The sequence below is a fragment of the Nocardia sp. NPDC004151 genome, from assembly GCF_042874235.1.
Classification (GTDB): domain Bacteria; phylum Actinomycetota; class Actinomycetes; order Mycobacteriales; family Mycobacteriaceae; genus Nocardia.
This window is the reverse complement of the sequence record NZ_JBIAMR010000004.1, coordinates 1-225,973: the sequence shown is the minus strand read 5'-3', so window position 1 is coordinate 225,973 and position 225,973 is coordinate 1. Positions and strand designations below refer to the sequence as shown.

215 protein-coding genes, 2 tRNA genes, 5 pseudogenes and 1 riboswitch (1 of these 223 cut by a window edge) are annotated in these 225,973 nt (G+C 68.2%); of the genes and pseudogenes, 107 read left to right on the top strand and 115 right to left on the bottom strand.

Annotation, left to right across the window (positions count from 1 at the left end):
• Both ACFYTS_RS11855 and ACFYTS_RS11850 read right to left on the bottom strand, forming a co-directional pair.
• Positions 1-40: the 5' end (the start) of an iron chaperone gene (locus tag ACFYTS_RS11855; RefSeq protein ID WP_387303282.1), read on the bottom strand. The gene continues 314 nt to the left of window position 1, outside the view; the window shows 40 of its 354 coding nt (coding positions 1-40); it begins with the start codon at positions 38-40; its stop codon lies beyond the left edge, outside the window.
• Between the two features lie 91 nt (positions 41-131).
• Positions 132-1,025, bottom strand: a complete 894-nt coding sequence (locus tag ACFYTS_RS11850) for a TIGR03619 family F420-dependent LLM class oxidoreductase (protein ID WP_357276176.1) — start codon at positions 1,023-1,025, stop codon at positions 132-134.
• A 30-nt stretch (positions 1,026-1,055) separates the two neighbouring features.
• Here ACFYTS_RS11850 and ACFYTS_RS11845 point away from each other — a divergent pair, with 30 nt between their 5' ends.
• The 3 genes from ACFYTS_RS11845 to ACFYTS_RS11835 are packed head-to-tail and all read left to right on the top strand — an operon-like array spanning position 1,056 to position 3,355.
• On the top strand, positions 1,056-1,613 hold the full coding sequence (locus tag ACFYTS_RS11845; RefSeq protein ID WP_387303279.1) for a sugar O-acetyltransferase: 558 nt from the start codon (positions 1,056-1,058) through the stop codon (positions 1,611-1,613).
• Between the two features lie 54 nt (positions 1,614-1,667).
• Complete coding sequence (locus ACFYTS_RS11840; protein WP_357276180.1) at positions 1,668-2,456, top strand: helix-turn-helix transcriptional regulator; 789 nt, start codon at positions 1,668-1,670, stop codon at positions 2,454-2,456.
• A gap of 41 nt (positions 2,457-2,497) precedes the next feature.
• The gene (locus ACFYTS_RS11835; protein ID WP_387303277.1) at positions 2,498-3,355 is read left to right on the top strand and encodes a fructosamine kinase family protein; all 858 of its coding nucleotides are present in this window, start codon (positions 2,498-2,500) and stop codon (positions 3,353-3,355) included.
• Positions 3,356-3,376: 21 nt separating this feature from the next.
• Here the strand turns inward: ACFYTS_RS11835 and ACFYTS_RS11830 are convergent, their stop codons facing one another.
• Complete coding sequence (locus tag ACFYTS_RS11830; RefSeq protein WP_387303274.1) at positions 3,377-4,270, bottom strand: NAD(P)H-binding protein; 894 nt, start codon at positions 4,268-4,270, stop codon at positions 3,377-3,379.
• 67 nt (positions 4,271-4,337) lie between these two features.
• On the opposite strand from ACFYTS_RS11830, the gene ACFYTS_RS11825 reads away from it, so the two are divergent.
• The 3 genes from ACFYTS_RS11825 to ACFYTS_RS11815 all read left to right on the top strand — a co-directional run bounded on the left by ACFYTS_RS11825 (position 4,338) and on the right by ACFYTS_RS11815 (position 6,253).
• A complete protein-coding gene (locus tag ACFYTS_RS11825; RefSeq protein WP_387303271.1) occupies positions 4,338-5,150 on the top strand; it encodes a LysR family transcriptional regulator in 813 nt (270 codons plus the stop codon).
• A 10-nt stretch (positions 5,151-5,160) separates the two neighbouring features.
• On the top strand, positions 5,161-5,547 hold the full coding sequence (locus tag ACFYTS_RS11820; protein WP_387303268.1) for a VOC family protein: 387 nt from the start codon (positions 5,161-5,163) through the stop codon (positions 5,545-5,547).
• 214 nt (positions 5,548-5,761) lie between these two features.
• Positions 5,762-6,253, top strand: coding sequence for a peptidylprolyl isomerase (locus ACFYTS_RS11815; RefSeq protein ID WP_357085817.1), 492 nt, complete (start codon positions 5,762-5,764; stop codon positions 6,251-6,253).
• Positions 6,254-6,331: 78 nt separating this feature from the next.
• On the opposite strand, the gene ACFYTS_RS11810 is transcribed toward ACFYTS_RS11815, so the two are convergent.
• Together ACFYTS_RS11810 and ACFYTS_RS11805 are read right to left on the bottom strand one after the other, a co-directional pair.
• A complete protein-coding gene (locus tag ACFYTS_RS11810; RefSeq protein ID WP_357276190.1) occupies positions 6,332-6,826 on the bottom strand; it encodes a phosphoribosyltransferase in 495 nt (164 codons plus the stop codon).
• A 53-nt stretch (positions 6,827-6,879) separates the two neighbouring features.
• Positions 6,880-7,590, bottom strand: a complete 711-nt coding sequence (locus tag ACFYTS_RS11805) for a metal-dependent hydrolase (protein ID WP_387303264.1) — start codon at positions 7,588-7,590, stop codon at positions 6,880-6,882.
• Positions 7,591-7,749: 159 nt separating this feature from the next.
• Here ACFYTS_RS11805 and ACFYTS_RS11800 point away from each other — a divergent pair, with 159 nt between their 5' ends.
• Positions 7,750-8,496: a hypothetical protein gene (locus tag ACFYTS_RS11800; protein ID WP_387303261.1), complete on the top strand. Its 747-nt coding sequence runs from the start codon at positions 7,750-7,752 to the stop codon at positions 8,494-8,496.
• Between the two features lie 44 nt (positions 8,497-8,540).
• Here the strand turns inward: ACFYTS_RS11800 and ACFYTS_RS11795 are convergent, their stop codons facing one another.
• Positions 8,541-9,392, bottom strand: coding sequence for an alpha/beta fold hydrolase (locus ACFYTS_RS11795; RefSeq protein ID WP_387303258.1), 852 nt, complete (start codon positions 9,390-9,392; stop codon positions 8,541-8,543).
• Between the two features lie 177 nt (positions 9,393-9,569).
• Between ACFYTS_RS11795 and ACFYTS_RS11790 the strand changes: the two genes are divergently transcribed.
• The gene (locus ACFYTS_RS11790) at positions 9,570-10,049 is read left to right on the top strand and encodes a hypothetical protein (protein ID WP_387303255.1); all 480 of its coding nucleotides are present in this window, start codon (positions 9,570-9,572) and stop codon (positions 10,047-10,049) included.
• 81 nt (positions 10,050-10,130) lie between these two features.
• On the opposite strand, the gene katG is transcribed toward ACFYTS_RS11790, so the two are convergent.
• Complete coding sequence (gene katG, locus ACFYTS_RS11785) at positions 10,131-12,356, bottom strand: catalase/peroxidase HPI (protein WP_387303252.1); 2,226 nt, start codon at positions 12,354-12,356, stop codon at positions 10,131-10,133.
• Positions 12,357-12,391: 35 nt separating this feature from the next.
• A complete protein-coding gene (locus ACFYTS_RS11780; protein WP_379100286.1) occupies positions 12,392-12,805 on the bottom strand; it encodes a Fur family transcriptional regulator in 414 nt (137 codons plus the stop codon).
• A 470-nt stretch (positions 12,806-13,275) separates the two neighbouring features.
• Here ACFYTS_RS11780 and ACFYTS_RS11775 point away from each other — a divergent pair, with 470 nt between their 5' ends.
• Positions 13,276-13,962: a DUF4232 domain-containing protein gene (locus ACFYTS_RS11775; protein WP_357276205.1), complete on the top strand. Its 687-nt coding sequence runs from the start codon at positions 13,276-13,278 to the stop codon at positions 13,960-13,962.
• Positions 13,963-14,049: 87 nt separating this feature from the next.
• Complete coding sequence (locus ACFYTS_RS11770) at positions 14,050-15,021, top strand: DUF1353 domain-containing protein (RefSeq protein WP_357276207.1); 972 nt, start codon at positions 14,050-14,052, stop codon at positions 15,019-15,021.
• A 412-nt stretch (positions 15,022-15,433) separates the two neighbouring features.
• Here the strand turns inward: ACFYTS_RS11770 and ACFYTS_RS11765 are convergent, their stop codons facing one another.
• From ACFYTS_RS11765 to ACFYTS_RS11755, 3 genes are all read right to left on the bottom strand, one after another.
• Positions 15,434-17,527, bottom strand: a complete 2,094-nt coding sequence (locus ACFYTS_RS11765) for an acyltransferase family protein (protein ID WP_387303248.1) — start codon at positions 17,525-17,527, stop codon at positions 15,434-15,436.
• Between the two features lie 348 nt (positions 17,528-17,875).
• The gene (locus tag ACFYTS_RS11760) at positions 17,876-18,142 is read right to left on the bottom strand and encodes a hypothetical protein (RefSeq protein ID WP_387303245.1); all 267 of its coding nucleotides are present in this window, start codon (positions 18,140-18,142) and stop codon (positions 17,876-17,878) included.
• A gap of 118 nt (positions 18,143-18,260) precedes the next feature.
• On the bottom strand, positions 18,261-19,043 hold the full coding sequence (locus tag ACFYTS_RS11755) for an FkbM family methyltransferase (protein WP_387303242.1): 783 nt from the start codon (positions 19,041-19,043) through the stop codon (positions 18,261-18,263).
• 907 nt (positions 19,044-19,950) lie between these two features.
• On the opposite strand from ACFYTS_RS11755, the gene ACFYTS_RS11750 reads away from it, so the two are divergent.
• Positions 19,951-20,361: a hypothetical protein gene (locus tag ACFYTS_RS11750; protein WP_357276213.1), complete on the top strand. Its 411-nt coding sequence runs from the start codon at positions 19,951-19,953 to the stop codon at positions 20,359-20,361.
• Positions 20,362-21,528: 1,167 nt separating this feature from the next.
• Here ACFYTS_RS11750 and ACFYTS_RS11745 read toward each other — a convergent pair.
• The 5 genes and pseudogenes from ACFYTS_RS11745 to ACFYTS_RS11725 all read right to left on the bottom strand — a co-directional run bounded on the left by ACFYTS_RS11745 (position 21,529) and on the right by ACFYTS_RS11725 (position 24,571).
• On the bottom strand, positions 21,529-21,768 hold the full coding sequence (locus tag ACFYTS_RS11745) for a pentapeptide repeat-containing protein (RefSeq protein WP_387303802.1): 240 nt from the start codon (positions 21,766-21,768) through the stop codon (positions 21,529-21,531).
• A 66-nt stretch (positions 21,769-21,834) separates the two neighbouring features.
• Positions 21,835-21,948: pseudogene (locus ACFYTS_RS11740) on the bottom strand (pentapeptide repeat-containing protein); the annotation flags it as partial.
• Positions 21,949-22,536, bottom strand: coding sequence for a hypothetical protein (locus ACFYTS_RS11735; RefSeq protein ID WP_387303239.1), 588 nt, complete (start codon positions 22,534-22,536; stop codon positions 21,949-21,951).
• A gap of 128 nt (positions 22,537-22,664) precedes the next feature.
• A complete protein-coding gene (locus ACFYTS_RS11730; protein WP_387303236.1) occupies positions 22,665-23,738 on the bottom strand; it encodes a dihydrodipicolinate reductase in 1,074 nt (357 codons plus the stop codon).
• A 14-nt stretch (positions 23,739-23,752) separates the two neighbouring features.
• Complete coding sequence (locus ACFYTS_RS11725; RefSeq protein ID WP_387303233.1) at positions 23,753-24,571, bottom strand: SDR family oxidoreductase; 819 nt, start codon at positions 24,569-24,571, stop codon at positions 23,753-23,755.
• A 94-nt stretch (positions 24,572-24,665) separates the two neighbouring features.
• Between ACFYTS_RS11725 and ACFYTS_RS11720 the strand changes: the two genes are divergently transcribed.
• The 5 genes from ACFYTS_RS11720 (at position 24,666) to ACFYTS_RS11700 (ending at position 30,183) form a co-directional block, all read left to right on the top strand.
• Positions 24,666-25,244 carry a TetR/AcrR family transcriptional regulator gene (locus tag ACFYTS_RS11720; protein WP_357276223.1) on the top strand — a complete coding sequence of 193 codons (579 nt, stop codon included), beginning with the start codon at positions 24,666-24,668 and terminating at the stop codon, positions 25,242-25,244.
• Between the two features lie 307 nt (positions 25,245-25,551).
• Positions 25,552-26,928, top strand: coding sequence for an SPFH domain-containing protein (locus ACFYTS_RS11715; protein WP_387303230.1), 1,377 nt, complete (start codon positions 25,552-25,554; stop codon positions 26,926-26,928).
• Positions 26,929-27,014: 86 nt separating this feature from the next.
• On the top strand, positions 27,015-28,820 hold the full coding sequence (gene fadD11, locus ACFYTS_RS11710) for a fatty acid--CoA ligase FadD11 (protein WP_387303227.1): 1,806 nt from the start codon (positions 27,015-27,017) through the stop codon (positions 28,818-28,820).
• A gap of 91 nt (positions 28,821-28,911) precedes the next feature.
• The gene (locus ACFYTS_RS11705) at positions 28,912-29,508 is read left to right on the top strand and encodes a helix-turn-helix domain-containing protein (RefSeq protein ID WP_357276231.1); all 597 of its coding nucleotides are present in this window, start codon (positions 28,912-28,914) and stop codon (positions 29,506-29,508) included.
• Between the two features lie 21 nt (positions 29,509-29,529).
• Complete coding sequence (locus ACFYTS_RS11700) at positions 29,530-30,183, top strand: enoyl-CoA hydratase-related protein (protein WP_387303224.1); 654 nt, start codon at positions 29,530-29,532, stop codon at positions 30,181-30,183.
• 7 nt (positions 30,184-30,190) lie between these two features.
• Here ACFYTS_RS11700 and ACFYTS_RS11695 read toward each other — a convergent pair whose 3' ends face one another.
• From ACFYTS_RS11695 to ACFYTS_RS11650, 10 genes are all read right to left on the bottom strand, one after another.
• Complete coding sequence (locus tag ACFYTS_RS11695) at positions 30,191-30,493, bottom strand: response regulator transcription factor (RefSeq protein ID WP_387303221.1); 303 nt, start codon at positions 30,491-30,493, stop codon at positions 30,191-30,193.
• Between the two features lie 79 nt (positions 30,494-30,572).
• A complete protein-coding gene (locus ACFYTS_RS11690) occupies positions 30,573-33,647 on the bottom strand; it encodes a crotonase/enoyl-CoA hydratase family protein (protein WP_387303219.1) in 3,075 nt (1,024 codons plus the stop codon).
• 200 nt (positions 33,648-33,847) lie between these two features.
• Positions 33,848-34,519 carry a sterol desaturase family protein gene (locus ACFYTS_RS11685; protein ID WP_387303216.1) on the bottom strand — a complete coding sequence of 224 codons (672 nt, stop codon included), beginning with the start codon at positions 34,517-34,519 and terminating at the stop codon, positions 33,848-33,850.
• Between the two features lie 20 nt (positions 34,520-34,539).
• Positions 34,540-35,274 carry a FadR/GntR family transcriptional regulator gene (locus ACFYTS_RS11680; RefSeq protein WP_387303213.1) on the bottom strand — a complete coding sequence of 245 codons (735 nt, stop codon included), beginning with the start codon at positions 35,272-35,274 and terminating at the stop codon, positions 34,540-34,542.
• An 85-nt stretch (positions 35,275-35,359) separates the two neighbouring features.
• Positions 35,360-36,247, bottom strand: coding sequence for a GNAT family N-acetyltransferase (locus ACFYTS_RS11675; protein WP_387303211.1), 888 nt, complete (start codon positions 36,245-36,247; stop codon positions 35,360-35,362).
• A 150-nt stretch (positions 36,248-36,397) separates the two neighbouring features.
• Positions 36,398-37,636, bottom strand: a complete 1,239-nt coding sequence (gene mshC, locus ACFYTS_RS11670) for a cysteine--1-D-myo-inosityl 2-amino-2-deoxy-alpha-D-glucopyranoside ligase (protein ID WP_357276251.1) — start codon at positions 37,634-37,636, stop codon at positions 36,398-36,400.
• Between the two features lie 166 nt (positions 37,637-37,802).
• Positions 37,803-38,630 (bottom strand): SCO1664 family protein, encoded by an 828-nt coding sequence (locus ACFYTS_RS11665; RefSeq protein ID WP_357276253.1) that lies wholly within the window; start codon positions 38,628-38,630, stop codon positions 37,803-37,805.
• Positions 38,605-39,207, bottom strand: a complete 603-nt coding sequence (locus ACFYTS_RS11660) for a DUF3090 domain-containing protein (RefSeq protein WP_357276256.1) — start codon at positions 39,205-39,207, stop codon at positions 38,605-38,607. The genes ACFYTS_RS11665 and ACFYTS_RS11660 overlap by 26 nt, the downstream gene beginning before the upstream one ends.
• 20 nt (positions 39,208-39,227) lie before the next feature.
• On the bottom strand, positions 39,228-39,968 hold the full coding sequence (locus ACFYTS_RS11655) for a histidine phosphatase family protein (protein ID WP_387303208.1): 741 nt from the start codon (positions 39,966-39,968) through the stop codon (positions 39,228-39,230).
• Between the two features lie 16 nt (positions 39,969-39,984).
• The gene (locus ACFYTS_RS11650; protein WP_357276260.1) at positions 39,985-40,935 is read right to left on the bottom strand and encodes an undecaprenyl-diphosphate phosphatase; all 951 of its coding nucleotides are present in this window, start codon (positions 40,933-40,935) and stop codon (positions 39,985-39,987) included.
• A 263-nt stretch (positions 40,936-41,198) separates the two neighbouring features.
• On the opposite strand from ACFYTS_RS11650, the gene ACFYTS_RS11645 reads away from it, so the two are divergent.
• From ACFYTS_RS11645 to ACFYTS_RS11630, 4 genes are all read left to right on the top strand, one after another.
• Positions 41,199-42,158 (top strand): aldo/keto reductase, encoded by a 960-nt coding sequence (locus ACFYTS_RS11645; protein WP_357277124.1) that lies wholly within the window; start codon positions 41,199-41,201, stop codon positions 42,156-42,158.
• Positions 42,159-42,178: 20 nt separating this feature from the next.
• Positions 42,179-43,213 (top strand): hemin ABC transporter substrate-binding protein, encoded by a 1,035-nt coding sequence (locus ACFYTS_RS11640; protein WP_387303205.1) that lies wholly within the window; start codon positions 42,179-42,181, stop codon positions 43,211-43,213.
• A gap of 362 nt (positions 43,214-43,575) precedes the next feature.
• A complete protein-coding gene (locus ACFYTS_RS11635) occupies positions 43,576-44,631 on the top strand; it encodes a FecCD family ABC transporter permease (RefSeq protein WP_387303799.1) in 1,056 nt (351 codons plus the stop codon).
• Entirely contained in the window at positions 44,628-45,470 is an 843-nt protein-coding gene (locus ACFYTS_RS11630) for a heme ABC transporter ATP-binding protein (protein WP_387303202.1), read from the top strand. Before ACFYTS_RS11635 ends, ACFYTS_RS11630 begins: the two co-directional genes overlap by 4 nt.
• A gap of 16 nt (positions 45,471-45,486) precedes the next feature.
• On the opposite strand, the gene ACFYTS_RS11625 is transcribed toward ACFYTS_RS11630, so the two are convergent.
• The 4 genes from ACFYTS_RS11625 to ACFYTS_RS11610 form a co-directional block, all read right to left on the bottom strand.
• Positions 45,487-45,837 carry a YrdB family protein gene (locus tag ACFYTS_RS11625; protein ID WP_387303199.1) on the bottom strand — a complete coding sequence of 117 codons (351 nt, stop codon included), beginning with the start codon at positions 45,835-45,837 and terminating at the stop codon, positions 45,487-45,489.
• Complete coding sequence (locus ACFYTS_RS11620) at positions 45,834-47,984, bottom strand: MMPL family transporter (RefSeq protein WP_357276269.1); 2,151 nt, start codon at positions 47,982-47,984, stop codon at positions 45,834-45,836. The genes ACFYTS_RS11625 and ACFYTS_RS11620 overlap by 4 nt, the downstream gene beginning before the upstream one ends.
• The gene (locus tag ACFYTS_RS11615) at positions 47,936-48,472 is read right to left on the bottom strand and encodes a hypothetical protein (RefSeq protein WP_379099780.1); all 537 of its coding nucleotides are present in this window, start codon (positions 48,470-48,472) and stop codon (positions 47,936-47,938) included. The genes ACFYTS_RS11620 and ACFYTS_RS11615 overlap by 49 nt, the downstream gene beginning before the upstream one ends.
• 101 nt (positions 48,473-48,573) lie before the next feature.
• Complete coding sequence (locus ACFYTS_RS11610; RefSeq protein WP_357098536.1) at positions 48,574-48,930, bottom strand: hypothetical protein; 357 nt, start codon at positions 48,928-48,930, stop codon at positions 48,574-48,576.
• Positions 48,931-49,147: 217 nt separating this feature from the next.
• Between ACFYTS_RS11610 and ACFYTS_RS11605 the strand changes: the two genes are divergently transcribed.
• From ACFYTS_RS11605 to ACFYTS_RS11595, 3 genes are read left to right on the top strand one after another with little or no spacing between them, the layout of a single operon-like run.
• Positions 49,148-50,155: a YncE family protein gene (locus tag ACFYTS_RS11605; protein WP_387303196.1), complete on the top strand. Its 1,008-nt coding sequence runs from the start codon at positions 49,148-49,150 to the stop codon at positions 50,153-50,155.
• Positions 50,155-50,421 carry a DUF5703 family protein gene (locus ACFYTS_RS11600; RefSeq protein ID WP_213555396.1) on the top strand — a complete coding sequence of 89 codons (267 nt, stop codon included), beginning with the start codon at positions 50,155-50,157 and terminating at the stop codon, positions 50,419-50,421. The genes ACFYTS_RS11605 and ACFYTS_RS11600 overlap by 1 nt, the downstream gene beginning before the upstream one ends.
• Before the next feature lie 18 nt (positions 50,422-50,439).
• A complete protein-coding gene (locus ACFYTS_RS11595; RefSeq protein WP_357277128.1) occupies positions 50,440-51,519 on the top strand; it encodes a quinone-dependent dihydroorotate dehydrogenase in 1,080 nt (359 codons plus the stop codon).
• Between the two features lie 62 nt (positions 51,520-51,581).
• Here the strand turns inward: ACFYTS_RS11595 and ACFYTS_RS11590 are convergent, their stop codons facing one another.
• The 3 genes from ACFYTS_RS11590 to ACFYTS_RS11580 form a co-directional block, all read right to left on the bottom strand.
• A complete protein-coding gene (locus tag ACFYTS_RS11590; protein WP_387303194.1) occupies positions 51,582-52,028 on the bottom strand; it encodes a hypothetical protein in 447 nt (148 codons plus the stop codon).
• Positions 52,029-52,170: 142 nt separating this feature from the next.
• The gene (locus ACFYTS_RS11585; RefSeq protein WP_387303192.1) at positions 52,171-52,458 is read right to left on the bottom strand and encodes a hypothetical protein; all 288 of its coding nucleotides are present in this window, start codon (positions 52,456-52,458) and stop codon (positions 52,171-52,173) included.
• Entirely contained in the window at positions 52,455-52,745 is a 291-nt protein-coding gene (locus ACFYTS_RS11580; protein ID WP_387303190.1) for a hypothetical protein, read from the bottom strand. The genes ACFYTS_RS11585 and ACFYTS_RS11580 overlap by 4 nt, the downstream gene beginning before the upstream one ends.
• 337 nt (positions 52,746-53,082) lie before the next feature.
• Between ACFYTS_RS11580 and ACFYTS_RS11575 the strand changes: the two genes are divergently transcribed.
• Positions 53,083-54,579 carry a carbohydrate kinase family protein gene (locus ACFYTS_RS11575; protein WP_387303188.1) on the top strand — a complete coding sequence of 499 codons (1,497 nt, stop codon included), beginning with the start codon at positions 53,083-53,085 and terminating at the stop codon, positions 54,577-54,579.
• Here ACFYTS_RS11575 and ribA read toward each other — a convergent pair.
• Complete coding sequence (gene ribA, locus ACFYTS_RS11570) at positions 54,576-55,229, bottom strand: GTP cyclohydrolase II RibA (protein ID WP_387303186.1); 654 nt, start codon at positions 55,227-55,229, stop codon at positions 54,576-54,578. The two genes, ACFYTS_RS11575 and ribA, sit on opposite strands and share 4 nt — an antisense overlap.
• Positions 55,230-55,505: 276 nt before the next feature.
• Here ribA and ACFYTS_RS11565 point away from each other — a divergent pair, with 276 nt between their 5' ends.
• Together ACFYTS_RS11565 and ACFYTS_RS11560 are read left to right on the top strand one after the other, a co-directional pair.
• Positions 55,506-56,375, top strand: coding sequence for a GTP cyclohydrolase II (locus ACFYTS_RS11565; RefSeq protein ID WP_387303184.1), 870 nt, complete (start codon positions 55,506-55,508; stop codon positions 56,373-56,375).
• 214 nt (positions 56,376-56,589) lie between these two features.
• On the top strand, positions 56,590-58,419 hold the full coding sequence (locus ACFYTS_RS11560; protein WP_387303182.1) for an AMP-dependent synthetase/ligase: 1,830 nt from the start codon (positions 56,590-56,592) through the stop codon (positions 58,417-58,419).
• Positions 58,420-58,505: 86 nt separating this feature from the next.
• Here ACFYTS_RS11560 and ACFYTS_RS11555 read toward each other — a convergent pair whose 3' ends face one another.
• Positions 58,506-59,807 carry a hypothetical protein gene (locus tag ACFYTS_RS11555; protein WP_387303180.1) on the bottom strand — a complete coding sequence of 434 codons (1,302 nt, stop codon included), beginning with the start codon at positions 59,805-59,807 and terminating at the stop codon, positions 58,506-58,508.
• Positions 59,808-59,938: 131 nt separating this feature from the next.
• On the opposite strand from ACFYTS_RS11555, the gene ACFYTS_RS11550 reads away from it, so the two are divergent.
• Complete coding sequence (locus ACFYTS_RS11550; RefSeq protein ID WP_357276294.1) at positions 59,939-60,490, top strand: TetR/AcrR family transcriptional regulator; 552 nt, start codon at positions 59,939-59,941, stop codon at positions 60,488-60,490.
• 151 nt (positions 60,491-60,641) lie between these two features.
• On the opposite strand, the gene ACFYTS_RS11545 is transcribed toward ACFYTS_RS11550, so the two are convergent.
• From ACFYTS_RS11545 to ACFYTS_RS11535, 3 genes are all read right to left on the bottom strand, one after another.
• Positions 60,642-61,178 carry a YbhB/YbcL family Raf kinase inhibitor-like protein gene (locus ACFYTS_RS11545; RefSeq protein WP_387303178.1) on the bottom strand — a complete coding sequence of 179 codons (537 nt, stop codon included), beginning with the start codon at positions 61,176-61,178 and terminating at the stop codon, positions 60,642-60,644.
• 19 nt (positions 61,179-61,197) lie between these two features.
• A complete protein-coding gene (locus tag ACFYTS_RS11540) occupies positions 61,198-62,547 on the bottom strand; it encodes a M20/M25/M40 family metallo-hydrolase (RefSeq protein ID WP_357276299.1) in 1,350 nt (449 codons plus the stop codon).
• A 120-nt stretch (positions 62,548-62,667) separates the two neighbouring features.
• On the bottom strand, positions 62,668-63,885 hold the full coding sequence (locus tag ACFYTS_RS11535) for a hypothetical protein (RefSeq protein ID WP_387303176.1): 1,218 nt from the start codon (positions 63,883-63,885) through the stop codon (positions 62,668-62,670).
• A 180-nt stretch (positions 63,886-64,065) separates the two neighbouring features.
• Here ACFYTS_RS11535 and ACFYTS_RS11530 point away from each other — a divergent pair, with 180 nt between their 5' ends.
• The 5 genes and pseudogenes from ACFYTS_RS11530 to ACFYTS_RS11510 all read left to right on the top strand — a co-directional run bounded on the left by ACFYTS_RS11530 (position 64,066) and on the right by ACFYTS_RS11510 (position 69,695).
• Positions 64,066-65,151, top strand: a complete 1,086-nt coding sequence (locus ACFYTS_RS11530) for a phospholipid scramblase-related protein (protein ID WP_387303174.1) — start codon at positions 64,066-64,068, stop codon at positions 65,149-65,151.
• Positions 65,152-65,235: 84 nt separating this feature from the next.
• Positions 65,236-66,756, top strand: coding sequence for an FAD-dependent monooxygenase (locus tag ACFYTS_RS11525; RefSeq protein WP_387303171.1), 1,521 nt, complete (start codon positions 65,236-65,238; stop codon positions 66,754-66,756).
• 56 nt (positions 66,757-66,812) lie between these two features.
• Positions 66,813-66,935, top strand: a pseudogene (locus tag ACFYTS_RS11520) (DALR anticodon-binding domain-containing protein); the annotation flags it as partial.
• A gap of 190 nt (positions 66,936-67,125) precedes the next feature.
• Positions 67,126-68,580 (top strand): FAD-dependent oxidoreductase, encoded by a 1,455-nt coding sequence (locus tag ACFYTS_RS11515; RefSeq protein WP_387303168.1) that lies wholly within the window; start codon positions 67,126-67,128, stop codon positions 68,578-68,580.
• Between the two features lie 224 nt (positions 68,581-68,804).
• Positions 68,805-69,695 carry an NAD(P)-dependent oxidoreductase gene (locus tag ACFYTS_RS11510; RefSeq protein ID WP_387303165.1) on the top strand — a complete coding sequence of 297 codons (891 nt, stop codon included), beginning with the start codon at positions 68,805-68,807 and terminating at the stop codon, positions 69,693-69,695.
• Positions 69,696-69,739: 44 nt separating this feature from the next.
• Here the strand turns inward: ACFYTS_RS11510 and ACFYTS_RS11505 are convergent, their stop codons facing one another.
• Positions 69,740-70,816 (bottom strand): hypothetical protein, encoded by a 1,077-nt coding sequence (locus ACFYTS_RS11505; protein ID WP_387303162.1) that lies wholly within the window; start codon positions 70,814-70,816, stop codon positions 69,740-69,742.
• A 4-nt stretch (positions 70,817-70,820) separates the two neighbouring features.
• Entirely contained in the window at positions 70,821-71,042 is a 222-nt protein-coding gene (locus ACFYTS_RS11500) for a hypothetical protein (protein WP_357276316.1), read from the bottom strand.
• 301 nt (positions 71,043-71,343) lie between these two features.
• On the opposite strand from ACFYTS_RS11500, the gene ACFYTS_RS11495 reads away from it, so the two are divergent.
• Entirely contained in the window at positions 71,344-72,474 is a 1,131-nt protein-coding gene (locus ACFYTS_RS11495; RefSeq protein ID WP_387303158.1) for a glycosyltransferase, read from the top strand.
• A 124-nt stretch (positions 72,475-72,598) separates the two neighbouring features.
• On the opposite strand, the gene ACFYTS_RS11490 is transcribed toward ACFYTS_RS11495, so the two are convergent.
• On the bottom strand, positions 72,599-73,735 hold the full coding sequence (locus ACFYTS_RS11490; protein WP_387303155.1) for a hypothetical protein: 1,137 nt from the start codon (positions 73,733-73,735) through the stop codon (positions 72,599-72,601).
• A gap of 217 nt (positions 73,736-73,952) precedes the next feature.
• On the opposite strand from ACFYTS_RS11490, the gene ACFYTS_RS11485 reads away from it, so the two are divergent.
• Both ACFYTS_RS11485 and ACFYTS_RS11480 read left to right on the top strand, forming a co-directional pair.
• Positions 73,953-74,957 (top strand): zinc-binding dehydrogenase, encoded by a 1,005-nt coding sequence (locus ACFYTS_RS11485; protein ID WP_387303152.1) that lies wholly within the window; start codon positions 73,953-73,955, stop codon positions 74,955-74,957.
• A gap of 145 nt (positions 74,958-75,102) precedes the next feature.
• Positions 75,103-76,086 carry an RNA polymerase subunit sigma-70 gene (locus ACFYTS_RS11480; protein WP_387303797.1) on the top strand — a complete coding sequence of 328 codons (984 nt, stop codon included), beginning with the start codon at positions 75,103-75,105 and terminating at the stop codon, positions 76,084-76,086.
• 10 nt (positions 76,087-76,096) lie between these two features.
• Here ACFYTS_RS11480 and ACFYTS_RS11475 read toward each other — a convergent pair whose 3' ends face one another.
• Positions 76,097-77,071, bottom strand: a complete 975-nt coding sequence (locus ACFYTS_RS11475; protein ID WP_387303149.1) for an alpha/beta hydrolase — start codon at positions 77,069-77,071, stop codon at positions 76,097-76,099.
• 166 nt (positions 77,072-77,237) lie between these two features.
• Complete coding sequence (locus ACFYTS_RS11470) at positions 77,238-78,434, bottom strand: lipase family protein (RefSeq protein ID WP_357276332.1); 1,197 nt, start codon at positions 78,432-78,434, stop codon at positions 77,238-77,240.
• A 157-nt stretch (positions 78,435-78,591) separates the two neighbouring features.
• Between ACFYTS_RS11470 and ACFYTS_RS11465 the strand changes: the two genes are divergently transcribed.
• The 7 genes from ACFYTS_RS11465 (at position 78,592) to ACFYTS_RS11435 (ending at position 88,048) form a co-directional block, all read left to right on the top strand.
• The gene (locus ACFYTS_RS11465) at positions 78,592-79,668 is read left to right on the top strand and encodes a hypothetical protein (RefSeq protein WP_387303145.1); all 1,077 of its coding nucleotides are present in this window, start codon (positions 78,592-78,594) and stop codon (positions 79,666-79,668) included.
• A 347-nt stretch (positions 79,669-80,015) separates the two neighbouring features.
• Positions 80,016-81,134: a glycosyltransferase family 4 protein gene (locus tag ACFYTS_RS11460; protein WP_387303142.1), complete on the top strand. Its 1,119-nt coding sequence runs from the start codon at positions 80,016-80,018 to the stop codon at positions 81,132-81,134.
• Positions 81,131-83,230: a glycogen debranching N-terminal domain-containing protein gene (locus ACFYTS_RS11455; protein ID WP_387303139.1), complete on the top strand. Its 2,100-nt coding sequence runs from the start codon at positions 81,131-81,133 to the stop codon at positions 83,228-83,230. The genes ACFYTS_RS11460 and ACFYTS_RS11455 overlap by 4 nt, the downstream gene beginning before the upstream one ends.
• Positions 83,231-83,269: 39 nt before the next feature.
• A complete protein-coding gene (locus ACFYTS_RS11450; RefSeq protein WP_387303136.1) occupies positions 83,270-84,223 on the top strand; it encodes a LysR family transcriptional regulator in 954 nt (317 codons plus the stop codon).
• A gap of 80 nt (positions 84,224-84,303) precedes the next feature.
• Positions 84,304-85,605 (top strand): D-arabinono-1,4-lactone oxidase, encoded by a 1,302-nt coding sequence (locus ACFYTS_RS11445; RefSeq protein WP_387303133.1) that lies wholly within the window; start codon positions 84,304-84,306, stop codon positions 85,603-85,605.
• On the top strand, positions 85,602-86,603 hold the full coding sequence (locus tag ACFYTS_RS11440; protein ID WP_387303130.1) for a 1-aminocyclopropane-1-carboxylate deaminase/D-cysteine desulfhydrase: 1,002 nt from the start codon (positions 85,602-85,604) through the stop codon (positions 86,601-86,603). The genes ACFYTS_RS11445 and ACFYTS_RS11440 overlap by 4 nt, the downstream gene beginning before the upstream one ends.
• Complete coding sequence (locus ACFYTS_RS11435; RefSeq protein WP_387303127.1) at positions 86,600-88,048, top strand: amidase; 1,449 nt, start codon at positions 86,600-86,602, stop codon at positions 88,046-88,048. Before ACFYTS_RS11440 ends, ACFYTS_RS11435 begins: the two co-directional genes overlap by 4 nt.
• A gap of 56 nt (positions 88,049-88,104) precedes the next feature.
• Here ACFYTS_RS11435 and ACFYTS_RS11430 read toward each other — a convergent pair.
• Positions 88,105-88,189 (bottom strand) — tRNA-Leu (locus ACFYTS_RS11430).
• A 139-nt stretch (positions 88,190-88,328) separates the two neighbouring features.
• Positions 88,329-88,643 carry an integration host factor, actinobacterial type gene (gene mihF, locus ACFYTS_RS11425; RefSeq protein WP_357081650.1) on the bottom strand — a complete coding sequence of 105 codons (315 nt, stop codon included), beginning with the start codon at positions 88,641-88,643 and terminating at the stop codon, positions 88,329-88,331.
• A gap of 274 nt (positions 88,644-88,917) precedes the next feature.
• Here mihF and ACFYTS_RS11420 point away from each other — a divergent pair, with 274 nt between their 5' ends.
• From ACFYTS_RS11420 to ACFYTS_RS11410, 3 genes are all read left to right on the top strand, one after another.
• On the top strand, positions 88,918-89,745 hold the full coding sequence (locus ACFYTS_RS11420) for a tetratricopeptide repeat protein (RefSeq protein ID WP_387303125.1): 828 nt from the start codon (positions 88,918-88,920) through the stop codon (positions 89,743-89,745).
• A gap of 150 nt (positions 89,746-89,895) precedes the next feature.
• Positions 89,896-90,204: a hypothetical protein gene (locus ACFYTS_RS11415; protein ID WP_357276344.1), complete on the top strand. Its 309-nt coding sequence runs from the start codon at positions 89,896-89,898 to the stop codon at positions 90,202-90,204.
• A 94-nt stretch (positions 90,205-90,298) separates the two neighbouring features.
• A tRNA-Leu gene (locus ACFYTS_RS11410) sits at positions 90,299-90,383 on the top strand.
• Positions 90,384-91,251: 868 nt separating this feature from the next.
• Here ACFYTS_RS11410 and ACFYTS_RS11405 read toward each other — a convergent pair.
• From ACFYTS_RS11405 to ACFYTS_RS11395, 3 genes are all read right to left on the bottom strand, one after another.
• Positions 91,252-93,744: an ATP-binding protein gene (locus ACFYTS_RS11405; protein ID WP_387303122.1), complete on the bottom strand. Its 2,493-nt coding sequence runs from the start codon at positions 93,742-93,744 to the stop codon at positions 91,252-91,254.
• A 6-nt stretch (positions 93,745-93,750) separates the two neighbouring features.
• Positions 93,751-94,137 carry a hypothetical protein gene (locus ACFYTS_RS11400; protein WP_387303119.1) on the bottom strand — a complete coding sequence of 129 codons (387 nt, stop codon included), beginning with the start codon at positions 94,135-94,137 and terminating at the stop codon, positions 93,751-93,753.
• 657 nt (positions 94,138-94,794) lie between these two features.
• Entirely contained in the window at positions 94,795-95,460 is a 666-nt protein-coding gene (locus ACFYTS_RS11395) for a DUF6891 domain-containing protein (protein WP_357276346.1), read from the bottom strand.
• A gap of 259 nt (positions 95,461-95,719) precedes the next feature.
• On the opposite strand from ACFYTS_RS11395, the gene ACFYTS_RS11390 reads away from it, so the two are divergent.
• The 5 genes from ACFYTS_RS11390 to ACFYTS_RS11370 all read left to right on the top strand — a co-directional run bounded on the left by ACFYTS_RS11390 (position 95,720) and on the right by ACFYTS_RS11370 (position 101,812).
• Positions 95,720-96,130, top strand: coding sequence for a hypothetical protein (locus ACFYTS_RS11390; protein ID WP_357276349.1), 411 nt, complete (start codon positions 95,720-95,722; stop codon positions 96,128-96,130).
• 658 nt (positions 96,131-96,788) lie between these two features.
• On the top strand, positions 96,789-97,838 hold the full coding sequence (locus tag ACFYTS_RS11385; RefSeq protein ID WP_387303117.1) for a DUF2235 domain-containing protein: 1,050 nt from the start codon (positions 96,789-96,791) through the stop codon (positions 97,836-97,838).
• Positions 97,817-99,697 (top strand): hypothetical protein, encoded by a 1,881-nt coding sequence (locus ACFYTS_RS11380; RefSeq protein ID WP_387303115.1) that lies wholly within the window; start codon positions 97,817-97,819, stop codon positions 99,695-99,697. Before ACFYTS_RS11385 ends, ACFYTS_RS11380 begins: the two co-directional genes overlap by 22 nt.
• A gap of 7 nt (positions 99,698-99,704) precedes the next feature.
• Positions 99,705-100,976, top strand: coding sequence for a hypothetical protein (locus ACFYTS_RS11375; RefSeq protein WP_357276356.1), 1,272 nt, complete (start codon positions 99,705-99,707; stop codon positions 100,974-100,976).
• Positions 100,977-100,981: 5 nt separating this feature from the next.
• Positions 100,982-101,812 carry a M12 family metallopeptidase gene (locus ACFYTS_RS11370; RefSeq protein ID WP_357276358.1) on the top strand — a complete coding sequence of 277 codons (831 nt, stop codon included), beginning with the start codon at positions 100,982-100,984 and terminating at the stop codon, positions 101,810-101,812.
• A gap of 79 nt (positions 101,813-101,891) precedes the next feature.
• Here the strand turns inward: ACFYTS_RS11370 and ACFYTS_RS11365 are convergent, their stop codons facing one another.
• The 5 genes from ACFYTS_RS11365 to ACFYTS_RS11345 are packed head-to-tail and all read right to left on the bottom strand — an operon-like array spanning position 101,892 to position 104,974.
• The gene (locus tag ACFYTS_RS11365; RefSeq protein WP_387303112.1) at positions 101,892-102,338 is read right to left on the bottom strand and encodes an SRPBCC family protein; all 447 of its coding nucleotides are present in this window, start codon (positions 102,336-102,338) and stop codon (positions 101,892-101,894) included.
• 34 nt (positions 102,339-102,372) lie between these two features.
• Positions 102,373-102,771 carry a hypothetical protein gene (locus tag ACFYTS_RS11360; RefSeq protein ID WP_387303108.1) on the bottom strand — a complete coding sequence of 133 codons (399 nt, stop codon included), beginning with the start codon at positions 102,769-102,771 and terminating at the stop codon, positions 102,373-102,375.
• The gene (locus tag ACFYTS_RS11355) at positions 102,728-104,008 is read right to left on the bottom strand and encodes a BTAD domain-containing putative transcriptional regulator (RefSeq protein WP_387303105.1); all 1,281 of its coding nucleotides are present in this window, start codon (positions 104,006-104,008) and stop codon (positions 102,728-102,730) included. Before ACFYTS_RS11355 ends, ACFYTS_RS11360 begins: the two co-directional genes overlap by 44 nt.
• 32 nt (positions 104,009-104,040) lie before the next feature.
• Complete coding sequence (locus ACFYTS_RS11350; protein WP_387303102.1) at positions 104,041-104,397, bottom strand: DUF1330 domain-containing protein; 357 nt, start codon at positions 104,395-104,397, stop codon at positions 104,041-104,043.
• 22 nt (positions 104,398-104,419) lie between these two features.
• Positions 104,420-104,974 (bottom strand): TetR family transcriptional regulator, encoded by a 555-nt coding sequence (locus tag ACFYTS_RS11345; RefSeq protein ID WP_387303099.1) that lies wholly within the window; start codon positions 104,972-104,974, stop codon positions 104,420-104,422.
• Between the two features lie 68 nt (positions 104,975-105,042).
• On the opposite strand from ACFYTS_RS11345, the gene ACFYTS_RS11340 reads away from it, so the two are divergent.
• The 4 genes and pseudogenes from ACFYTS_RS11340 to ACFYTS_RS11325 all read left to right on the top strand — a co-directional run bounded on the left by ACFYTS_RS11340 (position 105,043) and on the right by ACFYTS_RS11325 (position 110,432).
• Positions 105,043-105,981, top strand: a complete 939-nt coding sequence (locus ACFYTS_RS11340; protein WP_387303096.1) for a haloalkane dehalogenase — start codon at positions 105,043-105,045, stop codon at positions 105,979-105,981.
• The gene (locus ACFYTS_RS11335) at positions 105,978-107,624 is read left to right on the top strand and encodes a sulfatase-like hydrolase/transferase (RefSeq protein WP_387303093.1); all 1,647 of its coding nucleotides are present in this window, start codon (positions 105,978-105,980) and stop codon (positions 107,622-107,624) included. The genes ACFYTS_RS11340 and ACFYTS_RS11335 overlap by 4 nt, the downstream gene beginning before the upstream one ends.
• On the top strand, positions 107,614-109,095 hold the full coding sequence (locus tag ACFYTS_RS11330; protein ID WP_357276375.1) for a hypothetical protein: 1,482 nt from the start codon (positions 107,614-107,616) through the stop codon (positions 109,093-109,095). The genes ACFYTS_RS11335 and ACFYTS_RS11330 overlap by 11 nt, the downstream gene beginning before the upstream one ends.
• Before the next feature lie 55 nt (positions 109,096-109,150).
• Positions 109,151-110,432 (top strand): annotated as a pseudogene (locus ACFYTS_RS11325) (glycosyltransferase 87 family protein).
• Here the strand turns inward: ACFYTS_RS11325 and ACFYTS_RS11320 are convergent.
• The 3 genes from ACFYTS_RS11320 to ACFYTS_RS11310 form a co-directional block, all read right to left on the bottom strand.
• Positions 110,420-111,154: a glutamine amidotransferase gene (locus ACFYTS_RS11320; protein WP_357276380.1), complete on the bottom strand. Its 735-nt coding sequence runs from the start codon at positions 111,152-111,154 to the stop codon at positions 110,420-110,422. The pseudogene ACFYTS_RS11325 and the gene ACFYTS_RS11320 sit on opposite strands and share 13 nt — an antisense overlap.
• A gap of 132 nt (positions 111,155-111,286) precedes the next feature.
• Positions 111,287-112,270 (bottom strand): polyprenyl synthetase family protein, encoded by a 984-nt coding sequence (locus ACFYTS_RS11315; protein WP_387303090.1) that lies wholly within the window; start codon positions 112,268-112,270, stop codon positions 111,287-111,289.
• 331 nt (positions 112,271-112,601) lie between these two features.
• Positions 112,602-113,582, bottom strand: a complete 981-nt coding sequence (locus ACFYTS_RS11310) for a terpene synthase family protein (protein WP_357276384.1) — start codon at positions 113,580-113,582, stop codon at positions 112,602-112,604.
• A 958-nt stretch (positions 113,583-114,540) separates the two neighbouring features.
• On the opposite strand from ACFYTS_RS11310, the gene ACFYTS_RS11305 reads away from it, so the two are divergent.
• Complete coding sequence (locus tag ACFYTS_RS11305) at positions 114,541-114,990, top strand: nuclear transport factor 2 family protein (RefSeq protein ID WP_357276389.1); 450 nt, start codon at positions 114,541-114,543, stop codon at positions 114,988-114,990.
• Here ACFYTS_RS11305 and ACFYTS_RS11300 read toward each other — a convergent pair.
• On the bottom strand, positions 114,948-115,313 hold the full coding sequence (locus ACFYTS_RS11300; RefSeq protein ID WP_387303088.1) for a hypothetical protein: 366 nt from the start codon (positions 115,311-115,313) through the stop codon (positions 114,948-114,950). The genes ACFYTS_RS11305 and ACFYTS_RS11300 overlap by 43 nt on opposite strands.
• 9 nt (positions 115,314-115,322) lie before the next feature.
• A complete protein-coding gene (locus tag ACFYTS_RS11295) occupies positions 115,323-115,895 on the bottom strand; it encodes a hypothetical protein (protein WP_387303086.1) in 573 nt (190 codons plus the stop codon).
• Between the two features lie 206 nt (positions 115,896-116,101).
• Between ACFYTS_RS11295 and ACFYTS_RS11290 the strand changes: the two genes are divergently transcribed.
• The 3 genes from ACFYTS_RS11290 (at position 116,102) to ACFYTS_RS11280 (ending at position 119,437) form a co-directional block, all read left to right on the top strand.
• Positions 116,102-117,319: a transcriptional regulator gene (locus tag ACFYTS_RS11290; RefSeq protein WP_357276396.1), complete on the top strand. Its 1,218-nt coding sequence runs from the start codon at positions 116,102-116,104 to the stop codon at positions 117,317-117,319.
• A 179-nt stretch (positions 117,320-117,498) separates the two neighbouring features.
• Complete coding sequence (locus tag ACFYTS_RS11285; protein ID WP_387303084.1) at positions 117,499-119,016, top strand: aldehyde dehydrogenase family protein; 1,518 nt, start codon at positions 117,499-117,501, stop codon at positions 119,014-119,016.
• Between the two features lie 13 nt (positions 119,017-119,029).
• Positions 119,030-119,437: a DUF779 domain-containing protein gene (locus ACFYTS_RS11280; RefSeq protein WP_357276401.1), complete on the top strand. Its 408-nt coding sequence runs from the start codon at positions 119,030-119,032 to the stop codon at positions 119,435-119,437.
• 76 nt (positions 119,438-119,513) lie between these two features.
• On the opposite strand, the gene ACFYTS_RS11275 is transcribed toward ACFYTS_RS11280, so the two are convergent.
• Positions 119,514-121,067 carry a succinic semialdehyde dehydrogenase gene (locus ACFYTS_RS11275; protein WP_387303082.1) on the bottom strand — a complete coding sequence of 518 codons (1,554 nt, stop codon included), beginning with the start codon at positions 121,065-121,067 and terminating at the stop codon, positions 119,514-119,516.
• A gap of 167 nt (positions 121,068-121,234) precedes the next feature.
• On the opposite strand from ACFYTS_RS11275, the gene ACFYTS_RS11270 reads away from it, so the two are divergent.
• Positions 121,235-121,909 (top strand): cupin domain-containing protein, encoded by a 675-nt coding sequence (locus ACFYTS_RS11270; protein ID WP_357276406.1) that lies wholly within the window; start codon positions 121,235-121,237, stop codon positions 121,907-121,909.
• 270 nt (positions 121,910-122,179) lie between these two features.
• Here the strand turns inward: ACFYTS_RS11270 and ACFYTS_RS11265 are convergent, their stop codons facing one another.
• Positions 122,180-122,668, bottom strand: a complete 489-nt coding sequence (locus tag ACFYTS_RS11265) for a hypothetical protein (protein WP_387303080.1) — start codon at positions 122,666-122,668, stop codon at positions 122,180-122,182.
• Positions 122,665-124,164 (bottom strand): alkaline phosphatase, encoded by a 1,500-nt coding sequence (locus ACFYTS_RS11260; protein WP_357276410.1) that lies wholly within the window; start codon positions 124,162-124,164, stop codon positions 122,665-122,667. The genes ACFYTS_RS11265 and ACFYTS_RS11260 overlap by 4 nt, the downstream gene beginning before the upstream one ends.
• A 240-nt stretch (positions 124,165-124,404) precedes the next feature.
• Between ACFYTS_RS11260 and ACFYTS_RS11255 the strand changes: the two genes are divergently transcribed.
• The 5 genes from ACFYTS_RS11255 (at position 124,405) to ACFYTS_RS11235 (ending at position 130,601) form a co-directional block, all read left to right on the top strand.
• A complete protein-coding gene (locus tag ACFYTS_RS11255) occupies positions 124,405-126,384 on the top strand; it encodes a nitrate- and nitrite sensing domain-containing protein (protein ID WP_357276413.1) in 1,980 nt (659 codons plus the stop codon).
• A 166-nt stretch (positions 126,385-126,550) separates the two neighbouring features.
• Positions 126,551-129,253: a nitrate- and nitrite sensing domain-containing protein gene (locus ACFYTS_RS11250; protein WP_357276415.1), complete on the top strand. Its 2,703-nt coding sequence runs from the start codon at positions 126,551-126,553 to the stop codon at positions 129,251-129,253.
• Positions 129,231-129,656, top strand: coding sequence for a roadblock/LC7 domain-containing protein (locus ACFYTS_RS11245; RefSeq protein WP_040857697.1), 426 nt, complete (start codon positions 129,231-129,233; stop codon positions 129,654-129,656). The genes ACFYTS_RS11250 and ACFYTS_RS11245 overlap by 23 nt, the downstream gene beginning before the upstream one ends.
• Positions 129,653-130,030: a DUF742 domain-containing protein gene (locus ACFYTS_RS11240; protein ID WP_357081734.1), complete on the top strand. Its 378-nt coding sequence runs from the start codon at positions 129,653-129,655 to the stop codon at positions 130,028-130,030. Before ACFYTS_RS11245 ends, ACFYTS_RS11240 begins: the two co-directional genes overlap by 4 nt.
• Positions 130,011-130,601 carry an ATP/GTP-binding protein gene (locus ACFYTS_RS11235; protein ID WP_357081736.1) on the top strand — a complete coding sequence of 197 codons (591 nt, stop codon included), beginning with the start codon at positions 130,011-130,013 and terminating at the stop codon, positions 130,599-130,601. Before ACFYTS_RS11240 ends, ACFYTS_RS11235 begins: the two co-directional genes overlap by 20 nt.
• A gap of 95 nt (positions 130,602-130,696) precedes the next feature.
• On the opposite strand, the gene mtnC is transcribed toward ACFYTS_RS11235, so the two are convergent.
• The 3 genes from mtnC to mtnA are packed head-to-tail and all read right to left on the bottom strand — an operon-like array spanning position 130,697 to position 133,656.
• A complete protein-coding gene (gene mtnC / locus ACFYTS_RS11230; RefSeq protein ID WP_387303074.1) occupies positions 130,697-131,380 on the bottom strand; it encodes an acireductone synthase in 684 nt (227 codons plus the stop codon).
• Entirely contained in the window at positions 131,377-131,955 is a 579-nt protein-coding gene (locus ACFYTS_RS11225) for a cupin (protein ID WP_357081740.1), read from the bottom strand. Before ACFYTS_RS11225 ends, mtnC begins: the two co-directional genes overlap by 4 nt.
• 33 nt (positions 131,956-131,988) lie before the next feature.
• On the bottom strand, positions 131,989-133,656 hold the full coding sequence (gene mtnA, locus ACFYTS_RS11220) for an S-methyl-5-thioribose-1-phosphate isomerase (RefSeq protein ID WP_387303071.1): 1,668 nt from the start codon (positions 133,654-133,656) through the stop codon (positions 131,989-131,991).
• Positions 133,657-133,869: 213 nt separating this feature from the next.
• Here mtnA and ACFYTS_RS11215 point away from each other — a divergent pair, with 213 nt between their 5' ends.
• Entirely contained in the window at positions 133,870-134,154 is a 285-nt protein-coding gene (locus ACFYTS_RS11215; RefSeq protein ID WP_387303068.1) for a hypothetical protein, read from the top strand.
• Entirely contained in the window at positions 134,151-134,564 is a 414-nt protein-coding gene (locus ACFYTS_RS11210) for a hypothetical protein (protein WP_357081746.1), read from the top strand. The genes ACFYTS_RS11215 and ACFYTS_RS11210 overlap by 4 nt, the downstream gene beginning before the upstream one ends.
• Positions 134,565-134,600: 36 nt before the next feature.
• Here ACFYTS_RS11210 and ACFYTS_RS11205 read toward each other — a convergent pair whose 3' ends face one another.
• Entirely contained in the window at positions 134,601-135,845 is a 1,245-nt protein-coding gene (locus ACFYTS_RS11205) for a KasA/KasB family beta-ketoacyl-ACP synthase (RefSeq protein ID WP_387303065.1), read from the bottom strand.
• A gap of 39 nt (positions 135,846-135,884) precedes the next feature.
• On the opposite strand from ACFYTS_RS11205, the gene ACFYTS_RS11200 reads away from it, so the two are divergent.
• Positions 135,885-136,454, top strand: a complete 570-nt coding sequence (locus ACFYTS_RS11200) for a TetR/AcrR family transcriptional regulator (protein ID WP_357276431.1) — start codon at positions 135,885-135,887, stop codon at positions 136,452-136,454.
• Between the two features lie 24 nt (positions 136,455-136,478).
• On the opposite strand, the gene ACFYTS_RS11195 is transcribed toward ACFYTS_RS11200, so the two are convergent.
• The 5 genes from ACFYTS_RS11195 to ACFYTS_RS11175 all read right to left on the bottom strand — a co-directional run bounded on the left by ACFYTS_RS11195 (position 136,479) and on the right by ACFYTS_RS11175 (position 140,426).
• Complete coding sequence (locus ACFYTS_RS11195) at positions 136,479-137,705, bottom strand: RNA polymerase sigma factor (protein WP_387303062.1); 1,227 nt, start codon at positions 137,703-137,705, stop codon at positions 136,479-136,481.
• Positions 137,702-138,043: a YciI family protein gene (locus ACFYTS_RS11190; RefSeq protein ID WP_387303059.1), complete on the bottom strand. Its 342-nt coding sequence runs from the start codon at positions 138,041-138,043 to the stop codon at positions 137,702-137,704. Before ACFYTS_RS11190 ends, ACFYTS_RS11195 begins: the two co-directional genes overlap by 4 nt.
• An 11-nt stretch (positions 138,044-138,054) precedes the next feature.
• Entirely contained in the window at positions 138,055-138,639 is a 585-nt protein-coding gene (locus ACFYTS_RS11185) for a dihydrofolate reductase family protein (protein WP_387303056.1), read from the bottom strand.
• A gap of 126 nt (positions 138,640-138,765) precedes the next feature.
• Positions 138,766-139,299: an NUDIX domain-containing protein gene (locus ACFYTS_RS11180; RefSeq protein WP_387303053.1), complete on the bottom strand. Its 534-nt coding sequence runs from the start codon at positions 139,297-139,299 to the stop codon at positions 138,766-138,768.
• Positions 139,296-140,426 carry a DUF418 domain-containing protein gene (locus ACFYTS_RS11175; RefSeq protein ID WP_387303051.1) on the bottom strand — a complete coding sequence of 377 codons (1,131 nt, stop codon included), beginning with the start codon at positions 140,424-140,426 and terminating at the stop codon, positions 139,296-139,298. The genes ACFYTS_RS11180 and ACFYTS_RS11175 overlap by 4 nt, the downstream gene beginning before the upstream one ends.
• 118 nt (positions 140,427-140,544) lie before the next feature.
• Here ACFYTS_RS11175 and ACFYTS_RS11170 point away from each other — a divergent pair, with 118 nt between their 5' ends.
• Positions 140,545-140,994: an SRPBCC domain-containing protein gene (locus ACFYTS_RS11170; RefSeq protein WP_357276443.1), complete on the top strand. Its 450-nt coding sequence runs from the start codon at positions 140,545-140,547 to the stop codon at positions 140,992-140,994.
• 3 nt (positions 140,995-140,997) lie between these two features.
• On the opposite strand, the gene ACFYTS_RS11165 is transcribed toward ACFYTS_RS11170, so the two are convergent.
• From ACFYTS_RS11165 to ACFYTS_RS11140, 6 genes and pseudogenes are all read right to left on the bottom strand, one after another.
• Positions 140,998-141,222 carry a hypothetical protein gene (locus ACFYTS_RS11165; RefSeq protein WP_357276444.1) on the bottom strand — a complete coding sequence of 75 codons (225 nt, stop codon included), beginning with the start codon at positions 141,220-141,222 and terminating at the stop codon, positions 140,998-141,000.
• A 35-nt stretch (positions 141,223-141,257) separates the two neighbouring features.
• A complete protein-coding gene (locus ACFYTS_RS11160) occupies positions 141,258-142,079 on the bottom strand; it encodes an HNH endonuclease family protein (protein WP_387303047.1) in 822 nt (273 codons plus the stop codon).
• 147 nt (positions 142,080-142,226) lie between these two features.
• Positions 142,227-142,813, bottom strand: a pseudogene (locus ACFYTS_RS11155) (RNA-guided endonuclease TnpB family protein); the annotation flags it as partial.
• Positions 142,814-142,980: 167 nt separating this feature from the next.
• Complete coding sequence (locus ACFYTS_RS11150) at positions 142,981-144,102, bottom strand: nitronate monooxygenase family protein (protein WP_357276449.1); 1,122 nt, start codon at positions 144,100-144,102, stop codon at positions 142,981-142,983.
• Positions 144,103-144,241: 139 nt separating this feature from the next.
• Entirely contained in the window at positions 144,242-144,652 is a 411-nt protein-coding gene (locus tag ACFYTS_RS11145) for an NUDIX domain-containing protein (protein ID WP_387303045.1), read from the bottom strand.
• A gap of 19 nt (positions 144,653-144,671) precedes the next feature.
• Positions 144,672-145,622, bottom strand: coding sequence for a LysR family transcriptional regulator (locus ACFYTS_RS11140; RefSeq protein ID WP_387303043.1), 951 nt, complete (start codon positions 145,620-145,622; stop codon positions 144,672-144,674).
• A gap of 126 nt (positions 145,623-145,748) precedes the next feature.
• On the opposite strand from ACFYTS_RS11140, the gene ACFYTS_RS11135 reads away from it, so the two are divergent.
• Entirely contained in the window at positions 145,749-147,002 is a 1,254-nt protein-coding gene (locus ACFYTS_RS11135) for an MFS transporter (RefSeq protein ID WP_387303794.1), read from the top strand.
• Here ACFYTS_RS11135 and ACFYTS_RS11130 read toward each other — a convergent pair.
• On the bottom strand, positions 146,999-148,402 hold the full coding sequence (locus tag ACFYTS_RS11130) for an MFS transporter (protein WP_387303040.1): 1,404 nt from the start codon (positions 148,400-148,402) through the stop codon (positions 146,999-147,001). The genes ACFYTS_RS11135 and ACFYTS_RS11130 overlap by 4 nt on opposite strands.
• A gap of 100 nt (positions 148,403-148,502) precedes the next feature.
• On the opposite strand from ACFYTS_RS11130, the gene ACFYTS_RS11125 reads away from it, so the two are divergent.
• On the top strand, positions 148,503-148,976 hold the full coding sequence (locus tag ACFYTS_RS11125) for a helix-turn-helix domain-containing protein (RefSeq protein WP_357276458.1): 474 nt from the start codon (positions 148,503-148,505) through the stop codon (positions 148,974-148,976).
• A 327-nt stretch (positions 148,977-149,303) separates the two neighbouring features.
• Complete coding sequence (locus ACFYTS_RS11120; RefSeq protein WP_387303037.1) at positions 149,304-149,723, top strand: hypothetical protein; 420 nt, start codon at positions 149,304-149,306, stop codon at positions 149,721-149,723.
• A 9-nt stretch (positions 149,724-149,732) separates the two neighbouring features.
• Here the strand turns inward: ACFYTS_RS11120 and ACFYTS_RS11115 are convergent, their stop codons facing one another.
• Entirely contained in the window at positions 149,733-150,854 is a 1,122-nt protein-coding gene (locus tag ACFYTS_RS11115) for a DNA glycosylase AlkZ-like family protein (RefSeq protein WP_387303034.1), read from the bottom strand.
• A gap of 363 nt (positions 150,855-151,217) precedes the next feature.
• Positions 151,218-152,384, bottom strand: coding sequence for a thiolase family protein (locus ACFYTS_RS11110; protein ID WP_387303032.1), 1,167 nt, complete (start codon positions 152,382-152,384; stop codon positions 151,218-151,220).
• A 187-nt stretch (positions 152,385-152,571) separates the two neighbouring features.
• On the opposite strand from ACFYTS_RS11110, the gene ACFYTS_RS11105 reads away from it, so the two are divergent.
• Both ACFYTS_RS11105 and ACFYTS_RS11100 read left to right on the top strand, forming a co-directional pair.
• Positions 152,572-153,243: a YoaK family protein gene (locus ACFYTS_RS11105; protein WP_387303791.1), complete on the top strand. Its 672-nt coding sequence runs from the start codon at positions 152,572-152,574 to the stop codon at positions 153,241-153,243.
• Positions 153,244-153,327: 84 nt separating this feature from the next.
• Positions 153,328-153,915, top strand: a complete 588-nt coding sequence (locus ACFYTS_RS11100; RefSeq protein WP_357276470.1) for an HdeD family acid-resistance protein — start codon at positions 153,328-153,330, stop codon at positions 153,913-153,915.
• Positions 153,916-153,987: 72 nt separating this feature from the next.
• Here the strand turns inward: ACFYTS_RS11100 and ACFYTS_RS11095 are convergent, their stop codons facing one another.
• From ACFYTS_RS11095 to ACFYTS_RS11075, 5 genes are read right to left on the bottom strand one after another with little or no spacing between them, the layout of a single operon-like run.
• Complete coding sequence (locus tag ACFYTS_RS11095) at positions 153,988-154,869, bottom strand: phosphoribulokinase (protein ID WP_357276472.1); 882 nt, start codon at positions 154,867-154,869, stop codon at positions 153,988-153,990.
• Positions 154,870-154,915: 46 nt separating this feature from the next.
• Positions 154,916-155,992: a class 1 fructose-bisphosphatase gene (locus ACFYTS_RS11090; protein ID WP_357276474.1), complete on the bottom strand. Its 1,077-nt coding sequence runs from the start codon at positions 155,990-155,992 to the stop codon at positions 154,916-154,918.
• Between the two features lie 16 nt (positions 155,993-156,008).
• Entirely contained in the window at positions 156,009-157,085 is a 1,077-nt protein-coding gene (locus tag ACFYTS_RS11085; RefSeq protein ID WP_387303028.1) for an AAA family ATPase, read from the bottom strand.
• Between the two features lie 25 nt (positions 157,086-157,110).
• Positions 157,111-157,533, bottom strand: a complete 423-nt coding sequence (locus ACFYTS_RS11080; RefSeq protein ID WP_379275614.1) for a ribulose bisphosphate carboxylase small subunit — start codon at positions 157,531-157,533, stop codon at positions 157,111-157,113.
• Positions 157,534-157,547: 14 nt separating this feature from the next.
• A complete protein-coding gene (locus ACFYTS_RS11075; protein WP_357276479.1) occupies positions 157,548-158,996 on the bottom strand; it encodes a form I ribulose bisphosphate carboxylase large subunit in 1,449 nt (482 codons plus the stop codon).
• Positions 158,997-159,119: 123 nt separating this feature from the next.
• Here ACFYTS_RS11075 and ACFYTS_RS11070 point away from each other — a divergent pair, with 123 nt between their 5' ends.
• The gene (locus tag ACFYTS_RS11070; RefSeq protein WP_357276481.1) at positions 159,120-159,995 is read left to right on the top strand and encodes a LysR substrate-binding domain-containing protein; all 876 of its coding nucleotides are present in this window, start codon (positions 159,120-159,122) and stop codon (positions 159,993-159,995) included.
• Positions 159,996-160,064: 69 nt separating this feature from the next.
• Here ACFYTS_RS11070 and ACFYTS_RS11065 read toward each other — a convergent pair whose 3' ends face one another.
• Positions 160,065-161,201: a phosphoribosylaminoimidazolecarboxamide formyltransferase gene (locus ACFYTS_RS11065; protein ID WP_387303025.1), complete on the bottom strand. Its 1,137-nt coding sequence runs from the start codon at positions 161,199-161,201 to the stop codon at positions 160,065-160,067.
• A gap of 28 nt (positions 161,202-161,229) precedes the next feature.
• Positions 161,230-161,309: riboswitch (ZMP/ZTP riboswitch) on the bottom strand.
• A 78-nt stretch (positions 161,310-161,387) separates the two neighbouring features.
• Here ACFYTS_RS11065 and ACFYTS_RS11060 point away from each other — a divergent pair.
• Positions 161,388-161,873 (top strand): polyketide cyclase, encoded by a 486-nt coding sequence (locus ACFYTS_RS11060; RefSeq protein WP_387303023.1) that lies wholly within the window; start codon positions 161,388-161,390, stop codon positions 161,871-161,873.
• Between the two features lie 24 nt (positions 161,874-161,897).
• On the opposite strand, the gene ACFYTS_RS11055 is transcribed toward ACFYTS_RS11060, so the two are convergent.
• Positions 161,898-162,668, bottom strand: coding sequence for an MspA family porin (locus ACFYTS_RS11055; protein ID WP_357276489.1), 771 nt, complete (start codon positions 162,666-162,668; stop codon positions 161,898-161,900).
• Positions 162,669-163,222: 554 nt separating this feature from the next.
• On the opposite strand from ACFYTS_RS11055, the gene ACFYTS_RS11050 reads away from it, so the two are divergent.
• Together ACFYTS_RS11050 and ACFYTS_RS11045 are read left to right on the top strand one after the other, a co-directional pair.
• The gene (locus ACFYTS_RS11050) at positions 163,223-164,989 is read left to right on the top strand and encodes an MFS transporter (protein ID WP_387303021.1); all 1,767 of its coding nucleotides are present in this window, start codon (positions 163,223-163,225) and stop codon (positions 164,987-164,989) included.
• 26 nt (positions 164,990-165,015) lie between these two features.
• Complete coding sequence (locus ACFYTS_RS11045; protein WP_357276494.1) at positions 165,016-165,450, top strand: MarR family transcriptional regulator; 435 nt, start codon at positions 165,016-165,018, stop codon at positions 165,448-165,450.
• Between the two features lie 30 nt (positions 165,451-165,480).
• Here the strand turns inward: ACFYTS_RS11045 and ACFYTS_RS11040 are convergent, their stop codons facing one another.
• The 3 genes from ACFYTS_RS11040 to ACFYTS_RS11030 form a co-directional block, all read right to left on the bottom strand.
• Positions 165,481-166,986 (bottom strand): FAD-binding oxidoreductase, encoded by a 1,506-nt coding sequence (locus ACFYTS_RS11040; protein ID WP_387303018.1) that lies wholly within the window; start codon positions 166,984-166,986, stop codon positions 165,481-165,483.
• Positions 166,987-167,152: 166 nt separating this feature from the next.
• On the bottom strand, positions 167,153-167,413 hold the full coding sequence (locus tag ACFYTS_RS11035) for a hypothetical protein (protein WP_387303015.1): 261 nt from the start codon (positions 167,411-167,413) through the stop codon (positions 167,153-167,155).
• Positions 167,414-167,612: 199 nt separating this feature from the next.
• The gene (locus ACFYTS_RS11030) at positions 167,613-168,773 is read right to left on the bottom strand and encodes a helix-turn-helix domain-containing protein (protein ID WP_387303012.1); all 1,161 of its coding nucleotides are present in this window, start codon (positions 168,771-168,773) and stop codon (positions 167,613-167,615) included.
• A 180-nt stretch (positions 168,774-168,953) separates the two neighbouring features.
• Here ACFYTS_RS11030 and ACFYTS_RS11025 point away from each other — a divergent pair, with 180 nt between their 5' ends.
• Together ACFYTS_RS11025 and ACFYTS_RS11020 are read left to right on the top strand one after the other, a co-directional pair.
• Positions 168,954-169,202 (top strand): hypothetical protein, encoded by a 249-nt coding sequence (locus tag ACFYTS_RS11025; protein WP_387303009.1) that lies wholly within the window; start codon positions 168,954-168,956, stop codon positions 169,200-169,202.
• Positions 169,203-169,305: 103 nt separating this feature from the next.
• Positions 169,306-169,707, top strand: a complete 402-nt coding sequence (locus ACFYTS_RS11020; protein WP_357276505.1) for a nuclear transport factor 2 family protein — start codon at positions 169,306-169,308, stop codon at positions 169,705-169,707.
• 47 nt (positions 169,708-169,754) lie between these two features.
• On the opposite strand, the gene ACFYTS_RS11015 is transcribed toward ACFYTS_RS11020, so the two are convergent.
• From ACFYTS_RS11015 to ACFYTS_RS10990, 6 genes are all read right to left on the bottom strand, one after another.
• Positions 169,755-170,666, bottom strand: coding sequence for an LLM class flavin-dependent oxidoreductase (locus ACFYTS_RS11015; protein ID WP_387303006.1), 912 nt, complete (start codon positions 170,664-170,666; stop codon positions 169,755-169,757).
• 70 nt (positions 170,667-170,736) lie between these two features.
• Positions 170,737-171,165, bottom strand: coding sequence for a CBS domain-containing protein (locus ACFYTS_RS11010; protein WP_357276510.1), 429 nt, complete (start codon positions 171,163-171,165; stop codon positions 170,737-170,739).
• A gap of 90 nt (positions 171,166-171,255) precedes the next feature.
• Positions 171,256-172,632, bottom strand: coding sequence for a dihydrolipoyl dehydrogenase family protein (locus tag ACFYTS_RS11005; protein ID WP_387303004.1), 1,377 nt, complete (start codon positions 172,630-172,632; stop codon positions 171,256-171,258).
• A gap of 72 nt (positions 172,633-172,704) precedes the next feature.
• Complete coding sequence (locus ACFYTS_RS11000; protein WP_387303001.1) at positions 172,705-173,814, bottom strand: FHA domain-containing protein; 1,110 nt, start codon at positions 173,812-173,814, stop codon at positions 172,705-172,707.
• Positions 173,811-174,254 carry a hypothetical protein gene (locus tag ACFYTS_RS10995; RefSeq protein WP_387302998.1) on the bottom strand — a complete coding sequence of 148 codons (444 nt, stop codon included), beginning with the start codon at positions 174,252-174,254 and terminating at the stop codon, positions 173,811-173,813. The genes ACFYTS_RS11000 and ACFYTS_RS10995 overlap by 4 nt, the downstream gene beginning before the upstream one ends.
• Positions 174,251-175,798, bottom strand: a complete 1,548-nt coding sequence (locus tag ACFYTS_RS10990; protein ID WP_387302995.1) for a hypothetical protein — start codon at positions 175,796-175,798, stop codon at positions 174,251-174,253. Before ACFYTS_RS10990 ends, ACFYTS_RS10995 begins: the two co-directional genes overlap by 4 nt.
• A 127-nt stretch (positions 175,799-175,925) precedes the next feature.
• On the opposite strand from ACFYTS_RS10990, the gene ACFYTS_RS10985 reads away from it, so the two are divergent.
• The 15 genes from ACFYTS_RS10985 to ACFYTS_RS10915 all read left to right on the top strand — a co-directional run bounded on the left by ACFYTS_RS10985 (position 175,926) and on the right by ACFYTS_RS10915 (position 193,121).
• The gene (locus ACFYTS_RS10985; RefSeq protein WP_357276520.1) at positions 175,926-176,345 is read left to right on the top strand and encodes a hypothetical protein; all 420 of its coding nucleotides are present in this window, start codon (positions 175,926-175,928) and stop codon (positions 176,343-176,345) included.
• A gap of 261 nt (positions 176,346-176,606) precedes the next feature.
• Entirely contained in the window at positions 176,607-176,987 is a 381-nt protein-coding gene (locus tag ACFYTS_RS10980; RefSeq protein ID WP_357276523.1) for an NADH-quinone oxidoreductase subunit A, read from the top strand.
• 74 nt (positions 176,988-177,061) lie between these two features.
• A complete protein-coding gene (locus ACFYTS_RS10975; protein ID WP_040808330.1) occupies positions 177,062-177,616 on the top strand; it encodes an NADH-quinone oxidoreductase subunit B family protein in 555 nt (184 codons plus the stop codon).
• Complete coding sequence (locus ACFYTS_RS10970) at positions 177,613-178,392, top strand: NADH-quinone oxidoreductase subunit C (RefSeq protein WP_387302991.1); 780 nt, start codon at positions 177,613-177,615, stop codon at positions 178,390-178,392. The genes ACFYTS_RS10975 and ACFYTS_RS10970 overlap by 4 nt, the downstream gene beginning before the upstream one ends.
• Complete coding sequence (gene nuoD, locus ACFYTS_RS10965) at positions 178,392-179,723, top strand: NADH dehydrogenase (quinone) subunit D (RefSeq protein ID WP_357276528.1); 1,332 nt, start codon at positions 178,392-178,394, stop codon at positions 179,721-179,723. The genes ACFYTS_RS10970 and nuoD overlap by 1 nt, the downstream gene beginning before the upstream one ends.
• On the top strand, positions 179,720-180,415 hold the full coding sequence (gene nuoE / locus ACFYTS_RS10960; protein ID WP_357276530.1) for an NADH-quinone oxidoreductase subunit NuoE: 696 nt from the start codon (positions 179,720-179,722) through the stop codon (positions 180,413-180,415). Before nuoD ends, nuoE begins: the two co-directional genes overlap by 4 nt.
• Positions 180,412-181,734 carry an NADH-quinone oxidoreductase subunit NuoF gene (nuoF, locus tag ACFYTS_RS10955; RefSeq protein ID WP_387302989.1) on the top strand — a complete coding sequence of 441 codons (1,323 nt, stop codon included), beginning with the start codon at positions 180,412-180,414 and terminating at the stop codon, positions 181,732-181,734. The genes nuoE and nuoF overlap by 4 nt, the downstream gene beginning before the upstream one ends.
• The gene (locus ACFYTS_RS10950; RefSeq protein ID WP_357276534.1) at positions 181,731-184,199 is read left to right on the top strand and encodes an NADH-quinone oxidoreductase subunit G; all 2,469 of its coding nucleotides are present in this window, start codon (positions 181,731-181,733) and stop codon (positions 184,197-184,199) included. The genes nuoF and ACFYTS_RS10950 overlap by 4 nt, the downstream gene beginning before the upstream one ends.
• Positions 184,200-184,281: 82 nt before the next feature.
• A complete protein-coding gene (nuoH, locus tag ACFYTS_RS10945) occupies positions 184,282-186,045 on the top strand; it encodes an NADH-quinone oxidoreductase subunit NuoH (protein ID WP_387303788.1) in 1,764 nt (587 codons plus the stop codon).
• Positions 186,042-186,872 (top strand): NADH-quinone oxidoreductase subunit J, encoded by an 831-nt coding sequence (locus ACFYTS_RS10940; protein ID WP_357276537.1) that lies wholly within the window; start codon positions 186,042-186,044, stop codon positions 186,870-186,872. The genes nuoH and ACFYTS_RS10940 overlap by 4 nt, the downstream gene beginning before the upstream one ends.
• Positions 186,869-187,168 carry an NADH-quinone oxidoreductase subunit NuoK gene (nuoK, locus tag ACFYTS_RS10935; RefSeq protein ID WP_357010729.1) on the top strand — a complete coding sequence of 100 codons (300 nt, stop codon included), beginning with the start codon at positions 186,869-186,871 and terminating at the stop codon, positions 187,166-187,168. The genes ACFYTS_RS10940 and nuoK overlap by 4 nt, the downstream gene beginning before the upstream one ends.
• Positions 187,169-187,184: 16 nt before the next feature.
• The gene (gene nuoL, locus ACFYTS_RS10930) at positions 187,185-189,056 is read left to right on the top strand and encodes an NADH-quinone oxidoreductase subunit L (protein WP_357277136.1); all 1,872 of its coding nucleotides are present in this window, start codon (positions 187,185-187,187) and stop codon (positions 189,054-189,056) included.
• Positions 189,057-189,076: 20 nt separating this feature from the next.
• The gene (locus ACFYTS_RS10925; RefSeq protein ID WP_387302986.1) at positions 189,077-190,702 is read left to right on the top strand and encodes an NADH-quinone oxidoreductase subunit M; all 1,626 of its coding nucleotides are present in this window, start codon (positions 189,077-189,079) and stop codon (positions 190,700-190,702) included.
• On the top strand, positions 190,699-192,315 hold the full coding sequence (nuoN, locus tag ACFYTS_RS10920) for an NADH-quinone oxidoreductase subunit NuoN (RefSeq protein WP_357276541.1): 1,617 nt from the start codon (positions 190,699-190,701) through the stop codon (positions 192,313-192,315). Before ACFYTS_RS10925 ends, nuoN begins: the two co-directional genes overlap by 4 nt.
• A gap of 95 nt (positions 192,316-192,410) precedes the next feature.
• Positions 192,411-193,121, top strand: coding sequence for an SDR family NAD(P)-dependent oxidoreductase (locus tag ACFYTS_RS10915; RefSeq protein ID WP_387302983.1), 711 nt, complete (start codon positions 192,411-192,413; stop codon positions 193,119-193,121).
• 9 nt (positions 193,122-193,130) lie between these two features.
• Here ACFYTS_RS10915 and ACFYTS_RS10910 read toward each other — a convergent pair whose 3' ends face one another.
• Complete coding sequence (locus ACFYTS_RS10910) at positions 193,131-193,847, bottom strand: VIT family protein (RefSeq protein ID WP_387303786.1); 717 nt, start codon at positions 193,845-193,847, stop codon at positions 193,131-193,133.
• Positions 193,848-194,138: 291 nt separating this feature from the next.
• On the opposite strand from ACFYTS_RS10910, the gene ACFYTS_RS10905 reads away from it, so the two are divergent.
• Positions 194,139-194,420: a hypothetical protein gene (locus ACFYTS_RS10905; protein ID WP_387302979.1), complete on the top strand. Its 282-nt coding sequence runs from the start codon at positions 194,139-194,141 to the stop codon at positions 194,418-194,420.
• A gap of 35 nt (positions 194,421-194,455) precedes the next feature.
• Here ACFYTS_RS10905 and ACFYTS_RS10900 read toward each other — a convergent pair whose 3' ends face one another.
• The 4 genes from ACFYTS_RS10900 to ACFYTS_RS10885 all read right to left on the bottom strand — a co-directional run bounded on the left by ACFYTS_RS10900 (position 194,456) and on the right by ACFYTS_RS10885 (position 197,261).
• Positions 194,456-195,298 (bottom strand): SDR family NAD(P)-dependent oxidoreductase, encoded by an 843-nt coding sequence (locus ACFYTS_RS10900; protein WP_387302977.1) that lies wholly within the window; start codon positions 195,296-195,298, stop codon positions 194,456-194,458.
• Positions 195,299-195,460: 162 nt separating this feature from the next.
• On the bottom strand, positions 195,461-196,288 hold the full coding sequence (locus ACFYTS_RS10895) for an alpha/beta fold hydrolase (protein ID WP_387302974.1): 828 nt from the start codon (positions 196,286-196,288) through the stop codon (positions 195,461-195,463).
• An 85-nt stretch (positions 196,289-196,373) separates the two neighbouring features.
• Positions 196,374-196,928 carry a carboxymuconolactone decarboxylase family protein gene (locus ACFYTS_RS10890; RefSeq protein WP_387302971.1) on the bottom strand — a complete coding sequence of 185 codons (555 nt, stop codon included), beginning with the start codon at positions 196,926-196,928 and terminating at the stop codon, positions 196,374-196,376.
• Positions 196,929-197,033: 105 nt separating this feature from the next.
• Positions 197,034-197,261, bottom strand: coding sequence for a hypothetical protein (locus tag ACFYTS_RS10885; protein WP_387302969.1), 228 nt, complete (start codon positions 197,259-197,261; stop codon positions 197,034-197,036).
• Positions 197,262-197,376: 115 nt separating this feature from the next.
• Between ACFYTS_RS10885 and ACFYTS_RS10880 the strand changes: the two genes are divergently transcribed.
• Together ACFYTS_RS10880 and ACFYTS_RS10875 are read left to right on the top strand one after the other, a co-directional pair.
• Complete coding sequence (locus ACFYTS_RS10880; RefSeq protein WP_387302966.1) at positions 197,377-198,021, top strand: hypothetical protein; 645 nt, start codon at positions 197,377-197,379, stop codon at positions 198,019-198,021.
• A gap of 95 nt (positions 198,022-198,116) precedes the next feature.
• Positions 198,117-199,151: a fused (3R)-hydroxyacyl-ACP dehydratase subunits HadA/HadB gene (locus ACFYTS_RS10875; protein WP_387302963.1), complete on the top strand. Its 1,035-nt coding sequence runs from the start codon at positions 198,117-198,119 to the stop codon at positions 199,149-199,151.
• Positions 199,152-199,282: 131 nt separating this feature from the next.
• Here the strand turns inward: ACFYTS_RS10875 and ACFYTS_RS10870 are convergent, their stop codons facing one another.
• Genes ACFYTS_RS10870 through ACFYTS_RS10855 form a run of 4 tightly spaced genes read right to left on the bottom strand, consistent with a single transcriptional unit; the run spans position 199,283 to position 203,236 of the window.
• On the bottom strand, positions 199,283-200,245 hold the full coding sequence (locus ACFYTS_RS10870) for an ABC transporter substrate-binding protein (protein ID WP_387302961.1): 963 nt from the start codon (positions 200,243-200,245) through the stop codon (positions 199,283-199,285).
• 19 nt (positions 200,246-200,264) lie between these two features.
• The gene (locus tag ACFYTS_RS10865) at positions 200,265-201,020 is read right to left on the bottom strand and encodes an ABC transporter ATP-binding protein (protein ID WP_387302959.1); all 756 of its coding nucleotides are present in this window, start codon (positions 201,018-201,020) and stop codon (positions 200,265-200,267) included.
• Positions 201,021-201,022: 2 nt separating this feature from the next.
• Positions 201,023-201,886 carry an ABC transporter permease gene (locus ACFYTS_RS10860; protein ID WP_387302956.1) on the bottom strand — a complete coding sequence of 288 codons (864 nt, stop codon included), beginning with the start codon at positions 201,884-201,886 and terminating at the stop codon, positions 201,023-201,025.
• 24 nt (positions 201,887-201,910) lie between these two features.
• Positions 201,911-203,236, bottom strand: coding sequence for an aryl-sulfate sulfotransferase (locus tag ACFYTS_RS10855; RefSeq protein WP_387302954.1), 1,326 nt, complete (start codon positions 203,234-203,236; stop codon positions 201,911-201,913).
• Between the two features lie 155 nt (positions 203,237-203,391).
• Between ACFYTS_RS10855 and ACFYTS_RS10850 the strand changes: the two genes are divergently transcribed.
• Positions 203,392-204,450, top strand: a complete 1,059-nt coding sequence (locus ACFYTS_RS10850; RefSeq protein ID WP_387302951.1) for a LacI family DNA-binding transcriptional regulator — start codon at positions 203,392-203,394, stop codon at positions 204,448-204,450.
• Between the two features lie 15 nt (positions 204,451-204,465).
• Here ACFYTS_RS10850 and ACFYTS_RS10845 read toward each other — a convergent pair whose 3' ends face one another.
• Entirely contained in the window at positions 204,466-205,470 is a 1,005-nt protein-coding gene (locus tag ACFYTS_RS10845; RefSeq protein ID WP_387302948.1) for an aldo/keto reductase, read from the bottom strand.
• Positions 205,471-205,562: 92 nt separating this feature from the next.
• Here ACFYTS_RS10845 and ACFYTS_RS10840 point away from each other — a divergent pair, with 92 nt between their 5' ends.
• The 4 genes from ACFYTS_RS10840 to ACFYTS_RS10825 all read left to right on the top strand — a co-directional run bounded on the left by ACFYTS_RS10840 (position 205,563) and on the right by ACFYTS_RS10825 (position 208,056).
• Positions 205,563-206,126, top strand: coding sequence for a TetR/AcrR family transcriptional regulator (locus tag ACFYTS_RS10840; protein ID WP_387302946.1), 564 nt, complete (start codon positions 205,563-205,565; stop codon positions 206,124-206,126).
• 125 nt (positions 206,127-206,251) lie between these two features.
• Positions 206,252-206,842 (top strand): WHG domain-containing protein, encoded by a 591-nt coding sequence (locus ACFYTS_RS10835; protein WP_357276579.1) that lies wholly within the window; start codon positions 206,252-206,254, stop codon positions 206,840-206,842.
• Positions 206,839-207,687: an alpha/beta fold hydrolase gene (locus ACFYTS_RS10830; RefSeq protein WP_387302944.1), complete on the top strand. Its 849-nt coding sequence runs from the start codon at positions 206,839-206,841 to the stop codon at positions 207,685-207,687. Before ACFYTS_RS10835 ends, ACFYTS_RS10830 begins: the two co-directional genes overlap by 4 nt.
• A gap of 9 nt (positions 207,688-207,696) precedes the next feature.
• A complete protein-coding gene (locus ACFYTS_RS10825; protein WP_357276583.1) occupies positions 207,697-208,056 on the top strand; it encodes a VOC family protein in 360 nt (119 codons plus the stop codon).
• 9 nt (positions 208,057-208,065) lie between these two features.
• On the opposite strand, the gene ACFYTS_RS10820 is transcribed toward ACFYTS_RS10825, so the two are convergent.
• From ACFYTS_RS10820 to ACFYTS_RS10800, 5 genes and pseudogenes are all read right to left on the bottom strand, one after another.
• Complete coding sequence (locus ACFYTS_RS10820; RefSeq protein WP_387302942.1) at positions 208,066-209,262, bottom strand: DUF418 domain-containing protein; 1,197 nt, start codon at positions 209,260-209,262, stop codon at positions 208,066-208,068.
• A gap of 205 nt (positions 209,263-209,467) precedes the next feature.
• Positions 209,468-210,475, bottom strand: coding sequence for a tyrosine-type recombinase/integrase (locus ACFYTS_RS10815; protein ID WP_387302940.1), 1,008 nt, complete (start codon positions 210,473-210,475; stop codon positions 209,468-209,470).
• 140 nt (positions 210,476-210,615) lie between these two features.
• Positions 210,616-211,761 (bottom strand): acyl-CoA dehydrogenase family protein, encoded by a 1,146-nt coding sequence (locus tag ACFYTS_RS10810; protein WP_387302938.1) that lies wholly within the window; start codon positions 211,759-211,761, stop codon positions 210,616-210,618.
• Between the two features lie 73 nt (positions 211,762-211,834).
• Positions 211,835-212,455 (bottom strand): annotated as a pseudogene (locus tag ACFYTS_RS10805) (oxygenase MpaB family protein); the annotation flags it as partial.
• A gap of 328 nt (positions 212,456-212,783) precedes the next feature.
• Positions 212,784-213,290, bottom strand: coding sequence for a hypothetical protein (locus tag ACFYTS_RS10800; RefSeq protein ID WP_387302936.1), 507 nt, complete (start codon positions 213,288-213,290; stop codon positions 212,784-212,786).
• 1,061 nt (positions 213,291-214,351) lie between these two features.
• Between ACFYTS_RS10800 and ACFYTS_RS10795 the strand changes: the two genes are divergently transcribed.
• The 3 genes from ACFYTS_RS10795 (at position 214,352) to ACFYTS_RS10785 (ending at position 217,586) form a co-directional block, all read left to right on the top strand.
• On the top strand, positions 214,352-214,840 hold the full coding sequence (locus ACFYTS_RS10795; RefSeq protein ID WP_387302933.1) for a DUF6301 family protein: 489 nt from the start codon (positions 214,352-214,354) through the stop codon (positions 214,838-214,840).
• 145 nt (positions 214,841-214,985) lie between these two features.
• Complete coding sequence (locus ACFYTS_RS10790) at positions 214,986-217,022, top strand: hypothetical protein (RefSeq protein WP_387302930.1); 2,037 nt, start codon at positions 214,986-214,988, stop codon at positions 217,020-217,022.
• Between the two features lie 90 nt (positions 217,023-217,112).
• Positions 217,113-217,586, top strand: coding sequence for a DUF6301 family protein (locus tag ACFYTS_RS10785; RefSeq protein WP_387302928.1), 474 nt, complete (start codon positions 217,113-217,115; stop codon positions 217,584-217,586).
• Between the two features lie 141 nt (positions 217,587-217,727).
• Here the strand turns inward: ACFYTS_RS10785 and ACFYTS_RS10780 are convergent, their stop codons facing one another.
• Together ACFYTS_RS10780 and ACFYTS_RS10775 are read right to left on the bottom strand one after the other, a co-directional pair.
• Positions 217,728-217,913, bottom strand: a complete 186-nt coding sequence (locus ACFYTS_RS10780) for a hypothetical protein (protein WP_387302926.1) — start codon at positions 217,911-217,913, stop codon at positions 217,728-217,730.
• A gap of 3 nt (positions 217,914-217,916) precedes the next feature.
• Positions 217,917-218,663 carry a hypothetical protein gene (locus ACFYTS_RS10775; protein WP_387302924.1) on the bottom strand — a complete coding sequence of 249 codons (747 nt, stop codon included), beginning with the start codon at positions 218,661-218,663 and terminating at the stop codon, positions 217,917-217,919.
• A 69-nt stretch (positions 218,664-218,732) separates the two neighbouring features.
• On the opposite strand from ACFYTS_RS10775, the gene ACFYTS_RS10770 reads away from it, so the two are divergent.
• Positions 218,733-219,380, top strand: a complete 648-nt coding sequence (locus ACFYTS_RS10770) for a TetR/AcrR family transcriptional regulator (RefSeq protein ID WP_387302921.1) — start codon at positions 218,733-218,735, stop codon at positions 219,378-219,380.
• Positions 219,381-219,435: 55 nt separating this feature from the next.
• On the opposite strand, the gene ACFYTS_RS10765 is transcribed toward ACFYTS_RS10770, so the two are convergent.
• The 3 genes from ACFYTS_RS10765 to ACFYTS_RS10755 all read right to left on the bottom strand — a co-directional run bounded on the left by ACFYTS_RS10765 (position 219,436) and on the right by ACFYTS_RS10755 (position 225,059).
• Positions 219,436-222,453 (bottom strand): Tn3 family transposase, encoded by a 3,018-nt coding sequence (locus ACFYTS_RS10765; RefSeq protein WP_387302919.1) that lies wholly within the window; start codon positions 222,451-222,453, stop codon positions 219,436-219,438.
• Positions 222,454-222,556: 103 nt separating this feature from the next.
• On the bottom strand, positions 222,557-223,384 hold the full coding sequence (locus ACFYTS_RS10760; protein WP_387302916.1) for an NAD(P)-dependent oxidoreductase: 828 nt from the start codon (positions 223,382-223,384) through the stop codon (positions 222,557-222,559).
• Entirely contained in the window at positions 223,353-225,059 is a 1,707-nt protein-coding gene (locus ACFYTS_RS10755; RefSeq protein ID WP_387302913.1) for an FAD-dependent monooxygenase, read from the bottom strand. Before ACFYTS_RS10755 ends, ACFYTS_RS10760 begins: the two co-directional genes overlap by 32 nt.
• A gap of 109 nt (positions 225,060-225,168) precedes the next feature.
• On the opposite strand from ACFYTS_RS10755, the gene ACFYTS_RS10750 reads away from it, so the two are divergent.
• Positions 225,169-225,882, top strand: a complete 714-nt coding sequence (locus tag ACFYTS_RS10750) for a TetR/AcrR family transcriptional regulator (RefSeq protein ID WP_387302910.1) — start codon at positions 225,169-225,171, stop codon at positions 225,880-225,882.
• The last annotated feature ends 91 nt before the right edge of the window (positions 225,883-225,973 follow it).

Here is a 225,973-nt window from a genome sequence, read left to right as displayed (position 1 = left end):
GGGCGGCCAGGTAGTCGTCGACGGTCTCGGGCTCTGTCATGCACGGCCACCCTTCCGTGGCTCGGGGAGAGAGCTTCGTCCGATTCGACGGTACCGGGCCACTCGCCCGCGCCGGACCGATGCCACGCCGTTCAGCCGCGCAGCCGCTCCAGCAGCCGCAACGCCGCGTCCCGCATACCGTCGACGGAGTCGGTGACATAGAGCAGGTCGATGAAGAAATCGTCGAATCCGGTGTCGGCCGCGACCGTTTCGACGGTCTGCGCCACCTGCTCGAGATCGGTGCCCGCGGCCACGTTCACCCGCAGCACCGTCCCGATGGCGGCGGGATCACGACCCGCCGCGACCGCCGCGTCGTCGATGAACCCCCGCAAGGCCAGCAGCTGCTTGCCCCACCCGGGCGGACCCGGCACCGGCACCACCGGCAGCCACCCGTCCCCACGCCGCCCGATGCGGGCCAGCGCCGCCGGATTGAACGCGCCCAGGTGAATCGGGGGCCGCCGCACCGGCTTCAACGCACTGCGATGCTCGGGCACCGACACGAACCGGCCCTCGTACCCGGCCGGGTCGCTGGACCAGATGGCCTCGAGCGCGTCGAGGGTCTCCTCCAGCCGTGCCCCGCGCTGCGCGAACGGCACGCCCGCGGCCGCGTACTCCTCCGGCGACCACCCGATCCCGAACCCCGGAATCAGCCGCCCCTGGCTCACCACGTCGATCGTCGTCAGCGACCGCGCCAGCAGCGCGGGCCGATACATCGGCGCGATCAGCACATTCGCACCCAACCGCACCCGCTCGGTGACCGCCGCCGCGATCCCCAGCACCAGGAACGGATCCAGCACCGCGTTGAACTCGTCGGGAATCCGGTCGGTCCCGCCGTACCCGACCGACGGGTTGGTGGCCGCGATGAGCCGGTCACCCACCCACAGACTGTCGGCTCCCGCCTCCTCCAACGCGGTCGCGTACTGCGCGATCCGCGCGCCCTCCCGAGCCTGGGCACCGAACTGTGGAAGCGAGAAGCCAATTTTCACTCCTCCGGTGATACCAGACAGGATGGGAGCGTGGGTGAACACAAGGACCGCATGCTCGCCGGTGAGCTCTACCGCGACGACGACCCCGAACTCGTCGCCGAACGCCGCCGCTGCCAAGAACTGCTCGACACCTTCAACGCCACCCGCGCCGGGCAGGACACCCAACGGCGCGCCGTGCTCGAACAACTGCTCGGCGCCATCGGCGAGGGCTCCTGGATCATGCCGCGCTTCCAATGCGACTACGGCCACCTGATCCGGCTGGGCAGCAACAGCTTCCTCAACTACGACGCCATCATCCTCGACTGCGCCCCGGTCACCATCGGCGACGACGTCTCCATCGGCCCGCGCGCCCAACTGCTCACCGCCCTGCACCCGATGGACGACCACGAACTGCGCCGCGCCCGCTGGGAGACCGCCGCACCCATCAGCATCGGCGACAACGTATGGCTCGGCGGCGGCGTCATCGTCTGCCCGGGGGTGACCATCGGCGCGAACACCGTGGTCGGCGCGGGCAGCGTCGTCACCCGCGGCCTGCCCGCGAAGGTGTTCGCCGCCGGCAATCCGGCCCGCGTCATCCGCGAACTGTGAGCCTTACCCCCGGGGTAATGGCTTGGCGTGGTTGATCGTTCGTAGGATCGGAGAATGGCGACACCCACCGCCGGCGACCTGCTGCGACACTGGCGCACCGCGCGCCGGCTCAGCCAGCTCGAACTCGCCGGCCGCGCGGACACCTCCACCCGGCACCTGAGCTTCATCGAAACCGGCCGCGCCACCCCCAGCCGCCACATGCTGCTGCACCTGTCCGACGAACTCGACATCCCGCTGCGCGAACGCAACCGGATGCTGCTCGCCGCCGGATACGCCCCCGTGTACGCCGAACCCGAACTCGACACCCCCGCCATGCGCCCCATCCGCGACGCCGTCCGGCAGATCCTCACCGGCCTCGAACCCCACCCCGCCCTCGCTATCGACGCCGCCTGGACCATGATCGACGCCAATGCCGGGATCGCCCTGTTCCTCGACGGACTCGACCCCGCGCTGCTGCGTCCACCGGTGAACGCGCTGCGGTTGACCCTGCACCCCGACGGTCTCGCGGGCAGCATCATCAACCTCGCCGAATGGCGCGGGCACCTGTTCGAACGGCTGCAACGCCAGATCGACGTCACCGGATCACCCGAACTCACCGACCTGCTCGACGAAATGCGCACCTACCCCGGCGGCGAGGACGGCCCCGGCCTGCCGGAACCCGACCAGGCTGTGGTGCCGCTGCGGCTGCGGCTCGACGGACACGAACTCGCCTTCCTCAGCGCCACCACGGTTTTCGGCACACCCATGAATGTGACCGTCGCCGAGCTGGCCATCGAAGCGTTCCTGCCCGCCGACGCCGCCACTGCCGCCCTGCTCCGGGAACGACTCACTCCATCCGACTAGTCGGTCCGCGCGGGTGGTCCGATACCGCACAATGAGGATCCATGGACGTGCCCGCGCACCTCGCCCACCTCACCGGCACCCCCGTCGCGCACCTGCACCCACTCGGCCACAACCACGCCTGGACCCTCCACCGCGCCGACATGACGGACGGACGAGCGCTATTCGTCAAAGCCGTCGACGACAACACCCCCGGCGTCGACGCAGTCCTGACCGCCGAAGCCGCCGGGCTGCGCTGGCTCGCAACCGGCCACGCGGGCCTCGTCCCACCCGTCGTCGCCGCCGACGAACGCATGCTCGTCCTGCCCTGGCAGCCACCACAACCCGCGGACCCGGCAGCCGCCGAACACCTCGGACACGACCTCGCCACCCTGCACGCCACCCGCCCCGAGACCTTCGGGGCACCCTGGCCCGGATACATCGCCACCCTGCCCCTGGACAACACACTCGCCACGGGGGAGTGGGGAACCTGGTACACCGAACATCGCCTGGCCCCCTACCTCCCCGCCGCCGCCCCCGAACTCGGCCGCGACGGCATCCGACTGATCGAACGCGTCATCGACCGCATCACCGACCTCGCCGGACCACCCGAACCACCCGCCCGCCTGCACGGAGACCTCTGGTCCGGAAACATCCTGTGGTCCGGCGGCCGCGCACTCCTCATCGACCCGGCCGCACACGGCGGACACCGGGAGACGGACCTGGCCATGCTGGCCCTGTTCGGCGCGCCCTACCTGGACCGCATCCTCGGCGCCTACCAGAACGCCACACCCCTGAGTTCCGGATGGCGGCAACGGGTCCCACTGCACCAGCTGCATCCACTGCTGGTGCACGTGGTGCTCTTCGGCGGGTCCTACCGGGGGATGCTGCTCGCCGCCGCGGCCTCAGCCCTCGCGGGTTAGCGTCTCTGCCTCGCCGGTCGGTCAGGCACCGACCGCGGGAGCCAGGACCTGCTCACACCACGCACGGAACGTCGTCGGGCTCGCGGCCGCCTCCGCGCGCGGCACACCATCATCGAGACCCTCGTTCTTGGCGCGCATCATGTCGACGAACGCGGTCGCCATCACATCACTCACCCCACGCGCGATCTGCACGGCGCGAGCCTGCTCCAGAGACAGACACTCGTACCGCACCGGCCGGCCGAGCACCTCGGACACGATGTGCGCCATGTCGTTCGGCGACAGATCCTCCGGCCCCAGCAACGCCACCTCCCCGGCACCCGACCAGGAACGGTCCAGCAGCAGCCGCGCGGCCGCCGCCGCGATATCACGCGTCGCCACCGTCGCGGCCTTGCGATCGGCCGGCACCGTGCCCGTGAACACCCCGTCCTCGCGGATCGAGTTCGCCTGCCACACCAGGTTGTCCATGAAAGACGGGTTGGCCAGCGCCCGATACGCCACACCCGAACCCGCGATGAGGTCGTCCATCGCCAGCGACGCCGTCACATGCCCGGCACGACCCGCGACCGCCGTACCGCGCCCGAGCGCGGACACACCCACCACATGCCCGACCCCGTGCGCTGTGAACGCCTTCGCCGCCGCCGCGGTGAACCCGGAGAACGCGGCATCCAGACTCGCCCCGCCGGGAGCCGGCGGAACCAGCCAGAAGACCGCGTCCGCACCGGCGAACGCCCGATCCACCACATCGGGATCGCCGTGCGACCCGGCGACGACGTCGACCCGGGACCGGACCGACTCCGGCAACGTCGCTGGATCACGCACGACGACACGCAATTCATCGGTGCGAGTAGAGGTTTCGAGGAGGAGCTGCAACAACTGGCCACCGATGTGCCCGGTGGGAGCGGTAAGAACGATCATGCTTCGAGTCTCGTGACGGGCCGTCGCGACGTCCAAGACCCTTTCCGGCAATTGATACCGTGAGGGTATGGATCTGGACCTGCGCAAGCTCCGCTACTTCGCCGCCGTAGCCGAGCACCGCAACTTCGGCCGCGCCGCGCAACAGCTCTACATCGCCCAACCCGTCCTCAGCCGCCAGATCAAAGCCTTCGAACGCGAACTCGACTGCACCCTGCTCCTCCGCACCACCCGCACCGTCGAACTCACCGCCGCCGGACACCAGCTCTACGAGGAAGCCCAAGGCATCCTCGCCGCCGTCGACGCCGCCGTCCGCCGCGTCCACAACGCCGACCGCGGCGTCCGCCGCCTGGTCGTCGCCTTCTCCGTCGGACTCCACGTCTCCGAGATCCTCCGCGAATTCTCCACCCGCCATCCCGACGTCGAAACCGACGTCGTCCCCGCCCGCTGGTGGGAGCGCGACGCACCCCTGCGCGACGGTCGCGCCCAGATCGCCTACCTCCGACGGCCTTTCGGCGAAACCGGCCTCCGCGTCATCCCCATCGGCCACGACCCCGGCGTAGCCTGCCTGCCCGCCGCCCACCCCCTCGCCGCTCGCCCCGAACTCACCCTCGCCGACTTCGACGGTGAACGCATGCTCGACATCGCGGCCCGCCGAACCCCCTCCCTCGAAGAGAAATTCGAACTCATAGCCTCCGGCCACGGCCTCCTCATCGTGCCCCGCAGCGTCGCGCGCGCCTATGTCCGCCCCGACCTCGTCCACCGCCCCGTCATCGACGCCCCCGGCTCCGAAACCTGCCTGGCCGTCGCCGCCGACCCTGCCAAACTCGTCCGCGAATTCCTCGACCTCGCCATTCCCGCCTTGCGCAATGGTGTGCGTTAGCGTTGCCGAGGTGCAGCTGCTGCGAATTCACCACGTCGCGATCATCGCGTCGGATTACGAGAAGTCGAAGTCCTTTTACGCCGAAATTCTCGGCCTGCGGATTCTCGCGGAGAACTATCGGGCTGAAAGGCGCTCGTACAAGCTGGATCTCGCCCTGCCGGATGGCGGGCAGCTGGAGCTGTTCTCGTTTCCGGAGCCGCCGCCACGCCCCTCGCGGCCCGAGGCGGCCGGCCTGCGGCACCTGGCGTTCGTGGTGCCGAATGTGGGGGAGGCCCTGGCCGAACTGCGGGGGAGGGGAGTGGTCGTGGAGGAGGAGCGGGTCGACGAGTACACGGGGAAGCGGTTCGCGTTCTTCGCCGATCCCGACGGGCTACCGCTCGAACTGTACGAAGCATGAGGTCGGGTCCCGGGCGCGCCGGGGCCATCCGAATCAGCCATTAGGAAATGGAAATATGCGCATCTACGCATGTATCTCCATTTAGAACAAACTCCGACACTCACTACCGTGCGCACCTTCCTGACCACACCCATCACCAGCGAACCTCGAAGAGGGGAGCGAGTATTCGATACCGCTCGGTCGCTGGATCGGGCGCTCCCATACGATGGGCAACATGACCAAAGTGCTCCTGAAGACCTCCGCCGGGGACATCACCCTGGAACTGGACGACGCCAAGGCACCGAAGACCGTTGCCAACTTCGTCGACTACGTGAAGTCGGGCCACTACGCGGACACCGTGTTCCACCGCGTGATCCCGAACTTCATGATTCAGGGTGGCGGCCTGACTGCGAACATGCAGCAGAAGCCGGCCCCGCAGACGGTCGAGAACGAGGCCGCGAACGGTCTCAAGAACGACAAGTACACCGTCGCCATGGCGCGCACCTCGGCCCCGCATTCGGCCAGCGCGCAGTTCTTCATCAACACCAGCAACAACGGTTTCCTGAACTACCCGGGCCAGGACGGCTTCGGGTACGCGGTGTTCGGCAAGGTCGTCGACGGCGAGGCTGTCGTGGACGCCATCGAGGGTGTGCAGACCGGCAACAAGTCCGGCCACCAGGATGTGCCGGTCGAGGCCATCACCATCCTGTCCGCCGAGCTGGTCTGACCTACTCGCGACAATTGAACGAACGGCCCGGAACCGTCTGGTTCCGGGCCGTTGTCATTGCCACGTACAAGTTTTGGCTCAGGCGTCCAGGACGCGGGGTTTGCGTTCCACCACCGGCGGCTGCACCGACCAGGGGAAGTTGATCCATTTGTCGGTGCGTTTCCACACGTATTCGCAGTCCACCTCGGAATGCGGCTTCTGGTAGATGACCGCGCAGCGGACCTCGGCGACGTGGTCGGAGCAGAAGTCGCGCACCAGTTTCAGCGTCTTGCCGGTGTCGGCGACGTCGTCGGCGACCAGCACGGTGGCGCCGGTCAGGTCGACAGCGCTGGGCACGGGCGGCAGCATGACCGGCAGGTCGAGGCGCTGGTCGACGCCGGTGTAGAACTCGACGTTCATGACGTGCAGGTTCTTGACGTCGAGGGCGTAGCCGAGGGAGCCGGCGACGAAGAGTCCGCCGCGGGCGATGGACAGGATGAGGTCGGGTTCGAAGCCGTCGTCGGCGATGATCTGGGCCAGTTCCCGGCCGGCGTTTCCGAACAGTTCCCAGCTCAGTTCTTCGCGGTCGCTCATGCCCGACTCCGTTCTGGCCGCTGCGGTGGTCTTCGTGATCATACGAGCCGGGGTCAGGGCTGGTGGGTGATCGTGTACCAGAGCAGGGCGAGGGTGGCCAGGGCGAACAGCGGCACCAGCACCATGGTTTCGACCTTGTTGCCGGTGCGGTCGATGATCGGGACGCGGGTGCGGAGTTTGAGCGGCCACAGCAGTCGGCAGCCTCGGTCGGTGAGGCAGTCGCCGATGAGGTGGGCGAGGGCCCCGAGGCCGACGGAGAACGGCAGCCAGGCCGGTTTGTCGCTGATCCAGTGGTCGATGGCGAAGGTGCCGCAGACGGCGAGGATGATGACGGTGCCCCAGGATTTGAGGCCGTCGCCGCTGGGGGCCAGGCCCAGCGCCTTGACCGCGAGGGCGAGCAGGAAGAACACGAGGGCGAGGGTGAAGTGGCGGCCGAGCAGGTGTTCCCCGGCCCAGGTGCCGTAGGTGACGGCGGCGACGAAGGCGAAGGAGTGGGTGCCGTGGCGGTGGCCGCCGGAGATCCACGAGATGAACTTGCACGCGTAGTGCGAGATCGGCCCGAGCACATGGGAAATGGTTCCCGAGGGGTGGTCAGCGTCGGGGAGCAGGGCGGCGCCCGCGGTGAGGAAGGTGCCCATCACCAGATCGACGGAGCCGATGGCCCCGGATTGCACTGCGGGATAGGTCAAGACGGTGAGCGGTAGCGCCGCGGCAGCCGCCGACCAGGCGAGCGCGCCGCTGGTCGCATGTGAATGTCCTAGCACCACTTGAAGGTTAACGTACGGGTTCGAAACCCTTTTCAGGGCAGCCGGTTTGGTTTTCGGGGTGTGTTCCGGATCGCTTTCGGGTGACCCGGGTGCATGGGGTGGAGGGCCTCCAATAGTCTCGGATCGATTGCGCTTTCCGTTCAGAGAGGATCGGACATGTCGGTAGCGTCCGCGGTGAAGGATCAGATTCAGCAGATCGGCGGGGGATTCATGTTCTCCCGGGAGGCCCGATCCTTCGCCGAGAGCACCGGTGTCCCCGGTTTCCTGCCGGGCTATACGCGTGGCCGTGGCGGCGTGCTGGGTGACGTGGACGCGGATGTGGTGACCGCGGCGTTCGGGTTCTTCCGTCCCGAGGCCATCCGGCAAGCGTGGGAGTCGACCGCGGCGATGTCGGCGGAGGCAGGCGCGGCGGGCTATCTGAAGGCCGGCCAGGACTTCGGCCGCCGCAAGCTGGCGGACTTCGATGATTCGGGCCGGTTGGCGGAGCTGCTGCTGCCGGTGGTGGCCGCGGCGAATCCGGTCGGTGTGCCGTTGTTCGCGGGGTGGCGGGCGCTGCCACTGGCGGAGGACGCGCCGGGCCTGGTGCTGCAGCTGATCCACATTCTGCGGGAGCTGCGCGGCGGGCTGCATCTGATCGGTGTGCTGGGCAGCGGTCTGACGCCGTTGCAGGCGGTGCTGATCGCGGGGTCGCCGTTGAAGCCGGGTCCGGATCAGGCGCGTAATTTCGGCTGGCCGGAGCCGTTCGACGAGATCACCGCGGAGTTGAAGGGCCGCTGGATGCAGGCCGAGCAGATCACCGAGGATCTGATCGCGCCCGCGTTCGCGGTGCTGGACGACAAGCAGGGCGACGAGCTGGTGGCGCTGCTCACCTCGTGTCACGCGACGGTGTTCGGCGGTCGCTGAGCGTGATCCGGGTGGGCTGGTCGCGGCCCACCCGGTGGTCCTGTTCAGCGATGCAGGAATTCGAGGGTGACGCGTTCGAAGGCTTCCTTGGCCTCGTACATCACCCAGTGCCCGCATTTGGGGAAGACGTGCAGTTCGGCGTTGGGGATCTGCCGTAGCGGGATGAGGGCCATGTCGGTGGGACATTGGCGGTCGTCGCCGCCCCAGGTCATGAGCACCGGGCTCTTGATCGTGTGCAGCATGGACCAGTAGGGCGGGGTGGGGGAGTTCTCCAGGAACTGCTGTTGCAGCGCAAGCGCTTCCGACCCGTACATGGCTTTGAGGCTGGCCTGCGCGGCGGGATCGGTGGCGGCGGCCCAGCGTTCCTCGACGAGGTCGTCGGTGATCATCGTGGGGTCGTAGATCATGCAGCGCAGCCACCGCATGAGGCCTTCGTGCGAGGGCGCGTCGGCGAATTCGGACAGCAGTCGGGTGCCTTCGCTGGGGGTCATGGCGAGCAGGCTCTGCCCGACGGCGCCGATGGCGATGATCTTCTCGACCCGCTGCGGGTGTGCCATGGCGACATTGAAGGCGACGACGCCGCCCATGGAGTTGCCGATCATGGCCGCGGAGTCGAGGTCGAGGGCGTCCATGAACCGGATGACGGAGTCGACGGCGGTGAGCACGGGGTGTCCGGGAACCGGGTCGCTGACGCCGAATCCGGGGAATTCCAGGACGTAGCAATGGAAGTGGTCGGCGTAGAAGCCCAGGTTGTTGCGGAAGTTCCGCCACCCGTTGACGCCGATCCCGGATCCGTGGAGCAGCAGTAGGGGAGGGCCGTCCCCGGCTTCGTGGTAGCGCAGAACGCCTTTGTCCGTGGCGATTTCGCGTCGGGTGTTCTCGTATGTGACATCCACTCCACCACGATAGAACAGGTTTCACTTTTATGTCACCGATATGTCGGCGAAAGATCTATAGTCGCATGCGGACATGCGTATGCATCACTTTCCGCTCAAAGGATCGTAGCCGGCAACCCCGGCCATGACAGGGCAGGGCGCTGGCATGATCGAGGTGCCACGGCGAAAGGGGAGGGCATGCCCACAGGAACGATCGGCCGAATCCAGCGGCTGCGCAGTCTGATCGAGCATCCGCGCACCGGGGTCGCGGAACGCGCGGCCGCGCAACGCATGCTGGATCGGATACTGGCCAAGACCAGTCGGCCCGCCGCGCGCCCGGGGGAGCGCAGTTGCGGTGCGCGCCACGCACGTCCGGGTCGGCACGCGAGCCTGTCGCGCATCGCGGAGATGATCACCGAGGACATCGCCGTGCTGAGTGCGGTGCATGATGCACCGGACCTGCTCACCTACTCGGTGGAAGCCCCTGCCGAGGCGGGCATTCTGATCACGGTCGGCGCCGTTCCCCGCGAGTGGGCCACCGACGCCGACGGTGTCGACTCCCCGGCCTTGCGGGCACTGGTCGATGAACTCACCGATCTGATGAACGCCTACAACCACGAGGGCGCCGACATCGCGCGCCGGTTCATCGGCCGTGTCCGCACCCAGATCGTCGACTGACCGATCCCCGGGACGCGCGATGCCCCCGAACCCTTCGGTTCGGGGGCATCGTGTCAACCGGTCACACCGGCCGGATCAACCTCAGGCGAGGTCGAAGCGGTCCAGTTCCATGACCTTCGTCCAGGCCGCGACGAAGTCCTTGACGAACTTCTCCTTGGAGTCGTCCTCGGCGTACACCTCGGCCAGGGCCCGCAGCTGCGAGTTGGAGCCGAAGGCGAGGTCGACGCGGGAGGCGGTCCACACGGCCTTGCCGGTGGCGCGGTCGGTGCCGACGTAGCTGCTGTCCTCGGAGTCGGCCGGAGCCCACTTGGTGGACATGTCGAGCAGGTTCACGAAGAAGTCGGTGCTCAGCACACCGGGCTTGTCGGTGAACACACCCAGCTGCGAACCCTGGTAGTTGGCGCCGAGCACGCGCAGGCCGCCGACGAGGACGGTCATCTCGGGCGCGGACAGGGTCAGCAGGTTGGCCTTGTCGAGCAGCAGGTACTCCGCGGGGACGCGGGTGCCCTTGCCGACGTAGTTGCGGAAGCCGTCGGCGGCGGTCTCGAGCATCGCGAACGACTCCACGTCGGTCTGCTCCTGGGTGGCGTCGGTGCGGCCCGCGTGGAACGGCACCTCGACGGCGAAACCGCCTGCCTCGGCGGCCTTCTCGACGCCGGCGTTACCGGCCAGCACGACCAGGTCGGCGAAGGAGACCGGCTTGCCGAAGTCGGCCTGGATTCCTTCGAGGACCCGGATCACCTGGGCGAGCTCGTCGGGCTGGTTGACCTCCCAGCCGGCCTGCGGCTGCAGGCGGATGCGGCCGCCGTTGACGCCACCGCGCATGTCCGAGCCGCGGTAGGACGAGGCCGCGGCCCACGCGGTGGAGACCAGCTGCGCCACGGTCAGACCCGAGTCGAGGATCTTGGCCTTGAGGGCCTTGGCGTCGGCGTCGGAGATGAGCTCGTGGTCGACGGCCGGGATCGGGTCCTGCCACAGCAGGGTCTCCGCGGGCACCTCGGGTCCGAGGTAGCGGACCTTGGGGCCCATGTCGCGGTGGGTGAGCTTGTACCAGGCCTTGGCGAAGGCTTCGGCCAGCTCTTCGGGGTGGTCGAGCCAGCGGCGGGTGATCCGCTCGTAGATCGGGTCCAGCCGCATGGACAGGTCGGTGGTCAGCATGGTGGGCAGCCACCGCTTGGTGTTGTCGAACGCGTCGGGGATGATCGCCTGACCGTCCTTGGCGACCCACTGGTGGGCGCCGGCGGGGGACTTGGTGAGTTCCCACTCGTTGCCGTAGAGGGTCTCGAGGAAGGTGTTGTCCCACTTGGTCGGGGTGGGGGTCCAGGTGACCTCGAGGCCGGAGGTGATGGCGTAGCGGCCGACGCCGGTGCCGAAGTCGGAGCGCCAGCCCAGGCCCTGCTCCTCGAGCGGGGCGGCTTCGGGCTCGGGACCGACGTGATCGGCCGGGCCCGCGCCGTGGGTCTTGCCGAAGGTGTGGCCGCCGACGATCAGGGCGGCGGTCTCCTCGTCGTTCATCGCCATGCGCGCGAAGGTCTCACGGATGTCGATGGCGGCGAGGACCGGGTCGGGGTTGGCGTTGGGGCCTTCGGGGTTGACGTAGATCAGACCCATCTGGACCGCGGCCAGCGGGTTGTCGAGGTCGCGCTTGCCGGTGTAGCGGGCGTCGCCGAGCCATTCGGTCTCGGGACCCCAGTACACGTCCTCCTCGGGCTCCCACTGGTCGACGCGGCCGCCGCCGAAGCCGAAGGTGTCGAAGCCCATGTCCTCGAGGGCGACGTTGCCGGCGTAGACGATGAGGTCGGCCCACGACAGCTTCTTGCCGTACTTCTTCTTGACCGGCCACAGCAGGCGGCGGGCCTTGTCGAGGGAGGCGTTGTCGGGCCAGGAGTTCAGGGGCGCGAAGCGCTGCATGCCGGCTCCGGCGCCGCCGCGGCCGTCCTGGACGCGGTAGGTGCCGGCGGCATGCCAGGACATGCGGATGAAGAAGGGGCCGTAGTGACCGAAGTCGGCGGGCCACCAGTCCTGGGAGGTGTGCATGACCTCGACGATGTCGGCCTTGACGGCGGCCAGGTCGAGGGTCTTGAACTCGGCGGCGTAGTCGAAGCCCTCGTCCATGGGGTTGGCGACGGCCGGGTTCTTCTGCAGGATCTTCAGGTTGAGCTGGTTGGGCCACCACTGACGGTTGGCGTTACCGCCCTCGGCCGGGTCGGAATTCCGGTCGTGCAAGACGGGGCAGCCACCGGCGGCGGGTTCGGTATTGGCTTCACCGATGGGCGGGTGTTCAGGCACGGTGTGTCGTCCTTCCATGGATGTGATCTTGTTGTCGACCACGAGTGTGGCCGCTACTTGTTTTGTGTGGCAGCGGTTTTGGAGCATTCGGGGCACAAACCCCAATAGATGACCTCGGCTTCGTCGAGGGCGAAGCCGTTGGTGTCGGAGGCGGTGAGGCAGGGGGCCTCACCGACGGCGCAGTCCACGTCGGCGATGACGCCGCAGGTGCGGCACACGACGTGGTGGTGGTTGTCACCGACGCGTGTTTCGTAGAGCGCGACCGATCCCATGGGTTGGATTCGGCGGATCAGCCCCGCGGTGGTCAGGGCTTTGAGTACGTCGTACACGGCCTGGTGGGACACGCCGCCCAGGGTTTCGCGGACGAAGCCGAGGATCGTGTCGGTGTCGGAGTGGGGGTGGTCGTGCACAGCGGTCAGTACCGCGAGCCGCGGTGCGGTCACGCGCAGAGCGGCCCCGCGCAACATGCGCTCGAAATCGGTAGGCGTGGGCACAGCACGAAGTCTGCCCCTTTTTCTGGAATCAATCAAGTATTGGTTCGGCGTGTGGGGAGAATTCCCGGGGGAGAGGCCGGCCAGGCGACCTGCTCCCGACAGTAGGCGATGTTCTCGCCCGGGAGGGTGAACGACGTCCACGCGTCGCTCGGGCCAGGGCGGTCCATCGGGCCCGCCGATCGGTGATCCGAGCGCTGACCTTGCGGCGGGGGAGCAGCGCCTCGTTCGGCCCCATCTTTTGGGGGCACAAAAAGATCGGGTACCTGTTAACGGTTTCGCCAAGCGCACCCGGATCAGGGGTTTTCGCGGCAGTCTACGACGAACTGCATTGACCCACAGGCGATTCCACGGATTTCTCGCCTGGAGCGCCGTAACAGCCGCTTCGACCCCACTGATGTGCACCATGCATGTCTTTGGTCGGGTTTCGCATCTGGAGGTTTCTCATGGGAATCAAGTCACTGGTTGTCGCCGCACTCGCCGCGGGGGTCGTTCTCGGCACCACCGCCTGCGACCCGTCCGACACACCCAAGCCACTGCCCACCACGGCCCCCGCCGGCCAGACAACCCAGCCCACTCAACCGGGCGAGCCCACCCAGCCGGGGCAGCCCACCCAGCCTGGCGGCGGCACCCCCGGAACCCCCGGAACCACCGACGCCCCGGTCCCGACGACCGGAGCCCCGGCGGGCGACCCCACCACCAAGGCCCCCGCCGGCACCGCGAAATGCACTACGTCCCAACTGATCCTGGACAAGGGCCACGGCGGCCAGATCGGCGGAACCTGGTTCCTGAAGTTCATCAACAAGAGCTCCACCGCCTGCACCCTCGAAGGCTTCCCGGGCGTCTCCCAAACCAACGGCCCCCAGGGCGACCCGGTCGGCGAGCCCGCCGAACGAGACAAGGGTCCCCAAGCCCCGCAGGCCACCACGGTCACCCTGTCCGCCAACGGCGGCGCCGCCCAATTCGAATTCATCAGCTACCCCAAGCAGGTGAACGACTGCGCCGCCCTGCGCACCAGCACCCTGCGCGTCTACCCGCCCGACAACACCGAATCCCTGTCCCTGCCCTGGGACAACCTGATCTGCCCGAGCCCCCAGCGCATGCTGGTCGTCCGCGCCATCACGTCTATGTAGAGCGGCGTCGGCACCCCGAGGGCTCGGTTCGGTCGCGGGCTGCGGTGTCTTGGATCGTATTCGGGCCGTGAGTGCCACGCTGATGGCATGAATTTCGACGTGGAGCAGGCGGGCGCACCGTTCTACGACGCGGGCAAGGCGCCGGCCGAGGTCGCCGCCGCGGATCTGGGGCCGGGGGCGGTGGTGGTCAGCAATACCGCCGCCCCGGCAACGGCCGCTACCGAAGCCCTGCCCGACCTGACCATCTCCCTCGACCGAGTCGTCGACCCGCGCAGCGGCCGTGAGGAGTTCCGGCTACTGCACCGGATCGGATACGACGATGATGTACCCGGTGGCGTCGGCCCTATCCGCGTCCCCGCCGACCTGGAGCGCTGGACCACCGACCTCACTTCGGTGCCGTCGTTCCTGACCTGGCTGGTTCCGAAGACCGGCGCGCACCTGCCCGCGGCGATCCTGCACGACGGGCTGGTGCTCGACAAGGACGAGACGGTCAGCTATATCGCCGGCCGGACGGTCCACCGTGACGAGGCCGACCGCATCTTCCGGGACGCCATGGCCAGAACCGGCACCGGGGTGGTCCGCCGCTGGATGATCTGGGCCGCGGTCACCTGTGCCACGATGCATCACTGCCGTCAGGTCGATTGGAGCCCGATCCGCAAGTGGCACTATCGCTCAGCGTTGTGGGGGACCGGCCTGGTCATCGTCCTGATCGGTCTGTGGTGCACTCTCGACCTGATCGGCATTCCCGGTGTCCCGGGCGTGCCGTGGATCGGGGAGGGGCCGTGGTGGGCGCTGGCCGGTGGGGTCGCCGGAGCGGTCGTGATCCCGCTCGCGTTGGGCGTCACGTGGGGCAAGTTCCGGATGGCGGGCTGGATCGTGGGCCCGTTGGTCGCGCTGATCGTGCCCGCCGTCGTGCCGATCGTGTTGGTCGGTGCACTGTTCGTCGGTATCGATACCGTCCAGAGGTGGCGGCCCGATATCGCGAAGGCGATGGCGATCACCGGCGTCGCCGTGGCATGCGGCGTGTTCGTCGCGGCGCTGTGGCACACATTGCGGTAGGGGGCACGACCTCAGCGCAACTTGACATAATGTTGATTATCGGCGTGCTTACGGCAACGGTGTTGATCTTGAAAGATGTTGTGTGCGTTGCGTGTTCGTGTGCATGTGGCGCTGCCTGCTCGGCTGGCGGCGCCTTGTGTGCGTGTACTTCCCTGCATGAAAACGCTGGCGCGCGCAGGGCGCAAATCGGCTCGGATGAATATTTCTGGCCTACATGCCATTTGATGGAAAATTTCCTGTTCGGCATGGATTGGCTGGATGTGGCCCCGGGGTTGGCATCGGTGACCTCCCTTGGGCCGCTCCCCTAGGCTCGCGAGATCCCCTCAATACGTCACTGTGACGTATTGAGGTGGGCTGGCTGGGTGGTGGAAGTTGTTGGTGTTCGGGCGAATTGGAGCCACCGGTAGGCCGGTCACCACCATCCCAGGATCGGCTGGAGTTCTCGGCCGAGCGCGGGGGCCAGAGACCTGGAATAGCTGGCGGTGAAGTGATGCTCGTCGTGGTAGATGAGGATGTTGCCCTCGACCACGGGGCAGATATCAGGTTCGCAGACAGCATCGGTGAGGTCGATCGGGAATACGTTGGGGTAGGCCGCCGCGGGCTCGAGAGCCGGGTCGACCGGATTGAGGGCATCGTCGCGTTTCATGCCGCAGCTGAGCCGGTCGCCACCTTTGCTCAAACAGTCGATCCCGCTGTAGCGAATACCATTGCGCCGCAACCACGGGGTGTCGCGGACGGCGATGACATTGAGATTGCGGGCGGACAGTTGGGACCACACATCCAGGTAGTCCTGGGGCGTTTCGTCACCACCGTCGTCCACGGGCCGGGTGCCAGTGGTGAACACCCAGTCCGGGCGGTCGGCACCGAGACGGTCGATCACCTCGCGGGACCAGTCTCGGCAGTCCGGATTGGGCTGGCCTTTGTGCATGGGGTCCGCGGCGACGGTGAGCGGACAGCCCATCTTCAAGTAGACGACAATCCGGAAATCGTTCTCGGCGGCGAGAATCTGCAGAGCGGGCAGCCAGTGCTCGGCGTGTGAACTACCCACCACCGCCAGCGTGCGCTCCGCGGTGGTATCTCCGTACGTACAAGTCACAACGTCGCGGGTGTTCCAGTCGGCGATACAGCCATCGAGGGTGGGCGGCGGCAATTCCGAGGGCGCTTCCAACACCGTGGGCCGCATCTTCGCGAGTGGTGCGGATGCACCGCTGACCAATGCCTCAGCGCCGGGGTAGATCGCAGGATCCAAGGCAAATGCACTGACGGCCGATGTGGATTGGGTGCGTATGACGAAATGCCAGGCCGAGGTCACGCCGATCACCGATACGCCGAGCACCGCGATCATCGACCACGCGGCCCGCCGATATCCGGTGGGCCGGGCCGGGGTCCGTGTCCCCGAACGCAGCGGCTGCTCGATCCATCGGTGGGTCGTCCAGGCGAGTACGAGCGAAGCGCCGATGATCAACACACCGTCGGTGAATCCCGCCAGCGGGCGGCCGGTTTCGACGAGAAGGAAGATCAGGAGCGGCCAATGCCACAGATACAGCGCGTAGGCCAGTTCTCCCAGCCGAACCGCCGGCGGAGTGCCGAGCAGTCTGTTGGGCAGGGGCCGCGACGCGGGATCGGTGTTGGCGCCGCTGGCGATCAACGCGATGGTCGCTCCGACCGGAAGCAAGGCGGCCGGGCCCGGGAACAGATCGGCGCCGTCGAGGACCACTCCACACGCCAGCACCCCGGCCACACCGGCTATCGCCAGTAGCCACCGCACCGGCCGCGGCGGCGAGATCATCGGGGCCACGATCACGCATGCCGCACCGGCCAGCAGCTCCCACAATCGCGCGAAACTGTCGTAGTAGTTCCAGCCCTGATGCGTGGCCGCGCCGTGCGTGGCATACGCGAAAGATGCCACACCAACAGAGCTGATGACAGTCAGCAGCACGGGGCGCAGCAAACGGGCGGTGCCCGCGCGACGGGACAGCACCCAGGCGACGCCGGCCACGACGGTGATGGCGAGCAGGTAGTACTGGCCTTGCACCGACATCGACCACAAGTGTTGCAGTGGACTCACACTCGGGTCTGCGGCCAGGTAGTTCGACCACGACAGCGCTAACTGCCAATTCTGGTAGTAGAACATCGAAGCCACCGTCTGGGTGGCGATGTCGGACCACCGCGTGTACGGGCTGATGTAGAACGCCGCGACAACCACCGCGGCCAGCACCGCGACCATTGCCGGGACCAGTCGCGCGAGCGTACGTCGCACCATGGCGACCACGTCGACCGACCCGGTCGACTCGGCTCGGCGTATCAGCATCCCGGTGAAGAAGAAGCCCGACAGCGCCAGGAAGACATCGACGCCGCCGGACACGCGGCCCATCCAGATGTGGAACATCACGACCAGCGCGACAGCCAGTCCACGTAATCCGTCCAGGTCCAGCCGGTATTCCGAGCCCACCGTTCGACGTGGCGCATCCCGGTTCTCCTCGCGGACGCGAGTCGACAACCTCATCGGCTACCCCTGACAGCAAAGATCCTGCAGTGCGCCGAACGCGTCGGCTGATGCAGGGCGGGCGGAAAGTGGACAGCGGACTGTTTACCACGATCGGTAGCAGTGCAAACGAACGCACCCGTCACTCACACCACACTCACAGCTCCCGCCTCGGGCGTATTCCGGCGAACGGGTGGACCGTGCCCCCAGGTCGCGGCGACGGGTGGGCCGAGCTCGCCACTCCCCCGTGGGCTGAGCTCGACCCACCCTCACGCTCGCGGATCTGCGGGAAACACTCCAGCGGTGATCGCCGGTGCGAGCCCGTTGTCAGGCCGCGCGTGCCCGTAGCCGATCAACGCTATGGAGAATTCACCGCGGGCACGAGCGCGGATCCAGCGCGAGCACGTCCGTAGCGGGACGCCCCCGGCCCGCCCGGCAGCCCCGCCAGCCGGCGATCTTGGTGGACGCCGTGACCACCGCCAGCAGCACTGCCCAGCCCAGCACCGGCGGCATGCTCGCCGGATCGGTACTCAGCCCGAACAGCAGGATGACACCGATCTCGCTGGCGAGTTCGATGAATTCGTCGACATGGTGAAGTTCGATGAGACCGCCGGTGCCGAACACCAGACCGCCCACCAGGTGGAGCGGGAATCGACAGTGGTCAGGACTCGTCGATGCTCAGGAAGATCCATTGCAGAGCAAAGGGTTCCGAGTATGCGCGGCCAACGGCAGACCCGGACAGCTCGTCACTCCGTCACCAGGTTGGTGGCCGAAAGGCGAAGACCTCGTAGAGCGCCGTTCCGCGCAGGAACGCGTCCTGACGCACCTCCGTAGCCAAACCATGGGAGCGCAACAGCGCGCAGAACTGTGCCAGGCGATCGCCACAGTCGTGGACTTCGGCGACGACGGTTCGCATCCGAGCCCAGTCCGATTCGGCTATGCCGCGGACGACATCCAGTTCCGCTCGCTCGACATCGATCTTGACCAAACCGATTTCGCCTGCCGGTGCCTGGTTCGCCAGTAATTCCGACACCGTGGTGACCTCCACGTCGATCTGTTCGCCGTCCTGGAGGTCGTTCGTGACGAGAGCGATCGCCTCCTGATCGAGGCCGCAGTTCTGCAGGAAGATCGTCGTCTGGTTGTCACGCTGACGGTCCGCGTACAGGCTGTAGTTCGCTGACGCTCGTGGGTACCAGGTGAACTGTGCGGTGCCCTTCGCTGCGCCTACCCCGATTTCGAGCGCGATGCCGTCGGGGACGTGCGCAACCATGTTGCGGCGCAAGCACTCGAATGTCAGTGGAGCGGGCTCGACGGCGATGACGCGCACGCCGGGACAGGCATCCGCGAAGGCTATTGCGCTGAGACCGATGTTCGCACCGATATCGAGCACGATGTCGTCCGGGCGCAGTTGGGCGGCCGCCCGTCGGTAGTACCCTTGCGTCGACATCTCGTCCCAGAGCATCCGGGCCTCGGCGGGGCTCGTGCAGGACAGCGATCTGCCGTCCTCGAGAGTGAGTCGTTTGACGGAAGTCAGCATTCGTCAAGCACCTTTCCGGAACAGGGCCGATCGCGGCCGGCATTGTGGGGTGTATCAATTCGGGTGACGCGTATCGACGACGGTGTGGCAGATGGCCGCTGATGAAGAGCCGCCACGCGTTCACGACTGCTGCGTCGAAAACCCATCAACGTGACGAACCGGACCAACAGGGCTGTGTCAGCCATGCGAAAACTGTTGAGCCCATGGAAGAGTCGGTCGCCGCCCCACCGCAGCGAGTTACCCGGCGGTCGCCACCCCGACCCCGGACCTTCGTCGTATCGAAGCTCGATGAGCCCGCTCGAACGGTGCCGCGCCGGGACCGCCTTCGGTCCCGTGCGCGATGGCACGTATCGGATCCACCGCGCCGATACACCTAACCACAACCAGATTTCGAATCGCCGGAACCCCGCAGCCCGGCGTCGACGGTCGTCGTACACCTAGCGGGTCACTCTAGCCCTCACGACGACTCGCGTCCTGTATTTACCGGAAGGGGTCGCATTAAATCTGAGCAAGTATGTCCGTTTGGTCTGGACTTCAGTCGCTCTGAACGGCACCGCCAGGCGGCCTGTGACGCCGCGACAGCCTTGTTAGCGAACACTTTGCCGCCGAATCGGTCTCGCTTGACTGTCGAGAGGATGTCGCGCTGACGCGCCGTGGATTCGCATCTGAGGCGGTGCGAACAGCGTGTGTGTCCCGTGAGATTTGGAGGATCCAGATCATGTCAAATTGCGAGACAGTTGCCACACACTGTGCCTATCATCTATCGGCGGCTGCTGGCCCGCCGCGTCGTGCCGCTGTACCGATCGAGTGTCTCGAGACTCTGCGGGCGCCTGTGAAGCCGGCGGCAGCCGCGCGAGGAGCCTCACGAGAATTCCGAGAAACATGTGAGCAGATTTGGGACGGATTGATGACTTCACCGGAAGTGGCCGAGCACCTCGCAACCCTGGTATCCCCCACAGGGATAGACGTGGAGTTGGGCGGAGTCGCCCGTATTCTCTCGTCGGCCCCTGCTGGTCGGACGACGACGCTGTCCGGCGACGAGCGCGAACAGCTTCTGATGGAGTGCCTCGGGAGTCTGACTCGGAGCAGTCCCGCCGCTGTTGTGTTGCGCGGCACCACAACAGCGTTCGTCGCGATTCCATCGAAGCGACCGTTCCGCCTGATCGGCCGCCGGGCGACGAACGACGTCGGCGGGTCCTCGCCGACGTTCGCCGCGCCCGCCCGTCAGTTGATCAAGGTCAAAGTCGGTGCTCTGGGCGAGGTCACCGCCCGCCTGGTCGACCCCGACAAGCCGAACAGGCCGAAACTGTTGCACTGACGTAGCACTCGGTCAGCGCCTGCCTGAGCCCCGGGCCGCAGGACCAATTCCATCGCCGTGCAGGGGATTTGGGTCCCTGCCGAACGGAGTACTTTCGGCGGCCTACCGCGGAGAATGAAGACCTTCTCGAGTTCGGCGAAGGGCCGGTCGCCTCTTGCTCGGAGCTTCCCTGGGTGATCTCACGCAGTGCGTCATTCTCAGAATTGTCGATACCACTGCCCGGTCGTGATGATCTCTCTTCCCTCCAGGATCTGATCGCGGCCGACGGGACGCCGATGCCGTTCGGTCCCACTCGCTGGACACCACTACCACGAATATGGCTATTTTGTGGCAATAGAATCGAACGGCTGACCCTGCGCCGTACGCGACGCCGGCCCTCGGGTTCAACTGCGGAAATATAGCTCCATAGCATCCATTTTGTCCGTTATGGGCCGGTCATTAAATGGACAAATCGGAATTTCTTTCGGTTAATGTTTAAAGATGAGCTCCCTAGCGGTAATCTGGCGAATGATCCGCAATCCCTCAATACGGATCCCGATTGGGACGTGCCCACCCACGTCCCCAATGTTGCACGGTGGTGCCGCCGAGCCCAGCGGCACCACCGTCCGGGTTTCCGCACCGTGCGATACGAAGCGAACAGGAAGAGGAAATGGTCGTTACGCCATCGACGGCGCCGTCCTCCGCGGGCGCCGCCCGGCAAGCCTTGCGTCGCCATCCACGAGTTTTATTTCGGCAAGTCCCCTTCCGTCGCTCTTCCGAAACATCGAATCGCGAGTCAAGTAAGACAACACGATGACGTCGGGGAGCGTAACGTTCGGCAATGTCCAGGTCGTATGGAGCAGCGAGAGGTCACTCTTCATAGCCTTCAGTGCGGACTTCCCGGGGCTGTACGCCAAAGACCGGTGGTCCGCCGTGCGTGCTCGCCGGCTCATGGAAGAGCGTGTACGAAGTCTTTTGATCGCCAACGAGCTGTGAGGTTCGAATGGCAACACGCAAAGTAATTGTTCCCTTGGCGGAGGTCAGTGGTTGGCAACTGCAGCACTTGTCGTCCTTTTTGTTGTCATTTGGACGATCCTGTCATTCATTATCGGGTGGGCCTTGATGGGGCGCCGGCGCTGACTTCGACCCGAGGAGGAAAAACCTGTGTGTCCGCGCAAGTCAGCGGAATCAGCACTGTTGGCTGGACTGGAAATTGGGCGCGGAGTCACTGGGCGGGGGTGTGTACCCCTCGGGCCACACCGTCTTGTCGTCGTAGGCCAGATGGTCGATGCTCCGGAGCTGGTGGAGATCGGCATCCGCAAGGTTCGCTCCTTCCAGATGAGCGTAACTGAGGTCCGCCATGAAGAAATTGGCGCGCGAGAGATTCGCGCCCCGCAACGACGTCGCGTGCAGATCTGCGTGCGCCAAGTCCGCACCTCTGCCGTCCAACGCCGATAGGTTCACACGGTCCAACCTCGAGTAGGACAGATTCGCAAATTCGAGGTTGGCGCCGGACAGATCTGCACCCTCCAGGTTTGCGAAGTCCACTCGCCCGCCCTGCAAGTTGGCGCCATCCAGTTTGGTCGCGCAGAGCTTGGACCATGTCAATCACGCATGCATGAAGACCGTATGGCTGAAACGCTTGCCGGACAGATCGATCATGACCAGGCAGGTCTTCCGGAGATCGAGCTGGTGGTCCCGGAACGGCGTGTACATGTGACTGATGGCCGCCGCGGCGGCCCACAGGTCTGCCGGTGCCGGCTCCGCAACCGGAGAAGTGTCCACCGGCAGCTCGACATCCGGGCAATTGGTCAATTCTCGCGACCGCAGAAACGCACTGAGTACCTCGACCACCGTTTGCGAGTCGGCCGCGGAATCTCGCGCGATGCGCTCCAACGCGTAGACCCCGCCTACTCGTACAGTCTGCTGGTCGGAACCCAGATGCTCGACGGACTTACCGAAACGATCAGTGACTTCCACTTGCTGAGACAGACCGTACTGGTGCCGCGTCTCGCGCAGATTCAGACCCGTGAAGACCAGCGCCCCGACCGCCGCCGACGCGGTGGTGATGGCTGCCAATGCGGTCCACAAGTCCTTGTTGGCCCAGCCGCGCACAGCACCCGCCGCAGTCCGCGGCGGCCGCTGTCCTCCCGGTGCTTTCGGCGCTTCTGACGACGTCGGCTCACTCGAGGTCACCACGGCATCATGACGCTGGACCTGAGCTAGCGAAGGGCACCACGCCGTAGGTGACCAGCATCGACGCATTGTGCTGCTGCTGGGACGAAGTGAGAGATTTCGCCCCGGCAGCAGCAGTGTTCGTCAGTTCAGCGGATGGTGCCGAAGCCGGGGATCAGTGGGAGGTCCAGGGGGGTGGCCCAGCCCGGCGGGAGGGCGTTGACGGCGGGGACGGCGTTGAGGGCGCGCATGCCGGTGGACAGGCAGCCCGCTACCGCCGGGGTGCGGCCGGAGCCGTCGGTGAAGCGGAACGAGGTTTCCTGGGCGATGGAGGGGCTGCCGAGGATGTCGACGCGGTAGACGTCGTCCTTGGTGCCGGCGGGCCAATCGGGGGCGGCGTCGAGGCCGATGCGGTTGACGTGTTCGAGGGTGATGACCTCGCGGCCGTTGTAGACGCCATTGATGGTGAAGCGGATGGCGGCGACGGTGCCTGCTTTGACGCCGCCCTTGGCGGAAGGACGGTCGGTCGGGGTGACCCACTTGTCCCAGGTGGTGGTGATGGCGTCGAGTTCGATGCCCGCGGCCGCGGCGATCATGGGAACGGTTGCGCCCCACGCCATGATGAGCATGTCGGGGTGTTCGAGCAGGGCTTTGAATTCGGGCGGGTGGCCGATGCCCATCTCGAATTCGTAGTCGCCCTCGTAATCGGTGTAGTCGAGCAGTTCGGAGGCGCGCACCGACTGCACCTCACCGCACAGGCCCATGAGGGTCAGCGGGAACAGGTCGTTGGCGAAGCCGGGGTCGATGCCGGTGGTGAAGCACGACGCTCCCCCGGCCTGGCAGGCTTCGGTGATCGGGTCGCGCCACACCGCGGGCAGCTGCTTCATCTGCGGCCACACCCACGGGGTCATGGCGGTCGAGCAGACGTCGATGCCGGCGCGCAGGAATGCGCCGATGACGCGCATGTTCTCGTCGGCGAAGGCGGCGGTGGGCCCGTAGTGGACGACGGCGTCGGGGCGCAGTGCGATGAGTTCGTCGACCGAATCGGTGGCCAGGACACCGGTTTTCGCGGCCCCGCACAGGTCTCCGGCGTCGCGGCCGACCTTGTCGGGGTTGCTGACGCCGACGCCGACGAGCTCGAAGGCGGGGTGGCGCAGGATTTCGGCCAGCACCATGGAGCCGACGACGCCGGTCCCCCACAGCACGATGCGTTTGGTGGTCATGCTGACTCCTGGATTCATCGGTGGAATTCGCCGCAGTCGACGGTGAGCATCTGGCCGGTGACGGCGGTGGCGAGGTCGCTGGCCAGGAACAGGGCCGCGCGGGCGACCTCTTCGGGTCCGGCGAGGCGGCCCAGGTCGGTGGGTGCGGCCTTCTGCCGGTAGATGTCGTCGTGGGTGACCCCGGCTTGGCTTGCCAGCCAGTCGAAGTAGGCCTTGTTGATGTCCTCGTACACATACGACGGGGCGACGGAGTTGACGCGGATGCCGCGCGGACCCAGTTCGGTGGCCAGTGAGGACGCCAGGTGGGCGAGGGCGCCCTTGGACAGTTTGTAGCCGGAGTATTCGGGCTGCGAGCTGTAGGACACGCACGAGTTGAGCATGATGATCGACCCGCGGGACGCGGCGAGCGCGTCGGCGAACAGGGCCGAGAGCCGCAGCGGCGCGAACACATTGGTTTCGTTGGCGTCGCGCAGCGCTTCGACGTCGATCTGGGTGATCGGGTACATGGGCGGGATGGCGAAGGCGTTGTTGATCAGGCAGTCGACGCGGCCGGCCGCGGCGACCGCGCGTTCGGCGAGTGCGCGGCGCTGATCTTCCTCGGTGATATCGGCGCGCACGACGTGGGCGGTGGCGCCGAGGGCGCGGGCTTCGTCGGCGTATTCGTGCAGGCGTTTCTCGGTGCGTCCGGCCAGTACGAGGGTGGCGCCCATGTGGGCGGCTTCGATGGCCAGGGAGTGGCCCAGTCCGGGGCCGACGCCGGAGATGACGACGACCTTGCCGGCCAGCAGCGGTACCGGGCGATAGGTGTCGGGGATGTGCGGGGCGGCTGACACGACTCCTCCTCGAGTCCTCAGCCGTTACAGAGCGTAACGACTTAGTTGTGACAGACTGTAACGACTCGTGCCCGCAGCGACAAGGACGAAATCCGTGACCACACGCCACCGGCTCGGCCCGCACCGCGATCCGGCGGTGGACACCGCGGTCCTCGACGCCGCCCGCGCCCTGGTCGTCGAACAGGGTTATGCCGCAACATCGATCGACGCCATCGCCGCCCGCGCCGGAGTGTCCCGCCCGGCCATCTACCGCCGCTGGCCGTCCAAAGCGCACCTGATCGCGCAGGCGGTGTTCCCCGACGTCGGGTCCGCGGTGGTGGCGCCGGATCTGCTCGGGGAGATCCGCAAGGTCATCCGCGGCACCATCCAGCTGTTCGGGTCCGCCGAGACCCGCGCCGCCATGCCCGGTCTCATGGCCGAGATGCGGGAGGACTCCGGGCTCTACGAGAAGTTGTCCGCCCGCCTGGACTCCCCCACCCGCGACGAGCTCGGCGACTACCTGCCCGGCCGGGACACCCGCCCGGGACTGGACCCGAACACGGTGCTCGACACCATCGCCGGGGCGGCGTTGTTCGCCATGTGCATTCGCGATATCGATGACCTCGACGGCTTCGCCGCCTCTCTCGAGGACCTGCTCCTCTACGGTATTCTCGGCCGCCCGGCCGCCGGGTAGCCCCGGAAGCGTGTTCAGGTATCGGCGGGCCCGACGCCCGGACCGAGGGTGAGCGCATCGAACAGCGGCCGGAATTCGGCGACCACTCTCAGCGCCCCGCTGCATTTCCGTCTCGGACAGTTCGATCATGGGGCCGGTTGGCGGTGCGGACCGGGATTCACCGGTATGCATCTCGCGCAGGCGCGATCACGCCCACCCCGGCGACTCGGATCCTGCGCCACTCCCCCAGGCCCGGACGTCGATCGCTGGTGGTTCGCTGCGCGAATATCTGTGGGCCGAACGGTCTTTCGCCGGTAGCCTGCCCGCCATGGCGGCGAAGAACAACAGCTATCTCGATCAGGTCGTGGCACAACAGGCCGAACTGGAGGAGGACCTGCGGCCCGCGTTCGCGCGGTCCGCGCCCGCCCCCGCGGCGATGCCGATCCCGCTGGGCGCCCCGGGTCCGCGTGGCGCGCTGGCCAAACGGGCCGGGCGCGTGGGGTCGGTGCGCGAGAGCACCCCGCAGGGTCCGGTGGAGGTGCGGGTCAGCGGCTGGTGGCGGTGGCGCACGGTGCTGGTGCCGCCCAACGCGTTCGTGGTGCACACCCGCCGCGGCGCGGCCGAGCCCCTGCACATCGGTCTGGGTGTGTCGTTCCGGTTCGATCCGACCAAGGACTCCTACCTGGTGGTGCCCGGCGCGATCCAGACGATCCTGATCAACGCCTACTGCATCTGCAGTGAACTGCAGGGCGTGCTGGTGCAGGGGTATGTGCAGTGGATCATCGACGATTTCGCCACCGCCTACCGCAAACTCGACTTCTCCGATCCGGAGGATCCGATGCGGCTGGTCAACGTGCAGCTGCGGGAGCAGGCCGAGGCCGCGATCAAGGACAAGGTGTCCACGATGGCGGTCCGTGATGTGCTCTCGGACAAGCAGCCCATCATCGAGGAGCTCACCGCGCGGCTGCGCACGGTCGCCGAGGGCGCGGGTGACGGTGCGCGCGGGCTGGGCTTGTCGATCGTGACCGTGCAGATCAAGGAGGCCGTCGTCTCCTCGAACACGTTGTGGGAGAACCTGCAGAAGCCCTACCGCAGCGAACAGAACCGGGTCGCGCGCCTGGCCGAACTCGACGCGCAGGAAGCGGTGTCGGTGCGGGAGGCCGCCGCGGGGCGGGCCGCCGAGCAGCGGCGCATCGAGAACGAGCGGGAGCTGGCCGAACTGCGCGCCCGCAACGATGCCGCGTCCTTCGATCGCGAATCCGCCGAACGACTGCGCCGCACCGAACGCGAGCACGAGGTGAACCGGGAGGTAGCCGACCTGGCGCAGCAGTCGGCGTTGCACGCGCTGCGGCTGGAACGCGAACAGCACGCCGAGAAGCTCGACAATGCCCGCCGCGAGGCCGAGCGGGTCGCGCAGCGTCAGGAAGCCGATCTGGCGTTGGCGCAGGCCAAAACCCGGGTCGCGCACGAGGCCGCGTTGCTGGAGCTGGATCGGCAGCGGGTCGGTATCGATATTGCCAACAGTCGCAATGCCGCCACCATGCAGGCGGAGTTGATCGAGGCGTTGCCCGCGATCGTGGACAACCTGCCCACTCCGACGGAGTTGCGGACGGTGCAGATCGGCGGCGACACCTCCGGTTTGGCGAGCGTGGTGGCGCAGTTGTCGGACATCATCACCGCCATCCGCAAAACCGGGCAATCCTGACGCGTCGGGTGTCGTCATTCGGCCTCGCCACGCCCACGCGCCGTCATACCGTCTGAGAAGGCTTCGACGGTGGGAGTGGATCGAGAATGGTGATGAGCGAACCGAATACGACACCCGCAGTGTTCCAGGCGACCGCCGCGATCGACCCCGACGCGATCGCGGTCCGTTCGATCGGCGGCGCCGTGACCCTCACCTGGCGCGACTACGCCGCCCAGGTTCGCGAGATCGCCGCGGGCCTGGCCGCTTTGGGCGTGGGCCGCGGGGACACGGTGGCGTTCATGATGGCCAACCGCGTCGAGTTCTACCCCCTCGAGGTCGGCGCCCAGCACACCGGCGCCACCTCGTTCTCGGTGTACAACACCCTGTCCGCCGAGCAACTGCACTACGTGTTCAGCAATGCCGGCAACCGGGTCGTGGTGTGCGAGGCGCAGTACGTGGACCGGATCCGCGCGTGCGGGGTGCCCATGCAGACCATCGTGTGCGTGGACACCCCCGCGCCCGGCACCCTGAGCGTGGCGCAGCTCAAACAGCTGGGGCGCAGCGACTTCGACTTCGACGCCACCTGGCAGGCGGTGACCGGCGAGGACATCGTGACCCTCTGCTACACCTCCGGCACCACCGGCAATCCGAAAGGCGTGGAGATCTCCCACGCTGCTCTGGCGTTCGAATGCCGCGCCTACGCCTCGGTCATGCCGGTGGAGTTCGGCGACCGCATCACCTCGTTCCTGCCGACCGCGCACATGGCCGACCGTGTCACCGGCCTGTACCTGCACGAGTATTTCGGCACCCAGATCACCGTCGTCCCCGACCGCACCCAGCTCGGCGCCGCGCTGGCCGAGGTGCACCCCACGATCTGGGGAGCGGTGCCGCGGGTGTGGGAGAAACTCAAAGCGGCCGTGGAGTATTCGGTCGCCGCAGAAACCGATCCCACCCGGAAGGCGGCGCTGGTGTGGGCGCTGGAGGTGGCCGCGCGCAAGGCCGCGGCCCACCTGGCCGGGCAGCCGCTCGCTGACGGGGCGGCGCAGGAATGGGCGCGCGCCGACGCCGCCGTGCTGGGGGCGTTGCGCGCCAAACTGGGCCTGGATCAACTCAAATGGGCGCTCTCGGGTGCCGCGCCGATCCCGGCGGAAACCCTCGGCTTCTTCTTCGGGCTCGGCATTCCGATCTCGGAGGTGTGGGGCATGTCGGAGTTGACCTGCATCGTCAGTGTCGCCCCGCCCGCGCAGGCGCGGTTGGGCACCGTGGGGCGGCTGCTTCCCGGCCTGGAATCCAGGATCGCCGAGGACGGTGAGTTCCTGGTGCGGGGGCCGCTGGTCATGCGCGAATACCGCAAGGAACCGCAGAAGACCGCCGACACCCTCGACGCGCACGGGTGGCTGGCCACCGGTGACATCATCACCTGCGACGCCGACGGGTACCTGCGGGTGGTGGACCGCAAGAAGGAACTCATCATCAACTCCGCGGGAAAGAACATGTCCCCGGCCAATATCGAGAACACCATCAAAGCCGCCGCCCCGCTCATCGGGGCGCTGGCCACCATCGGCGACAACCGCGCCTACAACACCGCCCTCATCGTCCTCGACGCCGAATCCGCGCCCCCCTACGCCGCCCAGCGCGACCTACCCGACGCCTCGGCGGCGACACTGGCGACCGACAAAACGGTGATCGCCGAGATCGCGCGCGGCATCGCCGCGGGGAACGCGAAACTCTCGCGCGTGGAACAGATCAAGCGATTCACGATCCTGCCCACCTTCTGGGAGCCCGGCGGCGACGAGATCACCCTCACCATGAAGCTGCGGCGCAGACCGATCGCCGAGAAGTACGCCGCTGATATCGACCGCATGTACGCACCCGACCTGGCCGAAGGCGTCCACGAACCCGGTCCCGCCTGACCTCTTGCCGTGACACCGGGACTCCGGCGACAGCGCTGGGGTCCGAATTCACCCCTTCATAACAGAGCAAATGCTCTGTTATGGTCGGTGCATGCCCCGCCCCCGCACCCACGACCCCGACCGGGTGCTCGACGCCGCCGAAGCGCTCGCCGTGCGCTCCGGACCCGCCGCGGTCACCATCCGCGCCGTGGCCACCGCCACCGGCGTCTCCAACGGCGCGCTCTACCACACCTTCGGTTCCCGCGCGGAACTGCTGGGCCGCACCTGGATTCGCGCCGCCCACCGCTTCCTCGCCCTGCAAGCCGACCTGGTCGCCGCCGCCGGCGACGGCATCGACGCGGTCATCGCCGCCGCCGAAGCCCCCGCCGAATTCGCCGCCCGCCACCCGATGTCGACCCAGCTGTTCTTCACCGTCCGCCGCGACGACCTGCTCGGCGACGACCTGCCCGACACCGTCCGCACCGAACTCGCGGCCACCCAGAAAACCCTGGTCGAGCTGATGAAAACCCTCGCCCACCGGCTCTGGCGGCGCCGCGACGCCCACGCCGTGGACACCCTCACCATCTGCCTGGTCGACCTGCCGACAGCGATCCTGCTCGACCGCGACCGGCTCGATAATCCCGTGGCCCGACAGCAGTTGCGGGCCGCCGTCCGCGCGGTCCTCGACATCGGGCCCGCACCCGCCTGACCCACATCGCGAAGGAACCCCATGCCCACTCTGAGCTACCGCGACAAGATCGCCGTCCTCGACCTCGGCGGCGACGAGAACCGCTTCTCACCCGAATTCCTGACCTCCGTCGGCGAACACCTCGACACCGTCCTCGCCGACGGCGCCCACGCGCTGGTCACCACCGCGTCGGGCAAGTTCTACTCCAACGGCCTCGACCTGGACTGGCTGTCCAGCAATGGCGAGCGGGCCGAATGGTATGTCGCGCAAGTCCAGTCGCTGCTGGCGCGCGTGCTCACCTTCCCGCTGCCCACCGCCGCCGCCCTGCCCGGACACGCCTTCGGGGCCGGCGCCATGCTCGCTCTGGCCCACGACTACCGGGTGATGCGCGAGGACCGCGGCTACTTCTGCTTCCCCGAAGCCGACATCCGCATCCCGTTCACCCGCGGCATGTCCGCGCTCATCCAAGCCAAACTCACGCCCAAATCGGCGATCGCGTCCATGACGACCGGACGCCGTTTCGGTGGACCCGACGCCCTGGCCTACGACCTCGTCGACGCCATCGGCGACCTCGACACCCTCACCGACACCGCACTGGCCATGCTCGGCCCGATCGGCGCCAAAGACCACGACACCCTCGGCGCGATCAAGGCCACCATGTTCGCCGACGCCGTCTCCGCCCTCCACAACGCCTGACCCCGGGTCACCGGGTGCGGCGCACCGCGAACACCGCCAGCCGCACCCGGTTGTCACACCCGGTCCTGTCCATCAACCGCACCAGGTGCTTCTTCACCGCCGTCACCCCCAGATGCAGACGCGCCGCGATCTCGTCATTGCTGACACCCTCACCGACCAAACCCAGCACATCCCGCTCGCGTGGCGTCAGATCCACGGGGGCAGAGACGGTTTCGGCGGGCGTGTCGAGGGCGCGCCGGATCAGGCGCTGCAACAGGGACGGGGAGAACAGCAGTTCCCTGTCCATCACCCCGCCACCGATGAGCGACATGCCCAGAGCGACAGGCGAATCCGGCTCCCACGGCGGTCATCGACCGCCGGTCGCCGAACCGCCCACGTCGGGCTCGAAGTCAGCGGCCCTGCCAGACCGGGGGACGCTTCTCCACGAACGCGCGCATCCCCTCACCCGCGTCCATCGACGACAGCGCCGCCGCGGCCACCTGACCCTGCTTGCCGAACGCCTCGGCGACCGACCAATCCGGGGCCCGCTCGATGATCTGCTTGCTCGCATCGATACTCAACGGCGCGTTCACCGCCACCCGCGCCGCCAACTCCAACGCGGCATCGAGAGCCTTGCCCGGTTCGGCGACCTGATTGATCAACCCGATCTCCGCCGCCCGCGCCGCCGAGATCGGATCACCGGTCAACGACAGCTCCATCGCGATCGCGCGGGGCAGGCGCTGCGACAGGCGCAGGACCCCACCGCCGACCGCGACCAGACCACGCTTGACCTCCGGGATGCCGAAGGTCGAATCACTCGCGGCGACAATGAGATCCGCGGCCAACGCCAGTTCGCAGCCGCCCGCCAGCGCCGGGCCCTCCACCGCGGCGATGAGCGGTTTGCGTGGCGGCTGGGACACGATGCCCAGGATGCCGCGCTTCTCGGTCACCGGCACCTCACCGCGCGCGGCCGCCTTGAGATCCATGCCGGCACTGAAATAGCCGCCCGCACCGGTCAGAATCGCGATCCGGGCGTTCGGATCGGCCTCGTAGGCGTCGATCGCCCGCTCCAAACCCAGCGCCGCCGCCAGATTGATCGCGTTGCGGACGTGGGGGCGATTGATCGTGATGATCATGATGTGGCCGCGGCGCTCGATCAGCACCGGCGCGGGCGGCGGAGGCGGCAACGGCACCCGCGCCACCCCCGCGGTACTCGACACCGGCTCCGCGCCCGATTCCCCCGCGCCCGATTCCTCAGCGCCCGAACCCGACTCGGGACGCTGCGCGGCCACCGGGGTGATCGTGTCACCGGCCACGGTCACCGGCAGACCCAGCCAGTCGTCCTCGGCCAACGCGGTCACCAGCGTGGACTCGGTGGAACGCAACAGCACTCGATCACCGGTGGGGGTCAGCAGGCTCACGATCGCGGCCTCGGGCAGACCGTCACGACCATAAGGCAGGGTGTAGGCCTCCACCACGGCCTCGCCGTCGTAGCCGGTGCGCGCCGGGCGGGCCGGGGGATGCTCGATCACCGGAGTCAGATGCCGGTAGGGCTGTGCGGGCGGGGTCGCCGAATACACGCCCATCGCGTGCTTGGTCAGATACCAGCCCAGAGACGTGGCCAGACCGAAGGATTCGGGTTCGGCGCGCAACCGGCCCACCAGCGACGCCACCGCGTGCCCGCCGTAATTGTTGCCCGGACCGCCGCCGAAGGTCAGCCCACCGGTCACCGACAGCGGCCGCTTCGGGTCGTCGACCGGCAAACCCAGCTCGCGCGCCGCGATCTGCACCGCCACCGGGAAACACGCGTACAGGTCCACCGGGCCCAGATCCTCGGCCGTGATCCCGGCATGCTCGAATACCGCCGCACCCAGCGCCCCGATCGCCGGAGACGCCGCCAATTCGGCACGCTCGCTGACGAACCACTCATCGGTGCCCGACGCGCCCGCGTGCAGGAACACCCACTTGTCCTGCGGGATACCCGCCGCCTCGGCCGCGGCGGCGGAGGCCACGATGATGCCCGAGGCCATATCCACCGTCAGATTCGCGCACTCGAGCTTCGTGTACGGGGCCGAGATCATCCGATTGGTCTCGGTCACCGCCGCGATCTGGGTCGCGGTGAACTCCTGCGGCTGCCAGGCATGCGGATTGGCCGCCGCCACCGCCGAGAACCGCGACCACAACTCCGCCACCGCGGCCGCGTGCTCGGCCGGCGTGCGACCCAACCGGTGCCGGAGGGCCGACTCGAGCAGCGCGTACATATTGATCGGGGCCTGCAACCCGGCCGCGGACTCCGCGGCATTGTTGGCCGCCTTGTCGATCCCCACCGTCCGCGTCGGCGACACCGAGACGTCCTGCACCGGCCACGCCACCTCGACCCCGGCCCGCTGTGCCGCCGCCTGTGTCGCCCCGGCCTCCGCGCCGGTCACCAACACCAGGTCGTAGTCGCCCGCCGCGATCGCCGCGGCCGCCTCGTTGATCACCAACTGGCCGCCGTCACCACCGAACGGACTCGACTGCACCGTGTCCACCCCGTCCGCGCCGACCGCGGCCGCCACCAGAGCCCCCAGATCCCGGTACTGCCACGACGTCGGCGACACCGCGAACACCGCGTCCGCGCGCGCCAGCAACCCGTCCCCGAGCCCGGTGTCGGCGGCCGCGGCCCGCAACGCCCGCACCGCCAACCGCGACGGATCGGCCCAGGACGCGTCGGGGGTGCGCTGCACGATCTGACCCACCCCCACCAGCACCGGCGTCGTCGGCGCCAACACCACCCCGGAAGCCCGGTGCCGCACCGCCTTCCGCTCCGCTCGCCCCGACCCCGGCGCGGCCGCCGCCAGCACCGCCGGCAATCCCGCCAGGGACTCGGTCAACGCGTCACCGAGCGCGCGGGCCACCGTGCCACCGAGCGGGCCCTCGATCGGCTGCCCCGACAACCCCGCGTCGATGTACACGCTCGACCCGGAACCGTTGGGCACCACCGTGATCCACAACCCCAGGCCCAAACCCTGCGGGCCGTGCCCGCGCAACCCGAGCCGCGAGTCGCTCACCTCGGTCACCAGCCACTGCACATCGGCGGGAATGCCCATGAACTTGGCCACCTGCGTGTACTCCACGCCCATGGCCGCCGGCCCCGGCGCCTGCCCACGCCAGCCCGCGTGGAAACTCACCCACTCCGGAAGCCGCTGCAACTGCGCCAGATACGCCAGCGTCGCCGCCGCGCCGGTCTCGAGATCGTGATGCGCGTGCGCGGTGCGCAGATAGTCCGACAGGCCCTCGGGCAGGGTGTGTTCGACCGGCGCGGCCTCCACGGGCACCCCTTGGCCGGTCACGCCCGCGATGAACTCCCGCACGATCCGCGGATCGCGGCGCACCGTGTCCAGTAACCGGCCCCCGGCACGCACCTGTTCGCGCAGCGACGCGCCCTTACCCAGTCCCTGCTCCAGCACCGCACGCACACGATCGAAACCCGGCACCGTACTCACGGCCCACCTCCTCGCTGAGGGTCCACACCATCCGGCCCTCACGGTATCGGCCGTTCACCTGCCACGGGAAGAGTCGGCGCAACTTCGCACCCCACCAGATTTCGGGCGCGAATGTCGGTTCACAATTCGGGCGCGGTCACGGCCCGGCCACCACGGGTGGCGCCACGGCCGATGCTCGTGGTTCGCCGCCCGTGAGCGGGTCAGTAGCCGTGCAGATGGCGGGCGGTGGGTGAGGTCGCGACGGTGGCCGGGTCGGGGGCGGTGCCGAACAGGCGGTCGGCGGTGTTGGCGGTGGTCACGGTGAACCAGTAGTGCTCGTTCTTGTAGTGGTGGTGGCGGTGGTGACGCCAGACCGACCGGTAGGCGGCGTGTTTGGGCTTGTAGTCGGTGTGGATGAGGTAATGGGTCCACTCATAGATCAGTCCGACGATGGTGATGGTGAGCACGAACGTCAGACCCGCCTCGATCCGGGGGAACACCAGCAGGGCCACCGCGACCACAGCGGCGATGACCACCGCGAGCGACCGGGTCGGGATGAAGATGAGCGGGACCGCGCGAGGATCGGCGTGATGCTTGCGGTGTTCGCGGGCCAGTTCGCTGTCGAGGGTGAACCGGCCCAGCGCGCGCGGCCGCCAGTGCAGGATCGTCACGTGGATCACCCACTCGTACACCGGGAACAGCGCCACGATCGCCAGCGGGATGATCGCGTCGACGAGGTGCCAGTCGCCCAGCAGAATTCGTGTCGTGAGGGCGGCCACCAGGGTGACCCCGATCATCCACGGCGAGGGGTGCCGGGCGAATTCGCGGGCCGCGGCCGCCACGGTGAGGTCGCGGCGCAGTGCGCGTCCGGCAGTGGTCTTGGGATCGGTCATGGTCGTACCTCGTGGTCGGGTCACGCCTGGTCGAGAGCGTGGAGCAGGGTGGTGGTCGCGGGGGTGAGCAGGGCGCGCGCCCGGTCCGCGGCCCGCTCCGGCTCGCCCGCGCCGATGGCGGCGGCCAGATCGCGGTAGGCGTCGATATTGCCCACCTCGGCCGACATCACCGCAGCCAGCGCCCCCAGCGCGGGCTCGTAGGCCGCGCGCAGCATGGAATACATGAGCCGGAAGGCGATCGAATCCGCCAGATCCAGGATGTGATCCCAGAACTCCAGCGCGATGAGCTGCTGATCCAGCGGATCAGCGGACGCGGCCAGCCGCTCGGTCGTCGCGTCCAGCGCCCGCAACGCCTCGGTGACGTCGCGGCGGTCCGGTCGCGCGCCCACGCGCGCGGCCGCCAGCTCGGCGATCTTGGGCCCATTGTGCAGGCGCGCCTCGAGCACGCTGCGAGCCACGGCCACATCGATGGTCGCGCCCCGCAGCAGCAGCCGCGGCAGCACCTCGAGTCCGGCGCTGCGGCGGTAGTCCAGGACCGTGGTCGCCTCGCCCTGGCGCACCGAGACCAGTCCGGCCGCCGAGAGTCGTTGCAGCGCTTCCCGCACCGCCGGTCGTGACACGCCCAGCGCTTCGGCCAGTTGCCGTTCGCTGGGCAGGGTGCTGCCGGCCGCCAGTTCACCGCTGAGCACCTCCGCGGTGATCTGTTCGAACACATCACCGGCGACGGAGCGTTTCACCACGGGGGTCCATGCCATGCCGATCAGTGTGCGCCGCCACGGACTGGTGGTCAAGTGGTAAGACCAGTTGGCCGGTGAGGGGGTCAGGAGACCCCGATACGACTCACAACTCGCGGGCGAACCAGACCTGATCCAACATCCGGATCCCATCGACCATCACCAGCTCCGAATACCCGGCCGCCGCGGTGAACACATCCGGCACGATCCGCGTCATCCGGAACCCACACCGCTGGTAGAAGCGCAGATTCCCGGCATCGGCGGTCGCGGTCGCCACCTCCAGCCGCCGCACTCCCGCCGCCGTCGCGGCCGCCACCACCGTGTCGATCATCCGCCGCCCCACCCCGGCCCCGCGCAACGGGCGCACCACCGCGGTATTGACGATCTCCCACGTCGACTCATCCGCCTCCGGCGCCGCCTGGATATGGCCGACCACCTCCCCGCGCGCGTTGCGCGCCACCCACACCCGCCCGCGCCCGATATACCCGGCCAGCAGCGGCTCGGAGTCCTCGGCCATCCGGAACGACCACGCGATCTCGTCGCGATCACCGGTGAACTCCTCGATCCGCACCGCGTCCGCATCGTCCTCGGGTGGCACCACGATCAGCATCCAGCCCTCGGGGTCCAGCACCGCGAACGCGCCCGCCGCCACCCAATACGGATTGTCCGGAATCACCTCGGCCACACCATGATCGGCCAGCCGTTCACGCAACGCCTCGAACCCGCCGCGCAGATACAGCACCACCGCGTCCTCGGGATCCACCGGCGGCGGGGCGGGCGCGTCGTCACGGCGCACCAGCTCGAGCTGCGCGCGCGACCCCGGCAACCCGAACAGGAACCCGCTGTAGCCCGCGTGATCGGAGAACGCGAAAAGCTGTGTCAGACCGACGATCTCCCGATAGAACGCCGCGCACTCGTCGAGCCGGGCCGTCGCTCGCGCGAACCGCGCCGCGCCCACCGCCAACCCGTCCACACCGGACTCCGCCGCACCCACCGAACAGCCCTCCTCACGACCGACGACACACCGCTCCCCAGGATGCGCCGTCCACCACCGCCCGGTCGACTCATTAACACGCCCACCGCACACAAGAACGCGCGAGCCCGGACATCCGGGCTCGCGCGTCGGTTCGTCGCGGCAGTGCGGCTACAGGGCGATGCCCAGCAGCGCGTCGACGGTGTCGGTGATCAACGCCGGAGCCGTCGTGTCGGGGCCGCCGTAGGCCAGCGCCTGCTGCGCCCACGCGTCCAGCGCCGCCAGCGCCTTGGGGGTGTCCAGGTCATCGGCCAGGTGCCGACGCACCCGCGCCACCGTGTCGGTCGCATCGGGAGCCGAGTCCAGCGCCACCGCCGAACGCCACCGCGCGAGCCGCGAAACCGCTTCGGCCAGTACCGCATCCGACCACTCGCGGTCACTGCGGTAGTGCCCGGAGAACACGCCCAGCCGGATCGCGCCCGGATCGGTGCCCGCCGCGCGCAGCTTGGACACGAACACCAGATTGCCGCGCGACTTCGACATCTTCTCGCCGTCGAGCCCGATCAGGCCCGCGTGCACGTAATGCCGGGCGAAGCGGCGGCCCTTCACCAGCGCCTCGGCGTGCGCGGCGGAGTACTCGTGGTGGGGGTAGATCAGGTCGCTGCCCCCGCCCTGCACATCGAACTCGCTGCCCAGACGGTTGAGCGCGATCGCCGCACACTCGATGTGCCAGCCCGGGCGGCCCGCCCCGAACGGCGCCGGCCACGACGGCTCACCCGGCCGCTCGGCCCGCCACAACAGCGCGTCGATCGGATCGCGCTTGCCCGGCCGCTGCGGATCCCCGCCGCGCTCGGCGAACAACCGGTCCATCGTGTCGCGGTCATAGCCCGACTCGTAGCCGAACTGCTCGGTCGCGTCGTGGCGGAAGTAGATGTCGGGATACTGCGGGTCCTCGACCACGTACGCCGCGCCCGAGGCCAGCAGCTTGTCGACCAGGTCCACGACCTCCTGCACCGACTCGATCGCGCCGATGTAGTCGCGCGGCGGGATCACCCGCAACGCCGCCATGTCCTCGCGGAACAGGTTGATCTCGCGGGTGCCCAGCTCGCGCCAGTCGATGCCGTCGCGTTCGGCCCGCTCGAACAGCGGATCATCCACATCGGTGGTGTTCTGCACGTAGTGCACCGCGTGGCCGGCGTCGCGCCACAACCGGTTGACCAGGTCGAAGGTCAGGTAGGTGGCGGCGTGGCCGAGGTGGGTGGCGTCATAGGGGGTGATGCCGCAGACGTACATCGTCGCGGTCGCGCCGGGGGTCACCGGGCGCACCTGCTTGTCGGCGGTGTCGAACAAACGCAACGCTGGTCCGGATCCGGGGACGGTCGGGACAGCGGTATCGGACCAGGACTGCATGATTCGAGGTTATCCCTGGGATCGGGCCGCGACGTCGCCGCCCCCGCACCGGTGTGCCCCACGACACGCGCCCGACCGGGCCGACCTGCACCCTAGTCGCCGACCCGGCGGTGTCAATGATTGCAATCAGCGCGACGAGAACGCCGGGGTGTCCGCGACGCAGGGGTCAGAACGCGGGCCAGGGAATCGGCCGCTGACTGGCGGGCAGCGGCATCACCGGCTCGTCGAGCAACGCCCGCCCCCGCGCCTCGAGCGCGTCGATCTCGGCGTCGGTGATCAACGCCGCCAGCCGCTCACCCAGCTCCCCGGGCAGCGCCTTCACCAAAACCGTGATGTCGGTGAGCAATTCGTCCGCCACCGGCTCACCGGCCCACCCCCACAACACCGTGCGCAGCTTCGGCTCGGTATGCAGGCAGATCCCGTGATCCACCCCGTACACGCGCCCGTCCAGACCCAGCAGGGCGTGCCCGCCCTTGCGGTCGGCATTGTTGATCAGCACATCGAGCACCGCCATACGCTGCAGCCGCTCGTCGTCGGCGTGCACCAGCGACACCGGATGCCCGCCCGGATCCAACGCCCGCAACACCTCCCGATACCCGTCGGGGATCGCGCCCACCGGGCACAGATCCACCAGACCCGGACTCGGTTCGTCCTCGGCGGTGTCGATCCAGCGTTGCACCATGCCGGGCCCGAAAGGCCCCTCCCGCAACACCGTTTCCGGGATCACGCCCCACCCCAGCGCCTGCGACACCAGATACGAGGCCACCTCCCGCCCGGCCAAGGTGCCGTCGGGGAAGTCCCACAACGGCCGCTCCCCACGCTCGGGCTTGTACACCACCCGCTGCCCGCCCGCACCCGCCTCGCACACCAGGGTGACGTTGCTGGCGGTGGTGACCTGGCCGATCACCGTCAACTCGGCGGTCTGCCACGGCCGGTCTACCGCGGGGCTGTCAGAGGCCGACACCGGATCAGTCCTCGTCGTCGGAGTCGTCATCGGATTCGGTGGCGCCGAAGATGTCGCCGCGCTTGTAGCCGTTGGTGCGCACACACATGTGCCCGGCCGTGGACAGCGGCTCCCCGCACAGCGGGCACGGCGGGCGGCCCGCCGCGATCACCCGCGCCGACCGCAACGCGAACTCCCGCGCCTGCACCGGGGTCAGGAACACCCGCACCGCGTCGGGACCCTCCTCGGTGTCGTCGAGAACCACCGATTCGTCGACCTCGGTCTCGGTGATCGCCAACAGCTCCACCACCACCGCGCCCGCGTCGGCGTCCCAGCCCAAACCCATGGTGCCGACCCGGAATTCGGCGTCGATCGGCGTCACCAGCGGCGCGGTGTCGGCCACGTCGGCGGCCTGCGGGGGCACCGAGGTCCCGAAGCGCCGTTGCACCTCGTCGAGCAGCAGACCCATCCGATCGGCCAGCACCTTCACCTGCTGCTTCTCGAGCAGCACGCTGATCACCCGCGGCTCCTGCACCGCCTGCAGGTAGAACGCGCGGTCGCCCGGCTCGCCGACGGTGCCGGCGACGAAACGATCGGGGGTGCGGAAGATATGGATTGCCCGGCCCATTGCACCTCCATTCGGTTCACTCACACTGATGAATCGGGGCGTTCGCCAGCCCCATTATCCGTACTGTCGGTGGTACCCGTTTCTCCGCCGGGAACCGGCCCCGAGCGCGATTCGCCGCCTGTTCGCGGTGAAATCGCCGCCAACCCGGACAGATCGGTACCCGTGTCATTGAGCCGCCACACATAGGGGGCGTTCGGGGTGTAGCGGACGACGCTGATCGACGCCGGTTCCACCACGATCCGCTGGAAGCCGTCGAGGTGAAGGCCGAACGCGTCGGCCAGCACCGACTTGATGACATCGCCGTGCGTGCACGCAATCCACAACACATCGCTACCATGCCGCTCGGCGAACTGCCGATCCCGTTCGCGCACAGCGGACACGGCACGGAACTGCACCTCCGCCAGCGACTCACCCGAGGGGAAGCGCGCCGCCGACGCCTGCCGCTGCACCACCTTCCACAACGGCTCGGTGACCAGGTCGGCCAGGGCCTTGCCCGTCCAGTCGCCGTAGTCGACCTCGAGCAGCCGCTCATCCGGGTCGGCCTCGAGGCCCAGCTTGTCGGCGAGGGGGGCGACGGTGCGCTGGCAGCGCAGCAGCGGCGAGCACACGATGTGCTCGATCGGCAGCGATCCCAGCCGCTCGACCAGGCTCGCGGCCTGCTCACGGCCACGGTCGGTCAGATCGACGCCGGCGCTGCGCCCGGCCAGGGTGCGGGCAATGTTCGACGTGGACACGCCGTGCCGCAACAGGATCACCGTCACCGGGACAGCCTACCGACTAGGTCGCCGACACGACGCCGGTCGCCAGCAGCGCGATCACCGTCAACCCCAGCACGATGCGGTAGCCCACGAACCAGTCCAGCGAATGGCGCGCCACGAACTTCAACAGCCACGCCACCGACGCGTAACCGACCGCGAACGACAGCACGGTGGCCACCAGCAGCTGCGGGCCCGACGCGTTGAGGCCCTCACCAGCGGGTTCGAAGGCATCGGGGAGGCTGAACAGGCCCGAGGCCAGCACCGCGGGGATGGCCAGCAGGAACGAGAACCGCACCGCCGCCTCACGAGTCAGACCGCAGAACAGGCCCGCCGAGCTCGTCGCGCCCGAACGCGACACGCCCGGGATGAGGGCCAGGCACTGGGCCAGGCCCATGATCAGGCCGTCGCGGGTGGTGAGCAGTTCGATCGGGCGGCGCGCCCGCCCGTAGGTCTTGCCCGAGTAGTACTCCGCCGCCGCGATCACCAGCGCGAACACGATCAGCATGATCGAGATCAGCCACAGATTCCGTGCGCCGGTACGGATCTGGTCCTTGAAGAGCAGGCCCAGCACCCCGATCGGGATGGTGGCGATGATCACATACCAGCCGATGCGGTAGTCCAGTTCGCGCTGGGTGTCGGGATCGGGGCCGTAGGTGAAGGAGCCGTCCTCGGTCAGTACCGGCAGCTGGGTGGTGGCGCGCTCGTGCAGCGGCACCGAATCGCGTTGGCGCCCAGCGACCTTCATCCACACCGTGGTGCACCAGGCCACCAGGATCCGCCAGATGTCCTTGGCGAAGTACACCAGCACCGCCGCCTCGGTGCCCAGCTGGGTGACCGCGGTGAACGACGCGCCCGCGTCATCGCCGAAGAACACCGCCGAGACGATCCGCAGATGCGCCGAGGAAGAGATCGGCAGAAATTCCGTCAGACCCTGCACCAGGCCCAGCACCAGTGCCTGCACCCACGTCATCGACTCGCCCACGCAGCCTCCAGTCCCGAATCATCAGCTCCCGGTGAGCATTTCGATGCCCCGGGCCGCCGGCGGCGCGGCGTTCGCGCCCCGCCGCAACGCTGCGACCCTACCGGGCGGCGATGGCGGGCCCGATACCCCCGGGTGGAATCGGGTTCCGGCTCGCACGCGCCGGAATTCGCCGCGCTCGGCGCGGGCCGTAGCCGGGCGCGGGCCGCCGGTGCGCCTAGGCTGACGCGTGTGACGAAAGGGCAAGCGCGGTGATGCAACAACGGACGGTCGGCCGCAGCGGACTGCGGGTGTCGAGGCTCGGGCTGGCCACCCACACCTGGGGCAGGGAGACCGACGCCGAGGACGCCGCGGCCCAGCTGCTGGCCTTCGTCGAAGCCGGCGGCAACCTCGTCGACACCTCCCCGGCCTACGGTGACGGCGCCGCCCAGCACATCCTCGGCGAGCTGATCGCCGAAGTCGGCCGCGAGGACCTGGTGCTGTCCGGAAGTGCCGGATACACACCGATACTCAGCGACGCCGCCGCCGACGCGCCCGCCGCGGTGCGCTGGACCGTGGACGCCTCCCGGCGCACCATGCGCCGCCAGCTCGATCACACCCTCACCCAGCTCGGCACCGACCACCTCGACCTGTGGACCGTCGCCGCCTGGGACCCGCACACCCCGCTCGAGGAGATCGCCGACACCCTGTCGTGGGCGGTGCGCTCGGGACGCGTGCGCTACGCGGGAGCACGCGGCTACGACGGCTGGCAGCTGGCCACCCTCGCCGCCGCCGCGCCGCTGACCGCCGCGAAGACCCCCTACTCGCTGCTGGCGCGCGGCGTGGAACACGAATTCGTGCCCGCCGCACAGCATCACGGCATCGGCGTCATCGCCACCGCGCCGCTGGCCGGGGGAATCCTCACCGGCAAATACCGCGACGGGGTGCCCGCCGATTCGCGCGGCGCCGACGAGTCGACCGCCGCCGAGATCACCGCGCATCTCGACGACCGGGCGGTGCGGGTGGTCGACGCGGTCGTCACCGCCGCCGACGGGCTGGGGACCTCGCCGCTGGCGGTGGCGCTGGCCTGGATCCGAGATCAGCCCGCGGTCGCCTCGATGCTGGTCGGAGCCCGCGATATCGGGCAGCTCACCGGCATCCTGGCCGCCGAGACCCTCGAACTTCCCCGCGCCATCGCCGCGGCCCTCGGAGACGTGAGCGCACGCACAGAATGAGCCAGGCTAGCCTTGCCTGCATGAGGTGTCTCGTGAATGCCCACACCGCCGCCCGCACGCTGGTGATCCTGCTGCTCGGTGTCGGTCTCGTCGCCGGGGTCACCGCCTGCGGCTCGGGCACCACGAGTACCGGCGGCCGCGGACCGGTCACCGCCGAGATCGGCGACCTCGACCCCGTCACGCTGGGTCCCGAACCGGTTGCCTCGCTGCCGGTCACCGTCACCTCCTTCGACGGCACCCCGGTCACCGTCACCGACACCTCCCGCATCATCGCCGCCGACCGCTACGGCACCCTCGCCCAGACCGTCGTCGCCCTCGGACTGCGCTCGAAACTGATCGGGCGCTCCAACTCCGCGGCGTTCCCCGCCGTGCGCGAGCTGCCGACCGTGTCCTCGGGCAGCGGCACCCTGAGCGTGGAAGCCGTTGCGGCACTGCGGCCCACGGTGTTCCTCACCGACACCACCACCGTCACCCCCGCCCTGCGCGACCAGCTGCGCGCCCTGGGCATCACCGTCGTCTACTTCGACACCGAACGCACCATCGCCGGAGTCGTCCCGCAGATCGAGGCCGTCGGCGCCGCGCTCGGCGTGCCCGACGCGGGCAAGGCGCTGGGGCAGCGCACCCGCGCCGAGATCGACGCCGCCATCGCCTCGGTGCCGCATCAGGACGCCAAACCCAAGATCGCGTTCCTGTACCTGCGCAGCGCCGCCATCACCATGATCGCCGGACCCGGCTCGGGCGCCGACTCGCTGATCACCGCCATCGGCGGCATCGACGCCGGAACCGCGTCGGGCATCACCAAGGACTTCCTGCCCATCACCAGCGAGGCCATGATCGCCGCCGCCCCCGACGCGCTGCTGCTGATGAGCGACGGTCTGGCGTCGGTCGGTGGGGTCGACGGCCTCGAGAAGGTCCCCGGCATCGCCCAGACCCCCGCCGGACGCGACCGGCGCGTCATCGACATGTCCGATGCCGTCCTGCTGTCCTTCGGCCCCAACACCGGCCGCGTGCTGTCGGCCCTCGTGAAGGCCGTCTACGGCCCCGCCGCCGCATGAGCGAGCGCCCCGGAGCGGCCGACAACCAAGGCCCCCACATGGATTCACCGAACAACACACCCGACGACCGCACCGCGGCGCGCAACGGCGCTGCCACCGCGCTCGGCCCCGGCGACTCACACGATGGTGCGGCCGACTCGGCACACGATGTGTCCGCCGACGCGGGCCATGACGGTCCCGCCGATCCGGAGCCCGACGGCCCGGCGCCCCGCGCCCAGGACGGCCCGGCCGAGCGCTCGACCGGCGGGACTGGCGGGCAGACACCGGCGGGTGCGGCGAAGACGCAGGCCGGGTCCGGCCACGAGGCAGCTCCCCCCGGCGAGGAGTCGGTGACCGCGGAGGAGCCGGCGACCACGGTCGCGGTGGTCCCGAGCGCTCGCCGCACGTGGTCGCGCAACACGGTGATCTTCGCCGGTGCGCTGGCCGCGCTGGTGGCGCTGGCGCTGATCTCGGCGGCCATCGGCCAGGTGCCGACCAGCCCCGCCGAGGTCGCGGGCGCGTTCCTGCACCGCATCGGCCTGGACTGGGGTCCCATGCCCGCCCACCCGGCCGGGTACGTGACCCTGTGGGAGGTGCGGTTCCCGCGCGTCGTGCTCGGCATGCTCGTCGGCGCGGCCCTGGCCACCGCGGGCGCCCTGTTGCAGGGCGTGTTCGCCAATCCGCTCGCCGAACCCGGCGTGATCGGCGTGTCCGCGGGCGCCGCGGTCGGTGCGGGCACCGTCATCGTGGCCGGGGGCGCGTTCGTGGCCGCCTGGTCGGTCGCGGCGGGCGCGTTCGCCGCCGGACTGGCCACGACACTGCTGGTGTATCTGCTGGCCCGCTCCAACGGCCGCACCGAAGTGGTGACCCTGGTGCTGACCGGTGTCGCCATCAACGCCTTCGCCGGTGGCCTGATCTCGTTCCTGCTGTTCTCCGCGTCGCCCGCGGCGCGCGACCAGATCGTGTTCTGGCAGATGGGCAGCCTCAACGGCGCCACCTGGCAGTCGGTGAACGTGGTGTGGCCGCTGACGCTGCTCGGGCTGGCCGCCGCGGTCTGGATGGCCCCACGCCTGGACCTGCTCGCCCTGGGCGAGTCCGCGGCCCGGCATCTGGGCGTGGACGTGGAACGGCTGAGGCGCAACGTGATCGTCGTGGTCGCGGTGCTGGCCACCGCCGGTGTCGCGTTCACCGGCATCATCTTGTTCGTCGGGTTGATCGTGCCGCACCTGGTGCGCATGCTGGTCGGGCCCGGCCACCGGGTGCTGATCCCGCTGTCGGCCATCGTCGGCGCGGTCGTGCTGGTGGCCGCCGACATCGGCGCGCGCGCCCTGGTCCACAACGCGGACCTGCCGCTGGGCATGATCACCTCACTGGTCGGCGGGCCGTTCTTCTTCTGGCTGCTGCGCCGCACCCGCTCACGATCGGGAGGCTGGGCATGAGCGGCCTACGCGAGCTCACAACGATCTTCGGGCGCACCCCCGCCCTGCCGGAGACACCCGAACCGGGTGCGGCGACCCTGCGCGCCCGCAAGGTCAGCGCCAAACGCGGCGACCGGACCGTGCTCGACGGCATCGATTTCGATGTCGTCGCCGGGCAGATCGTGGCTTTGGTCGGTCCGAACGGTGCGGGCAAGTCGACGCTGCTGGCCGCGCTGGCCGGGGAGCTCGAGTTGAGTGGCGGCAGCGTCGAACTCGACGGGCACGCCCTCACGCACTGGACGCATCTGGACATGGCCCGCCGCCGCGCGGTGCTGCCCCAGTCGCACACCGTCGGGTTCCCGTTCAGCGCCCGCGACGTCGTCGCCATGGGTCGTTCCCCGTGGGCGCGGACCGCGCGTCAGGAGGACGACCAGCGGGCCATCGCCGCGGCCATGGCGGCCACCGACGTCGAACGTTTCGCCGCGCGGCCGTTCCCGGCGCTGTCCGGCGGTGAACGCGCCCGCGTCGCCCTGGCCCGCGTGCTGGCCCAGGACACCGCGACGCTGCTGCTCGACGAACCCACCGCCGCACTCGATCTCGGTCATCAGGAACAGGTCCTGCGCCTGGCCCGCGACCGCGCCACCGCGGGCGCGGCGGTCGTGGTCGTGCTGCACGACCTCGGTGTCGCCGCGGCCTACGCCGACCGCGTCGCCGTGCTCGATGCCGGCCGCATCGCCGCCGACGGCCCGCCACGGCAGATCCTCACCGCCGAACTGCTCACCCGCGTCTACCAGCATCCGGTCGACGTCTTCGACCACCCGGTCACCGGCGCGCAGTTGGTGCTGCCCGTCCGGGGCTGAGCGCCCGAGGGCGGGGTCAGAGCTGCTGCTGACCCCACACCAGCCGCAGGACGCCGTTGGCCACCCAGATCGCGAAGAACACGATCCCGGCCACCGGGGTCCACGCCAGGCCCAGCAGCACCGCCGCCGCGCCGAACCACACGACTTCCAAAGCGATCCGCCGCCACCCGGTCTGCGGGAACCGTGCGTCCTTGGCCGCGCCGAACAGCGCCCACACCACGATGAACACCGCCGGGACCGCCAGCCCCGCCACGACGCGCACCGCCAGTGGCGCGGACACGGTGAACCCCCACCACGCGCCCGCGGCCAGCACCCCCAGTTCCAGCAGGAACATCAACAGCAGGTTCGCGCCCTTGAGCACGCTCATCGCCAGACCAACCTCAACACCGCAGGAGTCAACAGCATGCGAATCACGGTGGCGTCCAACACCAATGCCGCGATCATGCCGTAGGCAATGTATTTCATCAGCACCAGATCCGAGAACCCGAACGCACCGGTCACCACGATCAGGATCGCGGCCGCCGAGGTGATCACGCCACCGGTGTGGGCGATGCCGTAGCGGATCGCCTCGGGCGCATCCGCGCCGGAGGCGCGTGCCTCGGCCATGCGAGATTGCAGGAACACCTCGTAGTCGGTCGACAGGCCGAACAGCACCGTCACGATCAGCACCAGTACCGCGAACATCAGGGGGCCGGGGGTGAAGTCGAACAGTCGCGCCCCGTGCCCCTCGACGAAAATCCAGGTCAGCACGCCCAGCGTCGCGCCCAGGCTGAGCGCGCTCATCACCACCGCCTTGATCGCCAGCACCAGCGACCGGAACGCCGCGTACATCAACGCGATCGCCGCGGCGACCAGGATCAGCACCAGCAGCGGCAGGCCCTTGATCAACCCCTGGATGCTGTCGCGTTCCAGCGCGGGCACGCCCGCCACCATCACCACGACCCCGTCCGGTGCCGGGATCGAGCGCAGTGCCGCGATCACCGAGTCGGCGTCGCGTTTGTCGGACAGGCCGCTGGCCAGCACCGTCACCTGATCCTTGGTCGGCGCGGCCGGATCGAACGGACCCGTCATCCGCGGACCGACCAGCTGGTTGGCCTCGTAGCGGAGATCGGAGAGCTGCTGCGCATTCGCGCCCACCACCACCAGTTTCAGCGGCTCGGTGCGGAAATGCGGGAACAGCCGGTCGAAGTCCTGCTGCGCCACCCGCGCCGGATTGTCCGCGGCCAGATACCGCTCACTCAACCCACCGAACTCGATACTGCGGAACGGCAGGATCAACGCCAGCAGCATCAACACCACCGGCACGATCACCAGCCACGGCTTGCGCATCGCGAAAACCGCCAGCCGCGAGAAGAATCCGCGATCGATCTGCTCGGCGGTGCGGATACTGGCCAGCCGATGCCAGCCCCACAGATCGATGCGCGGCCCCACGATCGACAACACCGCCGGCAACGCCGTCACCGACAGCACCGCCGCCAGGAGCACCGAGGAGATACCGCCCAACGGCACCGACCGCAGCACCCCGTTCGGGTAGATGAACAACGCCCCCAGGCTCACCGCGATGATCGCCGCCGAGAACAACACCGTGCGCCCGGCCGTGGCGATGGTCCGCGCGGTGGCCTCCTCCACGCTGCGTCCCGCCGCCAGCTCCTCGCGGAACCGGGTCACCGCGAACAGCCCGTAGTCGATGGCCAGGCCCAGGCTCACCAGCGTCACCACCGCCGAGGCGAACACATTGACCTGCAGATGGTTGGTGAGCAGCCGCATGATGCCCTGGCTGCCCAGGATCGTCATGCCGCCGATCAGCACCGGCAGCAGCGCCCCCACCACGCCGCCGAACACGAAATACAGCAGGATCGCCACCAGTGGCAGCGCGATCAGCTCCGCACGCTCGATATCGCGCTGCATGCCGGTGTTGATGCCCTCCACCACCGGCTGCAGCCCGGCCAGTTGCACCGTGGTGCCGCCCGGCCCGGAACCGGTTGTCCCGGCCTGGAATTCGTTCTTGATGGCCAGATAGTTGTCGACGGTGTCGGTGCCGCCGTCACCGCGCAACCCGATACTGGCGAAGGCGTGGGTGCGGGAGGCGTCGGCGAACTGTCCCATCAGCGCGCCGTCCCAATACGAATCGATCTTGAGGATGCGGTCGGCGTGCTCGGTACGCAACCGCGTCAACTCCGCCGCCACCGCCGACCGCACCGGCTCGTCGTCGACGGTCATCCCCGCCGGGGCGGTGTAGATCGCGATCAGGTCGGCGTCGGTGTCGCGGCCGAAGGTGGAGTCGGCCAGCTTCGACGCCGCCACCGACTGACTGGATTCGTCGAACCAGCCCTCCTGGGTCAGATGATCGCCCAGGTCGCGCCCATAGAACCCGGACACCAGCACGGCCAGGCCGAACACGGCGAACACCAGGAACCGGAAGCGGTGGATCAGACGCCCCCACCGCAGGGATCCGGCCTCGAGCATCAGCCGCAGGCCGCGGTCTTGTAGTCGGCCGACCGCAGGATCCCGCACAGATCCGTGCGCGAGATCTTCCAGTGCCCGTCCTTGGCCACGAAATGCACGACCGTGGTGCGCACGTTCGTGCCGGTGCCGTCCTTGTCCAGGCTCAGCGTCGCGGTCAGGGTGCCGTCATGGTTGTCGAACACCGGGTCCTTGACCCCGTACACCGCGCGCGGATTGTCGGCCAGCGCCTTGTACATGTCGGGGATCGCGTCCTTGAACGCCTCGCCGTCCTCGATCAGCGCGGTGCGCTCGCTGTCGGGCAGGTTCGGGTCCAGCGCCCGCTTGATCTGCGAGTCCAGCTCCGCGGCGCTCGGGATCCCGGGCCGGTTGGCGCTGCTCTGCGCGGCGGCGGCCTGCGAGGACGAACTCAACGCCGCATACGCCGAAGAGCGGGCCTGGGCGACCTTCGATTCGTCGTCGGAGCCGCCGCACGCGGCGAGCGATGCGCCCAGCACGGTCAGCAGCAGCGCGGTGGCGGCCGGTCGTCGAAGTCGCATCAACATCCTCGGGAGTTCGAACTGCGGTTGTGTGCCGCTAGTTTGGCACGCCCCGCGCCCGGAAGTGATCTCTGTGTCACAGACAGCGCCGCCCGTGGACGTCAGCGTCCCTCGATCACCGCGCCCAACCGGCCCAGCAGTGCGCGCACCGTGGTCGCCTCGCGCGGCTGGGCCGCCGGGACCGGTACGGCCTGCGGGATCAGGTCGCGCACCAGGGCCACCACGCTGCGTTCGTCGTCGAGATCGATGTCGGTGACCGGGGCCACCGCGATCGCCTCGACGTCCTCCGGGGCCGGGACCGCGGTGGTCACGCCGGGGCGGTAGATCTCCACGGTGAGGGTGGATCGATGGGTTCGGAAGGCGAAGGACCGCCCGTCCCCGGTGACGCCGAAGCCGTGCGCGTAGCGCCCGACGGTCACGTCCTCGACGGTGAACCCCGCGCTCTGGTCGGCAACCAACAGATCTCCCTGATACAGACCGCTTTTGCACTCCACGGTAACCGCATGCCCCGACACCGCCACCGAAACCCCATGTCACATCATGCAAGTCGGCGCCGGATGCGTGCGCGAGATCGGCACGCGGACCCCCGGTCACACGGCTGGAACCCGGGACATGGTCAGATTAGAGAGCACGCATGATTTCGTCGGTCAGTTCGGTCAGTAAGGAGTTCGCTGCATGCGCCGTCGCGGCTGGATCGGTTCAGTCCTCGCGGGTGTGACCGTGGTGACCCTGCTGACCGGATGTTCGGACCAGCCGGACAACGCGAACAACGCCACCCGCGACCCGGCCACCCCGGCCGCCGCGCCCACCGCCACCCCGGCCCCCGTCGGGCAGGTGACCGCGAGCGCGCCCATCGCGCTGCTGCTCGACGAACCGGCCACCGGCATCCTGGCCGCGGTAGTGGACTCCGGCACCACCGTGAACCTGATCGACAAGGGCGTCACCCGCCCGGTCACCCTGCCCGGCAAAGCCGCCGCCCTCGTCGCGGGCAAGCCCGGCGAGGTGCTGATCGCGGTGCCCAACAAGATCGTTCGCGTCGACGTCGCCAGCGGCGCGCTCACCACCGTCGCCGTCGACGGCGACCTGCACTCGGTGGGCCTGCGCGCCGACGGGTCGCTGGTGGCGGGGCTGGCCGACGGCCGGGTGCTGCTGCTCGACGCGGACGGCACTGTGCGCCACACCATTACGGGCCTGTCGGCCGCCGACGCGATCGACACCGGCGACGGCTCGGTGGTCGTGGTGGACCGCCGCCAGTCCGCGATCGTGGAGCTCGACCTCGACGCCCACAAGCTCGGCCTGGCGCTGCGCGCCGGTGACGGGGTGACCAACATGATCGGCGACCACTTCGGCCGACGCCTGGTCACCGACACCGCCGGAGCCGAACTGCTGGTCTACACCACCGATCCTTTGGTCCTGCACCAGCGTTTCCCGGTAGGCTCTTCGCCCTACGCGCTCGCCTACGATCAGCGGTCGGAGACCGTGTGGGTGACGCTGACAGGCAGCAACGAAGTCGTCGGCTACGAGCTGTCGACGGGTATACCGGTAGAGGTGGGGCGTTACCCGACGGTGCGCCAGCCCAACTCGGCGACCGTCGATGCCCGCACCGGTGACCTGTTCGTGGGATCCGCGACCGGCGACGGTCTGCAGCGGATCGGCGCGGACCAGCGGAAGAGAGGGCAGTGATGGCTCGGGCCTCACGATCGGCGCACCAATCGCGCACATTACCCGAAGGCTGGGAGGAATCCAGCGACGAATGGGAGTACGTGCCCCTGCGGCTGCCACCCGGCATCACCAGGGTCACCGCCACCATGCGACTGTCCATTCACGCCGAATTCGGTGGCTGGGAACTCTCGCGGGTGCGCGCCTACACCGACGGCAGCCGCCGCGTGTTACTGCGCCGCCGCAAGACCACTCCCCTGCTATCCCCGACACCCGAGGCGGTGATGTAACCCCCTATGTATGAGCGCCTGTACGCCCTGCTGCTGAAGCTGATGTTCCTGCTCCCGCCGGAACGCATCCACCATCTGGCCTTCGCCGCGATGAAGCTGGCGACCCGGTTCACCCCGGGCCGCGCCCTCACCGGCAAGGTCCTGGTGGCCGACGATCCGATCCTGCGCACCCGCGTGTTCGGCGTGGACTTCCCCGCGCCGCTGGGTCTGGCCGCCGGCTTCGACAAGAACGCCGACGGCGTCGACGCGTGGGGCCCGCTCGGTTTCGGCTACGCCGAGATCGGCACCGTCACCGCTCAGGCCCAGCCCGGCAATCCCGCGCCGCGGCTGTTCCGCCTGCCCGCGGACCGGGCGCTCATCAACCGCATGGGGTTCAACAACTTCGGCGCCGCCGCCGCGGCCGAGCATCTCGCGCACCGGCTGCCCGGCGGCGTCCCCATCGGCGCCAATATCGGCAAGACCAAGGTCGTCGAACCCGAGGACGCCGCCACCGATTACGCGATCTCGGCGAAACTGCTGGGCCCGCTGGCCGACTTCATGGTCGTCAACGTCAGCTCCCCCAACACCCCCGGCCTGCGTGACCTGCAGGCCGTCGCCTCGCTGCGCCCGATTCTGCAGGCCGTGCTCGACTCGGTGTCGGTCCCGGTGCTGGTCAAGATCGCCCCCGACCTGTCCGACGACGACATCGACGCCGTCGCCGACCTCGCCGTCGAACTCGGTCTGGCGGGCATCGTGGCCACCAACACCACCATCCGCCGCGACGGCCTGGCCACCCCCGCCGCCACCGTCGAACCCATCGGCGCCGGCGGCCTGTCCGGCCCCCCGGTCGCCGACCGCTCCCTCGAGGTGCTGCGCCGCCTCTACACCCGCGTCGGCGACAAACTGGTCCTCATCTCCGTCGGCGGCATCGAAACCCCCGACCAGGCCTGGGCCCGCATCCTCGCCGGCGCCTCGCTGCTGCAGGGCTACACCGGCTTCATCTACGGCGGACCGCTGTGGGCCAAGCACATTCACCGCGGCCTGGCCGCCAAACTCCGCGAACACGGCTACGCCAACCTCTCCGAAGCCGTCGGCGCCGAACACCGCGCCCGCGCCTGACCCGTTCGCGGGCAACACCTTTCGATTCGCCCGGAAGACCGCACGGCCGGTTGGTCGTGCGGTCAGCCCCACAGATGCCGGGAGACCGGTCTGTGGTGCACTCTCGACCTGATCGGCATTCCCGGTGGGGCCCCCGTCGACGCCGCCCCGTGCGCGGCGGTGCCCCAGCCCCACAGCATCGCCGCCGGCGACTCGGGCTCCTCGTCGAGCAGCTCGCGGTGCAGACGTTCGGCCAATCGCTGTGCCAGCAGAATCACCGCGCGCTCGACCCCGATCCCCAGCCGGGTGGCCAGATCGGCGGCCCACCGGTGCGCGGCCTCGTCGTAGACGACCTCCGGATCGGAGAGCACCTCGTCGAGTTCCATCCCCGCCCGGGCCTGATCGTGGGTGAGGTGCTGTGCCGGAAGCCAACTCAACCGCCACACCACCTCACCGCGGCGGTACTCGCGCAGCGCGTACTCGGGGCTGATGTCACTGGTCATCGCCCGCGTCGTGATATCGATCGTCATCAGGACCTCCCAAGGCCATCGGCGCACGCCACGGGATCTCCGTGCGTCCACCGTCTTCGGCCCGCCGCGACCGGTCGCCGCGCGGGCCCTGCCATCCCCTCATCGACTCTGCCCCACCCCTCGGATCGGATCGGTCGGTAGGTCAAGCCGTCCGGCGCCGCAGCAGCAGAAACACCGCCTGCTCCAACGGAATCCCCACTTCGCCCGCCGCGGCGACCATCCGCCCCTGCGCGGCCTCCGCGCGCGGAGACGGGTCGACGGCCACCACCTCGGCCGGCACCATCGCCGCCAGCGCCTGCGCACAGGTCAGCAATCGATCCGGCATCCAGCTGCACCGCCACGCCAGCGTCCAGCGGCCGGCCGCCCGCACCGCGCTCTCATCGGTCAGATCGCTGGTCATCGTCCAGTCGTCGGTGGTGTAGATGGTCATGACTCTCCCCGTTCCCTGCGACGCTCGCGCAAGACGATGCGGGCATCCTCGACATCGATGCCCAGGGCGGCGCCGAGGGCGCACGCGCGTGTCCAGGCCGGGCCGCTGCCACTGGGTTCGCGCCGCAGGAGCTCGGTCAGCTCCATGGCCGCCAGCGCTTCCTCCCGCGTCAGCAGCGGCGACTGCCGCCAGCTGAGCCGCCAGGCCGGTTCGGGGTGGCGGGGCAGCCGTTCGGCGCACTCGCCGGTGACGCTGCTGGTGATCGAGCTGGCGCTCGGGTAGATCATGATGGCCTCCGATGAGACGAGGAGGCGTCACCGCCGGATCGAATGTGACGCGGAGCTGGGCCGAGGCGACGTGGACGGGCGAATTCGCCTATCGCAGCGCGATGTTCGCCCCGAGATCGGTATCCGCCGCACCACACGCGCGGGGCGCGCGCCGCTGGATCCGCCGGATCGTGAGTAGTCCGGTCATCGGGAACCTCCCGGTACATCTGGTCGGGCGGCGCTCATTTGCCAATTCCAGGATGGCATTTGGCACTTCCGAATCGCAGTTTGACGCTGTCACAATTGGATTGCCGTTTCCGCCGACGTTCAAACGTGGACGGTCTTATGGTTGGGGCGAATGATGATGCAGCCGAACCTGGGAAGCAGTGGCGCCGACACGGCCGCGCAGGACAACGACGTGCGCGCCGTGCGTGACACCCTGCTGCAACTGCGCAAGCGCTGGGCCATGGGCGGCGACCGCGACCGCTCGGTCGACCTCGGCGCGTTGCTCGGCCTGGTCATCGTCCGCAGGGTCGCTCACCTCACCGGCCGCGACCCGAAAGCGGCGCTCCCCGAAGCGTTGCGCTACATCGCGGGCACCCTCGACCCGGCCGACCGCCTGATCGTCGACGCGGAACTGAACCTGTCCATGCTGGCCGATCAGCTGCCGGCATCGATCGCCGAAGAGCTCTACGGCCCCGAGCTGGGGCAGCGACGAGACAGTCTCGCGCTGCACTGGGTGACGCTGCACGAACATCTGGGCGTGCCGGTCGCTCAGGTGCCGCGCAATAATCGCGCCTTGCGTGGCCGGCGGGAGGAGGACGCGTTCACCGCGCTGGCACGGGTGCTCACCCTCGAGTCCGTTGCCGCCGACGGCCTTCCCTGTGCGACGACACGGCCGAGCGCCGTGGTGATCGGCGACGCCGCGTGGGACCGCATCTGTACCGTCGATGTCCTGCCGCGGGCCGGGGACTCGCTGTACGGGGAATTCTCCGAGCACGCCGGAGGTAAAGGACTGAACCGGGCAGTCGCTCTGGCCAGGCTCGGAGTGGACGCGCGTCTGTTCGCGGCCGTCGGCGACGACGACAAGGCCGGGCTGATCGTCGACTATCTCCGCGCGCGCGGTGTGGACACCAGTCTGCTGCGTGCGCGGCGCGGGCCCACCCCGACCGCGGCGGTGACCGTTGCCCGCGACGGCGGGAACTACTCGGTGGCGGGCAAGGACGACCGGATCCGCTTCGACGCCAGGGATATCGCCGACATCCCGATCACGCGTGCGCTCGTCCACGCCGATGCCGTGCTGCTGACCTTCGAGCAGAACGTCGAGGTGCTCGCGGCGGTAGCGGACGCGATCGCCGACCGGGAGTCGCGGCCGTGGCTGTTCGTCAGCGCCACGCCGCCGCCGAAACGATTCCCCGCTCAGTTGCCCGGCTATCTCCGGACGGTCGACTACCTGATCGCCTCGGTCGGTGAACTGGCCGCGCTGCGCCCAGGGGCCGAAACCGCCGATATCGCAGCGCAATTGGTGACGCACGGGGTCGGGTCGGTCGTGGTCCTGCACGGCGAAAGCTGCGCGATGTACTCGGCCGGGGACCCGGCTGCGGAGCCGGTGTGGGCCGACATCCAGACCGACCGGCCGGGAGCGCCCGGAGCTTCGTCGGCGTTCGCTTCTGCGTTCATCGCCCGATTGATGACCCAACCCCGGCCCGCCGACCCCGACCACCGCCGGCAGGCCGGGCACGCCAACCTGGTGTGGGCCGCCGCGGCGATTCCCGCGCGTGCCAGCAAGGAGACGAGCATCCCCGACTCCATGCCCACCCGCGAGGCGATCGACGCGACCCTGGACGCGTTCTAGAGGTCGGGCGACCACGGTGGGTCGGCGGTCGGAATCCAGTGCCCGTGGCGGCGTTTGGCCTGCTGGTAGTCGGCTTCCCGGCGAGTCCGCGGCGCGGTGCGCAGCGGGATGACGGTGGCGTGGATCTCGGCGTCGCGCACGGCCTGCAGTTTGTGCGGATTATTGGTCATCAACCGCACCCGGGTCAGCCCGAGAGCGACCAGCGCCTGTGCGGCGTGGGTGTAGTCGCGCTTGTCCTCGCTGTACCCCAACGTCCGATAGCTGTCGTAGGTGTCGAGGCGGTTGCGCTCGCTGATCTCGTAGCCGCGAGCCTTCGCCAGCAGCCCGTACCCGCGGCCTTCCTGTTCGAGGTAGACCAGGATGCCCGATCCGGCGGCCTGGATCAGGTCGAGGGAGCGTTCGAGTTGGGGTCCGCAGTCGCAGTCCTGGAACGACAGCGATTCACCGTAGAGGCACTGCGAGTGGATGCGGACCAGGCAGTCGTCGTCGATGGATCCGAAGGCCAGAATGTGCCCGGTTTCCGCGTCGGTGGGCAGGTCGGTGACCCGGACGCGGAGCTCTTGGCCCTTGCGGGAGATCCAGTGGCTGGCGTGGTCGAGGCTGGCCCATATCGCTTGTCGGCTAACGTCTTTCGCCGGCCGAGAACCCATCAGTGAATGGTATGTCCCGATGCCGTCCTGATTGTCCGGATCGCTGAACAGGGCATAACGGCGCGCGCTGGAATCGGTGGCCGATGATTCTCTCCGGATACGCTCGGTGATCGCCGGGAAAGGGTAGGCTTCGGCACCGTCTGCGTGTGCCGCCTGGCAACTCTGCAGCAACGGTCGGATCGCTGCCGCTGCGCACCTTCCTGACCGGCGGTTACCACACACTAACGGACACTGTCGGGCGGCGGATCGCGGCCCGCGGGGATACGAGGCGGTCACGTGAGCGTTGCGGACGAGTCGATTGCTGTTGCGGATCTGGTGAATTCACAGAAACTCGCCTGCACCAGTCATCTTCTCACCCGCAAGGGTGCCGAGATCCGCGTGCGGGTCCACTCGATACCGGGACGCGACGGCGGCCAGGCCCTCATCTTCGGCGATATCGACCGCCTCCGGGCCCCGCTGGTGCGCATCCACTCCCGCTGCCTCTACGGCGACGCCCTGCACTCCGACGACTGCGACTGCGGCCCCGAACTCGACCAGGCCATGGACATGATCCAGCGCGCCGACGCCGGCGTGCTGCTCTACCTCGAACAGGAAGGCCGCGGCGCGGGCCTCGAAGTGAAAGCGAAAGGCCTGCGCGTCACACAAACCGAGGGACGCAACACCTTCGACGCCTATCGGGCCCTCGGCTTCGAGCCCGACTCTCGCGAGTTCGACACCGCCGCCCGCTTCCTCACCGAACAGCTCGGCCTGCACGCGGTCAGCCTGCTGACCAACAACCCCGACAAGGTGCACGCCCTGCAACGAGGCGACATCACCGTCACCCCGGTGCCCCTGATCACCGAACCCCGCAGCCACTGGGCGCGGGAGTACATGGAAGCCAAGCGAATCCACCGCGGGCATCGCCTGCCGCCCTACTCGTTCCGCCGAATCGGCCGGAGGATCGAACAAACCTGCTTCGCCCTCGGCGTGGTGGCCACCACCGCCGCGATCTACTGGGCCCCACGCGAACTCGCGGTCCTCGCCTTCATGGCATTGGCCGCGACCGCCGTAACCTGGCACCCCGCCCGCACCTCGGTGCGCCTCCGTCTGCGGGCCTGGCGTCGTCAACTCGCCCAACGCCCGCGGCACCCCACCCCCGCCGGCTGAACCGTCGCCGAGGCTCAATTGACAATTCCGGCCACCCCGCTGACCGCTGTTGCACGCGACACAGTCGCGAAAGTCTGGTTACGATGAGTGAGCCGCGCCACAGGTGACGCGTGGCCATCGCGTGACGGGTTGGTCGTGGTCTCGGACTTCGAAGGTTCGCGCGGGTGGACGCGCGGGTGGACGGCGAAGCGAGAGGCTATCGGGAAAAGGGCATATGACGACTGACATCGGGTACGCGCACGCATCGGGCAAGACCGTCCACACGATTCCGGAGGCGTTCCAGGAAACCTTGACGCTGCGGCCGGGGCAGGTGGCATTGCGGACCGTGGGGGGCACACGGCAATTCACCTGGCGCGAGTACGGCGAGCGGGTGCGCGCGATCGCCGGCGGGCTGGCGGCGCTCGGGGTAGGGCGCGGGGACGCGGTGGGCATCATGCTCACCAACCGGCCCGAGTTCAATCTGGTCGACACCGCGGCGCTGCACCTGGGCGCGACGCCGTTCTCGATCTACAACACCAGCTCCCCCGAACAGATCGCGCACCTGTTCACCAATGCCGAGAACCGCGTGGTCATCACCGAACCCGCGTTCCTGGACGTGGTCCGCGGCGCCGGCGTGGAGATGGAACACATTGTGCTGGTCGAGGGTTCGGCCGCGGGCACACTGACGCTGGCCGAGGTGGAGGCCGCCCCGCAACCCGACTTCGATTTCGACGCCGCCTGGCGGGCCGTGCAGCCCGACGACGTGGCGACGCTGATCTACACCTCCGGCACCACCGGCCCGTCCAAGGGCGTGGAGCTGACCCACCGCAATGTGGTCGCCCAGATCGTGGGCCTGGTCGATGGCCCGCTGACCGTCGGCCTCGACGACCGCTCGGTGTCCTACCTGCCCGCCGCCCATGTGGCCGACCGGATCTCGGGACACTGCGCCAACCTGTTCACCGGCGTCCAGATGACGTGCGTGCCCGACCCGCGCGAAATCGCCGCCGCCCTGCCCGACGCCCGCCCGACCGCGTTCTTCGGCGTGCCGCGCGTGTGGCAGAAGATCAAGGCCGGTATCGACGCCAAGCTGGCCACCGAGGCCAGCCCGGTGAAGAAGGCCCTCGCGAACTGGGCGCTGGGCGTCGGCGCACAGGCCGCGCGCGCCGATCTGGCCGGCACCGGCCGCGGCGCCCTGCTGGATGTGCAGCACAAGCTGGCCGACGCGCTGGTGCTGTCGAAGCTGCGCCACGCCCTGGGCTTCGACGAGCTGCGCGTGGCCGCCTCCGGCGCGGCCGCCATCCCGCCGGAGACCCTGGAATACCTGCTGGGCCTGGGCTTCACGGTGACCGAGGTGTGGGGCATGTCCGAGACCAGCGGTGTCGGCACCTACACCCCGCTGGCCAAGCCGAAGCCGGGCACCGTCGGCATCCCGCTGCGCGGGGTCGAGGTGCGCCTGGCCGAGGACGGGGAGCTGCTGCTGCGCGGCGGCATCGTCACCCACGGCTACCGCAAGATGCCCGACAAGACCGCCGAGGCCATCGACGCCGACGGCTGGCTGCACACCGGCGACGTAGCCACCATCGACGGCGAGGGCTACATCTCCATCGTCGACCGCAAGAAGGAACTCATCATCACCGAGGCGGGTAAGAACCTGTCTCCCACCAATATCGAGAACACCGTGAAGGCGGCGTCCTCGCTGGTCGGTCAGGTGGTGGCGATCGGCGATGCCAAGCCCTACATCTCCGCGCTGATCGTGCTCGACCCCGATATCGCGGTGGTGCGGGCCAAGGCGCTGGGCATGCCCGACGCCGACCTGAAAACCCTTGCCGCGCACCCGGAGATCATCACCGAGATCAAGGCCGCTATCTCGGCCGCCAACGCCAAGCTGAACCGGGTCGAGTCGATCAAGCGGTTCACCATCCTGGATCTGGGCTGGGAGCCGGGTGGTGACGAACTCACCCCGACCCTCAAGCTCAAGCGCAACCCGATCGCGGCCAAGTACGCCACCGAGATCGCCGCGCTGTACCTGACCCCCGCACCCGAGGGCGTCATCAACCTGAGCTGATCCCGGGGCGCTGCACCCCCGGAATCGATGTGGGCCCGGACGTGATGTCCGGGCCCACAGCCGTTCTCAGCCCCGCACCGCCACTGTCAACCGCGCACGGCCACCCGGGTGACGCGTGCGAGCCGATCGCTCATCGCCTCGGCCACCCGGCCCATGCGGGTATGACTGTGCTCGGCGGTGTCGTACTCCACCTGCACCGTCAACCGCCCGCCGACGGTGAAGATCGTCATCTTCGGCGGCATGCCCGCCGCCATCGCGAACACCTCGTCGCGCACGAACTCCAGCCCGGCGGGCATCGGATGGGCGGGCAGCCGGCCCATATTCGACAAGGCGATCGCCGGCGGCTGCGACAGCATCGCGGCCACGTGCGGCGCGAGCGGGCGCTGCGCGGCGCGCAGGAACAACGCCGGGAACCGGCTCTCGCGCAGGACCCGCATGCCGGCGTCGACGACCGCGCCCACCGCCAGCGGATCGGCGTCGCGATCCACCAGCGCCGGTGTCCCCGCGCCCGAGGCGCAGTTGAGGACCGTCGACACCGGCACCTGTGGCGACAGATCGGGCCGCAGATCCGCGGCATGCCCGCACATCAACGGAATCGGCCCGGCCCCCGCGAGTTCCCCGCGCACCGCCGCCAGCGCCGCCCCGGCCAGCACACTGTTGACCGAGATCCCCCGCCCCCGAGCCACGTCGACCAGTTCCGCGGTCTGGCCCGGCGACAACTCGATGCGCCGCAACGCCAATCGCCCACCGGCATCCCCGACCCCGTCCCCGTCGTGCGGCATCGTGCGCGGCGCATCCGCCGGTGCGGCCGCGGCGATCTCCTGCCCGAGGTGCGCCAGGAACCCGTCCACCTCCGCCTCGCCGACCACCGCGGCCAGCAGGTCGTCGACCCCGCCGATCAGCGCGTCGTCCGAATCATGCAGCGGCAGTTCGACACCCGCCGCGTGACCGGCATAGCGCCGCCACATCTCCTCGAGCAGCGCGAATGCCGAACGCCCGTCACTGATCCCGTGATGGATGACCAGTACGATCCGGCTCTCGCGGACCCCGCGCAGCAGCACCGCCCGGAACAGTCCCGCCTCCCAGTCCTGCGGACTGTTCACCAGCTCCCAGTACTCGTCCACGCCGCCCTCACGCACGGTCAGCGTCGGTGTCACCGGATCCCCGGCCACGAACCGCGCGACCCCGTCGACGGTGACCACGCGACTGCGCAGCAGCACATGCCCGGCGGCGAGCTCGCCCAGCACCCGTCTGAGGATGCGTTCGTCGACCCCGCCGCGCACGGCCGAGCCGATGAACAGCGGCATCCCGCCGACGGGCACGCTGCCCAGCCGGGCGTCCGCGGCGAAATATCCGAATTCGAAGGGAGACAACGGTCGTGCGGTCATATCGGACTCGTCTTCCGTGCGATGGGTTCGTGCCACCACCGACCATACACACGTTTCATACAAACGTTCAAAACAAATGTTTTAAACACGCGTTACAAACAACCGTTCACCCCGCTGTTAGGCTGACCCGCGTGGGAACCCGAGAAGACCTGCTGGCCGCCGCCAAGCACTGCCTGGCCGAACGCGGCTACGCCCGCACCACCGTGCGCGACATCGTCGCCGCGTCCGGGGCCAACCTGGCCGCCATCAACTACCACTTCGGCACCCGCGACAGGCTGCTCAACCAGGCCATGCTCGAGGCGACCGCGGCGGCGGTATCGCACATCCTCGACTCCCTGCCCGCCGACGACGCCGGAGATCCCACCGCGCGCCTGAACACCTTCTGGCAGCGGCTGATCGACTCCTTCACCAGCGACCGGGTGATCTGGGCCGCCAATGTCGAATCCATGGCCCAGGCCATGCACTCCCCCGGCCTGCGCGCGGAAATCGGTGCCGCGCAGGAACAAGCGCGTGCGGGCCTGTCACAGGACCTGGGCGGCGGCGACCCCGCGGTCGGCGCGGTGCTGCAAACCCTCATCGCGGGCCTGCTGGTCCAGTACCTGATCGACCCCGAGCACGCGCCCGCGGCGCAGGACCTCGCGGCGGGACTGCGCGGTCTGGCCGAGCAGTCGGCCGCCGATTAGCGCTCGATCACGACCCGGTCGTCGATCGTCCGTCCTCGGCCGGGGTCCTCGATCGCGGCGCGGCCGGGACGCCCGCCGGCCGGGACGCCCCGGGACATGACTGTGGCCCCGAGCGAATCGCCCAGGGCCACAGTCGGTTCGGCGTGAACGACTACTTCTGCTCGTGCGTTCCGATCAGGGTGGCGCGCCCGATCGCGTTCATGAACAAGTTGAACCCCAGGTAGGCGGGCGAGGCGTTCTCATCGACCTCGAGCCGCTCCACCCCGACCGCGTGCACCACGACGAAATAGCGGTGCGGACCGTGTCCGGCGGGCGGGAACGCACCCGTGTACTCGTGCAGGCCCGCGTCGTTGCGCAGGTGCAGAGCCCCGGCGGGCAGCGAGCCGCCCTTGCTCGCCTGCCCCGTCTCGAGGCTGGTGGTGGTGACCGGCACATTGGCCAGCACCCAGTGCCAGAATCCGGAGGCCGTCGGCGCGTCCGGGTCGTACATGGTGACGGTGAAACTCTTGGTCTCGGCGGGGAATCCGGACCAGCTCAGCTGCGGGGAGATGTCGGATCCACCCGCACCGGCCAGCGCGCTGACCTGATCCAGCGCCAGCGGCTTGCCCTCACTGATATCGGTGGAGGTCAGGGTGAATTCCGGCAGCTGCGGCAGCGCGGCGTACGGGTCGTACGAATAGTCGGGCACGAGCAGTCCTTTCGAATCGTCAGCTGTGCAACAGGAAGTGTTCCAGCACGCGGGCGCCGAATTCGAGCGACTCCACCGGAACCCGCTCGTCGACCCCGTGGAACAGCGCCGAGAAATCCAGTTCGGGCGGCAGCCGCAGCGGCGCGAACCCGAAGCAGCGAATCCCGAGCTTGGCGAACGCTTTCGCGTCGGTGCCGCCCGAGAGCATGTAGGGCACGGTGCGCCCGGCCGGATCGTGGGCCAGGATGGCGTCGTTCATGGCGTCGACCAGATGCCCGTCGAAGGTGGTCTCGTAGGAGTCGAGCTTGGTGATCCACTCCCGTTCCACATCCGGGCCGATGAGCGCGTCCACCTCCCGCTCGAACTCGGCCTGACGCCCCGGCACCACCCGGCAGTCGACGACGGCCTCGGCGGTCTGGGGAATCACATTGGCCTTGTACCCGGCGCGCAGCATGGTCGGATTGGCGGTGTCGCGCAGCGTCGCGCCGATGATCCGCGAGATGGTGCCCAGCTTGGCCAGCTGATCCTCGATACCCGGTGCGGCGGGATCGAATTCGAGCCCCGACTCCTCCGACACCGCGGCCAGGAACTCGGCCACCGAATCCGACACCACCAGCGGGAAGGTGTGGGTGCCCAACCGGGCCACCGCCTGCGCCAGGATCGTCACCGCGTTGTCGTCGTGCAGGAACGAGCCGTGCCCGGCGCGCGCCTTGGCGCGCAGCCGCATCCAGCCCAGCCCCTTCTCCGCGGTCTCGACCAGGTACAACCGCCGCTCACCGCCGTCGGGCCGCGGCACGGTCAGCGAGAACCCGCCGACCTCCCCGACCGCCTCGGTGACGCCCTCGAACAGGTCGGGCCGGTTCTCGACCAGCCACTGGCAGCCCCAGCGGCCGCCGTTCTCCTCGTCGGCCACGAACGCCCACACGATGTCGCGCGGCGGTACCGTGCCCTCGATCTTGAACTGGCGGGCCACGGCCAGCATCATGCCGACCATGTCCTTCATGTCGATGGCCCCGCGCCCCCACACGTAGCCGTCGCGGACCGCGCCGGAGAACGGGTGCACACTCCAGTCGGCGGCCTCGGCGGGCACCACGTCCAGGTGCCCGTGCATCATCAGCGCACCGCGCGAGGAGTCCGCGCCCTTCAGGCGCGCGAACACATTGCCGCGCCCCGGCGCGCCGGACTCGACGTACTCGGTCTCGTACCCGGCGGCCTCGAGTTGCTCGGCCACCCACTGCGCGCATTCACGCTCGCCCTTGGTGGTCTCCAGTTCGCCGGTATTGGAGGTATCGAACTGGATCAGCCTGCTGACCAGGTTCACCACTTCCGACACGGCACGGGGGGTGTGGGTTTCGGCGGTTTCGGGCACGTCACTTTCCTACCACCTTCGCGCGCCCGGGTGTCGGCCCGCCGCCCTCGGCACCGCGGCGCGCCGCAGGTCGGGCCGCCACGGACGGTTGAAATCAGTGATCGCGCAAGGATTCCCGGGTCAGCGCAACACCCGGATGGTGGTGGTGAGGGTGGCGAGCGTCGACTCCAGGCGCTGGTCGGCGATGCGGCGTTCGAGAACGTCGAGGTCCAGCCGGGTCGCGGTGGCCCACAGTTCCCCGATGCGCGACTGCACATCGACATCGGTGGCGGCCAGCACCCACAGCAGCGGCGGCCACAACCGTGCGGCCTGGGCCAGGGCGGGCAGGGTGAGCAGGGTGGCCGCGTCGAGGCGGGCCAGCCGCATCCCGGCGCGGCGGCGCACCTCGTCGGGGGTGCGCGCCAGCGGTTCCAGCAGCCCGCGCCACACCCCGACATCGCTGCTGCCGTCGACGGCGTCGACGAGCGCGTCGGCGATCTCGGGTAGCACCGGATTCAGCGCCAGCCGGGTCAGCGCATGCGGGCTGAGCCTGCCCACGAAACGCAGCATGTCCTCGGTGGCGTCGGCGGCGATGAAGGTGGTCAGCAGATCGGCCACCGCGGAGGGCGGGGCCACCTCGAAGAGGATGTCGCCGACCGCGGCGATCACATCGGGCGCACAACGCGCGAACACCGACAGCGCCTCGAGCCGTAACTCCTTGGAGCCGTTGATGACCGTGCCCAGCATCCGCGGCAGCCGCCGGCCCTCGCCGGTGAGCAGCCGGCGCATCACCGCGCTGATCGCTTCGGAGGAGTAGGCGTAGGCGGCCGAGCGGATCAGGCCCTCGTCATCGGGCACGCCCTGCTCGACCGCGCTGATCAATTCCGGTGTCGCGTAGGCCAGGAACGGTCCGGCGGTGATGTAGTCGCGGCGCGCGAGCAGTTCGTTGAGAATCGCCACCACCGGGGCGGGCGGGGCGTCGTCGGTGAGCTGGCCGACAGTCCGTGGATCCAGGTACGGGCCGCAGTCCGCGGCATAGCCGACATCCAGGCGCAGCAGGGCCTCGACCGCCTTGGCCGGATACTTCACGCCGATCGCCCCGGCGGCGCGGCCGGTCATCGACGGCGGCACCAGCCGCTGCACGATGGGCAGCGAGATCGCCAGCGGAATGATCGGGACCAGCGTGGCCATGCGCTCGAAGACCGGGGTGTGCTGGTCGAAAAGGTTGGCCGCCATGCGCTGCTGGAGTTCGTGCAGCCGGTGCGGGCCGAGGTGTTCGAGGTGGGCGAGCCGTTCCACCGGCACGTGCAGGGTCCGGGCCAGCAGGACGAGCTGGGCTCGCGTCACCAGGTCGGTCATAATCGCGGCCGCTCCGTGTCCGCCTGGCAACCCGCGAATTCGACTGTGGCGGACATGTTTTCCCCGTTTCCTCGAGCGCGTGGACCCGGCTTCCCGATGTCGAGGGCCCATCATAGAGGTGACTACCCGGCAAAAAGTGCAAAAAGTGCAGAGTCCCTGTACGACGTTAGGATTCGGGCCATGAGTCAACCCGCGGGGTGGTATCCCGAGCGTCCCGGATCTCCAGTTCTGCGCTGGTGGGACGGCAGCCAATGGACCAATCACACGCAGCCCCAACAGCAACCCGCCCCGGCCCAGCAACCCGGCCGGCCGCAGCAGCCGCAACAGCAGCACGCCCAGCAGCAGCACGCTCCCCAGCATCACCAGCAGGGTTCCGGCCAGCAGCAATACGGGCAACAGGGCACGGGCCCGCAGCATTTCGCGCAGCAGAGCGCACCGCAACAGCAGTACGCCCAGCAGAACGCGCCTCACCAGCAGTTCGCGCAGCAAGGCGCGCCCCAGCAGCCCCACGCCCAGCAGGGGTATGCCCCGCAGCAGCCCCAGCAGTTCGCCCCGCGCAGTGAGGCCAGCCCCTGGGAGATCGAGGTCGGCAGCGCGAACAACCCCGGCGACATCCAGCGTCAGGTGCAGCAGCAGGCCGGAGTCGTGCCGACCCAGAACGGCGGCGGGACCGTGTTCACCGAGCCCGTGCTGGTGGTGAACCAGAAGGTCAAGTTGATCGAAATGGTCAACGAGTACAGCGTCTTCGACCAGCACGGCCGCCAGATCGGAGCGGTCGCCGAGGTCGGGCAGTCGGCGCTGAAGAAGGCCGTGCGCTTCCTGTCCAGCTACGACCAGTTCATGACCCACAAGCTGGAGATCCGCGACGCCCACGGCCAGTGCCTGATGCGGATCACCCGGCCCGCCAAGGTGTTCAAGTCGAGGTTCCTGCTCGAGCACGGCAATGGCGCGCCGATCGGTGAGATCATCCAGGAGAACATGATCGGCAAGATCAACTTCGCCTTCATGGTCAACGGCCAGCAGATCGGCGGCATTCGCGCCGAGAACTGGCGGGCCTGGAACTTCGCCATCCACGACCACACCGGTCAGGAGGTCGCCCGCATCACCAAGACGTGGGAGGGCCTGCTCAAGACCATGTTCACCTCCGCCGACAACTACGTCGTGCAGATCCACCACCGGCTGCCCCAGCCGCTGCTGTCGATGGTGGTCGCGTCCGGACTGGCCATCGACACCGCCCTCAAGCAGGACCAGCGCGGCTGGAACTGACGGGATGAACCGCGCCTCGCGCGTGTAAGCCGCACGCAAGCCGACGCAAGACTCCGGCAATCGGCCACCACCACAGTGATTCCCATGAACGAGACACGAGATGTGGTGGTGGTCGGGGCCGGACCGGTCGGACTCATGCTGGCGTGCGAACTGCGGCTGGCGGGCGTGGACGTCCTGGTCGTCGAACGGCTGGCCGCACCGGATATGACCATCAAGGCGGGCGGGATCAACGTGCCCACCGCCCAAGCCCTGGACCGGCGGGGCCTGCTGCCACGGATGCGCGAGGTCCAGGAGGCGGCCCTGGCGCGCATGGGCCAGATCTTCGGTGGCCGCGACCAGAGCCACATCGCACCGGTGCGGCGGCCCGCGGGCGCGCACTTCGCCGGAATCATGCTCTGGCAGGACAATATCGACGGCGAGGACCCGGCCTTCGCCGATGTCGGCCCGGCCGGAGAATTCCGCTTCATCGCCCAGCAGTCCATCGAGGCCATGCTCGCCGAGCGTGCCGCCGAACTCGGTGTGCCGGTGCGCCGCGGCGTCGAGGTGACCGGTGTCGCCGACGACGGGATCGGCGTCACCGTCGTCTGCGGCGGTCACGCCATCCGCGCGGGCTGGCTGGTCGGCTGCGACGGCGGCCGCAGCACGGTGCGCAAGCTCACCGGATTCGAATTCCCCGGTCTCGACCCGGAAATCACCGGCCGCCAGGCCATGGTCGAGATGACCGGCGCGGAGGACGTGCCGCTGGGCTGGCACACCACCCCCACCGGCATCTTCGTCAACGGCCCGGTACCCGGACGCTTCCTCACCGTCGAACTGGACGGCCCGCCCGCCGACCGCGACGCCCCGATCACCGCCCGCGAACTCGAGGACAGCTTCGAACGCGTCACCGGCGTGACAGTGTCCATCGCGAAAGTCATCTCGGCGACCCGCTTCACCGACAACACCCGCCAGGTCCCCGACTACCGCCAGGGCCGGGTGCTGCTCGCCGGCGACGCCGCCCACGTGCACTCCCCTTTCGGCGGCCAAGGCCTCAACCTGGGAGTGGGCGACGCGGTCAACCTCGGCTGGAAACTGGCCGCCGTCATCCGCGGCCGCTCCCCGGAATCATTGCTGGACACCTACTCTCGCGAACGCCACCCGATCGGCGCCTGGGTGCTGGACTGGACCCGCGCGCAGATCGCGCTCATGCGCACCGATCCGCGCAGCCGCGCTCTGCGCGCGGTCACCGCCGAACTGCTCGACACCCGCGCCGCCACCACCCAGGTCCTGGCCAAGATCGCTGGCGTCCTGCACCGCTACGACCTGGGCAGCGCCGATCCCCTCGTTGGTAGAGCCACCCCCGATTTCGAGCTGGCCGACGGCACCCGGGTCGCCGACCACTTCGCCGACGGCCGCGGCGTTCTCCTGGACCTGACCGACTCCACGACCCTGCGAGATGAGCTGGCGCCCTGGTCGGATCGCGTCACGATCGTCACCACCAAACCGGCCCAGCCGCGCGACACCACAGCTCTGCTGATTCGCCCCGACGGCATCGTGTGCTGGACCTCGGCCGAACCCCACGAGCTGGTCGAGGCGCTCACCACCTGGTTCGGCGCGCTCGCCTGACCGGTCGGGTACGTCGGACCGACACCCTTCCAGTCCGACAAGGCGCTGCGCGTCATCCGCACGGCGACGACGAGGTCAACCCGCTCAACGCCGCTCGCCTCGAGCTGGTCAAAGCCACCCGTCAGGTTCTCGCCAACGGCCTCGGCCTGCTAGGCGTCAGTGCTCCGGAGCGTATGTAGATGCGATCGGGTTGCGCAGTGGGAGGAGGATCGGGGTGCGACTGTGTCGGTGGGCGTCCGGTTCGCCGACCGCACCTGGGGCGCGGCACCCGGTCCCCGCGTCGGCACCCGGTGAGTGGGACAGGCGTTTTCGGTCCGCGCGCGGTGCTGGGACCGTTCGCGATGGACGAGACGAGAGGACGGTGCGGTCGTGGTCGACGCGGGAATGTCGTGGGATGTCGAGACCGATGTGGTGGTCGTGGGCTTCGGCGGGGCCGGTTGTGCGGCCGCCATCAGCGCCCACGACGCCGGGGCCCGAGTGCTGGTGCTGGACAAGGAGTCCGGCGCCCGCGCCGGCGGCAGCACCCGGGTCTCGGGCGCGGTGTGGTTCGACAACCAGGACCCCGAGCGGGCCGCGGTCTACCTGCGCAGTCTCAGCGCCGGACGGCCGATCCCCGAACCGGTGATCGAGGTGTGGGCGCGCGAGACCGCCCGTAACAGCGCCTGGATGGAAAGCCTCGGTATCCCGATCGGTCTGGCGGTCGCGCCGCCCGCGGAGTTCCCCGATCTCGAGGGCAGCGACGTCATGCGCGGCTGGATCGGCGTCGAAGGCCGCATGGGCGACGGGCTGCTGTGGGCGGCCCTGTCCGACGCGGTCCGCGCCCGCGATATCGAGGTCCGTCTGGGCGCTGCGGCCCGCGAGCTCGTCACCGACGACGGGACGGTCCTCGGCGTGCTCGCCGAAACCGCCGACGGCAGCCCGCTGCGGATCCGTGCCAGGCGCGGAGTCGTCCTGGCCACCGGTGGTTTCGAGGCCGACCCCGATCTGGTCCGCGACCACCTGCGCCTGACCGACCCGGTCGTGTGGGGCACCCCCGCCGCCACCGGCGACGGCCTGCGCATGGCAGTCAAGGCCGGAGCCGACCTGTGGCACATGTCCAACATGATGACCCTGCCCGGCCTGCGCGCCCCCGGCTACGAAGCCGGCTTCTACACCGCCTTCCCCGCCACCAACGCCTTCGTCTACCTCGGCTTCGACGGCCGCCGCCTCTGCAACGAGCGCGTCGCCCTGGGCCACGGCCACGCCCGCATCAACGGCAGCTACCAGCTGTTCCCCACCACCCCCATGCACATCGTCTTCGACGAGTCCGCCCGTCGCGCGGGCCCGATCGTTCCCGGGCGCGAACGCCTCGCCGTCGGCTGGGCCAGCCTCATCGAAGGCTACGAGTGGAGCTCCGACAACAGCGCCGAGATCGGCAAGGGCTGGATCCACCGCGCCGACACCGTCGAGGAACTGGCCGAGCTGATCCACGTCGACCCGGAGGTCCTGCGCGCCACCCTGGACCGCTACAACGCGGCCTGCGCGGCCGGATCCGACGACCAGTTCGGCCGCCCCGCAAAGACCCTGGCCCCGATCTCGGAGCCGCCCTACTACGCCTTCACCAGCGCCCCCATCCTGGCATGGAGCAATGGCGGACCCCGCCGCAACGAGCACGCCGAAGTCCTCGACCCCTTCGGTGCGACCATTCCCGGCCTCTACGCCGCCGGCAATGTCAGCTCCACCTACTCCTGGTGCAAGGACGGCGGCTTCCACATCGCCGACGCGCTCGCCTTCGGCCGTGTCGCCGGATCCCGGGCCGCCGCTCGCACCACCGACGGGCAATAGCCCACGCCGCGATCGCCTCGCCCGCACAGGATTCGGCGACCGAACCGAATTCTGCACTCGGTGCACACCTGCGTGTGGTGCCGTTCGCACCCGAGAGCTGGACACATACCTTCCGGTCAGTGTCTGAGGAAATAGTGCGTACTTGTCGCCCGGCCCGGAGCCCGGCAACCTCGGTACCGCGCGCGCCGAAAGTCCTCGACCCTGCCAGAAGGAGTTGTCCCGCAATGACGAACACCCAGCACAGCCCGGTCACCGTACTCGGGCTCGGGGCGATGGGCCGCGCGCTGGCCACCCGCTTCGTGGGCACCGGAATCCCGGCCACGGTGTGGAACCGCACACCTGGCCGGGACACCGACGTGGTCGCCGCGGGTGCGGTGGCGGCCGCGACCGCCGGTGCCGCCGTGCGCGGCGGCGAACTGATCATCACGGTCCTGCTCGACCACGCCTCGGTGCACGAGATCCTCGACCCGATCGCCGCCGACCTGACCGGCAAGCAGTGGCTCAATCTGACCAGCACCACACCCGAGCAGTCCCGCGAGCTGGCCGCGTGGGCGGCCGTGCACGGGATCGACTTCCTCGACGGCGGCATCATGGCGGTACCCGACATGATCGGCGGCCCCGGCGCGAGCATCCTCTACAGCGGCTCGGCCACGGTCTTCCAGGCGTGGCGCCCGACCCTCGAATCGCTGGGCGCCGCCGACTATCTCGGAGCCGAACCGGGCGTGGCCGCGTTGTGGGACTTCGCGCTGCTGTCCGCCATGTACGCCATGTTCGGCGGCTTCTTCCAGGGCGCGGCGCTGATGGGTTCGGCCGGAGTGACGGCCTCGGAGTTCGCGACCCGCGCCGCCGGATGGTTGACCGCCATGACCAACACCCTGCCCGCCTACGCGAAGATCATCGACGGCGGCGACTACACCGCCGACGTCTTCCAGGACCTGCTGTTCACCAAATCGGCTCTCGACGCCCTGCGTGGCGCGGCGGCCGACGCCGGAATAACCGACGAACCCCTCAGCGGTCTGGCCACTCTCGTGGACCGGCAGATCGACGCCGGCCACGGCACGGCGGCGTTCGAGCGGACCATCGAGGAGCTGCGAGGTGCGCCCACCCGGCGATAACCGTTGGTGCGGGCCGGAATCCCGGCCCGCACCGCCGCGGTGCGCTACTTCGTCGACTGCGCGGTGAGCGCGGTCAACTCCTCGCCCAATCCCAGCTCGGCGACCCGCTCCAGCGTGGCCGCATCGAATCGCGCGATCGCCGCGGCGAATTCGCCGGCCACGGCCGGTTCAGTGCGGTTGGCCAGGGTCAGCAGGCCCCGCCACGCCGTGGGATCGGTGGAACCGTCCACCGCGTCGGTGAGCGCGGCGAGGGTGGCGGGATCGGCCACAACGGGATTGGCGGCCAGCCGGTTCAAGGCCTCGGGGCTCAGTCCGGCGACGAACCGCAGCGTCTCCGGGATGGCACCCGCGTCGCGGAAAGTGCGGATCAGATCGGCGATCTGCTCGGGCGAACCCTGATCGAACAGGATGTCGCCGATCGCCGGGATCACATCGTCGTCGCAGCGCGCGAAGACCGACAGCGCGGCCAGCCGCAGCTCCTCGGAGCCGGTGAGGATGGTGTCCACCAGTTTCGGAATGCGCTTGCCCTCGCCGGCGAGCAGGTGGCGCAGGATGACGCTGATGTTCTCCCCGGAGTACGCGAACGACGCCGACCGGATCATGCCTTCGTCGTCGTGCACGTCCTCCTCGACCGCGCGCACCAATGTCGGTGTGGCATAGGCCAGGAACGGTCCCGCGGTGATGTAGTCCCCGCGCCGCAGCAGCTCGTTGATGATTCGCATGACCGGCTTGACCGGGGCGATATCGGCGAGTTGGCCCACGCTGTGCGGATCCATGTACGGCGCGGCCTGCGCGGCGTAGGACGGATCCAGCAGCGCCACCGCCTCGGCGGCCTTCTTCGGATGGTCGACCCCGATCGCGCCCGCCGCGCGCCCGGCCATCACCGGCGGCACCATGCGCTGGATCAGCGGGATCGAGATGGACAGCGGGATGACGGGCACCAGCAGCGACAGCCGCGAGAACGTCGCGTTGTGCTCGGCGAACATCACCTTCGCCATGCGTTCCTGCAGTTCGTGCAAGTGGGCGGCGCCCAGCTTCTCGAGGTGGGCCAGCGTCGCCTCGGGCACGTGCAGGGTCCGCGACAGCAGGGCGATCTGCGCGCGGGTGATCAGATCACTCATCGCGTCATCCGAGCCGGTTGCCGAACATGATCTTCTTGGCGGCCGTGCGCAGGGGCCACGGCAGCGCGCCGACGGTCTTGTCGACGGCCTCCACCATGGCGAGGTTCTCGGTGCGCTGCGCCTGCTGGAAGACCGCCAGCAGGTCGGCTGTCTCGGCCTCGTTCAGCAGATCGAGCGCGGGCAGCGGCCCGCCCAGTTCGCGCTCCAGTTCGTCTCTGGCGCCCATTGATTCATCCCCATCCCCCGGAATGATCCGGATCACCCCGTGTGTACGTGTACCAATCTCTACCAAGATCGTCGGCGGTGCGCCAGACCGGTGTGGCGACGAATTCGGCCAATTGAGGTCGGCCGCATGCAGTTCGACGCCCGCTGAGCGGCCGCGATGCGGTTCCTCGGCCCGCGAGACCCGGTCCGGGGCGGACGCACGATGCCGACCACACCCGGTTGGCCGGGTCTTTCGCGGGTGTTCACGTGATGTTGGCGCCGGAGGTGCCGAAGGTAACCCGGTACCCTGCACGATCGGCCTCGTGCGCATCGTTCAGCTGGCGAACTTCTACGGGCCGCGCTCGGGTGGGTTGCGAACCGCACTGCATCACCTCGGCGCGGGCTACGCCGCCGCCGGACACGAGGTGGCGCTGGTGGTGCCCGGCACCCGGCGCGCCGAGGAGTTGCTCGCCACCGGAGTCCTGCGAATCACCCTGCCCGCACCGGAGATTCCGTGGACCGGCGGCTACCGCGCGGCAGATCCCCGCCGCGTCGCCGACACCCTCACCGGATTGCGGCCCGACGTGCTGGAAGTGTCGGACCGGTTGACGCTGCGCGGCTTCGGCCGCTGGGCGCGCCGCCGCGATATCGCGGGCGTCATGATCTCCCATGAGCGCCTCGACCGTCTGCTGGGTCAGGTGCTGCCCGGCCCGCTGGCGCGCCGCGCCGCCGACGCCGCCAACCGGCGCACCGCGCAGACCTACGACGTTGTCGTCTGCACGACCGAGTTCGCACGCGAGGAGTTCCAGCGCATCGACGCCGCCAATGTCGAACTGGTCCCGCTAGGCGTGGATCTGGACATGTTCCGCCCCGATCGCCACGACCACCGCCTGCGCACCGACCTCGGCGCGGACGGCTACCCGCTGCTGGTCCACTGCGGTCGTCTCTCGGTCGAGAAGCGCGTCGACCGCAGCATCGCCGCGGTCGGGGCCCTGCGCCGCGGCGGCCTGGACGCGCGCCTGGTGGTGGCCGGCGACGGACCGCGCCGCGACGCCCTGGAACGCCGCGCCCGCATGATCCCGCCGCTGCCCGACGGCCGGCCCACCGTCCACTTCACCGGATTCATCGACGACCGAACCACTCTGGCAACCCTGCTGGCCACCGCGGACGTCTCCCTGGCCCCGGGCCCGCACGAGACCTTCGGCCTGGCCGCGCTCGAGGCCCTGGCCGCGGGCACCCCGGTGGTGGCGAGCCGCTCCTCGGCCCTGGCCGACATCGTGACCGCCGAGGCGGGCGCGGTGGCCGCCGATCACCCGCGCGCCTTCGCCACCGCCGTCACCGACGTCCTGGCCCGTCCCCGCGCCGAGCGTCGCCGCGCCGCCCGCAGCCGCGCCGAGCAATTCACCTGGCCCGCAGCGGTTTCGGGAATGCTCGACCTGCTGGGCCCGAGCTGACCGCGTCCTACGGACAGCCGGCGCGACGGACCGATCCGAACCCGACCTGATCCGTCAGCTCAGCGGACCGATCCGTACTGCCTGTCGGGCAGGTCGAGCGGCCCGAAGCGCGGCGTCGGACCAGTCAGTCGCGGGTCGGATCCGGTTGCCAGGGCAGGTACTCCCGCCCGTCCGCCGCGGCCGCGTTCTTCGACGAATTCAGCTGATACGGCGTGATTCCGCCGGGCTGCCACGGCCCCGCCGAGCCCGCCGCCACCGCCGACCCGTCCTTGGCGACCAAGCCGATCTCCTCGCGCACCACCGTGATCGGGCGGTCGGCGAGGCCGAACCAGTCCAGGTCGAGGAAGTCGTGGCTGCCGCGGGTGAGCGCGCCCCGGCGCATGGCGTCACCGAGCCGGGTGGCCATGCCTGAGGTGCTCAGGTGCCCGGCGTCGGCCTCGAACAGGCCCGCGCCCGCCCGCAGGTAACCCGTCTCGAACAGCGAGATCACCATGGCCAGCAGGCTGAAAGCGCGCGGATCGTCATTGGCGCGGGCCATGAACGCGAACACCTCGATCTCGTTCTCGAGGGTGGTGCCGTACCCGGCGAGCACGTGCACCCAATCGTGCTGGGCCAGCAGCGGCGGCGCGGACCCGGGCAGTCCCGGGGTGACGAAGCCGCGGTCCCGGTAGAAGTCGGCGACACCGCGCCCCAGGGTCCCGATCGGCAGCTCCCACAACTCGGCCCAGCGCCCGGCCAGTCCCGCGTCATCGGTGACCGCGCTCCACGAACTGTCCAGTCCCGCGGTGTGCAGGGCATCCAGCCGCAGCGTGTCCGTATTGCCCAGATATCCATTGCGGGTGAAATCGACCGCGGCCAGATCCACTGCGCCGTCGGCATAGCGCTGGGCCACCGCGATCATGTCGTCGTCGACGCCGAGCGCGTCGGCGAACTCCCGCAACTGGTTTCCGGTCGCCGCGGGCAGCGGCCGCACCACCAGCGCAGACAGCAGCATCGTCTGCACGATCCGCTCCCGGAAGATCCGATTGCGCAGCGCCATCCCCGCCGCGAACTCCGCGGCCCCGATCGGCGTCACCTCGGCCAACTCCACCGGATGCCCCGTCATCGACAGGAACAGCGCCGGAATCAGCAACTCCTGCAAGGGCGTGAGCCCTCGATCGCAGGTCGCCGCACTCACCACACCCCGCGCCAGGAACCGCACCTCGGCGGCATCCGGCGGCGTGAGCAGCACCTCTTCCATCTCCCACAGCCTCCACAGCATCAGGGGACCGAACGGCCCGCGACCCATTGTCATCGCGAAAAACGGGGTTGTCATCGCGAAAAACCGCGCGTGCGTGCTCATTTCACTCTCGGCGTAGCCCTCGGCGGGAGGGCTCGGCCGCACCCGACCGATTCCTTTGCTCCGCGCCCGAGGTCTACCCGAACAACCGGATGCTCCCCATGCGGGAGCCGTCGAGAACCGCGGAAGGACCCCAGCGATGACCATTCCCGCCACGATGCGCGCGTTGCGCCAGCGCTCCCTGCACGGCCCGCAGGACATGTCCCTGATCACCGACGCGCCGGTGCCGCGACCGGGCCCGGGTCAGGTACTCATCCGCGTGGCGGCCGCCGGAATCAACTTCGCGGATCTGTCGAAATCGCACGGAACGTTCCGCGACGGTCCGCAGCCGCCCTACATCGCGGGCTTCGAAGCAGCCGGAGAGGTCGTCGCACTGGGCGATTCGGTGACCGGTCCCGCACTGGGCGCACGGGTGGTCGGGGTCGGCGACGGCGCGTTCGCCGACTACATGCTGCTACCCGCTGCCGCGGCGGTGCCGGTCCCCGACGGCTGGACCTGCCAACACGCACTGGGTCTCCTGGTGAACATGCCAACCGCGCTCGCCGCGCTGAAACTCGGCGGCCTCGACGCCGGACAGACCGTGCTGATCCACGCCGCCGCGGGCGCGACCGGGCAGGCCGCGACGATCCTGGCCAAGCATCACGGCGCGACGGTCATCGGCACGGCCTCACCGGGCAAGCACGAGACCGTGCTCGGGTTGGGCGCGGACCACGTACTCGATTCGCGCGCAACCGATCTAGCCGTCCGAGTCAAGCAGCTGACCGGGGATGCGGGTGTGGATCTGGTGCTGGAGTCTGCGGGCGGATCCACCTTCGAGCACAGCCTGGCCGCAGCCAAGCGGGTCACCGGCCGCGTGGTGGTCTTCGGCCTGGCGGGCGGGCAAGCGCCGGTCACCAACTGGGACTTGGTCTACAAGCATCAGATCCAGCTGATCGGACTCAATATCGGCGTTCTCATCCACGCGGCCCCGCAGCTGTTCGGCGAGATCATGGGCGAACTGCTCGCGCTCATCGCCGCCGGGGTGCTGAAGCCGGGCGTGAGCACCGCCTTCGACCTGGCCGACGGCTCCGCGGCGCTCGCCGAACTGGAAGCCCGGGCCACCGTCGGCAAGCTGGCCCTGCTCCCCCGGTCGGATGTTCTCTGACCAGGCATTCGATTCCTTTGCCGCGGCCCGGCGGTCGTCAATGGGTGAGGGTCCCGACACGCGGGACCGGCCCGTGTGAGGAGCAGCCCATGACCGATCGATCGACGACACGCCCGCGCCCTACACTCACGGCATGACGGCGCAGCTGCGGCAGGCGGCCGACCGGGACCGCTTCGCCGCCGATACCGAGCGGTTCCGCCGCGAGCTGCTCGCGCACTGCTACCGGCTGGTCGGTTCCTCGCACGATGCCGAGGACCTGGTGCAGGACACCTACCTGCGAGCCTGGCGCGCCTACCCGTCCTTCGAGGGCCGCTCCTCCATCCGCTCCTGGCTCTACACCATCGCCACCAACGTCTGCCTGACCACCTTGCGGCAACGCAGGATCCGGGTCCTGCCCTCAGGACTGGACGGTCCAGCGCCCGGTCCCGGGCATGGGTCGAATCCGGTTGCTCCGGGTGAGGCCTCGTGGCTGGAGCCGTTCCCCGACGAATGGATCGCCCCGGACGCCGACGACCCGGCGACGGTGGTGGTGGCCCGGGAATCCCTGCGCCTGGCGCTCATCGCGAGCCTTCAGCACCTGCCCGCCCGCCAGCGCGCGATCCTGCTACTGCGCGACGTGCTGGCCTTCTCCGCACCGGAGACCGCCGCCATCCTCGGCACCACGACGGCCGCGGTCAAGAGCGGCCTGCAACGAGCCCGCGCTCGCCTGCACGAACTCGAACCCGAACCCGCGCAACTGCTCGAACCCGCCGATCCACGGGCTCGCGCGCTGCTCGACGGCTACATCGCGGCCTTCGAACGCGCCGATGCGAGCCTGCTCGAACAGGTGCTGCGCACCGACGCCACATTGGAGGCGACCCCGTTCCGCGACTGGCAGTCGGGGCTGGCGAACTGTCTTCGAATGCTCGACGCGCAGGTTCTGGACGCGCCCGGCGAGTGGCGCCTCACCGCCACCACCGCCAACGGACAACCCGCCGCTGTCCTCTACCGACGCGGTGCGGACGGAGTTCTCCGGGCGGGCGGGGTGGTCGTGTTGTCCCCCACCGCTTCCGGCGTCTCGCGCGTGGTCGCGTTCCACGACCCGACGCTGGTAGCCCTGTTCGGCTGCGCGGACCGTCTCCCCGACTGACCACAGCGCGCTACTCCGCGAGCGCCGCCTCCAGCAGCGGCCACGAATCGTGCAGATCCTGCTGCCAATACGGCCAGGAATGCGTGCCGCGCGGATGGAAGACGAAGGTCGCCGGAATATCGATCTCGGCGAGCCGCCGCTGGAACGACTCGGTGCACCCGCGCACCAGATACTCCAGCACCGCACCGAAAGTCACCGCCTGCGGCATCAGCGGATCGGTCAGCGATTCCGGTCCCGGCGTCCCGCTACCGGTCGACACATACACCGCTTTACCGCGCAACGCGGCAGCGTTGGTGAGCGGATCGTGGGCCGCCCAGTCGGGGTCGCCGTCGGGCCCCCACATGTTCTCCGGATTGCCGCCGACCCAGCTCACCGAATTCCGGATGGCGAGTTTGGCATTGGTGCTCATGGTGTCCAGGCACCCGCTGAACGCCGCGAATCCGCGATACAGCGCCGGATAGCGGGTGGTGAGCGCCGCCGCCGAGAGCGCGCCCATCGACAACCCCGCGATCGCGTTGCTCCCGCTGCCGTGGAACCGCTGATCGATCAATGGCGGTAGTTCCTGGGTCAGGAACGTCTCCCACATCTGCACCCCGCCGAGTACGGGATCGGGCCGCTCCCAGTCGGAATAGAAACTCCCCTTACCGCCCACCGGGAGCACCACATTGACCCGTTTGTCGGCGAAGAACGACACGACATCGGTCTTCTGCGTCCAATTCGTCTCCATCGCACCGGAATCGACACCGTCGAGCAGGTAGTACGAGGGTCGCGGCTGATCATCGGCGGGATGCAGCACGTCGACGGTCACCGCGCGGTCCATGGCCGCGGAGTACACCGAGATCCTGGTGCGCGAGGGGTCGGAGCCGGTGGCGCTCAGAATGGTCGATTCCCCGGACGGTTCGGCGTGGGCCGCACCGGTGCCGGAGATCAGAATCGCGACGAGGGTGACGATCGCGGCCGCGGCGGCACGAAAATCGGCATTCATCGATGTCCATTCATCAGGCGCGGCATTGAATCGGAAACGATGGGAGCTCTCGGGGCGGGCTACTCAAATGCTAAGTGAAACGTAGGTGATCCCGCGGTAGCGACGCCGCACCGATCTCGCCGGCTGTCGGACAGACCACGAAATCACCGCTGCCCCGCATCGTTTCTCAGTAGCCCGGCCCGGTGCATCCCTGCGGCACCAGCTCTCCGGTGAGCAACTCGTCGACCCATTTCGTGGTCAACGGAATCGAGAGCGCGCCCGCGACGAAGTGCTCACCGGGAAACGGTTGCAACCGAACCCGCGCGCCGAGCCCGCACCAATCGTCGAAAAGCTTCTTCGCGCCCGCGTACGGCACGAAGATCTCGTTGACGCCGTGGAACAGGTAGACCGGCGCGGCAGGCGCTATTCTCCCGGGCCGGTTCTCATTCAGAATCTGCTGCACCATGGGCAGTTTCAGCGGATCCGGGACCACGGTCAGGTCCTCGACCCGCAGCGGCGCGATGACCCCGAGCATGGTCTCCTGCGAAATGCAGATGTCGCGGAACGTGTGGGCGATCCGCCAGCCGTTGTCGTTCAGAATGCTCAGTAGTTCGGGGTATTCCCGGGCCAGCCCGAGCGCGGCCGCCAGCATCACCCCCGAACCCCAGTTGCCGTTCATGACCGGCATCAGCATTTCGTAATCCGCGGGTTCGCCCCCGATGATGATGCCCGCCAATCGAATCTCGGGCGCGTAGCTCGACGCGAGCTGCGCGGCCCAGCTGGTCGCGATGGAACCGCCGGAGTAGCCCGTCATCACCACCGGCGTGTCCGGGCCGAGCTCCAGCGACGTCGAGTGGGTCACCGCGCGAATGGAATCGAGCACCGCGTGCCCACCCATCAGCCCGGCCGCATACGCCTGCTTCGGCCCCTGATGATCGGGAACGACCACCGCGAAATTCTTGGCCAGCAGCAGCGAGATGGCGACGATGTCGGCGGACACCCCCTTCTTCAGCTCCGTCGAGGGCGCGCACGAATACCCCATCGACGAGATCGGAATGTTGTAGGAGACCAGCGGCCTGGGCCCCGGCCCGGGCCATGGGTTGCGCGGCATCAGCAGGGTCGTGGTGATGGCGACCGGACCATTGTGGGAGTCGGTGGACCGCACGAGCAGCTCTGAGGCGTCGGCGGGGAAGAGCATGCCGCCGGTCGGGCGCGCGCTCAGCACGGTGCCCGGCGGCGTGTTCTCGAAGCCGGGTCGGGGCGTGAAGAACGGGTCGGCGGGCGGGGTCGGCAGCACGCTCGCGAGGTCATGGCTCGGGGTGATCAACTCCGAGAACGGATCGGCGTGCGCGTGTAGCGGCAGCAGGGTCGTAACCAGCGCCACCAGTGTCAGGATCTGTGTTGACCGGCGAGTTGCCACGGCCAGGAATCCTCACACGGGAACGGCCCGGACCACCGGATTTGGCTCGGTGCGGCGGGTCCCGCGTGGGCCGTAATCCCGGAACCGCACCGCGACCGGCGGGTTCTGGCACCCTGTCCCCATGAGGTGGTCAATCGTCCTGGTGGCGGTGCTGACCCTCGTGATCGGCTGCGTCGACCGAACCCCGGACTCACCGTGGCGGGAACTGCCGCTCCCCCAGCCCGGCGCGCGGATCCTCGCCTTCGCTCCCACGCCCGGCGGCGTGCTGGCCCTCGGCTCGATCCCCGCCGCCGACGTCCGAGCCCCCGCGGCCTGGTCGACCACCGACGGCACCCACTGGACCGCGGTCCCCGTCCACCCGGAAACCCCGTACGGCGCACGGGCGGAACTGATTTCGGCGGGCACGGGCGATCACACCGTCGTTCTCGGAAGGGCTTTCGGTGGCGCGCACAGCAATCCGCGGATGAGCATCTGGAGCGGCGACGCCCACGGTCTGACCGAACACGAGCAGGCCTTCGAGATGTTCGGCGGCCCGCACGCCGTCGCCGTCAGCGCCGCGGCCGCACTCGGCGGCGCCGACCTGCTGGTGGGCGACTGGGACGGCCCGACCGGCCGGTACGGTGCCGCCTATTGGATATCGGCCGACGGCGCGAACTGGCAGCGTCACGCCGACGACCCCGCGCTGTCGTCCGCACCCGGCGAACAAACCGGCGCGGCCGCCGTCGGCACCGGTCCCCGAGGCTTCGCGATCGTCGGTGAAACGCTGCGGGACAGCATCATTCGTCCATGGGAATGGACCTCTCCCGATGGTGGCCGATGGCAGCGCCTCGAACTGCCCGGCGCGAATGCCCTCGCCAGTGGTATCGGCTGCGCGACCACCTGCACGGTCTTCGGGCAATCCGTCGGTGCCGACCCGCACGTCCTGTGCTGGCCCACGCCTGATGCCGGGGCCCTGCCGGGGCCTGCCGCGCGGAACGTCGAAGTCCAGCAGGTGGTTCCGACGCCTTCGCGAATGCTGGCCCTCATCGCGTTGGACCACCGCGTCAGCCTGGTGTCGGTCTCCTCGAATTGCACCGACTGGCAACAGTTCTCGCTCCCCGCGCCCGCCGATTCGGCGCGCATGACCACCCTGCCGGCGGGCCTGCTGGTGGCCGGAACCGACGCCCAACACACCAGGCTATGGCTGCGCACCCGATGAAAACGCCTCCGACCTGGGCGAATAATTGCCGACCTGGGCGAATAAGTAAAGATTCGAATATGTTTCATTGACGGCGGACCGCTCGGAATACTCGTAAGTCCGGTTGACAGAACATTGCCGTAACTTTTGAATTGCGACACCCTGAACTTCTTGCCGACCAGCGGAGTTCGTGGCACCGTATACGACGGTTTGACTCAGTTCAACTCACAACGAGGAGTTTGGAAATGAGGAACAACCTTTCTTACGATGCGCCGCTCGGGAACGCTTTCGACTTTCTGCAGGTTCAGACCGACAATTCCGCCGTACACGGTGCGAAGAATTCGCGGAACCGATCGCTGCATATCGTTATGGTCGCTCCCCCCTATTTCGACATTCCGCCGGTCGGCTACGGCGGCATCGAGGCGGTCGTCGCGAGCCTGGCCGACGAGCTGGTCGATCAGGGCCACCGCGTCACCCTGCTCGGCGCGGGCCGGGCCGGGACGAAGGCGGACTTCGTGCGGGTCTGGGACGAGGTCCAGACCAAGCGCTTGGGTGAGCCGTACCCCGAGATCGTCAACGCCATGAAGGCCTGGCAGATCATCGAGTCGCTGCACGCATCGGACCCGATCGACATCATTCACGACCACACCTTCGCCGGTCCGGGGAACGCGCCCGCGTACAAGATGCTCGGGATCCCCACCGTCGTCACCGTGCACGGCCCGGTCGACGCCCAGATGGACGAGTACTACCGATCCCTGGACCGCTGTGTGAAGCTGGTGGCGATCAGCGACCGGCAACGTGAGCTGGCGCCGGACCTGAACTGGATCGGGCGTGTGCACAATGCGATTCGCCCCTCGGAGTGGCCGTTCCGCACCGAGAAGCTCGACTACGCGCTGTTCCTGGGCCGCTATGCCCCGTACAAGGGGCCGCACCTCGCGCTCGACGCCGCGCATGCCGCGGGCGTGCGGCTGGTGCTGGCGGGCAAGTTGAACGAGCCGCCCGAGCACGAGTTCTTCGCCGAGTACATCACGCCGCGGCTCACCGAGTCCGACGATGTCTTCGGCGAGGCGGACGCCACCGCGAAACGCCAGCTGCTGGCCGGGGCGCGCTGCCTTTTGTTCCCGATTCGGTGGGAAGAACCCTTCGGGATTGTCATGATCGAAGCCATGGTCTGTGGCACCCCGGTGATCGCACTGCGCGGCGGCGCGGTGGAAGAGGTCGTCGAACACGGCGTGACCGGATTCGTCCTCGACGATCCGGACGAACTGCCCGGCGCGATCGCACGCGCCCATGAGATCGATCCGTACGCCTGCCGGGAACGGGTCGAGAGACTGTTCTCCACCGGGCTGTTCGCGCAAGGCTACGAAGCGGCCTACCGCAAGGCGATCGAACTGGCGAAGTCCCGCACGATCGCCGGCTCGGTCCGGGTGCGGCTGCCCGGTGACTCGCGGATCCTCAGCACCCAGGTGCCGGGTGGTCGCGCGTGAGTGTTTTCAATGCCGGTCCGCCGGTGCTCATCGAGGGTGGCGCGGGCGTCGTCACCCTCGTCGAGGCCGGCACCTTCAGCCTGTCCGACCAGCTCGGCGATATCCACCCGGGCACCGCGCACGGCTTGTACTACCGGGACACGCGCATCCTCACCCGCTGGGAGCTGCGCGTGGACGGTCTTCCACCGGAACAGCTTTCGGTGGTCGTGCGCGAGCCGTTCCAGGCCCGATTCGTGGCGCGCAAACCGCCACCGCACGGGGTGGCCGATGCGACGGTGCTGATCCAGCGCCGTCGCATCGTCGGCGAGGGCATGCAGGAGATCATCAGCGTGCTCAACCTCGGCGACGAGGACACCGCGCTGACGATCGTCCTCGACGCCGAGGCCGATTTCGCCGACCTGTTCGCGGTCAAGGAGGGCCGCGTCGGCGGTGGCGGCGGTGAAACCACAGCCACCGACCACGCCCTGCGCATCACCGACCGCGGTCAGCAGGGCCGCGGCGTGGTCATCACCGCGACCGAGGAGCCCGAGATCCAATCCGGGTCGATGACCTGGCGGATCCTGATCCCCGCGCACAGCAACTGGCAGACGGTGGTGCACTGCCAGCCCATCGATGACCATCGGGCCGTCCCGATGAACTTCGACGACGGCGACGAGGACGGTCCCGAACACAAGATCCGACGCTGGCGCGCAAGCACCACCACGCTCACCGCCAGCGGCGCGGGCCTCAACACCATCCTGCAGCGCACCGAGACCGACCTGGGCGCGCTGCGCCTGGACGACCCCGCCGACGGCACCTCCTATGTGGCCGCCGGCGCGCCCTGGTTCATGGCGTTGTTCGGCCGCGACAGCCTGCTCACCTCTTGGATGGCGCTGCTGCTGGATTCGGACCTGGCCGTGGGCACGCTGCGCCAGCTGGCGAAACTGCAAGGCACCGAGACCAATCCGATCACCGAGGAGGAACCCGGCCGCATCATGCACGAACGGCGGTACGGGCCCGGCAGTGATCGGGTGCTCGGCGGCACCGTCTACTACGGCACCGCCGACGCCAGCCCGCTGTTCGTGATGCTGCTGGCCGAATGCCATCGCTGGGGCGTCGGTGACGCGGCCGTGCGCGAACTGATCCCGGCCGCCGACGCGGCGCTGGGGTGGATCGACACCGACGCCGACCTCGACGGCGACGGATTCGTCGAGTACCGGCGCAAGACCGACCGCGGTCTGGCCAACCAGGGGTGGAAGGACAGCTGGGACGCCATCAGCTTCGCCGACGGCCGCCTCGCCGACCCGCCCATCGCGCTGTGCGAGGTGCAGGGCTACGTCTACGCCGCCCGCATCGGCCGCGCGGAACTGGCCGACGAGTCCGGCGACCACCCCCTCGCCGAACGACTGCGCGCGCAGGCCGCCGACCTGAAAGCCCGGTTCGACGAAGCCTTCTGGATGCCGAAGAGCGGCTGCTACGCGATGGCCCTCGACGGCGCGAAGCAGCCGGTCGACGTCGGATCCAGCAACCCCGGTCACTGCCTGTGGACCGGCATCGTGCCCGACGAGCGCGCCGCCGAACTGATCGAGCGGCTCGGCGCGGCCGACCTGAACAGCGGATTCGGATTGCGCACACTGTCTTCCACCGCGCGCCGGTTCAACCCCATGGGCTACCACACCGGTTCGGTGTGGCCGCACGATACGGCCATCGCGGTGGCCGGTCTCATGCGCTATGGCCACATCCCCGGCGCGGTCGACCTGAGCGTGAAACTGGCGAGCGGGCTGCTCGAGGCCATCCAGGAGTTCGGCGCCCGCCCGCCGGAGCTGTTCTGCGGCTTCGCGCGCGACGAATTCCGTTCCCCGGTGCCCTATCCCACCTCCTGCTCGCCGCAGGCGTGGGCGAGCGCGGCGCCGCTGCTGCTCATGCGCTCGTTCCTGGGCCTCGCGCCCGACGTCCCGAACCGCAGCCTGACCATCGCGCCCCGCCTGCCCGATCGCGCGGGCACGGTCCGGCTGACGGATCTGCGGCTGGGACCGGCCACGATCACCATCGAGGCCTGCGGCATGGACGCGCGCGTCGAGGGCCTGCCGCCGGACTGGCAGCTGAACCGGAAATAGCGGAAGGCGAGCCCGCCGGGCAGTGCCTACACTCTCCCGGTGGACCTGCACATGCGACACCTGCGCTATTTCGTGGCGGTGGCCGAGGAACTGAACTTCACCCGCGCGGCCCACCGCCTGCACATCGCGCAGCAGGCCCTGAGCGCTCAGATCAAGCAGCTCGAGCAGGCCGCGGGGGTGATGCTGTTCGTGCGCAGCACGCGCAGCGTCGAGTTGACCGCGGCCGGGAGAGCGTTCCTCGCCGACGCGCGGGCCCTGCTGGCCGCGGCGGACGCCGCGGTGGAACGGGCGCGCACGATTCAAGCCAGTGAACACGAGCGGCTGACCTTGGGGTTCCTGGAGGGCGCGGCGTTGACCCTCACCGATCCCATCCTCTCGGCTTTCCGCCGGCGGCATCCGGGAGTGCAGCTGGAATTGCGGCAGTTCGGCTACGACGATCCCTCGGCCGGGCTCGGCGACGGCACCGCAGACATCGCCTTGGTCCGGCTGCCGATATCGACGCCCGATATCGACATCGAGCCGCTGTTCAGCGAGCCCGTGGTCGCGGCGCTGTCGTCCGGGCATCGGCTCGCGGCCCGGAGCCTGGTCTCGGTCAGCGATCTGCTGGACGAACCGATTCTCGGGTCGGCCTGCGCCGACCGGACCTGGAACGGGTTCTGGGAACTCGAATCCCACCGTGCCGGACGTCCCGCGCCGGTGGTGTCGCGCTCCACCACCCTGCTCGAGGAGATGCACAAGGTGATGACCGGTGTCGGGTTCGTGGTCACCGCCGCCGCGTGCCGCTGGCTGACCTTCCCCGGCGTGACACTGGTGCCGATCACCGACGCCGCGCCCAGCCGGGTGGCGGTGGCCTGGCGGCGCGGCCGGGCCTCGGCATTGGTGCGATCGTTCGTGGACCTGGCGCGGACGGTGCGTGACGATCGGCCCGATCTGGTGCGGGCATTGGCCGAACCGGACTTCACCGACCGCACCCCGCCCGCGATGCTCGGCTGAGGATTCACAACCCGGTTTTGTCGTTCAGCGGGTTTTGAGTGTTTCCGCGGCGCCGACCGGGAGCAATAGCGTTTGCCCGCATGAGTCGATCCATGTGGCGGAACTTCGCGGGCGATCAGGTGTGTCGCCCGCGTGCCATCGAAAACCCGGGCACCGCGGCGGAATTGAGCGCGGCGCTGGAACGCGCCGACAAGCGCGGCGATATCGTACGTGTGGCGGGGTCGGGGCATTCGTTCAACGACGCGGTGCTCACCGACGGCACCCTCATCACCTTGAACCGGATGAACCGGGTGCTCGATGTCGACCGCGGCTCCGGGCTGGTGCGGTGCGAGGCTGGAATCTCCTTGGGCGCGTTGAGCGCGGCGATGTGGGACCACGGACTCGCCTTCGCGAACCTCGGCGACATCGATGTGCAGTCGATCGCGGGCGCCACCGCGACGGGCACGCACGGCGCGGGCATCGGCCTGCCGAATCTGTCGGCGAGCCTGCGCTCGATCGAGCTGACGCTCGCCGACGGCAGCCGGGTCGAAGTCGACGCCGACCATGATCCGCAGGCCTATCGGGCCGCACGGGTGAGCCTGGGCGCGCTCGGCGTGGTCAGCGCGGTCACCCTGCAGGCGGTGCCGGCGTTCACGCTCTCGGGCGTGGACACGCTCGCCTCGCGTGCCGACGTGCTGGACGGGATCGACGAACTGGCCGATGGCAATGATCATTTCGGGTTCTTCGCCTTCGCGCACAGCCCCCTGGTGATGACCAAGACCTGGAACCGGACCACCGAGCCGCCGCGGCCGCGTACGAAGTCCGCCGAGTGGATTCACGAGGAACTGCTCACCAACTACGCCTTCTGGGCGGTGTGCCGCATGGGTCGCGCCCGGCCGCGATGGATTCCGGCCCTGAATCGACTGTGCAGCAAGCTGTCGGGCACCACGCGCACCGTCGATCGCTCCTATCGGGTCTTCGCCACACCTCGCCGCGTACCGATCACCGAGATGGAGTACGCCATTCCGCGTGAGCACGCCGCGGACGCGGTGCGGCGCGTGCTGGCATTGGCAGAGGAGTCGCGATTCGATGTCCCGGTGCCGATCGAAGTGCGGTTCGTGGCGCCCGACGACGCTTTCCTCAGCCCCGCCGGCGAACGGCCCAGCTGCTATATCGCAGTGCATCAGTTCGAGAAGATGGAGTGGGAACCGTACTTCCGCGCCGTCGAGGACCTCATGATCGGCTACGGCGGGCGGCCGCATTGGGGGAAGCGGCACTTCCGCACCGCCGTCGACCTGGCTCCCGAATACCCGCACTGGGATCGATTCGCGGCGGTACGCGACCGGCTCGACCCGCAGCGGCGTTTCACCAACGCCTACGTCTCGCGCGTATTGGGGGAATGAGCGTGCCACTACTCCACCAGTACTACCCGCCCCTGAGTGACGCCCTGCCGCACCTGGCCCTGGGCACGGCCCCGACCCCGCTGCGCCAACTTCCGTTGCTCCCGGCGTCCGACACCGAGATCTGGATCAAGGACGAGGGCGTGTTCGGCGACGGCGGCTGGGGCGGCAACAAGGTCCGCAAACTCGAATGGCTCCTGCCCGACGCGCTGCGCCGGGGCCGGCGCACCATCCTCACCGTCGGCGGGTTGGGGACCAACTGGGGGCTGGCCACCGCCCTCTACGCCGGGGCCCACGGGCTGGCCACCGCGCTGGCGCTGGTCGACCAGCCGATGGACGAACACGTGCGCGCCCAACTGGAACGGATCCGGAACTCCGGCGCCACAGTACATTTCACGCACACCGTGGCCCGCACCGCGCTGAGCCTGCCGTGGCTGCTGGCCCGCCACAGCAGCGGGACGACCCCGCCCTATTTTCTGCCCGCGGGCGGATCGTCGCGGGTCGGGCTGCTCGGGTATGTCGAGGTAGCGCTGGAACTCGCCGCCCAGGTCGCGGACGGAACGATGCCCGAACCATCGCACATCGTCACCGCCGTCGGATCCGGCGGCACGGCCGCCGGGCTTGCCTTGGGCCTGGCCATGGCCGGCCTGCGAACGCGGGTGGTGGGCGTGGTGGTCAATGACAAACTGCGTCTGGACGAGCCGGGTCTGCTGCGCTTGGCCCGGCGCACCGAACGCCTGCTGCGGGAGCGCGGCGCACGGCTGCCCGAGTCGGCGCTCACCCCGGATCGCCTGCTGCTGGTGCGCGATCAACTCGGTGCCGGTTACGGCCATGCCACCGAACCCGGCCGGCTCGCCCAGCAACTGGCCCACGACCGCGCCGGGCTCGAGCTCGAGCCGGTGTACACCGCCAAAGCCATGGCGGCGGTACTGGACCTCGACCGGCGCGGTGCGCTGAACCACGGGCCGATCGTCTACCTGCACACAGACGGTCCGCGATGACCGGTTCGCGTGATCAGAACGAGGAAACACCCATGGAGACAACAGAACTAGGGCTCGGCGAGCTCGCACGGGCCATCGCAGACGGGCACGTCAGTGCGGTCGCGGCGGTCACCGCGGCCCTCGATCGCATCGACGCGGCCCAGCCCGGACTCAACGCCTTCCGGCTGGTCCGACGCGACCGCGCGCTCGTCGAGGCCGCGGCTGCGGACGCGCGGATCGCTGCCGGGGAGAGGCTACCGTTGCTGGGGGTGCCGATCGCGGTCAAGGACGACACCGATATCGCCGGCGAGCCAACCGCATTCGGCTGCGGTGGCGAGCACCCGCCCGCCACCGCCGACGCCGAGGCGGTCCGGCGGCTCCGCGCCGCCGGTGCGATCGTCGTCGGCAAGACGAATACCTGTGAACTGGGCCAATATCCGTTCACCAGCGGCGACGCGTTCGGGCACACCCGCAATCCGTGGAGTGCCGGGCACACCCCAGGCGGATCTTCGGGTGGCAGCGCCGCGGCCGTCGCGGCCGGACTGGTGCCCGCGGCGCTGGGCTCGGACGGCGCAGGCTCGATCCGGATCCCCTCGGCCTGGACGAATCTGGTGGGTATCAAGCCGCAGCGCGGGCGGGTGTCGACCTGGCCGGAACCGGAGGCGTTCAACGGTCTGACGGTGAACGGCCCACTGGCCCGCACGGTGGCCGACGCCGCGCTGCTGCTCGACGCGTGCGTCGGCAACCACCCGGATGAGCTGCATCGCCCGCCCGCGATCCGCGCCGTAGACGCAGTGGGCAGTGACCCCGGCAGATTGCGTGTCGCGGTATCGCTGCGCGCACCCTTCACCGGGTTCCCGACGCGGCTCGATCCCGAGATCCACGCCGCGACACAACGCATCGCGTCCCGGCTGCGCGCCACGGGCCACGCGGTGGTCGAGGCCGACCTGCCCTACAGCACGCTGCTGACCGCAGCCTTCCTCCCGCGTTCACTGGCCGGAGTGGCGGCCTGGCACGAACGGATGCCCCCATCGGTCCGGGTCGACCGCCGCACCCTGGCCAATGTCCGCACCGGGCGGCTGCTGGCGGGACCGCCACTCACCGCCGCCCGCCGAGCGGAACCACTACTGCACCGGCGGATCGGGGCGATGTTCGGCGAATTCGACCTGGTACTCGCGCCCACCACCGCCACCCCGCCGCTCCCGGTACATTCCCCCGACGGACTGGGCAGCTTCGCCACCGATCACCTGATCGCCGGTAGCTGCCCTTACGCCTGGACCTGGAATGTGCTGGGCTGGCCGGCCGTGAACGTACCCGCTGGATTCACCGACGCGGGACTGCCGATCGGCGCCCAGCTCCTGGGACCGGCGAATTCCGAGCCCCTGTTGATTTCGACGGCGGCGCAACTGGAATCCGAGCTCCGCTGGGACCGAGTGCGTCCGGATCCGTGGTGGCTGCGCCGATAGCTTCGGTGCGACACGAGAAGAGCCCTCCCACTCGGTGGGAGGGCTCTTCGTCATTGTGTCCGGAGGGGGACTTGAACCCCCACGCCCTAATACGGGCACTAGCACCTCAAGCTAGCGCGTCTGCCATTCCGCCACCCGGACCGGTGGTGCTCAGCAAGGTTATCGGATCGGGCCGCGCGGACCAAATCGGTCGATGTAGTGCGTGTTTGCCGAGCGAGCGGAGGCGGTGGGAGTGGTTGCCGCCGGGCCGGATGCCGGCCCGGCAGGCCACCCCCCGATCTCAAGCCTTCAGCGCCTCCAGCAGCGCGGCGCGCTGCCGGGAGCCCAGGCCGCCGATGCGGCGGTCGGCGGGGATCTCGGCCTCGTCCATGAGCTTGGCCGCCTTGACGGGGCCGATACCCGGCAGCGCCTTGATGACAGCCGCCACCTTCGTCTTCTTGACCAAGTCCTCCGCGTCGGCGCGCTTGAGCACCTCGGCGAGACTGACAGACCCCTTCTTGACCTGCGCGATGAGTTCCGAGCGGGCCTTACGAACCGCCGCGGCCTTCGCCAGCGCCTCGGAGCGTTGTTCGGGGGTCATGGTGGGCAGAGCCATATGTCCTTACCTTTCACTCGTTCGCTGGTATTTCGCCGACGATTCAACAGGACAGTGGGCCCTCCGCAAGTACGACACACCGCGTGGACGTGGCCGACACGTCGACCGACCGGCGAAATTTCGACACGGGAGGCCCGTCTCGAGCCTCCCACGACACCGGTCGACTGACCAGAAGTTTGCTGGCAGACGTAGCTGGCAAATACCCGACCCCACGCTGGGCATCGGTACTACGGTGGGCGCGAACATCACCGGGCACCGGCGAAGGGCGGGGCAGATGCAGGGGTCGTATCCGTACGCCGAACCGGCCACGACCGTGCCGTCCCTGGCCGATCGATATGCCAGCGCGGACCCCGTGACCTGGAACGGAGCACAGGTCTACCCGCTGCACTCGGAGACTCTCGGGGACTCCCCCGCCACCATCCGGCTGACCCTGCGCACGGCCGTCGCGCGGGCAGGGGTGCGCAGCCTCGGCATCGGGCTGGCCGTGGACCGGGGGAATGTGTTGCTGGGCGGCCGCCAGATCAGGGGGGGTGACGTCTGGAGCGACGCGATGGACGGCGGGATCGACCTCGAGGTGTGCCCCACCGGCACCGACGCCGCGATCACCGTGACCCCCGTCTGGGTCGACGACACCGGCGCGACCGTCTCCTGGGTCGGCAATTACGGGATGCTCATCACCCGCGAACGAACCGTGACCGTCCTGCACTGCTCGACCGGCGTCGGACCGCCCGATTTCGGAGAACTCGTCGTCGAGCTCACCACTGCCAGGAATCCGCCGCGTCCCGACCTGCCCGCGGAGGCCGGCCGCTACCAGAACGCGCTCTACGAGCTGGGTGTCGCGATGCAGAGCCGCGGCGATGAGGAGCAGGCCTGCCAACTATGGGCGCAGGCAGCCGAATTCGGGCACGTGGGCGCGGCCTATGACCTGGGCGTGTTCCGCTACCGGCGCGGCGACTATCCCGCGGCCGAACATTGGTGGCGCATGGCCGCCACCCACGGCGACACGCGTGCGATGGCGGGCCTGGCCGAGTTGCTCGGTCGCCGCGCCAGCCCCGGTGAGGCGCAGGTCTGGCGCACGGCCGGCGCCACCGAGTCCCGCTGACGACCTCCGACACGTGCTGTGACGCGATTCACGCGACCCGGAGTTGAATCTCCGGGTCCGCCCCCGATTGCGGGGCGGTCGCGCCCATCTACAGTGGCGGTCGATCGCGCGGCCGCCTCGGCCCCGCGCACGACCCACGAGGAACGCATGATGAACACCGCGCGATGGACGGCCGTGGCGGCCGCCGCACTGGCCGTAACCCTGCTCTCGGGTTGCTCGGATGTCGAGAAGGCGCTCAACCAGGGTGGCGACACCAAGTGCAGCGACTACCTGATCCAGAACGTCGACACCCAGCGCATCACCATCACCAAGTTCATCAAGCAGCAGGGCAGCACCCAGAACGAACCCTCTGGCACCCAGGTCGACCTCTCCATGGCGGCAGTCCAGAGCCTCTGCCAGATCCAGGCCAACAAGGACACCCCCATCAAGAACGCCAACCTCCTCGGCATCCTCCACTAGCCCCAATCCCTCCCCCACGCACCCCATTTCGCCTGGCCCAGCCCCGATTTCCGTTTCCGCCAACCCCTCCGCTAATCTTGTCCCGCACCACCGAGTCCGGGTGGCGGAATGGCAGACGCGCTAGCTTGAGGTGCTAGTGCCCGTATTAGGGCGTGGGGGTTCAAGTCCCCCTCCGGACACAGGGATTCGGACAGGGGTTGCCGTGGAGAAGTTCTGTCCACGGCAACCCCTGTTCCGTGTTTAGCGGTCAGTCTCGGAGTTCTTCTCTGACGCAACATGAGCTGATTAAGCGGTCCAGATCCCGACTGTCTGCGACCGCTCACGCGAGTCGAACATCCACCTAACCCGGCGAAGTCCTTGCAGTACAACAGCGTTGCGCGTGGTCAGAGCTGACTGGTGATCTCGTCCAGCGCGACTCGCGCTTTGCCAAGGAATTCTCGCTGTGCAGCGAGGACGGCTTGGTCAGCCATTTCGACTTCATCAGCTCTTGCGACCGGTTCGGACTTACGAGTGGTTGTCGCCTGTAGGAGATCTGGCGATGCCCCTCCGCCACCGCAGGTGTTCGATCTGAAGTTCCCGTATTTGGTTGTCGCGCTGGATAACATCCTGACGATTCTGCTGCCGCTCGACTGCGGCGTGTCGACGAGTCTCCGTCCTGGCTCCGATGTGTATGCCGTCAAAGGGGCACCCAATACCGTTCCCAAGACGCCAACTCCAGTAACCAGAACGCTGATCACTGCGCCCCCACTCGCGCCGAGCCACAAGCCTGATCACCAGCATGCCCCCCTGGTGTGCCGTAGTACCGGGAGTCCGGTGGCCTGTTCCCGTCAACGCACGTGGCGACCCGGTTCGGGATGGTCGGCCTGTCCAGCAGTCCCGTACAGGCCGCTCGCATCACCAATTCGCCGCAGTCGCAGGGCAATAGCCTCGACAGGTGCGGGTGCGTGCGCGGTATCGGCTGCGGCGCCACAGAAATGATGGTTCGGCAGACGGGTGGTCGCGGAAGCGCGAACCTCAACATGGCTCCGTCCGGATCTCCCGATCACTTCATTGTGGGGGTGGGTAGGGTTCCAAAATGGCCAAGTATGGCGCGCCAAGGTGGGCCGGTGGTAGGTCGGATCCGTGTCGAATAGTGACCTCCACTTGGTTCTGTTGGAGGTGAGTGAACAGTGTATTCCGAAGATCGCCAGCGTCGAGCAGCGCTTGCCTGATCTCATTGAGCACTGTTTCTTCGCCGTTTCGCTCGGCGAGCTCTCGATGGACAGCAAGTGCCAGCCCGTAATGCTTTGCGGCTATGGCATAGGCCCCGGTTTTCGTGTGTGCCGTGCCGAGGTTTGTGAGGACGATCGCTTCACCGCTGCGGTCGCCGAGCTCGTGGTAGATGGCCAATGCCTGCTGATGCAGATTGATAGCCCCAGCGTAGTCGCCGGTTCTTGTGTACACGCCGCCGAGGTTTGTCAGGACGATGGCTTCTCCACGGCGGTCGCCCAGCTCACGATCAATCTCTAAGGCTTGCTGGTGCAAGTCTGTGGCCCCGGCGTAGTCGCCCGCGTGCCAGCAGCGTACGAATCCGAGGTTTGTCAGGGCGTGAGCTTCACCGCGGCGGTCGCCGAGTTCTCGGAAAATCGTCAGGGCTTGCAGGTGTAGATCTGCGACCTCGGGGCAATCACCGCTGGTCCACCGTGCGGCACCCAGGCTGGCGATGGCACCGGCCACGCCACGCCGATCGCCGAGTTCTCGGAAGATGACTAATGCCTGCTGGTGTAGGTCGGCGGCCTGGGCATGGTCCCCGCTACTCCAGCGAAGGATTCCGAGGTAGGTGAGCGCGCCGGCCTCACCGCGGCGGTCGCCGAGCTCCCGGTAAATGGCCAACGCCTGTTGATAGAGTTCGGCAGCCCTCGCACGACCTCCGATTCGGCGGTGCACAATGCCAAGGTTGTCGAGGAGCTTGGCTTCACCGTTTCGGTCGCCGAGCTCCCGGTAGATGGTCAGCGCCTGCTGCATCAGGTCGGTAGCTTTCACATAGTCCCCGGTCCTGCGATGCACAATGCCAAGGTTGGCAAGAGCTTCGGCCTCACCGGGCTGGTCGGCGATATCTCGGGCCGTGAAAACAGCACGCGAATGCAGGTCTACGGCCAGCGGCCACGGCCCGTCGCGATCCAATAACCGCGCCAGTGATCTGGTCAGCGCTATCACTCTCATGGGCTCCCGCGCGGCGACGTGCTCTAGGCAGGCCAGCAAGTTCGCACGCTCAGTGCGCATCCAAGTCACTGCCTGGGCTGAGTTCGCGAAATCTCGACCCGCATCACGGAGAACCTCGAGCGGCGGGGCGATGGACTTTGCTGTAGGTCCAATCCTGCGAGCCAGGTGTTCCTCCGCCGCCGCGGCGGTGCGCTGGTAGTAGTCCAGAAGGCGTTGTACGGCTTGCTGAGTGTCGTCCACCGGCTCGGCGGATGTCAAGGCGCCTGCGTATTCGAGCAGCAGGTCGTGTAGCCGATACCGACCTGGTGTCGTCTCCTCGATCAGATGATCGGTGTAGAGCGCCTCCAGTTCCTGCCGCGCAACGTCCACCGGGAGATCGTCAAGGGCCGCTGCGGCATAAGCATCAATGTCCAGGCCCGGATTCAGACTTAACCGCCTGAACAAGCGCTGTCTATCGGGCGACAAGTTCTGATACGACATCTTGAACGCGACGTAGACAGCCCGCTCTCCCGTATCGAGTTCCCCTAGACGATTCTGTGTGGTCGCAAACTCTGATGCGATCGCCCCGATCGTCCAAGCTGGGTGATGGGCTAGGCGCCCGGCCAGCAGTACAATCGCCAGAGGCAAATACCCACAGCGCCATGCAATTTCATGCGCGGCTGCCAGCTCGCTGGCAGCCGCGGGGCGCCGCGCCAACTTGCAGAACAATCTTGCAGCGGCGTCAGATTCTAGTGGCGCCAAAGAAATTGGAATCGCACCGTCGAGCGCGATCAGGCGTCGGCGGCTGGTGATCAGTGTGAGGCATTCACGTCCGGTGGGTAGCAGAGGCTCAACCTGAGCAACATCCTTGGCATCATCCATGACCAATAAGAGTCGCTTGCCAACCGATCGATCACGCCACATATCGCGCCGATCTTCGAAGCTGTCTGGGATCCTGCTCGGATCCAATCCGAGATTGTTAAGTAGGCTGGCCAACACCGCGATCGGGCTCGCGGGCTTCTGTCCCGGGGTATGAGTGCTTAACTCAACGAAGAACCGCCCGTCTGGGAATCGGTGAGCTATCTGATGCGCGGCATGGGTGACAAGCGCCGTCTTACCGACACCCGGCATGCCATCAACCGTGTATACAGCCGGTGATCGTCCCAGCTCTACAGCTGAGAGGATTTGAAGCAGCACCTCCTTGCGGTCGACAAGCGTGGGAACATCCCGTGGCAAGGTATCGGTAATAACGGATTGCGGCGGTGAAGGTGCCTGCTGCAGGTAGATCGGTCCGTAGTTGTTCCCTGCGATGTTCGCCTGTCGTGAACTACCTTCCGCGCCTGGCTGAAACTGGGACACGACAGGTCAGAGGTTGATCTGTCCGAGGTTGTCACCACGGAAATTGACCTGTTTTGCATTATCGAACGCCTGAGCTACGAACCTGTCCGTCGCCGGGTCCTGCCGGGCGAGGGTCAATAGACGCTCGAGTTCGTGTCTGAAGACAGAGTCCACTCGCGCCGCCTCGCTGATTCGAGCCACAACAGTGGCCTGTGCATCCTCATTTGGACCGTTCGTCAAAGCAGCTACCGCGGTTTCAGTTTCATTGTCGCCCTTGAACTTCGCGGCAATTAGTTCCTTGAGGTTCTTGATCGAGGTCCAGGCACTCTCGCCCGCATCTGTAGCGAAGCGTTCACCGAACTTCGAAGCCAACAACGCGGCGGCAGCGATGCCTATGGTGACCGGTTCCACCATTGCGAGATCCTCCCACCCGGCTGCAGCAATGTGCACAAGCTATCCGCTTGTGCCCGACCGAGCTCGGTCGAGTGCTGTACCACCAAGTCTAGTGCTGAGCATCGGATCCCCGGCACATACGAAGCGAATTCGGCCGTTGAGGGTTGGAAGGCGACCACGCTGGTGATTTCGGTTGGGTTGGGTGGAGGATCGCGGCCCCGTGGGCGCTCAGCAGACCGTGGTCGTCGCGGTGCGAGGCGATGGTCCCGGGAGTGAGTCGTGGCAGGGTGGTAGCGATCGAGGCGGTGTCGTCGATCCGGGCGGCGATCGCGCAGGTCGCCGAAGGGCAACCGAACAGGCGGACCAGCGGCCGGGTCCCGCAAGTCCGGCGGACGGCGACCACACCGGCGAAACCCGAGGCGTCCACCGATATTGGGCGACATCGCGTCGAACAGCAGCGCGGCCGCTGTCACGGCGGCGAAGACCACCATGATCCCGATCAGCGTGTCGTACATGGTGAACGCCTGCCGCAGCCGCCGACGCTGTCACCGGATCGCTTGCCGGCCACGAGAAGTCAGCCGTTCGATGTTGTCACCCCGACCAAGACCGTGGTGGTCGGCGAGATGGTGTTTCGACCATATCCGGTCGGCGACGGCCGAATCCCGCATCGACCGGGCGCTACGCCTCGATCGGGGCGTACCAGTCGGCGTTCTCGAGCAGCACCCTCGTGCCCAGGTCGCGGTCCCATTCCGGCGCGATGCCGTGGCGCCGGAAGATCGGAAACACCACGTCGTCGAGCAGCCGGGTCACATCGGCCGTGTAGAGGTCTGCCTTCGCGTCATCGCTGAGCGCGTCGTAGGCGGCCTCGTCGAAGTCCTCGGGCGGGAACGCGCCGTAGCCGATGTACGTCGCGCCGTCCTCGACGAGACGGCCGGTGTCCTGCTGATGGAAGTAGACGTAGCCCTTCCAGTGCCGGCTGTCGTCGCGTTCGTCCCAGATCTCGCCGGACGCGCAGGTGCCGCAGCAGGAGAAGTCCGCTCGCGCGACCACGCCGTTGGCATTGAGCTCCTCGAACGCGGCGATCGTGCGAGAGGTGTACGCGCCGATCTCCGCCTGCTGGAGCAGCCGCGCGGCACGGAGCGCGGCGAAAGCCGCCTCGAGCTGCTCGTCGGTGAGGTCGTAGTCCTCGCCGTAGCTGTCCACGAAATCGTCGGCGTCGCCTCGGCCGGTGATCAGCTGATCCCAGATCTGCCGGGCCAGCTCTTCGCGATCGGCCGCATCGAGAGGCAGATCGGGCAGTGTGGCATAGGGCGGCAACGTGTTCGGGTTCGACAACGCGCTCACGGCGTAACCTCCAGACGACGAGCGAAACCGTGCGAATCACCCGCGCTGGCGATGCTAGCCTCCGTCGATCCGTCTCACCCATGGGCGTCGGACTGTCCGGTGTCGGCATCGCCTGCGAACTGCGCCCGCCCGGTGAAGCCGCTTGCATGGTCGAGGATTTCGACCAGCCCCTTCACTCCCGCACCGCCACGAAGGGCTGGACACAGCACCCTCCGCCTAGGTTATGGTTAGCCTAACCTAGCCTGAAGGAGATCTGCTCATGATTCGCAAGTTCGTCGTCGCCTCGATGCTGTCCGCCAGCTTGTTGGCGCCGGCCGTCGCCGTCGTCGCGACCGCCCCGGCCGCGGTGGCCACGCCGGCCACGCCGTCTACGGGTGAGCTGCAGGGCAAACTGCAGGCGGCGCTGAACGGGTCCGCCGCCGAGCTGGAGTCCGGCGATGCGAGCCAGATCGTCAACGTGGCTCAGGTGATTCAGCGGATTCCGGGGTACAGCTGGGACGTGTCGGGGCCGGTCTCGGTCGACGGCGACGTCCTGTCGGCCACGCTGAACAGCCGGCTGGGATCCTATGCCTTCCCGTTCTCGGTGACCTGGAAGAACGTCGGCGAAACCTGGAAGCTCTCGCGCGAGAGCCAGGACATGCTCGTCAGCTACGCGAACATGGCCTGGTGATAGCGCACAGCCTCTACTGAGGAAAGACGGGAACCGGTACGCGCGTAGCGGCGTTCGGGTTTCAGACCTGCCGAGACCATCGACCTGGTCGAGCGCGCCGAGCCCGGCCCGCCGCGCTCGAAGAAGCACCCGATTTGCTGGACATCGTCGGCGTTCGGGCAGTGCACGCCTCACGCACGAGCGCGCATGTGGTGCCGCCGCCCCGGCGGCGGCACCGGTGTAGCGCATGGCGGGCAACTCGATCGTGGGTTCGCCGACCGCGCGATGCACTCGCGCGAGAAATTCGTCCAACTTCTCCGCGAGTGATGCCGACGTCGCGGCCACGAGGAAAGCCGCTGCGGCGCAGCGGCTTTCTCGGCCGGGGGCGGGCGGTCAGGCGGGTGGGGTGGTGGTGTTGCGGGCGCAGCGAAACCGGTTGGCTTGCAATGGAACTCGCGATCGAGAACGGAGCGGCCTCGTCGCTTTCGGGCGCCTGATCCCGGACGCCGGGAAATTAGGCAAGCGTACGATCGAAGCCGATGTCGGCGCAGGATTTGTCCAGCCGGTAAGAAATCGCTGACCTGGGGTACCAGAATTCGGTAGTCGACGCCTCCGTTTACCGAAATTCGAGTACAGCACTACTCGATACCTGGCGATTGTCCGGCGCGACACTCGATGGGTGTTTACAGGATCAGCGGCGAAGAACATCGTCATCTGTCTCGACGGGACCGGCAATCAACTCCGGGCCACCGGCAGCACCAATGTCGTCCGCCTTTTCGAGATGCTCGATCTGATCGATTCCACCGAACAGATCGCGTTCTACGATCCGGGGGTCGGCACCTTCAGCGCCCGGGGCGCGTGGTCGCCGCCGGCGCGCTGGGTGTCGCGCATGCTCGGGCTGGCGGTGGGCAGCGGTCTGCGCTCCAATCTCGCGGAGGCCTATACCTATCTGATCGAACATTGGCGGCCGGGCGACCGGGTGTTCGTCTTCGGTTTCAGCCGCGGCGCCTACACCGCGCGGGCCCTGGCGGGGCTGCTGCACGAGCCCGGGCTGCTGCGGCCGGGCAGCGAGAATCTCGTCCAATATGTCGTCAGCGCCTACACCCGCAAGACGACGGATTGGCCGGAACTGCGCCGCTATGCCCGCGCGTTCTGTTCGAAGACCCCGGAGGGTGAATTCTCGATTCCCATCGAGTATCTGGGGGTCTGGGACACGGTGAAGGCGGCCGGGTTGTTCCGCTGGAATCTGAAATGGCCGTTCACCCGTCAGATCCCGAATGTCGAACGCGTCCGGCACGCCGTTTCCATCGACGAGAAGCGACGCCCGTACGAGCAATACCTGGTCGTCCCGAAGGGCGAGCGGCCCGTACTCACCGAGGCGTGGTTCGCCGGTGTCCATTCCGATGTCGGCGGCACCTTCGAGGACGATCCGCGCCTGGCCGAAGTCGCACTGAAATGGATAGTCGACGGCGCGATCGAGGCCGGACTGAACGTGAAGCCCAGGGCCTACCGCGATGTCTGCGCCCTGACCGAGAACCACGCGAGCGGCCGGGTGCACCGGATGGGCTGGATCTGGGCGCTGCTCACCTACCGGCACCGCCGCATCCCCGCGGATGCCCTGCTGCACGCGAGCGTGCGGACCCGGTGCCAGACGGATACGAACTACGGCAAGCGAATCCCGCGAGCGGTCCGGTGGGAGGACGAGCAATGGACCAAACCACACCTGTAGTCGCCTACAGCATGGGCGGCATCTGCCCGCCCGCCCGCCGCCGGCTGCGGACCTTCGCCTTCGACCCCATGTCGACGCGCCTGACCGGACGCTTCCTCACCCTCGACATCCCGTTCGAGAAGTTCAAGGGTCCCGGCCCGGACGGCGGACTCGTGCAGGTCGTCGACTACGACGCCAGCCGCGAGAAGTGGTACGCCCCGATCGACCTCGACGACCCGTATCTGCTGGCGCAGGACGGAATTCGCCCGACCGAGAGCGATCCCCGCGCCCACCAGCAGGTCGTCTACGCCGTCGCGATGAGCGTCCTGGAACGCTTCGAACGTTTTATGGGCCGCCGTTTCCGCTGGCATCGTGAGCAGGTTCTGCGCCTGGTTCCGCACGCCTTCGAGGGCCAGAACGCCTACTTCGATCCGAAGCGCCGCGCGGTCCTGTTCGGCTACTACCGGGCCGACGCCGAGAATCCGGGCGCGAATCTGCCCAGCCAGATCATCTTCACCTGCCTGTCGAGCGATATCGTCGCCCACGAGGTGACCCATGCGATCGTGCACCGAATCCGCCGCCTCTACAGCGAATCCACGCACCGGGACGTCTTCGCCTGGCACGAGGCCGTCGCCGATCTGATGGCGCTGTTCCAGCATTTCACCCACCGCGACGTCGTGGTCGACGCGATCACGAAGACCTCAGGCGAGCTGGGAAAGAGCGGCGGACTCCTGGACCTGGCACGCGAATTCGGCGAATCCACCGGCCGCGGCGCGGCTCTGCGCTCGGCGATCCGCAGCCCGGACCGCACCCCGAATCAGTTTCTGGCCGCGCAGGAGCCGCACGAACTGGGCGCGTGCTTCGTGGCCGCGGTCTTCGACGCGTACCTCGACTCCTATCAGAGCGCCATCGCGGACCTGATGCGTATCGCGACCGGCGGCACCGGCGTGCTGCCCCCCGGCCACCTGCACCCGGATCTGGTGTCCCGCATCGCCGACGAGGCGGTCAAGACCGCGGACCGCTTGCTCGGAATGGTGGTGCGCGCCTTCGACTATCTGCCGGTGGTGGATGTCCGCTTCGGTGATGTGGTGCGCGCGATCGTCACCGCCGACCGCGGCCTCTACCCCGAGGACCGCCGGCATCTGCGCGCCACCCTGGTGGAGGCGCTGCGCCGGCGCGGCATCTGGCCGACCAGCGTCACCTCCTTGACCGATGAGGCGCTGGTCTGGCATCAGCCCGATACCGGCCTGAACCTGAGCCGGGGCAAGCACGCGGTCGACCTGTCCAAGGTGATCCTGTCGGCCTCGCGGGATCTCGATCCGGTCGGCGCCGCAGGCGATTTGCGCACACCGCCGGTCCCCGACGGCAATGGCAGTCCCCGCGCCCTGGAGCTCCCGACGACGAGTACGGTCTTCCGGGAGGTCGCCATCGGCATCACCGCCTGGGCCCGCGTCAACGCCCTGCAAATCGGGCTCGATCCGAAGCTGCCGATCAGCTGCGACGGCATCCACGTGTCCTACCGGCAGGCGGGCGATCGGCTGCCGCGCCCGGAACTGGCCATCCAGCTGCTGCAGCGGCGCACCGACCTCGAGGACCCGAAGCAGTACAAGCCCCCGGCGATCCGCGCGGGCACCGCCCTGGTCGTCCGGGCGGACGGCAGCGTCGAATACATCATCGCGAAGCCACTGCCCCTGAGCGATCCGGCGGTGGCGACCGACGACAGCGCCAGACAGTTCCATGAAGCCGGTAAGCAGCGGCTCGCCGAAATGACCCAATGGTTCGAGGACCTGGAGGCCGCGGACCCGTTGAGCGCCTTCACGGCCGAGCACGCGATCCACCGTCTCGGCTTCGCCACGATCCATTCCGACACCGGGGAGTAGGTGCGAGATGGCCACCCGGACAACGATTTCGGTCCGCATGTACAACGTGGGCTTCGGCGACGCGTTCACGGTGACCGTCCGCCGCGGCGAGGACACCTGGCGGATGCTGGTCGACTGCGGTGTCCACAGTCAGGGCCGGGCCCGCCCGATCCGCGAGTCGGTGCGCGCCATCATCGCCGATCTCACCGAGTCCGCGCCCGATCACCGTCCGCACCTCGATGTCGTGGTCGCCACCCACCACCACGCCGACCACATCACCGGATTCGCCTGCGAGGAATGGGAACAGGTGCTGGTGGACGAGGTGTGGGTGCCGTTCGTCGAGGACCCCGACGACGCGGACGCGCGCCGCATCCGCGGCGGTCAGGCCGAGGCCGCGAACGGCCTGCTGGCGCTGAGCGAGCGGCGGGTCGCCGAACTCGACGGCCGCCTGCCCGCCGGTGTCGCACAGGCCCGGATGTTCGCGCTCAACGCGCAGGGCAATGCCGCCGCGACCGATCGTCTGCTGGGCCGCAATCAGCGCGGGTTCGCCGCCCCGCACCGGGTTCGGTTCCTGCCCAGCCGGGCCGAGGCCGAGAACCGGATCGCCGTGGACCGCGTCGGCGTGGTCGCCCACATTCTCGGGCCCTCCCGCGACATCAAGTTCCTCAAACGCATGGATCCGCCCGCCCAGCAGTCGTGGCCGCTGGTCCGGGCGGGCGCCGGCGCCGACTCCGCCGCGCCGCTCACGCCGCTGTTCCACGCGCGGTACATCACCTCCGGTCAGCTGCCGGGCCGGCTTCCGGAGGCGAAAACGGATCTGGCGCTGGAGAATCTGGTGCACGATGACGACCGATTGCTGCGCGCCGCGGCGATTCTGGAGAACGCCGTGAACAACACCAGTGTCTTCTTCGTCCTCGATGTGTCCGGAACGCGGCTGCTGTTCCCCGGGGACGCGCAGCAGGGTGCGTGGGAGTACGTGTTCTCCGACGCCCGCAATATCGACCTGCTGACCGACCTGGCGCTGTACAAGGTCGGCCATCACGGATCGCACAATGCCACTCCTCGCCGATTCGTCGAAAAGGACTGGCAGACATCGGGATACGCGATGGTTCCATTCGGGCCGGTGCAGCGATGGGTGAAGACCATACCCAAGAAGTCGCTGGTCGAGTCGCTCGAACAGCACCATCACACGGTGGTCCGAGCGGACCAGCCGCCCGCAGCCGTACCCGGTCACCTGGCCGTGCACGGCGACCTCTGGACCGAGGTCACCCTCACCGCAACGAATCACCATCAGGAGTGAAAGACATGTCCACCGGAGACGCCATCATCGTGTGCACGCCGCGCAGCCTGCCCGGCGACACCCTGTTCGCGGCCGCCAAGACGGCCGTGGAGATCAATCCCGCGAACCGCCCGTACCTGCGTCCGGTCACCGGATTGGTCGCCCCGGGCACGGTGAACAAGGAGTTCATCTCCGCCCTCACCACCAAATACTGGCGCAGCGGCGGCGTCCACCTGGCCGTCCGGTTCCTCGATACCGACGACTCCGACCTCAAGAAGCGCATCGTCAGCCACATGAACGCGTGGTCGCCGGGCGCGAACATCAAGTTCTCCGAAAGCCGCGGCAAGGACGCGGAAGTGCGGATCGCCCGCACTCCCGGCGACGGCTACTGGTCGTATCTGGGCACCGACATCCTGCACATCGCCGCCGACCAGCCGACCATGAACCTGGACTCCTTCTCCATGGACACCCCCGAGAGCGAGTACAAGCGGGTCGTGCGCCACGAAACCGGCCACACCCTGGGCTTCCCGCACGAGCACATGCGCCGCGAAGTCGTCGAGAACATCGACCCCAAGAAGGCGATCCGGTACTTCCAGGAGACCGACGGCTGGAGCCCGGACACCACCCGCGCCCAGGTGCTGACCCCGCTCGAGGACGTCAGCCTCATCGCCACGCCGGCCGACACCGTGTCGATCATGTGCTACCAGCTGCCGGGCTCGATCATGCGCGACGGCAAGCCCGTCCCCGGCGGGCTGGACATCGACGCCCAGGACCGCAAGTTCGCTCAGACGCTCTACCCGGCGGCCCTGGTGGGCACACCCCACCCGGCCGCGAAGGCCACCGCGCACGCCCGGTGACCGCTTCGATACGAGGGGACGGCCGAAGCCGTTGCATCGCAACGGCTTCGGCCGATCGAAGTTGGTGAGTATCGGCGCGTCACGCGCCCGTGCGCTCGATCAGCGTCCGCAGTGCGGCGATATCGCGGTCGAGATTGCGCTGCAGCATGCGGGCCAGCAGCGCGCCGAACGGTCGCTGCACGCCGTGCGGAGTGACCCGCAGTTCCACGCGAATCCGGGATCGATCGGTGCCGATCGGGGTCACGGTGCGGGCGCCCTCGGCATCGGCTCCCGAGGTGGTGCGCCAGGTCATCCGGGTGCCGGGGTCGACCGTGCGGACTTCGCCGCCATTGCGCCAGGTGCGTCCGGCGAATCGGAGTTCCTCGGCGGTGCGGGTACCGGGTGAGACGAGGCCGGGCGGGTGCGCGGCCATGGCGACGACGCCGGTGCGCCAGGCGGTGTCGTTGGCGTAGTCGGCCAGGATCGCCCAGACTTTCGAGGCAGGGCAATCGACGGTGGTCTCGGTGGACAAGTCGAAGGTGGTCACCGGTTCACCGTCGCCGAATGGTGTTTCAAATCCGCTACAACGGCTTGCCGGCGGCGTCGTGGACGAGATCGATCATGTCCGTCCAGCTCATCCGCTTCCCCGCCTGTTCGGCGGCCGCCGCGTCCGCATCGGGCAGCAGCCGATTCATCCGCTCGATCAACGCCGGATGCGCGAACTGCGCGTAGCGGCGCGGGTCGGCTCCGACACGCTCGGAGTGGTGTAGCGCGGCCGCCCGCAGCTGAAGTGCCGTCCGGGGTTCGGAGGCGAGCATGAGCGCGTGCGCCGCCGCGTAGATCGCGCCGAGGGCGTCGGAGATGTTCGACTGTTCGGCGAACACGCCCAAGGCCCGGTCGAGCGCGGTCAGTGCCTCGGCGGCGGCGTTCCTGTCGTCACCCGGGGAGAGCACCGACCAGGCGACCACCACATCGGCCATGCCCTGGCACCAGAGGTGACCGCAGTCGGCGCTGAGCTCCCGCGCACTGCGCAGCCATCGGAGGGCCTCGATCCCGTCGCCCTCCAGCAGCAAGGTGATGCCGTGACCGAACTGCGCGCAGCCGCGGATCCAATCCCGGCCGTACCGCGAGCGCGCGCCGCACCACGGCGGCGGGGTCGCCGCTGTGGTGGATGAGCCCGAGCGCGGACGCGACCGCCATCGCGACCGCGTCGCCGCGGCGGACATCACCCAGCCGCACAACCCAGCGGTCGACCGTATCCTCCTGCGTCGCACAGTATTCGACCGCCAGCCTGGTCTTGCCGACCCCGGCGGGCCCTACGAGACCGACCATTCGCTGCTCCGTCAGCAGCTCGGTCAGCAGCCGTAGTTCCCGGTCGCGACCGACAAAGGAGGTGAGCAGCCTCGAAACGGGCTGCGGCACAGCGCGAACCGCGCCGTCGGCCGGTGGCCGAGGACGGGCCGTGGTCAGCAGCCCGGGATCGTGTTCGAGCATCCGCTGCTCGAGCAGGCGCAGCGCGGGTCCGGGCTCGACGCCGAGCTCCTCGACCAGCAGCTCCCGCACCCGCCGCAGCTCGGCCAGCGCCTGCGCCTGCCGCCCGCCGCGATACAGCCCCAGTGCCAGCAGCTCCCAGCGCCGCTCCCGGAACGGGGCCTGCGCCACCGCCTCGCTCAATGCCGCGACCGCCGCTGCGGTCTGCCCGCAGGCCAGTCGCGCCGCCTGCAACTCTTCGACCGCGACATCGCGCAGCTCGGCCAGCCGCGTCCGTTCGGCGGGCAACGCGGGCGCGTGATCCAGCTCCGGCCACGGTTCCCCGCGCCACAGCGCCAGCCCATCCGCCAGGAGCCGCTCCGCGCGCGCCGCCTCCCCGGCCGCCAGCGCCCGAATTCCTTCGGTGACCGATGCCGCGAAGCGCCCACTGTCGGACCACTCCGGCGGCACCTCCAGCCGATATCCGGATACGCCGCGCTGCAAGAGGTCCCGGGCTGCGGGGCCGAACGCCGACCGCAGCCGCGAAGCCACCACCCGCAGCGTGCCGCCTACCTGCTGCGGCCGATCGGCGCCCCAGATCAGCTCACCGAGCGCCTCGTCGGAAACCGCGGAGCCGAGCGTGGTCGACAGGGCCGCGAGGAACCGCCGGGGAACGGGCCCGCCGATGTCGACGAGCCGACCGTCCACCTCGACCTCGATCGGGCCGAGCACCCGGAGGAACAGCACCCGGAAAGCCTAGTCGCGCCCCGGGGGCGTGGTCACGGGGTCGGGAACGGCCGGCATGCGATCAAGGTCGTGTAGTCGATGCCGGACTCCCGGTGCTGGTGGATCTGCTCGTATTCGGGTGCCGTCACCATGTTCAGAAATGCTTGGCGACTGGGGTATTCGACGAGGGCGACGTAGTCCCAGTCCTCGTCGCCGATCAGCGTCTGCTGGGGTTCGCCGTGCCAGAGCAGGCGGCCCCGCTGCTTCTCGACCATGGCCAGCACGGCTGCCCCGTAGCTCGCGTATTCGGCGCGATCCCGGAATTTGATGAGATTGAGCATCGCGATCGGCCCCTCGCCGGCGGTTTCGGCGAAGCGGGTGAACTGATCGGCGTCGGGCACGATGGCCATGGGGATGTTCCTTTTCGGCGGCTCAGGTGAGCATGCGGGTCAGGACCGCGGTCACGGCCGCGCGGGCGGCGTCGACCGGTAGGGCTTGATGGCGGCGCAGGACGTCCCAGGTCTCCCAGGAACACATCGCGAAGACGGCTTCGCGGGAGGCCGGTTCCAGCGCGTCGAGTTCGGGCAGATTGGTGCGCAGGTGGGCACGTAGCGCCACGCGGCTCTCGTTCAAACGTTCGGAGAGGACCACGGATTCGTGTTCGCGCAGCAGCGCGGCTCGGCGGGTGCTGGTGACGTTCTCGAACAGGTCGGAGCGCAGGGCCACGAGGGTGTCCATGCGTTGGTTCAGGTCGCCGGTCACCGGTTCCAGGAGTGCGATCCAATGCCGGGCGATCTGGGTCTGCGCCGCGTCGAGATACAGCGTCTCCAGGTCCTGGAAGTGGTGGTACACCGACCGCGTGGCGACGCCCGCCCGCTCGGCGACCGCCTGCGCGGTCGGTTGCAGATTGCCCTCGTCGATGAGCGCCAGGGCGGCCTCCAGGACCGCCTGGCGGTTCTTCGCCGCTCGTGCGGTACGTCCGTCCATCACGGTCAACCCTACACAGGAAAATTGATTGTTGCACTCCACGTGCAAATAGTTTTAGGGTCGGCAGCATGCACGCACTGCGGACACCGGACGACCGGTTCGCCGATCTGCCGGACTTCGACTTCGAACCCCACTACATCGACGTCGCCGCCGGAGACGGGAGCGCGACCCGGCTGCGACTGCACTACCTCGACGAGGGCCCCCGAGACGGGGACGTCGTCCTGCTGCTACACGGCGAACCGTCCTGGAGCTTCCTGTACCGGACCATGATCCCCGTGCTGGTGAAGGCCGGATTGCGCTGCATCGCACCGGATCTCATCGGCTTCGGCCGTAGCGACAAACCCGCCGATCGCGCCGACTACACCTACGCGCGCCACGTCGAGTGGATGCGCGAGGCCCTGTTCGACCACCTGAACCTGACCGGCATCACGCTGGTCTGTCAGGACTGGGGCGGCCTGATCGGGCTGCGGCTGGTCGCCGAACACCCCGGCCGGTTCGCCCGCGTGGTGGTCGCCAACACCGGATTGCCCACGGGCGACGCGAAACTCACCGACGCCTTCGCCGCCTGGCAGCGGTTCTCCCAGGAGACGCCGGCCTTTCCGGTCGGCGGCATCATCGCGGGCGGCTGCCGCACCACCTTGTCCCCCGAGGTGGTGGCCGCCTACGACGCGCCCTTCCCGGACGAGACCTTCAAGGCGGGTGCGCGAGCGTTCCCGCTCCTGGTCCCCACCCGCCCCGACGATCCGGCCGCACCGGCCAACCGGGCGGCGTGGGAACAGTTGGCGCGGTTCGAGAAACCGGTACTGACCGCCTTCTCCGACGGCGACCCGATCACCGCGGGCGGTCACCGGCCCTTTCAGGAGAAGGTGCCCGGCGCCGCCGGTCAGACCCACACCACCATCACCGACGCCGGTCACTTCCTCCAGGAAGACCGCGGACCCGAACTCGCCGCCGTGGTCAGTGCGTTCATCGCCGCCACCGGCACGACCACAGGAGCGATCGAATGATCAGCAGGAGAGGGTTTTTCGGCACCGGCGCGATGGCCGGCGCCACCGCGGCCGCGGTCGCGGCAGCGGGCCCGGCCGCCGCGGAACCCGACCGCCGGGACAACGATCCGGGCAAACCGAACATCCTGGTCGTCATCGTCGACGAGATGCGGGCCCCGATCTGGTTCCCCGAGCAATCCGTCCTCGACACGATCCTGCCGAATATCGCCGCGCTGCGGAACAAGTCGGTCTCCTTCGAACAGCACTACACCGCCGCCAACGACTGCACCCCCTCCCGGGGCGCCCTGGTGACGGGCCTGTACGCCCACCAGACCGGCTGCCTGTCGACCTCCCAGTCGGAACTGGCGGCGGGCTTCCCCACCTGGGGGTCGATGCTGCGCGAACAGGGCTACCGCACCGCCTGGTGGGGCAAATGGCATCTGGGCCACTACGCCGACACCACCCCGGGCGGCCTGGACCGCTACGGCTTCGACGGCGGCACCTACCCCTCCCCCAACGGCGCGCCCGAACAGGGCCTGCAGATGGACGGCCGCATCGTCGACGAATTCGTCCAGTGGCTCGACAGCGATGCGGCGCAAGGCCCGTGGTGCACGACGGTGTCGCTGGTCAACCCGCACGACATCCAATGGTGGCCGCGCTGGACGCGACGCACCCTGGCCAACAACAACATTCCACGCTGGATCAACGACCTGCCCGGCAATTTCGAAACCCTCGACCAGCTCTCCCGGAAGCCGCGGCTACAGATGGCGCTGGTGGAAGTGTCGGCGGCGACCTTCGGCCTGGCCCCCTACGGCACGCCGGGCGCCGACCAGGAGTGGATCGACCTGCGCAACCTCTACCTGTGGTTCCAGCAGCAGGTGGACATCCAGATCGGCCGCGTCATCGCCGCGGTCGAGTCCCGGCCCGAGGTCGCCGCGAACACGGTCGTGGTCTTCACCTCCGACCACGGTGACTACGCGGGCTCGCACGGCCTGCACGGCAAGGGCGGCGGCGCGTATGACGAGGCCCTGCGGGTACCGCTCTACATCCACGACCCGCGCGGGCTGCTCACCCCGTCCCCCGGCGTGCGCGACCAGCTCACCTCCAGCGTCGACCTGGCGGCCCTGCTGCTGACCATCGGCACCGGCGGCGCCGGCTGGCGCTCCGACGACCGCTACGCGCACCTGGCCGGGCGGCACGACATCGCCGCGGTGGCCCGCGATCCGCGTGCCCCCGGACGACCGTGGATCCTGCACACCACCGACGAGCACTCCATCGAGGAGGCCGCGGTCCGATTCAACGGTGACGCACCGGGACACGTGATCGCGCTGCGCACCGCCGACGCCAAATTCGTCCGCTACTCGCACTGGGCCGCGGGCACGTCACGCATCGACCCGGCGCAGCAGGAGGAGTACGAGCTCTACGACTACTCCACCCCCGACGGCCGGCTCGAACTCGACAACACCGCCGCCATCGGCGGCGCCTTGCGCGACACCATGAGCCGACTTCACGACGAGGCCGTGCGGACCGAACTGCAGCAGCCGCTACCCTCCTACCTGCAGCAGGCCCAGCAGGACGGATGGAACGATTACTTCACCCAGACCGCGAAACCCTTCGGGGAGCAGCTCGCCGACTTCCTCCGGGACGGCATCGGTGCGAAATAGCTCCCGCGGCGGCGTCATCGGCGCCGCCGCCACCGTGTTCGCCGCGGTCGCCGGAACCGCGGCGGCGCTGCCCATCCCGGCCGTGCCCGGCGCACCACCGGTCTTCCTCGGCAATCCGGCCGTCGCGCAACCGATCACCGGTCTGCCGCCGGTTCCGCAGCACCCCTACCTCGCGCCCAACGGCAGCTCCGGCATCCACGACGACGGCTGGATGAGCAACACCACCACCCGCCCCGGACCGCTCGGCCACGATATTCGCGTGGTGTCGGCGGTCATCGGCGGCGAGTGCGGATCGCTCACCTTCGACCGCGCCGGCCGGATCATCACGACCTGCATCGGGCCGTCGCCCGCGCTGTACCTGCTCGACCCGGTCACCCTGAATGTGCTGGGCCGCAGCGCACTTCCCGGCGATCCGGGCGCCTTCCTGCGGCCGGGCGCGTTCGGCAACTTCACCGGCGGCGCGTACTTCTACCTCGACGACCAGGATCGCGCCGTGGTCGCCTCCCGCGACGGCCACATCCGCGTCTTCGCGGTGAACAGCGCCGGTGACGGGTTCACGGTCGTGCACGACCACGATCTGACCGGACTGCTGCGGCCCGGCGAGACCTTCAACTCGGCGCTGCCCGACAGCAATGGGCTGCTGTGGTTCGTCGCCCGCACCGACGGCGTGGTCGGCACCCTGGACCTGAACTCCGGTGCGGCACAGGTCATCCGGCTCGGCGACGGCGCGAACGGTGAGATCGAGAACTCGTTCGCGGTGGGCAACGACGGAGACGTCTACATCGCGACCAACCGCGAACTGCTCCGCTTCGACGCGGGACCCGACGGTGCGCCCGCCATCACCTGGCGCACCACCTACGCCAATAGTGGACAGCGCAAGCCGGGCCAGGTCGACGACGGCACCGGCACCACACCGACCATCCTGTCGGGCGGTTACGTCGCCATCACCGACAACGCCGATCCGATGAACGTCGTCGTCTACCGCACCGCACCCGGCGCGGCACAGCGACAGGTGTGCGCCGTCCCCGTGTTCGGCGCAGGCGCCGGTGACACCGAGAATTCGTTGATCAGCGCGGGCAATTCGCTGGTCGTCGAGAACAACTACGGGTACACCGGTCCCGAGGCCACCCTGCTCGGAAAGACCACCACCCCGGGATTCGCCCGCATCGATATCGACCCCGACGGCGCGGGCTGCCACCAGGTCTGGGCCAACACCACCGAGGCCGCCCCCACGGTCGTCCCCAAGCTCTCGCTGGCGACCGGCCTGATCTACAGCTACACCAAGGGCTCCGAACCCAGCGATCCCTGGTATCTCACCGCGCTGGACTTCCGCACCGGGGCCACGGTCTGGAAGCACCTCGCCGGCACCGGTCCCGGCTTCAACAACAACTACGCCGGAATCAGCATCGGCCCTGATGGCACCGCCTATCTGGGGGTCATCCCGGGGTTGATCGCCCTGCGCGACAACTGAATCGCCACTACGGTGGTTCGGGCACACGCCAGCCCGAACCACCGTGGGAGTCCGCATGCCCGTTCCGACGAGGGGCGCCGCGGCCTCCGTGAATCCCGCCGCACCACCCGGGCGGTCGATACCGGCGCCCATGGTGTGGCTGATCGGAGCGCTGGGCGTCCTGGCCGCCTGCTGGTACCTGCGCCAAGCGCTACTGCCGCCGCGCGCGATGTTCCCGCTGGACGATCTCGATGTCTACCGGGTCGCGGCCGACCGTGTGGTGCACGGGGTTTCGGTCTACGACAGTCCTTTGCGCGGGCACACGCGCGGCGAATGGGAATTCGTCTACACGCCGTTCGCGGCTCTGCTGTTCGTGCCGCTGGTGGTGCTGCACGGTGCGTCGTTCACCGTGGCCGGTGCGCTGGGCAATATGGCACTGCTCGCCGGGTCGGTGTGGGCCGCCTTGTCGCTGCTGGGTTTCCGGCGCGACCGGCGACTCCTGATCGTCATCCCCGCCGCCACCGCGGTGCTGCTGTGGTGTGAGCCGACGCGCCAAACCATCGGCCTCGGCCAGGTCAATCTGCTACTCCTACTGCTGGTCCTGGCCGATATGACCCTGCCCGACTCGTCCCGCTGGAAGGGCGCGCTGACCGGTATCGCCGCCGGAATCAAACTGACGCCCGCCTTCTTCATCCTCTACCTGCTGGTGACCGGCCGCTGCGGCGGCGAGCGCCTGCGCCGCCACCCTGGTGATCGGTCTGGCCGTCATGCCGAAGGACTCCCTCACCTTCTGGAGCGGCGCCTTCGCCGATCCGGCCCGTGTCGGCGTCCCCGGCAACCCCGACAACGAATCACTGCGCGGGCTGCTCGCCCGCTCCCTCGGCTCCGGCGGCCTCGCCCAATTGCTCTGGCCCGCGGCCGCTCTCGCCACCGCCCTGGCCTGTCTCGTCGTGGCCCGCCGCCTGTCGGCGACCGGCCAGGAACTCGCCGCTCTGACCCTGTGCGGCATGACCGCCGCCGCCATCTCCCCCTACACCTGGATTCACCACTGGGTCTGGCTCGCGCCCCTGCTGATCTGCGCGGCCGACCTCACGCTCCTGCGCCACCGTTCGGTTCTGACGGCCTCGGCCCTGATCGCGGTATTCCTCCTCTGCTCGGGCGGCATCTTCCCTTTCCTCGGCCTGCCGTCCGATAGCGTTCTGCGCCTTGCCGATCCGGGCCCGTTCGCCATCGTCGCCCACAACGCCTACATCTGGCTCACCTGGACGATCCTGGTCGCCGCCGCGATCGCGAGCCGCCGACGCGCATCACCGCGTCCGGCCACGAGCTCACCGTTGATCGGAGCTCACTCCCGGTAGCGGGCGACGAAGCGGCGCAGGATCTGCTGGGGCACGGTGATGTGCTCGCGGTGGCCGAGTTCGGTGAGGTAGTCGGCCTCGGCGGGATCGAAATAGCCGTCGTGGCGATAGATTTCGATGCGCAGGGCCAGGCCTCGGCCGTCGAGCTCGGGGTGGAACTGGGTGGCGTAGACGTGTTCGCCGACGCGGACCGCTTGGACCGGGCAGCCGGAGGAGCGGGCCAGCAGCGTCGCGCCGGGTGGGACGTCCTGACAGGACTCCTTGTGGCCGACGAAGGCGCGGAAGGCGTCCGGGAGGCCGTGGAGCAGCGGGTCGGCGGCGGCGTCGCCGGTCAGTTCTATGGTGGTCGCTCCCGGCGGTTCGGAGAAGCGCTCGGTACCCACGGTCCCGCCCAGGGCCTCGGCCAGCACGCCCAGGCCGTAGCAGGCGCCCAGGTAGGGGAAGTCCCGGCGGACCACCTCGATGAGCAGCTTCCTCAGTTCGGGTTCGAAGACGCGCTGGTAGTCGTACTTGCGGTCCTCGGGGTAGCTGATATTGCTGGGCCCGCCGCCGACGATGACGGCCCAATAGTCGTCGAGGTCGAGATCGGGCATGCCGCGATTCATCTCGACCCGTGTCACCTCCTCCGGCGCGAGACCACCCGCGTCGAGGATCGCTTCATACTCCTGGTCGGAGGCCGCTTGCTCGGGCCGCAGCTGCAACAGCAGACAAGGCTTCGCCATCACCACATTGTCGATGAGCTCTGGTACAGTCGGCGTACCTCATCAGATATTTCCCAAAAAACAAAGTACGTGTAACCGCCGGTTACACGTACTTTGTTTTTTTGCCCTGCCTGCACGGTCGTCTCCCCGCGATCAGCGATCGCGATGAGCGACCAGCTGAGCCAATGCGCTCAGATCATCCGACACCAGATCATCGGGCAACGCAGCGAAGGCCGCTTCCAACGCCGTCGACGCCCGCCGCAGCGTGCGCTGCTTGCCGCCCGCCCGCTCGACCAGTTCCGCGGCGCGCGCCGCGCGTGCCGCGGTCAACGGGTGCCGGGTGCGGTAGAGCCGAGCCAGCTCGTGACCCGCGGCCGTGCCCGATTCCAGTGCGCACACCACCGGGAACGACTGCTTGCGATGGATGAGATCGCTGTGCGCGGGCTTCCCGGTGACCTCCGGGTCACCCCAGATGTCGATGTAGTCGTCGACCAGCTGGAACACCAGGCCCAGTTCCGCGCCGAAGGTGTGCATCGCCGACACCACGCGCTCGTCGGCCCCGGCGCACAGTGCGCCCAGCGCGCAGGCGCAGCCGAGCAACGCGCCGGTCTTGCCCGCGGCCATGCCCAGGTACTCGTCGACGGTGACGGCGGCCCGGGTCTCGAACTCGCAGTCCGCGTACTGCCCGTGGCACAGGTCGACCGTGGCCCGGGTCAACCGGATGACCGCCTCGGCGGTGACCGTCTCCGGCACGCCGTCGCACAACGCGCCGAGCGCCACCGCCTGCAGCGCGTCGCCGAGCAGGGTCGCGGTGGTCTCACCCCACACCCGCCACACCGTGGGACGGCCGTGGCGGAAGGCGTCGCAGTCCATCACGTCGTCGTGTACCAGCGAGAAGTTGTGCAGCAGTTCGACCGCCGCCGCCGCGTGCACCGACATGCCCGGATCCCCGCCGCACGCGGTCGCGGCCGCGAAGGTGAGCGCCGGGCGCAGCGCCTTGCCCTGCACGCCGGTAACGGCCGCTCCCTCGGGATCGCACCAGCCGAAGTGGTACCCGGCCATCAGGTCCAGCGGCTCGGTCAGGCCACTGACCGCGGTCCGCAACACCGGGTCTATGGCCGCTCTGGCCTCGCTCAATTGTCTACGGGCTCTTCGCTCCGCGGTCGAGTCGAGGGGGCGCGTTATGGATTCGGCTGCCCGCGCACGGGATTCGTCGTGCCCGGTGTGAGCGGCCACGGCGGGGCGGGACAGGCCCCACCGCCGCTTGCCCTCCCCCTGCGCTCCCACGGTGAAACGGATCGGTTTCGACGCTCGCATAATCGGCCCCGCTCTCTCGGACACGGATACCGCAGCCACCCGGTGGCAGCTGGGTAGCAATGCTCAGAAGAACCCCATAGTCCCATCGGAAACTGAAACCCGGGGGTTGCCTGCGAATTTCAGTTCGGCAACGGTGCGTTGTCGGGCGTGGTCAGGTCAGTGGCAGCCCGTGTTCGAGCGCCTCGGCGGGCGCGCTCGTGTAGCGGGCGGCCTGATAGTGGTAGTCGTGGTTGGCGCGCACGTAGACGGTGTAATTCGCGGCGGTGGCGAGGGCGTCGGCGCGTTCGCGGCCGGTGATGCCGGCGTCGTCGAGTTCGGTGGGCAGACGCTCGACCGCGTCGGTCATGCGCGCCACGCACTCGGATAGCATGCCGTTCACCAGTTGCCGGGCTCGAGCTCGATCGTGGCCGTGGTGATACTGCGCCAGCAACACCGAGTTGTACAGGTAGCCGGACGCCTCGTCGGAAGCGACCGACAGCACGTCGTTGAACAGGCCCATGTGCTCGACGGCCGCGGCGCGCAGACTGCGCATGGCGGGCAGGTGCCGGGTCGCCGGGCTCAGGTCGACGCCGTCGGCGCGCTCGCTGATGTCGAGGAACACGAACAGCGCCACGCCGTCTCGCCGATGCGCGCGGTAGTCCTCGAGGTCGGGCAGATTGCCGGAGAGCCGTCCCACGCTCTCGGCGTAATAGGTCCACAGCCAGTCCCGGATCTCGCCGCGCACACTCTCGCGCCATGCCGGGGAGCGACCCTGGCACAAGCGTTTCCACAGGTCGGCGAACGCGATCGCGAGCACGCCGGACGGCTTGGCGATACCGTCCAGTACGGCTTCGATGGCGAGGATCGCCGCCAAACACCGCTGCGGCTCGGGGATTTCGATATCGAACTGGTCGTCCACGATGAAGGCCCACGCGGTGTACTGGCTCAGCAGGGTGAGCTCCTCGGCGTTCGCGCGCGGGCACCACAGCGCGTACATACGGGCCGGTCGGGTCCGTTCCATGCGCCGCCGAGTGGGCTCGGTCGGCACCAGCGAGTAGGCTTCCAGCCAGGCCCACATTCCCGCTTCCGCCTGCGGCTCCGCGGGATTGAGCCCCGCCGGTTCGAACGGCATGAAGACTTCGAGAGCTTCCATACGAAACTGCCTACCCCCCAACTATTTACTGAGTAGATCGTAACGATAACGGCATTTCGGACGTTTGCACTCGCATCTGGAATCCCAGTCAGTAGGAATCTGCGGGCCACCCGACCCGGCGTGGCCCTCGCGCGGTCCGTTTCCGCTAGTCGGGGGTGGCGTCGCGGACCCCGGTGATCCGCCGCAGCGCCTCCACGAGTTCGCTTCCGCTGGGCGCCCAAGTGCCATCGGTCCGCTCCGCCAACTGAGCCCGGGTCTCCGGATGCGAGAGCACGTCGAAGGTCGCGGCCCAGAGCCTGTATGGCGATCAGGGTGTAGCGTTCCGCCTGCTGTGGGGTCCAGGTGGTTCTGTCCGTGGAACCGCAAGTGATGCTGGTCCAGAGCGGGGGTGTGTCGAGGGCGGTGCCGTTCACGGTGAAGGTGACCAGTGTCGTGGTGCCTGACGCCCTCCGGCGAGTTGTAGTCGAGAATCAATCGTGACGGTCATCGAGGCGGATTGGGTGCCCTGCGATCGGCTGTCACCGATTCGCGAATGGAGTCCCAGTGGGAGGCGAAGCGCGGTCAGACCTCGCGCCGAGACGAGACAGGTCTCGGTCCCGCGTCCAGGGTGGTGACATCCGTCGCGGGCACGCCGGTCACCAGAACCTTCCCGATGACGCTGATCGTGACCGGCGTGGACAGGTCTAATACCGCGGCTCGGACACCGCACTGCTGTGCCGTCGCCTGACAGGCGAGCACGTCGGGACCGCCTCCCACTGTGAGGATGACGGATTCCGTTGCGGCTGTCGCCATTCCCGTGGCGGCCTGCAGTGCCGCCGAAGCCCCCTCCTCTTGGGGATCGCCCGCCATCAATCGGACTTGCCCCCAACATCTTTCGGAAATGGCAAGATCAACGCCGACCCTGGGCGTACGGTGGCCCACCGTCCCTGAAGAGTTATCGGCCATACCCGGAGGCAGCATGTTGTCCCTGCAGGAGATTTCGGATCGCATGGAAATAGAGGACCTCATGGTCCGCTATTCCCACGCCGTGGACACCCACCAGTGGGAAATGCTGGACGAGATCTTCACCCCGGACGCCCACATCGATTACACCGCCATGGGCGGTCCGGCCGGCGACGTGGAATCCACCAAGAAATTCCTCGCTACGGTCATGCCCAACTTCTCGGCGTTCCAACACATGATCAGCAATTCCTCCATCCGGGTCCAGGGTGACAACGCCACCGCGCGGACCATGTGTCACAACCCGATGATGGTCGGAGCCGCCGATGGCGAACGGCGGCTCATGCTGTGCGGCCTCTGGTACCACGACACCTTCGTGCGGGTCGACGGCGAGTGGCGGATCAAGCAGCGCGTCGAGGAGAAGAGCTACATGTTCGTCGCCTCGGACGCGGTGCCGCCCACCAGCTGATCGAACAGGTCGCGATAGCCGCGCAACGCCGTTCGCAGTACCTCGGTGTCGGCGGCTTCGCCGCGCGCCCACTCGCTTTCGAGCTGCTCACGGCGGCGCGAGCACTGATCGGTGAGCTGCTCGAGCGCATCGCCCACGAGCGCGTCCGCGCGGGTCACGGCGTCCTTGGGATCGTCGACGAACCCAGCCTGGATATCGCGCCACTGATCGCGCAGCCGCCCGGGGTCGCCGTCGCCGTGGGAACGGCCGTCGCCGTGGGGGTCTTCGCGCTCGGCGGACTCGGTGGCCGGGATGTCCTCGCGCGGGTGTGGATTCATGATCATCTCGATGCCTCACTGCTGGTGGTGGGAGGTGCTGTGGTGATCGCCATGATCGACGCCGACCAGTTCGGCGAACACCTCGCGGTAGTCGACGATGGCCACGCGCATGTCCTCGGTGGACGCCTCACCGTGTCCGGCGCGCGCGGCGATCTCGTGGGCGGCGCGGAACCGGCCCAGCGGGCGTGAGTGTTCCACCGACAGGTCCGCCACTTGTTGGTCATAGTTCTCGTTCGGGTAGCCGCGGTCGGTCATCGCCTTCGTCACGAGGCGGTCGGCGGCGTCGAGTGCCCCGCCGGGGTCGTCGATGAACTGTTCCTGGATGTGGGTCCAGGCCGCGTCATAGCGCTGCTTCTCCTCGGGCGACAGATCCCGCAGATCCAGTTCTTCGTGGCGTTTTTCGCGGTCTGTCAGCTCCTGTTCGGCGTCCTTGCGGTTCGACGCCGCTTCCACGGTCCGGTCGTATTCGGGTCCGAACCGACGCCGCAGCCTGCGGCTGCGTCTGCGCGGCCCGAGCACCGCCGCGATCACCAACACCACGATCACCGCCGCGGCGACTATCACTGCGATCCATACTCCGCTCGACATTTGATCCTCCTGGTCGAGTCCGTGTCCCTGTTGGCGTAATGCCTCGAAATCGGCACTTCAAACCCGGTGGGTCGCCACCGGCGAAGGCCGCGAAGCGACGCCGGACGATTTACTCCGCGGACTGCGGCGAATGCGGCCCGCACGGTGCGACCGCGCGCCATCATGGGATATCGCTCGGTCCGGAGGCACCGCGAGGAGTTTGCGCCATGACACAGCTGCCCGCCGCGTCGCGTCAGCGTGCGGAGTTGGAGAAGGCCTGGGAGCGGTGGACCACGTCCACCCCCGGCTGTCCGCCCGGCGCCCAGGTGGCGTTGCGCGGCGAGGTGGCCGCGTCGTGGGAGCGGTCGCTGCGCACGGTGGATCCGACCCGGGCCGTGGCCCCGGGAACCGACCGCGACGAATTGGGTTCGCGTTGGGCCGAATCGCCGCTGCGCACCCCGGTCACCGAGATGGCGGGCGAGCTGCGGGCGCTGACCGAGGACTCGGGCATGATCGCGGTGGTCACCGACGAGGCCGGGACCGTGCTCTTCAGTTGCGGCGACCGCTCGGTGCGGCGGCGGGCCGAATCGGTGAATCTCGCCCCCGGCGGCTGCTGGGACGAGCCCTACATGGGGACCAGCGGCATCGCGCTGTCCCTGCACAGCGGCCGCCCCTCCCAGGTGTGGGCCGCCGAGCATCTGGTCGAGGCGTTGCACGGCTGGGTCTGCTACTGTGCGCCGATCCGCGCCGCCGACGGCCGCCAATTGGGCGTGCTCGATCTATCGACGTACTGGGACCGCTCACATCCGCTGATCCTCACCACCGTCCGAGCCCTGGTGACCGCCATCGAATCCCGAGTGCACGCCGAACAGCAACACCCCGCTGCCACACCCCGCCTCGAAGCGCTGGGTGTCCCCCGGTTGTACCAGCAGGGCAGCCAGGTGCCGATGCGGCCGCGGCAGCTCGAGATCCTGACCCTGCTGGCGCTCGAGCCCGAGGGCTTCACCCCGGAACGCTTGCACGAGGCCGTCTATGGCGGCCGGTCGGTGTCGTCGAGCACGCTCAAATCCGATGTCTCCCGTCTGCGCGCCGCCACCGACGGCCGCATCGCCGACCGCCGGTACATGCTCACCGAACCCCTCGCCTGCGACGCCGTCGAACTGCTGGCCGCGCTCGAGGCGGGCGACCTGACCACGGCCGTGCGGCTGTATCGCGGTCCGCTGCTGCCGGATTCGGATGTCCCGGGCATCGTGCAGTGGCGCGAGCACCTCGACGTCTGCCTGCGCACGGCCGTACTGGCCGACCACAATCCCGAGCACGCCCTGCGTTTCGGCCAGCGCTGCCCCGACGATATAGAGATTCACGAGCACGCCCTGCGCCTGCTCCCCCACGGCGACAGCCGCCGCGCGCTGGCGGCCGCGCGTCTGCACACCGCGCTGCGCTAGCGGCACAGCATCGCGTGCAAGGTCGCGCAGCGTCCCAGCATCCGAATTGCCCGTTACCACAGCCGATTTCGCAGATCCTGACTCGGCAACCTTTCGCCGACCCCGCGCCAACCTCCCGCCAACCTTCGCGGTTCATAGTGGCCCCCGTCACCGCAGATAATGCGATCAGGAGCCGCGCCATGATCTACGCCAAGCCCGGCACAGAGGGCAGCATCATCAGCTTCAACCGCCGCTACGACAACTTCATCGGCGGCGAGTGGAAAGCGCCGATCGAGGGCCGATACTTCGAGAATCCCTCCCCGATCGACGGCGAGACCTTTTGTGAGGTGGCGCGTTCCAGCGCGGCGGACATCGACATGGCACTGGAGGTCGCGCATCGGGCGGCCGAAACCTGGGGTGCCACCTCGGTGACGGATCGTGCCAACATCCTCAACAAGATCGCCGACCGGATCGAGGCGAACCTGGAGCGCCTCGCCGTCGCCGAAACCTGGGAGAACGGCAAGCCGGTCCGCGAAACCCTCGCCGCCGACCTGCCTTTGACGGTCGACCACTTCCGCTACTTCGCCGGCGCGGTCCGTGCGCAGGAGGGCCACCTCTCCCAGATCGACGCCGACACCGTCGCCTATCACTTCCAGGAACCCCTCGGCGTGGTCGGGCAGATCATTCCGTGGAACTTCCCGATCCTGATGGCCGCCTGGAAGCTGGCGCCCGCGCTGGCCGCCGGCAACTGTGTCGTCATCAAGCCCGCCGAGCAGACGCCCGCCTCGCTGCTGCTGGTGATCGAGCTCATCGCGGACCTGCTGCCGCCGGGAGTCGTCAACGTGGTCAACGGTTTCGGCGTGGAGGCGGGCAAGCCACTGGCGTCGAGCCCGCGTGTGGCCAAGATCGCCTTCACCGGCGAGACCACCACCGGGCGGCTGATCATGCAGTACGCCAGCGAGAACATCATCCCGGTGACCCTCGAGTTGGGCGGCAAGAGCCCCAATATCTTCTTCCCCGACGTGCTTTCAGCCGATGACGACTTCCTGGACAAGGCCGTCGAGGGTTTCGTGATGTTCGCGCTGAACCAGGGCGAAGTGTGTACCTGCCCGTCCCGGGCGCTCATCCATTCGTCGATCTACGACGAGTTCATGGCGCGCTGCGTCGAGCGGACGAAGGCCATCAAGGGCGGCAACCCGCTCGACGACGCGACCATGATCGGCGCGCAGGCCAGTAACGACCAGTACGAAAAGATCCTCTCCTACATCGACATCGGCCGTCAGGAGGGCGCGAAAGTGCTCACCGGCGGCGAGATGCGGAAGGTGGAGGGTTTCCCCAAGGGGTACTACATCGAGCCGACGATCTTCGAGGGCCGCAATGACATGCGGATATTCCAGGAGGAGATCTTCGGACCGGTGGTAGCGGTGGCCCGCTTCGACAACGAGGTCGAAGCGGTAACCATCGCCAATGACACGCTCTACGGCCTCGGCGCCGGCGTGTGGAGCCGCGACGGCGGCATCGCCTACCGGGTGGGCCGGGCGCTGAAAGCCGGTCGGGTGTGGACGAACTGCTATCACGCCTATCCCGCGCACGCGGCGTTCGGCGGCTACAAGAAGTCCGGCATCGGCCGCGAGAATCATCGCATGATGCTCGACCATTACCAGCAGACGAAAAACCTGCTCGTGTCGTACTCGCCGAAGAAACTCGGATTCTTCTGAACCGGGGGGCGATATGACGGCGGGTCCGGTATCCCGGGTGACCATCACCGAGGCCGCGGCGGCGGTGCTGCAACGGCTCATCGACCACAACGGCCCGGTGATGTTCCACCAGTCGGGCGGCTGCTGCGATGGCAGTTCCCCGATGTGCTATCCCCTGGGCGAGTTCCGGGTGGGCGCAGCCGATGTACTGCTCGGCCGCGTCTTCCCGGACACATCGTTCTGGATGAGCGCCGACCAATTCGAATATTGGCGCCACACCCACCTCACCGTCGACGTGGTCCCCGGCCGCGGCGGCGGCTTCTCCCTCGAGGCGCCCGAGGGTGTCCGATTCGTCATCCGGTCACGCCTGTTCACCGATGCCGAGACAGCGGTGCTGGAAGCGGCTCCTGCCCCGCTCCGCGGCAACGAACTGGCCGGATGAAGGAGGGTGGCGCGGCCGGTTTCTCCGGGTCGGCCGCGCCACCGAACAAGTCTGTTGCGACTCCGCGCTGACCGGCTCAGCGGCCGGGCAGGAAGCGGAGGCTGCGGGCGATGGTCATCAGGAAGGGCTGCCACTTGTCCTGGGGGACGAAGGGCGGGGCGTCCAGGTTGAGGAAGCGGGTGACCACGATGGACTGGGGTTCGGTGAACTTGAGCAGTCCGTCGGGGCCGTGGCGGCGGCCGACGCCGGAGATGCCCATGCCGCCCATGGGAGCGCCCGTGGTGCCCCAGGCGGGGGCGTAGCCCTCGTCGACATTGACTGTGCCCGCGCGCAATTGCCCGGCGATGTGCTCGCCCTCGGTCTTGCTGCCCGCCCAGACGCTGGCATTGAGGCCGTACTCGGTGTCGTTCGCGCGGGTGATGGCCTCGTCGACCGAGTCCACCGGGTAGATGGAGACGAGGGGGCCGAAGGTCTCGTTGCGACCGCACTCCATCGCGTCGGTGACTTCGGACAGCACCGTCGGCTCGAAGAACAGCGGGCCCAGGTCGGGGCGGGGGTTGCCGCCCGCGAGCACCTTCGCGCCCTTGGAGACCGCGTCGGCGACGTGCTTGGTGACCGTCTCCAGCTGCGATTCGGAGATCAGGCTGCCGATGTCCTTCGAGAAGCCGTACGCCGCACCGAGTTTCGCGGCCTTCACGGCGGCGGTGAACTTACGGGTGAACTGCTCGGCGACCGCGCGCTCGACGTAGATGCGCTCGATGGAGATGCACAGCTGGCCCGCGTTGGAGAAGCAGGCGCGCACCGCGGCCTTGGCGGCCTTGTCCAGGTCGGCGCCCCGCGTGATGATCATCGGGTTCTTGCCGCCCAGTTCGGCGGAGAAGCCGATGAGGCGGCGTCCGCACTGCTCGGCCAGGGTGCGGCCGGTGGCGGAGGAGCCGGTGAACATCAGATAGTCGCAGTCGTCGACGATGGCCGTGCCGACCACCGTGCCGGGACCGGTGACCACGGCGAACAGATCCGCGGGCAGCCCGGCCCGGGCGAACAGCTCGGCATTGGCCAGCGCCGAGTACGGGGTCTGGCTGTCGGGCTTGACCACCACCGCGTTTCCGGCCAGCAGCGCCGGAATCGAGTCGCCGACCGCGAGCAGCATCGGGTAGTTCCACGGCGCGATCACCCCGACCACGCCCTTGGGTACCGGGCGCACGGAGGCCCGGTTCAGGACCGGGAACGCGCCGGGCACGCTCTGGGCCGCCAGTAGTTTCGGCGCGACCCGGGAGAAGTAGCGAGCCGCGAGGAACAGGCCCATCACCTCCTCCTGTGCCGCCCAGCGCGCCTTGCCGGTCTCGGCCTGGATGACGTCCATCAGGTATTCGCGGTTCTCGATCACCAGCGCGCGGTAGCGGTCCAGCACCTCGGCCCGCTGCTTGGGCGTGCGCGCGGCCCAGTCCGCCTGGGCGGCACGGGCTTTGGCGATGGCGGTGGCGACATCGGCGGCGGTGCCGACCGGCACCTCGCCCAGCGTGCCACCGGTGAACACCTCGGTGATCGCTCTGGTCGCGTGGTCCTGCGTGGTATCCACGGCCGCGAACGAACGCAGCCGTTCGAACACCGCGGCAGCCGGCACCGGCATCATCGCCTCCTACTTGCGAGTAACTTTGGGATACACACAATCTACCCCCTGACCTCGGCGCGGGGCCCGGACTGGGAAATCTGATGATTGCCACAAATTTGCCAATTCGCCCAGCGATCCGAGAGTAATGTTCTCGACGGGGTGCCCTTTTCGAAGGAGTGCCCACAATGACCAAGTTCGTTCAGACGATCGAGTTCACGACCACTCACATCGATGAGTTCAACGAGAAACTCGACGCGTGGCTCACCGCGACGGCGGGCAAGCGCACGGCCGTCCGCGGTCTCGAGGCCAAGGATCGCGATCACCCGAACACCTATATGCAGATGGTCGAGTTCCCCTCCTACGAAGAGGCGATGAAGAACTCCGACCTGCCCGAGACCGCCCGCTTCGCCGAGGAGATCGCCGCACTGTGCGACGGCCCGGCGGTCTTCCACAACCTGGATCTGCTGCGCGAGGACAATATGGCCGACGGCCAGGGTCGCGGTGTGGTCGTGCGCAGCCTCGACACTCCGGACGAAACCCGCCCCTTCGAGGCGGGAACGGGTCGGATGGACCTGATCGAGACGCCGTTCGGCGCGCTCGGCCGCGCGGTCTTCGAACCGGGCTGGCGCTGGTCCACCCACGTCAAGCCGATCGCCGGCACCGACACCTGCCAGGCCATGCACGTCGGCTACTGCATCTCGGGCCGGCTGCGGATCCGGATGGACGACGGGGCGGAATCCGAGATCGGCCCAGGCGACTACCTGTTCTGTCCGGCCGGTCACGACGCCTGGGTCCTCGGCGACGAGCCGTGCGTGATGCTCGATTGGGCCGGTGCGGCCCAGTACGCGAAACGCACCTGACGACAAGCGCATCGGCGACCGCCCGGCCACGGGCGATGCGGCACTCCGTCTCGGACGGGGTGCCGCATTCATTTTGTCCATATTGCCGGAATTCCAGCATTTTGCTGCGAATTGTGTAACCGATCGAGATCGGCGAGCGAAGAAACAGCCAGTACTACCCCGGGCAGGAAATCTCCCGCCTGTGAAGGCAGCGTCGACGGGTCGGGCCCTGATCCCGCGCACGTACGAGGGGTGCGTGCGCGGGATCGCCGAAAGGCTTGCGGCTCAACCTTATTCGTTCACCAGCACCGGAATCGACAGCACCGCCGCCGAGACCGGAGCATCGGCCGGAGCCGACACGATGGTGAACGGAATGCCGTTCACGCTGGGTACGTGCGGCCCGCCGCCGGTGGGTTCCTCGTCGGCGTGCTGGAACATCCCTGTACCGACCAGTCGGCCATTCGCGTCGTAGAACGCCGCACTCACCTCCAGCGCCAGCACATCGCTGACATCGGAGGTGATCGCCAGAGTGCCGCGCACGGAAGACCCGTCGAGACGGGTGCCGCTGAGCCGCACCCGATCAGTGAACGGCCCGGCCGCCAGCCGCACCTCCCCCGCCGGGATCGCGAGCGTCGCGGCCGGGGGCTCGGTCGTGCGCGGGGCGGCCACCGGAGCGGCCGCGGGCGCCGGGTTCGCGGGCTGTGGCGCGGAGGAACATCCCGCGCCCAGGCCCGCCACCGCCAGCAGACCCGCGATCACCGCTCCGGCTCGCCGCGTCACGGCAGCAGCGCCTTGTGCATCTTGGTGTACAGCGAGGTGTTGTCCTGGCTGGTCGCGAACACCTGCGCACCCGGGCCGTAGGCGTAGATCTGCACGTCGGCGCCGGTGTGGTTGCCCGAGAGGTAGGTCAGCCACAGGCTCGCCTCGGGCGTGCCGTCCTTCACCTCGGCCGGGTCGTCGGGCGTGCGGAAGGTGGCGGGGGCGAAGTTGCGCGGATCCTGTTGTCCCGCACCGTTGACCAGGCCCGGCGAGCGGACCGGGTCCTTCACGTTGTCCTTGCCGTCACGGCCGGGCTTGCTGTTGTTGGCCGGGTTGGTGGCGTCCACGTTCGTCGGCGGCGCGACGGCCTCGGCGTTGGTGAAGGTGTTCTTCTCGATGATGTTGAAGCCCGCGCACTCGTGGTCGGCGGTCACGATCACCATGGTGTGGCCGTCCTTCTTGGCGAAGTCCATGGCCGCGGCGACCGCGTCGTCGAACGCCTTGACCTCGTCGAGGGTCTGGGCGGCGTCGTTGGCGTGCGAGCGCTTGTCGATGAGCGCGCCCTCGATCTGGAGCAGGAAGCCCTTGCCCTTGCGCGCCGACAGCAGGTCGATCGCCTTGGTGGTCATGTCCTTCAGCGTCGGCTCCTGCTTCTGCGGAGCCGAATCCGGCAGCGCGTTGCGGGCATTGGTGACGGTCATGTTCCCGCGATTGAACAGGCCGATCACCTTCTGCGCGGTCACCGACTTCAGGTCGGCGGCGGTGGCCACCTTCTGACTCTCGGCGGTCTGCGCCTTCAGCGCGGGATCACCCATGGAGCCGAGCACCTCATAGCCGTTGTCCAGCATGGCCTTCTGGTCATCGGGCTCGAAGCGGGCCAGGCCGCCACCGAAGATGACGTCGGCGGTGTTGTTGCGCGCGATCTGCTCGGCGATCGGGGTGACCAGTGTCTTGTCCGCCGGCTGCGCCTCGTAGCTGCCGTCGGCCTTCTTGGGCAGGCAGGTCGAGTCGCTGAAGGTGGGGCCCTGGCAGCCGCGCAGCAGCGCGTGGCTGAACATGCCCGCCGGGGTGGCGTCGGTGATCTCGGCGGTGCTGACATTGCCGGTCGCGAAGCCCGCGGCCTTGGCCTGCTCCATGAGCGTCGGCACCGACTTGCCGTAGGCGTCCACGCCGATGGCGGCGTTGTAGGTCTTCACACCCGACGACCACGCGGTGGCCGCGGACGCGGAGTCGGTCACCAGCGACGGCTTGGCGCTGTTCGGCTCCACCGCGTAGGTCGCGACCGCGCCCACGTACGGCAGCTTCTCGAGCTGCAACTGCCCGCCCGCGCCCTCGAACCGCTGGCGTGCGGCGGTGACATGGGTCCGCCCCATACCGTCACCGAGCAGGTAGATGATGTTGTGGACCTCGTTGTCGCCCTTGCTGTCCGACCCGCATCCGGCCACCAGCGTCGCGGCCGACATCGCGGCGGTCGCTGTCGCGATCGCGACCGACCACACGCGTTTCCTGTGCTGCACTTCGTCTCCTCCGTCGTCGCGTCCCCGAGGTCCGGCGGCGCGGCTCATGTCCCGGGCGCGGCTGAACGTAGTGCTGCAGGTTAGCCCGTTTCCGACTCGCAGTAATCTCCCAGTTGGCGCGCAGGTTAACGGATGCCCCACGACCAGGGCCTACGGGACGCGCCGGAGCGCTGTCAAACACCATCCCGCACAAAAGGACTCGCGCCGACCGCGCATCTGACGCCCGGCTACGTTGCGGCGATGCGTTTTCCGAAGCTCGGCGTCCGGACCCGGGTCCTGGCCATCGCGCTGGTCCCGAGCCTGGCGCTGGCGGTCAGTGGTAACAGTGCGGCCGGTGTCCTGGTGGACCGCGCATCCCGTGCTCGAACCTGGGCGGGTGAGATGCAGGCCGGGATCGCGCCCACCCGTGAGTTGATCGAGGCGGTGCAGGCCGAGCGTCAGCTGACCTTGTGGCGGCTGGCCGGGGTGGATGTCGAGGTGCGGCAGTTGACGACCGCGCGGCAGCGGCTGGATACGGCGGTGCGGCTGCTCGCGCCCGCGCAGTCGGAGTTGTCGCGGATCGGGCCCGATTCCATGGGGCAGGCCACCACGGCGATGGGGGAAACGAGTAAGCAGCTGGCGGGGATTCGGTCCGGGATCGACGCGGGCACCGTTCCCGCGGCGGAGGCCTACGCCTTCTACAACCGCATTCCGCAGTCGGTGATGGCGGGCGTGGAGGTCGCCCAGCGCTCCGCGCCGGACTCGGCCACCGCTGTGGAGCTGGCCCAGGCGGCGGACGTGTTGCACTGCCTGGAGGCGATGAGCCGCGCCAACGCGCTGGCGGTGTCGCTGCTCGACGGCAACCACCTCTCCCCCGAGCTCGGGGCCGAGTATCTCAGCCTGGTCGGCTATTACCGCACCGCGGTCGCCGCCATCGTGGCCGCGCCCGACGAACAGCAGGCCGCCGCCGCGCGCGCCCTGGTGTGGAGCGCCGCCTGGCTGCACCTGGGTCAGGTGGAACCGGTGCTGGCCCGGCGCACGCTGGCCGTGCCGGAGGGGTCGGCCAAACGGTCCGCGCCGCAACCGCTTCCGGTCCCTGTCGACCAGTGGCAGCGCAGCGCCGCGGAGGTGGCTCACGGGCTGGCCGAGCTCTGGCAGGCCGAGAACGAGGAGGCCCAGCGGCTGGCGGTAGCCGCGGCCTCCGACACCACCCGCAAATCCGTGTGGGCCGGGGCGGGCATGGTCGGGCTGGGCGCGATCTCGATCCTGGTCGCGTTGGCGCTGGCCAACCAGATCATCCGCCGGCTGCGGCGACTGCGGGACCGCACCCTCGCCCTCGCCGACGACGAACTGCCCGAGACCATGCGACGCCTCGCCGCGGGCGAGCACCTCGAGATCGACGCCGCCGCACCGGTCCTCGACCGCGGGCACGACGAGATCGGGCAGGTGGCACGGGCGTTCGGGCACGCGCACGCCGCGGCCGTCGGCGCCGCGTTCACCGAGGCCCGCACCCGCGAGGGCGTGAAGTCGGTGTTCCTCAATATCGCGCACCGCAGCCAGGTCGTGGTGCACCGTCAGCTGGAGATTCTCGACGCCGCGCAGGCGCGACAGGAGGATCCGGCGCTGCTGGACATCTACTTCCGCCTCGACCACCTGGCCACCCGGGAACGCCGCAATGCCGAGAACCTGATCATCCTGGCCGGTGGCCGCCCCGGCAGACAGTGGCGCAACCCGGTCCCCCTGCTCGAACTGGTGCGTTCCTCCGCCGGCGAGACCGCCGACTATCAGCGGGTCCGGATCGGCCGTCTGCCAGCCGGTTTCCTGGTCGGCGCAGCGGTCGCCGATGTGGTGCACCTGCTGGCCGAACTGGTCGACAACGCCGCCTCCTTCTCCCCGCCGCAGTCCTGGGTGGAGATCACCGGCACGGTGGTGGCTCGTGGCGTGGTCGTGGAGATCAGCGATCAGGGCATGGGGATGCCCGCCGAGGATCTGGACCGCCGCAACGAGCTGCTGAGCGCCGCACCGGACTTCGCGGTCACCCGGCTGTCCGAGGACTCGCGACTGGGTCTGTTCGTGGTGTCGCGGCTGGCCGCCCGGCACGGCATTTCGGTGCGTTTGTCCGATTCCGATCATGGCGGCGTGCGCGCGATCGTGTTGTTGCCCACGGTCCTGATCGAGCGCGAACCGCCGGACGTCATGCCCGATTCGTCCCATGCCGTCGATTCGCGGCGACACGCCTGAGCGGTGCGAATCGTGCTGTGCCGCCACCTATTAGGGTAGCTATCAGATTGCTGTTTGACGGCTTCGAATGCGATGCACCATCATGTATGACCCAGTCTGTCAAACGCACTCCCGCCCAACGGGATCGATGCGGCATTTGTGACCTACGCCCCGTTACCTTTGCCCGATGTTCAGAGCAAGGCTCGGGGTCCGCACCCGCGTGCTTGCCATCGCACTCGTCCCGAGCTTGGCGCTGCTCGCGATCGGCGTGGGTGGCGCGGGGTACCTGGTGGTCGAGAGCAAGCAGGCGCGGGAATGGGCGGACGCGTTGTCCGCCGCCGGAGCGCCCACCGGAGAATTGATCGCCGCGGTCGAGCAGGAGCGCCAGCTCTCGCTGGCGCAGATGGCCGGTGGCGACGACGCCAACCCGAAGGCCCTCGCGCAGGCGCGAACCCGGCTCGACAACGCGTTGCTGGGGATGGCGCCGGTATCGGCCTCCATGCGCGAATCCGGTCCGGAATCGGTCACCGGCGACGTCGGCGGGTTCCTGACCCTCACCCGCCAGCTCGCCGGACTGCGCACCGGAATCGACACCAACGGCGTATCGGTGTCGGACACCTATTACTTCTACGGCAAGGTGCTCGAGTTCATCTGGATCGGCACCCGCATCGTCGCCGACCGCGCGCCCAATGCCGCGGTCGCCATGGAGATGATCAACGGCCTGCAGATCGTGCAGTCGGCCGAAATGCTCTCCCGTGAAGCCGCGGTGGCCGAGGTGCTGTTGTCAGGCGGTGCGCTCCCGCCCGAGCTGGCCATCGAATTCTCCCGTGTGGCAGGCACCTACCGCGTCAACCTCGGCGTGCTCGCCGGTGGTGACGGCGGCGCCGGCAATGCCGACATGCAGGCCCTGATGAACGACCCGGACTGGACGAAGGTCGTCATGATGGAGAACGTCCTGCTCTCGCGGGCGCTCGACCCCATGACGCTGCCTCCGGTCAAGCCCGGTACTCCCCCGGTGGTCGCGCCGCTGACCTTCACCCCGCAGGAATGGCGGGACACGGTGTCGCGCCTCAACGCTCAGGTCCTCAAGCTGTGGGACAAGAACAGCAAGCACAACGAGCGCGCCGCGGCCGACGTGGCCGACACCGACGCCCGTAACTCCGCCCTCGTCGGTGGCGCGATGGTGGCGGTGTCGGCGCTGGCCTTCCTGGTCTCGCTCATCCTCGCCAACCGGATCATCCGCCGCCTCAAGGGCTTGCGCGACGAGACGCTGGTGCTCGCCGACGAGCGGCTGCCCGAGATCATGGCCAAGCTGCGCGACGGCCGCCCGCTGGACCCGGCCGACGAGAAGGCGATCCTGGACTTCGGCCACGACGAGATCGGCCAGGTGGCCAAGGCGTTCACCCACGCCCACGCCTCCGCCGTGTCGGCCGCCATCACCGAGGCCCGCACCCGTGAGGGCGTCAAGGCGATGTTCCTCAATATCGCCCACCGCAGCCAGGTCATCGTGCACCGCCAGCTGGAGATCCTCGACGCCGCGGAGTCGCAGCAGGAGGATCCGGCGCTGCTGGACATCTACTTCCGCCTCGACCACCTCGCCACCCGCGAACGCCGCAACGCCGAGAACCTGATCATTCTCGCGGGCGGTCAGCCCGGCCGGCAGTGGCGAAACCCGGTGCAGCTGCTCGAGATCGTGCGCTCCAGCGTCGGCGAGACCGCCGACTACACCCGCGTCAAGATCGCCCGCCTGCCGGAGGTGTCGATCGTCGGCAGCGCCGTGGCCGACCTCGTGCACCTGCTCGCCGAGCTCGTCGACAACGCCGCCCACTTCTCGCCGCCGCAGTCGCAGGTCGAGGTGCGCGGCAACGTGGTCGGCAAGGGTGTCGCCATCGAGATCATCGACCAGGGCATGGGTATGCCCGAGGAAGAGCTCGCGCGGATCAACGAGGTGCTGCGCGAGGCCCCGGATTTCGGTGTCGCCATGCTGCCCGACGACTTCCGCCTCGGCCGCTTCGTGGTCGCCCAGCTGGCCTCGCGCCACGGAATCACGGTGCGGCTCACCGAATCCGACTACGGCGGCGTGCGCGCTATCGTGCTCGTGCCCACCGTTCTGACCGTGCAGGCCTCCGGCCGCACCGGTGAGATCCCGGTGGCGCCGCGTCAGCTCGAGACGGGCGGGCTGTCCGCCGCCTCGGCCGCGGTGGCCGCGCTGCCGCAGCTGCCTGCCGCCCCGGCGGTCCCGCCGTCGATGACCTCGAGCTATGACCTGCCGCTGCTGAACTACGATGCGCCGCTGACGACTCCGCCCGAGCCGCCGGTCACCCCGGCCGAGCCCGAGCCGGAGCCCTTCGGTCCGTCGACGGGTTCGTTCGCCCCGCAGACCGGCTCCTTCGCCCCGCCCACGACGTCCTTCGCGCCGCCCACCAGCACCTTGGGCCCGACGACCGACTCGGCCGTGCCGCCGGTCATGTCCTTCGGGGCGGCGACGCCGTTCGACCCGCCCACCTCGCCGCCGCGGCCCGAACCGCCGCAGCAGCCGCGACTGGACCTGCAGAACGGCGCGGTCCCGCCGTCCGAAAACGGCTTCCGTGCTCGCGAACACGATCGGTCCCATTACACTGGCTCCGACACCCGGCCCGCGCTTCCGCGACGGCACCGGCAGGCAAGTCTCGCACCGGAATTGGCGAAGGAGCAGTCGACCCCCGAGTCGGCGGTCCAGGCCACCCGCACGGCCGAGCAGGCCCGAGACCTTTTCTCCGCCATCGAAAACGGAACCAGGCAGGGCCGCCAGGCCGATCCCGGTTCGTTCGGGCCTGAGTCCCAGGCCTTTTTCGAAGGCACCCAGCAGGAACGACAGGAAGGCGACGGTGACCACCTCAAACGCTGGTGATCTCAACTGGCTACTCGATGATCTGGTCGACCGGCTAGCGGGCGTCCGTCACGCGGTGGTGCACTCCACCGACGGACTGCTGCTGGGCCGCTCATCCGCCATGAGCCGTGAGGACGCGGAGCACTTCGGTGCCATGTCCTCCACCCTCTACGGGCTGGCGCGCAGCGCGGGTGGCCGCTTCGACGGCGGCGGCGTCCGCCAGGCGGTCATCGAACTCGAGCGCGCGGTGCTGTTCGTGACCGCCGCCGGCAGCCACGCCTGCCTCGCACTGCAGGCCACCGAACAGGCCAACCTCGGCATGGTCGCCTACGAGATGAACCTGACCGTGCAGCGGGTCGGCAACTACCTGTCCACCACGCCGCGCCACAACCTGGCCGGACAAGGCAACCCGCGGCTGTCATGAGCGCGGGGCCGGGGGAACAGTGGTTCGATGACGCGGCTGGTCCGCTCGTGCGCCCCTACGCACGGACCGGTGGCCGAACCATGGGTGCGGGGCACGATCTGGACATGCTGACAGTGGTGGTGGTGCCGAACGCCGCCCCACCGCTGCGGCGTGCCGAGCCGGAATACACGGAAATCGTGCGGTTGTGCCGGCTTCCGCTGACGGTGGCCGAGGTCTCGGCCGCCCTGCGGTTGCCCTTGGCGGTAACGAAGATCCTGGTGGGGGACCTGATTTCCGACAACATCCTCAAGTTCCGGGCCCCGGCCTCCCCCGAAGCCGCGCCCGGTGACCTCAACATTCTGCGAGCGGTACTCGATGGCATCCGAAAACTTTGATTCCGCCGCGCCCATGGCCGCCTCGGTGAAGATTCTCATCGCGGGCGGTTTCGGCGTGGGCAAGACAACCATGGTCGGGGCGATCAGTGAGATCACTCCGCTGCGTACCGAAGAACTCATCACCGAGTTGTCCGCCGGCGTAGACGATCTGCGTGGGGTGGAAGGCAAGACCACCACCACGGTCGCGCTGGACTTCGGCCGCATCACCATCGACCAGAACCTGGTCCTCTACCTGTTCGGCACCCCCGGACAGGATCGCTTCTGGTTCCTGTGGGACGAGCTGGCCCGCGGCGCCCTGGGCGCGGTCGTGCTGGCCGATACCCGCCGGCTCGAGGGGTCGTTCGCGGCGATCGACTTCTTCGAGCGTCGCGGCGTCGCCTTCACGGTGGCCGTGAACTGCTTCGAGGGCGCACCGCTCTACACCCCGGCCGAGGTGCGCGACGCACTCGACCTGGACGAGCGAATCCCGGTGCTGCTCTGCGACGCTCGTGATCGCGGCTCGGCCAAGAACGTGCTGATGACGCTCGTCGAGTACCTCATCGAGCGGGCCGCCACCGCCGGGGTGCGCTGAGCGGTTCTTCGGCGAAGACGATTCGAGCCCGTCCGGCGTGTGCCGGGCGGGCTCGATCTCTATGGTCGTTTCGACCAGCGCCGTTGCGGCGCCGGTCAGTTGGGGACGACGTCCGCGAAATCGCTGATCCAGCGGTGCGGGCCGCGCGGGCTGTTCGGCTCGCCCGGGCGGGTCACGCCGATGGCCTGCCAGCCCGCGGCCGCCGCGGCGTCCACCTCGTCCGGGTGGTCGGACAAGAACAGGATCTGTTCGGCCGGAACGCCGATGGTGCTCGCGATCTTCTCGTAGGACGCGGCCTCGCGTTTGGGGCCCGCGGTCGACAGGTCGAAATGCCCGCTGATGAGCGGGGACAGATCACCGCCGCGCGCGAATTCGAACCAATCCTTCTGATTGCGCACCGAACCCGACGAATAGATGTAGAGCTCCAGCCCCGCGTCACGCCAGGCCCGCAGGACGGGGGCGACATCGGGGAAGAACTCGCCGTGCAGCGCGCCGTTGCGGAACCCCTCGGCGCAGATGATGCCCTGGGCGGCCTTGAGCGGCTCGGACTTCACATCGGTGTTGAGCCACTCGATGAGAATCCGGGCCACCTCGGCAGCGTCGGCGTCCGGGCGAACCGCCTGGGCGCGGGTGGCCTCGATGACGGGATCGGCGTCGCCACCGACGTTCTCGGCCAGCCAGCCCGGGAGCCGTTCCCGGGTGTAGCCGTAGAGCTCCTCCCGCACCGAACTGGTCGGGCTGGTGGTCCCCTCGATATCGAGCACGACCACCTTGATCATGCCGGGGCCAGCAATTCGTCCAGGGTCGGGAAGCCCGCGGAGATCTTGTCGCCGCTGAAATCGCCGATCCAGCCGTCCTCTTCCTCGAAGAAGCGCACGGCCACGAATTCCGGGCGGGTGCCCATGTCGAACCAGTGCAGCGTGCCCGCGGGCACCGACACCAGATCGCCCGCGGTGCACACGGTCGCCAGCACCTCATTGCCCAGGTGCAGGTAGAAGCAGCCCGCGCCGGCGGCGAAGAAACGGACCTCGTCCTCGGCGTGCCGGTGCTCGTCGAGGAACTTGGTGCGCGCGGCGACCGCCTTGGCCGGCCACTCCGGGTCGGCGTCGTCGGGGTGGATGCGGGCCACGTCGATGAACTTGTAGCGGCCGTCGGCGTTCAATTCGTCGATGCGGCCCTGGTATTCGGCCAGCAGCTGCTCGGTCGTGGTGGCGGCGCTGAAGCCCTCCAGCAGCGGCCAGCGCTCGAAGGTGATGCCGCGCTTGCCCAGCTCGGCGGCGATCACCGCGTCGTCATCGGTGCGCAGGACGACCTCACCGGCGTCGGTGTCGGACATGATCTGCAACAGGGTCATCGGAGGTTCCCTTCTCGGAACGCGGTATTCGTTTCACACATGGTCGCGCACCGGGAGCTCCTGGTGCCCGGTCAGAGTGGTCAGTTCACACATCGCCTCGAGGCATTCGGCGCGGTCGCGGGCCTGCGCCAGCGACGCGCCCCAGGTGGTGACGCCGTGCCCGGCGATGAACAGCACCGGCGGGGCCTCCGGGTGCTCGGTCAGATACTTCTCGATGTCCGCGCCGATCAGTGGGACATCGGCGTGGTTCGGGAACACCGGGATGTCGATGAGGTCCGGGCGGGTCGAGCCCAGGCCCTTGATCAGCTCGTATCCGGCGAAACGTGCGGTGGTGACACCGTTTCCGCCGGTCCGGATCGACACGGCCGTGGCGTGCGGCGGGTGCACGTGCACCACGGCGTCCGCGCCGCGGGTGCGGTAGACGGCGGTGTGGATGGTGGTCTCCGCCGACGGCTTCCGGCCGGAGTCGTCCACGGGCCGGGAGTCGACCACGGCGACCGTGACCATGTCCGAGGCGGTGAGCTCGCCCTTGGACAGCCCGCTCGCGGTGATGACGGCCGTATCGCCCTGGCGCACAGAGATATTGCCCGCCGTGCCCGGCATCCAGCCGTTCGCGTACAGGCCGCGCGCGATGTCGGCGATCTCGGCGCCGACGGCCGCGGCCGATCCGGGCGCGGTCACCGCACCGGCGGCGGTGCGGGCGGCGGACGGGTCCTCGAGCACGCCGAACTCGGTGACCACGGCGGTGACCAGCTCGGCCGGGGTGACGTCGAAGGCCGGATTGAAGGTGGCGGTGCCTTCGGGAGCCGTTGCGACGCCGCCGAATCCGGTCACCTCGACGGCCGCGCGCTGCTCCACCACGATGTCGGAGCCGCGCGCGGTGGAGATGTCGCGCGTCGATTCCGGCGCGACCACGATGAACGGAATGCCGTGGTGCGCGGCCGCGATGGCCAGCATGTAGGTGCCGATCTTGTTGGCCACGGCCCCGTCGGCGGTGATCCGGTCCGCGCCCACGACCACCGCGTCCACACCCTCGGTGGCCATGGCCCACGCCGCCGCCGAATCGATGGTGAGCCGGTGCGGGATCCCGGCCTCGGCCATCTCCCACGCGGTCAGGCGCGCGCCCTGCAACAGCGGGCGGGTCTCGTCGACGATCACCTCGGCCAGCGCGCCACGTTGATGCAGCACCCGCAGCGCGCCGATGGCGGTCCCCCACGCGGTGGTGGCCAGGCGGCCGGTATTGCAGTGGGTGAGCAGCCGCAGCGGGCGGTCCCCGCACAGCCGCTGGATCAGATCGGCGGCCTCGGTGGCGGCGGCCAGGTTCACCCGGCCGTCCTCGGCCAGCAGCTCCAGCGCTTCGGCCTCGAGCGCCTCGACGCCCTCGGCCAGCTTGGTCAGCGTCCGCTGCACACCCCACGCCAGGTTCACCGCGGTCGGGCGGGCGTCCGCGATGCGGGCGGCCTCGGCCTCGACCCGGGCGGTGTCGAGGCCGCCGTCGGTGGTGGCGGCCCGGGCCGCGATCACCACACCGAACGCACCGCACACGCCGATGGCGGGCGCGCCGCGCACGGCCAGCGTCTTGATGGCGTCGATGACCTCGTCGACCGTCGTGATCCGCAGCTCCCGCACCTGGTGCGGCAGGGCTCGCTGGTCGATGGTGACTATGGCACCGTCGGCCCACACGATCGAACTCTGATCCATCGAGTTATGTCCTCTTGACTGGAGATTTGCGGCGATGCCCACGGCGGTGGGCACACTCCACCGTATCGAACCCGCCCCCGTGCCTGACCGGCAGGTTTCCGATCACGCCGATCCGAATAGCCCGATTTCGTGCGGGATTGCGCCCCTGCGGTTCCGGCGCTCGGCGCGGGTGTCAGCTTTTGTCCACCGCACATACCGCTTTACTATCGCGGTATGGCGAGACCGCGTCGCACCCGCAAGATAACCGTGACGATGCCCGAGGACATCGCCGCCACTCTCGACGACTGGCGCAGCTCCGGACGCATCGCCTCGATCTCCGCGTTCGTCGCCGAGTCCGTGAAGGCGCGCGTCGACCGCGCCGACTCGCTGGCCCGCCTGGAGAACGCGCTCGGCGGCCGACCGCCGCTGGATCTGATCAATCGCGCCCGGGCGGTGCAGGGCCTGCCACCTATATCCGATGACGAGGAGGCTCCCGGCGATCACGCCGGCGCGGCATGAGCCCCGCTGCCCCGACCCTGGGCGGCGTCGTCTTCGACACCGCCGCGCTGACCGCCTGGGCCCATCGCGTGGCCTACGTGCAATCGGTGGTGTGGGCGACCGCGGACGCCGGGCACACCATCATCGTCCCGGCCACCGCGCTGGCCGCGGCCCGCGCCCTGATCCCGCCTGGGCGCTGGGACATCCTCACGGTACTGCTGGACCTGCCCAACACCGTCATCCAGCCGCTGGACCGCCCCGCCAGTGATCAGCTGGGCGACACCCTGGCCGACCGGCCCGACGCCGACGCCCTCATTCCCGCCGGGCACGCCACACTCGAAGCGGTGAGCCGGGATTGGCCCTGCCTGACCGACCGGCCCGACACCCTGCGCAAACTGGATCCGCGTGTCCAGACCGACAAACTGCCCTGACCTGCCTGAATCGCGTTGTGCCGAGCCAATTTCCGCTCAGGCGGGCGCGAGCGCCAGCGTGACGTTGTGGCCGCCGAAGCCGAACGAATTGCTCAGGGCGTACCGCAGCCGCTGCTCGCGCGGCTTGTCGGCGACCACATCGAGCTCGATCCCCGGGTCCGGATTCTCGAAATTCAGTGTGGGCGGCACGATCTGCTCCGCCAGGGTGCGCAGCGTGAGGATCGCCTCCAGCGCGCCTACCGCGCCGATCGAATGTCCCAGCGCCGATTTGGGCGCGTACACCGACGCGTGCGGCGTCACCGCCATGAGGGCCTTCGCCTCCGACGCGTCACCGACCGGCGTGCCGGTGGCGTGCGCGTTGACATGGTCGACATCCGCGCCTGTCAGCCCCGCCGCCGCGAGCGCCTTGCGCATGGCACGGGCCGCGCCGTCGCCATCGGGCGAGGTGCCGGTGATGTGATAGCCGTCCGAGGTGATGCCCGCGCCCAGCACCCGGCCGAGCACCCGCGCACCCCGCGCCCGCGCGTGCTCGGCCGACTCCAGCACCAGCAGCGCCCCCGCCTCGCCGAAGACGAAGCCGTCCCGGTCCAGGTCGAAAGGCCGTGAGGCGCGCTCTGGTTCGTCATTGCGGGTGCTCATGGCCCGCATCATGGCGAAACTGGCGATCGGGACCGCGTCGATATGACCCTCCACGCCGCCCGCGATTGCCACGTCCGCCTCACCGGTGGCGATCAGCCGCCACGCGTGGGCGATGGCCTCCGCGCCCGACGCACAGGCCGAAACAGGGGCGTACACACCGCCTTTCGCGCCGATCTCCAGGCCGACCGTGGCGGCCGGGCCGTTCGGCATGACCATCGGCACCGTCATGGGCGGCACCTTCCGGTAGCCCCCGGCCTTCATCAGGTCCACGGCATTGATGAGTGCGTCCCCGCCGCCGAGCCCGGTGCCCACCGCGACCGCCAGCCGTTCCGCCTCGACCCGCGGCGCCCCCGCGTCCTGCCACACCTGCCGTCCCAGCACCAGCGCGAGCTGCTGCACGAACGACATCCGCCGCTGCTCGATCCGGGTCAGTCGCTCCCCCGGTTGTGTCACCAGCCGTCCGCCGATCCGCACCGGCAGCTGATTCGCGGTGACGAAATCGTCGGTGAGCGTGCCGATCCCACTGTCCCCCACGAGCAGCCGTGACCAGGTGGTGTCGAGGCCGGCCCCCAGGCAGGTGGTCGCCGCCATCGCCGTCACCACCACGTCCCGTCTAGTTTCTGTACCAATCGCTACACTCATGGAGACATGAATACCTGTAGCACCCGCTACAGTCAACCGGTGCCCCGCCCACTCGACCACGCCCGCCGCGCGCAGCTCCTCGAAGGCGTCATCGCCTACATCGCCGACCACGGCCTCACCGAACTCTCACTGCGCCCCCTGGCCGAATACCTGGGCACCAGCTCCCGCATGCTGATCCATTACTTCGGCACCAAGGAGGCGATGCTGGTCGCCGCCTTGGAATCCCACCGCCCCGACATCGGCGCGATGTTCTCCGGCATCGACGACACCGCCACCCTCGCCACCCGCCTGACCCGCTCCTTCGACCGCAATACCGCCGGAGACAGCGCGGTGAGCCTGCGCGCCCTGCTCCAAGTCCTCGGCGCCGCAACCGTTCCCGGCAGTCCCTTCCGGCCCTACGCGACCGACGCGATCACCGCGGTGGTCACCCCGATGGCCGAGTCCCTGCACCGCATCGACCCGAGCCTGCCCGACCCCGAAGCCTCGGCGACGCTGCTCGTCTCCGGCATCCGCGGCCTCATCATGGACTGGTGGATCACCGGCGACACCGACCGCGTCGAACGCGCTGTCGCCCTCCTCGTAGCGGGGGTAGTCACGCAGCCGACCTGAAGCCGGATGCTGAGAAGTTGTCTGTCAGTCGTTGCGGGAGCGGTCGGTTCGACCCAGTCGGTCGCGCCGGGCGAGCAGGAAAGTGCGCTCCGACTGGTTCCTGGTGAGCTGCGCCGCGGCGTCGAAGGCCTGACCGGCTTCTGCTGGTCGCCCGAGGCGGGCGAGGAGGTCACCGCGGATCGCGTGAAATAGGTAGTAGTTCTCGAGATTCAGATCCTCCACCACCGGCAGTGCGGCTGCCGGGCCCTCAACCTCGGCGAGCGCGACAGCGCGGTGGAGCGCGACCACCGGGCCGGTGTCGAAGTGCGCGAGTTGGTCGTAGAGCGCGAGGATCTGCGTCCAGTCGGTGACGGGGTCGGTGTGCACGGCATTGATCGCGGCCAGAATCTGGTACCCGCCCGGCCGATTACGGCGCAGGCAGGCGCGGGTAATCGCGCGACCCTCGGTCACCAGGTCGGCGTTCCAGCGGGAGCGGTCCTGGTCGGCGAGTCGGACCAGGCAGCCGTCGAGGTCGGTGCGGGCGTCGCACCGGGCCTCGATCAACAGCATCAGCGCGAGCAACCCCGCGGCCTCCGGCTCGTCGGGCATGAGCTCGACCAGTAGCCGGGCCAGGCGGATCGCCTCGGCACAGAGTTCGGCGCGAGCGAGTTCGGTGCCGGAGGTGGCGACGTAGCCCTCGTTGAAGATCAGGTAGAGCACCGCGAGTACCGCGCCGAGCCGGTCGGGCAGATCGGCGTCGCGGGGCACCCGGTAGGGGATCTTGGCGTCACGGATCTTGGCCTTGGCTCGGACGAGGCGCTGCGCCATCGTTGGTTCGGGCACGAGGAACGCGTGGGCGATCTCGGCCGTGGTGAGCCCGCCGAGGAGCCGCAGTGTGAGCGCCACCTGCGCGGGGAGAGCCAGGGCCGGGTGGCAGCAGGTGAAGATCAGCCGCAGACGGTCGTCGCGCACCGGGCCCTCCTCGTCGGGTTCCTCCGGGCCGTGGAGGCGCTGAGCCTCGGCGTGTTTGTGCGCGCGGACCGATTCGCGGCGCAATTCGTCGACGGCCCGGTTGCGGGCGGTGGTGATGATCCAGCCGGCCGGGCTGGGGGGCATGCCATCGACCGGCCAGCGTTGCAGGGCCGTGGTGAACGCGTGGGCGACGGCGTCCTCGGCCGTGCTGATATCGCCGAGTCCGCGCACGAGCACGGCGACGGCTCTGCCGTACTCGGCGCGGAACACGGCCGCGATCTCCTCCGGTGCCGGACTCAATACGGTTCGACGTCCTGGAACGGGCGGACTTCGATCGGAAGCGTGGTCGCGGCGGCCGCCTTGCGGCCCCACTCCAGTGCGACGTCCAGATCGGGTGCGGTGATCACCCAGATCCCGCCGACGTGTTCTTTGCCCTCGATATACGGACCGTCGGTGAGCATGCCGTCGGCGCGCACGACGGTTGCCGTGCCGGGCGCGTGCAGGCCGCCGGTGAACACCCACGAGCCGCTCTCCCGCAGTTCCTCGTTGAACCGGTGCAGATCGGCCACGATCCGGACCATTGCCGCGGGATCCGCCTCGCCCTCGGGCTGGTAGATCGACAGCAGGTACTTCTGCATGGATTCCTACCTCACAGACGGGTGTAGTGGGCGATGATTACGCCCTTGGTGGTGGTGACGCTGCCGGTGAGCTCGAATTCGGTGAGCGGGGCGCTGCCCTCGAACAGTCGCATGCCGGTGCCGAGCGTGAGCGGATGGATCAGCAGCGTGTAGCTGTCGACCAGGCCGGCGGCGTGCAGGTCGCGAACCAGCGAGGCGCTACCGATGATCGTCAGGTCCCTGCCGACTTCCGTGTCGAGTTCGGCCACCGTCTCGGCGGCATCACCCGACAACAGGATCGAGTTCTGCCAGGCGTCCGCGTTATCCAGAGTCCTCGAACAGACGTACTTGGTGGCCGCGTTCATGTGCGTGGTGAACGGGTTGTCGTCGATGCGGGTGGCCCAGGCGGTGATGAAGTCCGCCCAGGTCCGGCGTCCGAACAGCATGTCCGTGGGGTTCGACATGCTCTTGCCCATCTCCGCGGCCATGACGTCGTCGTTGTACTCGCCGCCCCAGCCCCCGTGGGTGAAGCCACCGCGGGTGTCCTCGTCCGGACGGCCGAGGCCCTGGACGACTCCGTCGAGAGTGATGGACAAAGTGGCGTTGACCTTGCGCATGGGATGCTCCTTCGCTCAGGCGGACCGCTCTTCCGCGACCGTTCACCTCCTACACGAAAAGCCACAGGCGAAATCGACACCGGCGCCGAACTTTATCCCAGTAAGGGTATTCGGCTGTGGTGCCGTTCAGGCGTTCGGACGGGTGAGTTCCACTGCCAGCTTCAGGAGTTCGGGGAGGTGGTGGCCGTCCGAGGGTGCTCGGCGCAGGGCTTCCGGGAGAGTGAACAATCCGACTTCCTGGATCTGTTCGGCGTCCTCGGGATTGGTCGGTGCGCCCGTCAGCCGCACCTCGGCGGTGCACCACAGCCAGGCCTTGTGCGGATGGGGCTGCCAGGGGCGATACGGCGCGGGCCGGTCCGTCGTCGCGTAGTGCGCACCGAATTGCCGGATGGGTCCGGCCAGTTCGGCGCCCGCCTCCTCCGCGAGTTCCCGGATGACGCAGGACTCGATGGACTCTCCGGCCTCGCGGGTGCCGCCGGGCAGGATCCAGACATCGCGGTCATCGCGGCACAGGACGATGCGGTCGCCGACGAAACAGACGACGTGGATATTGGTGACGAGGTCGTCGGGTGGCAGCTCGGTCGAGAACTGGACGTCGAGCCCGCCCCACTCCCAGCGGGCGGGGGCGTGCAGGAGTGGGTAGCGCTCGGCGAGAGTCATGAGTCGACGGTACGGGGGCTGGGGCGTAAGTGGCCGGGGCCGTAGGTGATTGCGCGGAGCAGGTATTCGATCGGGCCGTAGCGGTGCCGCCGGGTCCAGCGGGATGCGAGGGCCAGCTGCGCCGTGTACAGGACGACCGCTATCGCCAGGACCGTCCAGTCCGTCATGCGGCCCGCCAGGGCCAACCCGTAGCCGGTGAAGATCAGTGACGTGATCAACGATTGGCCTATATAGACGGTGGCGGCGATCCGGCCCGCGGGTGCGAAGAATTCGGCCACCCGGGGATGGTTGTGGCTGATCCGCAGCAGCGTGGCCCCGTACGCCGCGGCCACCAGCGGACCGGCGATCATGGCGGGACCCGCGAGGGGCGGCCACTGCGTTATTGCATTCGATGCCGAAATCGGCAGTCCGGCACCGAAACCTACCCATTGCACGCGAGGCAGCCACGGCAGATAACGCTCGGGTGATTCGAGCAGTCGCGCTGTGCCCGCGGCGAGACCGACCAGAAACAGCGGCAGGACGTTGAACAGTCCGAACAGCAAGAAGGTCGGCAGCCGCCCCGCGAACAGCTCCCACCGCCACGCGGCGGCCGTCCTCCAGCCGGCCCGTGCGATATCGAGCAGCCGGTCGCGCTCCGCGAGCGAGACCACGTCCTCTCGGCCTGCGGCCGTCATCACCGCGATGACCAGCGTGCCGATCCCGTACAGCGCGGCCGCGACCCAGAGCGCTGCCCGTGGTCGCAGCCGCCGGCCGATCACCAGCAACACCAGCCCGATCGCCCCATAGCCGAACAGCACGTCCCCGGTGAAGAAGAACACCGCGTGCACCACCCCGATGGCCATCAGCGCCAGGCATCTTCGCACCGTGCGCCCGCGCCCGCTCACCCCGGCTCGTTCGGCGGATCGGAGCTGCATGGTCAGCGAGTAACCGAAGAGGAACGAGAACAACACATAGAACTTGTTGTGGAACAGCGCCTCTGACAGGGTTCTCGCGGCGCCGGGCGCGAATCCGCTCGGGTCCGACATGATCTCGATATTGACCAGAAGGACTCCGCCGAGGGCGAATCCGCGCAGCGCGTCGAGTTCCCGCAGTCTGGGCACCACCGGAGGGGCCTGCTCAACCGTCATGCCCGGACGGTAGGAGTGCCTCCCGGTCACCGGGATCCCCCGCCGGAGCGAGATGCGGGTGCCTCCACGGAGTGAGACCCACCCCGCCATCTAGAACTGGTGTCAGTATTGTTCCCCCATGGCCTTCGTCATCGACAAAAGCGTGGAGATCGACGCACCCGCCGAGCTGGTCTGGCAGGTGCTCACCGATGTGGACGCGTACGGGGAATGGAATCCCTTCGTCCTGGAGTGCAAGACCACCCTGGAACCCGGCTCCCCCATCGACATGCGCGTGCAGCTGGTCGGCCCGCCCAAGCAGCAGCGCGAGTTCATCCGCTCCTGCACCCCGGGGCGCGAGTTCAGCTACAACATGAAGCCCGCGCCGCTCGGCGTGCTCAGCAGCGAACGCTCGCACCTGATTACCGATCTCGGCGACGGCCGCACCCGCTACGACTCGCACTTCCAGCTCAACGGCCCGCTGTCCGTGGTGGTCGGCGGTCTGCTCGGCGGCGCGCTGCGCAAGGGCTTCACCGGCATGACCGAAGCCGTCAAGACCCGCGCCGAGGCCCTGAAAGCCGCGCGCGACTAGCGTTCACGCCTCGAACGGCACCACATTGCCGGCGGCGTCGCGGCCACCGCTCTCGCTCGCGATAGCGGTGGCCAGGTCCTGCACGCTGGTCCAGCTGCGCGGCTCCTCGTCCTCCAGATTTCCGATGGTGTACCAGGTGGCGGTACCGCGATAGCGCACGAGCCCGTGGCCCGAGTAGTCCAGCGTCACATCGAGATCCCCGGAGACCGTTCCCTCTTCCCGGGTCATGACGGCTGCCTCGCTCTGGATTTCGACGATGGCGACTATGTGAACTCTCCCTTGCTGATGCAGTCCTTCACCGCCGTCTGCAATGCGGACTGTTCCTTGGTGTCGACGTTCAATCCGTACTTTAGTTTCACCTGGATGTAGTGCCCGATATAGGCGCACCGGAAGTTTCCGGGCGGCAGGTAACTGGACGGATCCTGGTCGCCCTTGGAACGGTTGGCGGTGGGATCGGAAATCACCAGGTTCACCGCGTCATTGGCGATATGACGGCGGGTATCGTCATCGAGTTTCGCCGCGCCCGATCGCCACGCCTCGGCCAGCGCCACGATGTGGTCGATGTCCAGGCCCGACGAATCGGTGGTCCACTTGTAAGGCTTGAGGGCATTGGTCTTCTTGTCCATGACCCCGTACTGATCGCGCCAGCCCGCATCGGCGCCGAGAGTCAGTTTGCAGCTGCTCGGATCCAGTTTCACCGGTCCGGTCCCGTCGCGTAGCAGCACCACCTCGCGGGTGGTGCAGCGGCTGTATTGCGCGAAGCTGTCACCGAATCCGTGCTCGGGCTTCTCGGTGTCCCAGTGCGGGAAACGCTCGCGCGAGTAACCGGTCATCGGCAGTTCGTCGGCCACCTTGAGTTTGCCCAGCAGCGCGTTGATCTCCTTGGCCGATCCGGCCGGTTGCGCGCCGCGATCGGGAATCGGCGGGCCACTCGATTCCGGTTTGTCTGTGCCGCCGCGTTTTTCGAGGACGGTGATCGCGACGGCCAGTGCGACCACGATCAATAGCGATACGACCGCTTGCACCAGGCGGCGTTGGGCCGGGGACAGGCGGTCCGACAGGCGGAATGGATTTGTGCGCAACATATCCCGCAAATCTTCGCAATCAGCGACCCGAATCGGCAAGTCGCACGAGGTTCGGAGACCTGTTTGACATCCTCCCCGCCCTGACGGGCGGGGATTCCCTGCCTCGCGGCAGAGTGTTCCTGTTTCATCGACGGTTGCCTTCCCGCATCAGCTGCGAAGCGGTCTCACACCATCTCCGCAGGCGAGCGCCGCAAGCCCTGCGGCACGTATGTTCTTGGCGGCGTTCACATCCCGGTCGTGGACCGCGCCACACAGGCACGTCCACTCTCGGATGTGAAGGGGCAACGAGTCCGCGATACGCCCGCATGTCGAGCACGTCTTGGACGACGGATAGAACCGGTCCACCGCAACCACGGTGCGGCCGTACCAGTCGGCCTTGTACTCCACCATGGACCGGAACTGCGACCAGCTCGCGTCCGAGATCGCTCGCACCAGCGAACGATTCCAGACCATGTTGCGCACACTCAAATCCTCGATGGCGATCACTTGGTTTTCGCGCACCAGCCGAGTGGAGAGTTTGTGCAGATGGTCCCTGCGGCGGTCGGAGATCCGAGCGTGGATACGCGCGACCCGCAGACGTGCTTTGGCCCGGTTGTTCGAGCCCTTCTGTTTCCGGGACAGGGCACGCTGAGCCTTCGCCAGCGTGCCCGGTCCTGTTTCTCATGTCTGGGGTTGGAAACCTTCTCCCCGGTCGAGAGCGTGTACAGCGAGGTGATGCCCGCATCCACACCCAGCGTTCATTCCATGGTGGGTCGCGCGAAGTTCGAAACAATGGCGGCGCAGCCCTTCCCGTGCTGCTACCTGCGGATATGCGACGGCGCGCCGGGTAGTGGCTACCCGGCGCGCCGAATTGTCCTGAGAATCAGGCCATGTGGTTGTCCTGAGGATCAGGCGGTGTGGATCAGGCGTTGTTGAGCTTGTTCAGCCGCTCGCATGCCTCGAGGTACTCGTTGATGAGGCGCTGCATCACGTCCGCGGAGCGCTCCATCTTGTTCATCATGCCGACGACCTGGCCGACCGGGTTGAAGTTCACGTCCTTGGCCTGCTCGGGGTAGCGGTGGCCACGCTTGACGCCGTCGAGGGCGACCATCATCTGCAGCGGCATGCCGAGCGGGTTCGGGGTGTCCTCGGCCTCCCAGGCCTCGGTCCAGTCGTTCTTGAGCATGCGGCACGGCTTGCCGGTCCACGAGCGCGAACGCACGGTGTCGGAGCTGGTGGCGTCGATGTAGGTCTGCATCTGCGCGGGCGGCACATTGGCCTCCTCGACGGTCAGCCACAGCGAGCCGGTCCACGCGCCCGCAGCGCCCATGGCCAGCGCCGCCGCGACCTGACGGCCGTCGCCGATACCGCCGGCCGCGAGCGCCGGCATGTCGCCGATCGCGTCGATGACCTGAGGCCACAACACCATCGACGAGATCTCGCCGCAGTGGCCGCCGCCCTCGGTGCCCTGCATGACCACGAAGTCCAGTCCGGCGTTCTTGTGGTTCATGGCGTGCTTGACCGAACCGCACAGCGCGCCGATCAGGCGGCCGGAGTCCTGGATCTGCTTGATCACGTCGTCGGGCGGGGTGCCCAGCGCGTTGGCGACCAGCTTGGCCTTGGGGTGGTTGAGGATGACCTCGATCTGCGGGGCGACCGTGGTGGCGGTCCAACCCAGCAGCTGGTTGTGCTTCTCCTCCGGCGGCAGGTGCGGCACGCCGTGGTCGTTGAGGATCTTCTCCGCGAAGTCGCGGTGACCCTGCGGAACCAGCTTGGCCAGCTGGGCTTCCAGCTCCTCGGGGCTCAGGCCCTCGACGCCCTTGCCCTCGTACTTGGACGGGATGACCAGGTCGACGCCGTAGACGCCCTGCACGTGCTCGTCCAGCCACTGCAGCTCGACCTCGAGCTGCTCGGCGGTGAACCCGACCGCGCCGAGCACACCGAGACCACCCGCGTTGCTGACCGCGGCGGCCACGTCCCGGCAGTGGGTGAAGGCGAAGATGGGCACGTCGATGCCGAGGCGATCGCAGATCTCGGTACGCATGGTGTGGTGGGCTCCTCTGAACTTTCCGACACTGGAAATGTTGTGCCCACCACACTAGAACATGTTCTACATTCGGACCAGTCTCTCGATGCCCACCTATAGGTCACTGTCAACAACATGTTCTAGTTGCCGGGAATGGTCAGCCGTGCGCGAGCAGCCCGTCGGCACGCAGGTCATCGAAAAGGAGCTGGTCCACGGGCGGCACGTGCGGCCGGTCCGCGTAGCTGAACCAGGCGATCTCCTCGATCTCGCTGCTGACCGCGATATCGCCGGAGTATTCGGCCGTATAGCAGGCCATGCGCACGACCGCGTCGGGAATCAATGCCTCGTAGGTGCCCACGTGAGCGACCGTCTCCGGGGCGATCTCCACGGTCAGCTCCTCACGGATCTCGCGCACGAGAGTCTGCAGATCGGTCTCGTCCCCCTCGCGTTTACCGCCCGGGATGTAGAAGACGTCCTTGCCGCTCGGCCGCGCGCACAGAATCCTCCCGCCCTCGATCCGCACCCACGCCACCGTGTCGATCAGCCGCTGCTCCCGCTCCGTCCGCATTCGCGCAGCCTAGCGGGCGTCAGTCCGTGGGCCGTGGGATGCGTTGCGCCCATGTCGGCAGCCAGATCTCGTGGTCGGGCCGGACAGTGCGCCGCGCGTCGAGGTGGCTGCGGAGTTCGGTGAGGGCGGGGTGCGGATTGTCGGTGCGCCAAATGATCGACAGCGGGTAGACGAGCGCCGGGTCGCGAATCGGTACTCGCCGCAGGTCGTAGCTGTCCGGCCACAGGTAGCGGGTGCCAGCGCCGACCAGGGTCGCCAGGTTCGGGGAGTCGGCGATCTCCTCCAGCAGCGCCTCTTTCGAGAAGACCGGGCCGAGCCCGTCGATCGTGAACCCGAAGGTGTCGGTGAGTTCGGCGAAGTAGTCGGCCACCTCGCCGTGCGTGGGCAGGCCGGGCATCCAGATGCGCAGCCCGGCCAGTTGCGCGGGCGTCACCGCCGGCGCGTCGGCGAAGGGGTGGCCAGGGCCGACCAAGAGCTCGTGCGGTTCGTCGATCACCCGGGCCGCGCCGATCCCGTGGGGCAGTTGCTGTCGTGTGCGGACAGCGTGGAAGGTGGCGTCGATGGTGCCCGCTTCGACGGCGGCGATCGCGGTCTCCGCGTCGCCTTCGAGGGTGACGATGTCCAGCGCGATGGTCGGATGCGCGCGATGGAAGTTCTGCAGCAGTGTCGCCATGACGACCCGGCGGGCCACGACGTCGACGCGGAGCGCGCGCCGGCCGGGTCGCACCGAGGCGTCGGCGCGCTCGGCGACCCGCAGCAGTTCCCGCGCGTGCGGCAGGAAGGCCCGGCCGTCGATGGTGAGTTCGGCGCCGCGGGCTGTCCGGGCGAACAGGCGCACGTCCAGGTATTTCTCCAGTGCGGCAATGCGTTTGGAGACCGCCTGCTGGGTGATCGACAACTCGGCGGCGGCGTCCTGGAACCGGCCCGTGTCGGCGGCCGTGACGAAGGTGCGCACGCCATTGAGATCCACGGCGACACCGTACCCGCACAACGATTGGTTGTGGCTCGCCGAGGGATCGGTTGTTTGATCTCGATGTTTCTGGCTTGGTTGGATCGCTGCTGTCAACGGCGGGTTGTTCGGAGGTGCGGGAGCGTGATGGGCAGGCGGGCGCTGGGCCGGGAGTTCGGGTGGCTCTGGGCGTCGTACGCGGTCAGCGCTTACGGGTCGGGGCTGGGGTTCGGGGCGTTGCCGTTGATCGCCGTCGTGGTCTTGCGGGCCAGTCCGGTTCAGGTGTCCACGCTGGCGGCGGTCGGTCCGGCGGTCGGCGCGTTGATCGCCTTGCCGCTCGGGCCGTGGGTGGAGTTCCAGCGCAAGCGGCCGGTGATGATCGGCATGGATCTGCTGCGGTTCGCGGTCATGCTGAGCATTCCCGTCGCGTATGCGCTCGGCGGATTGAGTTTCGGTCAACTGATGGTGGTGTCGGCGGTGGTGGCCGCGGCCAAGATCGCGTTCGGGGCGGCCAGTGGCGCGTATCTGAAGTCGTTGGTGCGGGCGGACGATCTGCTCGTGGCCAATGCGCGATTCGAGTCGACGAACTGGAGTTCCATCGCTGTCGGGCCACCGCTGGGTGGTGTGGCGATCGGATTGCTCGGACCGGTGGTCACGGTGGTGGCCGATGCGGTGAGCTATCTGCTGTCGGCTTCGGCGTTGGGGGCCATTCGCGATCGGGAAGAGCGCCCGGTGCGCGGTGGGGCGCCAACCCCGCGTATGGATGAACTCCTCGACGGGTGGCGACATCTGCTGCGCCATCCCGGATTGCGCGGTTTGTATCTCAATCAGCTGCTGGTGAGCGGTCTGATCATGGCCACCGAGCCGTTGCTGGCCGTGCTGCTGCTCCGTGAACTCGGCTTCTCCCCTTGGCAATACGGCCTGGCCTTCGCCGCGCCCTGCCTCGGCGGGCTCCTGGGTTCACGCCTGGCCGGTCGAGTCGTCGCACGGCACGGCCAGTTTCGGATCCTGCGTGTGGTCGGCACGCTGCGCGCGATCTGGCTGATCGGGCTCGTATTCGTCCAGCCCGGGGTGATCGGTCTCGTGACGGTGATCGTGGTCGAGCTCGCGATCATCGTCAATATGAGCCTGTACACGCCGGTACTGGCCACCTATCGACTCGAACACACGCCGAAAGACCTTGTCGCCCGAACCCTTTCGGCGTGGTCCATCGGCAGTGGCCTCGCGATCGCCGGGCTCAGCGCGCTGGGCGGGCTCCTCGCGAGCGTGACGAGCCCGCGCGCGGCCATCGCGGTGGCGGGCATGGTGATCCTGCTCAGCCCGCTCCTGCTCCCCCGCGAGGAGCGCCCGTGCGGTGCCACCGGCCCGGGCGTCTCGGAAACCGCGCGGACTCGGGTCTAGCCGGGCGCGCCGGCGGCCTTCGGCATTCGGACCGCCAGGCCCAGTGCTCCCGCGGCGACGGACACGGCCGCGACGACGTACCACCCGTGCTGGAACGCGGTGAGCGTCGCCGGTCCGCCGTGCGGCGAACCCAGCACCGCCACCAGAATCGCCACGCCGACCGCCATGCCCAGCTGGCGGGCCATGGTCAACACCGCGGAGCCCGTCGCGAACTGCTGCGGCGGCAGGCCCGAGGTACCCGCGGCGGTCCCGGTGGGCAGGGTCAACCCGACGCCGAGACCGGTCAGCAGCATGCCGCCGAGGAATCCGCTCGCGTAGTTGGCGTGCAGCGCCACACCTTGCGCCCACCACACGATGCCGGCCGCGAACGCCACACCGCCGAGCGCGAGCACCCGGCCCACGCCGACCCGGGCGATGAAACGCCCCGCCGAGATCGCCACGATCGGCACGACCAGCGGGCCGGGCGCGATGCCCAGTCCGGTCTTCAACGCCGACCAGCCCCAGACGTTCTGCATCCAGAGCACCGCCGACAGCAGCATCGCCGCGAACGCCGTATTGAACAGCAGCGAATTGGCGAGTACGACACCGAAATTCGGAGCCTTCAGCAGGCCTGGGTCCACGACCGGGCTGTGATGCCGGCGCGACGAGGCGACGAAGACCGCCGCGAACACGACCGCCGCCGCGACAGCACCGAGCACGCCGGTGGAGGCCCAGCCCCAGTCCTCGCCCTTCACCACCGCGAGGATCAGCGAGGCCACCGAGGCGATCAGCGCGAGCGCGCCCACCCCGTCCGGCAGCGGTCCGCCGGTGCCCGTGGGCCGGGGCAGCAGCCGGGCGCCGACGATCAGGGCGATGATCCCCAGTGGCACGTTCACCAGAAACACCCAGCGCCAGTGCAGTTCGACGAGCAGTCCGCCCGCCACCGGACCCAGTGCCGCACCCAGGCCGCCGAACGCGACCCACAGCCGCACCGCCGTCGCCCGCTTCTCCGCCGGTGTCGCGGCCAGTAGCAGGCCGAGCGAGGACGGGGTCAGCAGCGCGGCACCCGCCGCCTGCACCACCCGGAACGCGACCAGCGCCGCGCTGTTCGGGGCGACCGCGCACAGCGCGGACCCGAGTACGAAGACGCCGAGCCCGGTCAGGAAGGCGGTCTTGTGCCCGTTCCGGTCGCCGAGCCGCCCGGCGGGCACCAGCAGCGCCGCGTAGACGATGGCGTAGGCGTTGAGCACCCAGGACAGCCCCGAGATCCGCGCGCCGGAGAAATCCTCCGCGATCCGCGGCAACGCCACATTGACGATGAACAGATCCAGGCTCGACAGCAGCACTGCCACCGCGACGACGCCGAGCACCATCCGTGGATTGGTCGTCCGCCGATCCTCCTGCACAACAGCGGTATTCATCGGGTCTCCCCCTGTGCCTCGCGGACGGTCCTAGTGAGTTGCTTCATAAGACGGACCATAGGGCAGTGGGTTCTTTGAAGCAACCGACTATGCTGGAGTCATGCGGCGAACCAGCTTCGAGGACATGAACTGCTCCATCGCCCAATGCCTGGAGGTGGTCGGCGAGTGGTGGACGTTGCTGATCGTGCGGGACGCCCTGTTCGGGGTGACCCGCTTCGACGACTTCCGCTCCCGCCTCGGCATCGCCCGCAATGTGCTCACCCAGCGCTTGGAACACCTGGTCGAGCAGGGAGTCCTTGAAAAGACGCCCTACCAGGACAATCCGGTCCGCTACGACTATCTGCTGACCGACAAGGGCCGCTCGCTGTGGACGATCCTGGCTGCCATGCGGCAGTGGGGCGACGAATGGGCCGCCCCCGACGGCCCGCCGATCGAGGCCGTCCACAAGCAGTGCGGGCATGTCACGACCGTGCACCCGGTGTGCTCGGAGTGCGGCGGGCATCTCGCCTCCCGGGACCTGCGTCTCCAGCTCGGCCCGGGCGCGCACGATCCGGCGTTGCTCCCGGGTCGCTGACGGTCGCCCGATGGAAGTCGCGGACGGAAAACCTCCAGGCCGCGAAACGGTGCGTGCCCTGGACTCCGAGAGGTCGGCGATCGAAGTGGGTCGCGCACAGCGGATTCGGAGGGATCCCGATATGTTCGACGTGCGCCGGACACGGTGGACCCGGAAGTTCCTGGTCACTGACCATCTCGGCGGGCTCGGTGCTCGCCAGTGGGGCCGGCTTGATCAGGAATCTCGGCCACCCGGACAATTCGACCAGGTAACCTCGCGCAGGCGGTCCTCGCCTGCACCGCGGTTTCCTCAGCTGGTTGCCGCGGCAGCGGAAGAAAGGTGGTGGCGGTGAGTCCCGCTGAACCGAGTGAGTCCACCCGGCCTAGCCCGGAGACCGTCCTGTCGGTCGGCGGCTGGCATCCGCGACATTCGCGCGTGCTGGCGCTGGCGAGCAACGGCGAGTTCGCGTTCGCGCTCGTCGACACCAATGGCGACGGTTCCGAGATCGACCTCGACGAGCTGATCCTCGACGACGGCGAATGGCGGCCCGGGATGAGCGTCGGCGCGGGCGAATTCATCGCCGTGGGCAGTCGCGGCTCGGTCTACGTGCTCGGCTACGGCTCGAACGTGAGCGGCGTGCGATGGGCCTATGGGCGCGCCGACCGCCCCGGCGCCGCCGAGGTCGAGGTGGACGGACGCGCGATCACCGTCACCGTCGCCGACACCGGGTGGTGGGTGTGGGTCGATCCGGTCGTCGAATCGAACTGAACCACACCACTATCGGAGTCGGGCGGCCCGGACGCCGGTGATCTGCCGGCCGGTGGCCTCGGCGATCGTCGGCAGCTGAGCGGTGATCTCGGCGGTCGGCGCCGGCGCGCCGTCGAACATGGACACGACCAGCGCGCCGTCCTCGGCCTCCCACGTACCGGCGATCCGGCCGCCGACCAGCACCAGCGGCGAGATCCAGCCCGCGGTGCGGCTGACCTTGGCGCGATGGTCGCCCGGCAGCAGCACGGTGTCGCCGGTGCCGGGGCCCAGCACGTACTGGTCGAACTGACCGAGTAGATGAACCGCGGAGGTCGGCTTCGTCTGCGCCAGCTCGTCGAGGTGCTCGGTCAGGAAGTACCCGCGGCGGCCCTCGACGTCGATCTCAGTCAGCTCGTTCCCGAGTGCCGAGAACCAGCGGCGCACAGTCGTCTTGCCGAGGAATCCGCGGGTCAGCCAGGTGTTGAAGATCTCCGGCGACGCCGGGCCGTACGCGCCGAGATAGGCGCGGACGATCGTGGGCGCGGCGTCATCGGGTTCCGGAATCCCGGCCCACCCGGGGACGACGTGCGCCGGATTGGTGAAGGTGACCGAGGTGCCGCGCGCCGGGCCGTAGCAGAGCGCCCCCTGCCAGGCCAGCGGCTTGAGCATCGACCCCCACCCCGAGCGCAGGTGCTGCTCCAGCGGCTGGAAGCGCGGTTCGGCGATCAGGGCCGACACCAGCTCGTCCCGCGTGAGCACCTGCCCGTCGAGAATCCCGCCGACCGCTTCCACCAGTGCGGCCACATCCTCGGGCGTCGCCCCGGAGGCCTTGGTCCACGCCGGTTTCTCCCAGGTCCGCGCCGAGGCCATGAGCGAGAGCGCGGCCGCGCCCTGCTCCGGCGTCATGGCGTGCAGCGTCCCGCGCATGGCCCAGGTCTTGAGCAGCGTCCCCTCCCCCAGCGCGTCGACGACCGCGCCGGGCTGCCCCGCTGAACGCCGCAGCGCCACAGCCGTTTCCGCGGCCGAGGTGACCTGCGCCTGCACCCCGCACAGCCGTTCGGCCACGGCCACCGCGTCCGCTGTGGTCCGCCGATCCACGAACTGCCGTCGCACTCGCCAGGCGAACACCTGATCCCACGAAACCCGCACCACGCCTCCAGAACCCGCTCGACCGCAACGGGCCAGAGCATACGACCGAGGACCGACGCGGTCCGTGATCCAGTGGGTGCGCCGACCCCGCCCGCCGACGTGGCCGAGGTGTCCAGTCCCCACACAAGGAAGACACGCTTTCGGATCGCAGACACGACAGTGGCTGCCGTCAGGGCGTTTCCGAAGAAGCCCTGCTCGCTTCGGCTGCCGGCTCCTGCCTGGGCGGGATCCAGACCCTCGTGGTCCGACACGTCGTGGAGGTCGGGTCAGGACCTGTCCGCCCGGGACTCCCGCGCAGGGGTCACGATCAGGGCGGCAGTGCCGTCCATCGCGCCCGGCGCGGGTTCCCGTGTCAGGCACGCATTTTCAGAGGCGTTCGATGATGGTGGCGTTGGCCAGACCACCGGCCTCGCACATGGTCATCAGGCCGTAGCGACCGCCGGTCTGCTCGAGGTGGTTGAGCGTGGTGGCCAGGATGCGGCCGCCGGACGCGCCGAGCGGGTGGCCCAGGGCGATCGCGCCGCCGCGCGGGTTGAGCTTGGCCGGGTCGGCGCCGAGCTCCCGCGCCCACACCAGCGGCACCGGCGCGAAGGCCTCGTTCACCTCGTAGACGTCGATATCGTCGATGGACAGCCCGGCGCGAGCCAGTACCTTGCGGGTGGCGGGGATGACGGCGGTGAGCATGAGCAGCGGGTCGTCGCCGGTGACGGCGAAGGAGTGGAAGCGGGCGCGCGGCGTCAGGCCGAGCTGGGCGGCCTTCTCCTCGCTCATGATGAGCGCGGCGGAGGCGCCGTCGCTCAGCGGCGAGGAGTTGCCCGGGGTGATCGACCATTCGATCTCCGGGAAACGGGCCTTGAACTCGGCGTCGGTGAAGGCGGGCCGCAGTCCGGCCAGGCCCTCGACGGTGGTGCCGGCCCGAACGGTCTCGTCGGCGCTGATGGTGCCCGCGGGCACCAGTTCGTTGTCGAAGCCCCCGGCCGCGGCGGTGGCGGCGGCCGATCGGTGCGAGCGGGCGGCGAACTCGTCCAGGGCGGTCCGGTCCAGCTTCCAGCGCGCGGCCAGCACCTCGGCCGCGATGCCCTGCTGCACCAGGCCGTCCGGGTAGCGGTGCGCGATCGGACCGCGGTTGGCGTCCCGGCCCTGCGCGTTGGAGAACATGGGCACCCGCGACATGGATTCCACACCGCACGCGATGGCGATGTCGTAGGCCCCGGCCATGACGCCCTGGGCGGCGAAATGGGCGGCCTGCTGTGAGGATCCGCACTGCCGGTCCACCGTCGTGGCGGGCACCGCTTCCGGGAAGCCGGCCGCGAGCACCGCGGTGCGGGAGATATTGAACGCCTGCTCACCACTCTGGGTGACGCAACCGCCGATCACATCGTCGACTAGCGCGGGGTCGATTCCGGTGCGCTCGATCAGGCTGCCCAGCACTCCCGCGAGCAGCGTGGCCGGATGGACTTCCGACAGGCCGCCACCGGCTTTTCCCTTTCCGGACGGGGTGCGAATGGCGTCGACGATGACGGCGGAAGTCATGACTTCTCCCTGTTCCCAGCGGATGATCCGGATGCGAATTCCGGTTAACATATGCACTGTACCCCACGACCGGTGGCGCCGTCAGTACCCGGATTTCCACCCTCCCTGGCACTGCGATTCCGATTGCTAACCTGTTGCTGTGACCGCCACCAGCAATCGAACCCGCGCCCCCTTCTGGGACCTCGAGATGCGGCTGTCCGCTGTGTTGTCGGTGCTCGCCGGATTCATCGGCGCGGCCGCCTACGCCCACTCCGAGGGCTATTTCGTCACCTTCATGACCGGCAATACCGAACGCGCCATCCTCGGAAACTTCGCCGGCGACTACACCCTGGCCGTGGGTGCGGCCTCGATCATCGTCTGCTTCCTGGCCGGTGTCTTCGTCGCGTCGATCTGCCGGCGGTACTGGTGGACCAATCACCCGCACGGCGCGACCATGCTCACCTCCGTCGCGTTGGCGTGCGCGGCCATCGTCGACAACATCCTCGACGACCGCGGCATCGGCCTGGTCCCCATTCTTTTCGTCGCCTTCGGCATGGGCGCGCTGAACACCTCGTTCGTGAAGAACGGCGAGGTGTCGATCCCGGTCAGTTACGTCACCGGCACGATGGTGAAACTCGCACAGGGCATCGAGCGGCACGCCTTCGGCGGCGGCAGCGTCCGTGACTGGCTGGGCTATGCGACGCAATACTTTTCGTTCGGCACGGGCGCGCTCATCGGCGGCCTGGTGGCGGTGGTGGTGGACGGCGCCTACATGCTCAACGCTGCGGTCGCAGGGTCGCTGCTGGTGGCCTCCTACACCTGGCGAGCCGACATCCGCTGGGTGCGCCGCACGGCCCGCCGGGCAATGGACGAGAGCTGAACCACGCGACACGGGCAGGTCACAGCCAGGCAACACATGGCTAATTGACCGCAAATGCGGCGAACTGGTCATATTCTGCAAAACATGACAACCAGCAAAGAGGGAGTTTTCGAGGGGCCGGTTCAAACACTGGCCCGCAGCGCGTGGCAGTCGATCCTGGTCACCGGCATTCTCTCGGTGGTGCTGGGCATCCTGATCCTGGTGTGGCCCGGACCGACCCTGGTGGTCGCGGGCGTCCTGTTCGGTATCTACCTGCTCGTCTCCGGCGTCTTCCAGCTGATCGCGGCGTTCGGTCTGCATGTCAGCGCCTGGATGCGGGTGCTGTCGTTCATCACCGCCATCCTGTCGTTCATCCTGGGCTTCTTCTGCTTCCGCAACGAGTTCCAGGCGATCGGCCTGCTGGCGTTGTGGATCGGTATCACCTGGATCTTCCGCGGCACCGCGGTGCTGGTGGCCGCGATGTCGGACTCCGCGGTTCCGGGCCGGGGCTGGCAGATCCTGTTCGGCATCCTGCTGATCGTCGGCGGCGGCCTGCTGATCGTGGAGCCGTTCCGCTCCATCACCACCCTGGTCGTCGTGGTCGGCTGCTGGCTGATCGTGATCGGCATCTTCGAGGTCGTCACGGCGTTCCAGGTCAAGCGCACGGCCAAGCACGTCGCCGCGAACCTATAACCCTTCGACAGCGAGAATGGCGGTCGCCCCGGAGCCGGGGCGGCCGCCATTCTCGTTGCCGGGTAGATCGTTTCAGCGCAGCAGCCGCTTGGGCCGCTTGTCCATGAGCCGCAGGATCAGCGGCGTGAAGATGAGCTGCATCGCCAGATCCATCTTCCCGCCCGGCACCACGATGCTGTTGGGCCGCGACATGAACGAGTCGTGCAGCATGGACAGCAGATACGGGAAGTCGATCACCTTCGGGTCGGCGAAGCGGATCACCACGAAACTCTCGTCCGCGGTCGGAATCGTCCGGGCGGTGAAGGGATTCGAGGTGTCGACCGTCGGCACCCGCTGGAAGTTCACGTAGGTCCGCGAGAACTGCGGGCAGATGTGCTTCACGTAGTCGGGCATGCGCCGCAGAATGGTGTCGATGATGGCCTCGCTGGAGTAGCCGCGTTCGGTCTTGTCGCGGTGCACCTTCTGAATCCACTCCAGATTGATGATCGGCACCACGCCCACCAGCAGGTCGGTGTACCGCCCGACATCGACGTCCTCGCCGACCGCGGCCCCGTGCAGGCCCTCGTAGAACAACAGGTCGCTGCCCGGCGCCAGCTCCACCCACGGCGTGAAGGTGCCCGCGGGCTGCCCGTAGGGTTTGGCCTCCTCGTCGTCGTGCAGGTAGCGGCGTACCGCCCCGACGCCGGTTTCCCCGTAATCGCGGAACAGCGTCTCGAGCTCGGGAAGCAGATTCGCCTCCGGCCCGAAATGCGAGAACGTGAGATTGCGCTGCTGTTCGGCCTCGGCCATGGCCAGTTTCATCTCGTTGCGGTCGTAGCGATGGAACGAATCCCCTTCCACGATGGCCGCGTTGATTCCCTCGCGGCGGAATATCTCCTGGAAGGTCCGCGTGACGCTGGTCGTCCCCGCACCGGACGACCCGGTGATCGCGACCACGGGATGTTTGACCGACATGGCACCTCCTCGATTGCCGGACAGCAGGTTTCGCGCGCCCGGCCGTTCAATGACGGGCCGCGCGGAACAGTGAGCGGGAACCGAAGAGCGAGGCGTCGAAGCTGGGCCCCTCCTCCGGTTCGCGGTGATAGCGCTCGATCCGCTCGACCTCGTTGCGGGAACCGAAGATGAACGGGACCCGCTGATGCAGTTCCTCGGGCCGTACGTCCAGCACGCGTTCGTGCCCGGTGGAGGCCGCTCCCCCGGCCTGCTCGACGACGAAGGCGATCGGATTGGCCCCGTACAGCAGCGAGACCCGGCCCGGCCGTTCGGGATTGCGGGTGTCGCGCGGATACATGTAGAGCCCGCCGCGGGTGAGGATGTGGAAGGTGTCGGCCACCAGGGAGGCGACCCAGCGCATATTGAAGTCGCGCCCGCGCGGCCCGTCCACGCCTTCGAGGCATTCGTGGACGTAGCGGCGCACCGGGCGCTCCCAGAACCGCTCGTTGGCGGCGTTGATCGCGAATCCGGAGGTGTCGTCGGGGATGCGCATGCGCGGGTGGGTGAGCACGAACGCGCCGACCTCGCGGTCGAGGGTGAACCCGTCCACGCCGTTGCCGGTGGTCAGCACCAGCATGGTCGCGGGCCCGTACAGCGTGAAACCCGCGCAGACCTGCTGCACGCCCGGCTGCAGGAAGTCGTGCCCGGCCGGGACGCGCCCGTCCTCGGGTGCGCGCAGCACGCTGAAGATCGTGCCGACCGGCAGGTTCACGTCGATATTGCTCGACCCGTCGAGCGGATCGAAGGCGAGCAGGTACTTGCCGCGCCGGATCTCGGTGGGCACCTGATGGCATTCGCGCATCTGCTCCGACACCAGGGCGGCCAGCGGTCCGGTCCACTGGCTTTCCGACACCATGATGTCGTTGGCGATGGCATCCATCTTGCGGTGCACCGTGACCGGCAGGTGGCCGGCATCGGAGGCGCCCAGGGAGCCGACGATCGCGCCCCGGGTCACCTGATTCGCGATGATCTTGGTGGCGGTGGCGAGCACGTTCAGCAGCGCCGAGAACTCCCCGGAGGAGCCGGGATGCTTGTGCTCCTGTTCGATGGTGTACCGGGTCAGGGTCTTCAATCCTTCGGGCACAGTCCCTCTCATTCCCTCATGGAGATGCCCCCTCGTCGGCGAGGGCGTCCGTGAACACACTGCTGCCGAGGACGTCGCTGTCCGTCAGGGTGATCAGATCGGTGCGGCCGACCGGCCGATGCAGTTCGACCAGGCGTTTGGCCTGCCGCAGCCGGCAGCGGTCGAGGGCATTGCGCACGCTGCGGGCATTGGCGAAGCGGGGGCGGGCCATGCGCAGCTCCAGATAGCGCGAGAAGGATTGCGCGGCTTCGGGGTCGAAGCGGAAGTTCTCCTGGCGCACCATGAGCTCGCCGATGGCCATCAGCTCGTCGTGGGTGTAGTCGGGGAACTCGATGTGGTGGGCCACCCGCGAGGACAGGCCGGGGTTGGCGGAGAAGAAGGTGTCCATCCGGTCCGGATAGCCGGCGAAGATGACCACCAGGCTGGTGCGCTCGTTCTCCATCTCCTGCAGCAGGATCTCGATGACCTCCTGCCCGTAGTCGCGCTCGTTCTCGGGGCGGAACAGGTAGTAGGCCTCGTCGATGAACAGCACTCCCCCGGCGGCCTTGGCCAGCGCCTCCTTGGTCTTGGGCGCGGTGTGGCCGATGAACTGGCCGACCAGGTCGTCGCGGGTGACGGTGTGCACCTTGGGTTTCCGGATGTATCCGAGGGCGTGCAGCATCTCGGCCATGCGCAGCGCCACGGTGGTCTTGCCGGTGCCGGGGCCGCCGGTGAAGCTCATGTGCATGGTCGGGCGGGTGGCCTGCAGGCCGAAGCGCTGGCGGGCGCGATCGATGAGCAGCAGGGCCGCGATCTCGCGCACCCGGCGTTTGACATTGGCCAGGCCCACCAGTTCGGCGTCCAGGCGGGTGAGGGTGTCCTCGACGTCCTTGCCCGCGACGTCGGTCGACAGATCCAGGACGGCGTCGTCGGCCAGCGGTTCCAGTAGGTGGCCGGCCGCCACGGTGTCCTCTGGTCGGGGAGACGCGTCGGCGGCCGTGCCGCGCAGCGGGCCGGGGCTCGTGGCCCCGGGCCGATGCATCTGGAACCCGCCCGCCGGGCGGCCGGCTGCAGGCTGCCGGCCGTCCGATGCCGCGGGGTGTTCCGAGCTCACGATAACCTCCAGATCCGAAAGATGTTCAGCCGCCGTATCTTTGGCCGGATCGCTGATCCGACGAGTAGGCGTGGAAGCCGTAGCGCTGGCTGCGGTCCGCGCCCTCGGTGCGGTCGAGGCGGAAACCGGGTTCGTCGGCCGGGCGCTGCACGATGAAGCTCAGCGCCGTGGTCTGGCGGCCGTAGGAGGCGTCGTAGGCGTTGACGCGAATGTAGTGGCGCGGGAACGTGGCCCGGCAGGCGTTGATCTCGGCGAGCACGCCGTCGGGCTCGTCCAGATCGAACAGGGGCAGGCCCCACATCTCCCAGTAGTTGTTGCGCGGGTGCGGATCGTCGGTGTACTCGATCGACACCGGCCAGTTGTTGAGCAGGGCGTAGCGGACCTGGGCGGCGATCTCGGCGTCGTCGAAGTCCGGCAGGTGCGAGAAGGTGCCTTGGCGCAGATGCATGGGTGGCTCGACTTTCAGCGGGAGGCCGTGGGGACGGCGTCGGGGGCGTCGGTGGAGGTGTAGTCGAAGGTGACGTCGCCCCAGGTCTGCAGGGCGACCTCGAGCGGGCGGCAGCGCTCGGCGGAGCGGCGCAGCACGTCCGGGCCCTCCTTGAGCAGATCGCGACCCTCGTTGCGTGCCTTGACCACCGCTTCGAGCGCGACCCGGTTGGCCTCCGCGCCCGCGGCGATGCCCATCGGGTGGCCGATGGTGCCGCCGCCGAACTGCAGGATGGCGTCGTCGCCGAACAGGTCCAGCAGCTGGTGCATCTGGCCGGCGTGGATGCCGCCGGAGGCGACCGGCATGACGCCGGGCAGGCTGGCCCAGTCCTGGTCGAAGAAGATGCCGTTGACCGGGTTCGTGGGGATGTGGTTGTCGCGCAGGGTGTCGTAGAAGCCGCGCACGGTGTGCGGGTCGCCTTCGAGCTTGCCGATGACCGTGCCCGCGTGCAGGTGGTCGACGCCGATCAGCCGGCACCATTTGGCCAGGACCCGGAAGCTGACGCCGTGCGTCTTCTGGCGGGTGAAGGTGGAGTGCCCGGCCCGGTGCAGATGCAACAGCATGCCGTTGGTGCGCGCCCACTTCGAGATGGACTGCATGGCGGTGTAGCCGACCGTCAGGTCGATCATGATGATGCAGCTGCCGAGCGATTTCGCGAACTCCGCGCGCTCGTACATGTCCTCCATGGTGGCGGCGGTGACATTGAGGTAATGGCCCTTCAATTCACCGGTTTCGGCGATGGCGCGGTTGACGCCCTCCATGGCGAACAGGTAGCGGTCACGCCAGCGCATGAACGGCTGCGAGTTGATGTTCTCGTCGTCCTTGGTGAAATCGAGTCCGCCCTTGCAGGCCTCGTACACCACACGGCCGTAGTTGCGCGCGGAGAGCCCGAGTTTCGGTTTCACCGTCGCGCCCAGCAGGGGACGGCCGTATTTATTGAGATACTCGCGCTCCATGACGATTCCGTGCGGCGGACCCTGGAAGGTCTTGACATACGCCACGGGAATACGCATATCCTCCAGCCGCAATGCCTTCAGCGGTTTGAAACCGAATACATTGCCGATCACCGAGGACGTGAGGTTCGTGATGGAACCCTCCTCGAAGAGGTCCAGATCGTAGGCGACGTAGGCGAAATACTCGCCCGGCCGGCCCGGCACCTCCTCGACGCGGTAGCACTTGGCCTGGTACCGGTTGTGCGCGGTGAGACGGTCGGTCCAGACGACTGTCCAAGTGGCGGTGGAGGATTCACCGGCGACGGCCGCCGACGCCTCGATCGGGTCGACGCCGTCCTGGGGCGTCACCCGGAAGACCGCGAGGACGTCGGTGTCCTTCGGCTCGTAGTCCGGGTTGTAGTATCCCATCGACGCATACGACTGCACGCCCGGATCCCACCGGCTGCGCTGATCATCGTCAGATCCGGCCATCTTTCCTCCTGCGAACCGGGTTGGGTCACTTGCGATTCCCAGGATGACGGGCCCGTTAACGACAAACAATTCGATTGTTTCTGTTCTCGCTCAACCTTTTCGTCGGGTTTGCTACCGTTGAGTATGGGTACGGTGAGCGCGGTGCGCATGGAAACCTTTCTCGCCGTTGCCAAGCACTCCAGCATTCGCCGGGCCGCCGCCCAGTTGCACATCACCGAGGCCGCCGCCTCCGCCGCCGTAGCACACATCGAGAAACAACTCGGCGCGAAACTCGTGACCAAATCCGGGCGCGGCATCGCGCTCACCGAAGCCGGGCGGGTGTACGCGGACTACTGCCGCAGCATCCTCGGTCTGATGAAGGAGGCGCACGCCGCCGTCCGGGAAGCCGAGACCGGCCGGCTGCGTATCGGCGTCGTCGCCACCGCGGGCGAATACGTCCTGCTCCACCTGCTGGCGTCGTTCCGGACCCGGTATCCCGACATCGAATTGGGTCTGTCGATCCATCCCCGCGACGTCCTCTTCCTCGAACTCACCCACCACGAAACCGACCTCGTGGTCGCCGGTCGCCCGCCGCGCGACACCGGCCTCATCACCCGTGCCCGCCGCCCCTGCCAACTCGTCGTCGTCGGCGCGCCCTCGCGCTGGCCCGACCCCTGTGACGCCACCTGGCTCCTGCGCGGCAAAGGTTCGGGCACCCGAGACACCACCCTCGCCCTCTTCGACCGCCTCCAAATCCACCCGCCCACACTGACTCTCGGCACCCACGGCGCCGCCCTGGCCGCCGCGCGCGAGGGTCTCGGCATCACCCTCATCCACTCCGACGCCGTCGCCGCCGATCTCGCCACCGGCCGCCTGGAGATCCTCCCCGTCGAGGGAACCCCCCTCACCCGCCCGTGGCATGCGGTCACCACCCGCACCCCCACCCCCGCCGCGCGCCTGTTCCTCTCCCATATCACGGATCCGGATCGTGTCGGCGACAAAGCATTTCGTGGTGTCTGAGGTCGTCGGCGATCCCCCGACAGGACACCGTGGACGCTGCACTCTCCTCGCAAACGGCCGGGGAAGGTGTCAGTGGTGGAACATGCGGAGGTCGGTGCGTGCGAGGGTGATCCGGTGTTCGTGGCAGGCGGCGATGATGGCGTCGGCGCGCAGGGCTCCGGCGGGTTCGATGATCGCGGTGACGCCGTGAGCGGCAGCGACGTCGACATTGTCGCGGAAGGGCAGATAGCCGTCGGACACGAGCGTGAGACCCGAGAGCTGAGGCGTCCAGGCGGTGAGGTCCGGGTCGGAGGTCGGCTCGGTCAGCAGGTCCGCCAATTCGCGGTGCTGCGTGGCGGTGAGTGTGCCTGCGGCGAGGGCGATCCGCCAGTTCAGGCGCTCCTGCCGGGGTAGGGACGCGGGCAGCGGCAAGGTGCGGACACCGGGGTGGCGGCGGTGCCACCAGGTGCGGGCCTTGGCTCCGGCCAACAGGGTGCAGTCCACCCGGGACTGCTGGCCCGCCCCGACGCCGACGGTCATGCCGTCGCGCACCAGGACCACCGTGTTCGACTGCGTATAGCGGGCGGTGATCATGCCGAGCAACGCGTCCGAGACCGCCGCTTCGGTGAGCGCGGGCCCGCCGGCCACGCGGATCAGCTCCGGGGTGATCGGCCGGCGGTTGCGGTCCTGCTCGAGGGTGACACCGAAGACGGTGCGGCGCTCGGTCTCCGGCGGCCGGTACGCGGGATCGACCTCGACGACCAGGAAGCGGCCGCCCTTCTTGCGGGCCAGCTTCGCCACGGTCCCGGGCGCGTAGCCCGGCGCGATGATGCCGTCGGACACCACACCGCCCAGCAGGTCGGCCAGCTCGTCGTCCACGGGCGCGGACACCGCGATCATATCGCCGTACGAGGAGCGCGGATCGGCGTCTCGAGCCCGAATGTAGGCGGCGGCAACCGCTCCCAGGCCGGTGTCACCCAAACCCCAGGACTCGTTCAGGGTTTCGTCGAGCTCCCCGTCGAGCGCCGCCCCGGCGGGTGAGACGTGCTTGAACGAGGCGGCCGCCACCCGGCCGGTCGCGGCCTGCGCCTCGGCGACCAGCTGCCAGGCATTGAGCAGGTCGAGGTAGTTGATCAGCGACGCGGAACCGTGCAGCACGCGAATGTGTTCGGCGCTGTCGACCACACGGGCTCGCTGGTGGGGATTCATGCCGTATCGAAGATCCATGATGGCGCCTACTTCCCGAACTCGAGTTCGGGAGCACCCAGGCGGACGACGCTCCGATACGCGCTTCCTCGTGGTCCGATCCACGTCACGCCAGTCGCGACACCACTGTAGCCCGCGTCTCCGCGGTGTCAGGATCGGGCCGGTAACGGGTCGCGCCGTCTCGGTACGCGTGCGTAGAATCCTGTTGTGTCAGAACAATTTCGAGTGCAGCGGGCCGTTGCCGCATCGGCGGCCGACATCTTCGCCACCCTGAGCGATCCCCAGGGTCACGTCTCCATCGACAGCTCCGGCATGCTGATGGCGGCCAGCGGAGACCCCGTCACCGCCGCCGGCGACACGTTCGTCGTCCACATGGACCGCGAGGCCCTCAACGACTACCCGCTCGGTCTGTACGACGTGACCGTCGAAATCGTCGCATTCGAGCGGGACAAGCAGATCGCCTGGACCGTTCGCGGCCGGGTCGAACCGGGCCACGTCTACGGCTACCTCCTCGAACCCATCGAAGCGGGCACCCTCGTGACGTCCTATTACGACTGGTCCGCGGTCCCCCAGGAATTCAAGGACGCCGATATCTTCCCGGTCATCCCCGAAAGCGCCCTCCGCGCCACCCTCGGCATCCTCGCCCGCACCGTCGCCCCGGGAAAGCCCCGGCCGGAACTGCCTTCGCCGTAGGGCGGCCCGGGCGACCGGCCGGGTTCAGAAGGTGAACTGGTCGCCGTAGGCGGTGGTCTGCACCACACCCCTCGGGGTGGCCACCGTGGTGGTGACGAAGGGGACCGCCGACACCGGCGAAGCGCATTGGGCGACGTTCAACGCGGCGTTGTTGAACGCGATCTGGTAAGGCCACTCAGTGGCGCTGTCCAGGGCCGCGGTCGCCGTGGTCGCGGTGGTGACCTGGCCGGGCCCCATAGTGGCCGTCAAGACTTCCGTCACGCCCAGCGCCCCGCCCACGCTGGGTCCGAGACTGATGTCGGGCGGGGTGACCGAGGCGCTGGGCGTGACCGTCCCACTCGGCGGGCTGACGGAGGTGCTCCCGGGGGTCACCTCCGTCCCACTCGGCGGGCTGACGGAGGTGCTCCCGGGGGTCACCGACGGGGCGATGGCGGCGGCCAAACCTTGGTTGGGCTCGATACCGACGGTGACGCCGCCGGCCACGCTGATCCCGCAGCCGAGGATGAACCCCGCGACAGCCTGACCGGACGTGATCGGGCCACCGTCCACGGTGACCGAGTAGCTGCCCGACATCTGTGCGGCATGTGAGAACGTCATCAGGAAGTTCGGCGTCCGGTTGCCGGGCGGATTCACCTGGACGGAGTCGACCGACGCCATGACATGCACGTCCGCGGCGGACATGTCCCCGCCGGGTGCCTGAGCCCGGACCGTATCGGCACCCCAGGCCCATAGGCTCGCCAGGGTCACACCGGCCACGGCTGTTCCTGCCGCGGCGGCCATGAGCGCATGTCGCATAACCGGATCCTGTTCTCGTTCTCGAAAAGGTGTACGAGCTCGATACCGTTGGCGCAGGTCCTGAATAGCAGCGTAACTGCAAATCGCGCCGAACAGGTGCGCTGCGGCACGCGTGTCGACCGGCCCGAATCGGTGGTGTCGGATCTGGGGCAGGGCTGGGAATTCTTGCCGCACAGGAGGAGTCGGCCGGATCTGTAATCCGTTTGCCCCCTGCAGCGTCCGAGGCTCGACGGATCGGGTACAAGGTTGCTTCCGCGCGGCGACAAGGCCGATCAGTTGCCCGGTGGACAGGTGCCGTCGGAGTAGGCCGGGTCGACGGCCCTTTTCGATCAGATGGCCGACGATGGAAGGTCACCCTGGTCGAAAGTGTTTGCGAGGCACAGTAATTCCCCTCCGCGAAACCGGCGCTCGTCGCGGCGGCCGTTCACGAAAACCGTACAACGCCCTGTTTTCGGCCGCTAGGCATTCCGCTGAGTGAGTCATACCCGATTTCATTAGTTAGCAACATGCAACTATATTGGGGACGTTCGTTCGTAGACTCGCGGGAGGCTCTGATGGCTGCGGCCCCTACCACCGGATTGGATGCCGGTGACGTCCAGACCATTCGGAGACGACTCCGGATCGAGCACGATCACCCCAGGTACAAGTGGGTGGCCCTGTCGAATACGACGCTGGGCATGCTCATGGTCACCATCAACTCCTCGATCGTGACGATCTCGCTGCCCGACATCTTCCGCGGCATCGGGCTCAACCCCCTGGAACCGGCCAATGTCAGCTACCTGCTGTGGCTGATGATGGGCTTCCTGCTGTCCTCGGCCGTGCTGGTGGTCATGTTCGGGCGGCTCGGCGACATGGTCGGGCGGGTGAAGATCTACAACTACGGGTTCGTGGTGTTCAGCCTCGCGGCCGTGGCGTTGTCATTCGATCCGTTCACACACGGCGGCGGCGCGGTGTGGCTGATCGCCTGGCGTGTGATCCAGGGCGTCGGCGGCGCGATGCTGATGGCCAATGCGAGCGCGATCCTCACCGACGCCTTCCCGGCCGACGAGCGCGGGTTCGCGCTCGGGATCAATCAGGTCGCGGCGGTGGCCGGTTCCTTCCTCGGTCTGCTCATGGGTGGCGGACTGGCGCAGTGGGATTGGAAGGCCATCTTCTGGGTGAGCGTGCCGTTCGGCATCATCGGCACCATCTGGTCGTACCGCTCGCTGCACGACAATGGCCAGCGCAATCCGGGATCACTGGACCTGCCGGGCACCGTCACGTTCGCGCTGGGCTTGACCGCGTTGCTGACCGGCATCACCTACGGCATTCAGCCGCACGGGGATTCGAAGACCGGCTGGACCAACCCGTGGGTGCTGGGCGCGGTGATCGGCGGCATCGTTCTACTGGCCGTGTTCTGCGTCATCGAATCCAAGGTCGCGCAGCCGATGTTCAATATGTCGCTGTTCAAGAACCGGGCGTTCGCACTGGGCAATATCGCCGGGCTGATGTCCTCGCTGGGCCGCGGCGGTCTGCAGTTCATGCTGATCATCTGGCTGCAGGGCATCTGGCTGCCGCTGCACGGGTTCTCCTTCGAGCAGACGCCGCTGTGGGCGGGCATCTACCTGCTGCCGCTGACCGTCGGATTCCTCATCGCCGGCCCGGTTTCGGGCAAGCTGTCGGACCGGTACGGCGCGCGGTTGTTCGCCACCGTCGGCATGCTGATCACCGCTCTGACCTTCGTGCTGCTCGTCGTGCTGCCCGTCGACTTCGACTACTGGGTGTTCGCGCTCGTCATCGCCCTCAACGGCCTCGGGTCGGGCATGTTCGCGTCGCCGAACACCGCCGAGGTGATGTCATCGGTGCCCGCGGCACAGCGCGGTGTGGCCTCCGGCATGCGCGGCACACTGTTCAACGGCGGTATGGCGTTGTCGATCGGCCTGTTCTTCTCGCTGATGATCATCGGCCTGTCGAATACGCTGCCCGACGCCATGAATTCGGGCCTGCAGGAGCAGGGTGTGCCCGCGCCGGCCGCCGAGGCGATCTCGGACATGCCGCCGGTGGGCAGCCTGTTCGCGGCCTTCCTCGGCTACAACCCGATCAAGGAATTGCTCGGCCCCACCGGCACTCTCGACCACCCGGGCGTGCACGGCGATGTGCTCACCGGTCAGGAGTTCTTCCCGCACTTGATCTCCGGCCCGTTCCACTCGGGTCTGGTCGTGGTCTTCCTGGGAGCCGCGATTATGATGCTGATCGGCGCGGCGGCCTCCTGGTTCGCCGGTAGCCCGACTGTCACGGACGAGGCGGCCGAATTGCGTGAAGCCGCCCGCGAGGGAATCTGACGGAGGAGATCACGCTGTCCGAGCCTATGGGTGTCGCCGACCCCGACCAGCTCACCGAGGCCGCCGAGCTGTACCACTCGATCGGCCGCCTGCTGCGCTTGTTGCGTACCTCCGGCGACCTCGGGGCGCTGAGCCCCGGCGCGGCGTCCGCCCTCGCGACGGTCGCCCGCTCGGGCCCGCTCCGCCTGGGCGACCTGGCCTCGATCGAGCGGGTCAGCGCCCCCACGATGTCCCGCATCGTGACGGGCCTGGAAAAGGGCGGCTACCTCACCCGCGACGCCGACCCCGAGGACGGCCGGGCCCAGCTGCTGACCGCCACCGAGGCGGCCCACAACCTGGTCACCGGTCTCACCTCGGCCCGCATCCAGCGTTTCGCTCTCGCCCTGGAATCCCTCACTCCTGCCCAGCGCGAATCCGTCAGCTCCGGCCTCGACACCCTCATCCAGGCCCTCGACCAGTAGGCGGGGCTCCCCCGCCCTCGAGGGGCGGGGTCAGGCGGTCAGGACCGAGCGGATGCGGTTGTCGGGGTCCACCAGGCTGCGCAGTGTGGCCAGACGGGGGTAGTTTGCGCCGTAGTAGCGAGACAGTGGATCGCCCGGCTCGAGGTAGTTGATGTACGCGCCGACCGAGTCGGGGGCCAGGGTGGCGTGCGCGTCGGCGATCCAGGCCAGCGCCGATTCGTGCGGGATGGGTTCGTACGCACCCCATTCCACCAGGGCGGCGTGGCTGCGCCAAGGGAACGCGGTGGCGTCGGGGGCCAAGTCCCGGATCGCGCCGTCGAGGGCATTGATCTGGACCCAGCCGGTACCGCCGACGCTGGAGTAGCGCGCCACCGCCTCGAGGATGCGACCGATCGTGTCGGGGGTGAGGTCCGCGACGATGTCGGAGCCGTTGGTGAAGGCGGCGCGCGGCTGATCGGCGGTGCCGCCCGCCAGATAGAGGACCGCGTCCATGTGGGACAGGCTGCGCGGTTCGACGATGCCGGGAGCGACGCCGATGGCGTCGACGAGTTCGGCGGTGGCGGTTTCGCCGGCGCCCGCGGGACAGACCAGCTGCATCCAGCAGTGCATGCCGCCCTCGCCGTCGGCATCGATGCTGACGTCGGCCCAGTGCTCGCGCGGGGCCGAGCCCAGCCACTGCCGCCAGCCCGCGATCACGGTCGCGGCTTCCTCGCCCTGGAAGGTCAGGCGCACTACGTCTTTCGGTGTCGCCGGGATGGTCTCGAAGGTGAACGAGGTGACGACGCCGAAGTGCGGTCCGCCGCCGCGCACGGCCCAGAACAGATCCGGGCGGGTGGTGGCGGAGACCTCGGTGATGGTGCCGTCGGGCAGGACCATGGTGGCGGCGGTGAGCCGGTCGCCGGTGAGGCCGTGGGCGCGGGACTCGTTGCCCAGTCCGCCGCCCAGCGTGAGACCCGCGATGCCGACGCCGGGGCACATGCCGGAGGGCAGGCTCAGCCCGCCGCGATCCAGTTCGCGATAGATGTCGTAGAGGGTGTGGCCGGGCGCGATGACCGCTGTGCCGCCCTCGGCGCGAATGCCCTGCATGCGCCGCACGTCGATGACGAGTGTGCCGGTCGCCGTAGACATTCCCGCATACGAGTGGCCGCCGGCGCGGGCCGCCACCTGGAGGTTGTTCGCGGCCGCGAACTCGAAGGTGGCGGCGGCGTCCTGGGCGTCCGCGATCTGCACGATCGCCGCGGGCATCTCGTTGTCGAAGCGAGTGTTGAAAACCTCCTTCACGCCCGGATACCCGTAGTCCCCCGGCAGTACGACCCGGCCGCGCAGCTTCCCTTTGAGCTCACGCCATTTCGGGTCGGCGCTCCCGCTGCTCGATCCGGACGCACTGCCCAGGTCCCCGGCGTTCGCGCCGGAGGACCCGGTGCCCGGTGTCGCATCCGACGTCGGCAGCCGGGTGGCTCCCGCGAAACCCACACCGGCGACCGCGATTCCGAGCGCTCCGCGCAGAAACACGCTGCGCGAGAATTGGGGTCTCACACCAGCCCCTTCGGGCTACCGGAGATCCGCTGTGCCGTCAAGTTATTCGCTTTCGACATCAAAGTTCGCGACCCACCAATTCCCATCGAACGACACGGCACCAATTGATCATGGTTCACCCACCGTTCATTCGTCGAAACGGGTGCTGGTGTCCATCGGGCGCCGCCTACCGGGACCCGATGTCGGCCGCGGCATCCGGCGGAACGATCCACCGCGCGAACGTCTCCTCCGGACTGACGGTGATCACATCCGCCCGCCGCACCAGCTCCCCCGGCACCTGCCCATCCTCGAAATGCTCCAGACTCGGAACGATCACCGCATCCACCCCCAAATTCCCGACCAGCACCCCCAACCGATGCACCGGCCGATCAGTATGCGGCCCGAACACCGCCGTCTGCCGAAGGTCATACCCCAACCGTTCCGCCAACGCCCGAATCCGCCGCTCATCCCACTGTCGTCGTGAGCCGGACACGTCTTCGCGGAGATATCCCAGAGCCCCGGGGTTCATTGCTCGCCCTCTCGATCGTCGAGTCTGCTTCCAGCGGATTCCGAATCAGGATCGGGCCGCGAAGATTCTGCGGCAATGGCACTTTCCGGGGTCCGCCAGCGGAAGTGCCACGAGGCGATCAGTATTCGAGGTGAATGAGGTCGGCGAGGGAGCGCATCTCCGGGGTGAGGGTTCGGCGTCTGCCGATCAGCCTGGCCAGGAGATCCTTGGCCAACCGCTGCTCGATCAACCAGGGGCGGGCCTCGCCGGAGAGCCGAACCAGGATGTCCAGGGCCGGATCTGGCCGGGCGAGGTCGAGATGGGCTCGAGCGACGTCGAGCAGGTGCCGATTGCGGTTATCGGAGGTGGGCCGCAGGCCGGGCGGCACGTCATGGGCCAACCGCAGTGCCAGGTCGGGCCGGTCATCGATGACCGCGTTCTCGACGCGCTTCATGGCCACGGTGGCGGGTCCGAAAACCGTCCAATAGTCCTGGTAGCCGCGCGGTTCGCGTTTGACGGCCACCGCGGCGGCCTGCGCGAGCTGCATCATGTCATCGGCGTCGTCGGGCCGGTTGTCGCGGATCGCCGCCGCAGACCCACGCAACAGCAGCCAGCCCCACGTGGAGAGCTCGCGATCGGTAGCGGTCGAGATCCGTGGCTCGATTCGGTCGGCCCAGTCGATCGCGAGGTCATCGACCTGCTGAAATCGCCGCTCCACCAAGAGCAGCCAGCACAGCGTGACGACAACGGACGCGGCATCGAGTAGATCATCGCTCGCCTGCGCCGCCGCCAGCGCGTGATCGAGAACTCTGCGCGCCGTTCCCAATTGCCGCGTCTGCACCATGACCGAGCCGGTCAGCTGGAGAATTTGCGCTCGCAGCACGGGCGAGACACTCTCACTCGCGTCCACCAGATCGGGCAGAACTCGCGCCAGCGGCTCATACCGGTTGTCGTGGTAGAGCCGCACGGCCGCCGCAAGGGATTCGGCCACAGCCTCTTCCGCGTGCGGCTCCACCGCCACGTCCGGCCGAGGTGCATCGATCGCTCGCCTGGTGGCGGCCCACAACTCGCCGTCCCCGCTCTCCGGAGCGCGGGGCGCGGCACCGATGAACGCAGTCAGCGGGCACCCCAGGGCCACGGCCAACCGCCGCAGCGTCTCGATCCGGGTGTCGTCCCGCTCCCCCTGCTCGATCTTCCGGATCAGCGACACGGAGACAGCCGAATTCGCGGCCAGCTCCCGCTGCGTGAGCCCCCGCCGCTTCCGAACCGCTTGCAGCCGCTGACCAAGGTCGCCGCTCATCGCTCCAGATTAGGTCGGCCACCCAGGCATGCGCAGCTGGTAGCGGAACGTCCTGAGCGCCAAGCGGTCCGACCGCCGCCGGATTTGTCGGACCCCCGTGCTGAAGTATCGTGTGGCGGCCCGGCCAGTCGGTCTTACCTGAGACTCTCGACCGGGCTCTTTCGTGAAAAGGAACAACATTTGAAGAAGCTCGCAACGACCTCCCTGGTTGCCCTCGGCCTGATCACCGCGATGGGCACCGCCCACGCCGGCAAGGACACCGAGTGGCAGGTGGACGGCAACTACCCCACCGAGGCCGCCTGCGACGCCGACGGCGAAACCGGCACCTTCACCCGCCCCGACGGCACCCAGCTCGTCCCCGGCGACGACATCTACGAATGCACCCTCGGCGACGACGGCCTCTGGTACCTCTCCATCTGGACCGACTGACCCCACCGGCGACAGCCCGAGCCATCGGCCCGGGCTCGACCCGCCCGCCGAACGCGGCGAAAAATCCGTGGCCGACCGCGCTGGTTCGTGATCTGGTGTGGTGATGACGGATTCGGTCGCGGACAGACTGGCGATCCACGAAGTGGTCGCCCTGCACGGACATCTGAGCGATTCGGGCGAGTTCGATCGATGGACCGAGGTGTTCACCGAGGACGTCGCCTACGACCTGACCGCTTTCGGCGCGGGCACCGTGCCGGGAGTGGAAGCCCTCCGCGACATGGCACGCGAACTGGGCGACGCCAACCCCCTCGCCCACCACGTCACCAATGTGGTGGTCACAGCCCTGGACGGCGATACGGCCCATGCGATCTCCAAGGGCCTGGCAGTCAACACCGACGCCACGACCACCAGCGTCACCTACGAGGACGCCCTCCACCGCACTCCCCACGGCTGGCGCATCACCCACCGCCGCGTGATCCCCCGCCGAAAGCCCTTGACCCCGTAGGTGGCCCGCCCGGATGGCCACCACTCGGGTAGGGTCTTATCCGCAGGTCAGCGGAGTGTGGAACGCACCTGCGCCAGCAACTCGCATTGCCCCCGCCAGTCGCCTCCGGCAATACCGATGACGAAATGGTGGGCGCCGGCGGCCTGGTAGGCGGCTATGCGTTCGGCGGCTTGCTCGATGGAACCGGTGATCGGAATCGGCAAGGTCTCCTCGATCGACTTCCCGTAGTTATGGCTGATTCCAGCAGCGATCTCGGCGCGGGTAGGCAGGTCCGCGCCGGTGCCGAGAACTCCGGTCGCGCCGATGGTGACCGTCGGCGCTGGTCGCTGATGCTGCGCGGCGAGTTCGGTGATCTCGGAGAGCCCGGCCGCCACCCGGGCCGGTGGGATCAGCGACGGAAACCAGCCGTCACCCAGCTCCGCGACCCGTCGGCGGGCGGGAGCCGAGTCGTTTCCGACCAACACCGGCGGAACCGGGACGGGTGGAGCCAGCTCGATATCGATCGGCTCGGCCGTATCGGGGAGCGCGGCTCGCTTGCCCGCCAGCAGCTCGGGCAACACACGCAGCGCGGTGTCGGTGCGAGTTCCACTCTGCCCGTACGGAATCCCTGCCGCCGCCCACTGGGCTGGACCGCCCCCGGATCCGACACCGAGTTGCAGCCGGCCACCACTGACGTGCTGCAAGCTCGCTATCTGCTTGGCCGCCCAGGCCAGTGGGCGCAGCGCCGGAACGTAGACACTGGTGCCGATCTGGATCCGCTCGGTCGCGGCGGCCGCGACCGCCAGGGCAATTGCGCAATCCAGCACAGGCACACCGATCGACAGGTGATCCCCGTGCCAAACTCCGTCCAGCCCGATCTCCTCGGCGTGACGAGCAGCGGTGGCTATATCGAGTTTCTGAGCCCGTTGTGTCGCCACCGAAGGCAGGATGACACCGATCTCCACAGGGAATGTCTGCACAGTCCCTACCCTGCAACCTCAACTCGAGTCGAGGTCAAGGTCCTGACGTCACGACAGTGCCGGGTGCCGGTCAGCTGTGGAGGTAGCGGACCAGGGCTTCGCGTTCGGTTTCGAGTTCGGAGATTTGGCTTTTGACTACGTCGCCGATGCTGACTATGCCGATCATCTGGCCGTCCTCGAGGACGGGGAGGTGGCGGATTCGGTGTTCGGTCATGATCGCGTTGAGGGTTTCGACGTTGTCGTCCGGGGAGCAGGTGTGGAGGGCCGCGGTCATGATGGTGGAGACCGGGGAGTCCAGGAGGGGTGCGCCGTCGCGGTAGAGGCGGCGGACGATGTCTCGTTCGGAGACGATGCCGGCCATGGCGGTGCCGTCCGGGGAGACGATGACCGCGCCGACGTTGTGTGCCGCCAGGATTCTGAGCAGTTCACGCACGGTTGCATCGGGTGCAATCGTGACGACTTCGCCGCCCTTCCGGCGCAGGATTTCCGAGATTCGCATGTGCCCACCGCCCAACCAGCTAGGACTATCGATGGTTACCAGGATGCCGCTGTTACGCGGGTGTGAACAGCAACGATTGCGATTCGATGCCTAAACGGACGCGAGGGCATCGAGCGCGGATTCGATGGCGCGGTGGAAGGTCGGGTAGGCGAGGATCATCTCCCGCAAGGTCGCGGTCGGGACCTGGGCGTGGACGGCCACCGACAGGGCGCTGAGGACTTCGCCGCCCTGCGGCCCGGCCGAGCACGCGCCGACGAGCACCCCGCGGTCGGCGTCCTCGACCAGTTTGATGAACCCGGCGTTGCCCGCTTTGTGGATCCAACCCCGCGTGGACGCAGGTACTTCGGTGATTCCGACCCGGACGGTCAGCCCTGCGGCCCGGGCCTGTTCCTCGGTCATACCGACCGCCCCGACCTCGGGATCGGTGAACGTCACCCGCGGTACGGCGTGATACCGCGCTACCTCGTCCCCGCTACCGAGAATGTCCTGTGCCACGATCCGCGCCTGATACATGGACACGTGAGTGAAAGCCCCCCGCCCGGTGACGTCACCGAGCGCCCACACCCCTTCGGCCGCCCGCAGCCGGTTGTCCACCGGTATTGACCTCGCCGACTCGTCCAAGCCGACCGCCCCGATTCCCAAGCCCGCCAGTTCGGTTCGCCGCCCCGCCGCGACGAGCAAGCGCTCGGCACGCAGCACCTCGCCATTATCGAGAGTCAGTGCGAACTCGCGCCCGTCGTACCGCACCGCAGTCCCCCGAACCCCGCCCCGGACCTCGATCCCCTCCTCCGTGAACACCTTCGCCAGCAGCTGCCCCGCCTCCGGCTCGTCCTGCGGCACCAGCCGCCGCGGCACGACCACGGTCACCCGCGCCCCGAACCGCGCGAAGATCTGCGCGAACTCCGCCCCCACCGGGCCTCCGCCCAGCACGATGAGCGACTCCGGCACCTCGGTAGCCGGCACCGCCTCCCGGTTCGTCCAGAACGGCGTTCCCGCCAGCCCGTCGAGCGGCGGAACAGCCGGTTCGGTCCCCGGATTCAGCACGATCCCCCGCCGCGCTCGAAACACCCGCTCTCCGCTCTCGGTCGCCACGGTCACCTCCCCCGGCGCACTGATCCGCCCCCACCCGCGCACGAACCGCCCACCCGCCTTCTCGAACCGGTCCACCGCCGCCCGGTCGTCCCAATCGTCGGTGGCCTCCTCCCGGATCCGCGCAGCGACCGGCCGCCAATCCGCCTGTGCCGTGGCCGACCCCGCGAGCCCCTCCACCCGCCGAGCCTCGGCCAGCACCCCCGCCGCACGAACCATCATCTTGGTCGGCACACACGCGTAATACGGGCACTCCCCGCCCACCAACCGCCCCTCGACCCCGACCACGGCGAGCCCGCCCCGCGCCACCCGCGTGGCCACGTCTTCCCCTCCGGGCCCCATCCCGATCACCACGACATCAACGGATTCGGCAGTCACGCGTGCTCCTTCGCTCGGCAGCTTTCTGTGACGCTATCCCCACATCCGACTGGATCGATCCAACCTCCGCTGTCAGCGTCCATGCGGCGAGTCGAAGGTGAACACCCGGCCACCGAGCAGCAGTTGGCTGCCGGGCGCCAGGACGGTGGGGTGGCCGGGTGCGGCCCGGATCCAGTCGGGGCGGCCGGGCGGGCGGATGTGCGTGCCATTGGCGGACCCGCGATCCATGACCAGGACGTCCCAATCCACGAGGCGGATCTCGGCGTGGACACGGGACATGCCGCCGGTGGCGTCGGGGATGCGGATCGCTTGGGCGCCCCGCCGCACCTGCGGTGAGCGGGCGGGCGCACGGCCGATCACGAGATCGCTGTCGAGGACATAGGAGGTGCCGTCGTCGAGCAGCAGAACGCCCAGCGGCGGGCGGATGCCGGGGGCGAGGACGCAGGTCAGCTGCTCCATGCGAATGCCGCACACGACGCAGAAGGACACACGGGGGTCGTTGAGATGTCCTCGAGCGCAGGTGAACCCGTGCACGACGACACCGGTGGGAGCGGTCTCGATTCCCGCGGGAATGGCAGTGGGTGCGATGGTGCGCCCGCTGCCGGAATCGCGCGGGACCGGGTCCCGACCTCCGGCTGCGATCTCGGGCTCGGGTGTATTCGCCTTCTCCCCCAACCACATCACCGCTCCCGAACCCGGCACCCGACCGTCGCGCAGCGACCACACGCTTTCCCGGGGAAGGCTCTTCCGCGGTGCGCCGTCGTCGACGAAGACCGCCGCCGCTCGCCCCGGCGCCGGACTCACCACCCGATCGACGCTGAATCCGGCATCGCGGCCGTGCAGCACCTCCCGGTCATCGGTCCCCTCGAGCATCGCGGTGACCCGCCCGTGCAGAAAGACCGCCAGCCCCCGCTTTCCCGGTGTGAGCACCCCGAATTCGACCCGCTCCTCGTCCGTGCGACCCATGAGCCACGTGCTCGCCAGCCGTGCGAAGGTGCGTCCGGTGCGCCGAGTCTCCCGCGACGACGCCTCCGCCACCATCTCCAACACCTTGTCCAGCACGGCAATAGCCTCGGACGCCGCGGTGATCACACTCGAATCCCGGTGCGCGACAACCACGACCACCCCGTCGACACAGGCCACCAGGTGGCGGCCCGGCACCACCTCGACCCGCGCGGTCATAGCACCCGGCCCCCGGTATATCGCCAGCGTGGCAGCACCACCCGGATCGGACCGTTGACGAATCCCCAGTACGCAAGCCAGGTCAGCGTGAACTCGATGCCGAACGCCGGCGCGGACGGCCGCAGGTCCCGGGGCACGACCGCTGACGTGTACCGCGTCAGCAGCCACAGCAGCAGTCCCTCGTTCGCGATGGTCACCAGCCCGAAGACTGTCGGCCAGTCCTTGTCCCACCGGAATTGCTGCAGGCCGTGATACGCCAGCTCCCACCCGACTCCGAGCAGGATGACCGCCACCAATATGGTCAGCGTGACCCGGTAACCCTGTTCCCGTGACAGCCTCCCCATCGGCAGCAGCGGCGTGATCAGTAGCGTGATCACCGCCCCGATCACCCCGAGTACGATCACGCGAGTCTGAATCCGCCCCCACAGCGTCGGCGTCATGCCGGAATCTTCCGGTCGGTGACCCACAACCACCACTGCCGTAGCGACCGCAGCGCATCGAGTCGTCGGCAGAACCCGTTCGCCGCCAGGTCATCGGCGATCTCCAGGGCCGCGTACTGCAATCCGGCGAACGAGTCCACGGGAGCGAAATACCCGCCCAGCGTCGCGCTACCCGAGGCGTACACCCGCCCGGGCCCGCTGCGGGTCCCGAACAGCTCGAAGGTCCGATCCACATCGAGCCGCCCGAGCGGATTGGCCCGCGCCCCGGTGTGATCGAGCAGATCGGCGAGCAGCCGATGCTCCCGGATATCGGCTTCGAGCCCGGTGCAGTCGATGACGTAATCGGCATGCACGTCAACCGGCCGGTCGGTCGACGCGAAGCCGCTCGGCCCGTCCGCCTCCGGCGCGACCGTCGTCACCACCCCGGGCCGGGTGCGATCGGGCCGCAGATTCCGCGCCGACCCCACCAGGATCTGATACCAGCCCTGCGCCCGCCCCCGCGTCAGCTGTTCCTCCCACCGCTTGCGCCGCGGCGTCGTGGTCCCGCCCAGCGTCTTCAGCGCCTCCGCCCGCTCCCGCCCTTCGAGCTTCAGCAGCCGCTGCTTGATCTGCCCACCGAAGCTCGCCTTGGGAAAGTTGAAGGCTTGATATGCCCACCCGTTCGCTCCCGCCCGCCGCCCGAACACGCTCTCCCCCTGTGGTCCCGCCACATAAGTCCGGAACAGATGCAGGATCTGGGTGTTGAGCCGCAGCCGATCCCGGTCGTCGATCAGCCGTTGCAGCACACGACTGGCTACTATCCCGCTGCCGCGCACCATGACCGTCCCGGGCCGCCGCTGCAATGCCTCGTACACGTGCTCGTGCGGCTCGTAGGCGTTCACCACCCGCGTCGGATCGCGATACCGCTCGCGGTACTCCTGCAGATCCGGCAGCAGCCGCAGCCCGGGGTACCCGACCGCGATGTGAACATGACTGCTGCGAAACGCGATTCGCTTGGTCGCCGCTGCCCCTTCCGGCGGCGTGAGGATCGTGAAGTACCCGCCGCCGGCCCGTTTGCGCACCATGCGGACCTGCCCTTTGCGCAAGGATCGCGCGTATTCGACCCGCTCGAATTCGCACTCCAGCGCTACCAAGACCTGCCCTGCCCGAGGCGTGTGGTGCTCGGCGAGAACAGGCTCCACCAAGACATTCCACACAGCTGATAGCGACTTTTCAGCTATTGCCTCACGCAGGGCATAGGACGGAAATCCCCAGATATTGTCCGGCGTCCCGCCCGAATCGCTGCGCAGCCGTTCCCTGCGCGGAATCTGCGACACCCGAGTCAGGTATTCGTAGGACCCCCATGGCACGTCCTGTGGCCCGAGCACCGCCATCGCCGCCCCGGGCACTCCGTAGATCCGCAAGGTGTCGAACAGAGTGAACGATCCCAGCCCGCTGCCGACGCTCACCAGCGGCACATCGAAGACCGGAATCCCGGCTCGCCCCACCAACTCGTCGGTCCACACGTCGGTTTCGATGAGGCGTTGCGTGACATCTCCCCTCATTCGCGGGATCGTACCGGTCTCGGATTACGAACAACCGGCCATCGACACATTGCGCGACAGGCGATTCCGCGACGCGTACGCGGACTTCTCGCGAAGCTGCCCCGCGCCGCCCCATCTGCGACGTAGCATGCGGAACGTGGCCGATGCCAAACGTCCCGCCGCCGTGCGGGTCCTCGTTTACAGCAGTGATGCCGATACCCGGAGCCAGATCATGCTGGCGCTGGGCAGACGGCCGCACCCCGATCTGCCGCCCATCGACTACGTCGAGGTGGCCACGGGCCCGGTGGTCCTCGAGCGCATGGACGCCGGTGGATTGGATCTGCTGATCCTCGACGGCGAGTCGGCCCCGGAGGGCGGTCTCGGCCTGGCCAAGCAGCTCAAGGACGAAATCGCCGACTGCCCACCGATTGTCGTGCTGACCGGTCGGCCCGATGATGCCTGGCTGGCGAATTGGTCGCGCGCGGAAGCGGCGGTGCCGCACCCCATCGACCCCATTCGGTTGACCGACGCTGTCCTGGGTGTGCTCGGTAATAGCTTCGCGGTCTGATCTTCCTCTGCCCTCACGATCAGGGCAAACCCATGTCACGTGACAAACGGGATTGCGTCCAATCGGTCATAAAAGACCGTTCCGAATTCGATCAAACGCGATCGCGAATCGTCATGTATCTTCTCGTCCGAGTTGTAATCTGTGCCGTAGCTCACAGGAGCGCGGGGAGATGCATGACTGCCATGCACCACTGACATCATCCCGCCGCGCCCGCTGCCGTCCGTAGTGCGTCGTCCAGCTCGCAGGAGGGGTAGTGCTGAAGTGAATATCGAGGTACCGACCCTGGTTCTCGGCGCGGTCGCCGCCGCGTTCGGGGTGTTCTCCATCTTCCTGGCGGCCCTGATCGGCCCCAGGCGCTACAACCGGGCCAAGCTCGAGGCCTACGAATGCGGTATCGAGCCGACCCCGCACGCGGTCGCGGGCGGTCCGGGAAACGCTGCGGGCCAACGCTTTCCGGTGAAGTACTACCTCACCGCCATGCTGTTCATCATCTTCGACATCGAGATCGTCTTCCTCTACCCGTGGGCCGTGCACTTCGACGCACTCGGAGTGTTCGGGCTGGCCGCCATGGCGTTGTTCATCTTCAACGTCTCGGTCGCCTACGCCTACGAGTGGCGGCGCGGCGGTCTCAGCTGGGATTGATCGGCGCACAGGGGATTTCCATTCACACATCCCGTGCGAGGCGGGATGTCCCGATCCGGGAGAAGTAGTCCGACATGGGTCTCGAGGAGAAACTGCCCAGCGGGTTCCTGCTGAGCACGGTGGAAGATTTGGCCGGCTATCTGCGCAAGAGTTCGCTGTGGCCGGCGACGTTCGGCTTGGCGTGCTGCGCGATCGAGATGATGGCCACCGGCGGCGGGCGATTCGATATCGCCCGCTTCGGCATGGAGGCGTTCCGCGCCTCGCCGCGCCAGGCCGATCTGATGATCGTGGCGGGCCGGGTGAGCCAGAAGATGGCCCCGGTGCTGCGCCAGGTCTACGACCAGATGACCGAACCGAAATGGGTGCTGGCCATGGGTGTCTGCGCATCCTCGGGCGGCATGTTCAACAACTACGCCATCGTGCAGGGCGTCGACCACATCGTGCCGGTCGACATCTACCTGCCCGGCTGCCCGCCGCGGCCGGAGATGTTGTTGAACGCGATCCTGAAGCTGCACGAGAAGATTCAGGAGATGCCGCTCGGCGTCAATCGCGAAGAGGCCGTGCGCGCGGCCGAAGCCGCCGCGCTCGCCAGCACCCCGACCATTCAGCTGAAGGGGCTGCTGCGATGAGCTTCGATGCACCTGTCGGCACGGAGAGCCCCCCGGAGGCGGCCGTGGAACCCACTGAGAAGACCCCGGACACAACCGAATCCGCCGCCGCCGAGTCTCCGGCCGCCGAGCCCGCGCCGCCGGCCGACGATGTGATCGGCGTGCGCCAGGGCATGTTCGGCGTCTCCGGCACCGGCGACACCTCCGGCTACGGCCGCCTGGTCCAGACCGTCTCCATGCCCGGTGGTACCCCCGCCCCCTACGGCCCGGTCTTCGACGAGATCATCGCGCATCTGCGCCTGGCGCTGGCCAAGACCTTCGACGAGGCGGTGGAGAAGATCGTCGTGTTCCGCGGCGAGCTCACCCTGCACATCCGCCGCGATCACCTGGTGCTGGTCGCGAAGACGTTGCGCGACAACGAAGCCCTGCGCTTCGAGTTGTGCCTGGGCGCCAGCGGCGCGCACTACCCGGAGGACACCGGGCGCGAGCTGCACGCGCTCTACCACCTGAACTCGATCACCCACAACCGCCGCCTGCGGCTGGAAGTCTCTGTGCCGGACAGTGATCCGCACCTGCCCTCCCTGTACTCGGTCTACCCGACGGTGGACTGGCACGAGCGGGAGACCTACGACTTCTTCGGGATCCTCTTCGACGGTCACCCGTCGCTGACCCGCATCGCCATGCCCGACGACTGGCGTGGACACCCGCAGCGCAAGGACTATCCGCTCGGCGGAATCCCGGTCGAATACAAGGGCGCGCGCATCCCGCCGCCCGACGAGCGGAGGACGTACTCCTGATGAACAACACCGGCACCAAGTCCCGTCGTGACACCCAGGACCGGCCCGAACGCTCGGTCACCGTGGTGGGAAACGACTGGGACGAGATCTCCGCGAGCCTGGACGGCATCGCCGAGGAACGCATCGTCGTGAACATGGGCCCGCAGCACCCCTCCACGCACGGGGTGCTGCGGCTCATTCTCGAAATCGAGGGTGAGACCGTCACCGAGGCGCGCTGCGGCATCGGCTACCTGCACACCGGCATCGAGAAGAATCTCGAATACCGCAGCTGGGTGCAGGGCACCACCTTCGTCACCCGCATGGACTACCTGTCGCCGTTCTTCAACGAGACGGCGTACTGCCTGGCGGTGGAGAAGCTGCTCGACATCACCGATCAGATCCCCGAGCGCGTCAATGTCATCCGCGTGATGCTCATGGAGCTGAACCGCATCTCCTCGCACCTGGTGGCGCTGGCCACCGGCGGCATGGAACTGGGCGCGCTGACCCCGATGCTGTTCGGTTTCCGCGAACGCGAACTGATCCTCGACGTGTTCGAGACCATCACCGGTCTGCGCATGAACCACGCCTACATCCGCCCGGGCGGCCTGGCCCAGGACCTCCCGGACGACGGCGTGCAGAAGGTCCGCGAACTGCTGGACCTGCTGCCGACCCGCCTGCGGGACATGGAGATGCTGCTCAACGAGAACCCCATCTGGAAGGCCCGCACCCGCAATGTCGGCTACCTGGATCTGACGGGCTGCATGGCGCTCGGCATCACCGGACCGGTGCTGCGTTCCACAGGTTTGCCGCACGATCTGCGCAAGTCCCAGCCGTACTGTGGCTACGAGAACTACGAGTTCGAGGTGCAGACCGACACCGGCTGCGACTGCTACGGCCGCTACCTGATTCGCGTCAACGAGATGAAGGAATCGGTCAAGATCGTCGAGCAGTGCCTCGACAAGCTGCGGCCGGGCCCGGTCATGGTGGAGGACAAGAAGATCGCCTGGCCTGCCGACTTGCAGCTCGGGCCGGACGGCCTCGGCAACTCGCCGAAGTACATCGGCCAGATCATGGGCACCTCCATGGAATCGCTGATCCACCACTTCAAACTGGTGACCGAAGGTCTGCGGGTCCCGCCCGGCCAGGTGTACGTGGCGGTCGAGTCCCCGCGCGGCGAACTGGGCGTGCACATGGTGAGCGACGGCGGCACCCGCCCGTACCGGGTCCACTACCGCGACCCCTCGTTCACGAATCTGCAAGCGGTGGCGGCGATGTGCGAGGGCGGCCTGGTCGCCGACGTGATCGCCTCCGTCGCCTCCATCGACCCGGTAATGGGAGGCGTGGACCGATGACCGAGATCCTGCTGAACCTGACCACGCGGCCGATCCCGTTCCCGCCGGAGGCGCACGACCGGCTACAGGTGGAGGCCCGGGAGATCATCGCCCGGTACCCGCATCCGCGTTCGGCACTGCTTCCCCTGTTGCACTTGATGCAATCGGTCGAGGGCTACGTGTCCGGTACCGGCATCGAATTCTGTGCCGAGCAGCTGGGATTGACCGATGCCGAGGTCACCGCGGTGGCCACCTTCTACTCCATGTACCGGCGCACCCCGACCGGCGACTACCACGTCGGCGTCTGCACGAACACGCTGTGCGCGGTCATGGGCGGCGACGAGATCCTCGCGGACCTGAAGCGGCACTTGGGACTCGGGAACGGCGAGACGACCCCGGACGGCATGGTCACCCTCGAGCACATCGAGTGCAATGCCGCCTGCGACTACGCGCCCGTCATCATGGTCAACTGGGAGTTCTTCGACAACCAGACCCCGGAATCGGCCAAGGAACTGGTCGATTCGCTGCGCCGCGACCAGCCGCCGACCGCCTCGCGCAGCGGCATCCCGCCCTGCACGTTCCGCGAGACCGCTCGTATCCTCGCGGGCTACCCGGACCAGCGACCCGGCGCCACCGACGGTGTGGCCGGGCCCGCGTCGCTGGCCGGTCTGCGTGCCGCGGAAGAGAACCCGACCGACGGAGGCGCTCGGTGACGACTGCTCTGACTCCCGTCTTCACCAAGCACTGGGCGGACCCGGACAGCTGGACCCTGGCGTCCTACCGCAGTCAGGGCGGCTATCGGGCGCTGCCCAAGGCGCTGCGGATGCAGCCGGACGAGGTCATCGCCACCATCAAGGATTCCGGTCTGCGCGGCCGCGGCGGCGCGGGCTTCCCGACCGGCATGAAGTGGGGCTTCATCCCGCAGGGTCCCGGCCCCGACGGCGTCACCAAGCCGCACTACCTGGTGGTCAACGCCGACGAGTCGGAACCTGGCACCTGCAAGGACATTCCGCTCATGCTGGCCACGCCGCACACCCTCATCGAGGGCGTGATCATCGCGGCCTACGCCATTCGCGCCTCGCACGCGTTCATCTACGTGCGCGGCGAGGTGGTGGCGGTGCTGCGCCGATTGCAGGCCGCCGTGCAGCAGGCGTACGAGGCGGGCTATCTCGGCCGCAATATCCAGGGCTCGGGTTTCGACCTGGAGATCGTGGTGCACGCCGGGGCGGGCGCCTACATCTGCGGTGAGGAGACCGCGCTGCTGGATTCGCTCGAGGGCCGCCGCGGTCAGCCGCGCCTGCGTCCCCCGTTCCCGGCTGTAGCCGGCCTCTACGCCTGCCCGACCGTGGTCAACAATGTGGAATCCATTGCGTCCGTGCCACTCATCCTCGCGAATGGCGTGGAGTGGTTCCGGTCGTTCGGCACGGAGAAGTCGCCGGGGTTCACCCTCTACTCGCTCTCCGGTCACGTGACGCGACCGGGCCAGTACGAAGCGGCTCTCGGAATCACGTTGCGCGAGTTGCTGACCTACGCCGGAGGCATTCGCGAGGGGCACACCCTGAAGTTCTGGACTCCGGGCGGTTCGTCGACCCCGCTGTTCACCGCCGAGCACATCGACGTCCCCCTCGACTACGAGGGTGTTTCGGCCGCGGGCTCCATGCTCGGCACCAAGGCGCTGCAGATCTTCGACGACACCACTTGCGTGGTGCGGGCGGTGCTGCGCTGGACCGAGTTCTACGCCCACGAATCCTGCGGCAAGTGCACCCCCTGCCGCGAGGGCACCTACTGGCTGGTCCAGCTGCTGCAACGCTTGGAGAGCGGACGGGGCCACGAGACCGACCTGGACAAGCTGGCCGACATCGCCGACAACATCAACGGCAAATCCTTCTGCGCCCTCGGTGACGGCGCGGCCAGCCCGATCTTCTCCTCCCTGAAGTACTTCCGCGACGAGTACGCCGAGCACATCCGCCTCGGCGCCTGCCCGTTCGACCCGGCCCGCACCACGGCCTGGGCCACTCAAGGAGCACGATGACCTCGACAGTGAGCTCCACAACCGGTGGCGGGGTGACCCCCACCGACATGGTGACCGTGACCATCGACGGCACTCCGGTTTCGGTGCCCGCCGGAACCCTGGTGATCCGGGCCGCCGAACTCATCGGCGTCCAGATCCCACGCTTCTGCGACCATCCGCTGCTCGACCCGGTCGGCGCGTGCCGGCAGTGCCTGGTGGAGGTCGAGGGGCAGCGCAAGCCCGTCGCCTCCTGCACCCAGACCGTGGCCGAGGGGATGGTGATCAGCACCCAGGTCTCCTCGCCCGTGGCCGCCAAGGCTCAGGAGGGCGTGATGGAGCTGCTGCTCATCAATCACCCCCTCGACTGCCCGGTGTGCGACAAGGGCGGCGAATGCCCGCTGCAGAACCAGGCCATGTCGGCGGGGCGCGCCGAATCCCGTTTCGACGGTGAGAAGCGTACCTATCCCAAGCCGATTCCGCTGTCCTCGGCGATCCTGCTGGACCGGGAGCGCTGCGTGCTGTGCGCGCGCTGCACCCGGTTCTCGCAGCAGGTGGCCGGTGACCCGTTCATCGAACTGATGGAACGCGGTGCGCTGCAACAGGTCGGCACGGCCGCCGGGGAGCCGCTGGACTCCTATTTCTCCGGCAACACCGTGCAGATCTGCCCGGTCGGCGCACTCACCGGCAGCACCTACCGGTTCCGCGCCCGGCCCTTCGACCTGGTGTCGAGCCCGGCGGTGTGCGAGCACTGCGCGAGCGGCTGCGCTCAGCGCACCGATCACCGGCGCGGCAAGGTGATGCGCCGCCTGGCCGGTGACGATCCGCAGGTCAACGAGGAATGGAACTGCGACAAAGGCCGATTCGCGTTCACCTATCTGACCGAGAAGGACCGGCTCACCACACCGCTGGTGCGCGGCTGGGATGGCAGCCTCCAACCCGCGTCGTGGTCGGAGGCCATCGGTGCGGCGGCGCGCGGACTGGCCGCGGCGCGCGGCAAGGCGGGCGTCCTGGTCGGCGGCCGGGTGACCCTGGAGGACGCCTACGCGTACTCCAAGTTCGCGCGAGTCGCGTTGAACACCAACGACATCGACTTCCGGGCCCGCGAGCACTCCGTCGAGGAGGCCGACTTCCTGGCCGCCCGGGTGGCCGGGCAGGGCATCACCGTCGACTACGCCGCCCTCGAACGCGCGCCGTTCGTGCTGCTGGTGGGGTTCGAGGCGGAAGAGGAATCGCCGATCGTCCACCTGCGGCTGCGCAAGGCCACACGCCGCAACGGCACACCGATCTACTCGCTCGCGCCGTATGCGACCCGCGGCCTGCAGAAGCTGTCCGGCACCCTGCTGCCGGCGGCGCCGGGTGCCGAACCGCATGTGCTGGAAGCGATTCGGACCGGTGAAACCGACGATCTGACCGCCGGATACAGCGGTCTGCGCGAGGTCGCGGACCTGCTGCGCGAGCCCGGCGCCCTCATCCTCGCCGGTGAACGCCTCGGAGGCATTCCCGGTGGCCTGTCCGCGGTGGCGCGGCTGGCCGACGACACCGGCGCGACGCTGGCCTGGATCCCCCGCCGCGCCGGTGAGCGCGGCGCGCTCGAAGCCGGGGCGCTGCCGGTGCTGCTGCCCGGCGGACGGCCGGTCGCCGATCCCGCCGCGCGCAAACAGGTTCGCGAAGCCTGGAACGTGAACGAACTGCCGGGCACTCCCGGCCGCGACACCGCCGCCATCCTGGCCGCCGCGCCCAGCTTGGGCGCGCTGCTCATCGGCGGCGTCGAGGTCGGCGACATGCCCAACTCGCATGCCGCCTTGCAGGCCATCGACGCGGCGGGCTTCGTGGTGTCGATGGAGTTGCGCCGCAGCGACATCAGCGCCCGCGCCGATGTCGTGTTCCCGGTCGCCTCCGCCATGGAGAAGGCGGGCACGTTCCTCACCTGGGAGGGCCGCCACCGCCAATTCGAAGCCGCCCTGCGTGATTCCGCCGTCCGCCGCGAGGCCGCGCCGCTGCCCGAATACCGGGTCCTCGACGCCATAGCCAATGAGATGGGGGTGCGGCTGGGCCTGCGCGACGCCGCCGGAGCCCGCGCGGAACTGGCCGACCTCGGAGTCTGGGACGGCGCGCCCGCCCCTACGCCGGTGCACCGCCCGCATCCGCCGGCCCAACCCCATTCGGGTACAGCGGTTCTCGCGTCCTGGCGAATGCTCATCGACCGCGGCCGGCTCCAGGACGGCGAACCCAACCTGGCGGGTACCGCCCGCACCCCCGTGGTGCGGCTGTCGGCCCGGACCGCCGCCGGGATCGGCGCCACCACCGGCGATCCGGTGACCGCCGCGACCGACCACGGCCACATCACCCTGCCCCTGGTCATTACCGAGATGCCCGACGGCGTGGTGTGGCTGCCCATGAATTCCCCCGGCTCCGACGTGCTGGTGCAGCTCGGCACCACACCCGGCCACCTCGTGCGTATCCGACGGGAGGACCACCGTGAGTGAGCTCGATCTGATCAGGGTGCTCGCGGGGCCCTCCGTGGTTACGCAGGCTTCCTCCTCCGGGCCTGACGCGAACACCCTCGGCATGTTCGGCCACGATCCGTGGTGGCTGGTGCTGGTGAAATCCATCGGGATCTTCGTGTTCCTGCTGCTCATCCCGATGCTGGCGGTGTACGCGGAACGAAAGATCGTGGCGTTCATGCAGATGCGCGTCGGACCCAACCGGGTCGGGCCGCGCGGCTCGCTGCAGTCCATCGCCGACGGCGTGAAGATGCTCCTCAAGGAGGACATCATCCCGGCCATCGTGGACAAGCCGATCTTCATTCTCGCGCCGGTGATCTCGCTGATCCCCGCCGTGATGGCGTTCGCGGTGATCCCGTTCGGGCCGCAGGTCAGCATGTTCGGGCACCAGACCATGCTGCAGCTGACCGATATGCCGGTGGGCGTGCTCTACATCCTGGCCATGGCCTCGGTCGGCGTGTACGGCATCGTGCTGGCGGGCTGGGCGTCCGGGTCCACCTATCCGCTGCTGGGCGGGCTGCGCTCCACCGCGCAGGTCATCTCCTACGAGATCGCCATGGCGCTGTGCTTCGCCGCGGTGTTCCTGCTCTCGGGCACCATGGCCACCTCGGGAATCGTCAAGGCGCAGGAGGGAACCTGGTACGTCTTCCTGCTGCTGCCGTCGTTCCTGATCTACGCGGTGTCCATGGTCGGCGAGACCAACCGCGCGCCCTTCGACCTCCCCGAGGCGGAGGGCGAGCTGGTCGGCGGCTTCCACACCGAGTACTCCTCGCTCAAGTTCGCCATGTTCATGATGGCCGAGTACATCAATATGGCGACCGTGTCCGCGCTGGCCACCACGCTGTTCTTCGGCGGCTGGCACGCGCCGTTCCCGATCAGTCTGTGGGCGGGCGCGAACAGCGGCTGGTGGCCCATGCTGTGGTTCACCGCCAAGGTGTGGACGTTCCTGTTCGTGTTCATCTGGCTGCGTGGCACGCTCCCCCGGCTGCGCTACGACCAGTTCATGAACCTGGGCTGGAAGCTCCTGATCCCGGTGTCGCTGGCCTGGGTCATGTTCGTCGCGACCCTGAAGGTGTTGCAGAACAACGGCACCCACATCCAGACCGCGGGCATGGTGATCGGCGGGCTGGTGGTCGCGGCCGTGCTGCTGGCGCTGGTGATCCGGGCCGGGCACGCGGGCTACGACCGCGCCAACGCCTCCCCGGACCCGGATTCGACGCGGGCGTACTCGGACTTCCCCGTGCCGCCGATGCCCGCGACACCGATGGCGTCCACGCCGAAGCCGGATCTGCTGGCCCCACTGGGCGGATTCGTGGTCACCGCATCCACGATGTTCAAGAAGCCCAACACCGAGCTCTACCCCGAGGTCAAGACCCCGACCGCGCCGCGCTATCACGGCCGGCACCAGCTCAACCGGCATCCGGACGGGTTGGAGAAGTGCATCGGCTGCGAGCTGTGCGCCTGGGCCTGTCCCGCCGACGCCATCTACGTGGAGGGCGCCGACAACACCGAGGACGAACGCTTCTCTCCCGGTGAGCGTTACGGCCGCGTCTACCAGATCAACTACCTGCGCTGCATCGGGTGCGGTCTGTGCATCGAGGCCTGCCCGACCCGGGCGCTCACCATGACCAACGAGTACGAGCTGGCCGACGACAACCGCGCCGGGCTGATCTACGAGAAGCAGGATCTGCTCGCCCCGATGCAGCCGGGCATGGTCGCCCCGCCGCACGCCATGTACCCCGGCGCGGACGAGGGCTCCTACTACCGCGGCGAAGTCCCCGGCGCGGCAGATGAACTCGCCGGAGCGGAAGGGACCAAGCAATCATGATCACCGACCGGATCGCCCAGCCCGCCCAGCAGATCGTCACGCACACCTCCACCGGCGAGGCCGTCCAGTTCTGGATCCTCGCCGTGGTGGCCGTGCTCGGCGCGCTCGGCATGGTCTGCGCGCGCAAGGCCGTGCACTCGGCACTGTGCCTGGCCGCCACCATGATCACGCTGTCGGCGTTCTACATCGCGCAGAGCGCGCTGTTCCTGGGCATCGTGCAGATCGTCGTCTACACCGGCGCGGTCATGATGCTGTTCCTGTTCGTGCTCATGCTCGTCGGCGTGGATTCCGCGGAGTCGCTGCGGGAGACGCTGCGCGGGCAGCGGCTCGCGGTCGTGGTGGTGGGCACCGGCTTCGGCATGCTGCTCATCAGCGGCATCGCCCGCGGCATGGCCGACCGGAGCGTCGCCGAGACCGGTCCCGGCCTGGGCGGCAACTACAGCGTCGGGGCGCTGGCCGAACTCATCTTCGTGCGCTACGTGTGGGCGTTCGAGCTCACCGGTGCCCTGCTCATCACCGCGACCATCGGCGCCATGGTGCTCGCGCACCGCGAACGGTTCGGGCCGCCTACCGATCAGCGCACCCTGTCCAAGGAACGCTTCCGCGCGGGGACCCGGGTGACGCCGCTGCCCACGCCCGGCGTGTACGCCCGCCACAATGCCGTCGACGCGCCCGCGCGGCTGCCGGACGGCTCCTTCGAGGAGCTGTCGGTCAGCACCATCCTGCGGCACCGCCGCAATCGCGCCCACACCGAAGCGGTCGTGCTGACCGTCGGCGACGGTAGCGACGTTCCCGGCGACGACACTCACGAGGAAGGCCAGCGGTGAATCCGGACAACTATCTGTACCTCTCGGCCCTGCTGTTCACCATCGGCGCCGCCGGAGTCCTGGTGCGGCGCAACGCCATCGTGGTGTTCATGTGCATCGAGCTCATGCTCAACGCCGTGAACCTGGCCTTCGTCACCTTCGCGCGCACACACGGCAATCTCGACGGTCAGGTCTTCGCCTTCTTCACCATGGTGGTGGCCGCCGCCGAGGTCGTGGTCGGCCTGGCCATCATCATGAGCATCTTCCGTGCCCGCCGCTCGACCTCGGTCGACGACGCGAACCTGCTGCGGTACTGACATGGATACCGCACAGATGCTGTGGCTGATGCCCGCGCTCCCGCTCGCGGGGGCCGTATTCCTGCTGCTGATCGGCCGGATCGGCGACACGTGGGGCCATATTCCGGGCACCGCGCTGGCGCTCGCCTCGTTCGGGGTCGCGGCGTGGGCGTTCTCCGACATGCTGGACCGGCCGAATTCCGAACGGGCCGTGCACTACACGCTGTTCGAGTGGGTGCCGGTCGCCGGGTTGAAGGTCGACTTCGCGCTGCAACTCGACCAGCTGTCGATGTGCTTCGCGCTGCTGATCACCGGCGTCGGATCGCTGATCCACATCTACTCGATCGGGTACATGAACGGCGACGAGGGGCGGCGGCGATTCTTCGCCTACCTCAACCTGTTCCTGGCCGCCATGCTGGTGCTGGTCCTCGCGGGCAACTACCTGGTGCTGTACCTGGGCTGGGAAGGCGTCGGCCTGGCGTCCTACCTGCTGATCGGATTCTGGTACCACAAGCCCTCCGCCGCGACGGCGGCGAAGAAGGCGTTCGTGGTCAACCGGGTCGGCGACATGGGGCTGGCCATCGCGCTCATGGTCATGTTCGCGACCTTCGGGAGCATCGACTTCCAGACCGTGTTCGGGTCGGCGAGCCACGCGGGCACCGGAACCCTCACCGCCATCGGGCTTCTGCTGCTGCTCGGGGCCTGCGGCAAGTCCGCGCAGGTGCCGCTGCAGTCCTGGCTCGGGGACGCCATGGAGGGCCCGACACCGGTGTCGGCGCTCATCCACGCCGCCACCATGGTGACCGCGGGTGTCTATCTGATCGCCCGCTCGAACCCGATCTTCGATCTCGCGCCGGGCGCGCAGGCGGCCGTCATGGCCGTCGGCGCGGTCACTCTGGTGTTCGGCGCGATCATCGGTTGCGCCAAGGACGACATCAAGAAGGCGCTCGCCGCCTCGACCATGAGCCAGATCGGCTACATGGTGCTGGCGGCCGGGCTCGGCCCGGTCGGGTACGCGGCCGCGATCATGCACCTGCTGACCCACGGCTTCTTCAAGGCCGGACTGTTCCTCGGCGCGGGCTCGGTCATGCACGCCATGAACGACGAGACCGATATGCGGCGCTACGGCGGACTGCGCAAGCTGCTGCCGGTCACCTACGTCACCTTCGGGCTCGGATACCTTGCGATCCTGGGTGTTCCGCCGTTCGCGGGATTCTGGTCCAAGGACCGGATCATCGAGGCGGCGTTCGCGTACGGCGGGGTCGGCGGCGTCGTCACCGGTCTGGCCGCGCTGTGCGGTGCGGGCATCACGGCGTTCTACATGACCCGCGTCATGATCTTCACCTTCTTCGGCGAGCGCCGCTGGAAGGAAGGCACGCATCCGCACGAGGCGCCCGCCTCGATGACCGGGCCGATGATCCTGCTGGCCTTCGGATCCGTCTTCTCCGGCATGCTGTTCGCCTACGGGTCCTCGCTCACCAACTGGCTGGCCCCGGTGGTCGGCGAACATCACGGCGAACCGGTGATTCCCGCCTGGGCCATCACCTTCTTCGCGCTCGCGGTGGTCGCGGCCGGCGTCTGGGTGGCCTACGACCAGTACGCGAAGTCCCCGATCGCCGAGACCGCGCCCGCCGGCAACCCGCTCGTCGAGGCCGCGCGCCGCGACCTGTACGGCGACGCCGCCAACGAGGCCGCGTTCATGCGTCCCGGCCGGCACCTGACCCGGTCGCTGGTGTTCGTCGACAACCGCGGCATCGACGGTCTGGTCAACTCCACGGCCGCGGTGATCGGCGGGCTGTCGGCCCGGATCCGGCGCGTGCAAACCGGTTTCGTGCGCTCCTACGCCCTGTCCATGTTCACCGGCGCGGCCCTCGTGGTCGCCGCCCTGCTGGCGGTGAGGTTCCTGTGAATGAGCTTGCGAACGCACCGATGAACTCCGTGAGCGACTTTCCCTGGCTCACCCTGCTGTGGGCGGTGCCGCTCGGCGGGGCGGCGCTCGCGCTGCTGTTCCCTGCGGGACAGCGGACCGCGGTGCGGGCCTTCGCGCTGATCGTCTCGCTGGGCACGCTCGGGATCGGAATCTGGCTGGCCACCCGGTTCGAAACCGGTGGGGCGCAATACCAGTTCGTGGAGGACCGGCAGTGGATCCCGGCCTTCGGGGCGGGCTACACGGTCGGCCTCGACGGGATCGCTCTGGTTCTGGTCCTGCTCACCGCCGGACTGGTGCCGCTGCTGCTGATCGCGGGCTGGCAGGACGAGCGGGAGGTCGGCACCGGGCCGCGGGTCGCGCACTACTACGTGGCGCTCACCCTGGTCGTGGAATCCATGGTGCTGGTCTCGTTCACCGCCTTGGACATTCTGCTGTTCTACGTGTTCTTCGAGGTCATGCTGATCCCGATGTACTTCCTCATCGGCGGCTTCGGCCCCCGCGCCGGAGATATGGCGCTGCGTCAGCAGCGGGCGCGGGCCGCGGTGAAGTTCCTGCTGTACAACCTGTTCGGCGGACTCATCATGCTGGCCGCGGTGATCGGGCTCTACGTGATCACCGCGCGCGAGAAGCTGGGCAGCCACGGCGGCGGCACCTTCGACTTCCGGACCGTCATGGAGGCCGCCAACTCCGGGCAGCTCGGGGCGACGCCCGCGGTGCTCAACGCGCTGTTCCTCGGATTCATGTTCGCGTTCGCGGTGAAAGCGCCGCTATGGCCGCTGCACACCTGGCTGCCGGACGCCGCGGTGGCGGCCACCCCGGCCAGCGCGGTGCTCATGATGGCGGTGGTCGACAAGGTCGGGACCTTCGGCATGCTGCGCTACTGCCTGCTGCTGTTCCCCTCGGCCACATCGACATACGCGCCGCTGATCAGCGTGCTCGCGGTGATCGGAATCCTGTACGGGGCGCTGCTGGCCATCGGGCAGACCGATGTGATGCGGCTGATCGCCTACACCTCGATCTCGCACTTCGGGTTCATCATCCTGGGCATCTTCGCGCTCACCACCCAGGGCGGCACCGGGGCGACGCTGTACATGATCAACCACGGCATCTCCACCGCCGCGTTGTTCCTCATCGCCGGATTCCTGGTGTCGCGGCGCGGATCTCGGTTCATCGCCGACTTCGGCGGCGTCCAGAAGGTCGCGCCGATCCTGGCGGGCACCTTCTTGATCTCCGGCCTGGCCACGCTGTCGCTGCCCGGGCTCGCCCCGTTCATCAGCGAATTCCTGGTGCTGATCGGCACATTCACGCGCTACCCGGTGGCGGCCGTGATCGCGGCCTCCGCGCTGGTGCTGGCCGCGGTGTACGTGCTGTGGATGTACCAGCGGATGATGACCGGCCCGGTGAAGGAGGGCAATGAGCGGCTCTACGACCTGCTGCCCCGCGAAATGGTGGTCGTGGTCCCGCTGATCATCGCCCTGCTGTTCCTGGGCGCGTACCCCAAGCCGGTGCTCGACCGGATCGATCCGGCCGTCGCCCGCACCCTCACCACCATCGGACAGCACAATCCGGCCCCGGCGGTGCAGCCGGAAGCCGCCCAGACGAACACCGGAGGTGCCCACAAATGAGTGGAGGTCTGCTGCTCGCCGCCGCGACGGTCCCGGCACCGAGCATCGAATACCGGTACCTGTCACCGATGCTGATCGTGTTCGGTGTCGCGGTCGCCGGGGTGCTGGTGGAGGCGTTCGCGCCGCGCGCGTCGCGCTATGTGATCCACCTGGTGCTCGGGCTCGGCGGTATGGCGGTCGCGCTGGGCGCGGTCATCGGACTGCGCGATGTCCGGGCGACCGCCGTGGTGGGAGCCGTTGCCATCGACGGGGTTTCCCTGTTCCTGCAGGGCACCATCCTGGTGGTCGGCATTCTCGGACTGCTCTTCATCGCCGAGCGGCGGGCCGACCGGATGCCCGTGCGCCGCGAAGGACCCGGCACCTGGAGTCTCACGGCTTCCCGCGGCGGGGTCGACGCCTTCACCCCGCAGGCCGCCTCCACGCCCGGCAGCCTCGACGAGATCGCCGCCACCAAAGCGGGAATCGCGACCACCGAGGTCTTCCCGCTCACGATGTTCGCGCTCGGCGGGCTGATGCTCTTCCCCGCCTCGAACGATCTGCTCACCATGTTCGTGGCATTGGAAGTGCTGTCGCTGCCGCTGTACCTGCTGTGCGGCCTGGCCCGCCGTCGCCGTCTCCTCTCCCAGGAGGCCGCGTTGAAATACTTCCTGCTGGGCGCGTTCTCGTCGGCCTTCTTCCTCTACGGAATGGCACTGCTCTACGGCTACGCGGGAACGATCCGGCTGGCGGGCATCGCCGAGGCGGTGGCCCGCGACGACAGCAAGTCGCACACCCTGGCCGTCATCGGCGTCGCCATGCTGGCCGTCGGCCTGCTCTTCAAGATCGGCGCGGTGCCGTTCCAGTCCTGGGTCCCCGACGTCTACCAGGGCGCGCCGACCCCGGTCACCGCGTTCATGGCCGCCGCCACCAAGATCGCCGCGGTCGGTGCACTGCTGCGGGTGCTGTACGTCGCGGTCCCCAACCTGCGCAACGACTGGCGTCCGGTCTTCGCCGCGGTCGCCATCGCCACCATGGTCGTCGGCGCGATCCTCGCCGTCACCCAAACCGACATGAAGCGCATGCTCGCGTATTCCTCTGTCGCCCACGCCGGTTTCATCCTGACGGCCCTGGTCTCCGCCACCACCGCCGGCGTCTCCTCCATCCTCTTCTACCTCGCCGTCTACGGCCTCGGCACCGTCGGCGCCTTCGCCGTGGTCAGCCTGGTCCGCGACGAGAACGGCGACGAGGCAACCGCACTCCCCGCCTGGGCAGGCATGGGCCGCCGCTCCCCCTGGCTCGCCACCACCTACTCCCTGTTCCTCCTCTCCTTCGCCGGCATTCCCCTGACCTCCGGATTCATCGCCAAGTTCGGCGTCTTCGCCGCCGCCACCGGCGGCGAGGCCGCGACCCTCGTCATCGTCGGTGTCATCTCCAGCGCCATCGCCGCCTTCTTCTACATCCGAGTCATCGTCCTCATGTTCTTCACCGACGCCCCGGCAACCCCGCCCACCGTCGTCCACCCCACCCTCACCAGCACCATCATCGCCCTCACCGCCGCAGCCACCCTGGTCCTCGGCATCTTCCCCCAACCCCTCCTCGACCTCGCCAAGAACGCCGCCACCCTCACCCACTGAACCCACCGGATCGAATGAATCGGGCTCGCCGCGAATTTCGCGGCGAGCCCGATTGGTATTGACTTGGAGTGTGCTCCAGATTCTAGGTTCGGGGCATGAGCAGAATTCTGATTACGGGTGCCAATAAGGGAATCGGGTTCGAGGCTGCGCGGCGGCTCGTGGCGGAGGGGCACACGGTGTATCTCGGGAGTCGGGATGCCGGGCGGGGGCTGGCGGCCGCGGAAGCGGTGGGGGCGAGGGCTGTTCGGATCGATATCACCGATGACGAGTCCGTGCGCGCGGCGGTCGCGGCGATCGAGGCCGAGGGTGGGCTGGACGTGTTGATCAACAATGCGGGGATTCAGGCGGAGATGAGTGCGGACGGGAGCGTGTTGGGGGCCGGGGAGATGACTGCCGAGATCATGCGGGAGACGTTCGAGACCAACGTTTTCGGGACTGTGCGGGTGCTGGAGGCCTTTCTGCCGTTGCTGCGGAAGGCGGACGCACCGGTTGTGGTGAACGTGAGTAGTGGGCTGGCGTCGTTGAACAGGCTCGCAACGGATGGGGACACCGCCGGTCGGTATCCGGGGGTGGCGTATCCGGCGTCGAAGACCGCGGTGAATGTGCTGACGATTCAGTACGCCAAGGCTTTTCCGGGTATTCGGATCAATTCGGTGGAACCGGGTTACACCGGTACCGATCTCAACCACAACCTCGGGCATCAGACGGTGCGGGAGGCGGCGGAGATCATCGTGCGGATGGCGCAGATCGGGGCGGACGGGCCGACGGGTGGTTTCTTCGACGCGAAGGGCCCGCTGCCCTGGTGATCGGGTGGGTCAGATGGTGATTCCGACGAGGTGGCCGATGGCGTAGGTGGTGATCATCGCCAACGCGCCGCCGGCGAGGACGCGGATGGTCGCGCGGGCGACGGGAGCTTGCCCGAGGCGCGCGCCGACCGCGCCGGTCAGGGCCAAGGCGGCCAGCACCGCGCCCATGGTGAGGGGAACCCGGATCGCCTGGGGCGTCAGGATTGCCAGGAGCGGGAGCAGTGCGCCGAGGGTGAAGGACAGGGCCGAGGAGAGGGCCGCGTGGAGGGGGTCGGTGAGGTCGTCTGGGTCGATACCGAGTTCGGCCTCGGCATGGGCGGCGAATGCGTCCGCGGCGGTGAGTTCTTCGGCCACAGCCTGAGCGGTGGCCGCGGACAGGCCCTTGGCGCGGTAGATGGCGGCCAGTTCGGCGAGCTCGGCTTCGGGTTGTTCTGCCAATTCACGGCGTTCGGTTTCCAGCAGGGCGCGTTCGCTGTCGCGTTGAGTGCTGACGGAGACGTACTCGCCGAGGGCCATCGACACCGCGCCCGCGGCGAGTCCGGCCACGCCCGCGGTCAGGATCGCGGTGCTGTTGCTCGTCGCGGCCGCGACACCGACGACAATCCCCGCGACGGAGACGATCCCGTCGTTCGCGCCCAGAACGCCCGCACGCAGCCAATTCAGGCGAGTCGCCATTCCTGTCGCATGGGGTTCGGCGGGATGCGCGAGCGCCACCGAACCGGTCATTTCGTCCCTCACCGGGGGAACGGTAGTAGTTCACAACATTTGCCGCCAGCAAAGAAAGGCTCACCGAAATTAGGTAATGCATTGCATATCAAGGGGTTTCGGCGCGGTACACACCCCGGGTGATCCGCGACACGGCGATCGCGACACGTTTGCGACAAGCAGATTCTCGGTGGATTCGGGCCCTGCGCGGCACGGGTTGGCCGTAGCGTTGTCTTCGGCGCCAAGCGGATCGGGTAAGAGAGCGGCAGGATGCGGCCACAACCGTCAGCGATCGGATACCTCCGGCACGATGTGTCGGGGGCACAGCAGCAGTGGGACGAGGCTCAGATCCAGCATCTGGCTCGCCGGCTCGGCTATGACCTGTGCAAGACGGTGGTCTTCGGTCCCGAGACCGATCGGCCGTTGGTCCGGGTCCGCACCCTGGTCTCCCGTATGGAGGCCGACGCGGTGATCATCCCCAGCCTCGCGCACTTCGGCGGGCATATCCCCGATGACATCGTGCAGGTCGCCGACATCATCACGGTGAGCCCCGAAAACACCTACGCGCGCTGGGCGATTCCGCCGCTGGAATGACCCCGGCCACGCCGGACATCGCGTGACCGCACCGGTCAGATGCCCGCCGCACGCACCAGGCTGTCCGCCAGCCGCGGCGACACCGTCGACAGCAACCGCAAGGCCGCCGCATACGTGGGATACAGCTCGACCGGACGGTCGCGCACCGCGGTGAGCACCCAGCCCGCGGCCTGCTCCGGCGTCAGCGCGGCCTGGGTGTCGTAGTCACTGGTCGGGCTGATCATCGGCGTACGCACGAGCGGGAATCCGATTGTGGTGACCGCGATTCCGGTGTCATGGCACTCCGCGCCGAGACTGCGCCCGAATGCGGCCAGCGCGGCCTTCGAGGCGTGATACGCGCTGAACTTGGGCATGACACCGGCGGTGGTGCCCCAGGTGCCGATATTGATGATGTGGCCGCTGTTGGCCGCCCGCAGCGCGGGCAGCAGGGCCAGGGTCAGGCGAACAGGCCCGAAGTAGTTCACGGCCATGGTGCGCTCGTAGTCGTGGGCCCGGTCGGTGGCGTCGAAGGCGTTGCGGCGGATGGACCGCCCCGCATTGTTGACCACGATGTCGGGAGTGCCGAAATGTTCGAGCACGGTGGCCGCCAGCTCGCCGACCTGTTCGGGATCGGTGAGATCGCAGGGCATCGGGTGGGCGACGCCGCCGTCGGCGGTGATGGCCCCGCAGGTCCGCTCGAGCCGTTCCCGGTCCCGGGCCACCGCGAGGATCCGCGCTCCGCGGTCGGCGAGCAGATGCGCGGTCGCTTCGCCGATGCCCGAGGACGCGCCGGTCAGAATCACGGTGCGGCCGTGCAGATCGGGTGTGCTGGTCGCGCCGACGATCGATCGGATCGAGGGCGTCGGCTGCAGCAGCGCGGTGGCCAGATAGTTCTTCATATCGGTACCCGTCGTCGGTGGCGAGGTCGGCGGATGCGGGTAGCTGGATCTTGACCCACACGAATTGACTAATCGGTAAATTACGACGGGGGCAGTTCGCTGTCAATCGTCGACGGCCATGCGCCGGCGCCCCGGCTCGACACATGGCCGTCGACGAACCGGCTAGTCGGCCTCGATGACTTCGCGGACCCGCTCGGCGAACGCGTCGGGCTGTTCCATGAACCCGGCGTGGCCACCCGGGAAGAGGGTCGGTTCGATGCCCAGCTCACCGCCCAAGGCACGCGAGGTGCGGTCGCAGAACAGGCCCGCGGACTCGTCGCCGATGCCGATGACAATCGTCGTCGGGGTGGCGCGCAGCGCGTCCAGGGAGGGCTGCCAGCCGGAGGTGGTGTGCAGTTCGTGGCGGTAGAAGAAGTCGTCGGAGGCGATCGCCTGGGGGTCCCGCTCGTCGCCGAACATCTGCTGCAGCATCTCTTCCGGCATGTACAGACCGGACATCTCACCGAATTTGCGCATCGCGCCGATGACGTCACCGGTGTTGTACACGTCCACGATCTCGTCGGTCCGAGCCCGCAGTTCTTCGCGGTTGTCGAGCAGTTCACGCAGCGGCGGCTCGTGCGCGATGAGCGTGGACACCAGCTCGGGCCGGTCGATGGCGAGCGCCAGGCCGGTGATCGCGCCGCCACTGGAGCCGAGCACCACGGCCGGACCCTGACCGATGTGGGTGATCACGCGGGCCAGGTCGTCGGCGCGCAGTTCCGGCGTCGAGTCCTTGTCGGCGTCGGTCACGGTGCTGCGCCCGTGGCCGCGCGGGTCGGGGCACAGGACGGTGTGGTCGGAGGCGAGCAGTTCGGCCAGCACGCCGAAGGGGCCGGAATCCATCGGGGCGCCGACCAGTGCGATCAGCGGGCCGCTGCCGCGGACTTCGTAGTAGATGGTGCCGTCGGGCACCGCGACGGTTCCGGACGTGACGGGTGCGGTCGAGGTCATGGGTGGCTCCAAGTGGCTCGGAAGAGGGACACCTGGATTGACGGTCCGACCGCGCCGAATTCATCGCCGCGGGAACGGAACAGCCTCAGCCGACCTGACGGCGGGATTCGGGCAGCGCGCAGGCGACTCCCTCGGCCGAGCCGAGCGGACGCACGCCGAGCGCTTGGTTCAGCCGCGCCCGCTGGTTCTCCCACGCGATGGCGGCGGTCAGTTCGGTCAACTGGGACTTGTTCATCCGGCTCAGCAGCTGGGTGCGCAGGTCATCGAGGTCCAGTGCGGTCGGCGTGACCGTCATGGCCTCGGCGAAGGCGATCACCAGCTTCTCGGTGTCGCTGTAGGCATCGCTGTCCTGATACGTCGGCAGGTCGGTGACCTGCGCTGCCGTGACCCCGCCGAAGTGGGCCAGCGTGGAGCCGATGTCGAGACAGAACTGGCAGTTGACCAGTGCCGCGGTCTTGAGCTCGGCCAGTTCCTTGAGGGTCGGGTCGAGTTTGTTGGAGAACAGCAGCATCGTCTCGTGGAGCAGGGTGCCGATCAGCAGCTGCGGCCGCCGGATGAGCCAGCCGAACAGATCGGTCTGATTCTTGCGAGCCCGACCGAAGGCCTTGACGTAATGAATGATTCGGGCAATTGCGCGCATGATGCCTCCCCATGGCGTTTCACGGGATCTTCCCTGCGTATCAGCCTAGGCCGAACCTGCGACGGCTTGTAGTAGCAATGCGTGTCCGATTTCAGTGATCTGCGTCTACCGCCCGCGACACCGGACCCGAGGCATTCCACGACCCCAGAATCCGCAACTTCTCATAGCTGTCCGACCCTCCGGCGCGGTATAGGTGACCAGCGCCTGATCCTTGGCCGTGAGCACCTGCAGCACGTGCCAATCCAGTTCCACGTCCCCCACCGCGGGCAACCCCACCTGGTCCGGAGATACCGCCGCCCGCTTGGCCTTCAGAAATTCCCCGTGCTCGCTCACGCACCCCAGTCTGGCACCGGCACCGCCCGGTTCCTGGGGGTGACGCCCCCGGGGAACGGTGGATTGCCGTTCCCGGCAGGCAATTTCGTCGGACTGTCCTGTTAGCTTGCGCGCCATGACTGAAGAAGCGCAGCACGGGGCCGGCTTGACGCGGCGGGTGGTCGAGTCGGTGCGGAGTGAGCCCGGCCGGGCGATGTTCGAGCCTGTTGCGTGGGTCGGTTACACACCGTGGGTGGCGGGTGAACCACGGCCCATGGACGAGGAAGCGTTGGCCGGGGCGGTGTTTCCATCGGGGCGGCCGCTCTCGCCGAGCCTTCGAGAGTGGCTCGCGTTCGATACCGGTTTGTTCGAGCGTTGCGGATGGTTCGCGGAGGACGGCGGATTCGCGCCGCGGCCATTGGACGAGCTGGTCGGCGATGAGCTGGGACAGCCCTGGGGTGAGACCTTCGAGGGGCTGGCCGAGCGGTTCCCGGAGTGTTTCCTGCTGCCGGGCGGGTCGGACTCGCGGCGGGTGCTGGCGGTGGGGGCGGCCGATTCGCTGGGCGAGTACCCCGTGCTCGCTCTGGATGTCGACGACATGCCGTACGCGGGGCTGATGTACCCGGGCTTCGATGTATATGTGGCGGAGGTGGCAGGATTCGTCCGGTGCGAGTTCGAGACCTATACGGATCTGGGCTCGGATGCGGTGTACGGGTGGCGGATGCGGGAGCATGCCGTTCGTAGTTTCTCAGGGCGACTGTGTGCGGAGTATCCCTTCTGATGTTTTCCGCCACGGCTGCCGAATCGTGTGAGAAGGTGTCGTTTCACTCATGATGTCGGTGGGCCACCACCGGTTACCGTGTGGAAGGAATCCGGATGGAGGAGGGCTTGGTGGAGGCGACGTTCGACGTAGCGGGGCTGGTAGGGCATCACTACCGCCTGGACGACTACTACGAGGTGGGCAGGGAGAAGATCCGGGAGTACGCGCGAGCGGTCCAGGACTTCCACCCCGCGCACTGGAGTGAGGACGCCGCCCAGGGGCTCGGATACGCCGGGCTGATCGCGCCGACCACGTTCATCTCCACCGCGGCGATGCTGGCCAATCGCAAGCTGCTGCAGACCGTGCTCGAAGGCTACGACGTGATCGTGCAGACCGATCAGGTCTTCGAGATGTACAAGCCGGTGGTGACCGGCGAGCGGTTGGTCAGTGATGTCGAGTTGTCCTCGGTGCGCCGGATCGGCGGCAAGGATCTGCTCACCATCACGAACACGTTCAGCGACATGGCCGGTGACATCATGCAGGTCATGCACACCACCGTCGTGGGGCTGACCGGCGAGGACGTCAACGCCGATATCAGCGCCACGATCGACCGGGTCATGATGACCGGGCTCGAATCGACGCCCGCCGCTGGCGCCGACGCGGCCCGGGTGCCCGAGCCGGGCGACGCCGCACGGCATTCTCCGGTGTCGCGGTTGCGGACCCCGCTCACGTCGGTGCGATTCGAGGACCTGGCCGTCGGTGACGAGCTTCCCCCTCGGACCGTGACCTTGACCCGCGGCGACCTGGTCAACTACGCCGGGGTCTCCGGCGACGTCAACCCGATCCACTGGCATGCCGAGATCGCCACGCTCGCTGGCCTTCCGGACGTGATCGCGCACGGCATGCTCACGATGGGCTTGGGCGCGGGATTCGTGACCGGCTGGCTCGGCGACCCGGGCGCCATGCTCCGCTACGGAGTCCGGCTGTCGAATTACACGGTGATCGAAGCCGCCTCGGCGGGCGTCGTCGAATTCACCGGCCGCATCAAGTCGCTCGATCCCGAGACCCGGACGGCCGTGGTCGTCATCGTCGCGAAGGCAGCGGGGCGCAAGATCTTCGGTCTCGCCACCGCGGACGTCCGACTCGCCTAGCCACGACGTTCCAGGTGGTGTCATCCCCGGCCACGACACCACCTGGATGCCGTCGGCGATCACGGCGAATCTGATTGCCATGACAACACTTTCGCTCGACACCGCCGCCCGCCTCGCCGCCCTCTGACCGATCAGTTGCCGTGGGGGACGAATCCGGCGTCGAGCAGGGTCTTGTAGTCCGGCAGCGGCGTCGAACGGTCGACCTTCCCTTGGTCTTTGGCCCAGGTTCCGAGCTCGGCGAGGGTATCGGCGAGCTCCGGCCGCAACTGCAGGGTGTAGTCGAACTCGGGCAGGATCTTCGCGAGCAACGCCGGGCTCAGCTGGGTGGCGGTGGCGACTGCGGACACCGCCTCGCCGGAGCGCGCGGTGAGCTGGGTCCCGGCCTCCCCCAGCGCGGCGAAGAACGCCGTCAGCGCCGCCGATTTCGACGCGATGGCGGTATCGGTCGCCAGGTACAGGCTGTGCTGGTTGTAGGCGCCGCCGGTGAGCTCGACGGCGTCGTCACCCAGCGATTCGGCCACCTGGGCCTGGTAGGGCTGGAAGATCGAGACGGCGTCGACATTGTGCTGGGCCGCCGCGGTCAACGTCGCGGACGGCGCGACCTGCACGAGATTCGCCGAAATACCGTGGTGCGAGAGCACATTCGACGCGAAGTAGGCGGCGCTGGTGCCCAGCGGCGTGCCGATCGAATGCCCGGCCAGGTTCGCGACCGAGGTGATTCCGGCGCTGCGCCGGGCGATGATTCGTGAACCCTGCCACCGCGATCCGTCCCCGACCACCCGCAGCGCGGGCGACCGGGGCAGGGTGGCCGAGGTCGGCACGTCGGCGGCGGTGGCGATATCGACCTGGTGGGCGGCGAGCGCCTGCAACGCCTCCACGCCGGTCGAGAAATTGACGACCTTCACTTTCACGTCGTGCTCGGTGAACAATCCGGCCTGCTGGGCGACGGGAATCTGCGCCCACGACGGGTCGACCACGAATCCGACGGTGAGGGTCTTGGGGTCGGAATCATCGGAGGACCCGCACGCTGTCAGCGGAAGTGCCAGGGCGAGTACGGCCAGGGCGGCGGTCAGGGGGCGGAGGAGTTTCTTCACGACTGTTCTCTTCTTCTCTTCATATCGCGTGCTGGATACCGAGTTCGTGGTGGAGCAGCCGGCGCAGTTCGCTGTAGCCGGGCTGGTCGGCCAGGGCGTCCGCGGGCCGGGGCCGGGACAGCGGATTGGGGATCTGATTGGTGATCCGCCCGCCCGCGAGCACGCTGATGGTGTCGGACAACCGGATCGCCTCGTCGACGTCATGGGTGACGAAGACGATCGTGCGTTGCAGCCGGGTCCACAGATCGATGAGCAGGTCCTGCATATTGAGCCGGGTCAGCGCGTCCAGCGCCGCGAACGGCTCGTCCATCAGCATGATCTCGGGTTCGCCGGCGAGCATGCGTGCGATCCCGACGCGTTGACGCATGCCGCCCGACAACTGGGCGGGCCGCTTGCGCCGCACCTCGGCGGGCAGCCCGACCAGGTCGAGCAGCTCGTCGATCCGATTGCCGCGCAAGCGAACCGGCACCCGATGGGCACGCAGCGCGAAGTCGATATTGCCCGCCACGCTCAGCCACGGGAACAACACGTCCCGCTGGAACGCGACGCCGCGCCGCGGATGGGGGGCGAGCACCGGCACGCCATTGTCGGTGACGGCGCCGGAGGTGGGTGTGATGAGCCCGGCCAGGCAGTGCAGCAGTGTCGATTTGCCGCTGCCCGACGCGCCCACCAGCACCGTGAACGAGCCATCCGGAACGGTCAGATCGATGCCGTGCAGGGTGGGCTGCGGGGTGTTCGGGAAACGGACCGTCAGGTCGCGGGTGGCGATCGCCATGACTAGCTCACCTCCCGCGCCCAGCGCTGAACCGGGGCGCTGATCGCCGCGATCACGGCGTCACCGATCGCACCCAGGACCCCGAGCACCAGCAGGCAGAAGATCAGCCGGTCGGCCTGGGAGAACAGCTGCGCCTGATAGATCCGATACCCGAGACCCGCCGTGGTGCCGGTCATCTCGGCGACCACGATGAGCACGAACGCCATGGCCGCGCCGACCCGCACACCGGCCACCACATCGGGCAGCCCTTCGGCGATGACGACGCGGGTCAGCGTCTGCCAGCGCCCCGCGCCGAGGCAGCGTGCGGCTTGCAGGTAGTCGGCCGGGGTTCCGGAGAATCCGGAATGGCTGTTGATCCAGACCGGAATGAACACACCCAGGGCGATCACCAGAATCTTGCTGTTCTCGCCGATCCCGAACCAGAGAATCGCCAAGGGCACCAAACCGATCGTCGGCACCGGCGACAACAGGCGCAGCACCGGCTGCAACAAGGCCCGCCCGGCCCCGGTGCTCGCGGTGAGGACGGCCGCGAACACGCCGGCGGCCACACCGAGCAGCAGACCGAACACCGCCCGGCGCAGGCTCGCCGTCAGGTCGGGGATCAGCAGACCCTCGGTCCACAGCGTGTGCCCGGCGGTCAGGATCTGGGGGACGGTCGGAAACAGCTGGCGGGGAAAGGGTTCGGCGGCGGCGACCAGGGACCAGGCCAGCACGGCCAATCCGATCCCGGCCGCCGTGCCGCCGATCGTTCGCCATCGCGGTGACCAGCGCGGGTACGGCCGCCGCGTCCGGCGCGGTTCGTCCGCCACCGCGGCGGGCGGTCGCGACGCTGTGCGGCCCGACGTGGTTTGCACGCTCGATGTCATGGGATTCACCTGAATTCGGCGGAGCTAGGTGGTGGGACGGACCGTCGTCCGCAGATCGACGGCGGCCAGATCGGGATGCGGCTCGAGCGGCACCCATTCGGCGGGGACGGCCTGCGCGCGGTACACCAGCGGGGTGTCGCTGAGCCGGTCCACGCCCGGCACGCGCGGCTCGTGCACCTCGGGTTCACCGGCGACCCCTCGACCCTCATAGGGCGACACGTACTCCCACACCACATCGCCCTGCGGGGTGACCTGGAACAGGCGGCCGGTCATGCCCTCGGTGATGAGGGTGTTGCCGTTCGTCAGTCGCTGGGCATTGCTGACGAACGAGCTGAAGAATGTCCACGACGGCAGCCCGGAATCCTCCGCGGTGTACTGCCACACGATCTGCCGGGTCGTCGGATCGATCTCGAGCACCCGGGATCCGGCGTAGATGCCCAGGGCCGCGGGCGGATACCCCGCGCCGCCCTGATTGTCGAAGACGAGGATATTGCCCGAGCCCGGCAGGCCGTCGGCGATGAGATGCGGATTGTGTTGTCCGGAGATCTGATCGAGCGGCCGCGGCACCTTGTGCGCATTGATCCGCTGATGCTGCGCCCCGGCCTCGGCGTCGAAGTACGGGCCCAGCTTCCAGACGATCGAACCCGAAGCCTTGTCGATCAGCGCCACCACATTGGCCTTGCGGCTGCTGATCAGGATGTTGTCGGGCTGGAACACGCTGTCGGGGTCGGCGCGATGCCAGCGGTTGGGTCCCAGCGTCTTCGCACTGTTGATCTCCAGATAGCCCCAGGCATCGTCGGGGTCGCGAGCGACGGTCTCGCGCAGGGCATCCCACCCGGCCTCGGAGAATCCGAGTTCGTCGAGATGGTCACCGGCCCGCCACTCCCACACGATCGACCCGTCCGGAGCGACCTCGTACAGCCCCTGGTCGCCCACCACGGTCGAGCCCAGCTGCGGAACCACGCGGGGAATGGTGACCAGCAGCAGGCGGTTGCCATTGGCCAGCAGTTCCCAGTCGTGGTTCTGCCGGGCCGCGCCGCCCGGAGCCTGCGTGCCCCACTCCCACACCCGCTCGCCGTCCCAGGTCAGTTGTCCCACAGTGCCATTGGCGTAGATCCCGCCACGCGGATCGCCACTGAGCGAGAGCTGCACCCCGATGTCACCCAGCCGCCCGGTCAGTGCCGGATCCAGGATGCGCGGCGGCACACCGGCACAGGACCATTCGTGGTGCACCGCGCCGTGCATGTCGATGAGCCGGGTGACGGAGTCCGCGCCGGTGAACACGATGTAGCTGTCATGGGCTGATTCCGGTTCGTAATAGGTGACACCGGTGAGTCGTACGAAGGCCATGCATTCACTCCATCAGTCGGCTGTTAAGCGGTCGGGTCGCGGATGTAACGAATCTAATCGATTTGCGCGGGACGGAACCGGTGCGGAGACTGTAAGAATCAGAACGATTTCAAGCCTGGGCAACCGGCCCGCGAGCGACGAGAGTTGGGACCAACGTGACTGCCAAACGCGCCACCCTCGCCGATGTGGCCCGGCGAGCCGGTACCTCCACCGCCGTCGTCAGTTATGTTCTCAATGACGGTCCCCGTCCGGTCTCGGACGCCTTGCGCGCCAGAGTGACCGCCGCCCTCGACGAACTCAACTACCGCCCCGATCGCGCCGCGCGCGCCCTGCGGCGCCCGCGACGCTGGCGGCACCTCGGCCTGCTCGTCCCCGACGTCCGCCTCCCCCTCTTCGGCACCCTGGTCGGCCACATCGAGATCGAGGCCCGCCACCGCGACCACCTCACTCTGATCGGCAATACCGCCTACGACCCCGAACGCGAGATCGAATTCGCCGCCGCCTTCGTCGACTCCGGCATCGAGGGGCTGATCGTGGTCGGCGGGGCCAACGGTCCCGCGACGGCCGAATTGTGCAGGCAGGCCCGCATTCCCATCGTCTGGGTGCACAATAACCGCGACCACGTCGACGCCGGCATGGTCGGCGCGGACCATGCGCAGGCGGGACGGCTGGCCGCGAACCATCTGGCCCGGGATCATCGGCGCCGATCCATCGTCTTCGTCGGCGGATTCACCCCCGACGAGGTCGCGCACGGCGACCGCGAAACCGTCGCCCAGCGCTACGAGGGCTATGTCTCCGTCGTCGGACCCGCGGCCGCACAACGGATTCCCACCGACCTCACGCCGGCGGGCGCGTACGACGCCGTACGGCGCTACCTCGCCGACCATCCCACTCCGGACGGGCTCGTGGTCGGCACCTACGCCCAGGCCGCCGCGACTCTGCGGGCCGTGGCCGATGCCGGACTGCGCATCCCCGAGGACGTCGCCGTCGTCGGCTACGACGCCGACGCCGCGAACACATACGCCCCGTTGATCCTCACCACCGTCCAGCAGCCGATCGACGACATCGCCCGCACGGCCCTGTCCCGCGTCCTCGACGCAGCCGGAAACACGAACTCCCCCAGCGCTCCCCCGTCGCCCTTCGGCGTCCACCTCAGCCTCGGCGAAACCTGTGGCTGCACGCCGGAGCGGCTTGCGTCTTCGCCCGTCGGATGACCGGGTCGGCCGGATTCAGCTCGCGTTGCCGAACATTCCGTTGACCGGTGTGTTGCTGGGAGCGGACAGCGCTTCGAGGCGCTCGGTGATATCCACGGGCAGTTCGATCGCGGTGAGGTTGTCCTCGAGCTGTTCGAGGGTGCGCGGCCCGATCAGGATCGACGAGATGTCCGGTCGGCTACGGGCCCATGCGAGCGCGACGGCGACGGATGTCGTGCCCAGATCCGATGCGATCCGCGCTACTTCACCGGCGATACCGAGGTTCCGGTCGGTGAGCAGATCTCCCGCCCAACGCTGTGCCGTCGGCGCCGCTGAGGCGAGCAACCGGCCCAGTCGGCTGTCGGCCGCGGGACTCGTATCCCGGTACCGACCGGTCAGCACCCCTGAGCCCAGCGGGCTCCAGGCCGTGACGCCCAGCCCGTGGCGCTCACACGTGGGCAGGATCTCCGCCTCGATCGCACGAGCGACGAGCGAGTACTGCGCTTGCAGCGCCGTGAACGGCGTCCCGCCCACCCGCTGTGCGGCCCACTGCGATTCCACGATCTGCGCCGCGGTGAAGTTGGAGCAGCCGAGGTAGCGAACCTTGCCGGACCGGACGAACCCGTCGAGCGTGGCCATCGTCTCCTCGATCGGCGTCCCGGCGTCCCACTGATGGCAGTAGTAGAGGTCGAGGTAATCGGTCTCCAGTCGCCGCAGACTCGCCTCGAGCGCCCTCGTCAGATGCGCCCGTGACAGCCCGCGCTGATTGGGCCCGTCCCCCTGCGGCAGAAACGCTTTCGTCGATACCGCGACCTGGTCGCGACGCCCACGCAGCGCCCGCCCGATCACCTGCTCCGACTCCCCGCCGGTATAGGCATCCGCCGTATCGATGGTGTTGTGCCCAGCATCGAGGAACCGATCGATGATCCGCCGAGCCTGCGCCGCATCACAACTGGCGAACCACGCCGAGTCCCCGAAGTTCATGGCGCCCAAGCTGATCGGCGAAACCTTCAATCCGGAACGCCCCAAGGTCCTGTACATGATCATGTCCTCCCCGAGATGGATAGAATCGGAATCATGATTCCGCTTGGAAAATACGGAATACTGATTCCGCTTGTCAATGGAACGCCGTCATGACCGGCGAACGCGTCCTGCGCGCCGACGCCCAGCGCAACCGCGTCCGGGTGCTCGATGCCGCCGAATCCGTCTTCGCCGCATACGGAGTCGACGTCCCCATCGAGGAGGTGGCTCGCACCGCGGGCGTCGGTGTCGGCACCATCTACCGCCACTTCCCGAACAAGCGGGATCTGGTCGACGCGATCGTCACTGAACGCATGCGACGACTGGCCGGCCAGGCGCGAACCCGTGCCGCCCAGCCCGATTCGCTCGCCTTGTTCGAGGTCGCCGACTGGATAGTCGCCGAGGCCACGGTCAAGAAGCACCTCGGCGCCACAACCTCCACCCCCGCCTCGGACAAGCCCCCCGCCCTCCAGGCCATCGCCGCCGACCTCCGCGCGACCCTCACCGACCTGCTCACCGCCGAACAACGCTCCGGCACAATCCGATCCGACCTGGAACCGCCCGACCTCCTGATGACCCTGTACGGGCTGAGCGCAGCGGCCGAGCACTACGGCTGGGACGAGACCGCCCGACATCGCGCGATATCCCTGGCATTCGAGGGACTGCGCGGGCGGTAGCGGAACGAGTGAGCCCGGCCCGTGAGGACGTTCGCGACTTCGCGCGGCGTTCGCCGGGTTTTGGACCGCCACCAAACCTAGGTATATTAGGCGTAAACCTAATGAACTTAGGAGGGAGTGGGTTGATGTCGCCGCGGGTGGGTCTGAACGCCGAACGCATCACGCAGGCGGCCGCCGAGATGGCCGATGCCGTCGGGTTCGACAACGTGACGTTGGCCGCGGTCGCCAAGCATTTCGGGGTGAAGGATCCGAGCCTCTACTCCCACGTCCGGAATCTGCAGGATCTGCGTACTCGCATCGCCTTGCAGGCGGCGGTCGAGATGACCGACCGGATCGGCGTGGCGGTCCAGGGGCGCGCCGGCCGCGACGCGCTGATCGCCTTCGCGAACGCCTACCGCGACTACGCCCGCGAACACCCCGGCCGCTACGACGCGACCCAGCGCAAGCTCGACATCGAGGCCATCGCCGACGCTCCCGGGGCCGTCCGCAGCGTGCAACTCACCGAGGCTTTGCTGCGCGGCTACGACCTCGACGGCGCCGAGCTCATCGACGCGGGCCGGCTGCTGCGCAGCACCTTCCACGGTTTCGCGACGCTCGAGACCGTCGGCGGCTTCAACCACTCCCGTGAGACCGACGGGTCCTGGGCGCGCATCCTCGACGCCCTGCATCTGCTGCTGACCCAGTGGCCGACATCGAAACAGGAGACCCCGCAATGAGATCCGAGACGCTACCGGTACCGGGCGCGACCATCTACTACGAGGTACGCGGCAGCGGCCCGCTCGTGCTGTTCCTGCCCGGCGGCGGTGGCGACGCGGCCTCGGTGGACCCGATCGCCGAGCTGCTCGAGGACCGGTTCACGGTGGCTTCGCTGGACCAGCGCGGCTATTCGCGCAGTGTCCTCGACGGTCCGCCGCAGACGCAGCGGGTCGGCGTGCAGAGCGACGACGTCCACCGGCTGCTGACCCACCTCACCGCTGAGCCCGCGCTCGTCGTCGGCGCCAGCAATGGCGCGATCGTCGGACTCGATCTGCTGGCCCGGCATCCGGAGCAGGTGTCGCTGCTGATCGCGCACGAACCACCATGCTTCGCCGTACTTCCCGACGCCGCCGAACAGCGCGCCATGATCGAGGAGGTCTACACGCTGTTCCGCACCGAAGGCCCCGGCCCGGCGTCGGTGCGCTTCCTGGCGGGCATCGGCAATGCGATGAAGCCGTCCCCGCTGCCCGACGAACTGGCGCCGCGCGCCGCCGAGATGTGGGCGCGACTGGCCGCCAACGGCCCGCTGATGCTCGAACACGAGCTGCGGGAATTCACCTCGTACCTGCCCGATTTCGCGGCGCTCACCCCCGTGGCCGATCGACTGGTCATAGCCGCCGGGCGTGAGACGAAGGGCTGCCTGCCGTACCGTCCCGCCGTCGAGATCGCTCGCCGACTGGGGGCCGAGGTCACCGAGTTCCCCGGCGCCCACAATGGGATGCGCACCGAGGCCGTCGAATTCGCCGCGCAACTGGGCGACATCCTGACGGCGCACCTGCGCGCTGGAGCGGCCGGGCGCTGTTAGCGTCGGCACATGATCACCGGTGCGCACACCATCCTCTACGCCGAGGACGCCGACGCGGCACGGGCCTTCTTCCGTGACGTCCTCGGCCTGGCCCATGTCGACGCGAACAACGGGTGGCTCATCTTCAAGTCGCCGCCCGCCGAACTCGCCGTGCATCCCGCGCAGGTCCCCGACAGCGGCAAGGCGGAGCTGTACCTCATGTGCGACGACCTGAACGCCACCGTGGCCGACCTGCGGTCGAAGGGCGTCGAATTCACCCCGGACGTCACCGATGCCGGGTGGGGCCTGCTCACCATGCTGAAGGTGCCGGGCGCGGGCCAGATCGGCCTGTACCAGCCGCGACACGCCACGGCCTACGACCTGCCCTGAACAGCGCGCCTACGCTGTCGGTTTCCGCCAGACGGGGATCGACAGGTAGGTCGCCGTGCGCAGCAGCCACTCCACCGGGCCGTACGGATGAGCCCGCAACCACCAGGCGCTCAGCCGGATCTGCGCCAGATACGTGGCAACCGCGATCACGACGACCACGACCGGAGGCACGCGATCGGCCAGTGCCAGGCCGTATCCGGTGTAGATGAGCATCAGGACCACCGACTGCCCGATGTAGTTGGTCGCCGCCATCCGCCCGGCGGGTGCGAGCCAGCCCACCGCGCCGGCCCACCGGTAGCGGGCCAGCCACACGATGCCCGCCGCGTATCCGAGTGTCAGCAACGGATCCGCGAGTTCCTGCACCCCGTACCAGAACGACGGGAGTTCCCCGTGGAGCGTCATCAACGTCACTGTGACGGCGGAAACGGGCAGTCCCACACCGCATCCCACCGCCAGCGCCCGGGGCAGCCACCGGGTCGTCCAGTCCGCGTCCTCGAACACGCGGCGCTTGCCGGCCGCCAAGCCGACGAGGAAAATCCCCAGCGCCGGCAGGCCCTGACCGATCCAGGTGAAGATCATGAACTTCGGGCCGAACTCCAGCTGAGCGCGCAGCGTGTCACCGACATTGCCGGTGTAGCCATCATGCATCCGCTGCAAGTCGAACACCTCGCCCAGCCCGGCCAGTCCCCCGTTGCCCGGGAGGAACGCCAGCGACGCGAACGCGAAATACAGCACCAGGCCGGTGATCAGGGCCGGGCGCGGCCGAATCCAGCGCAGCGCCACCAGGATCAGGCACAGGGCGGCGTACAGGGTGAGGATGTCGCCGATCCACAACAGCAGCAGATGCGCCAGACCGATCAGGAACAGCGCGAGGCAGCGTCGCAACAGCCGGGGCGTGGCCGCGACGCCCGCACGCCCGGCGGCCGCGATCTGCAAGGTGAACGAGTACCCGAACAGGAACGCGAACAGCAGATAGAACTTGCCGAGGAAGAACCCGTCGATCAGCCCGTAGACGAACCGGTCCAGCGTGCCGTCGAACATCGGCTGCGGATCGGCGCCCGCGCCCGGCGACGACCAGAGCATGGTCGCCACCACGGTATTGGTGACCAGAATCCCGAACAGCGCGAACCCGCGCAGGCTGTCGACCACCCCGATGCGCTGCCTTTGCGTCACACCGGCTACCTGGGTTTCGAGCTGTTCGGACATGCCCTCACGCTATTTCCGGCAGCGCCTCCGACACATCCACCGCGGCCCCGGATTCCCTGTCCGACCTCCGAGGTATTGACAGGCCCGGAAGTCATCCCATGGCAGGACCTCTGAGCAGGTCGATGAGTTTGGTTTCGGACAGATCGCCATGTCGGGGTTCCGGTAGCAACCGCCGAAAAAACAACGGATATGGAAAAGCCGCAGCTCAGCGCTGGCGGTCGGCTCCCGGACCGAGCAATGCGGTCAGGTCACGCATCGCCTGCGGTGATGGTGTGAAGTAGCGGCGCAGGTTCTCGGCTTTACGGTGCCGGGATTTCGCCATCAGTTCGAGCAGGCTGGCACCGGATTCCCCGAGGTGTGTCAGGCCGGAGTGGCGGAGTTCGTGCAGGTCCCACCCGGTTCCGGGCCCGTCGGTGGCGGTGGCGGCGTCGAGTAGGTCGCGGGCCTGGTCGTAGGACAGCCGGGCCAGCCCGGTGTCAGGGCACACATCCCGGTCGGCGAGGTACTTGCCGGGCCCGGGCCGCCGGTGAGTGACGAACAGCGGGCCCGCGGTCCGGTCCTTGATGAGCCGGGGCAGCAGCCGGGCGGTGCCGGCACCCCAGTACACGGTCTCCAGGACGTGTTCGTGGTGAGCGGCGCCGCGGCGACGGGTGCGCGGCTTGGCGCCCTTGGACTTCACCGGGCAGGATCGGCCGGCCAGGTCCAGGTCTTCGATGTTGGCCTGCAGCAGTTCCTCTGCGCGGGCGCAGGTTTCGTACAGCATCCGCCACAGCGTCTTCTCCCGCACATGGACCTCGCGGCGGCCGATGAGCCGGTCGATCGCGGTGCGCGAACGCACCGGGGTCTGGGAATCCGGCGGGGTCGACCGCGCGGCCGAGGCGGGCAGTCTCGGTGCGTCCCAGCCTTGTTCGGCGCACCAGGACAGCCATTTGCCGACCGCGGCCCGGCGCGCGTTCCAGGTGTTCACCGCAGCCTCGCCCCATAGCGCCTCCAGAGCGGCGCCGATCTCGGCATCGGTCACCTCGGCCAGGGGGCGGCTGGGGGCAAGTAGCCCGTCCGGGCCGAAGCTGTCGAGCCGGTCGGCGGTCTTGACGACCGCGATGGTGTAGGCGCGGCGGGTGTTCGGTGAGCCGATCGTGTCCAGGAACGCCTGCGCGGCGGCCCGCACCGTGCGGGGAGGAACCGCGCGGATCCGGGTCGCCGTGCCGGCCATCGCCACCGCCATCCGTTTGCCCCGGATAACGGGGCCTCTTCGCGCATCGCCGTGGCGGGATCGCCGCAGGCCGGTTTCGATGTTACCCCGGATAACAGCCCATTATCCGGGGTAACAGGTTCCGGACGGGTGGATGACGACTACAGGCTGCGGGCGATGATCTCCTTCATGATTTCGTTGGTGCCGCCGTAGATCTTCTGGACGCGGGCGTCGGCCCACATGCGTGAGATCGGGTATTCGGTCATGTAGCCGTAGCCGCCGTGCAGTTGAAGGCAGTCGTCGAGGACGAGCATGGCGCGGTCGGTGGTCCAGAGTTTGGCCATGGCGACGGTGGGGATGTCGAGGTCACCCCGCAGGTGGCGGGCGATGCAGTCGTCGAGGAAGACCCGGGCGACACGGGCATCGGTCGCTGCTTGGGCGAGGGTGAACTTGGTGTTCTGGAATGCGAAGACGGGCTTGCCGAAAGCGTTGCGCGCCTTGGTGTATCGCAGGGTGTGTTCGAGGGCGGTCTCCATCGACTGCACCGCGCCGATCGCCAGCAGCAGCCGTTCCTGCGGTAGTTGCTGCATGAGCTGGACGAAGCCCTGGCCTTCGGCGGTGCCGAGCAGGTTCGCGGCGGGGATGGCGACCTCGTCGAAGAATAGTTCGGAGGTGTCCTGCCCACGCTGGCCGAGCTTGTCCAGCGCCCGCCCGCGCCGGAAGCCGTCCCTGTCGCCCTCGACGAGCACCAGCGAGATACCGGCCGCGCCCTGGGCGGGATCGGTTTTCGCGACGACGATGATCAGGTCGGCCTGCTGACCGTTGGTGATGAAGGTCTTCGAGCCGTTCACGACGTAGTGCTCGCCGTCGCGGATCGCGGTGGTTTTGATGTTCTGCAGATCCGAGCCGGTGCCCGGTTCCGTCATCGCGATCGCGCCGACCACCTCACCGCTGGCCATCTTCGGCAGCCAGTGGCGTTTCTGGTCCTCGGTGCCGTAGGCGAGCAGGTAGTGCGCGACGATCCCGTTGTGCAGACCCGCCCCCCACGAGGTGTCGCCGATGCGGGCCTGCTCCTCACACAGCACCGCCTCGTGCGCGAAACTGCCGCCCCCGCCGCCGTATTGCTCCGGGATCGACATGCACAGCAGCCCGAGTTCACCGGCGGCGTGCCACAGATCGCGGTCGACGTGATGCTGGTCGATGTATTTCTCACGGTTGGGGAGAATGTGCTTCTCGCAGAAGTCACGAGCCAGCTCACGCAGGGCATCCAGGTCGTCGTCGAGCCACGCCGAACGGTAAGGGGTCATCGAAAATCTCTGTGCTGAAACGGAATTAGGAAGTATCGAGGCGGCACGCGGACGGTGCCGGCCGGTTGTGTGGTCAGGCCGGGCGGGCCGTCGCGGATTCCTCGGTGGCGCCGCGTGATCGCCCGACCTGTTCGCGGCGGTGGGTCAGGTCGGCGCGGACGTTGCGCGCGGCCGCCCGCAGCGCCGACTCGACGCTTCTCTTGTGCACCGCGGCCGAGATCCGGTTGCCGCCGGGGACGAGGATGCGGGCGAGTTCGACTCCTACCGTCAGAGCGAACAGCGGGACGGCCAGTGCGATGGCCGGGTGCAGGGGCGGCAGCCCCAGACCGTCGGCGTACTTGCGGCCCAGCATCAGCCGCGTTCGGGAAGCGGCGTACTGCATCACCACAGGCCGGGCGAAGGGTGCGAGCCGCTTCCCGAAGAAGCCGCCGACGATGTCGCCGTAGGCGTCGAGCGCGGCGGCGGCGAGTTGGGGCCCTTCCTCGTCGAGGCGGATCTCGTTGAGCGCGGCCAGCCACGTGGCGCGGGTCAGGTCGGGGAAGTCGGCGCACAGCAGTGCGTCCTCGATGCCCATGAGATGACCGAGGTACCGGTAGAAGTGATAGATCGCTTCCCGTTCGGTGCGGTTCTGCCAGACTCCCTCAGTCATCGGCAGGACCGAGTTCATCATCACGAACGGCAGCATGGTCAGCGACCCCGCGTCGTCCGGAGACGACGCGGGCGGTGTGCTTTTCGGTCAGCTGATGAAGATCGAGACCATGAGACCGGCGGGGAGGGCTTGGCCGGTCCCGTTCTGGTGCATCACGATGTCGAGAACATCTCCCGGACGCAGAATCGGCTGTGCGCCGACGGGGATCGGCACCGACTTCTCGGCCCCCAGGTTCGTACCGGCACCGAGCGTCAGCGTGCCGAGCGTCGCGACGGGCGACCCGTTCTGCAGTTGCCGAACGCTGATGGTGGCGTTGTTGGTCGCCGCGCCGGTAATCGACGGGTATCGGGCCCTGGGCGGAACTTCGCGCGGGTTAGGTGGAGGGCTGGGTGAGGGCGGCGTAGCTGCGAGTGAATTCGCGGACGAAGTTCGTCGTGGCGCGCAATGCGATCCCGAGGTCGTTGGGTGTGTCGCGGTGTACGGCCAGGTGTTCCGCGGCGGTCTTGATGCTGCCGCCCAGGTGGGTGATGCTCTGCAGGAGCTCGATGGTGTCAGGGCTGTAGGAGTCGGTGGGCACGACGGAGGTGCCTGTGGCGCGTTCGGCGGCTGCGGCGTACAGCTCGCGAGTCACGAGCGGGTGTCCGAGGGGCCGCGCGAGTGCGTTGCCCGCAGCGATGATCGCTGATAGTGCTGCGCCGGTATGGATTCCGGCGTCGTTGACGGTCAGAGTGACGTCTCGGGCCAGGATGAGCGACTGGTAGACGCGGTGGGTGTTGCGGTCCAGGATTCGACGGCGGAAAAGAAGGGGTGGGGCGGGCTCCAGGCAGGATCGCGTCGCCCGGATGGCAGCCGTGACCTTCCGAATTTCATACTCGTACATTCGATTCCCTCGAGGGCTTCACATCAGTTCGGGTTGTCGCTGGCGGTGTAGTGGGAGGCAAGCACCAGCTCCAGGATCGATTCTCCAGAGGCGAGGTCAGGCGTGCCGCACTCCGTCGATGCGGCCGGCCTCAAAGCGCAGACTCGAAAGGCTCACCCGGCGACGAAGAAACGTCGATCCGTCGCTTGATCTCCCGCTCTCCCTCGATGTCTCGCCGACTCGACTCGCTCTGGATGCCCTCCGTGGTCATCTGGCTTATCGTGCCGTATTCCAGCGCGCGCAGCCTACGCGACGTGACCGTCGAAGACGCCGGCCACTGTCCGAGTATCGATGGGCGCATCGGTTTGCGCTGATTTGCAGTACTTCTCACAGTCCCTGGGTGGGGGATGGCTCGGAAGACTGGGGTGAGCGTGCATCGATCTCGGTGCGTATAGGCGCGGCGGAGGTAGGGGAAGGGGCGCGCCGTGATTGTTCTGCCACCGTCGCGGCGATCAACCCTTGGTCGACTCGACTCGGATCTGGCAGGCCCGCCGCCACCAGAATCCTCTGCGCCACCTTGTATGCGCCAAGTAGCCGCAGTCCGTCGCTGTGGTAGCCGTCAGTCAGGGTGCGGGCCATGGCCGCTGGATTGGAGCGCAGGTGTGAGTGCGCTCTGATCTGGGCAACCGTCGGGATGACCACGTCAGCGGAGGTGCTGCCCAAGTAGTCCATGAGGCCTTCGCCAAGGCGAAGCTCTGGGAGCAGCGCCGTGCACTGATCGACTGATAACGTGTGGCCGCAGGAGGACCCGGTCCGGCGCCGGGCGCGAGCATGATCTGCGAAGAGATACGACTTCGAAGGCGGTCGATGGCTGGAACCTCGATACCCGTTCGAGTCCGCGAAGCTCTAGAGCATTTTGTTCCACCTGTGCCGCTGACTGTTCGCTGCTGAGGATGGGCAGACTCGAGGCTCTGCGATGCTCGACCGCTTGGTTTGATCGAGCCTCCAGACCAAGACCCATAGTAATCCCGGTGTTCGCAGAACTCAGGTGAACCGCAATCGAGAGGGAGTACCACCCGGAAATGCGCGCCGATATTGACGCTGCGGTGAAAATCGTAAGGGCTGCCGCGGGTTTCGACTGGAGTTGGGCGGTCGCCGATCTGGAACGCTTTAGTGAGACGCTCGACTGGGAGGTATCCGAACGTCGCCCGCGGGGAGCTACCCTTGACACCGGACTCCATGTGAACTGGCCCAAGGCGAACGCTATCATCGATGCGGCCGGTGTCCGAGAGATCACTGTGTGGGTCTCAGATATTGCCGAGACGCTCGATGACATAGTCAGTTGCGCAATCGCCGATGGTTTCGAGGAGATCCACGCACAACTTGTCGAATATTTCGGCCCTCCCTCGCGGGAAGTGATCGGAGAAGTGCCACGTTCTGGTTGGCAGTTTCCGAATGTCGTAGTCTTCCTGACTGCTGGATTGAAAGCTCTGGAAGTATCGATCGTTAACCCTGATCATCAACGTCGACTAGATATTCCTGAGCAGACGACCCGTATCTGGAAGTTCTAGTTCGATTCTTTATATGATCATCGACCGACGACGAATCGATGATTAGTTCTCGACTATGCCCGGCAGCATTTGGAGCTGCCGGGCATACTTAATGCGCAGGGAAGTTCTCTCGGCTGTTCATGCGCAGAGCCCACACCAGTACAACATGGGCGACTTCCGCAATACCCTCCGTGACTTCACCGGTCTCGGCGACCTCGACGAAGGCATCGACCACGGTGATTGGGGCCAAGCCGCGTGGGGAGGAGCCAATACGCTCCTGACCTTCGTCCCCAGTGCCGTCTTCAAACCGATACTCGGTGGCCTGGGTAAGGCCGGCGTGTGGGCCCTCGACAGAATCGACGCGTGGGCTATGGACGGCGCGGCCCACGAGATCGCACCGGCAATCTCCGGCCTCGACCATGCCGGCGAAACCGCGAATGGCGGTGCGGGCCTTTACCACCCGCGGGACGGAGGCCCCCACCCCACCCTCTATGACCCCAATACAGGCAAACCATTCCTCGAACTGCCTCGGAACGCCGACAACCCGAAGCTGACCTGGCCGGAGGGCGGATTCCCGACAGACGACGCCAATATTCCCCGGCCACGGGGCACGATGACCGGGCCCGACGCAACCGACGTTATCCCTGCAGGGCCAAAAACTCGCTGGGGTCAAGGATCATTCGACCCGGCAGGGATCGGCAAGGTGTGGGAAGGGATCGGCAGGGCTTGGGAAGGTATCGGCGAGGCGATCACCGGAGTGGGCGATAAGGCTGACTCCAGCCTGTGGCCTTTCGGCAGGAAGCCATCGGGGTGGGGGCCGGGAACACCTCACCAGACGCAACTCAATCCCTACGACAAGAACAAACTGCAGCAGTGGCTCGAAGACCACGGCATCACGAAAAGCGATACAGAACCGCGGTGGTACGGGCCAAAGGACGCAAAACCTTGGTACGGCGCCCCAGAAGACACCCCCAAAGATCATTGGCCCGTCGGGATCGCACCACGCAGCGACGGCCAATGGTACCGCCCCCGCTGGAACGGGATCCCAGGCAATGGCACGATCACCATGCCAGACTGGGCCAAAGCTCCCACCGATATCCAAATGCGGGGAAAACTCCTCGACGGCACTTCCCTGCCTATCGGCGACCCCGAAAACCCAGAAGTCGACCAGATGTTGTGGAAACTCAACATGGTCGACGATGCCCAACTTGCAGCGAAACCCGCACGTGATGCGGCAGAAACGAAACTCAAAGACTTTCTCAACGACAAAGACTTCAGGATCGACATCGGCGGCGGAAAGACCCGCGCAGTCGGGGTCGACGACCTCTCGAGATCGTCACTTGAGAGTACACTCGAATATCTCGGAAATCCGAATAGGGGATATGATCAAGCCGATCTTAAAAGACTGGAGAACCTTGCAGATACCCTGAGCGTGGAGAAAGGAACAGTCAGTCAGCTTTCGGAAATTAGAGGTGAAATCGGCGGCGACTATTACGCAGATCAACAGAATATCAAGATCATCTATCGAGGATCCGGGCCCAACGATGTCGACCGACTGGGCATCATCACCGGCGAGAATGGTAACGAAGAAGTCGTCGATCTCGAACTAAAAGGAGGTGACAAACCGGACAGTCTCAGTTCCCGCGCTGTCTCTTGGAATGGTGAAAAGATCAAGGTTGAGCAAGGCACTCTACCGTACGCTCAGGATGAATTCCGTGATGGTTCCAAAGCACTGCAAGCGCTCAAAGAGTACAACCCGGAACTTGCCGAAAAGCTGCTCAACGGTGAGACTCCACTACATTATCGACTGGTTCACACCGCGCCAGGAACTCATAAGATCACTGCGTACGAGTTCGACCCGGGCGAAGCGGGGGAATTCAGGCTCAAACCACCCACCGCCGGACCGGGCACAACACCGCCACCAACTGCCGGTGCCACACCGATCGCAGCCATGGTCTCCGATACCGCTACCGTATCAGGGATCAGCGACCTGGTCGGGTCGAGCGTTACTGCAGCGTTGGCCAGCCTGTCTGCCCTGACACTCCCGCTTCTCGGGTCGCCCTCTTTCCCGCTGGGCAGAAACAACCCCGACAAGTCGATCAACCAGTCACTCGCTGTCAACATCACTACGCGCCCCCCATCATCCACGACGATCAATCGAGAGAACGCCCGCGTGATGGCCTATGGTGCCCACGTCAGGTGACGCAAGCAACACCTGCTCCCGCGAGGGCTGAGGTCATCGCCCTCGTGAGGCCACGTCAACCTACCGCTGAACAGAAGGAAGTATCTGCCCATGCACGTCGACATCGACGGAGCCACCAGAATTGCCCGCACAGCGGCAGAATTCGACTGGACCTGGTACGTCGAAGATATCGAACGCTTCTGCTCCACACTGGGATGGGAAGTGGCCAGCCGAGGCGAATACGGAGCGGAAATCCATACCAACCTCCCGATCAGCCACCCGGCGGCCGATGTCTATTGGCAGAAGCGCACGGTAAACTACATCTCTACGCGCATATCCGATATGCCCGTAGAATCCAATGAGCAGCGCAGAGCCCTACTCGCCGGATTCGCTGAGCTCCCCGAAGCCCTCATTGAGGTTCTTGGCGCACCCACAGGGATGCTCACCGATGAACAGGCGGTGATTAGATGGGACCTTCCCAAAGTCGTTCTTTTTATAAGACTCAGCGATCACGCAGTCAGTCTGAAACTTGTAAGCCCAGAGTATCAAGCATGGAAGGATGAACCAAAGTTCGACGAGGAGTGAGAGACGGGACCATTCCCCTCTTTCTCGTCCCAGCCGAGATCGCCATCAGCAGTCCCCATCGGGCGACCCGTCCCCGGACGAGTCGTGACAGTTGCCGCCTCGGGGAAGTGCCGCCACTCTGGCGCGACCAAGGTCCATAATTCAGCGGGCCACGGAAGCCACCACCAGCCCGGCGCAGGTCGGCGCGGTGGTCGCGATCTCGGCGACCGACCTCTTCACGGTCGAGGTGCAGGACACTTCGACCTCCGCCTCGGCTTGGACTTCGACCCTCAGTGGCGGCCCTTCCAGCGCGCTGACCATCACCTGATTCCCGAGTGAGGACTTCATGATCTATACGGTGACCTTGCCGGCACAGGCTGCGGCAGGTGCCGACGCGACCGTCGTCGCAGGCGTGTACTCGCAGGCCTTCTGGGCCTGGTTGACCGGATCACCCCAGGACTCGGAGTCCCATTCGGGATGTTTCTTCATCCCGGCACGCATGTAGGCGTGGGTGAGTCGCACCCGCGCGGTCGAGGTGAATCCGACGCTGTAGCGGTCCAGGCCGCCGGGCTTGGTCACCTCCATCCACCACACGGCCGTTTCCACGATGCGCCGGGGCGCGCGCTTGTGGAGATCGGCGGTGCGGATCAGGACCTGGTTGGCCGGGGAACTCAGGTAGGACATCGCGAACCCCAGGTACAAGAAACTGATGACGTTCCAGATCGGCAGCCGCGACGTCGCACGCTGGGCGATGTCGATCCGGTCGCGGTCCAGCCAGACCGGCATTGCTTCCATCGCCTCGAAGAATTCGACCAGCTCCGCCGGCGGGTTGTCGATCGATTCGATGCCGTGCTCGACGGCCTGCTCGAACAGCCGTCGCCCTTGCCCGCCGCTCTGGGTCTGAATCCAGGTGACCAGGTTGTCCGCGGGTGGATCACCGACGCGGGTCAGCGTCAGGTAGTGCGCGTATTGGGCTCGGGTGGGCCGCGGGTCGTTCGGCAGGGCGCGGCGGGCAAGGCTCAGCGGGAACTGCCGGAACAGATCAGGGTGGGGCACGCGCTCGGTGCGGGAGGGCGTGCTCGTCGGCGTTGACGTCATGCCACGAGTAAATCAGAAACGTTGGAGTCTAGAAACCCATGTATCTGAATTGTGTGCCAGACTTGCCGGGTGCCGAGACAAGCCAGTGGGACCTACGCCGGGGCCAGCGCCGAGCAACGGCGCGCCGACCGGGAACGGCGCATGCGCGACGCCGCGCTCGAGCTGCTCGGCACGATCGGCTGGGAAAACACCACCGTCCGGCGTATCTGCGCCGCCGCGCGGACCAGCCCGATGTTCTTCTATGAATCCTTCGACGACCTGCCCGACCTCGTCCGATCGGTCTACGGCGAGATCTCCGCAACGCTCGCCATCCGGGCCGTCGAAGCGATCACCGACGCGCCGTACAACCTCACCGACCAATCCCGCGCCGCCGCACGGGTCTACATCGAAGCTGCCACCGAGGACCCCCGCATAGGCCGGCTGATGTTCAGCGACGCGCCGCCGCTGCGCGAATTGCGGACCAGCCTGCTCGGCGGGCTCTCCACCCTGATCGCCCAGCAGGCCCGCGTCGTCGGCGTGTCCGGTAACCACGACGATGTTCTTCAGGCCACGACGTTGCTCGTCGCCGCCGGTGCGGGCGAACTGGTCCTGGCCTGGCTCGACGACCGGTTGCCACTGACCCGGGAATCACTGATCGAACTCGTCGCACAGGTCCTGTCCAGCCTGGCCACCTCGATGCCGGAAATTCCGCCCGACCTGGATTCGGTTTCGCGATAAGCCGGGGTCGAGGCCGAGCAGGAGCGACCGATGCGCCGTTGCAACCACCCGGCGATCAGAACAAGGTGTCGGTGACGCGCAACGGTCGGTATCCGGTCGGCCCGAGCTGGGCGAGTTCGGCGTCGATATCTACTTCGATGGCGCCGAAGAAGTTGATGTTGGCGCTGTGCGCCGGGGAGATGTGGGCCAGGACCTCGTCGTCGATGCGCTGCCCGGCCCGGCGCATCTGCTCCACGGCCAGCCCGTAATACTCTGTGGTCCAAGCGATCACGGCGTTCGTGGCCAATGTCAGGCACCAGGCTTGTTCGGCCTGCTGCTCGAGGTGTCGCGCCCGGATCATGCCCTCGTGGGCGTACAGCAGGTCGCGGCGCAGCGCGTGCAGCGATTCGCCCTTGTTGAGCTGTCGAGAGATCTTGCGCCGATAGTCCGGATCGGAGAGGTATTTCGCGGCATAGATCGTGCGGCGCAACGCCCCGTACTCCTTGAGCGCCGCAGCCAGGGTGTTCTGCCGGCCCGACGCCGAGAGCTTGCCGACCAGCAGAGAAGCGGTGGCGTGCCCGAACTTCAACGACCCAGCCAACCGGAGCAGATCGTCCCAGTGCCCGGCGATCAACTCCAGGTTCAGTTTGCGGGTCAGCAACGGCCCAACCAGCTCGAACCTCGCTTCGGCGGCGGCGCGGGGCTCGCACCGGTACAAGGTGATCCGGCCCAGGTCCCGAATCCGCGGCGAGAGCTGCATCCCCAGCAGGTCGAACAGCCCGAAGTTGACCAGGGTGACCCCGTGGGTGTCGGTGGCGTGCTCGGTGATCGGCAGATCCGTGGCGTTGCCCAAGATCTCGTCGAGCACGTAGTGGGCTTCGCGTTTGGTGGCGACGATGACTTTGGTGCCGTAGGTGGCGTGGGTGTCGGTGACGTGGGTGTAGGTCGATAGGCCCTGCTCGGCGAAATATCGGCTCATCGGCCGCGCCGTGGTCGACTTGCCGCGTGTCGGGAAGCGCTGCCCGTCACTGGAAGACAGGGTTCCTGCCCCGAATACCGAGGTCAGGGGTAGGCGCTGGTGGTAGTCGATCAGCACCATATTCGCTGCGCGCAGGGTCTCCTCGCGCACATACCAGTCGTTGGTCCAGGACAGGATGTCGTAGGTGATGCCGCAGGCCTCGGCCATCCGCGTCAATCCCAGGTTCGTCGAGTGCGCGAGCAGCACCGCGATCAGGTTGCGTTTGAGTTCGGGGCTACGGGTGGATTGGCCGCCGCGGTGGGTGAAGCGGTCCAGGTAGCCGGTGCGCTTGTCCAGCTCGATCAGCAACGACACGATCGGCGCGAACGGCAGCATCTCGGTCAGCTCGGCCTTGAGCGAGACCGCCTCGGCCGGCACATCTTCCGCGGTCAGCGGCGAGATGATCAGATCCCCGGACTCGCCGTCCAGGCGCACCGGCCCCTCACCGCCGGCCAGCACGGTCTCCAGCTCGCCGAGCGCGGCGTGCAACTCGGCGACCACGGCCGCCAGAGCGACGCCGGGATCTGCCGCCCGGCCGACCAGGCGGCAGAACTCCTCCCGTTGCGGTTCCCACTGATCGGCGGTGAGCAGGTAGGTGGTGGGGTCGGCGTAGCGGCGCGAGCCGGGCACGAACACATCCCCGCTTCGAAGCCCGTCCCGCAACCCGAATAGGACGCACAACTCCCAGTAGTGCCGATAGGCTGTGGCGCTACCGGCCTTTCGGGCTTGATCGAGGTAGCCGCGCCATTTCGTCGGCACGAACCCGGTCGGGGCGTCGTCGAAGACCTTGCGCCGCCCGGTGGCGTTGAGTTCGCGCAGCATCGCGACCGCGATCAGCAACTCGCTCGCCGCGGTCCCGCCGGCGAACCCCACGGTCTCTAGCACCGCCGGGGTGAACTGGCGCAGATAGTTGTAGCTGGAGTCCAGGGCGGCCAGATGCCCGTGATCGCGTGGAAGGCGCGGCTTGGCCTGGGCGAGCGCGGCGCGCAGGCGTTCCCAGCCGATCTTCTCCCCTCGGATCAGCGCGCCGATCTCCTCATCGGCCACCGCCGGGTCGGTGACGATTTCTAGGAGGTCATCGAGCAGGGCTTGGCGGTCCTCGCCGGATTTGCCGCGCTCGGCCAGCTCCTGTTGCATCTTGCGTTCGGCGGCACCGAATTTCGCCGAGATCGCCTGATCGAACAACGCGACTACCTCGTCGAGCACGTCGGTGCCGGACTGGGCAACCACGGTGAGCAGGATCGGATACCGGCGCTGCGGATCACGCCGCTCAAGCGCTTGCGGGGTCAGCCGGCGGCCCATGCCCGCCAGGAACCGGCGCCGCTCGGCTGGCAGCACCGACATGTCCAGCCGGTCAGCGCCCAGGCCGCGCAGGAACGTCAGCTTGTCGACCTCGGCGCGCACCGCGGCCGCCGAGGCCTCCACCGGGCCGGTCGCCAGCCACCGCAACCGCGAGATTCCCAGCGAGGCATCGGTGACCAGCAGCGCGTCCAGCTGCGCGCAGCGGGCCGAGGTGAACTCGTGGGCCAGGCGGTCGTAGGTCTCTCGCTGGGCCTGTTCACGCGCGTGGGCGATGCGTTCGACCATGCTCACCGGACCGGGCCGGATCACCCGCGCCGAGATCAGATACTCACACCCCAGCCGGAACAGCAGCGTCGGGGAATCGTGTTCCATCGCCCGCGCCAACAGGAATTCGTCGAGTTCCTTGAACTCCACGGTTCCCGCCGAACGCCAACCGAGGTATCGCGCGACCAGTCGCAGGTGCTCGGTGCGGGTCTGCGCGCGGCGGCCGTAGGAACCGATCTCGGTGGGATCGACCTTCAATTGCTCGGCCAGCCGCGCCACCGCGACTGGCGGGGCGGTCACCACGCGGTCGGGTACGAACCCCAGCCATGGCAGCGTGCACAACGCGAGGGCGATCCCGAGCCGATCGGCCGGGCCGCGGCCGCGCCCGGGATCGATGAACGCGGCATCGGCCGAGGACAGGGTGAAGTAGCGGAACAACTCCTCGCGGCTGATCTCCGGGAACTCCCGCAGCCGCGCCAAATCCCCATCCGCGAACACCCGCGTTGCCACGAACCCAACCTCCGGCACCAACCAATAGCGTTGGGAGCCAAGCCAACCAGCAACCGGCACTCACCGCAGGCCGAACCCCTGAGTCAGCCTCGGTCCACCGCGGCTACGGCATATCCGTTGTATTTTCGGCGGTTGCTACCGGAACCCCATGTCCCGCCGCGACCAGACGCTCGAAGATCCGCTCGGCGGTCTGCCCCAGGGCCGCGGGAGTGCCGACCGCATCGGCCAGTTCGACCCCGATCCGGGTGTCCTTCAGCCGCAGCGCCGCGGTGAAGGCGATGTCGCGGTCGTGCACGCCGCCGACCATCTCTGCGCACATGCGGATCACCGTCGGACTGGCCGCACCGCCACGCGAGAGGGTGTCGGCGACGACCGCCAGGTCCAAACCCGCGAGCTCCGCGGTGCGCAGCGCCTCGGCAGTGGCGGCGATCTGAATCGAACCGAGCAGGTTCTGGATCAGTTTGTAGCTCGTGCCCGAACCGACATCACCGAAGTGCACGATGTCGGTACACAGTGGTCGCAGCAGTGGGCGCGCCGCGTCGAGGTGGGCGGCGGCCGCGCCGACGAACAGGGTCAGTCGTCCGGCGGCCGCGGCATCGGGGAGCCCCGTAACCGGGGAGTCGAGATACCGAAGACCGTGGGCGGCGGCATGTTTCGCCAGCTCCAGCGCCCAGGGCCGGGAGATGGTCGAGAACTCCACCGCGAACGCGCCCGGCGCATACTCCCCCGCCAGCGCACCGTCGGCCCCCAACCACGTTGCCCGCGACGCCTTGTCATCGGCCACCATGGCGAAGATCGCCTCGGCGTTCCGGGAGGCCTCGCGGGGCGTGGCCGCGAACGCAGCGCCCTGGGCGACGAGTTCGTCGGCCTTGGCGGCGGTCCTGTTGTAGACCACCACCTCATGCCCGGCGGCGATCATGCGCCCCGCCATCCCCGCACCCATCCGACCCAACCCCAGAAACGCGATCCTCGCCACGAGCCGAACCCCACTCAGCCCCGGTGACCGGCTGCATCGCTCGGCCGTCGAGCGACAGGATTTCACTCAGTGCATCGATCAGGGCGGTCCGCGGGTCGAGGGGCCGCTCGATCATGCGCCAGGCGATCACGTGGTCGGGGCGCACCAGAACCACGCCGTCCGGGCGCGAGCCGATGCCATCGGTCCAATCGCCGTCCGTCACAGGAATTCGATGCACGGCCAAGGGAATCGACAGTGCATCCGCCGCGGTGTGCGCGGCATCAGCCCAATCCTCGTCGGCGGTCAGGACGGTGAGATCCCTGCCGACCAGATCGAGTGTCGACGCCCTGCCTCCGTCGTGCGGCACCCATCGATGCGGCAGGCGCGAGCCGGGCGTGCCGTCCAGGACCAGCGAAATGTCCTCGGTGGAAGGCAATCTGGGGTTCGATCCGATGACAGCGGTGGATTCGTAGCGGTAGCCCACGTGTACGACCGGCGCATTGAGCACCCCGGCTCGCCGGCGCGCCGTGATGATCTCCGGCGTGTTCTCCCAGTGCAGCCGGGGATCAGGCAGCCGCAGCACGGCTTGTTCGAGCGTGGTCGCGGCGACCGGCCGCCGTTCGGCCTCGTAGCTGTCCAGAAGTCCGGGGTCGGCCCACCCGTGGTGGACGGCGGCGATCTTCCACGCGAGGTTGTGGGCATCCGCCACACCGGTATTCAGTCCGAAAGCGCCCAGCGGAGGCACCGTGTGGGCGGCATCGCCCACGAGGAAGACCCGACCGGACCGGAACCGCTCGGCCAGCTGTCCACGCGGCCGCCAGGGCAGCACGCTGATCACCTCGACATCGAGGGCAGGGTCACCGATCGCCGCACGGATCAGCCCCACACACCGGGCATCGGGGAATCCCCCGTCCGAATCATCGGCGGGCACATGGAGAATCCACTCGCCGGTACCGTCCACGGTGACCAGCAGGCCTGAGACGTCCGGGTTTTCGATGGTGCAGGTCGCGAACGAACGGCCGCCGATATACGGCGTGAGGTCAGCGCGAAACAGCATGCTGATCATGGGCGTTCCCAAGGGCCCGGGCCCCTCGACCCCGATATCGAGCAGGCCACGGACATCGCTACGCGCCCCGTCCGCGCCGATCAGATAGTCGGCCCGCACGACGGAGCCGTTGGACAACGCCGCGTGCACACCGTCGTCGTCCTGCGTGAACGATTCCAGCCGCGTCGAATACCGCACCACCGCACCGCGTTCCCGCGCCGCGGGCAGCAGCACCGAGTCCAGCCGATGCTGCGGGCACAGACCCCGCACCAGCGCGGGGCTCGAATCGTCCGTGCGCGAGGTGGCAACCGCCGCGCCCGCGGGGTCGGTCGCGGTGAATTCGGCCTCGGCCAGCGTGCGCGCGTAGATCTTGCCGAGGCCGGCGCGCATATCGATGCTCACCGCATCGACCGCGTCTTCGAGCCCTTCGGCGCGCAGCATCTCCATGGTTCGCCGCGACAGCCCGGTGGCGCGCGGATGCGGTGACGGGCCGGGCTGTGCCTCGACCACCAGCGTCGGAACATGGTGCCCGGACAGGAAGACGGCGGCGGCCAGGCCGACCGTGCCTCCTCCGACGATCAGGACCTGAACTCGGTCTTCGGTCATGCGCGGGACTCCTTATGGATACATCGTAGCCGTAATGGATACACCGTAGCCACAGTGTTAGGCTGGGCGCAATGCCGCAGTGAGGCGCGAGAACCCGGACAGGAGCGCGATGACGAACGAGAATCCGATGCTGGTCTGGAGCAAGCAGCGCCCGGAGCCCGCTCGGCGCGCACCGAGCGTCGACCGCATCGTCGCCACCGCCCTGACCCTGGCCGACGCCGAGGGACTCGACGCGGTATCCATGCGCCGCATCGCCACCGAACTCGGCTCCGGCACCGCCTCGCTCTACCGCTACATCACCGACCGCGGCGAACTACTGGACCTCATGATCGATGCCACCCAGGCCGAAATCCCCCCACCCGCGCTCACCGGCGACGCCCGCGCCGACCTCGCGGCGGTCGCCCACCACTTCCGGGATCTCCTGCTCCGCCATCACTGGCTGGGCCGCGTCCTGTCCGGCCGTCCCGCCCTGGGTCCGAATGCCCTGCGCCGCTTCGATATCGCCATGGCCGCGGCCCTGGAGCTCACCGACGACATCACTCTCGCCGCCAATATCGTCGATACGGTGCTGTCCTACGTCGCCGGCGCCGCCATCCAGGAACTGTCCGAGATTCGCGCGCAACGGCGCACCGGACTCACCGAGAACCAGTGGCGGGAGGCGGTCGGCCCCTACCTCCGGACCGCCATCGCCACCGGCGACTATCCCCACTTCGCCCGCCGCATCCGCGACGCCGAAGACCCCACTCCCGACCGGACATTCGCCTTCGGCCTGTCCTGCGTCCTCGAAGGCGTGCTGGCAATCGCGCGAGCCGCCTCGGACTAGGCCGTGTTTTGAAAGTAGTTCGTGTGGAGGGGTGCCGCGAAGCGGCACCCCTCCACACGTGAGCTGGAAAGCGCTGTCCACGTTGGCAAAT

What these genes read in the sequence shown, in the direction of transcription:
- ACFYTS_RS11415 (WP_357276344.1), top strand. Translation starts at nt 89,896, where the DNA reads ATGAACACCGCGCGATGGACGGCCGTGGCGGCCGCCGCACTGGCCGTA.
- ACFYTS_RS11485 (WP_387303152.1), top strand. Translation starts at nt 73,953, where the DNA reads ATGACCATTCCCGCCACGATGCGCGCGTTGCGCCAGCGCTCCCTGCAC.
- ACFYTS_RS11350 (WP_387303102.1), bottom strand. Translation starts at nt 104,397, where the DNA reads ATGGCCATCGTGCCCGACGCCGATCAGTTCACCCGCTTCGCCGAAACC.
- ACFYTS_RS10815 (WP_387302940.1), bottom strand. Translation starts at nt 210,475, where the DNA reads ATGGCCGGCACGGCGACCCGGATCCGCGCGGTTCCTCCCCGCACGGTG.
- ACFYTS_RS11295 (WP_387303086.1), bottom strand. Translation starts at nt 115,895, where the DNA reads ATGTCGAGCGGAGTATGGATCGCAGTGATAGTCGCCGCGGCGGTGATC.
- ACFYTS_RS11640 (WP_387303205.1), top strand. Translation starts at nt 42,179, where the DNA reads ATGAGGTGTCTCGTGAATGCCCACACCGCCGCCCGCACGCTGGTGATC.
- ACFYTS_RS11065 (WP_387303025.1), bottom strand. Translation starts at nt 161,201, where the DNA reads ATGGATCTTCGATACGGCATGAATCCCCACCAGCGAGCCCGTGTGGTC.
- ACFYTS_RS11790 (WP_387303255.1), top strand. Translation starts at nt 9,570, where the DNA reads ATGCCCACAGGAACGATCGGCCGAATCCAGCGGCTGCGCAGTCTGATC.
- ACFYTS_RS10795 (WP_387302933.1), top strand. Translation starts at nt 214,352, where the DNA reads ATGCGCGCCGATATTGACGCTGCGGTGAAAATCGTAAGGGCTGCCGCG.
- ACFYTS_RS11145 (WP_387303045.1), bottom strand. Translation starts at nt 144,652, where the DNA reads ATGCGGACGGAGCGGGAGCAGCGGCTGATCGACACGGTGGCGTGGGTG.
- ACFYTS_RS11320 (WP_357276380.1), bottom strand. Translation starts at nt 111,154, where the DNA reads ATGGCGAAGCCTTGTCTGCTGTTGCAGCTGCGGCCCGAGCAAGCGGCC.
- ACFYTS_RS11435 (WP_387303127.1), top strand. Translation starts at nt 86,600, where the DNA reads ATGACCGGTTCGCGTGATCAGAACGAGGAAACACCCATGGAGACAACA.
- ACFYTS_RS11010 (WP_357276510.1), bottom strand. Translation starts at nt 171,165, where the DNA reads ATGCGAATCTCGGAAATCCTGCGCCGGAAGGGCGGCGAAGTCGTCACG.
- ACFYTS_RS11420 (WP_387303125.1), top strand. Translation starts at nt 88,918, where the DNA reads ATGCAGGGGTCGTATCCGTACGCCGAACCGGCCACGACCGTGCCGTCC.
- ACFYTS_RS10755 (WP_387302913.1), bottom strand. Translation starts at nt 225,059, where the DNA reads ATGACCGAAGACCGAGTTCAGGTCCTGATCGTCGGAGGAGGCACGGTC.
- ACFYTS_RS10925 (WP_387302986.1), top strand. Translation starts at nt 189,077, where the DNA reads ATGAACTCCGTGAGCGACTTTCCCTGGCTCACCCTGCTGTGGGCGGTG.
- katG (WP_387303252.1), bottom strand. Translation starts at nt 12,356, where the DNA reads ATGGAAGGACGACACACCGTGCCTGAACACCCGCCCATCGGTGAAGCC.
- ACFYTS_RS11235 (WP_357081736.1), top strand. Translation starts at nt 130,011, where the DNA reads ATGGCATCCGAAAACTTTGATTCCGCCGCGCCCATGGCCGCCTCGGTG.
- ACFYTS_RS11070 (WP_357276481.1), top strand. Translation starts at nt 159,120, where the DNA reads ATGGGTACGGTGAGCGCGGTGCGCATGGAAACCTTTCTCGCCGTTGCC.
- ACFYTS_RS11605 (WP_387303196.1), top strand. Translation starts at nt 49,148, where the DNA reads ATGCGCCGTCGCGGCTGGATCGGTTCAGTCCTCGCGGGTGTGACCGTG.
- ACFYTS_RS11750 (WP_357276213.1), top strand. Translation starts at nt 19,951, where the DNA reads ATGACTTCACCGGAAGTGGCCGAGCACCTCGCAACCCTGGTATCCCCC.
- ACFYTS_RS11125 (WP_357276458.1), top strand. Translation starts at nt 148,503, where the DNA reads ATGCGGCGAACCAGCTTCGAGGACATGAACTGCTCCATCGCCCAATGC.
- nuoN (WP_357276541.1), top strand. Translation starts at nt 190,699, where the DNA reads ATGAGTGGAGGTCTGCTGCTCGCCGCCGCGACGGTCCCGGCACCGAGC.
- ACFYTS_RS11050 (WP_387303021.1), top strand. Translation starts at nt 163,223, where the DNA reads ATGGCTGCGGCCCCTACCACCGGATTGGATGCCGGTGACGTCCAGACC.
- ACFYTS_RS11665 (WP_357276253.1), bottom strand. Translation starts at nt 38,630, where the DNA reads ATGACGACTCCGACGACGAGGACTGATCCGGTGTCGGCCTCTGACAGC.
- ACFYTS_RS11700 (WP_387303224.1), top strand. Translation starts at nt 29,530, where the DNA reads ATGCCCACTCTGAGCTACCGCGACAAGATCGCCGTCCTCGACCTCGGC.
- ACFYTS_RS11095 (WP_357276472.1), bottom strand. Translation starts at nt 154,869, where the DNA reads ATGTCGGTCAAACATCCCGTGGTCGCGATCACCGGGTCGTCCGGTGCG.
- ACFYTS_RS11660 (WP_357276256.1), bottom strand. Translation starts at nt 39,207, where the DNA reads ATGGGCCGGGCAATCCATATCTTCCGCACCCCCGATCGTTTCGTCGCC.
- ACFYTS_RS11535 (WP_387303176.1), bottom strand. Translation starts at nt 63,885, where the DNA reads ATGACCGACCTGGTGACGCGAGCCCAGCTCGTCCTGCTGGCCCGGACC.
- ACFYTS_RS11165 (WP_357276444.1), bottom strand. Translation starts at nt 141,222, where the DNA reads ATGACCCGGGAAGAGGGAACGGTCTCCGGGGATCTCGATGTGACGCTG.
- ACFYTS_RS10860 (WP_387302956.1), bottom strand. Translation starts at nt 201,886, where the DNA reads ATGACATCGAGCGTGCAAACCACGTCGGGCCGCACAGCGTCGCGACCG.
- ACFYTS_RS11835 (WP_387303277.1), top strand. Translation starts at nt 2,498, where the DNA reads ATGGACGTGCCCGCGCACCTCGCCCACCTCACCGGCACCCCCGTCGCG.
- ACFYTS_RS11345 (WP_387303099.1), bottom strand. Translation starts at nt 104,974, where the DNA reads ATGGACGGACGTACCGCACGAGCGGCGAAGAACCGCCAGGCGGTCCTG.
- ACFYTS_RS10975 (WP_040808330.1), top strand. Translation starts at nt 177,062, where the DNA reads ATGGGTCTCGAGGAGAAACTGCCCAGCGGGTTCCTGCTGAGCACGGTG.
- ACFYTS_RS11500 (WP_357276316.1), bottom strand. Translation starts at nt 71,042, where the DNA reads ATGGGCGCCAGAGACGAACTGGAGCGCGAACTGGGCGGGCCGCTGCCC.
- ACFYTS_RS11170 (WP_357276443.1), top strand. Translation starts at nt 140,545, where the DNA reads ATGGCCTTCGTCATCGACAAAAGCGTGGAGATCGACGCACCCGCCGAG.
- mshC (WP_357276251.1), bottom strand. Translation starts at nt 37,636, where the DNA reads ATGCAGTCCTGGTCCGATACCGCTGTCCCGACCGTCCCCGGATCCGGA.
- ACFYTS_RS10750 (WP_387302910.1), top strand. Translation starts at nt 225,169, where the DNA reads ATGACGAACGAGAATCCGATGCTGGTCTGGAGCAAGCAGCGCCCGGAG.
- ACFYTS_RS11290 (WP_357276396.1), top strand. Translation starts at nt 116,102, where the DNA reads ATGACACAGCTGCCCGCCGCGTCGCGTCAGCGTGCGGAGTTGGAGAAG.
- ACFYTS_RS10875 (WP_387302963.1), top strand. Translation starts at nt 198,117, where the DNA reads ATGGAGGAGGGCTTGGTGGAGGCGACGTTCGACGTAGCGGGGCTGGTA.
- mihF (WP_357081650.1), bottom strand. Translation starts at nt 88,643, where the DNA reads ATGGCTCTGCCCACCATGACCCCCGAACAACGCTCCGAGGCGCTGGCG.
- ACFYTS_RS11280 (WP_357276401.1), top strand. Translation starts at nt 119,030, where the DNA reads ATGACGGCGGGTCCGGTATCCCGGGTGACCATCACCGAGGCCGCGGCG.
- ACFYTS_RS10940 (WP_357276537.1), top strand. Translation starts at nt 186,042, where the DNA reads ATGATCACCGACCGGATCGCCCAGCCCGCCCAGCAGATCGTCACGCAC.
- ACFYTS_RS11590 (WP_387303194.1), bottom strand. Translation starts at nt 52,028, where the DNA reads ATGACGATCGATATCACGACGCGGGCGATGACCAGTGACATCAGCCCC.
- ACFYTS_RS11390 (WP_357276349.1), top strand. Translation starts at nt 95,720, where the DNA reads ATGATTCGCAAGTTCGTCGTCGCCTCGATGCTGTCCGCCAGCTTGTTG.
- ACFYTS_RS10845 (WP_387302948.1), bottom strand. Translation starts at nt 205,470, where the DNA reads ATGTACAGGACCTTGGGGCGTTCCGGATTGAAGGTTTCGCCGATCAGC.
- ACFYTS_RS11530 (WP_387303174.1), top strand. Translation starts at nt 64,066, where the DNA reads ATGAGTCAACCCGCGGGGTGGTATCCCGAGCGTCCCGGATCTCCAGTT.
- ACFYTS_RS11020 (WP_357276505.1), top strand. Translation starts at nt 169,306, where the DNA reads ATGACGGATTCGGTCGCGGACAGACTGGCGATCCACGAAGTGGTCGCC.
- ACFYTS_RS11440 (WP_387303130.1), top strand. Translation starts at nt 85,602, where the DNA reads ATGAGCGTGCCACTACTCCACCAGTACTACCCGCCCCTGAGTGACGCC.
- ACFYTS_RS11305 (WP_357276389.1), top strand. Translation starts at nt 114,541, where the DNA reads ATGTTGTCCCTGCAGGAGATTTCGGATCGCATGGAAATAGAGGACCTC.
- ACFYTS_RS11650 (WP_357276260.1), bottom strand. Translation starts at nt 40,935, where the DNA reads ATGACGTGGGTGCAGGCACTGGTGCTGGGCCTGGTGCAGGGTCTGACG.
- ACFYTS_RS11560 (WP_387303182.1), top strand. Translation starts at nt 56,590, where the DNA reads ATGACGACTGACATCGGGTACGCGCACGCATCGGGCAAGACCGTCCAC.
- ACFYTS_RS11270 (WP_357276406.1), top strand. Translation starts at nt 121,235, where the DNA reads ATGACCAAGTTCGTTCAGACGATCGAGTTCACGACCACTCACATCGAT.
- ACFYTS_RS11580 (WP_387303190.1), bottom strand. Translation starts at nt 52,745, where the DNA reads ATGATCTACCCGAGCGCCAGCTCGATCACCAGCAGCGTCACCGGCGAG.
- ACFYTS_RS11370 (WP_357276358.1), top strand. Translation starts at nt 100,982, where the DNA reads ATGTCCACCGGAGACGCCATCATCGTGTGCACGCCGCGCAGCCTGCCC.
- ACFYTS_RS11695 (WP_387303221.1), bottom strand. Translation starts at nt 30,493, where the DNA reads ATGTCGCTCATCGGTGGCGGGGTGATGGACAGGGAACTGCTGTTCTCC.
- ACFYTS_RS11300 (WP_387303088.1), bottom strand. Translation starts at nt 115,313, where the DNA reads ATGATCATGAATCCACACCCGCGCGAGGACATCCCGGCCACCGAGTCC.
- ACFYTS_RS11360 (WP_387303108.1), bottom strand. Translation starts at nt 102,771, where the DNA reads ATGGCCGATGTGGTGGTCGCCTGGTCGGTGCTCTCCCCGGGTGACGAC.
- ACFYTS_RS11100 (WP_357276470.1), top strand. Translation starts at nt 153,328, where the DNA reads ATGACAACCAGCAAAGAGGGAGTTTTCGAGGGGCCGGTTCAAACACTG.
- ACFYTS_RS11045 (WP_357276494.1), top strand. Translation starts at nt 165,016, where the DNA reads ATGGGTGTCGCCGACCCCGACCAGCTCACCGAGGCCGCCGAGCTGTAC.
- ACFYTS_RS11375 (WP_357276356.1), top strand. Translation starts at nt 99,705, where the DNA reads ATGGCCACCCGGACAACGATTTCGGTCCGCATGTACAACGTGGGCTTC.
- ACFYTS_RS11135 (WP_387303794.1), top strand. Translation starts at nt 145,749, where the DNA reads ATGGGCAGGCGGGCGCTGGGCCGGGAGTTCGGGTGGCTCTGGGCGTCG.
- ACFYTS_RS11615 (WP_379099780.1), bottom strand. Translation starts at nt 48,472, where the DNA reads ATGCGACTTCGACGACCGGCCGCCACCGCGCTGCTGCTGACCGTGCTG.
- ACFYTS_RS10890 (WP_387302971.1), bottom strand. Translation starts at nt 196,928, where the DNA reads ATGCGCGCAATTGCCCGAATCATTCATTACGTCAAGGCCTTCGGTCGG.
- ACFYTS_RS11505 (WP_387303162.1), bottom strand. Translation starts at nt 70,816, where the DNA reads ATGAGTGATCTGATCACCCGCGCGCAGATCGCCCTGCTGTCGCGGACC.
- ACFYTS_RS11825 (WP_387303271.1), top strand. Translation starts at nt 4,338, where the DNA reads ATGGATCTGGACCTGCGCAAGCTCCGCTACTTCGCCGCCGTAGCCGAG.
- ACFYTS_RS11240 (WP_357081734.1), top strand. Translation starts at nt 129,653, where the DNA reads ATGAGCGCGGGGCCGGGGGAACAGTGGTTCGATGACGCGGCTGGTCCG.
- ACFYTS_RS10780 (WP_387302926.1), bottom strand. Translation starts at nt 217,913, where the DNA reads ATGAAGTCCTCACTCGGGAATCAGGTGATGGTCAGCGCGCTGGAAGGG.
- ACFYTS_RS10985 (WP_357276520.1), top strand. Translation starts at nt 175,926, where the DNA reads ATGCGGAACGTGGCCGATGCCAAACGTCCCGCCGCCGTGCGGGTCCTC.
- ACFYTS_RS10895 (WP_387302974.1), bottom strand. Translation starts at nt 196,288, where the DNA reads ATGACCTCGACCGCACCCGTCACGTCCGGAACCGTCGCGGTGCCCGAC.
- ACFYTS_RS11765 (WP_387303248.1), bottom strand. Translation starts at nt 17,527, where the DNA reads ATGAGGTTGTCGACTCGCGTCCGCGAGGAGAACCGGGATGCGCCACGT.
- ACFYTS_RS10915 (WP_387302983.1), top strand. Translation starts at nt 192,411, where the DNA reads ATGAGCAGAATTCTGATTACGGGTGCCAATAAGGGAATCGGGTTCGAG.
- ACFYTS_RS11215 (WP_387303068.1), top strand. Translation starts at nt 133,870, where the DNA reads ATGGCGAGACCGCGTCGCACCCGCAAGATAACCGTGACGATGCCCGAG.
- ACFYTS_RS11400 (WP_387303119.1), bottom strand. Translation starts at nt 94,137, where the DNA reads ATGGTGGAACCGGTCACCATAGGCATCGCTGCCGCCGCGTTGTTGGCT.
- ACFYTS_RS11105 (WP_387303791.1), top strand. Translation starts at nt 152,572, where the DNA reads ATGCGGCTGTCCGCTGTGTTGTCGGTGCTCGCCGGATTCATCGGCGCG.
- ACFYTS_RS10785 (WP_387302928.1), top strand. Translation starts at nt 217,113, where the DNA reads ATGCACGTCGACATCGACGGAGCCACCAGAATTGCCCGCACAGCGGCA.
- ACFYTS_RS11160 (WP_387303047.1), bottom strand. Translation starts at nt 142,079, where the DNA reads ATGTTGCGCACAAATCCATTCCGCCTGTCGGACCGCCTGTCCCCGGCC.
- ACFYTS_RS11645 (WP_357277124.1), top strand. Translation starts at nt 41,199, where the DNA reads ATGCAACAACGGACGGTCGGCCGCAGCGGACTGCGGGTGTCGAGGCTC.
- ACFYTS_RS10900 (WP_387302977.1), bottom strand. Translation starts at nt 195,298, where the DNA reads ATGAAGAACTATCTGGCCACCGCGCTGCTGCAGCCGACGCCCTCGATC.
- ACFYTS_RS11770 (WP_357276207.1), top strand. Translation starts at nt 14,050, where the DNA reads ATGAATTTCGACGTGGAGCAGGCGGGCGCACCGTTCTACGACGCGGGC.
- ACFYTS_RS10840 (WP_387302946.1), top strand. Translation starts at nt 205,563, where the DNA reads ATGACCGGCGAACGCGTCCTGCGCGCCGACGCCCAGCGCAACCGCGTC.
- ACFYTS_RS11255 (WP_357276413.1), top strand. Translation starts at nt 124,405, where the DNA reads ATGCGTTTTCCGAAGCTCGGCGTCCGGACCCGGGTCCTGGCCATCGCG.
- ACFYTS_RS10760 (WP_387302916.1), bottom strand. Translation starts at nt 223,384, where the DNA reads ATGGCGGGGCGCATGATCGCCGCCGGGCATGAGGTGGTGGTCTACAAC.
- ACFYTS_RS11585 (WP_387303192.1), bottom strand. Translation starts at nt 52,458, where the DNA reads ATGACCATCTACACCACCGACGACTGGACGATGACCAGCGATCTGACC.
- ACFYTS_RS10820 (WP_387302942.1), bottom strand. Translation starts at nt 209,262, where the DNA reads ATGTCCGAACAGCTCGAAACCCAGGTAGCCGGTGTGACGCAAAGGCAG.
- ACFYTS_RS10790 (WP_387302930.1), top strand. Translation starts at nt 214,986, where the DNA reads ATGGGCGACTTCCGCAATACCCTCCGTGACTTCACCGGTCTCGGCGAC.
- ACFYTS_RS10865 (WP_387302959.1), bottom strand. Translation starts at nt 201,020, where the DNA reads ATGGCGATCGCCACCCGCGACCTGACGGTCCGTTTCCCGAACACCCCG.
- ACFYTS_RS11150 (WP_357276449.1), bottom strand. Translation starts at nt 144,102, where the DNA reads ATGCGTACCGAGATCTGCGATCGCCTCGGCATCGACGTGCCCATCTTC.
- ACFYTS_RS11175 (WP_387303051.1), bottom strand. Translation starts at nt 140,426, where the DNA reads ATGACGGTTGAGCAGGCCCCTCCGGTGGTGCCCAGACTGCGGGAACTC.
- ACFYTS_RS11625 (WP_387303199.1), bottom strand. Translation starts at nt 45,837, where the DNA reads ATGAGCGTGCTCAAGGGCGCGAACCTGCTGTTGATGTTCCTGCTGGAA.
- ACFYTS_RS11380 (WP_387303115.1), top strand. Translation starts at nt 97,817, where the DNA reads ATGGACCAAACCACACCTGTAGTCGCCTACAGCATGGGCGGCATCTGC.
- ACFYTS_RS11460 (WP_387303142.1), top strand. Translation starts at nt 80,016, where the DNA reads ATGGTCGCTCCCCCCTATTTCGACATTCCGCCGGTCGGCTACGGCGGC.
- ACFYTS_RS11250 (WP_357276415.1), top strand. Translation starts at nt 126,551, where the DNA reads ATGTTCAGAGCAAGGCTCGGGGTCCGCACCCGCGTGCTTGCCATCGCA.
- ACFYTS_RS11275 (WP_387303082.1), bottom strand. Translation starts at nt 121,067, where the DNA reads ATGCCGGTGCCGGCTGCCGCGGTGTTCGAACGGCTGCGTTCGTTCGCG.
- ACFYTS_RS11310 (WP_357276384.1), bottom strand. Translation starts at nt 113,582, where the DNA reads ATGGAAGCTCTCGAAGTCTTCATGCCGTTCGAACCGGCGGGGCTCAAT.
- ACFYTS_RS11110 (WP_387303032.1), bottom strand. Translation starts at nt 152,384, where the DNA reads ATGACTTCCGCCGTCATCGTCGACGCCATTCGCACCCCGTCCGGAAAG.
- ACFYTS_RS10825 (WP_357276583.1), top strand. Translation starts at nt 207,697, where the DNA reads ATGATCACCGGTGCGCACACCATCCTCTACGCCGAGGACGCCGACGCG.
- ACFYTS_RS11000 (WP_387303001.1), bottom strand. Translation starts at nt 173,814, where the DNA reads ATGACCGCGCGGGTCGAGGTGGTGCCGGGCCGCCACCTGGTGGCCTGT.
- ACFYTS_RS10830 (WP_387302944.1), top strand. Translation starts at nt 206,839, where the DNA reads ATGAGATCCGAGACGCTACCGGTACCGGGCGCGACCATCTACTACGAG.
- ACFYTS_RS11445 (WP_387303133.1), top strand. Translation starts at nt 84,304, where the DNA reads ATGAGTCGATCCATGTGGCGGAACTTCGCGGGCGATCAGGTGTGTCGC.
- ACFYTS_RS11715 (WP_387303230.1), top strand. Translation starts at nt 25,552, where the DNA reads ATGGCGGCGAAGAACAACAGCTATCTCGATCAGGTCGTGGCACAACAG.
- ACFYTS_RS11335 (WP_387303093.1), top strand. Translation starts at nt 105,978, where the DNA reads ATGATCAGCAGGAGAGGGTTTTTCGGCACCGGCGCGATGGCCGGCGCC.
- ACFYTS_RS11680 (WP_387303213.1), bottom strand. Translation starts at nt 35,274, where the DNA reads ATGGCATGGACCCCCGTGGTGAAACGCTCCGTCGCCGGTGATGTGTTC.
- ACFYTS_RS10995 (WP_387302998.1), bottom strand. Translation starts at nt 174,254, where the DNA reads ATGACGCCGACGCTGTGGGGGCGGATTCAGACTCGCGTGATCGTACTC.
- mtnA (WP_387303071.1), bottom strand. Translation starts at nt 133,656, where the DNA reads ATGGATCAGAGTTCGATCGTGTGGGCCGACGGTGCCATAGTCACCATC.
- ACFYTS_RS11180 (WP_387303053.1), bottom strand. Translation starts at nt 139,299, where the DNA reads ATGACTCTCGCCGAGCGCTACCCACTCCTGCACGCCCCCGCCCGCTGG.
- ACFYTS_RS11685 (WP_387303216.1), bottom strand. Translation starts at nt 34,519, where the DNA reads ATGACCGATCCCAAGACCACTGCCGGACGCGCACTGCGCCGCGACCTC.
- ACFYTS_RS10775 (WP_387302924.1), bottom strand. Translation starts at nt 218,663, where the DNA reads ATGACGTCAACGCCGACGAGCACGCCCTCCCGCACCGAGCGCGTGCCC.
- ACFYTS_RS11705 (WP_357276231.1), top strand. Translation starts at nt 28,912, where the DNA reads ATGCCCCGCCCCCGCACCCACGACCCCGACCGGGTGCTCGACGCCGCC.
- ACFYTS_RS11210 (WP_357081746.1), top strand. Translation starts at nt 134,151, where the DNA reads ATGAGCCCCGCTGCCCCGACCCTGGGCGGCGTCGTCTTCGACACCGCC.
- ACFYTS_RS11055 (WP_357276489.1), bottom strand. Translation starts at nt 162,668, where the DNA reads ATGCGACATGCGCTCATGGCCGCCGCGGCAGGAACAGCCGTGGCCGGT.
- ACFYTS_RS11600 (WP_213555396.1), top strand. Translation starts at nt 50,155, where the DNA reads ATGGCTCGGGCCTCACGATCGGCGCACCAATCGCGCACATTACCCGAA.
- nuoE (WP_357276530.1), top strand. Translation starts at nt 179,720, where the DNA reads ATGACCGAGATCCTGCTGAACCTGACCACGCGGCCGATCCCGTTCCCG.
- ACFYTS_RS11285 (WP_387303084.1), top strand. Translation starts at nt 117,499, where the DNA reads ATGATCTACGCCAAGCCCGGCACAGAGGGCAGCATCATCAGCTTCAAC.
- ACFYTS_RS11205 (WP_387303065.1), bottom strand. Translation starts at nt 135,845, where the DNA reads ATGAGTGTAGCGATTGGTACAGAAACTAGACGGGACGTGGTGGTGACG.
- ACFYTS_RS11840 (WP_357276180.1), top strand. Translation starts at nt 1,668, where the DNA reads ATGGCGACACCCACCGCCGGCGACCTGCTGCGACACTGGCGCACCGCG.
- ACFYTS_RS11225 (WP_357081740.1), bottom strand. Translation starts at nt 131,955, where the DNA reads ATGACCCTGTTGCAGATCATGTCCGACACCGACGCCGGTGAGGTCGTC.
- ACFYTS_RS11340 (WP_387303096.1), top strand. Translation starts at nt 105,043, where the DNA reads ATGCACGCACTGCGGACACCGGACGACCGGTTCGCCGATCTGCCGGAC.
- ACFYTS_RS11730 (WP_387303236.1), bottom strand. Translation starts at nt 23,738, where the DNA reads ATGACCACCAAACGCATCGTGCTGTGGGGGACCGGCGTCGTCGGCTCC.
- ACFYTS_RS11475 (WP_387303149.1), bottom strand. Translation starts at nt 77,071, where the DNA reads ATGAATGCCGATTTTCGTGCCGCCGCGGCCGCGATCGTCACCCTCGTC.
- ACFYTS_RS11575 (WP_387303188.1), top strand. Translation starts at nt 53,083, where the DNA reads ATGATGATGCAGCCGAACCTGGGAAGCAGTGGCGCCGACACGGCCGCG.
- ACFYTS_RS11630 (WP_387303202.1), top strand. Translation starts at nt 44,628, where the DNA reads ATGAGCGGCCTACGCGAGCTCACAACGATCTTCGGGCGCACCCCCGCC.
- ACFYTS_RS11490 (WP_387303155.1), bottom strand. Translation starts at nt 73,735, where the DNA reads ATGCTGTGGAGGCTGTGGGAGATGGAAGAGGTGCTGCTCACGCCGCCG.
- ACFYTS_RS11510 (WP_387303165.1), top strand. Translation starts at nt 68,805, where the DNA reads ATGACGAACACCCAGCACAGCCCGGTCACCGTACTCGGGCTCGGGGCG.
- ribA (WP_387303186.1), bottom strand. Translation starts at nt 55,229, where the DNA reads ATGGGTTCTCGGCCGGCGAAAGACGTTAGCCGACAAGCGATATGGGCC.
- ACFYTS_RS11780 (WP_379100286.1), bottom strand. Translation starts at nt 12,805, where the DNA reads ATGTTGCGCGGGGCCGCTCTGCGCGTGACCGCACCGCGGCTCGCGGTA.
- ACFYTS_RS11810 (WP_357276190.1), bottom strand. Translation starts at nt 6,826, where the DNA reads ATGAGCGACCGCGAAGAACTGAGCTGGGAACTGTTCGGAAACGCCGGC.
- nuoL (WP_357277136.1), top strand. Translation starts at nt 187,185, where the DNA reads ATGCTGTGGCTGATGCCCGCGCTCCCGCTCGCGGGGGCCGTATTCCTG.
- ACFYTS_RS11830 (WP_387303274.1), bottom strand. Translation starts at nt 4,270, where the DNA reads ATGATCGTTCTTACCGCTCCCACCGGGCACATCGGTGGCCAGTTGTTG.
- ACFYTS_RS11465 (WP_387303145.1), top strand. Translation starts at nt 78,592, where the DNA reads ATGAGGTGGTCAATCGTCCTGGTGGCGGTGCTGACCCTCGTGATCGGC.
- ACFYTS_RS11775 (WP_357276205.1), top strand. Translation starts at nt 13,276, where the DNA reads ATGGGAATCAAGTCACTGGTTGTCGCCGCACTCGCCGCGGGGGTCGTT.
- ACFYTS_RS10950 (WP_357276534.1), top strand. Translation starts at nt 181,731, where the DNA reads ATGACCTCGACAGTGAGCTCCACAACCGGTGGCGGGGTGACCCCCACC.
- nuoH (WP_387303788.1), top strand. Translation starts at nt 184,282, where the DNA reads ATGTTCGGCCACGATCCGTGGTGGCTGGTGCTGGTGAAATCCATCGGG.
- ACFYTS_RS11030 (WP_387303012.1), bottom strand. Translation starts at nt 168,773, where the DNA reads ATGAGCGGCGACCTTGGTCAGCGGCTGCAAGCGGTTCGGAAGCGGCGG.
- ACFYTS_RS11075 (WP_357276479.1), bottom strand. Translation starts at nt 158,996, where the DNA reads ATGGCCGGATCTGACGATGATCAGCGCAGCCGGTGGGATCCGGGCGTG.
- ACFYTS_RS11555 (WP_387303180.1), bottom strand. Translation starts at nt 59,807, where the DNA reads ATGACCGCACGACCGTTGTCTCCCTTCGAATTCGGATATTTCGCCGCG.
- ACFYTS_RS10990 (WP_387302995.1), bottom strand. Translation starts at nt 175,798, where the DNA reads ATGAGGGGAGATGTCACGCAACGCCTCATCGAAACCGACGTGTGGACC.
- nuoD (WP_357276528.1), top strand. Translation starts at nt 178,392, where the DNA reads ATGAACAACACCGGCACCAAGTCCCGTCGTGACACCCAGGACCGGCCC.
- ACFYTS_RS10970 (WP_387302991.1), top strand. Translation starts at nt 177,613, where the DNA reads ATGAGCTTCGATGCACCTGTCGGCACGGAGAGCCCCCCGGAGGCGGCC.
- ACFYTS_RS11800 (WP_387303261.1), top strand. Translation starts at nt 7,750, where the DNA reads ATGTCGGTAGCGTCCGCGGTGAAGGATCAGATTCAGCAGATCGGCGGG.
- ACFYTS_RS11815 (WP_357085817.1), top strand. Translation starts at nt 5,762, where the DNA reads ATGACCAAAGTGCTCCTGAAGACCTCCGCCGGGGACATCACCCTGGAA.
- ACFYTS_RS11190 (WP_387303059.1), bottom strand. Translation starts at nt 138,043, where the DNA reads ATGCAGAAGTACCTGCTGTCGATCTACCAGCCCGAGGGCGAGGCGGAT.
- ACFYTS_RS10880 (WP_387302966.1), top strand. Translation starts at nt 197,377, where the DNA reads ATGACTGAAGAAGCGCAGCACGGGGCCGGCTTGACGCGGCGGGTGGTC.
- ACFYTS_RS10800 (WP_387302936.1), bottom strand. Translation starts at nt 213,290, where the DNA reads ATGTACGAGTATGAAATTCGGAAGGTCACGGCTGCCATCCGGGCGACG.
- ACFYTS_RS10855 (WP_387302954.1), bottom strand. Translation starts at nt 203,236, where the DNA reads ATGGCCTTCGTACGACTCACCGGTGTCACCTATTACGAACCGGAATCA.
- ACFYTS_RS10835 (WP_357276579.1), top strand. Translation starts at nt 206,252, where the DNA reads ATGTCGCCGCGGGTGGGTCTGAACGCCGAACGCATCACGCAGGCGGCC.
- ACFYTS_RS10810 (WP_387302938.1), bottom strand. Translation starts at nt 211,761, where the DNA reads ATGACCCCTTACCGTTCGGCGTGGCTCGACGACGACCTGGATGCCCTG.
- ACFYTS_RS11080 (WP_379275614.1), bottom strand. Translation starts at nt 157,533, where the DNA reads ATGCATCTGCGCCAAGGCACCTTCTCGCACCTGCCGGACTTCGACGAC.
- fadD11 (WP_387303227.1), top strand. Translation starts at nt 27,015, where the DNA reads ATGGTGATGAGCGAACCGAATACGACACCCGCAGTGTTCCAGGCGACC.
- ACFYTS_RS11130 (WP_387303040.1), bottom strand. Translation starts at nt 148,402, where the DNA reads ATGAATACCGCTGTTGTGCAGGAGGATCGGCGGACGACCAATCCACGG.
- mtnC (WP_387303074.1), bottom strand. Translation starts at nt 131,380, where the DNA reads ATGATCAAGGTGGTCGTGCTCGATATCGAGGGGACCACCAGCCCGACC.
- ACFYTS_RS11525 (WP_387303171.1), top strand. Translation starts at nt 65,236, where the DNA reads ATGAACGAGACACGAGATGTGGTGGTGGTCGGGGCCGGACCGGTCGGA.
- ACFYTS_RS11755 (WP_387303242.1), bottom strand. Translation starts at nt 19,043, where the DNA reads ATGCTGACTTCCGTCAAACGACTCACTCTCGAGGACGGCAGATCGCTG.
- ACFYTS_RS10910 (WP_387303786.1), bottom strand. Translation starts at nt 193,847, where the DNA reads ATGACCGGTTCGGTGGCGCTCGCGCATCCCGCCGAACCCCATGCGACA.
- ACFYTS_RS11185 (WP_387303056.1), bottom strand. Translation starts at nt 138,639, where the DNA reads ATGCGCAAGGTCAACGCCACTTTGTCCATCACTCTCGACGGAGTCGTC.